Annotated in this window: 211 protein-coding genes, 2 tRNA genes and 1 pseudogene (1 of these 214 cut by a window edge); 115 read left to right on the top strand and 99 right to left on the bottom strand. The window is 71.5% G+C overall.

What is annotated here, in order from left to right:
- The 8 genes from ACQPWW_RS30445 to ACQPWW_RS30410 form a co-directional block, all read right to left on the bottom strand.
- A protein-coding gene (locus tag ACQPWW_RS30445; RefSeq protein ID WP_433127273.1) for a DUF4142 domain-containing protein crosses the window boundary here: on the bottom strand, nucleotides 1-424 show its 5' portion. 317 nt of this gene lie to the left of the window's left edge; only the first 424 of its 741 coding nucleotides appear in the window; the start codon lies at nucleotides 422-424; its stop codon lies beyond the left edge, outside the window.
- 125 nt (nucleotides 425-549) lie between these two features.
- A complete protein-coding gene (locus ACQPWW_RS30440; protein WP_433127272.1) occupies nucleotides 550-846 on the bottom strand; it encodes a DUF1707 SHOCT-like domain-containing protein in 297 nt (98 codons plus the stop codon).
- A gap of 19 nt (nucleotides 847-865) precedes the next feature.
- Nucleotides 866-2,047: an ROK family protein gene (locus tag ACQPWW_RS30435; RefSeq protein WP_433127271.1), complete on the bottom strand. Its 1,182-nt coding sequence runs from the start codon at nucleotides 2,045-2,047 to the stop codon at nucleotides 866-868.
- 22 nt (nucleotides 2,048-2,069) lie between these two features.
- Nucleotides 2,070-3,332 (bottom strand): sugar ABC transporter permease, encoded by a 1,263-nt coding sequence (locus ACQPWW_RS30430; RefSeq protein ID WP_433127270.1) that lies wholly within the window; start codon nucleotides 3,330-3,332, stop codon nucleotides 2,070-2,072.
- Entirely contained in the window at nucleotides 3,329-4,147 is an 819-nt protein-coding gene (locus ACQPWW_RS30425; protein ID WP_007465114.1) for an ATP-binding cassette domain-containing protein, read from the bottom strand. Before ACQPWW_RS30425 ends, ACQPWW_RS30430 begins: the two co-directional genes overlap by 4 nt.
- A 112-nt stretch (nucleotides 4,148-4,259) precedes the next feature.
- A complete protein-coding gene (locus tag ACQPWW_RS30420) occupies nucleotides 4,260-5,354 on the bottom strand; it encodes a sugar ABC transporter substrate-binding protein (protein ID WP_433127269.1) in 1,095 nt (364 codons plus the stop codon).
- Nucleotides 5,355-5,533: 179 nt separating this feature from the next.
- Nucleotides 5,534-6,013, bottom strand: coding sequence for a Cys-tRNA(Pro) deacylase (gene ybaK / locus ACQPWW_RS30415; RefSeq protein ID WP_433127268.1), 480 nt, complete (start codon nucleotides 6,011-6,013; stop codon nucleotides 5,534-5,536).
- Between the two features lie 10 nt (nucleotides 6,014-6,023).
- Nucleotides 6,024-7,220: a THUMP-like domain-containing protein gene (locus tag ACQPWW_RS30410; protein WP_433127267.1), complete on the bottom strand. Its 1,197-nt coding sequence runs from the start codon at nucleotides 7,218-7,220 to the stop codon at nucleotides 6,024-6,026.
- 259 nt (nucleotides 7,221-7,479) lie between these two features.
- Here ACQPWW_RS30410 and groES point away from each other — a divergent pair, with 259 nt between their 5' ends.
- The 4 genes from groES to ACQPWW_RS30390 all read left to right on the top strand — a co-directional run bounded on the left by groES (nucleotide 7,480) and on the right by ACQPWW_RS30390 (nucleotide 11,881).
- Nucleotides 7,480-7,794 (top strand): co-chaperone GroES, encoded by a 315-nt coding sequence (groES, locus tag ACQPWW_RS30405; protein WP_030330046.1) that lies wholly within the window; start codon nucleotides 7,480-7,482, stop codon nucleotides 7,792-7,794.
- 70 nt (nucleotides 7,795-7,864) lie between these two features.
- Entirely contained in the window at nucleotides 7,865-9,502 is a 1,638-nt protein-coding gene (gene groL, locus ACQPWW_RS30400) for a chaperonin GroEL (protein WP_433127266.1), read from the top strand.
- Nucleotides 9,503-9,628: 126 nt separating this feature from the next.
- Entirely contained in the window at nucleotides 9,629-11,371 is a 1,743-nt protein-coding gene (locus tag ACQPWW_RS30395) for a molybdopterin-dependent oxidoreductase (protein ID WP_433127265.1), read from the top strand.
- A gap of 117 nt (nucleotides 11,372-11,488) precedes the next feature.
- Nucleotides 11,489-11,881: a hypothetical protein gene (locus tag ACQPWW_RS30390; protein WP_433127264.1), complete on the top strand. Its 393-nt coding sequence runs from the start codon at nucleotides 11,489-11,491 to the stop codon at nucleotides 11,879-11,881.
- A 294-nt stretch (nucleotides 11,882-12,175) separates the two neighbouring features.
- Here ACQPWW_RS30390 and ACQPWW_RS30385 read toward each other — a convergent pair whose 3' ends face one another.
- A complete protein-coding gene (locus ACQPWW_RS30385) occupies nucleotides 12,176-12,736 on the bottom strand; it encodes a hypothetical protein (protein WP_433127263.1) in 561 nt (186 codons plus the stop codon).
- A gap of 719 nt (nucleotides 12,737-13,455) precedes the next feature.
- Nucleotides 13,456-13,839, bottom strand: a complete 384-nt coding sequence (locus tag ACQPWW_RS30380; RefSeq protein WP_355032435.1) for a WhiB family transcriptional regulator — start codon at nucleotides 13,837-13,839, stop codon at nucleotides 13,456-13,458.
- 253 nt (nucleotides 13,840-14,092) lie between these two features.
- Between ACQPWW_RS30380 and ACQPWW_RS30375 the strand changes: the two genes are divergently transcribed.
- Nucleotides 14,093-14,908, top strand: a complete 816-nt coding sequence (locus ACQPWW_RS30375; protein ID WP_433127262.1) for a LuxR C-terminal-related transcriptional regulator — start codon at nucleotides 14,093-14,095, stop codon at nucleotides 14,906-14,908.
- A gap of 12 nt (nucleotides 14,909-14,920) precedes the next feature.
- On the opposite strand, the gene ACQPWW_RS30370 is transcribed toward ACQPWW_RS30375, so the two are convergent.
- Entirely contained in the window at nucleotides 14,921-15,340 is a 420-nt protein-coding gene (locus ACQPWW_RS30370; RefSeq protein ID WP_433127261.1) for a DUF5319 domain-containing protein, read from the bottom strand.
- A gap of 186 nt (nucleotides 15,341-15,526) precedes the next feature.
- Between ACQPWW_RS30370 and guaB the strand changes: the two genes are divergently transcribed.
- The 4 genes from guaB to ACQPWW_RS30350 all read left to right on the top strand — a co-directional run bounded on the left by guaB (nucleotide 15,527) and on the right by ACQPWW_RS30350 (nucleotide 21,374).
- Nucleotides 15,527-17,089, top strand: a complete 1,563-nt coding sequence (gene guaB / locus ACQPWW_RS30365; RefSeq protein ID WP_091406429.1) for an IMP dehydrogenase — start codon at nucleotides 15,527-15,529, stop codon at nucleotides 17,087-17,089.
- A 30-nt stretch (nucleotides 17,090-17,119) separates the two neighbouring features.
- Complete coding sequence (locus ACQPWW_RS30360) at nucleotides 17,120-18,238, top strand: GuaB3 family IMP dehydrogenase-related protein (RefSeq protein ID WP_357814469.1); 1,119 nt, start codon at nucleotides 17,120-17,122, stop codon at nucleotides 18,236-18,238.
- Nucleotides 18,239-18,393: 155 nt separating this feature from the next.
- A complete protein-coding gene (locus tag ACQPWW_RS30355; RefSeq protein ID WP_433127260.1) occupies nucleotides 18,394-19,809 on the top strand; it encodes a M1 family metallopeptidase in 1,416 nt (471 codons plus the stop codon).
- 110 nt (nucleotides 19,810-19,919) lie between these two features.
- Nucleotides 19,920-21,374 carry a M1 family metallopeptidase gene (locus tag ACQPWW_RS30350; RefSeq protein ID WP_433127259.1) on the top strand — a complete coding sequence of 485 codons (1,455 nt, stop codon included), beginning with the start codon at nucleotides 19,920-19,922 and terminating at the stop codon, nucleotides 21,372-21,374.
- 171 nt (nucleotides 21,375-21,545) lie between these two features.
- Here the strand turns inward: ACQPWW_RS30350 and ACQPWW_RS30345 are convergent, their stop codons facing one another.
- Nucleotides 21,546-22,655, bottom strand: coding sequence for an LCP family protein (locus tag ACQPWW_RS30345; protein WP_433127258.1), 1,110 nt, complete (start codon nucleotides 22,653-22,655; stop codon nucleotides 21,546-21,548).
- A 159-nt stretch (nucleotides 22,656-22,814) separates the two neighbouring features.
- Here ACQPWW_RS30345 and ACQPWW_RS30340 point away from each other — a divergent pair, with 159 nt between their 5' ends.
- Together ACQPWW_RS30340 and guaA are read left to right on the top strand one after the other, a co-directional pair.
- The gene (locus tag ACQPWW_RS30340; RefSeq protein WP_433127257.1) at nucleotides 22,815-24,512 is read left to right on the top strand and encodes an FAD-dependent oxidoreductase; all 1,698 of its coding nucleotides are present in this window, start codon (nucleotides 22,815-22,817) and stop codon (nucleotides 24,510-24,512) included.
- Nucleotides 24,513-24,570: 58 nt separating this feature from the next.
- Entirely contained in the window at nucleotides 24,571-26,127 is a 1,557-nt protein-coding gene (gene guaA / locus ACQPWW_RS30335) for a glutamine-hydrolyzing GMP synthase (RefSeq protein ID WP_433127256.1), read from the top strand.
- Nucleotides 26,128-26,134: 7 nt separating this feature from the next.
- On the opposite strand, the gene ACQPWW_RS30330 is transcribed toward guaA, so the two are convergent.
- Nucleotides 26,135-26,488 carry a PspC domain-containing protein gene (locus tag ACQPWW_RS30330; protein ID WP_433127255.1) on the bottom strand — a complete coding sequence of 118 codons (354 nt, stop codon included), beginning with the start codon at nucleotides 26,486-26,488 and terminating at the stop codon, nucleotides 26,135-26,137.
- 143 nt (nucleotides 26,489-26,631) lie between these two features.
- On the opposite strand from ACQPWW_RS30330, the gene ACQPWW_RS30325 reads away from it, so the two are divergent.
- From ACQPWW_RS30325 to ACQPWW_RS30315, 3 genes are all read left to right on the top strand, one after another.
- Nucleotides 26,632-27,582, top strand: a complete 951-nt coding sequence (locus tag ACQPWW_RS30325) for an NUDIX hydrolase (protein WP_433127254.1) — start codon at nucleotides 26,632-26,634, stop codon at nucleotides 27,580-27,582.
- A gap of 172 nt (nucleotides 27,583-27,754) precedes the next feature.
- The gene (locus tag ACQPWW_RS30320) at nucleotides 27,755-28,660 is read left to right on the top strand and encodes an NUDIX hydrolase (protein ID WP_433134682.1); all 906 of its coding nucleotides are present in this window, start codon (nucleotides 27,755-27,757) and stop codon (nucleotides 28,658-28,660) included.
- A gap of 347 nt (nucleotides 28,661-29,007) precedes the next feature.
- Nucleotides 29,008-29,946 carry a CDP-alcohol phosphatidyltransferase family protein gene (locus ACQPWW_RS30315; RefSeq protein WP_433134680.1) on the top strand — a complete coding sequence of 313 codons (939 nt, stop codon included), beginning with the start codon at nucleotides 29,008-29,010 and terminating at the stop codon, nucleotides 29,944-29,946.
- 59 nt (nucleotides 29,947-30,005) lie between these two features.
- On the opposite strand, the gene ACQPWW_RS30310 is transcribed toward ACQPWW_RS30315, so the two are convergent.
- From ACQPWW_RS30310 to ACQPWW_RS30300, 3 genes and pseudogenes are all read right to left on the bottom strand, one after another.
- Nucleotides 30,006-31,259, bottom strand: coding sequence for a phosphatidylserine decarboxylase (locus ACQPWW_RS30310; protein WP_433127252.1), 1,254 nt, complete (start codon nucleotides 31,257-31,259; stop codon nucleotides 30,006-30,008).
- 515 nt (nucleotides 31,260-31,774) lie between these two features.
- Nucleotides 31,775-32,020, bottom strand: a pseudogene (locus ACQPWW_RS30305) (hypothetical protein); the annotation flags it as partial.
- Nucleotides 32,017-33,822 (bottom strand): PspC domain-containing protein, encoded by a 1,806-nt coding sequence (locus ACQPWW_RS30300; RefSeq protein WP_433127250.1) that lies wholly within the window; start codon nucleotides 33,820-33,822, stop codon nucleotides 32,017-32,019. The gene ACQPWW_RS30300 and the pseudogene ACQPWW_RS30305, both read right to left, overlap by 4 nt.
- Before the next feature lie 156 nt (nucleotides 33,823-33,978).
- On the opposite strand from ACQPWW_RS30300, the gene ACQPWW_RS30295 reads away from it, so the two are divergent.
- From ACQPWW_RS30295 to ACQPWW_RS30265, 7 genes are all read left to right on the top strand, one after another.
- On the top strand, nucleotides 33,979-35,244 hold the full coding sequence (locus ACQPWW_RS30295; protein ID WP_433134678.1) for a PspC domain-containing protein: 1,266 nt from the start codon (nucleotides 33,979-33,981) through the stop codon (nucleotides 35,242-35,244).
- Nucleotides 35,245-35,246: 2 nt separating this feature from the next.
- The gene (locus ACQPWW_RS30290) at nucleotides 35,247-35,933 is read left to right on the top strand and encodes a response regulator (RefSeq protein ID WP_433134676.1); all 687 of its coding nucleotides are present in this window, start codon (nucleotides 35,247-35,249) and stop codon (nucleotides 35,931-35,933) included.
- Between the two features lie 579 nt (nucleotides 35,934-36,512).
- The gene (locus ACQPWW_RS30285) at nucleotides 36,513-38,150 is read left to right on the top strand and encodes a peptide ABC transporter substrate-binding protein (protein ID WP_433127249.1); all 1,638 of its coding nucleotides are present in this window, start codon (nucleotides 36,513-36,515) and stop codon (nucleotides 38,148-38,150) included.
- A gap of 148 nt (nucleotides 38,151-38,298) precedes the next feature.
- On the top strand, nucleotides 38,299-39,225 hold the full coding sequence (locus tag ACQPWW_RS30280) for an ABC transporter permease (RefSeq protein WP_433127248.1): 927 nt from the start codon (nucleotides 38,299-38,301) through the stop codon (nucleotides 39,223-39,225).
- A complete protein-coding gene (locus ACQPWW_RS30275; RefSeq protein WP_433127246.1) occupies nucleotides 39,218-40,186 on the top strand; it encodes an ABC transporter permease in 969 nt (322 codons plus the stop codon). The genes ACQPWW_RS30280 and ACQPWW_RS30275 overlap by 8 nt, the downstream gene beginning before the upstream one ends.
- A gap of 25 nt (nucleotides 40,187-40,211) precedes the next feature.
- On the top strand, nucleotides 40,212-41,240 hold the full coding sequence (locus ACQPWW_RS30270) for an ABC transporter ATP-binding protein (RefSeq protein ID WP_433134674.1): 1,029 nt from the start codon (nucleotides 40,212-40,214) through the stop codon (nucleotides 41,238-41,240).
- Nucleotides 41,233-42,246 (top strand): ABC transporter ATP-binding protein, encoded by a 1,014-nt coding sequence (locus tag ACQPWW_RS30265; RefSeq protein WP_357817353.1) that lies wholly within the window; start codon nucleotides 41,233-41,235, stop codon nucleotides 42,244-42,246. Before ACQPWW_RS30270 ends, ACQPWW_RS30265 begins: the two co-directional genes overlap by 8 nt.
- A 114-nt stretch (nucleotides 42,247-42,360) precedes the next feature.
- On the opposite strand, the gene ACQPWW_RS30260 is transcribed toward ACQPWW_RS30265, so the two are convergent.
- Nucleotides 42,361-42,756, bottom strand: coding sequence for a chorismate mutase (locus ACQPWW_RS30260; protein ID WP_433127245.1), 396 nt, complete (start codon nucleotides 42,754-42,756; stop codon nucleotides 42,361-42,363).
- A gap of 276 nt (nucleotides 42,757-43,032) precedes the next feature.
- Here ACQPWW_RS30260 and pcrA point away from each other — a divergent pair, with 276 nt between their 5' ends.
- Nucleotides 43,033-45,438, top strand: coding sequence for a DNA helicase PcrA (gene pcrA, locus ACQPWW_RS30255; RefSeq protein ID WP_433127244.1), 2,406 nt, complete (start codon nucleotides 43,033-43,035; stop codon nucleotides 45,436-45,438).
- Between the two features lie 71 nt (nucleotides 45,439-45,509).
- On the opposite strand, the gene ACQPWW_RS30250 is transcribed toward pcrA, so the two are convergent.
- Both ACQPWW_RS30250 and ACQPWW_RS30245 read right to left on the bottom strand, forming a co-directional pair.
- Nucleotides 45,510-46,280, bottom strand: coding sequence for a M23 family metallopeptidase (locus ACQPWW_RS30250; protein WP_433127242.1), 771 nt, complete (start codon nucleotides 46,278-46,280; stop codon nucleotides 45,510-45,512).
- 262 nt (nucleotides 46,281-46,542) lie between these two features.
- Nucleotides 46,543-47,250 (bottom strand): M23 family metallopeptidase, encoded by a 708-nt coding sequence (locus ACQPWW_RS30245; protein WP_355032458.1) that lies wholly within the window; start codon nucleotides 47,248-47,250, stop codon nucleotides 46,543-46,545.
- Between the two features lie 445 nt (nucleotides 47,251-47,695).
- On the opposite strand from ACQPWW_RS30245, the gene ACQPWW_RS30240 reads away from it, so the two are divergent.
- The 3 genes from ACQPWW_RS30240 to sucD all read left to right on the top strand — a co-directional run bounded on the left by ACQPWW_RS30240 (nucleotide 47,696) and on the right by sucD (nucleotide 50,603).
- The gene (locus ACQPWW_RS30240; RefSeq protein ID WP_433127240.1) at nucleotides 47,696-48,100 is read left to right on the top strand and encodes a cobalamin B12-binding domain-containing protein; all 405 of its coding nucleotides are present in this window, start codon (nucleotides 47,696-47,698) and stop codon (nucleotides 48,098-48,100) included.
- Between the two features lie 434 nt (nucleotides 48,101-48,534).
- Nucleotides 48,535-49,713, top strand: coding sequence for an ADP-forming succinate--CoA ligase subunit beta (gene sucC, locus ACQPWW_RS30235; RefSeq protein ID WP_433127238.1), 1,179 nt, complete (start codon nucleotides 48,535-48,537; stop codon nucleotides 49,711-49,713).
- Nucleotides 49,714-49,715: 2 nt separating this feature from the next.
- Nucleotides 49,716-50,603: a succinate--CoA ligase subunit alpha gene (gene sucD, locus ACQPWW_RS30230; RefSeq protein WP_433127236.1), complete on the top strand. Its 888-nt coding sequence runs from the start codon at nucleotides 49,716-49,718 to the stop codon at nucleotides 50,601-50,603.
- Nucleotides 50,604-50,678: 75 nt separating this feature from the next.
- Here the strand turns inward: sucD and ACQPWW_RS30225 are convergent, their stop codons facing one another.
- Nucleotides 50,679-50,945 (bottom strand): DUF4190 domain-containing protein, encoded by a 267-nt coding sequence (locus ACQPWW_RS30225; RefSeq protein ID WP_179780945.1) that lies wholly within the window; start codon nucleotides 50,943-50,945, stop codon nucleotides 50,679-50,681.
- 199 nt (nucleotides 50,946-51,144) lie between these two features.
- Here ACQPWW_RS30225 and ACQPWW_RS30220 point away from each other — a divergent pair, with 199 nt between their 5' ends.
- Nucleotides 51,145-52,434: a cell division protein PerM gene (locus ACQPWW_RS30220; protein ID WP_433127234.1), complete on the top strand. Its 1,290-nt coding sequence runs from the start codon at nucleotides 51,145-51,147 to the stop codon at nucleotides 52,432-52,434.
- Nucleotides 52,435-52,570: 136 nt separating this feature from the next.
- Here ACQPWW_RS30220 and ACQPWW_RS30215 read toward each other — a convergent pair whose 3' ends face one another.
- The gene (locus ACQPWW_RS30215) at nucleotides 52,571-53,179 is read right to left on the bottom strand and encodes a DUF4190 domain-containing protein (protein WP_433127232.1); all 609 of its coding nucleotides are present in this window, start codon (nucleotides 53,177-53,179) and stop codon (nucleotides 52,571-52,573) included.
- A gap of 290 nt (nucleotides 53,180-53,469) precedes the next feature.
- Between ACQPWW_RS30215 and purN the strand changes: the two genes are divergently transcribed.
- Nucleotides 53,470-54,090: a phosphoribosylglycinamide formyltransferase gene (gene purN / locus ACQPWW_RS30210; RefSeq protein ID WP_433127230.1), complete on the top strand. Its 621-nt coding sequence runs from the start codon at nucleotides 53,470-53,472 to the stop codon at nucleotides 54,088-54,090.
- Entirely contained in the window at nucleotides 54,087-55,658 is a 1,572-nt protein-coding gene (purH, locus tag ACQPWW_RS30205) for a bifunctional phosphoribosylaminoimidazolecarboxamide formyltransferase/IMP cyclohydrolase (RefSeq protein WP_433127229.1), read from the top strand. The genes purN and purH overlap by 4 nt, the downstream gene beginning before the upstream one ends.
- 122 nt (nucleotides 55,659-55,780) lie before the next feature.
- On the opposite strand, the gene ACQPWW_RS30200 is transcribed toward purH, so the two are convergent.
- The 5 genes from ACQPWW_RS30200 to ACQPWW_RS30180 form a co-directional block, all read right to left on the bottom strand.
- A complete protein-coding gene (locus ACQPWW_RS30200) occupies nucleotides 55,781-56,812 on the bottom strand; it encodes an ABC transporter ATP-binding protein (RefSeq protein WP_433127227.1) in 1,032 nt (343 codons plus the stop codon).
- On the bottom strand, nucleotides 56,793-57,824 hold the full coding sequence (locus ACQPWW_RS30195) for an ABC transporter ATP-binding protein (protein WP_433127226.1): 1,032 nt from the start codon (nucleotides 57,822-57,824) through the stop codon (nucleotides 56,793-56,795). The genes ACQPWW_RS30200 and ACQPWW_RS30195 overlap by 20 nt, the downstream gene beginning before the upstream one ends.
- 7 nt (nucleotides 57,825-57,831) lie before the next feature.
- Nucleotides 57,832-58,788, bottom strand: a complete 957-nt coding sequence (locus tag ACQPWW_RS30190) for an ABC transporter permease (protein WP_433127225.1) — start codon at nucleotides 58,786-58,788, stop codon at nucleotides 57,832-57,834.
- 72 nt (nucleotides 58,789-58,860) lie between these two features.
- Nucleotides 58,861-59,799 carry an ABC transporter permease gene (locus ACQPWW_RS30185; protein ID WP_433127224.1) on the bottom strand — a complete coding sequence of 313 codons (939 nt, stop codon included), beginning with the start codon at nucleotides 59,797-59,799 and terminating at the stop codon, nucleotides 58,861-58,863.
- Nucleotides 59,800-59,994: 195 nt separating this feature from the next.
- A complete protein-coding gene (locus ACQPWW_RS30180) occupies nucleotides 59,995-61,596 on the bottom strand; it encodes a peptide ABC transporter substrate-binding protein (protein ID WP_433127222.1) in 1,602 nt (533 codons plus the stop codon).
- A 423-nt stretch (nucleotides 61,597-62,019) separates the two neighbouring features.
- Here ACQPWW_RS30180 and ACQPWW_RS30175 point away from each other — a divergent pair, with 423 nt between their 5' ends.
- Together ACQPWW_RS30175 and ACQPWW_RS30170 are read left to right on the top strand one after the other, a co-directional pair.
- Nucleotides 62,020-62,880 (top strand): bifunctional methylenetetrahydrofolate dehydrogenase/methenyltetrahydrofolate cyclohydrolase, encoded by an 861-nt coding sequence (locus ACQPWW_RS30175; protein ID WP_433127221.1) that lies wholly within the window; start codon nucleotides 62,020-62,022, stop codon nucleotides 62,878-62,880.
- A 129-nt stretch (nucleotides 62,881-63,009) separates the two neighbouring features.
- Nucleotides 63,010-63,960, top strand: coding sequence for a malate dehydrogenase (locus ACQPWW_RS30170; protein WP_433127219.1), 951 nt, complete (start codon nucleotides 63,010-63,012; stop codon nucleotides 63,958-63,960).
- 85 nt (nucleotides 63,961-64,045) lie between these two features.
- Here the strand turns inward: ACQPWW_RS30170 and ACQPWW_RS30165 are convergent, their stop codons facing one another.
- Nucleotides 64,046-64,864 carry an MBL fold metallo-hydrolase gene (locus ACQPWW_RS30165; protein ID WP_433127218.1) on the bottom strand — a complete coding sequence of 273 codons (819 nt, stop codon included), beginning with the start codon at nucleotides 64,862-64,864 and terminating at the stop codon, nucleotides 64,046-64,048.
- Between the two features lie 136 nt (nucleotides 64,865-65,000).
- Between ACQPWW_RS30165 and ACQPWW_RS30160 the strand changes: the two genes are divergently transcribed.
- Nucleotides 65,001-66,218, top strand: coding sequence for an NADP-dependent isocitrate dehydrogenase (locus ACQPWW_RS30160; RefSeq protein WP_393372301.1), 1,218 nt, complete (start codon nucleotides 65,001-65,003; stop codon nucleotides 66,216-66,218).
- A gap of 294 nt (nucleotides 66,219-66,512) precedes the next feature.
- On the opposite strand, the gene galT is transcribed toward ACQPWW_RS30160, so the two are convergent.
- The 3 genes from galT to cysC all read right to left on the bottom strand — a co-directional run bounded on the left by galT (nucleotide 66,513) and on the right by cysC (nucleotide 70,047).
- Nucleotides 66,513-67,586: a galactose-1-phosphate uridylyltransferase gene (gene galT, locus ACQPWW_RS30155; RefSeq protein WP_433127216.1), complete on the bottom strand. Its 1,074-nt coding sequence runs from the start codon at nucleotides 67,584-67,586 to the stop codon at nucleotides 66,513-66,515.
- A complete protein-coding gene (locus ACQPWW_RS30150; RefSeq protein WP_433127215.1) occupies nucleotides 67,583-68,407 on the bottom strand; it encodes a DeoR/GlpR family DNA-binding transcription regulator in 825 nt (274 codons plus the stop codon). The genes galT and ACQPWW_RS30150 overlap by 4 nt, the downstream gene beginning before the upstream one ends.
- Nucleotides 68,408-68,517: 110 nt before the next feature.
- Nucleotides 68,518-70,047 carry an adenylyl-sulfate kinase gene (gene cysC, locus ACQPWW_RS30145; protein WP_433134672.1) on the bottom strand — a complete coding sequence of 510 codons (1,530 nt, stop codon included), beginning with the start codon at nucleotides 70,045-70,047 and terminating at the stop codon, nucleotides 68,518-68,520.
- Nucleotides 70,048-70,432: 385 nt separating this feature from the next.
- Between cysC and ACQPWW_RS30140 the strand changes: the two genes are divergently transcribed.
- The 5 genes from ACQPWW_RS30140 to ACQPWW_RS30120 all read left to right on the top strand — a co-directional run bounded on the left by ACQPWW_RS30140 (nucleotide 70,433) and on the right by ACQPWW_RS30120 (nucleotide 74,606).
- A complete protein-coding gene (locus ACQPWW_RS30140) occupies nucleotides 70,433-71,347 on the top strand; it encodes an ABC transporter ATP-binding protein (RefSeq protein ID WP_433127213.1) in 915 nt (304 codons plus the stop codon).
- Complete coding sequence (locus ACQPWW_RS30135) at nucleotides 71,340-72,245, top strand: ABC transporter permease (RefSeq protein WP_433127211.1); 906 nt, start codon at nucleotides 71,340-71,342, stop codon at nucleotides 72,243-72,245. The genes ACQPWW_RS30140 and ACQPWW_RS30135 overlap by 8 nt, the downstream gene beginning before the upstream one ends.
- The gene (locus tag ACQPWW_RS30130; protein ID WP_433127210.1) at nucleotides 72,245-73,156 is read left to right on the top strand and encodes an ABC transporter ATP-binding protein; all 912 of its coding nucleotides are present in this window, start codon (nucleotides 72,245-72,247) and stop codon (nucleotides 73,154-73,156) included. Before ACQPWW_RS30135 ends, ACQPWW_RS30130 begins: the two co-directional genes overlap by 1 nt.
- Nucleotide 73,157: 1 nt before the next feature.
- Nucleotides 73,158-73,868 (top strand): ABC transporter permease subunit, encoded by a 711-nt coding sequence (locus ACQPWW_RS30125; RefSeq protein WP_433127208.1) that lies wholly within the window; start codon nucleotides 73,158-73,160, stop codon nucleotides 73,866-73,868.
- A gap of 93 nt (nucleotides 73,869-73,961) precedes the next feature.
- Nucleotides 73,962-74,606, top strand: a complete 645-nt coding sequence (locus tag ACQPWW_RS30120) for a hypothetical protein (protein ID WP_433127206.1) — start codon at nucleotides 73,962-73,964, stop codon at nucleotides 74,604-74,606.
- Nucleotides 74,607-74,652: 46 nt separating this feature from the next.
- Here the strand turns inward: ACQPWW_RS30120 and valS are convergent, their stop codons facing one another.
- Together valS and ACQPWW_RS30110 are read right to left on the bottom strand one after the other, a co-directional pair.
- Nucleotides 74,653-77,217 carry a valine--tRNA ligase gene (gene valS, locus ACQPWW_RS30115; RefSeq protein ID WP_433127204.1) on the bottom strand — a complete coding sequence of 855 codons (2,565 nt, stop codon included), beginning with the start codon at nucleotides 77,215-77,217 and terminating at the stop codon, nucleotides 74,653-74,655.
- 82 nt (nucleotides 77,218-77,299) lie between these two features.
- Nucleotides 77,300-78,193, bottom strand: a complete 894-nt coding sequence (locus ACQPWW_RS30110; RefSeq protein WP_433127202.1) for a LysR family transcriptional regulator — start codon at nucleotides 78,191-78,193, stop codon at nucleotides 77,300-77,302.
- 106 nt (nucleotides 78,194-78,299) lie between these two features.
- Here ACQPWW_RS30110 and ACQPWW_RS30105 point away from each other — a divergent pair, with 106 nt between their 5' ends.
- Nucleotides 78,300-79,046 carry an SDR family oxidoreductase gene (locus tag ACQPWW_RS30105; RefSeq protein WP_433127201.1) on the top strand — a complete coding sequence of 249 codons (747 nt, stop codon included), beginning with the start codon at nucleotides 78,300-78,302 and terminating at the stop codon, nucleotides 79,044-79,046.
- Here ACQPWW_RS30105 and ACQPWW_RS30100 read toward each other — a convergent pair.
- The 7 genes from ACQPWW_RS30100 to ACQPWW_RS30070 form a co-directional block, all read right to left on the bottom strand.
- Complete coding sequence (locus ACQPWW_RS30100; protein WP_433127200.1) at nucleotides 79,043-80,923, bottom strand: ABC transporter ATP-binding protein; 1,881 nt, start codon at nucleotides 80,921-80,923, stop codon at nucleotides 79,043-79,045. The two genes, ACQPWW_RS30105 and ACQPWW_RS30100, sit on opposite strands and share 4 nt — an antisense overlap.
- Complete coding sequence (locus tag ACQPWW_RS30095; protein WP_433127199.1) at nucleotides 80,920-82,776, bottom strand: ABC transporter ATP-binding protein; 1,857 nt, start codon at nucleotides 82,774-82,776, stop codon at nucleotides 80,920-80,922. Before ACQPWW_RS30095 ends, ACQPWW_RS30100 begins: the two co-directional genes overlap by 4 nt.
- A gap of 36 nt (nucleotides 82,777-82,812) precedes the next feature.
- On the bottom strand, nucleotides 82,813-83,322 hold the full coding sequence (locus ACQPWW_RS30090) for a methylated-DNA--[protein]-cysteine S-methyltransferase (protein WP_433127198.1): 510 nt from the start codon (nucleotides 83,320-83,322) through the stop codon (nucleotides 82,813-82,815).
- A complete protein-coding gene (locus ACQPWW_RS30085) occupies nucleotides 83,319-84,851 on the bottom strand; it encodes a DNA-3-methyladenine glycosylase 2 family protein (protein ID WP_433127196.1) in 1,533 nt (510 codons plus the stop codon). Before ACQPWW_RS30085 ends, ACQPWW_RS30090 begins: the two co-directional genes overlap by 4 nt.
- A 77-nt stretch (nucleotides 84,852-84,928) precedes the next feature.
- Entirely contained in the window at nucleotides 84,929-86,362 is a 1,434-nt protein-coding gene (locus ACQPWW_RS30080) for an FAD-binding oxidoreductase (RefSeq protein WP_433127195.1), read from the bottom strand.
- Between the two features lie 288 nt (nucleotides 86,363-86,650).
- On the bottom strand, nucleotides 86,651-87,190 hold the full coding sequence (locus ACQPWW_RS30075) for a hypothetical protein (protein ID WP_433127193.1): 540 nt from the start codon (nucleotides 87,188-87,190) through the stop codon (nucleotides 86,651-86,653).
- Nucleotides 87,187-87,696 carry a SigE family RNA polymerase sigma factor gene (locus tag ACQPWW_RS30070; protein WP_433127192.1) on the bottom strand — a complete coding sequence of 170 codons (510 nt, stop codon included), beginning with the start codon at nucleotides 87,694-87,696 and terminating at the stop codon, nucleotides 87,187-87,189. Before ACQPWW_RS30070 ends, ACQPWW_RS30075 begins: the two co-directional genes overlap by 4 nt.
- A gap of 140 nt (nucleotides 87,697-87,836) precedes the next feature.
- Here ACQPWW_RS30070 and ACQPWW_RS30065 point away from each other — a divergent pair, with 140 nt between their 5' ends.
- Together ACQPWW_RS30065 and ACQPWW_RS30060 are read left to right on the top strand one after the other, a co-directional pair.
- Nucleotides 87,837-88,373, top strand: a complete 537-nt coding sequence (locus tag ACQPWW_RS30065) for a hypothetical protein (RefSeq protein ID WP_433127191.1) — start codon at nucleotides 87,837-87,839, stop codon at nucleotides 88,371-88,373.
- A gap of 76 nt (nucleotides 88,374-88,449) precedes the next feature.
- Entirely contained in the window at nucleotides 88,450-89,184 is a 735-nt protein-coding gene (locus ACQPWW_RS30060) for a Type 1 glutamine amidotransferase-like domain-containing protein (protein ID WP_433127189.1), read from the top strand.
- A 13-nt stretch (nucleotides 89,185-89,197) separates the two neighbouring features.
- On the opposite strand, the gene ACQPWW_RS30055 is transcribed toward ACQPWW_RS30060, so the two are convergent.
- Together ACQPWW_RS30055 and ACQPWW_RS30050 are read right to left on the bottom strand one after the other, a co-directional pair.
- Entirely contained in the window at nucleotides 89,198-89,767 is a 570-nt protein-coding gene (locus tag ACQPWW_RS30055; protein ID WP_433127188.1) for an exonuclease, read from the bottom strand.
- 156 nt (nucleotides 89,768-89,923) lie between these two features.
- Nucleotides 89,924-90,589: a TetR/AcrR family transcriptional regulator gene (locus tag ACQPWW_RS30050; RefSeq protein WP_433127186.1), complete on the bottom strand. Its 666-nt coding sequence runs from the start codon at nucleotides 90,587-90,589 to the stop codon at nucleotides 89,924-89,926.
- A gap of 101 nt (nucleotides 90,590-90,690) precedes the next feature.
- Between ACQPWW_RS30050 and ACQPWW_RS30045 the strand changes: the two genes are divergently transcribed.
- The 4 genes from ACQPWW_RS30045 to ACQPWW_RS30030 all read left to right on the top strand — a co-directional run bounded on the left by ACQPWW_RS30045 (nucleotide 90,691) and on the right by ACQPWW_RS30030 (nucleotide 94,942).
- A complete protein-coding gene (locus ACQPWW_RS30045; RefSeq protein ID WP_433127184.1) occupies nucleotides 90,691-91,605 on the top strand; it encodes an SDR family NAD(P)-dependent oxidoreductase in 915 nt (304 codons plus the stop codon).
- Nucleotides 91,606-91,714: 109 nt separating this feature from the next.
- A complete protein-coding gene (ychF, locus tag ACQPWW_RS30040) occupies nucleotides 91,715-92,800 on the top strand; it encodes a redox-regulated ATPase YchF (RefSeq protein ID WP_433127183.1) in 1,086 nt (361 codons plus the stop codon).
- 239 nt (nucleotides 92,801-93,039) lie between these two features.
- A complete protein-coding gene (locus ACQPWW_RS30035) occupies nucleotides 93,040-93,282 on the top strand; it encodes a hypothetical protein (protein ID WP_433127181.1) in 243 nt (80 codons plus the stop codon).
- 52 nt (nucleotides 93,283-93,334) lie between these two features.
- Nucleotides 93,335-94,942, top strand: coding sequence for a hypothetical protein (locus tag ACQPWW_RS30030; RefSeq protein WP_433127179.1), 1,608 nt, complete (start codon nucleotides 93,335-93,337; stop codon nucleotides 94,940-94,942).
- 83 nt (nucleotides 94,943-95,025) lie between these two features.
- Here ACQPWW_RS30030 and ACQPWW_RS30025 read toward each other — a convergent pair whose 3' ends face one another.
- Together ACQPWW_RS30025 and ACQPWW_RS30020 are read right to left on the bottom strand one after the other, a co-directional pair.
- Nucleotides 95,026-95,340: a hypothetical protein gene (locus ACQPWW_RS30025; protein WP_433127178.1), complete on the bottom strand. Its 315-nt coding sequence runs from the start codon at nucleotides 95,338-95,340 to the stop codon at nucleotides 95,026-95,028.
- 110 nt (nucleotides 95,341-95,450) lie between these two features.
- A complete protein-coding gene (locus ACQPWW_RS30020; RefSeq protein ID WP_433127175.1) occupies nucleotides 95,451-95,852 on the bottom strand; it encodes a nuclear transport factor 2 family protein in 402 nt (133 codons plus the stop codon).
- A gap of 93 nt (nucleotides 95,853-95,945) precedes the next feature.
- On the opposite strand from ACQPWW_RS30020, the gene ACQPWW_RS30015 reads away from it, so the two are divergent.
- A complete protein-coding gene (locus ACQPWW_RS30015) occupies nucleotides 95,946-96,545 on the top strand; it encodes a TetR/AcrR family transcriptional regulator (RefSeq protein ID WP_433127172.1) in 600 nt (199 codons plus the stop codon).
- Between the two features lie 29 nt (nucleotides 96,546-96,574).
- Here the strand turns inward: ACQPWW_RS30015 and ACQPWW_RS30010 are convergent, their stop codons facing one another.
- The 3 genes from ACQPWW_RS30010 to ACQPWW_RS30000 form a co-directional block, all read right to left on the bottom strand.
- Nucleotides 96,575-97,231 (bottom strand): phosphotransferase, encoded by a 657-nt coding sequence (locus ACQPWW_RS30010; protein WP_433127170.1) that lies wholly within the window; start codon nucleotides 97,229-97,231, stop codon nucleotides 96,575-96,577.
- 234 nt (nucleotides 97,232-97,465) lie between these two features.
- Nucleotides 97,466-97,750, bottom strand: a complete 285-nt coding sequence (locus ACQPWW_RS30005; protein ID WP_433127169.1) for a hypothetical protein — start codon at nucleotides 97,748-97,750, stop codon at nucleotides 97,466-97,468.
- A gap of 392 nt (nucleotides 97,751-98,142) precedes the next feature.
- The gene (locus tag ACQPWW_RS30000) at nucleotides 98,143-98,520 is read right to left on the bottom strand and encodes a VOC family protein (protein WP_433127168.1); all 378 of its coding nucleotides are present in this window, start codon (nucleotides 98,518-98,520) and stop codon (nucleotides 98,143-98,145) included.
- A gap of 115 nt (nucleotides 98,521-98,635) precedes the next feature.
- Between ACQPWW_RS30000 and ACQPWW_RS29995 the strand changes: the two genes are divergently transcribed.
- From ACQPWW_RS29995 to ACQPWW_RS29985, 3 genes are read left to right on the top strand one after another with little or no spacing between them, the layout of a single operon-like run.
- Nucleotides 98,636-99,094, top strand: coding sequence for an SRPBCC domain-containing protein (locus ACQPWW_RS29995; RefSeq protein ID WP_433127167.1), 459 nt, complete (start codon nucleotides 98,636-98,638; stop codon nucleotides 99,092-99,094).
- 56 nt (nucleotides 99,095-99,150) lie between these two features.
- Entirely contained in the window at nucleotides 99,151-99,438 is a 288-nt protein-coding gene (locus tag ACQPWW_RS29990; RefSeq protein WP_433134670.1) for an ArsR/SmtB family transcription factor, read from the top strand.
- Nucleotides 99,439-99,440: 2 nt separating this feature from the next.
- Nucleotides 99,441-99,884 (top strand): SRPBCC family protein, encoded by a 444-nt coding sequence (locus tag ACQPWW_RS29985; protein WP_433127165.1) that lies wholly within the window; start codon nucleotides 99,441-99,443, stop codon nucleotides 99,882-99,884.
- Here ACQPWW_RS29985 and ACQPWW_RS29980 read toward each other — a convergent pair.
- A complete protein-coding gene (locus ACQPWW_RS29980; protein WP_433127164.1) occupies nucleotides 99,868-101,145 on the bottom strand; it encodes an MFS transporter in 1,278 nt (425 codons plus the stop codon). The genes ACQPWW_RS29985 and ACQPWW_RS29980 overlap by 17 nt on opposite strands.
- 166 nt (nucleotides 101,146-101,311) lie before the next feature.
- On the opposite strand from ACQPWW_RS29980, the gene ACQPWW_RS29975 reads away from it, so the two are divergent.
- Nucleotides 101,312-101,638 (top strand): zinc finger domain-containing protein, encoded by a 327-nt coding sequence (locus ACQPWW_RS29975; RefSeq protein ID WP_433127162.1) that lies wholly within the window; start codon nucleotides 101,312-101,314, stop codon nucleotides 101,636-101,638.
- A 95-nt stretch (nucleotides 101,639-101,733) separates the two neighbouring features.
- Here the strand turns inward: ACQPWW_RS29975 and ACQPWW_RS29970 are convergent, their stop codons facing one another.
- The 3 genes from ACQPWW_RS29970 to ACQPWW_RS29960 all read right to left on the bottom strand — a co-directional run bounded on the left by ACQPWW_RS29970 (nucleotide 101,734) and on the right by ACQPWW_RS29960 (nucleotide 103,416).
- A complete protein-coding gene (locus tag ACQPWW_RS29970; protein ID WP_433127160.1) occupies nucleotides 101,734-102,465 on the bottom strand; it encodes a class I SAM-dependent methyltransferase in 732 nt (243 codons plus the stop codon).
- Nucleotides 102,466-102,692: 227 nt separating this feature from the next.
- Nucleotides 102,693-103,055, bottom strand: a complete 363-nt coding sequence (locus tag ACQPWW_RS29965; RefSeq protein WP_433127159.1) for a PH domain-containing protein — start codon at nucleotides 103,053-103,055, stop codon at nucleotides 102,693-102,695.
- A 52-nt stretch (nucleotides 103,056-103,107) separates the two neighbouring features.
- Nucleotides 103,108-103,416, bottom strand: a complete 309-nt coding sequence (locus tag ACQPWW_RS29960) for a 4a-hydroxytetrahydrobiopterin dehydratase (RefSeq protein WP_433127156.1) — start codon at nucleotides 103,414-103,416, stop codon at nucleotides 103,108-103,110.
- 183 nt (nucleotides 103,417-103,599) lie between these two features.
- Here ACQPWW_RS29960 and ACQPWW_RS29955 point away from each other — a divergent pair, with 183 nt between their 5' ends.
- On the top strand, nucleotides 103,600-104,061 hold the full coding sequence (locus ACQPWW_RS29955; RefSeq protein WP_433127154.1) for a (deoxy)nucleoside triphosphate pyrophosphohydrolase: 462 nt from the start codon (nucleotides 103,600-103,602) through the stop codon (nucleotides 104,059-104,061).
- Between the two features lie 92 nt (nucleotides 104,062-104,153).
- On the opposite strand, the gene ACQPWW_RS29950 is transcribed toward ACQPWW_RS29955, so the two are convergent.
- From ACQPWW_RS29950 to ACQPWW_RS29925, 6 genes are all read right to left on the bottom strand, one after another.
- Nucleotides 104,154-105,218, bottom strand: coding sequence for a succinate dehydrogenase/fumarate reductase iron-sulfur subunit (locus ACQPWW_RS29950; RefSeq protein ID WP_433127151.1), 1,065 nt, complete (start codon nucleotides 105,216-105,218; stop codon nucleotides 104,154-104,156).
- A complete protein-coding gene (locus ACQPWW_RS29945; RefSeq protein WP_433127149.1) occupies nucleotides 105,215-107,143 on the bottom strand; it encodes a fumarate reductase/succinate dehydrogenase flavoprotein subunit in 1,929 nt (642 codons plus the stop codon). The genes ACQPWW_RS29950 and ACQPWW_RS29945 overlap by 4 nt, the downstream gene beginning before the upstream one ends.
- 12 nt (nucleotides 107,144-107,155) lie before the next feature.
- The gene (locus tag ACQPWW_RS29940; RefSeq protein ID WP_433127146.1) at nucleotides 107,156-107,962 is read right to left on the bottom strand and encodes a hypothetical protein; all 807 of its coding nucleotides are present in this window, start codon (nucleotides 107,960-107,962) and stop codon (nucleotides 107,156-107,158) included.
- Between the two features lie 241 nt (nucleotides 107,963-108,203).
- A complete protein-coding gene (locus tag ACQPWW_RS29935) occupies nucleotides 108,204-109,610 on the bottom strand; it encodes a TldD/PmbA family protein (RefSeq protein WP_433127145.1) in 1,407 nt (468 codons plus the stop codon).
- Between the two features lie 58 nt (nucleotides 109,611-109,668).
- On the bottom strand, nucleotides 109,669-111,105 hold the full coding sequence (locus tag ACQPWW_RS29930) for a TldD/PmbA family protein (protein WP_433127144.1): 1,437 nt from the start codon (nucleotides 111,103-111,105) through the stop codon (nucleotides 109,669-109,671).
- A gap of 32 nt (nucleotides 111,106-111,137) precedes the next feature.
- Nucleotides 111,138-111,686, bottom strand: a complete 549-nt coding sequence (locus tag ACQPWW_RS29925) for a Uma2 family endonuclease (protein ID WP_433134668.1) — start codon at nucleotides 111,684-111,686, stop codon at nucleotides 111,138-111,140.
- Nucleotides 111,687-111,963: 277 nt separating this feature from the next.
- On the opposite strand from ACQPWW_RS29925, the gene ACQPWW_RS29920 reads away from it, so the two are divergent.
- From ACQPWW_RS29920 to ACQPWW_RS29875, 10 genes are all read left to right on the top strand, one after another.
- Nucleotides 111,964-113,019, top strand: a complete 1,056-nt coding sequence (locus tag ACQPWW_RS29920; protein WP_433134666.1) for an ABC transporter ATP-binding protein — start codon at nucleotides 111,964-111,966, stop codon at nucleotides 113,017-113,019.
- Entirely contained in the window at nucleotides 113,016-114,104 is a 1,089-nt protein-coding gene (locus tag ACQPWW_RS29915) for an ABC transporter ATP-binding protein (protein ID WP_433127142.1), read from the top strand. Before ACQPWW_RS29920 ends, ACQPWW_RS29915 begins: the two co-directional genes overlap by 4 nt.
- Entirely contained in the window at nucleotides 114,101-115,108 is a 1,008-nt protein-coding gene (locus ACQPWW_RS29910; protein ID WP_433127141.1) for an ABC transporter permease, read from the top strand. Before ACQPWW_RS29915 ends, ACQPWW_RS29910 begins: the two co-directional genes overlap by 4 nt.
- A gap of 10 nt (nucleotides 115,109-115,118) precedes the next feature.
- The gene (locus tag ACQPWW_RS29905) at nucleotides 115,119-116,105 is read left to right on the top strand and encodes an ABC transporter permease (RefSeq protein WP_433127139.1); all 987 of its coding nucleotides are present in this window, start codon (nucleotides 115,119-115,121) and stop codon (nucleotides 116,103-116,105) included.
- A 143-nt stretch (nucleotides 116,106-116,248) separates the two neighbouring features.
- Nucleotides 116,249-117,991 (top strand): ABC transporter substrate-binding protein, encoded by a 1,743-nt coding sequence (locus ACQPWW_RS29900; protein ID WP_433127138.1) that lies wholly within the window; start codon nucleotides 116,249-116,251, stop codon nucleotides 117,989-117,991.
- A gap of 167 nt (nucleotides 117,992-118,158) precedes the next feature.
- A complete protein-coding gene (locus ACQPWW_RS29895; RefSeq protein ID WP_433127136.1) occupies nucleotides 118,159-118,344 on the top strand; it encodes an AAA family ATPase in 186 nt (61 codons plus the stop codon).
- On the top strand, nucleotides 118,293-118,676 hold the full coding sequence (locus tag ACQPWW_RS29890; protein WP_433127134.1) for an AAA family ATPase: 384 nt from the start codon (nucleotides 118,293-118,295) through the stop codon (nucleotides 118,674-118,676). The genes ACQPWW_RS29895 and ACQPWW_RS29890 overlap by 52 nt, the downstream gene beginning before the upstream one ends.
- Entirely contained in the window at nucleotides 118,625-119,395 is a 771-nt protein-coding gene (locus tag ACQPWW_RS29885; RefSeq protein WP_433127133.1) for a hypothetical protein, read from the top strand. Before ACQPWW_RS29890 ends, ACQPWW_RS29885 begins: the two co-directional genes overlap by 52 nt.
- A 305-nt stretch (nucleotides 119,396-119,700) precedes the next feature.
- Nucleotides 119,701-120,075: a DUF805 domain-containing protein gene (locus ACQPWW_RS29880; RefSeq protein WP_433127132.1), complete on the top strand. Its 375-nt coding sequence runs from the start codon at nucleotides 119,701-119,703 to the stop codon at nucleotides 120,073-120,075.
- Between the two features lie 331 nt (nucleotides 120,076-120,406).
- Nucleotides 120,407-121,243, top strand: coding sequence for a hypothetical protein (locus tag ACQPWW_RS29875; RefSeq protein WP_433127131.1), 837 nt, complete (start codon nucleotides 120,407-120,409; stop codon nucleotides 121,241-121,243).
- A gap of 130 nt (nucleotides 121,244-121,373) precedes the next feature.
- Here ACQPWW_RS29875 and ACQPWW_RS29870 read toward each other — a convergent pair whose 3' ends face one another.
- Complete coding sequence (locus tag ACQPWW_RS29870) at nucleotides 121,374-122,273, bottom strand: NADP-dependent oxidoreductase (protein WP_433127129.1); 900 nt, start codon at nucleotides 122,271-122,273, stop codon at nucleotides 121,374-121,376.
- A gap of 105 nt (nucleotides 122,274-122,378) precedes the next feature.
- Here ACQPWW_RS29870 and ACQPWW_RS29865 point away from each other — a divergent pair, with 105 nt between their 5' ends.
- Nucleotides 122,379-122,777 (top strand): winged helix-turn-helix transcriptional regulator, encoded by a 399-nt coding sequence (locus ACQPWW_RS29865; RefSeq protein ID WP_433127128.1) that lies wholly within the window; start codon nucleotides 122,379-122,381, stop codon nucleotides 122,775-122,777.
- Nucleotides 122,778-122,906: 129 nt separating this feature from the next.
- Here the strand turns inward: ACQPWW_RS29865 and ACQPWW_RS29860 are convergent, their stop codons facing one another.
- The 6 genes from ACQPWW_RS29860 to ACQPWW_RS29835 form a co-directional block, all read right to left on the bottom strand.
- Entirely contained in the window at nucleotides 122,907-123,557 is a 651-nt protein-coding gene (locus tag ACQPWW_RS29860; RefSeq protein WP_433127127.1) for a response regulator transcription factor, read from the bottom strand.
- Nucleotides 123,548-124,765: a sensor histidine kinase gene (locus ACQPWW_RS29855; protein WP_433127125.1), complete on the bottom strand. Its 1,218-nt coding sequence runs from the start codon at nucleotides 124,763-124,765 to the stop codon at nucleotides 123,548-123,550. Before ACQPWW_RS29855 ends, ACQPWW_RS29860 begins: the two co-directional genes overlap by 10 nt.
- Complete coding sequence (locus ACQPWW_RS29850) at nucleotides 124,762-126,102, bottom strand: FtsX-like permease family protein (protein ID WP_433127122.1); 1,341 nt, start codon at nucleotides 126,100-126,102, stop codon at nucleotides 124,762-124,764. Before ACQPWW_RS29850 ends, ACQPWW_RS29855 begins: the two co-directional genes overlap by 4 nt.
- A complete protein-coding gene (locus ACQPWW_RS29845; RefSeq protein ID WP_433127119.1) occupies nucleotides 126,099-126,836 on the bottom strand; it encodes an ABC transporter ATP-binding protein in 738 nt (245 codons plus the stop codon). The genes ACQPWW_RS29850 and ACQPWW_RS29845 overlap by 4 nt, the downstream gene beginning before the upstream one ends.
- A 79-nt stretch (nucleotides 126,837-126,915) precedes the next feature.
- Complete coding sequence (locus ACQPWW_RS29840; RefSeq protein WP_433134664.1) at nucleotides 126,916-127,110, bottom strand: DUF1737 domain-containing protein; 195 nt, start codon at nucleotides 127,108-127,110, stop codon at nucleotides 126,916-126,918.
- Nucleotides 127,100-129,244, bottom strand: coding sequence for a prolyl oligopeptidase family serine peptidase (locus ACQPWW_RS29835; RefSeq protein ID WP_433127116.1), 2,145 nt, complete (start codon nucleotides 129,242-129,244; stop codon nucleotides 127,100-127,102). The genes ACQPWW_RS29840 and ACQPWW_RS29835 overlap by 11 nt, the downstream gene beginning before the upstream one ends.
- 86 nt (nucleotides 129,245-129,330) lie before the next feature.
- Between ACQPWW_RS29835 and mshB the strand changes: the two genes are divergently transcribed.
- The 3 genes from mshB to ACQPWW_RS29820 all read left to right on the top strand — a co-directional run bounded on the left by mshB (nucleotide 129,331) and on the right by ACQPWW_RS29820 (nucleotide 131,248).
- Nucleotides 129,331-130,257, top strand: coding sequence for an N-acetyl-1-D-myo-inositol-2-amino-2-deoxy-alpha-D-glucopyranoside deacetylase (mshB, locus tag ACQPWW_RS29830; protein WP_433127113.1), 927 nt, complete (start codon nucleotides 129,331-129,333; stop codon nucleotides 130,255-130,257).
- 14 nt (nucleotides 130,258-130,271) lie between these two features.
- Nucleotides 130,272-130,721, top strand: coding sequence for a hypothetical protein (locus ACQPWW_RS29825; protein ID WP_433127110.1), 450 nt, complete (start codon nucleotides 130,272-130,274; stop codon nucleotides 130,719-130,721).
- 62 nt (nucleotides 130,722-130,783) lie between these two features.
- Nucleotides 130,784-131,248 (top strand): hypothetical protein, encoded by a 465-nt coding sequence (locus tag ACQPWW_RS29820; protein ID WP_433127108.1) that lies wholly within the window; start codon nucleotides 130,784-130,786, stop codon nucleotides 131,246-131,248.
- 145 nt (nucleotides 131,249-131,393) lie between these two features.
- Here the strand turns inward: ACQPWW_RS29820 and ACQPWW_RS29815 are convergent, their stop codons facing one another.
- Nucleotides 131,394-132,422, bottom strand: coding sequence for a GNAT family N-acetyltransferase (locus ACQPWW_RS29815; protein ID WP_433127106.1), 1,029 nt, complete (start codon nucleotides 132,420-132,422; stop codon nucleotides 131,394-131,396).
- 79 nt (nucleotides 132,423-132,501) lie between these two features.
- Between ACQPWW_RS29815 and fdxA the strand changes: the two genes are divergently transcribed.
- A complete protein-coding gene (fdxA, locus tag ACQPWW_RS29810; RefSeq protein ID WP_091422126.1) occupies nucleotides 132,502-132,828 on the top strand; it encodes a ferredoxin in 327 nt (108 codons plus the stop codon).
- Complete coding sequence (gene dapC / locus ACQPWW_RS29805) at nucleotides 132,825-133,934, top strand: succinyldiaminopimelate transaminase (protein WP_433134662.1); 1,110 nt, start codon at nucleotides 132,825-132,827, stop codon at nucleotides 133,932-133,934. Before fdxA ends, dapC begins: the two co-directional genes overlap by 4 nt.
- 47 nt (nucleotides 133,935-133,981) lie before the next feature.
- On the opposite strand, the gene ACQPWW_RS29800 is transcribed toward dapC, so the two are convergent.
- Entirely contained in the window at nucleotides 133,982-135,823 is a 1,842-nt protein-coding gene (locus tag ACQPWW_RS29800; protein WP_433127103.1) for a M48 family metallopeptidase, read from the bottom strand.
- A gap of 242 nt (nucleotides 135,824-136,065) precedes the next feature.
- Between ACQPWW_RS29800 and ACQPWW_RS29795 the strand changes: the two genes are divergently transcribed.
- Genes ACQPWW_RS29795 through ACQPWW_RS29785 form a run of 3 tightly spaced genes read left to right on the top strand, consistent with a single transcriptional unit; the run spans nucleotide 136,066 to nucleotide 138,387 of the window.
- Entirely contained in the window at nucleotides 136,066-137,079 is a 1,014-nt protein-coding gene (locus ACQPWW_RS29795) for a prephenate dehydrogenase (protein WP_433127102.1), read from the top strand.
- A gap of 10 nt (nucleotides 137,080-137,089) precedes the next feature.
- Nucleotides 137,090-137,740, top strand: a complete 651-nt coding sequence (locus tag ACQPWW_RS29790; protein ID WP_433127100.1) for an SIMPL domain-containing protein — start codon at nucleotides 137,090-137,092, stop codon at nucleotides 137,738-137,740.
- The gene (locus ACQPWW_RS29785; protein WP_433127099.1) at nucleotides 137,740-138,387 is read left to right on the top strand and encodes a nucleoside/nucleotide kinase family protein; all 648 of its coding nucleotides are present in this window, start codon (nucleotides 137,740-137,742) and stop codon (nucleotides 138,385-138,387) included. The genes ACQPWW_RS29790 and ACQPWW_RS29785 overlap by 1 nt, the downstream gene beginning before the upstream one ends.
- Nucleotides 138,388-138,465: 78 nt before the next feature.
- On the opposite strand, the gene ACQPWW_RS29780 is transcribed toward ACQPWW_RS29785, so the two are convergent.
- The gene (locus tag ACQPWW_RS29780; RefSeq protein ID WP_433134660.1) at nucleotides 138,466-139,002 is read right to left on the bottom strand and encodes a sugar O-acetyltransferase; all 537 of its coding nucleotides are present in this window, start codon (nucleotides 139,000-139,002) and stop codon (nucleotides 138,466-138,468) included.
- 163 nt (nucleotides 139,003-139,165) lie between these two features.
- Here ACQPWW_RS29780 and ACQPWW_RS29775 point away from each other — a divergent pair, with 163 nt between their 5' ends.
- Nucleotides 139,166-142,486, top strand: a complete 3,321-nt coding sequence (locus ACQPWW_RS29775) for a S8 family serine peptidase (protein WP_433127097.1) — start codon at nucleotides 139,166-139,168, stop codon at nucleotides 142,484-142,486.
- Between the two features lie 50 nt (nucleotides 142,487-142,536).
- Here the strand turns inward: ACQPWW_RS29775 and dapD are convergent, their stop codons facing one another.
- Nucleotides 142,537-143,496: a 2,3,4,5-tetrahydropyridine-2,6-dicarboxylate N-succinyltransferase gene (gene dapD / locus ACQPWW_RS29770; RefSeq protein ID WP_433127096.1), complete on the bottom strand. Its 960-nt coding sequence runs from the start codon at nucleotides 143,494-143,496 to the stop codon at nucleotides 142,537-142,539.
- 78 nt (nucleotides 143,497-143,574) lie between these two features.
- Between dapD and dapE the strand changes: the two genes are divergently transcribed.
- The 8 genes from dapE (at nucleotide 143,575) to ACQPWW_RS29730 (ending at nucleotide 156,239) form a co-directional block, all read left to right on the top strand.
- Nucleotides 143,575-144,648 carry a succinyl-diaminopimelate desuccinylase gene (gene dapE / locus ACQPWW_RS29765; protein WP_433127094.1) on the top strand — a complete coding sequence of 358 codons (1,074 nt, stop codon included), beginning with the start codon at nucleotides 143,575-143,577 and terminating at the stop codon, nucleotides 144,646-144,648.
- Between the two features lie 367 nt (nucleotides 144,649-145,015).
- Nucleotides 145,016-145,879, top strand: a complete 864-nt coding sequence (locus tag ACQPWW_RS29760; protein WP_433127093.1) for a TIGR00730 family Rossman fold protein — start codon at nucleotides 145,016-145,018, stop codon at nucleotides 145,877-145,879.
- Nucleotides 145,879-146,424, top strand: a complete 546-nt coding sequence (locus ACQPWW_RS29755) for a TIGR00730 family Rossman fold protein (protein WP_433127092.1) — start codon at nucleotides 145,879-145,881, stop codon at nucleotides 146,422-146,424. The genes ACQPWW_RS29760 and ACQPWW_RS29755 overlap by 1 nt, the downstream gene beginning before the upstream one ends.
- 171 nt (nucleotides 146,425-146,595) lie before the next feature.
- On the top strand, nucleotides 146,596-150,372 hold the full coding sequence (locus ACQPWW_RS29750) for an ATP-dependent helicase (RefSeq protein WP_433127089.1): 3,777 nt from the start codon (nucleotides 146,596-146,598) through the stop codon (nucleotides 150,370-150,372).
- A 27-nt stretch (nucleotides 150,373-150,399) separates the two neighbouring features.
- Complete coding sequence (locus ACQPWW_RS29745; protein WP_433127088.1) at nucleotides 150,400-153,795, top strand: ATP-dependent helicase; 3,396 nt, start codon at nucleotides 150,400-150,402, stop codon at nucleotides 153,793-153,795.
- A 226-nt stretch (nucleotides 153,796-154,021) separates the two neighbouring features.
- Nucleotides 154,022-154,225 (top strand): transcription antiterminator/RNA stability regulator CspE, encoded by a 204-nt coding sequence (gene cspE, locus ACQPWW_RS29740; RefSeq protein ID WP_007464836.1) that lies wholly within the window; start codon nucleotides 154,022-154,024, stop codon nucleotides 154,223-154,225.
- A 223-nt stretch (nucleotides 154,226-154,448) separates the two neighbouring features.
- The gene (locus tag ACQPWW_RS29735; RefSeq protein ID WP_433127086.1) at nucleotides 154,449-155,762 is read left to right on the top strand and encodes a DEAD/DEAH box helicase; all 1,314 of its coding nucleotides are present in this window, start codon (nucleotides 154,449-154,451) and stop codon (nucleotides 155,760-155,762) included.
- 276 nt (nucleotides 155,763-156,038) lie between these two features.
- On the top strand, nucleotides 156,039-156,239 hold the full coding sequence (locus tag ACQPWW_RS29730; RefSeq protein ID WP_433127085.1) for a hypothetical protein: 201 nt from the start codon (nucleotides 156,039-156,041) through the stop codon (nucleotides 156,237-156,239).
- Between the two features lie 108 nt (nucleotides 156,240-156,347).
- Here ACQPWW_RS29730 and ACQPWW_RS29725 read toward each other — a convergent pair whose 3' ends face one another.
- The 4 genes from ACQPWW_RS29725 to ACQPWW_RS29710 are packed head-to-tail and all read right to left on the bottom strand — an operon-like array spanning nucleotide 156,348 to nucleotide 159,500.
- On the bottom strand, nucleotides 156,348-156,779 hold the full coding sequence (locus ACQPWW_RS29725) for an RrF2 family transcriptional regulator (protein ID WP_433127084.1): 432 nt from the start codon (nucleotides 156,777-156,779) through the stop codon (nucleotides 156,348-156,350).
- Between the two features lie 3 nt (nucleotides 156,780-156,782).
- Entirely contained in the window at nucleotides 156,783-157,667 is an 885-nt protein-coding gene (locus tag ACQPWW_RS29720; protein ID WP_433127082.1) for an ABC transporter permease, read from the bottom strand.
- Complete coding sequence (locus tag ACQPWW_RS29715; protein WP_433127081.1) at nucleotides 157,657-158,436, bottom strand: ABC transporter ATP-binding protein; 780 nt, start codon at nucleotides 158,434-158,436, stop codon at nucleotides 157,657-157,659. The genes ACQPWW_RS29720 and ACQPWW_RS29715 overlap by 11 nt, the downstream gene beginning before the upstream one ends.
- A complete protein-coding gene (locus tag ACQPWW_RS29710; RefSeq protein WP_433127079.1) occupies nucleotides 158,433-159,500 on the bottom strand; it encodes an ABC transporter substrate-binding protein in 1,068 nt (355 codons plus the stop codon). The genes ACQPWW_RS29715 and ACQPWW_RS29710 overlap by 4 nt, the downstream gene beginning before the upstream one ends.
- Nucleotides 159,501-159,763: 263 nt before the next feature.
- On the opposite strand from ACQPWW_RS29710, the gene ACQPWW_RS29705 reads away from it, so the two are divergent.
- The 3 genes from ACQPWW_RS29705 to nudC are packed head-to-tail and all read left to right on the top strand — an operon-like array spanning nucleotide 159,764 to nucleotide 163,426.
- Complete coding sequence (locus ACQPWW_RS29705; RefSeq protein WP_433127078.1) at nucleotides 159,764-161,074, top strand: M16 family metallopeptidase; 1,311 nt, start codon at nucleotides 159,764-159,766, stop codon at nucleotides 161,072-161,074.
- Nucleotides 161,071-162,420, top strand: a complete 1,350-nt coding sequence (locus ACQPWW_RS29700; protein ID WP_433127076.1) for a M16 family metallopeptidase — start codon at nucleotides 161,071-161,073, stop codon at nucleotides 162,418-162,420. The genes ACQPWW_RS29705 and ACQPWW_RS29700 overlap by 4 nt, the downstream gene beginning before the upstream one ends.
- Nucleotides 162,421-162,466: 46 nt before the next feature.
- Complete coding sequence (gene nudC / locus ACQPWW_RS29695) at nucleotides 162,467-163,426, top strand: NAD(+) diphosphatase (protein ID WP_433127074.1); 960 nt, start codon at nucleotides 162,467-162,469, stop codon at nucleotides 163,424-163,426.
- 126 nt (nucleotides 163,427-163,552) lie between these two features.
- On the opposite strand, the gene ACQPWW_RS29690 is transcribed toward nudC, so the two are convergent.
- The 3 genes from ACQPWW_RS29690 to ACQPWW_RS29680 form a co-directional block, all read right to left on the bottom strand.
- On the bottom strand, nucleotides 163,553-163,828 hold the full coding sequence (locus tag ACQPWW_RS29690; protein ID WP_433127072.1) for a hypothetical protein: 276 nt from the start codon (nucleotides 163,826-163,828) through the stop codon (nucleotides 163,553-163,555).
- Nucleotides 163,829-164,039: 211 nt separating this feature from the next.
- Nucleotides 164,040-164,279, bottom strand: a complete 240-nt coding sequence (locus tag ACQPWW_RS29685; protein ID WP_357806051.1) for a DUF397 domain-containing protein — start codon at nucleotides 164,277-164,279, stop codon at nucleotides 164,040-164,042.
- A 74-nt stretch (nucleotides 164,280-164,353) separates the two neighbouring features.
- Nucleotides 164,354-165,334, bottom strand: a complete 981-nt coding sequence (locus ACQPWW_RS29680; RefSeq protein ID WP_433127070.1) for a helix-turn-helix domain-containing protein — start codon at nucleotides 165,332-165,334, stop codon at nucleotides 164,354-164,356.
- A gap of 214 nt (nucleotides 165,335-165,548) precedes the next feature.
- On the opposite strand from ACQPWW_RS29680, the gene ACQPWW_RS29675 reads away from it, so the two are divergent.
- Entirely contained in the window at nucleotides 165,549-166,844 is a 1,296-nt protein-coding gene (locus ACQPWW_RS29675) for an MFS transporter (protein ID WP_433127069.1), read from the top strand.
- 66 nt (nucleotides 166,845-166,910) lie between these two features.
- Here the strand turns inward: ACQPWW_RS29675 and ACQPWW_RS29670 are convergent, their stop codons facing one another.
- Entirely contained in the window at nucleotides 166,911-167,153 is a 243-nt protein-coding gene (locus tag ACQPWW_RS29670) for a mycoredoxin (RefSeq protein WP_357066605.1), read from the bottom strand.
- Nucleotides 167,154-167,245: 92 nt separating this feature from the next.
- On the opposite strand from ACQPWW_RS29670, the gene ACQPWW_RS29665 reads away from it, so the two are divergent.
- The 3 genes from ACQPWW_RS29665 (at nucleotide 167,246) to ACQPWW_RS29655 (ending at nucleotide 170,277) form a co-directional block, all read left to right on the top strand.
- Entirely contained in the window at nucleotides 167,246-169,408 is a 2,163-nt protein-coding gene (locus tag ACQPWW_RS29665) for an ATP-dependent DNA helicase UvrD2 (RefSeq protein WP_433127067.1), read from the top strand.
- A gap of 122 nt (nucleotides 169,409-169,530) precedes the next feature.
- On the top strand, nucleotides 169,531-169,779 hold the full coding sequence (locus ACQPWW_RS29660) for a hypothetical protein (RefSeq protein WP_433127066.1): 249 nt from the start codon (nucleotides 169,531-169,533) through the stop codon (nucleotides 169,777-169,779).
- 132 nt (nucleotides 169,780-169,911) lie between these two features.
- Nucleotides 169,912-170,277: a WhiB family transcriptional regulator gene (locus tag ACQPWW_RS29655; RefSeq protein WP_433051804.1), complete on the top strand. Its 366-nt coding sequence runs from the start codon at nucleotides 169,912-169,914 to the stop codon at nucleotides 170,275-170,277.
- A 293-nt stretch (nucleotides 170,278-170,570) separates the two neighbouring features.
- Here the strand turns inward: ACQPWW_RS29655 and ACQPWW_RS29650 are convergent, their stop codons facing one another.
- The 3 genes from ACQPWW_RS29650 to ACQPWW_RS29640 form a co-directional block, all read right to left on the bottom strand.
- Entirely contained in the window at nucleotides 170,571-171,917 is a 1,347-nt protein-coding gene (locus tag ACQPWW_RS29650) for an ABC1 kinase family protein (RefSeq protein ID WP_433127064.1), read from the bottom strand.
- A complete protein-coding gene (locus tag ACQPWW_RS29645; RefSeq protein ID WP_433127063.1) occupies nucleotides 171,914-173,026 on the bottom strand; it encodes a hypothetical protein in 1,113 nt (370 codons plus the stop codon). The genes ACQPWW_RS29650 and ACQPWW_RS29645 overlap by 4 nt, the downstream gene beginning before the upstream one ends.
- Before the next feature lie 215 nt (nucleotides 173,027-173,241).
- Nucleotides 173,242-173,412: a DUF5679 domain-containing protein gene (locus tag ACQPWW_RS29640; RefSeq protein ID WP_167457767.1), complete on the bottom strand. Its 171-nt coding sequence runs from the start codon at nucleotides 173,410-173,412 to the stop codon at nucleotides 173,242-173,244.
- Between the two features lie 513 nt (nucleotides 173,413-173,925).
- Between ACQPWW_RS29640 and ACQPWW_RS29635 the strand changes: the two genes are divergently transcribed.
- Nucleotides 173,926-174,456 carry a M48 metallopeptidase family protein gene (locus ACQPWW_RS29635; protein ID WP_433127062.1) on the top strand — a complete coding sequence of 177 codons (531 nt, stop codon included), beginning with the start codon at nucleotides 173,926-173,928 and terminating at the stop codon, nucleotides 174,454-174,456.
- Between the two features lie 491 nt (nucleotides 174,457-174,947).
- The gene (locus ACQPWW_RS29630; protein ID WP_433127061.1) at nucleotides 174,948-175,556 is read left to right on the top strand and encodes a hypothetical protein; all 609 of its coding nucleotides are present in this window, start codon (nucleotides 174,948-174,950) and stop codon (nucleotides 175,554-175,556) included.
- A gap of 516 nt (nucleotides 175,557-176,072) precedes the next feature.
- Here the strand turns inward: ACQPWW_RS29630 and ACQPWW_RS29625 are convergent.
- Nucleotides 176,073-177,362: a zinc-dependent metalloprotease gene (locus ACQPWW_RS29625; RefSeq protein ID WP_433127060.1), complete on the bottom strand. Its 1,290-nt coding sequence runs from the start codon at nucleotides 177,360-177,362 to the stop codon at nucleotides 176,073-176,075.
- Between the two features lie 115 nt (nucleotides 177,363-177,477).
- Here ACQPWW_RS29625 and ACQPWW_RS29620 point away from each other — a divergent pair, with 115 nt between their 5' ends.
- From ACQPWW_RS29620 to ACQPWW_RS29590, 7 genes are all read left to right on the top strand, one after another.
- Nucleotides 177,478-178,491 (top strand): YlbL family protein, encoded by a 1,014-nt coding sequence (locus tag ACQPWW_RS29620; RefSeq protein ID WP_433127057.1) that lies wholly within the window; start codon nucleotides 177,478-177,480, stop codon nucleotides 178,489-178,491.
- Nucleotides 178,492-178,587: 96 nt separating this feature from the next.
- Complete coding sequence (locus ACQPWW_RS29615; protein ID WP_433127056.1) at nucleotides 178,588-181,602, top strand: UPF0182 family membrane protein; 3,015 nt, start codon at nucleotides 178,588-178,590, stop codon at nucleotides 181,600-181,602.
- Nucleotides 181,603-181,787: 185 nt separating this feature from the next.
- Nucleotides 181,788-182,297 (top strand): SigE family RNA polymerase sigma factor, encoded by a 510-nt coding sequence (locus tag ACQPWW_RS29610; RefSeq protein WP_433127054.1) that lies wholly within the window; start codon nucleotides 181,788-181,790, stop codon nucleotides 182,295-182,297.
- Nucleotides 182,287-183,207 carry a hypothetical protein gene (locus tag ACQPWW_RS29605; RefSeq protein WP_433127053.1) on the top strand — a complete coding sequence of 307 codons (921 nt, stop codon included), beginning with the start codon at nucleotides 182,287-182,289 and terminating at the stop codon, nucleotides 183,205-183,207. The genes ACQPWW_RS29610 and ACQPWW_RS29605 overlap by 11 nt, the downstream gene beginning before the upstream one ends.
- Before the next feature lie 80 nt (nucleotides 183,208-183,287).
- Nucleotides 183,288-183,361 (top strand) — tRNA-Met (locus ACQPWW_RS29600).
- A 272-nt stretch (nucleotides 183,362-183,633) separates the two neighbouring features.
- Nucleotides 183,634-183,707, top strand: a tRNA-Met gene (locus ACQPWW_RS29595).
- Nucleotides 183,708-183,881: 174 nt separating this feature from the next.
- Entirely contained in the window at nucleotides 183,882-184,133 is a 252-nt protein-coding gene (locus ACQPWW_RS29590; protein WP_433127052.1) for a hypothetical protein, read from the top strand.
- A 61-nt stretch (nucleotides 184,134-184,194) separates the two neighbouring features.
- On the opposite strand, the gene ACQPWW_RS29585 is transcribed toward ACQPWW_RS29590, so the two are convergent.
- Complete coding sequence (locus tag ACQPWW_RS29585) at nucleotides 184,195-185,526, bottom strand: ABC transporter substrate-binding protein (protein ID WP_433127050.1); 1,332 nt, start codon at nucleotides 185,524-185,526, stop codon at nucleotides 184,195-184,197.
- 138 nt (nucleotides 185,527-185,664) lie between these two features.
- Here ACQPWW_RS29585 and ACQPWW_RS29580 point away from each other — a divergent pair, with 138 nt between their 5' ends.
- Entirely contained in the window at nucleotides 185,665-186,498 is an 834-nt protein-coding gene (locus tag ACQPWW_RS29580; RefSeq protein ID WP_433127048.1) for a phosphoribosylaminoimidazolesuccinocarboxamide synthase, read from the top strand.
- A 15-nt stretch (nucleotides 186,499-186,513) separates the two neighbouring features.
- Here the strand turns inward: ACQPWW_RS29580 and glpK are convergent, their stop codons facing one another.
- Nucleotides 186,514-187,998, bottom strand: coding sequence for a glycerol kinase GlpK (glpK, locus tag ACQPWW_RS29575; protein ID WP_433127047.1), 1,485 nt, complete (start codon nucleotides 187,996-187,998; stop codon nucleotides 186,514-186,516).
- Between the two features lie 102 nt (nucleotides 187,999-188,100).
- Between glpK and ACQPWW_RS29570 the strand changes: the two genes are divergently transcribed.
- A complete protein-coding gene (locus ACQPWW_RS29570) occupies nucleotides 188,101-189,039 on the top strand; it encodes a ribose-phosphate diphosphokinase (RefSeq protein WP_433127044.1) in 939 nt (312 codons plus the stop codon).
- 23 nt (nucleotides 189,040-189,062) lie between these two features.
- On the opposite strand, the gene ACQPWW_RS29565 is transcribed toward ACQPWW_RS29570, so the two are convergent.
- Nucleotides 189,063-189,518, bottom strand: a complete 456-nt coding sequence (locus tag ACQPWW_RS29565; RefSeq protein ID WP_433127042.1) for an ATP-binding protein — start codon at nucleotides 189,516-189,518, stop codon at nucleotides 189,063-189,065.
- A gap of 119 nt (nucleotides 189,519-189,637) precedes the next feature.
- Here ACQPWW_RS29565 and macS point away from each other — a divergent pair, with 119 nt between their 5' ends.
- Nucleotides 189,638-190,777 (top strand): MacS family sensor histidine kinase, encoded by a 1,140-nt coding sequence (gene macS / locus ACQPWW_RS29560; protein WP_433127039.1) that lies wholly within the window; start codon nucleotides 189,638-189,640, stop codon nucleotides 190,775-190,777.
- Between the two features lie 14 nt (nucleotides 190,778-190,791).
- A complete protein-coding gene (locus ACQPWW_RS29555) occupies nucleotides 190,792-191,445 on the top strand; it encodes a response regulator (RefSeq protein WP_433134658.1) in 654 nt (217 codons plus the stop codon).
- 6 nt (nucleotides 191,446-191,451) lie between these two features.
- Here the strand turns inward: ACQPWW_RS29555 and ACQPWW_RS29550 are convergent, their stop codons facing one another.
- From ACQPWW_RS29550 to ACQPWW_RS29540, 3 genes are all read right to left on the bottom strand, one after another.
- The gene (locus ACQPWW_RS29550; protein ID WP_112583682.1) at nucleotides 191,452-192,024 is read right to left on the bottom strand and encodes a DUF5709 domain-containing protein; all 573 of its coding nucleotides are present in this window, start codon (nucleotides 192,022-192,024) and stop codon (nucleotides 191,452-191,454) included.
- Between the two features lie 90 nt (nucleotides 192,025-192,114).
- Nucleotides 192,115-192,876: an ATP-binding protein gene (locus ACQPWW_RS29545; protein ID WP_433127037.1), complete on the bottom strand. Its 762-nt coding sequence runs from the start codon at nucleotides 192,874-192,876 to the stop codon at nucleotides 192,115-192,117.
- 59 nt (nucleotides 192,877-192,935) lie between these two features.
- Nucleotides 192,936-193,934, bottom strand: a complete 999-nt coding sequence (locus ACQPWW_RS29540; protein ID WP_433127035.1) for an SDR family oxidoreductase — start codon at nucleotides 193,932-193,934, stop codon at nucleotides 192,936-192,938.
- A gap of 224 nt (nucleotides 193,935-194,158) precedes the next feature.
- Between ACQPWW_RS29540 and ACQPWW_RS29535 the strand changes: the two genes are divergently transcribed.
- Nucleotides 194,159-195,358 carry a glycosyltransferase gene (locus ACQPWW_RS29535; RefSeq protein ID WP_433127034.1) on the top strand — a complete coding sequence of 400 codons (1,200 nt, stop codon included), beginning with the start codon at nucleotides 194,159-194,161 and terminating at the stop codon, nucleotides 195,356-195,358.
- A 76-nt stretch (nucleotides 195,359-195,434) separates the two neighbouring features.
- Here the strand turns inward: ACQPWW_RS29535 and ACQPWW_RS29530 are convergent, their stop codons facing one another.
- From ACQPWW_RS29530 to aroA, 4 genes are all read right to left on the bottom strand, one after another.
- Nucleotides 195,435-196,289: a hypothetical protein gene (locus ACQPWW_RS29530; RefSeq protein ID WP_433134656.1), complete on the bottom strand. Its 855-nt coding sequence runs from the start codon at nucleotides 196,287-196,289 to the stop codon at nucleotides 195,435-195,437.
- Nucleotides 196,290-196,348: 59 nt separating this feature from the next.
- Complete coding sequence (gene hisN / locus ACQPWW_RS29525) at nucleotides 196,349-197,167, bottom strand: histidinol-phosphatase (protein WP_433127032.1); 819 nt, start codon at nucleotides 197,165-197,167, stop codon at nucleotides 196,349-196,351.
- A 28-nt stretch (nucleotides 197,168-197,195) separates the two neighbouring features.
- A complete protein-coding gene (rsgA, locus tag ACQPWW_RS29520) occupies nucleotides 197,196-198,206 on the bottom strand; it encodes a ribosome small subunit-dependent GTPase A (RefSeq protein WP_433127031.1) in 1,011 nt (336 codons plus the stop codon).
- A 121-nt stretch (nucleotides 198,207-198,327) separates the two neighbouring features.
- Nucleotides 198,328-199,629, bottom strand: a complete 1,302-nt coding sequence (aroA, locus tag ACQPWW_RS29515) for a 3-phosphoshikimate 1-carboxyvinyltransferase (protein ID WP_433127029.1) — start codon at nucleotides 199,627-199,629, stop codon at nucleotides 198,328-198,330.
- Between the two features lie 102 nt (nucleotides 199,630-199,731).
- Here aroA and ACQPWW_RS29510 point away from each other — a divergent pair, with 102 nt between their 5' ends.
- From ACQPWW_RS29510 to rsrA, 5 genes are all read left to right on the top strand, one after another.
- The gene (locus tag ACQPWW_RS29510; protein WP_433127027.1) at nucleotides 199,732-200,442 is read left to right on the top strand and encodes an SOS response-associated peptidase; all 711 of its coding nucleotides are present in this window, start codon (nucleotides 199,732-199,734) and stop codon (nucleotides 200,440-200,442) included.
- A 199-nt stretch (nucleotides 200,443-200,641) separates the two neighbouring features.
- Nucleotides 200,642-201,034, top strand: coding sequence for a WhiB family transcriptional regulator (locus tag ACQPWW_RS29505; protein ID WP_433127026.1), 393 nt, complete (start codon nucleotides 200,642-200,644; stop codon nucleotides 201,032-201,034).
- Nucleotides 201,035-201,085: 51 nt separating this feature from the next.
- On the top strand, nucleotides 201,086-201,703 hold the full coding sequence (locus ACQPWW_RS29500; protein WP_433127023.1) for an alpha/beta hydrolase family protein: 618 nt from the start codon (nucleotides 201,086-201,088) through the stop codon (nucleotides 201,701-201,703).
- Nucleotides 201,704-201,942: 239 nt separating this feature from the next.
- Nucleotides 201,943-202,767, top strand: coding sequence for a sigma-70 family RNA polymerase sigma factor (locus tag ACQPWW_RS29495; protein WP_433127022.1), 825 nt, complete (start codon nucleotides 201,943-201,945; stop codon nucleotides 202,765-202,767).
- 1 nt (nucleotide 202,768) lies between these two features.
- Nucleotides 202,769-203,056 (top strand): mycothiol system anti-sigma-R factor, encoded by a 288-nt coding sequence (gene rsrA, locus ACQPWW_RS29490; protein ID WP_030336658.1) that lies wholly within the window; start codon nucleotides 202,769-202,771, stop codon nucleotides 203,054-203,056.
- A 121-nt stretch (nucleotides 203,057-203,177) separates the two neighbouring features.
- Here rsrA and ACQPWW_RS29485 read toward each other — a convergent pair whose 3' ends face one another.
- Complete coding sequence (locus tag ACQPWW_RS29485; RefSeq protein ID WP_369814844.1) at nucleotides 203,178-203,252, bottom strand: 50S ribosomal protein bL37; 75 nt, start codon at nucleotides 203,250-203,252, stop codon at nucleotides 203,178-203,180.
- Between the two features lie 229 nt (nucleotides 203,253-203,481).
- Between ACQPWW_RS29485 and ACQPWW_RS29480 the strand changes: the two genes are divergently transcribed.
- Complete coding sequence (locus tag ACQPWW_RS29480; protein WP_355031251.1) at nucleotides 203,482-203,697, top strand: biotin/lipoyl-binding carrier protein; 216 nt, start codon at nucleotides 203,482-203,484, stop codon at nucleotides 203,695-203,697.
- Nucleotides 203,694-204,203: a GNAT family N-acetyltransferase gene (locus ACQPWW_RS29475; RefSeq protein WP_433127020.1), complete on the top strand. Its 510-nt coding sequence runs from the start codon at nucleotides 203,694-203,696 to the stop codon at nucleotides 204,201-204,203. The genes ACQPWW_RS29480 and ACQPWW_RS29475 overlap by 4 nt, the downstream gene beginning before the upstream one ends.
- Nucleotides 204,204-204,217: 14 nt before the next feature.
- On the opposite strand, the gene ACQPWW_RS29470 is transcribed toward ACQPWW_RS29475, so the two are convergent.
- Nucleotides 204,218-204,835 (bottom strand): TetR/AcrR family transcriptional regulator, encoded by a 618-nt coding sequence (locus ACQPWW_RS29470; RefSeq protein ID WP_433127018.1) that lies wholly within the window; start codon nucleotides 204,833-204,835, stop codon nucleotides 204,218-204,220.
- 112 nt (nucleotides 204,836-204,947) lie between these two features.
- Between ACQPWW_RS29470 and ACQPWW_RS29465 the strand changes: the two genes are divergently transcribed.
- Nucleotides 204,948-206,537 (top strand): MDR family MFS transporter, encoded by a 1,590-nt coding sequence (locus ACQPWW_RS29465; protein WP_433127016.1) that lies wholly within the window; start codon nucleotides 204,948-204,950, stop codon nucleotides 206,535-206,537.
- A gap of 75 nt (nucleotides 206,538-206,612) precedes the next feature.
- Here the strand turns inward: ACQPWW_RS29465 and ACQPWW_RS29460 are convergent, their stop codons facing one another.
- The gene (locus ACQPWW_RS29460; protein WP_433127015.1) at nucleotides 206,613-208,448 is read right to left on the bottom strand and encodes a tetratricopeptide repeat protein; all 1,836 of its coding nucleotides are present in this window, start codon (nucleotides 208,446-208,448) and stop codon (nucleotides 206,613-206,615) included.
- Between the two features lie 191 nt (nucleotides 208,449-208,639).
- Between ACQPWW_RS29460 and ACQPWW_RS29455 the strand changes: the two genes are divergently transcribed.
- Nucleotides 208,640-209,671 (top strand): SIS domain-containing protein, encoded by a 1,032-nt coding sequence (locus ACQPWW_RS29455; RefSeq protein ID WP_357806537.1) that lies wholly within the window; start codon nucleotides 208,640-208,642, stop codon nucleotides 209,669-209,671.
- Between the two features lie 25 nt (nucleotides 209,672-209,696).
- On the top strand, nucleotides 209,697-211,289 hold the full coding sequence (locus tag ACQPWW_RS29450) for a histidine kinase N-terminal domain-containing protein (RefSeq protein WP_433127013.1): 1,593 nt from the start codon (nucleotides 209,697-209,699) through the stop codon (nucleotides 211,287-211,289).
- Nucleotides 211,290-211,310: 21 nt separating this feature from the next.
- On the opposite strand, the gene ACQPWW_RS29445 is transcribed toward ACQPWW_RS29450, so the two are convergent.
- Nucleotides 211,311-212,816, bottom strand: coding sequence for a glycosyltransferase family 39 protein (locus ACQPWW_RS29445; RefSeq protein ID WP_433127011.1), 1,506 nt, complete (start codon nucleotides 212,814-212,816; stop codon nucleotides 211,311-211,313).
- A 35-nt stretch (nucleotides 212,817-212,851) separates the two neighbouring features.
- Nucleotides 212,852-213,877, bottom strand: coding sequence for an aldo/keto reductase family protein (locus ACQPWW_RS29440; protein ID WP_433127008.1), 1,026 nt, complete (start codon nucleotides 213,875-213,877; stop codon nucleotides 212,852-212,854).
- Nucleotides 213,878-213,939: 62 nt separating this feature from the next.
- On the opposite strand from ACQPWW_RS29440, the gene ACQPWW_RS29435 reads away from it, so the two are divergent.
- The 5 genes from ACQPWW_RS29435 to ACQPWW_RS29415 all read left to right on the top strand — a co-directional run bounded on the left by ACQPWW_RS29435 (nucleotide 213,940) and on the right by ACQPWW_RS29415 (nucleotide 218,564).
- The gene (locus ACQPWW_RS29435) at nucleotides 213,940-214,851 is read left to right on the top strand and encodes a helix-turn-helix domain-containing protein (protein WP_433127006.1); all 912 of its coding nucleotides are present in this window, start codon (nucleotides 213,940-213,942) and stop codon (nucleotides 214,849-214,851) included.
- A 290-nt stretch (nucleotides 214,852-215,141) separates the two neighbouring features.
- Nucleotides 215,142-216,854 carry a nitrite/sulfite reductase gene (locus ACQPWW_RS29430; RefSeq protein WP_433127005.1) on the top strand — a complete coding sequence of 571 codons (1,713 nt, stop codon included), beginning with the start codon at nucleotides 215,142-215,144 and terminating at the stop codon, nucleotides 216,852-216,854.
- Complete coding sequence (locus ACQPWW_RS29425; protein ID WP_167517323.1) at nucleotides 216,851-217,012, top strand: hypothetical protein; 162 nt, start codon at nucleotides 216,851-216,853, stop codon at nucleotides 217,010-217,012. Before ACQPWW_RS29430 ends, ACQPWW_RS29425 begins: the two co-directional genes overlap by 4 nt.
- Nucleotides 217,009-217,770 (top strand): phosphoadenylyl-sulfate reductase, encoded by a 762-nt coding sequence (locus ACQPWW_RS29420; protein WP_433127003.1) that lies wholly within the window; start codon nucleotides 217,009-217,011, stop codon nucleotides 217,768-217,770. The genes ACQPWW_RS29425 and ACQPWW_RS29420 overlap by 4 nt, the downstream gene beginning before the upstream one ends.
- Nucleotides 217,752-218,564, top strand: a complete 813-nt coding sequence (locus ACQPWW_RS29415) for a sirohydrochlorin chelatase (protein WP_433127002.1) — start codon at nucleotides 217,752-217,754, stop codon at nucleotides 218,562-218,564. The genes ACQPWW_RS29420 and ACQPWW_RS29415 overlap by 19 nt, the downstream gene beginning before the upstream one ends.
- A gap of 67 nt (nucleotides 218,565-218,631) precedes the next feature.
- On the opposite strand, the gene ACQPWW_RS29410 is transcribed toward ACQPWW_RS29415, so the two are convergent.
- Both ACQPWW_RS29410 and ACQPWW_RS29405 read right to left on the bottom strand, forming a co-directional pair.
- Nucleotides 218,632-218,889 carry a WhiB family transcriptional regulator gene (locus ACQPWW_RS29410; protein ID WP_007072794.1) on the bottom strand — a complete coding sequence of 86 codons (258 nt, stop codon included), beginning with the start codon at nucleotides 218,887-218,889 and terminating at the stop codon, nucleotides 218,632-218,634.
- Nucleotides 218,890-219,338: 449 nt separating this feature from the next.
- Complete coding sequence (locus ACQPWW_RS29405; RefSeq protein WP_433127001.1) at nucleotides 219,339-220,289, bottom strand: diacylglycerol/lipid kinase family protein; 951 nt, start codon at nucleotides 220,287-220,289, stop codon at nucleotides 219,339-219,341.
- Here ACQPWW_RS29405 and ACQPWW_RS29400 point away from each other — a divergent pair.
- Nucleotides 220,288-220,722, top strand: a complete 435-nt coding sequence (locus ACQPWW_RS29400) for a hypothetical protein (protein ID WP_433126999.1) — start codon at nucleotides 220,288-220,290, stop codon at nucleotides 220,720-220,722. The two genes, ACQPWW_RS29405 and ACQPWW_RS29400, sit on opposite strands and share 2 nt — an antisense overlap.
- 59 nt (nucleotides 220,723-220,781) lie before the next feature.
- Here ACQPWW_RS29400 and ACQPWW_RS29395 read toward each other — a convergent pair whose 3' ends face one another.
- The 3 genes from ACQPWW_RS29395 to sodN are packed head-to-tail and all read right to left on the bottom strand — an operon-like array spanning nucleotide 220,782 to nucleotide 222,198.
- On the bottom strand, nucleotides 220,782-221,189 hold the full coding sequence (locus tag ACQPWW_RS29395) for an ATP-binding protein (RefSeq protein ID WP_357806177.1): 408 nt from the start codon (nucleotides 221,187-221,189) through the stop codon (nucleotides 220,782-220,784).
- Nucleotides 221,186-221,797 carry an N-acetyltransferase family protein gene (locus ACQPWW_RS29390; RefSeq protein WP_433126997.1) on the bottom strand — a complete coding sequence of 204 codons (612 nt, stop codon included), beginning with the start codon at nucleotides 221,795-221,797 and terminating at the stop codon, nucleotides 221,186-221,188. Before ACQPWW_RS29390 ends, ACQPWW_RS29395 begins: the two co-directional genes overlap by 4 nt.
- Nucleotides 221,794-222,198 carry a superoxide dismutase, Ni gene (gene sodN / locus ACQPWW_RS29385; protein ID WP_433126995.1) on the bottom strand — a complete coding sequence of 135 codons (405 nt, stop codon included), beginning with the start codon at nucleotides 222,196-222,198 and terminating at the stop codon, nucleotides 221,794-221,796. Before sodN ends, ACQPWW_RS29390 begins: the two co-directional genes overlap by 4 nt.
- A 53-nt stretch (nucleotides 222,199-222,251) precedes the next feature.
- Here sodN and ACQPWW_RS29380 point away from each other — a divergent pair, with 53 nt between their 5' ends.
- Nucleotides 222,252-222,632, top strand: a complete 381-nt coding sequence (locus tag ACQPWW_RS29380) for a S24 family peptidase (protein WP_433126994.1) — start codon at nucleotides 222,252-222,254, stop codon at nucleotides 222,630-222,632.
- Nucleotides 222,633-222,773: the final 141 nt, after the last annotated feature.

Genomic DNA, 222,773 nt, shown 5'->3' with positions numbered 1-222,773 from the left:
CCCGGAGCCGGGTGACGAAGATCTGGTCGAACCGGGCGCCGGAGGCGTTCTGCATCTCCGTCAGCCAGCCCTTCTGCTCGGCGGTCGGCTCGCTGGGGATAGTTGCCCCCAACTTGTTTGCCGCGTCGACAACCAGCTGGTCGAGCCGCTGGTGTTCGCCGGCGATGCCCGCGCCGATCTCGCGGACCTTCGCCGACTGGCCCTTCTCGGCGGCCATCTGGCCGGCTGGCATCTCCCACAGCCCGGCCAACCGGACCCCGTTGAGCAGCGTCATGTCGGCGGCGTTGAGCTGTTGACCGCCGGCGGGCGCGGCGACGGCCACGCCGGGCAGGACACCGACCGCCGCGACGATCGCGATGAGCAGCAGCGCCGCTCGGTGGGTCCGGTTGCCCAGTCGGCGATGGGCGGAGCTGAGCGGTGCCATGTCTGTGGGGCCTCCTCGGTCCGGACCGGAACGCGTCTGGACCGGGCAGCCACATCCTGCCGACTGCCCGTCCGCCCACTGGTACGGACTGATCACGCGATCAGTTCATCGCAGGGCGACGCGGATCAGCGGGTGACGGCGAGGAAACCGCCGAGCAGTAGCAGAGTGAGCGCGGCGGCGGCAAAGAGCATCAGCAACTCCCGACGCCCGTGCTCGACGGGGTCGCTGTCGGTGGTCGGGTGGGGCAGGGCCGGCAGGTCGCGGGTCAGGGCGGCCAGGTCACCGAGGGTCCGCGCCGTCCACACCGCACCCGCCCGATCGGAGAACTCGTCGAGGGTCAGCCGGCCCGCCGCGGTGTGCCGGTGCAGCTCGGCGACCAGCCGGTTGCGGTCGTCGTCGGAAGCGCGCAGCTCGACATCCACGCTGGACAGCGTACGCGGATCAGCCCACGTCGAGGGGGTCGGCGAGGAGTCGTTCGAAGGCCAACTCGGCGGCCCCGATCAGGGGGGCGTCCTCGCCCAACTTCGGCGTACGCAACCGGACGTGTTCCAGGCAGGCGGCGAGCGCGTTGGAGTTGAGCCGGCTGCGGACCTGGGCCGCCGACGCGAGGTAGAGGTCGCGCATGGTGCCGCCGAAGATGACCATTTCCGGGTTGAAGACGTTCACCAGGTTGGCCAGCCCGAAGCCGAGCCAGTCACCGGCCTGGCGGACAGCGGTCTGCGCGCGGGCGTCACCGCGGTCGGCGGCGTCGAAGACGGCCAGCAGCGCGTCGGGACCTCGGGCGTCGGAACGTCCGGCAGCACGGAGCAGACCGTGCTCGCCGATCTCGGTCTCCCAGCAGCCCCGGGAGCCGCACTCACAGGGCCTGCCGTCGAGGACCACCTTCATGTGGCCGACCTCGCCGCCGTACCCACCGTGGCCGGTCAGCCGGCGGCCACCGGCGATGATGCCGGCACCCACGCCGACGTCACCGTAGAGGTAGAGGACGTTGTCGCAGCCGGCCGCCACCCCCCGTGCGTGCTCGGCGAACGCCGCGACGTCCGCCACGTTGCCCACCGTGACCGGCACCTCCACGCCCAACTCGGCGGCGAGGGCCGCGCCGATCGGCTCGTCCACCCAGCCGGTGGTCGGGCCGAGCCGGACCAGGCCGTCGTCCCGGCGGACCATTCCGCAGACCGCGACGCCGGCGCCGACGCAGATCGCGTCGGGCGGCACCGTCTGCTGCATCTCCTTGAGCGCGCCGGCCAGCAGCGGCGCGGCCTCCGCGGCCAGCAGGCTGCGTGGTCGGTCCAGGTCCCGGCGGTCCAGGACCGCGCCGCCCAGCCCGATCCGGGCCGCGCGCAACCGGTCCACCTCCACGGAGTACGCATACGCGTACACCCGGGCCGACTCGGGCCGGACGACAAGTGACGGTCGGCCGGCCCGGCCGGTTTCCTTGGGTGCCCCCTCGCTCACCAGTCCCACTGCGGACAGGTCGGCGGTGAGCGCGCCGATGGTGCTGCGGTTGAGGCCCAGCGTGGTGGTCAGTTCGGCGCGCGTCGTCGCCCCGTGGACGTGCACGTGCCGCAGCAGGGCACCGAGGTTCTGCCGTCGGACGTCGTCCTGACTCGGTCCTGGGCGCATCGGGGTGCTACCTCCCGCGCGGTCAGCGGGTGCCGGTGGCTGCCGCGCGGCGGCGGGAGAGCGCGTCGACGCTTGCGGCGAGGAGCAGCACGACGCCGGTGACCACGTACTTGACCCCCGCGGTGTAACCCATCAGGCCCATTCCGTTCTCGATGACCGCGACCACCGCGCCACCGAGCACGGCGTCGAGGACGCGACCCTTGCCGCCGAAGAGACTCGTGCCGCCGATCACCGCCGCGCCGACCGCGTAGAGCAGGACGTTACTGCCCCCGGTGTTCGGGTCGACCGAGTTGGCCCGGCTGGCGGCCACGATGCCACCGATGGCGGCCATGGACGAGCAGATCACGAAGACGGAGATCCGGATCCGGTCGACTCCGATGCCGGCCCGGCGGGCCGCTTCCCGGTTGCCGCCCACGGCGTAGATGTGCCGGCCGTAGCTGGTGCGTTGGAGCACGAAGGTCCAGATGACAAGCAGCACCGCGATGATCGGCACCACGATCGGCACACCCTTGAGCGAGACGATGAGGACGTTGCGGCTGCGCTCCAGGTTGAGCACGTACACGGCGGTGCCGAGGATGACGGCGAGCCCGCCGATCCGCAGCGCCACCACCGCGATCGGGTCGGTGATCAGACCACGGGCCGCCCGGTTGCGGTGGCGTAGCAGTTGCACCGCCGCGTAGCCGACGACGGCGACGGCGGTCAGCGCCCAGCCCAGCGCGGGGGCGAGGTTGCGGTTGGCGATGGCGACCAGCACCTCGTCGCGGACGGAGATGTTGGTGCCCTCCTGCACGAGCAGCAGCACGACGCCCTGGAAGGCGAGGAAGCCGGCGAGAGTGACCACGAAGGACGGAATGCCGATCTTCGCGACCAGCATCCCGAGCGTGGTGCCGATGATGACACCGGTGGCGATCGCGGCGAGCACGGCGACCCACCAGGGGTAGCCGAGCACGGTGACCACATTGGCCAGCACCGCCGCGCAGACGCCGCTGGCGAAGCCGGCGGAGAGGTCGATCTCGCCGAGCAGCAGGACGAAGACCAGGCCCATCGCGATCAACGTGACCGCCGCGCCCTGGGTGAAGAGGTTGGCGAAGTTGCCGGCCGACAGGAACGACGACGGCCGCATGATCCCGAAGACGGTGCAGAGCACGATCAGGCCGAGCACGGCCGGGAGGGCGCCGACGTCGCCACCGCGTACCCGGCTGACGTAGTTGCGGACGTGGCCTCCGACGGTCGGCGGGGGTGTGACGGCCGCGGGGCCGTCCTTCCGCACGGCGGTGGTGGTCATCGGACGCCTCCTGAAATCGAGTCGGCCGGCTGCGGGCCGTCGCCGTTGCTGCCCGGGTCGGTGGCGAGGCCGAGCCCGCCCGAGCGCCCGGCGGTGATCAGCTCGACCACCTGGGCGTGGGTGATGTCTGTGGTCTTCACCTGGGCGACCATCTGGCCGAGGTACAGCGCGGCGATCCGGTCGGAGACGGCGAAGACGTCGTTCATGTTGTGCGAGATGAGCACCACTGCCAGGCCGTTGTCGGCGAGGCGGCGGACGAGTTCGAGGACCTGGGCGGTCTGTGCCACGCCCAGGGCGGCGGTCGGCTCGTCCAGGATGACGAGCTTGCTGTTCCAGAGCACCGCCTTGGCGATGGCCACGGTCTGGCGCTGACCGCCGGAGAGGCTGGAGACGTGCTGGCGAAGCGAGGTGACGGTGCGGATGGAGAGCCCCGCCAGGGTCTCGGCGGCGAGCTGTTCCATTGTCGGCTCGTCCAGGACGATGCCGCTGTGCTTCTCCCGGCCGAGGAACATGTTCTGCACGATGTCCAGGTTGTCGCAGAGCGCGAGGTCCTGGTAGACGACCTCGATGCCGAGCGTGGCGGCGTCGCGGGGACTGCCGATGTGCACCTGTTCGCCGTTGAACAGGACCTCACCGGCGTCGGTGGGGTAGATGCCGCTGATGCACTTCACCAGGGTCGACTTGCCGGCGCCGTTGTCGCCGACAAGTGCGGTCACTTCGCCGGGGTGGACGCTCAGGGCGACGTCGCGGAGCACCTGGACGGGACCGAAGCTCTTGTCGATCCCGCGGAGTTCCAGCAGGGGAGTCGCGGACACGGGGTCTCCTTCTTAAGGGAGGGTCGGGGCCCGTCCGGCGGGCGCCGCCCGGCACGGGAGGTGCTCCCGTGCCGGGCGGCGGTGGTCGTTCCGGCGGGTACTGCGGCGTCGGTCAGCTGATGCCGGCTTCGGCGCAGAACTTGGCGTACGCGTCGGCGCAGATCTGCTCCTTGGTCACGTAGCCGTCGGCGACGACGTCCTTGACGTTGTCCTTGTAGATGGCCTTCGGGGTGAGCAGCACCGAGGGGACGTCGCGATTGCCCTCCGGGTCCTTCACCGTCTGGCCGGTGTCCTTCTTCTCGCCCTTGGCCACTGCGATGGCCAGGTCGGACGCGGCCTTGGCCTCTTCCCGGACGGCCTTGTAGACGGTCATGCACTGGTCACCGGCGAGGATGTTCTGCAGGCCCTCCACGCTGGCGTCCTGGCCGGTCACCGGCACCTTGCCGTTGAGCTTGTTCTTCTTCAGGATCGAGATGGCGGCGTTGCCGAGAGTGTCGTTGGCGGCCAGCACGCCGTCGATCTTGCCCTTGGTCGCGGTGAGCTGCTGCTCGAAGATGGTCGCGGCGGTGGGGCCGTCCCAGCCCGGCACGGCGTCGTCCGGGCCCTTGGTGTACTCCTTGGAGTCGAACTTCGGCTTGAGTACCGAGTCGTAGCCGGCCTTGAACAGGGTGGCGTTGTTGTCGGTGGGGGAGCCGTTCAGGTACGCCACGACGGGGTTCTTGGCGTTCTTCTCAGTCAGGCACTTCGACAGACCCTCGCCCTGGAGCTTGCCGACGACCTCGTTGTCGAAGCTGACGTAGTACTGGGCCGAGCCGCCCAGGGTGAGCCGGTCGTAGTCGATGGTGGCGACGCCCTGCGACTTGGCCTTGTCGAGCACGGCCTTGCCGGTGCCGGAGTCCAGGTTGACGATCATGAGGGCGGTGACGCCGCCAGTGATCATCTGGTCGGCGATGGTCTGGAATGCGGCCTTGTCGTTCTGGGCGTTCTGGATGTCGTACTGGACGCCGGCGGCCTTGAACGCCTCCTCCAGGAAGCGACGGTCCGCCGTCTCCCAGCGGGGGGAGGACTTGCTGTCCGGAAGGATCACGCCGATCTTGGGAGTCTTCTTGGAGTCGGCCGAGCCGTTGCCGGAGTCGTCGCTACAGGCGGTCAAGCCGCCGGTCGCGAGCAGGCCCACGGCGGCGATGGTGAGGATCCCCTTACGCATGTGCAGGGTCCTTTCGGAGGTGGGGGAGGTGTTGTTTTGTTGTGTCCGGCAACGTATTTCGCGTCACACCGGCTCCACAAGACCGCGCAGGTGCCAAGTTTGTTGGGGGCGATAACAATTCAGCAACGCGACTGTTACTCAGTGGGTATCCCACGGTGGAGTCGACGTAACGAGAGTCGTCAGCGGGTCTGCAACGGCGCGGTGCGGGCGTCGGTCAACGCCACCAGATCCGCCGCGGCCAGTTCGAGTTGCAGACCACGCCGACCAGCCGAAACGTAGATCGTCGGCAGGTCCAGCGCGGATTGGTCCAGCACTGTTGGCAACCGCCGACGCTGCCCCAGCGGGCTGATCCCACCGCGTACGTAGCCGGTGGCCCGCTCCGCGACCACCCGGTCGGCCAGCGCCGCCCGCTTGCCACCGACCGCCGCCGCCAGCGCCTTGAGGTCCAGTTCGCCGGTGACCGGAACGACCGCCACGGTGAGCGCGCCGTCGACCTCGGTCACCAGCGACTTGAACACCCGCTCCGGCGCCACGCCGAGCGCCACCGCCACCAACGCGCCGTAGTTCGGGGCGTCCGGCGACACGCGGTACGGATGGGTGCGATGCGCGATGCCGCGCTTGACCAACAGTGCCGTTGCCGGAGTGCCCTGTCCTGCCACCCCGCCGACGCTAGTCGACCGGCCGACCGATCAGCACCGTCGGTGCGCCGGCGACCCGGGTGAGCACCAGGCTCGCCGCCTCACCACCGGCCAGCCGCAGGTCCCGCCGAAGCTGCTCCGGCGTGAGCGCGGAACCCCGCTTCAGGATCTCCACCCGGCCCACCCGGCGGTCCCGCAGCAGCGCCCGCAGGCGCTTGAGCGAGAACGGCAACACGTCGGTGATCTCCAGGCAGCGTGCGTACGGGGTGCGGGTCGGCTGGTCGGCGTAGAGGTAGGCGATGCTCGGGTCGCCGAGGGTGGCGTCCAGCTCGCCGGCCAGTTCGGCGACGAGGTGTGCGCGGACCACCGCCGGGTCCGGGTCGTACAGGTAGCGCCGGGGTGGCCCGACCGACGCCTCGTCGGCACCCGAGCCGGTGAGCTGGTGGCGACGGGTCTCGACGCCCTGCTGCCGGTAGAGCGTCGCGCGGCGGGGCACCTCCGCCAGCTCACCACACCAGAGCGCGGCCTCCACCAGGTCGCCGTCCACGCCCACCCACTCCGCCTCCGCGCCCGCCGGAATGAGCGCGTGGTCCAGGCCCGGCGCCACCTTCACCACGGTGCGCGGCACCCGCTCGGCCAGCCCGGTGACGAAGTCCCACGGTGGCGAGTAGGCGCGCGGGTCGAAGATCCGTCGTCCGGTGCCGGTGGCGCGGCGGGCCGGGTCGCAGAAGACCCCGTCGACGCGGGAGACGTCGAACGCTGTGGCATCGCCGCACTCGACGGTGAACAGCTCGGCCAGCCCGGCCGCCTCGGCGTTGGCGGCGGCCATCGCGGCGGTCACCGGGTCGGCCTCCACCCCGTACACCCGGATGCCGGCGCGGGCGGCGGCCAGCGCGTCCGCGCCGAGGCCGCAGCCGAGGTCGGCCAGGGTGCGGACGCCGGCCGCGGACAGCCGGGCGGCCCGACGATCGGCGACCACCCGGCGGGTGGCCTGTTCCAGCCCGGCGCGGGTGAGGAACATCCCGGCGGCGGCCGGACCGAACTTGCCGACCGCCCGGTGCCGCAGCTCGGCCTGGGTGAGCGCCGCCGCGGCCAGCGTCGGCGGCACCCCGGCCGCCCGCAGCGCCGACGCCGCGGCCAGCGGATCACCGCCGGCCAGCCCGGCCGCCGCCGTGAGCGCGGCCGACCCCTCGGGGGTACGCAGCGCCGCCAGCTGATCGAGATCCACCCGGTCATTGTCCGGGTGGACCCGGAAATCCAGGCTGGCGGGGCGCGACTCGCTGGCACTCTCCTTGACGGAGTGCTAGCCACGGAATAACCTGCGATTAGCACTCTCACCCTGAGGGTGCCAGCTTCCGGGTCTCGCGACCCGGGTGCGCACGCCAGGCGGACCGGCACCCGCGACGACGGTCCCGCCCGGTGGCATGAGGCAGATTGACGCTGGTTGGCCCCGCCGGCCAGCAACGAAACCAGTACCCCAGGAGGGTATGCCCGTGACTACCGCGACCAAGGTTGCGATCAAGCCGCTCGAGGACCGCATCGTGGTCCAGGCGAACGAGGCTGAGACCACCACGGCGTCGGGCATCGTGATCCCCGACACCGCCAAGGAGAAGCCGCAGGAGGGCACTGTCCTCGCTGTGGGCCCGGGGCGCGTCGACGACAACGGCAACCGGGTTCCGGTTGACGTTCAGGTCGGCGACACCGTCCTTTACTCGAAGTACGGCGGCACCGAGGTCAAGTACGCCGGCGAGGAGTACCTGGTGCTCTCCGCCCGCGACGTCCTCGCGGTCATCGAGAAGTAAGCAACCGATCAGTGCCACTGCCCCGGTCCGGCTCGCCGGGCCGGGGCAATGGCGCTTCGAAGGGACATTCATGGCGAAGATCCTGAGCTTCTCGGACGACGCCCGGCACCTGCTGGAGCACGGTGTCAACGCCCTCGCGGACGCGGTCAAGGTCACCCTCGGCCCGCGCGGGCGCAACGTCGTCCTGGACAAGAAATTCGGTGCGCCGACGATCACCAACGATGGTGTGACCATCGCCAAGGAGATCGAGCTCACCAACCCGTACGAGAACCTTGGCGCGCAGCTGGTCAAGGAGGTGGCGACCAAGACCAACGACGTCGCCGGTGACGGCACCACCACCGCGACGGTGCTCGCCCAGGCGATGGTTCGCGAGGGCCTGCGCAACGTGACCGCCGGCACCAACCCGGCCGGCCTCAAGCGGGGCATCGACGCGGCGGCCACCAAGGTCTCCGAGGCGCTGCTCGGCCGTGCCGCGGAGGTCACCAGCAAGGAGTCGATCGCGAACGTGGCGACGATCTCCGCGCAGGACGCCACGATCGGCGATCTGATCGCCGAGGCGATGGAGCGGGTCGGCCGCGACGGTGTCATCACCGTCGAGGAAGGCTCCATGCTCACCACCGAGCTGGACGTGACCGAGGGTCTCCAGTTCGACAAGGGCTTCATCTCGCCGAACTTCGTCACCGACCTGGAGAGCCAGGAGTCCGTCCTTGAGGACGCGTACATCCTGGTCACCACCCAGAAGATCTCGGCGATCGAAGAGCTGCTGCCGCTGCTGGAGAAGGTCCTGCAGAACAGCAAGCCCCTGCTGATCATCGCCGAGGACGTGGACGGCCAGGCGCTCTCCACCCTGGTGGTCAACTCGCTGCGCAAGACCCTCAAGGTCTGCGCGGTCAAGGCCCCCGGCTTCGGTGACCGGCGCAAGGCGATGCTCCAGGACATCGCGATCTCCACGGGCGCCGAGCTGGTCGCCCCGGAGCTGGGCTACAAGATCGACCAGGTCGGCCTGGAGGTGCTCGGCACCGCTCGGCGCATCGTGGTCGACAAGGAGAACACCACGATCGTCGACGGTGGCGGCCAGAAGGCCGACGTCGCCGACCGGGTGGCCCAGATCCGCAAGGAGATCGAGGCCTCCGACTCCGACTGGGACCGGGAGAAGCTGGCCGAGCGGCTGGCGAAGCTCTCCGGTGGCATCGCCGTCATCAAGGCTGGCGCGGCGACCGAGGTCGAGATGAAGGAGCGCAAGCACCGCATCGAGGACGCCATCGCGGCGACCAAGGCTGCGGTCGAGGAGGGCACCGTGCCCGGCGGCGGCGCCGCCCTGGTGCAGATCCTCTCGGTGCTCGACGACGACCTGGGCTTCACCGGTGACGAGAAGGTCGGCGTCTCGGTCGTGCGCAAGGCGCTCGTCGAGCCGCTGCGCTGGATCGCCCAGAACGCCGGTCACGACGGTTACGTCGTCACGCAGAAGGTCGCCGACCTGAAGTGGGGCAACGGCCTCGACGCCGCCAAGGGCGAGTACGTCGACCTGGTCAAGGCCGGCATCATCGACCCGGTGAAGGTGACCCGCAACGCGGTCACCAACGCCGCCTCGATCGCCGGTCTGCTGCTCACCACGGAGAGCCTCGTGGTGGAGAAGCCGGAGCAGGCCGAGCCGGCCGCCGCCGGTGGCGGCCACGGTCACGGCCACCAGCACGGCCCGGGCTTCTGACCCGGTAGCGACACCCGTTGCGGGGCGCACCGTCGTACGACGGTGCGCCCCGCTTCGTCTGCTCAGGTCATTACCGAACGCTGACGTTGTTGGCTGCCGGGCAGGATGATCGCGCACACTGGGCCGATGAGCACCACGTCGCGGCGGTACGCCGCGCTGGCCGGAGTGACAGCCGCCGCCGTCGCGATCGGAATCGCCGAACCGGTGGCAGTGTTTACCGGCCCCCGGTCGGCTCCTCTGGTCGCTGTCGGCGGGGTGGTCGTCGACGCCGTCCCCGAGTCGCTGAAGCAGTTCGCCATCGACCTCTTCGGCACCGCCGACAAGATCGCACTGCTGATCGGCACCGGTCTGCTGCTCGGAGCGTTCGCCGCGCTGTTCGGCATGTTGGCGGTCCGCCGGCTGGCGCTCGGCCTTGCCGGCATCGCCGCGTTCGGGGTCATCGGCGTGGTCGCCGCCCTGACCCGCTCCGGTGCGGACGCGGCCGACGCGCTGCCGTCGCTCGTCGGTGCCGGGCTCGGCGCCCTGGTGCTCTGGTTGTTCATCGCCGGACCGTTCGAGCTGAACCCGTGGCCCTGGTCACCACCCACACCCGCCGCTGGTCCGGTGTCGACCGGCGGTCCGGTGTCGCCGGCTGGTCCGGTGTCGCCGGTGTCCCCGGCTGGTCCGGTGCCGGTGTCGCCGGCTGGTCCGGTGCCGGTGTCGCCGGCTGGTCCGGTGCCGGTGTCCCCGGCGGGTCCGGTGCCGGTGACTCCCGCCGGGCCGGCGGCGGCGGTCGAGCCGGCCGGGCCAGCCGGAGTGGACCCGGAATCGCGGCGGCGGTTCCTCACCGGCAGCGGGGTGCTGCTCGGCGCCGCCTTGGTTGCCGGTCTCGGTGGACGTTGGCTGGCCGGCCGGCGCGGAGTGTCCGCCGCCCGGGACGCGATCCGACTGCCCGCGCCGGTGGCCCCCGCACCGGCCGTGCCGGCCGGCGCGGACCTCGCACTGACGCAACTCGCGCCGTTCGTCACCCCGAACTTCGGGTTCTACCGGATCGACACCGCGCTTGTCGTGCCGCAGGTGGATCCGGACACCTGGCGGCTGCGCATCCACGGGCGGGTCGGCACCGAGCGCACCTACAGCTACGCGGATCTGCTGGCCCGTCCGCTGGTCGAGCGGTACGTCACGTTGGCCTGCGTCTCCAACGAGGTGGGCGGGGACCTGATCGGCAACGCCCGCTGGCTCGGCGTACCCCTTCGGGAGTTGCTGGACGAGGTCGACCCGGAGGACGATGCCGACCAGGTCGTCGGTCGGTCGGTCGACGGCTGGACCTGCGGCACCCCCACCGCCGCCCTGCGCGACGGACGGGACGCGCTGTTGGCGGTCGGCATGAACGGCGAGCCACTGCCGGTCGAGCACGGCTTCCCGGTCCGGATGGTGGTGCCCGGCCTCTACGGTTACGTGTCAGCCTGCAAATGGGTGACCGAGCTGGAGCTGACCCGGTTCGCCGACTTCGACGCGTACTGGGTGCCGCGCGGCTGGTCCGCCCAGGGGCCGATCAAGACCCAGTCGCGGATCGACGCCCCCCGGAGTCGGAACCGGCTGACCACCGGCCCGGTCACCGTCGCCGGTGTGGCCTGGGCGCAGCACCGGGGCATCAGCCGGGTCGAGGTACGCGTCGACGGCGGAGACTGGCAGCAGGCGGAACTGGCCCCGACGGTGTCGGTGGACACCTGGGTGCAGTGGTCCTGGCGGTGGGACGCCACGCCGGGCGAGCACCGCCTCCAGGTCCGTGCGACGGACGCGACAGGCGACACCCAGACCGAGCGTACGCAGGACGTCGCCCCGGACGGCGCCACCGGCTGGCACACCGTCACCGTCACCGTTCGCTGACCGCCCACACCCGACGACGACCGCCCACGATCTCCGACCGGAGTACGCAGCCTGCCGTATCCGGGATGACGTCGCCGGGCGGACGTGGACCGGACCGTAGCGGGACAGGGTGAAGCCATGACTGTTACCGCACGGACGTTCACCATCGCCGGCCTCGTCGTCGGCGCCGCGGGCATCGGCGTGCTGTGGGCCGCCGGGGTCGAGTTCCCCATCGCCGTACCGCCCGGCATGATCATCCTGTTGGCTGGCGCCCTCTTCGTCGCGCTCGCGCCGTGGCGCTGGTCGCCGGCGGTGGGCGCGCTGCTGGGCCTCTTCGTGGCAGTCGGGTTCGTGATCAGCCCGACCGGGGTGGACAACCTGCTCGGGCGGCACGGGGCCGACGTGGCGACCGGACAGGCGATCCAACTGGTCGGGGTGCTGACCGCTCTGGTCGCCGGGGCGCTCGCCACCAACGCCGCCCGTCGGATGCCTCAGCGTCACCGATCCGGGGGGCTCGGGGCCACTCGCTGAGGTCGTCGGCGAGCAAATCGGTCAGCAGGGCGTCCCAAGCGGGCGGAGGAACGTGGCACCGACCGCCTGCACCTCACCTGCACCCCCACCGGCCGCGAGATCTTGGACAGTTTCCGTTAGCCGCTGACGGAAACTGTCCAAGATCTCCGAAGAACCGCCGCGGGAGGCCGGGGTGCCGGTGGCCGACGACGCGTCGCGCCAGCCCCACAACCCACCGGCCTGGCCGGGTACGCCACTGGCCGGCACCCCGGGGTGTGGGGTGCCGGCCAGCGGTCGGTGTTCAGCCGGTGGGGGTCAGCTGTTCCAGTACTGGCCGACCAGGTCGGTGGCCTGCTGCTCCCACTGGGCGTACGCGTCCGGGTAGGCGGACACCTGCACGGTCTGCGCGGCCTCGGTCAACGGCATGTCCTGCCAACCGTCGACCTGCGTGAGGCCCTTGAGGAACGCCGTCGTCGAGTAAGCCGGGTCAGTGATCTGCTCCGGAGTACCCCAACCCGAGCTCGGGCGCTGCTGGAACAGGCCCAACGAGTCGTGGTCGTTGCTGTCACCCAGATGACCCAGGTTCTCCAACTTCGACTCCTGCAGGCTCGTCGCGATCGAGATGACCGCGGCGCGCTCGGGCAGGCCGGCCTTCTTCGTCGCGGCGATGATCGCCTTCACGTTGGCCGTCTGCTCACCGTTCAGGGGAATCCGGGACTGGTCGCCCTGCGGCTTCGGTGCACTGGTCTGCACCGTGGCCGCGACGGGCTTGGCGTCGACCGGGTTGGCGTGGGCGGCGATCGGACCGGCGAACACACCACCGGCGAACGCGAGACCAGCAACGGACAGGACACTCTTACGCATGATCGTGTTCATGGGGGTAGCTCCTTCGGGGGTAGGAACACCCAAACCACTGACCGGGGGGCCGGCGGCACGGGTGTGAGCACCTCGTCCGGCGCTGCACAAAACAGGGGGGAAAGTCTGGAGGGGTGGGCGACTGGTAAGCCGGAAGGCTCACGACGCCCAAAATTGCGGCGACCTCACAAGCGGGTGGCTCGCGCCAGGGTCGGCGACCTAAAAGCGGGGGGCTCGTGCCAAGGTCGGCGAGCGGCGGGTTCCGGTGCCTGGTTCGGCGGCCGGTGAGCGAGGGCTTGTGGTGCCGGGTCCAGGTGTAACGACCGGCGGGCCGGGGTCATTCCCGGGGGCGGCCCATCCATCGGCACCCTCGCGGAAGCGGTGACCGGGTGGTCGTTCGTGGGGACTGTAACGACCGGACCGTAGCCCGCATTCCAACCCCGCTGGGCGGGGCGGCGAGCCGGTGGTGCTGCGATCGTCAGGGTATGTAACGACCCCGGCCCGGCCATGATTCCGGGCCACGGGTGTGTCCGGTCACAGGCCAGAGGTCTCGAAACCCGACAAACCTCCCGCCACTGCGGCAAGTTTGCCCCAGCGGACTCGCCCACGGCGGCGCTTCCCGGACCGGTGACGCGAAACCGCGCCCCCGAACCCGGTGACGTGAAACCGCGCCCCCGAACCCGGTGACGCGAAACCGCGCCCCCGAACCGGGGGCGCGGTTTCGCGAAAAGTCGGGGACGTCAGGCGACGTGGCGTTGGGCCGGGACGGTCGACTTGTGTGGGCGGCCCAGGCGGGCCTCCAGTCGTGCGACGTCGACCCGGGCGTGCCGGCGGTCGGCCAGGTCCTCCCAGCCGACGGCGAGCAGTCGGAGCCGTTCCGACTCGCTGAAACCGCCCCAGACGCCGTAGGGCTCGCGTACCGACAGCGCGTGCGCGGCGCATTCGGCGCGTACCGGGCAGGCGCGGCAGACTGCCTTGGCGGCCGACTCGCGACGGAGTCGGGAGGAACCTCGCTCGCCGTCGGGGTGGAAGAACTGGGCACTGTCCCGGCCTCGGCAGGCACCGAGTCGCTGCCAGTCCCAGAGATCGACGATGGGTCCGGGCAGTCTACGTACGTTCGACATCAGCACCCCTCCTCCCGCGCGGCTCCGCGAGAATCCATGTGGCCGGCATCCGGGCGGCGGGCCGCGCAGGCGCACCGTTCCCGGCCTGGACCTCCCGGTACCCGGACTGTTGTCGACTCACACGTCTGTGATCGAAAACGTCCTAGAAATTGCGGCTTTTGCCCTAACTGTCGGAAAAGTTCGAAGGATTGCCGGGAACCCCCTCCCCAGCGGACCCCGTCATGGTCTGCTCGTTGGCGGAGAGGAGACCACAGTGCGTACCGTTCTTGTGTGCGTTCGGACACCACTCGCGGCCCAGCACCTTACTTCTGCTGCCGCGCGGCTGGGGTTGTCCGCAATCGTTCGTACCGCCGTCTCCGATCCTGAGGTGATGCTGCGGCTCGCCGAGCGACCGGCTGACGTGGTGCTTGCCGACACGGCCCTCACCCGGCCGGACAGCGCTGGCTTCGTCCGTCGGGTGCTGGCCCGTGCGCCGCAGGCCGCGGTGCTGCTGCTCGGCACCGAGGAGTCCGAGGCCGCGGCGGCCACCATCAGCGCTGGTGCCCGGGGTCTCATCCAGAATGTCGACCACGACCTGACCAGCGCGGTGGCGAAGGCGCTGCTGCTGCTCACCGCCCCCGGGCGGGCGTCGCGGCAGCGGATCACCGATCCGGCCCGGGACACCGCGGCGGTGGGCGGTTCGGGTCGCTCGGGGCCGTCACCGCGGGGCGCCGGCGACCCCGGCTGGGCGGCCACGCCCGGCGAGGGGCAGGCGGGTGTGCCGTCGGTGCCGGTGCAGCGGGGTGACGACGAGGCCGAGTCGGCGACCGGCGAGTCGGCGGACCAGGCCGACCCGGCCCGGCCCGCCCCGAACGCCCGGCCCAGTCGGGCGGCGATCGGGCTCACCGAGCGCGAGCTTCAGGTGCTGCTCGGGATGGCCGAGGGCAAGAGCAACGCGGAGATCGGCCGGGAGTTGTTCGTGTCGGAGGACACCGTCAAGACGCACGCCCGCCGGTTGTTCCGCAAGCTTGGCGCTCGGGACCGGGCGCACGCGGTGGCGGCGGGATTCCGGGCCGGCCTGGTCGCCTGAGACGGGCCGCCGTCACTCGGTGGCGGTCGGGGCGCCCGGCTCGTCGTCGGTGCCCTCGGTCAGGGTGTCGTGCACCCCGTCCGCGTACCCCCGGGCGTAGTCCCAGGTCACGTAGTGGTCCGGGTCGGGGTCGTACGCGGGCTCGTGCACCCGGGGCCGACCGGAGTTGAGCAGGTGCCGGAGGTTGCCGCGGAGCAGGTCCCAGTCGAAGTAGTGCGGCTCCCGGCAGTCCTCGCATTCGATGACCAGCCCACGGACCCCGATCGGGGCCAGCAGAGCCTGGTAGATCTCCAGGTCGGCGAGGTCTTCCAGCACATCCTGCCGCTCGACGTCGGTCAGCGGATCCGGCGTCGCGTCATCGCCCGGGTCGTCCAGACTCGCGGTCGGATCGGCCGGGTCGCCGTTGAACGGGTCGATGGGCTCGTCGTGCACCCCCTCACCGTAGACCCAACGCGGCGCGAACGTCCGCCCCCCGGCCTCCGCGCCGGCTCGGCCCGCCACGGACGGGTCGCCCAGCTCACTGGGTACGATGAGGCGACGTGCCGGCACCGTGGCGCGCTCCGGTGCCCGCCCGCGCCACCTCGCTGAAGCCCATCCGAGCAGCTCAGGGGAGCAATCGTGGAAAATTCGCCCAGCACCGATCTTCCGGCCGGCGTCGAGCACGCCGACCTGGGCGGCCACCTGCCCGAGCTGCCGGCCGGCTCTGCCCGGGTGGTTCCGCTCGGCCTCACCTTCGACGACGTGCTGTTGCAGCCGGGCGAGTCGGACGTGGTGCCCAGCCGGGTCAACACCCGGACGAAGCTCACCCGCAACATCGAGCTGTCCATTCCGCTGCTGTCCAGCGCGATGGACACGGTGACCGAGGCCCGGATGGCGATCGCCATGGCCCGCCAGGGTGGCATCGGCGTGTTGCACCGCAACCTCTCCCTGGAGGACCAGGCGCTCCAGGTCGACCTGGTCAAGCGGTCCGAGTCCGGCATGATCACCAACCCGGTGACCGCGAGCCCGGACGACACGCTGCGCGAGGTCGACGAGCTGTGCGGGCGTTACCGCATCTCCGGCGTGCCGGTGGTGGACGGCGACGGCCAGTTGGTCGGCATCGTCACCAACCGGGACATGCGGTTCGTCTCGGAGCCGAACACTCCGGTCCGCGAGATCATGACCCACACCCCGTTGGTCACCGCCCGGGTCGGCGTGAGCAAGGACGACGCGCTGGCGCTGCTGCGTCAGCACAAGGTCGAGAAGCTGCCGATCGTCGACGACTCGGGCCGGCTGCGCGGCCTGATCACCGTCAAGGACTTCACGAAGAGCGAGCAGTACCCGGACGCCAGCAAGGACGACGCCGGCCGCCTCCGGGTCGCCGCCGCCATCGGTGTGGGCGAGGACGCGTACAAGCGGGCCCGTGCCCTTGTCGACGCGGGCGTCGACGTGCTGATCGTGGACACCGCGCATGGTCACCAGCGGGCCGTGCTGGACATGGTTCGCCGGCTCAAGGCCGACGTCACTGTCGACATCATGGGCGGCAACGTGGCCACGTACGCCGGCGCGAAGGCGCTTGTCGACGCCGGCGCCGACGGTGTGAAGGTGGGCGTGGGGCCGGGCGCGATCTGCACCACCCGGATCGTCGCCGGGGTCGGCGTGCCGCAGGTGACCGCGATCATGGAGGCGGCTCGGGCCGCCCGCCCGGCCGGTGTGCCGGTGATCGGCGACGGCGGCATCCAGTATTCCGGCGACATCGCCAAGGCTCTGGTGGCTGGCGCCGACACGGTGATGCTCGGCAGCCTGCTGGCCGGCTGCGAGGAGAGCCCCGGCGAGCTGATTTTCGTCAACGGCAAGCAGTTCAAGACGTACCGCGGGATGGGCTCGCTCGGCGCGATGCAGTCCCGGGGCCAGGCCAAGTCGTACAGCAAGGACCGCTACTTCCAGCAGGACGTGCTCAGCGACGACAAGCTGGTCCCGGAGGGCGTGGAGGGTCAGGTGCCCTACCGGGGTCCGCTCTCCCGGGTGGCCCACCAGTTGGTCGGCGGGTTGCGACTGGCAATGGGATACGCCGGTGCGGAGAACATCCCCGATCTGCACCGTCGGGGCCAGCTCATCCGGATCACCGCGGCGGGGCTGAAGGAGAGCCACCCGCACGACATCCAGATGACCGTCGAGGCGCCCAACTACCACACCCGCTGACCCAACACCCCCAACCACCTGGAGTCCCCCATGCGTGACGTGGTCGAGATCGGGCTGGGCAAGACCGCGCAGCGCGGCTACCACCTGGACGACATCGCCATCGTGCCGAGCCGCCGCACCCGGGACGTCGACGACGTGTCGACCTCCTGGCAGCTCGACGCGTACCCGTTCGGCATTCCGTGCGTCGGCCACCCCTCCGACGCCACAATGAGCCCGTCGTCGGCGGTGCGGCTCGGTCAGCTCGGCGGTCTCGGCGTGCTCAACGTCGAGGGTCTGTGGACCCGCTACGAGAACCCGACGAAGGTGCTTGACGAACTGGCCGGCCTCGATGAGGACGCCCGCGCCACCAAGCGGCTCCAGGAGGTGTACGCGGAGCCGATCCGCCCGGACCTGATCGCCGAGCGGGTCCGTGAGCTGCGCGCCGGTGGCGGCACGGTGGCGGTGCGGGTCTCTCCGCAGCACACCCTGGCGCTGGCCCCGGTCATCCTGGACGCCGGGGTGGACATCCTGGTCATCCAGGGCACCATCGTCTCGGCTGAGCACGTGTCGACCACCGACGAGCCGTTGAACCTCAAGGAGTTCATCGCCGACCTCGACCTGCCGGTGATCGTCGGTGGCTGCACTGACTACAAGACCGCGCTGCACCTGATGCGCACCGGCGCGGCCGGTGTGATCGTGGGCATCGGTGGCGACGAGTGGTCGACGACCGAGTCGGTGCTGGGCATCCGGGTGCCGATGGCCTCGGCGATCGCCGACGCCGCGGCGGCCCGTCGCGACTATCTCGACGAGACCGGCGGCCGGTACGTGCACCTGATCGCCGACGGTGACATCCAGACGTCGGGCGACATCGCCAAGGCGCTGGGTTGCGGCGCGGACGCGGTGATGCTCGGTGAGCCGCTGTCGCTCTGCGAGGAGGCGCCCGCCGGTGGCGCCTGGTGGCACTCGGCGGCGAGTCACCCGTCGCTGCCGCGGGGCGCGTTCGAGGTGGCCGGTGACCCGCTCGGGTCGATGGAGGAGCTGCTCTTCGGTCCGGCGGACGAGGCCGACGGTCAGCTCAACCTGTTCGGTGGGCTGCGTCGGGCGATGGCCAAGTGCGGTTACCGCGACCTGAAGGAGTTCCAGAAGGTCGGCCTGGTCCTCGACCGCTGACCCTTCCCACAGACGCCGGAGGGCCGGCCCCGCCTGGTGCGGGGTCGGCCCTCGTCGCGTTGCGCCACGAGTCCCGCAAACTGCCGATACCGGTCGCAGGGTCGGCGGCGCTGGCTACGCTCGTCCTGACCCGGGGACCCGCGGGAGGAGTGTGCATGGTCCGGACCGGACGGTCGCCCGCCGGCATCCGGCTGGCCGCCGCGCTGAGCTGCGTCATCGGGCTGGTGGTCACCGGTTGTACGGGCGAGCACCGGGACGGGTTCCGGCCCGGTGCGGCCGACGCCGGTGACCCGTACGTGCCGGGGCGCGGCAACGGTGGTTACGACGTCACCCACTACGGCCTGGACGTCCGCTACGACCCGTCGACCGACCGGCTCACCGGTCGAGCCGTCATCACCGCCACTGCCACCCAGGACCTGTCCCGGTTCAATCTGGACCTGGCCGGCCTGAACGTGAGCGCTGTCCGGATGGGCGACGCGCGGGCCGACCACCGCCGCGACGACGGCGAGTTGGTGGTGACGCCGCGCCACGGGCTCCCCCGTGGTCAGCAGTTCACAGTGACCGTCGACTACGCGGGCGTGCCCACCGCCGTCGTGGACGGGGCGTTGGGCAGTGGCGGCTTCCTGCACACCGCCGACGGCGCTGTCGCGCTCGGCCAACCCGACTCGGCCGCCACCTGGTTCCCGGTCAACGACCACCCGTCGGACAAGGCCAGCTACGACCTGGCGGTGACCGTCCCGGACGGCCTGGCCGCGTTGAGTAACGGGGTGCCCGGGCCGAAGAGCAGCGCCGACGGCTGGACCACCTGGCGCTGGTCGGAGCGCACCCCGATGGCCAGTTACCTGACCACGCTGGTGATCGGCGACTACCGGGTGGTGACCGGCACGCACGCCGGTCGGCCGATGGTCACCGCGGTGGCGGCGAGCCTGCCCCCGGCCGGCGGCGCGGCCAGCTCACTGGCCCGCACCGGTGCGATCGCCGACTTCCTGGCCAGTCGCTTCGGCCCGTACCCGTTCGACTCGTACGGCGGGATCGTGGTCGCCGACGACCGGGTCGGGTACGCGCTGGAGACCCAGTCCCGCCCGGTGTACGGGCCCGCGTTCTTCACCGACGACCGCCCCAACCCGAGTGTCGTCGCGCACGAGTTGGCGCACCAGTGGTTCGGCGACAGCGTGTCGGTGAGCCGGTGGAGCGACATCTGGCTGAACGAGGGCTTCGCCAGCTACGCCGAGTGGCTGTGGGAGGAACACGACGGCGGCCGGACCGTCCAGCGCAACTTCGAGCTCCAGTACGCGGCGACCGACTGGTCGCAGCCGTCGGTCGAGCCGGGCCGGGAGCGGATGTTCGGCACTGCCGTCTACAAGCGCGGGGCGCTGGCCGTGCACGCGTTGCGCCGGACCGTCGGTGACGACACGTTCTTCCGCATCCTGCGGACCTGGACCACCGAGCGGGCGACGGCCAACGCGACCACCGCGGACCTCGTCGCGCTTGCCGAGCGGGTGGCGGGTCGACAGCTCCGACCGCTCTTCGACGCCTGGTTGGTGGGTGGCTCCGCGCCCACACTGCCGTGACGGAGCCGTGATGGCCTGTCGATATGCTGCCGCCTGCGATCGGCGGGGAAACACCCGCTCGCGCGGGGCGGCGTGAGCCGTCACCGCCACCGTACGGGGGAGGGTGTGGGATGCGGGTGACGCGACGCAGACTGCGGATGGGCTCGGCTCTGCTGGTGACCGGGGCTCTCGCACTGTCGGGATGCGACTCGACAGGCACGGAGGCGGCACCGTCGCCGAGCGCCGCCCCCACGCCGTCGCGGACGTTCACCGCGGGCGCGCCGGGGGCCGGCGACGCCTACTTCCCGAGCTACGGCAACGGCGGCTACGACGTCGCGCGGTACGTGGTCAAGGTGCGCTACGACCCGGCGAAGGACCAACTGACCGGTACGACGACAGTGCAGGCCACCGCGACGGCCGACCTGTCGACGTTCAACCTCGACCTCGCCGGGCTGACCGTCACCGCGGTCACAGTGGACGGCGCGCCGGCGACGCACCGCCGGGAGCGGAACGAGTTGGTGGTCAAGCCGGCCTCGGGCCTGATCAACGGCAACGGGTTCGTCGCGGAGGTCGCCTACTCGGGCGTGCCGAAGCCGCTGAAGAACGACACCCTCGGTGATGGTGGTTTCCTGCACACCCCCGACGGTGCCATCGCGCTGGGGCAGCCCGAGTCGGCAAGCACCTGGTTCCCGGTCAACGACCACCCGTCCGACAAGGCGGCGTACGACTTCGAGATCACCGTTCCGGACGGTCTCACCGCGGTCAGCAACGGCGTTCCCGGCGGGAAGGCCAGCACCGCGGGGTGGACCACCTGGAAGTGGTCGGAGAAGTCGCCGATGGCCAGCTACCTGAGCACGCTGGTGATCGGCGACTTCCGGATCACCACTGCCACGCACCGGGGGAAGCCGGTCTACAGCGCTGTCGCGATCGCGGCAAACGGTTCCGCCGATTCGTCGATCGCGGAGACGACGAAGGTCGCCGACTACCTGGAGACCGTGTTCGGGCCGTACCCGTTCGACGCGTACGGCGGTGTGGTGGTCGCGGACAGCCGGATCTCGTACGCGCTGGAGACGCAGAGCCGCCCGGTCTACGCGGCGAGTTTCTTCGCTGGTGGCGAGAACACCGAGGTGGTCGCCCACGAGCTGGCGCACCAGTGGTTCGGGGACAGCGTCTCCCTGGGCAAGTGGGAGGACATCTGGCTCAACGAGGGCTTCGCGACGTACGCGGAGTGGCTCTGGGCCGAGCACACCAAGAAGTCAACTGCCGAGGAGGCGTTCGACAGCCAGTACGCCAGGTCCTCGGCGAAGGTGTGGAAGACGCCGCCGGGCAAGCCGGGGGCGAAGGAGCTGTTCAGCGAGTCGGTCTACCAGCGTGGTGCGATGACGCTGCACGCCCTGCGGGTGTCCGTTGGCGACAAGGCGTTCTTCGAGATCGTCAAGACCTGGGCGGCGGAGAAGCACAACGGCACCGCCACCACTGCGGAGTTCGTGGCGCTCGCCGAACGCATCTCCGGCAGGCAGCTCGACGCGGTGTTCGACGACTGGCTCTACGGCACCAGGAAGCCGGCCCTGCCCAAGCGGCTTTAGGGCCTGTTTCATAAGGACTGGCCGGCCTGCGGCGGGCCCGGACGACGACCGGCGGCGTTGCGGTTTCGCCCGGATACGACACCGGTATCCGGACGAAACCGCGCCTTGCCGGATCGCCGCCCGGACTCCGCCTCGGCTCGACCGCCCTTATGAAATAGGCCCTGACCGCTGTCAGTTCTTGACGACCAGGTTGGGGTGGGCGGCCAGGTAGGCGTCGGCGCGGCCGGCGCGCAGTTCGGTGAGGAACTTCCGGCCGTCGCCGGTCAGCTGCTCGCCGCGGTAGGCACTGCCCTTGCCGACACCGGAACCGGGCAGGCCGACGAGCGTGAAGCGGTTCTCCGGCAGCCCACTCAGCGCGTACGCGATGTCCACGATCCGCCGCCCGCCCACGTAGACGAGGGTGTCGCCGAGGGCGGCGACGACCTGGTCGACCCGCTCGGGTTGCCGGGCCAGGCCCTCGTCCAGGATCTTGCGGGTCATGGCCCGGATCAGCTGCTGCTGGTGACGCTGCCGGGCGTAGTCACCGCCGGTGATGTAGCGCTGCCGCGCGTAGTCCAGCGCCTGCCAGCCGTTGAGGTGCTGCTCGCCCTTCTCGTAGATTTGCTGCGGCCCCTTGTAGCCGCCGGGCGCGCTCTCCCGGTACTTGCCGTCCGGTCGGCGGTGCAGCGAGGCGACCCGCTGATCGACGTAGATGTCCACGCCGCCCAGCGCGTTGACCAGCCGGTCGAACCCGTTGAAGGTGAGCACCGCGCCGGCGTCGATGCGCAGCCCGGTGTATCCGCTGACAGTGCTGCGCAGCAGCTCGTACCCCTGGGCGGTGCTTGGTTGTTTGGGTTTGCCCGGCACCCGGCTGCCGAAGCTCATCGCGTGGGTGAGCTTGGTCTTGCCGCCCTTGTAGTCGGCCTTCGGGAACGCCGGGATGTCGACAAGCAGGTCGCGGGGGAGGGAGAAGAGGTACGCCTGGCCCAACCCCTTTGGTACGTGCAGCACCAGCACCGCGTCCCCGTGCGGCTCCCATCCGGGCACGCTGACCCGGGTGTCCACACCGACAAGCAGCAGGTTGAGCGGGCCGGTGATGTCGGCGCCCGGTGGTGGGCCGCTGGGGCTCGGGGTGGGCGTCCCGATCGGCGTCGGCGTCGGCGTCGGCGAGCCGGCCAGCGGCGTGCCGCCCGGCTTGCTGTCGCCGGTCAACCGGGTGATCACCACCGCGCCGGCAGCGATCAGCGCGACGGCGGCGAGGGCCGTCAACCCCAGCAGCAACCACCGTCGGCGCGGTGCCATCGACCCGAGGATCATCCTGGATTCCTTCCACCCGTCTGGTGAACAACGCTCCGACGGGTGCTCCGGGTTGCGGCCGGAAGGCGCCGGGTCGGTCGGCCGGAGCATGATCGCGCGAAACTGCCGCTGGCGCGAGCGCTACTCGCGAGTAATGATGCGTCCATGCGGTACGACGTGGTCGTCATCGGGTCCGGCTTCGGCGGCAGTGTCACAGCGCTCCGGCTGGCCGAGAAGGGCTACTCCGTCGCCGTGCTGGAAGCGGGCCGGCGTTTCACCGACGACGAGTTCCCGCAGACGTCCTGGCGGGCACGCCGCTTCCTCTGGGCGCCGAAGCTCGGCTGCTACGGCATCCAGCGGCTCACCCTGCTCCGCCCGGCCGACCGAGGGTCCGGCGGCGGCGTGCTGGTGCTGTCCGGCGCCGGGGTGGGTGGCGGCTCACTGGTCTACGCGAACACCCTCTACGAGCCGCTGCCGGCCTTCTACGCCGACCCGCAGTGGCGGGACATCACCGACTGGCGCGCCGAGCTGGCCCGCCACTTCGACCAGGCGAAACGGATGCTCGGCGTCACCACGTACCCCCTGGACACCGGCGCGGACCGGGCCATGCGGGCGGTGGCCGAGCGGATGGGGGTGGGGCACACCTTCCACGCCACGCCGGTGGGTGTGCACATCGGCCGGCCCGGCCAACGGGTCGCCGACCCGTACTTCGGCGGCGCCGGCCCGGAGCGCACCGGCTGCCTGCACTGCGGCTCGTGCATGACCGGCTGCCGGCACGGGGCGAAGAACACGCTTGTCAAGAACTACCTCTGGCTGGCCGAGCGGCTCGGGGCGACGGTGCTCCCGCTGACCACGGTGACCGCCGTCCGTCCGGCCGGCGAGGGCGGGTACGAGGTGCGCACCGAGCGCACGGGCGCCTGGCTGCGCAGGCGGCGGCAGGTGATCCACGCCGACCAGGTGGTGTTCGCCGCCGGGGCGCTCGGCACCCAACGGCTGCTGCACGCCATGCGGGCCGACGACGTGCTACCCGGGCTCTCGCCCCGCCTCGGCGAGCTGACCCGGACCAACTCGGAGGCGATCCTGGGCGCCTCGGTGCCCCGCCAGCGGGCCCGCGCCGAACGCCTGGACTACACCGAGGGGGTGGCCATCACCAGCTCGTTCCACCCCGACCCGCAGACCCACATCGAGCCGGTCCGCTACGGGCGCGGCTCCAACGCGATGGGGCTGCTCCAGTCGCTGCTCGTCGACGGCGGTCCGCACCGGGTGCGGCGCTGGCTGGGCAGCCTGGTGCGGCAACCGGGGCTGGCGGCCCGGATGCTGTCGGTGCGTGGCTGGTCGGAACGGACGGTGATCGCCCTGGTGATGCAGTCGGTGGACAACTCGCTGACCACCCGGTGGCGGCGGGGGGTGTTCGGCCGTCGGCTGGTCACCGGCCCGGGGCACGGCACGCCGAGCCCGACCTGGATCCCCGCCGGCAACACCGCGGCCCGGCTGCTCGCCGAGGAGATCGGCGGCACCGCCGGCGGCTCGCTCACCGAGCCGTTCGACATCCCGGTGACCGCGCACATCCTGGGCGGGGCGGTGATCGGGGCGACGCCGGCCGACGGGGTGATCGACCCCTGGCACCGGGTGTACGGGCACCCGGGGCTGCACGTGGTGGACGGCGCGGCGGTCTCGGCCAACCTCGGCGTGAACCCCTCGTTGACGATCACCGCGCAGGCGGAACGGGCGATGTCCTTCTGGCCCAACCGGGGCGAGGAGGACCCCCGGCCGACGCTCGGGTCCCCGTACCGCCGGCTGGCGCCAGTGCCCCCGCACCACCCGGCGGTGCCGACGGACGCCCCGGGCGCGTTGCGTCAGTGAGCCCGGCCGGGCGAGCCGGTGCCGGGGGCGGTCGTGACTGTCGGTAGGCTTTGCGCACATGAGCCTGCCTCGCCCCGTCCTCGTGGTGGACTTCGGAGCCCAGTACGCCCAGCTCATCGCGCGCCGGGTTCGCGAGGCGAAGGTCTACTCCGAGATCGTGCCGCACTCGATGCCGATCGCCGAGATGCTGGCGAAGAACCCCGCCGCGATCATCCTCTCCGGTGGCCCGGCCAGCGTCTACGCGCCGGACGCGCCGCAGATCGACGCCGGCGTGTTCACCGCCGACGTGCCGGTCTTCGGCATCTGCTACGGCTTCCAGGCGATGGCCCAGGCGCTCGGCGGCACTGTCGCGAGGACCGGCAACCGGGAGTACGGCGGCACGCCGCTGCGCCCCCGCCTGCTCGACCCCGGTGTGCTGCTGCGCGACCTGCCGGCGGACCTGCCGGTCTGGATGAGCCACGGCGACGCCGTCACCGACGCGCCCGAGGGCTTCACGGTGACCGCCGAGTCGGCCGGCGCTCCGGTGGCCGCCTTCGAGGACCTGGCCGGGCGGCGGGCCGGCGTGCAGTTCCACCCGGAGGTCGGGCACACCGCGCACGGCCAGGAGATGCTGACCCGCTTCCTGTACGACATCGCCGGCATCGAGCCGACCTGGACGCCCGAGAACATCATCGACGAGCAGGTTGCCCGGATCCGGGCCCAGGTCGGTGACAAGGAGGTCATCTGCGGCCTCTCCGGCGGGGTGGACTCGGCGGTCGCCGCCGCGCTCGTGCACAAGGCGGTCGGTGACCAGCTCACCTGCGTCTTCGTCGACCACGGTCTGCTGCGCGCCGGTGAGGCCGAGCAGGTGGAGAAGGACTACGTGGCCGCCACCGGCATCAAGCTGAAGGTGGTCGACGCCACCGACCGGTTCCTCGGCGCGCTGGCCGACGTGACCGACCCGGAGCAGAAGCGCAAGATCATCGGTCGCGAGTTCATCCGGGTCTTCGAGGCCGCCGCCCGCGAGATCGCCTCGCACGGCGACGTCGAGTTCCTGGTCCAGGGCACCCTCTACCCCGACGTGGTGGAGTCCGGTGGCGGCACCGGCACCGCCAACATCAAGAGCCACCACAACGTCGGCGGTCTGCCGGAGGACCTGAAGTTCGCGCTCGTCGAGCCGCTGCGCACCCTGTTCAAGGACGAGGTCCGCGCGCTCGGCCTGGAGTTGGGCCTGCCCGAGGCCATGGTCTGGCGGCACCCGTTCCCGGGCCCCGGCCTGGCCATCCGGATCATCGGCGCGGTCAACCAGGAGCGCCTCGACCTGCTCCGCGAGGCCGACCTGATCGCCCGCGAGGAGTTGACAGCCGCCGGCCTGGACCGGGGCGTCTGGCAGTTCCCGGTGGTGCTGCTCGCCGACGTGCGCAGCGTCGGTGTGCAGGGAGACGGGCGCAGCTACGGGCACCCCGTGGTGCTGCGCCCCGTCTCCAGCGAGGACGCGATGACCGCCGACTGGTCACGGCTGCCCTACGAGGTCGTGGCCCGGATCTCCACCCGGATCACCAACGAGGTCGCCGAGGTCAACCGGGTGGTGCTGGACGTGACGAGCAAGCCGCCGGGCACCATCGAGTGGGAGTGAGCGCCGCTCACCCGGCCGGCGGCGGGCTGGACGGCGGCGTCGGCGGGTAGGGCGGCGTCGGGGCGTACCCGGGGGCGGGTCCGGCGGTCGGCGGCGGGCCCGCGTGCGGCGCGACGCCCGCGCCGTGCGGCCAGGCCGGCGCGCCGGTGGGCTCCTCCGGCATCAGGAACCACATGATCGGGTACGCGAACAGCGCGAGACCGCCGGTGAGCAGACCGGTGAGCGCGAAGGCCACCCGGACCAGTGTGGGGTCGACGGCGAAGTAGCGGCCGACGCCGCTCGCGACCCCCGCGACCATGCGGTCGGTGGTGGGTCGACGGAGCTGCCTGTACGGGGCGTGGGGAGCGGTGGTCGATGTCATACCTCCACGGTCCGCGCCGGTGTCCGCCCCGCCCTCGGTGACCGCCCGGATCCTTACCCTGACCGATCCCTGATCGGGGCCAGACAGTCAGGAATCCGACTCTTTTCCGTTCCGGTAACCCGGCCCGGGGAGAATTTGCTTCCGTGACCACCTTGCTGGAGCCGCTCCGCAGGATCGCGGCATACGCAGTCTGTGCTGATTCGACAGGCCGAGTCCTGCTGGTTCGCGCCTCGGAGCGCTCCGGCACCCCCGGCACGTGGTCCCTGCCCGGCGGGGCGGTCGACCACGGCGAGGACCCCAACCACACGGTGGTGCGCGAAACCGCTGCCGAGACCGGCCTCTCGGTTGCCGTCTCGGGCCTGGCCGACGTCCTCGCCGACATGCGGGCGCTGCCGGATCGCGGCATCACCATCCACACCGACCGGCTGATCTACCGGGTGGCGGTCCGCGGCGGCACCCTCGCCGACCGGGTCGGCGAGCGTCCCACCGACCTGGCTCGCTGGTACACCCTCGACGAGGCGCGTGAGCTGCCGCTGCGCTCGTTCACCGCACGTGCCCTCGGGCTGCCCGCGTCCTCCGCCGACGTGGTGCCCGACGAGGCCCCCGAGTTCCCCTCCTTCTACGCGGTGCCCGGTCCGGACGGGCTGCACCGGGCGCAGCGCTTCGCCGCGTACGCGGTGTGCACCGACCCGGCCGGTCGGGTGCTGCTGACGAGGGTTTCCGACGGCTACCCGGGCGCCGGCTGCTGGCACCTGCCCGGCGGCGGCACCGACTACGGCGAGCAGCCCGGTGCGGCGCTGATCCGCGAGCTGGTCGAGGAGACCGGGCAGACCGGCCGTCTGGTCGAGCTGCTCGGGGTGGCGAGCCACCGGGACGCCGCGTCGCTCGGCCCCGAGGGTTACCCGATCGACTGGCACGGGGTGCGTGCCTTCTACCGGGTCGTGGTCGACCAGCCCAACCCGTTGACCGTGGCCGACGTGGGCGGCTCCACCTGCGAAGCCCGCTGGTTCGCCCGGGAGGAGCTCGGCGCTCTGCCCACCCACCACCTCACCGAGGTGACCGCCGAGGCAGTCCAGGCCGCCCAGCTCACCTGATCCGCGCGGCCCAGAATCCCCACAAGCGGTACGGCGCATGATCAAATCGGTTTTGTGAATGTCGGGGTGTCCCCATCGCCGGGGATACCCCGACATCCGGAAAACGGAGTCGATCATCGCTGGATCCGGGCGGGGTGGCCGGGCGGGTCGGCGGGGGAGCGAGTTGGTGGGGATGAACCTTGTGCGGCGTGTTGGGGCTTATGGGCTTTTGTGGGACTCGGACCGGGTCCTGGTGGTCCGGGACGGGGCCGAGGGCGAGTTTCCGGGCGTCTGGCGGCTGCCCGGCGGCGCTGTCGCGCATGCCGAGCACCCCGAGCGCGCCCTGATCCGTGCGGTCGCCGAGCAGACCGGGTTGACGGTGCCGGTGGGTCGGCTGCGCACGGTGGTCGCCGACGTGGTCGCCGTTGGGGAGGATGACGTCTCGCTGCACACCGATCGGCTCCTGTTCGAGCTCGGGGCGCAGGACGGCACCCTGCGCGACACCGGCGGCGGCACCGTCGACCGGGCGCGCTGGCTCACCCCGGCCGAGGCGGCGCGGGTGCCGCTGACCCCGTTCACCGCCGGGGTGCTCGGCCTGCCGGTCACCCCGCTGCCCCCCGGAACGCGCCGGTCACGCGTGCCGTCTCCGGCACCGCACCCCGACCGCAGGTTGCGCTTCGGGGCGTACGGGCTGGTCACCGACCCGGCCGGGCGGATCCTGCTTACCGAGATCGCGGCCGGCTATCCCGGGGCCGGCCTGTGGCACCTCCCCGGCGGCGGGACCGACCATGGTGAGCAGCCGGCCACCGGCCTGCTCCGGGAACTGATCGAGGAGGGCGGTCAGCGGGGCCGGGTGGGGGAGATCCTCGGTGTGAACAACCTGCACAACCCCGCCGCGCTCGGCCCGGAGGGCCGACCGCTGGACTGGCATGGCGTACGGGTCACCTACCGGGTGCTTGTGGACGAGCCCACCGATGCGGTGGTCACCGAGTCCGCCGGAGGTTCGACGGCGCGGGCTGGCTGGTTCACCCGCGAGCAGGCCCTCGACCTGCCGTTGAGCGACATCGCTGCCCTGGCAATCGGACAATGTGCCCGATAGCACTCCGCTCGATAGGCCGAGTTGGTGACCCTCCGGTACAGTCAAAGACGGGAATGATGGAGGAAACGGGCGGTGAAGCCCGAGATGGGAATAAGCGAGCGGTTCGAGCGGTTTAGCCCAGATATAAGTACCGCCGGCAGCTATCGCCAAGCCATGTCCCCCTATGCGATGGTGTACTCCGCGCAAAACGGCTGCCGGGCCACGCACGGTCCGGCACGAGACAGCCGGAAACCCGCCCCGCGGCGGGCAGCCGATCCGGTGATGGAGGAAACGTGCCGAGAGCCCCATGGCGCCGGCGTCGTACTACTGACAGTCCGCGCCCCGCAGGGCGTCGCTGGGCGGGCCGGTTGCGCCGCAGCAGCACATTCGCCCGCCAGGTGCTGTTGGTCCGGGTTGGTCGCCGTGACGGTGACCTGCACGCGACCGACCTGACCCCGACCGAGCACCGGTACGCCGACCGGCAGCGCCGTCGCTACGGCCTGGACCGGCTCAGCCGTCCGGCGCCGGGCGTCGGTCGAGCCGAGATCGAGGCGATCATGCCGGTCAGTCCGGCGATGCCGCCCCTGGCACACGTCGACGAGGCTTCGTCGCGGTCGATCCCGCTGCTCCCCGGCGACCGCACCGTCGCCCGCCGGATGAAGTTCGGTCTGGTCAACGCCTGCACGCTGGCCAGCCTGATGCTCGGCATGCTCGCCATCTTCCTGGCCATGCGGGGTGAGGTACAGATCGCCGCGCTCTGCCTGATCGCCTGCGTCGTCTTCGACGGCCTGGACGGCGCGCTGGCCCGTCGGCTGGGCGTGGCAAGCCCGTTCGGCGCGCAGATGGACTCCCTTGCCGACATGTGCTCGTTCGGCCTCGCCGCTCCGGTGGTGGTCTACGCCTCACTCGCCGGCTCCGTCTCCACTGCTGCGGCGGCGGTGGCGTGCGCCCTCGTCGCGGCGTGCGCCGCGATTCGACTGGCCCGCTTCAACGTCTCACCGAAGGACGGCCGGTTCTTCTGCGGCGTGCCCACCACGATGGCGGCAGCGGTGCTCGCCGTCACTGTGGCGATCGGCCTGCCCGTGCCCGGTGCTGTGCTGGTCGCGGGGGTCGCGCTGCTCGCCTTCGCGATGGTGTCGAGCTTCCCGTACGCCAAGCTCGCCCGCCTGGTGAAGCTGCCGCCGTGGCTGTGGCTGGCCCCGGTGATCGGCGCGCTCGTCGACATCCGGCTCACGTTCGCGCTGATCGTGGTGGGCTACCTGGTCAGCGGGCCGGTGCTCTGGCTACGGCAGCGTCACACCGCCTGATCTCCAACCGGAAGAAGGGGGCGCCGCGGTCAGCGGCGCCCCCTTCTCACGTTCGTCGGTCAGCGCCAGCGGGCGATGACAGTGGACCCGCCCACGACCTTGTCGCCCGGCCCGACCAGCGGGTCCGCAGCGTCGGCCGGGAGGTAGACGTCGGTCCGTGAGCCGAACCGGATCAGCCCGAAGCGCTCACCCTTGGCGAGCAGTGCGCCGATCGGCGCGCGCTGCACGATCCGACGGGCGATCAGCCCGGTGCGCTGCGCGACCACCACCGTGCCACGAGCGGTGTCCAGCACGGTGTACGCCGCGACGTTGTGCTCGGCGTCCGGCTTCATCGCGTTGACGAAGCCGCCATCGGCGACGAAGTAGTCCACCACCTTGCCCGCGACCGGGGCACGGTTGACGTGCACGTCCAGCACCGACAGGAAGACCGCCACCCGCAGCCACTCGCCGTCGCCGAAACGCTCGTCGTGCAGTCGCTGCACCGACAGGACCTTCCCGTCCGCGCTGGCGACCACCGCGGTCGGGTCTTCCGGCACGTCGCGCTCCGGGTCCCGGAAGAACGCGGCGACCGGCCCGGCGGCCAGCGCCGGCAGCAACCAGAGCTTCGACGACGGGCGGGCCACCCGGGCCAGCGCCGCGAGGCCCAGCGTGATGCCGGCAGCGGCCACGCCGTTGGAGTCGATGTGCATGCCGCGGGTCAGCGGCACGCTGGACGGCCGGTGCGCGGGGGCGAGCCGGTCGGCTGCGGCAGGGCTCGCCGGGGTGAAGCGCAGTCGGTAGATCCGTACCGGTGGCGAGTTGCGCAGCACCAGGTCGGCGCCGACACCGTAGAGGGCGTCCTGGCGGGCCAACTCGGCGGCGGCCCCCGTGGTCCGGCCGGGCGTGGCGGTGGTCGCCACGCTCAGCACCGCACCGTCGGTCAGGTACTTGGTCAGGCCCTCGATGCCACCGCGGGTCTCCTCGGCGGTGCCGCTGAACACCTCGCCGGCGATGACGACACCGGCGGCCTCGGCCTCGACCAGGGAGTCGACGACCCCCACCCGGTCGGCGACCCAGCGGCCCTGGGCGTTGACGTGCTCGCGGAGCGCGGCAGCGCCGAACGGCTCGGCGGGCACCACGGTGAGCCGGTCACCGGGGAGCAGCGCCTCGATCGCCGCGGCCAGCACCGCGGACTCCGGGCCCACCCCGACCAGCAGGGCGACCTTGGGATCGTTGATCCGGGCCAGCTCGGTGACGAGCGTGCGGGCGGCTCGCTCGCCGATGCGGACCGGACCGGACCGGCCGGTCGTACGCACGGCGGGGGACTGGGTCATGTCGGGCGGGCTCCTGACGGGGTAGAGACGGGAATCGCGGCGGGGCCGCCATGGCGGGACGGGCCGGCCGGCGGAGGCGAGATCTCCACCGGCCAGCATATGCGTCCGTCCGCGCCAACGGCACCGCCGTGGTGGTGGAGCAGGCCGAGGCCGGGCCGCGCCCGAGGTCAGGCCTCTCCCCGTCGACCCTCCCGCTCGTCGCCCGGCTGGTCGGAGACCGCCTCGGCCAGCCGCTCGGGCCGGGTCGGCTCGTCCCCGTCCGGCTCTCGCCCGGCGAGTGGGAGGGTCGGCTCGTCGGACTGGCCGGGGATCGGGGCGGTCTGCGGCTCCGCTGGCGCGTGAGCCAGCCAGGCCGGGTGGATGACGTCGGTGGGCGGCGCCTCCGGTGCTCGTACCGTGGTGGTCGCCGTCTCCGCTGTCGCTTCCGGCGAGGGAGCGTCCCAGGTGGAACGTTCGGCCTCCCAGACCGGCAGGGCCGCGCCGGAGGTCGGCACGCCGGAGACCGGAGCGGACGCGCCGGAGACGGGCGCGGCGGCCACTGTGGCAGCGACCTCGGCGGTCTGCTCCGGCTGGCCCGACCGACCCGAGCGCAGCGCGCCGACCAGCCCGAAGATCCCGATCAGGATGAGCGCGCTGGCCAGGAACCACCCGACCGCCGGCAGCGCGAACCCGAGCAGTTGGGCGAGCAGCCACCAGGCCGACAGCGCCAGGAACACGAGCCCGAAGGCGAACGACACCAGATCCGTGCGGTGAGCCTTCACCGGGTCACCTCCAGGTTGCCAGCGTTGACATGGATGTACAGGCGCAGCGTCCCGCCGCCGGCACCGTCGGCGCCGAGGTCGGTGGACTCCTGCTGGCGGCCGTCCAGCCCGCCGGAGTGGGTGCCGAAGATGGTCGCGTCGCCGGCGTTGACGTCGGCCACCGTGGTGACGTCCACGTTCGGCGGGACGACCACTGTCGCCTTGCCGAAATTGATCGCAACGGTCACCTGGCTGTCCCGTTTCGCGAAGTCGATCCCGCGCAGGTCGAGTACGGCGTCACCGAAGCTGTTCTCGTACCGGTCGGCCAGATCGCGGTAGTCGGTCGGCGCCCAGGTCACCGCGCCGTCGACCCCGCGAATCCGGTCGTAGGACTCGGCGACCGTCGCCGTGCCCAGCGCCGCCGCGGTCACCAGACCGAGCGCGATGAGCCAGCGGGCCCGCCCGAACCAGGTGCCGACCAGCAGCCCCAGCCCGATCGTGGCCAGCGCGGCCGCGAAGTACGCCGAGGCGCTGATGGCGAAGACGTCGAGCAGGTCGAGCAGGGCGACCAGACCGAGGACCAGGAAGATCAGGGAGAAGGTCACCGCGCCGAGCGGAGAACGCTCCTTGGGGCGCTTCGGCGGCTTCGGTGGCTTCGCCGGGCGGGACGGGGCCGGGGGTGGCGAGGCGTACGGGCCGTGCGGCGCGAACGGGGGGCGGTATCCGGACGCCGGGGCGGCGGTCGGATAGCCGGACGGGGCGGTGGGTGCGCCGGTCACCGGTGCCGACGGCCACCCGGCGGTGGGCGGGTTGGCGCCCGGCCAGCCCGTGGCGGGCGCCGGCCAGCCGGCTCCGACAGTCGTCGGCTCAGCCGGTTGCGCGGACACCGGGCCCGTTCCGGGGACCGGCTGCGCCAAGGCTGCCGACTGCGGGACGCCGGCTGGCGACCCGTCGTACGCCGGGGTGGTCATGGTGGGCGGTCCTCCTGCGGTCGCGGTGGCGTACGCCGGAGCGCCGCCGGCCATCGGTGCCGTCGCCGGTGGGCCGGTTGGCGGCGCCATGCCGTACGACGGCGCGGGCCAGGTCACCGGTGGAACCGGGCCGGGCGGGTTGCCGGACGGTGCCGGCCCGGCCGGTGCGCCGGGCTGTGGGTTGCGGCTGTCCCGGTTGAGCAGCAGCGCGCCGGCGACCAGGATGGCCGCGCCGAGCAGCACCGCGCGGAAGGCGTCGGTGACGATGTAGGCGAAACTGGCCGCGACCAGGATGCCCAGGATGATGACGGTCACCGGCGACATGCTGGAGCGGCCGCGCCCGAGCATGGACTCGATCGGGGACGCGGTGTCGCCCTCGTTCGGAATGATCAACCAGGCGGCGACGTACACCAGGATGCCGATGCCACCGAAGAACCCGAGCACCGCGAGCAGCACCCGCCAGAGCACCGGGTCGGTGTTTGTGGCTCGCCCGATCGCCGCGCAGACGCCGGCCAGGTACCGCCCCTCGCGCGGTCGGACCAACCCGTACCGCGAGGTGAAACCGGTGCCGGCGAACGGCGGCGCGGACGGGCCCGGACCGCCCGGCCCGGGTGGCGTGCCAGCGGCCCCGTAGCCGGCGCCGGCCGCGAACCCCGGCCCGTGGCCGCCGGTGGGCGGCGGGTAGCCGCCGGCCGGATCGGCGGTGCTGCCGATGTCCGGGCCGGAGCCGGCGGGCGGCCCGAACATGTGGGGCTCGCTCCACCCGGCGGGCATCGCGGCTGGTGGGGGCGGTGCTGAACCACCCGGCTGTGCCGACCCTGGTCGGGGTGGCGGGGCAGTCTCCTCGGTCATGCTTCGATCCTGCTGCCAGCTGAACCCGAGCGACCTCAGGACCCGACCCTGACCCCACCCTGAGATCCGGGGGGTCGGAATGTCGGGGGCGTCCCCGTGGTCGTGGACGCCGCAGCGTGTGACGATCAGATCACCGACTTCCACCAGAGCCGCCACCTGACCAGGGAGCCTCCGATCAGCACCGTGATTCCGCCCCCGCGCCTCTATCGCGCACCCGAGCACCGGATGGCCGCCGGCGTCGCCGCCGGTATCGCCGATCATCTCGGCATCTCGGTGCTGCGGGTGCGCGTCGCGTTCATGGTGCTGCTCGGCCTGAGCGGGCTCGGCCTGCTGCTCTACGCGGCCTTCTGGGCGGTGGTGCCGCTGCGGCCCGGTGACACCGCGGTGCCGCCCCGGCGCGACGTCGCCCAGCTCCTGCCGTTCGTGGGGATCGGGCTCGGTGTCCTGTTGATCCAGGTGATGGTCTTCGACTCGGTCGGCGCGGCCGGCACCGCCGGATGGCTGGTGGCCATCATCGCGGTCGGCGCCGGGGTCATCTGGCACCAGTCCGCACCCGAACGGCGGCGGCAGTGGGGCAACGCGATGCCGGTGCCCTGGCTCGGCGCGGTCGTCGAGGAGAGTGACCGGCGGGCGTTCGTGCTCCGGTTCATCGGCGGCGGGGTGCTTGTCGCGGTCGGCATCATCGGCGTCGCGGCGGTCTACTCGCCGGCGCAGAACTTCGACGCGGTGATCAACGGCGTGATCTTCGCGCTGGTCGGGCTGGCGGGGGTCGGCGTGGTCGCCGCGCCCGTGCTCTGGCGGACGTACAGCCAGCTCCGCTCGGAGCGCGAGGGGCGCATCCGTGAGCAGGAGCGGGCCGAGTTGGCCGCCATGGTGCACGATCAGGTGTTGCACACGCTGGCCCTGATCCAGCGCAACGCCGGTGACGTCAAGACGGTGCAGCGGCTGGCCAGAGGGCAGGAGCGTTCCCTGCGCAACTGGCTGTACAAGCCGACCGCGTCGCCGAGCGAGCGCTTCGCCGCCGCGCTGGAGCAGGCAGCCGCAGAGGTCGAGGACACCTACGCGATCACCGTGGAGGCGGTCGTGGTGGGGGACCGGGAGACCGACGAGAAGGTCGGTGCGCTGGTCGCGGCCGCGCGGGAGGCGCTGGTGAACGCGGCCCGGCACGCCGGCGTCCAGACGGTGTCGCTCTACGCCGAGGTGGAGCCGGATCAGGTAAGTGTCTTCATCCGGGACCGGGGCAAGGGCTTCGACCCGGATACCGTGGAGGACCACCGGCACGGCGTGAGCGGCTCGATCATCGGGCGGATGAAGCGGCACGGCGGACGGGCCGAGATCCGGTCCGGCCCGGGGGAGGGGACCGAGGTCCGGTTGAACCTGCCGATCTCCCGGGACTCGTCCGCAGCGGAGAGGAACAGATGACCATGGCCGAGCAGTCGACCGAGCACCTCGACCCGGCGGATGCCCGCCCCGAGCGGCTCCGGGTGTTCCTGGTGGACGACCACGCCATGTTCCGGGCCGGGGTGCGCGCGGAGTTGGGCGTACACGTCGAGGTGGTGGGCGAGGCGAGCACGGTGGCCGAGGCGGTCACCCGGATCGCGGCGATCGGCCCGGACGTGGTGCTGCTCGACGTGCACATGCCCGACGGCGGCGGACGCGCGGTGCTGGAGGCGATGCGCCGCACCCACCCGCAGGTCAAGTTCCTGGCGCTGAGCGTCTCCGACGCGGCGGAGGACGTGATCGGGTTGATCCGTGCCGGTGCGCGGGGGTACGTGACAAAGACCATCTCCCCGGACGAGCTGGCCGCGGCGATCCGCCGGGTGGCGGACGGGGACGCGGTGTTCAGCCCACGGCTGGCCGGGTTCGTGCTGGACGCCTTCGCGGCCCGACCGGATGCCCCGGTGGCCGACCCCGAGCTGGACCAGCTCACCAACCGTGAGCGGGAGGTGCTGCGGCTGTTGGCCCGGGGGTACGCGTACAAGGAGATCGCCAAGGAACTGTTCATCTCCATTAAGACTGTGGAGACGCACGTGTCGAACGTGCTCCGCAAGCTGCAGATGTCCAACCGCTACGAACTCTCCCGCTGGGCGGCGGACCGCCGGCTGGTGTGACCCGCGGGTCGCCGTGACCGAGGATCAGACAAACGATCTCCGCGCCCTCGTCCACCCAGTCGGTGATCGTGCCCGTGCAGCCGTAGTCGACCTGTCCGGATGGGTCGAAATGCGGGCGGTGTTGGACGTCCTAACGGGCAGAGGTGCGCCCGGGGCCTGAGCGCGGGCGGGGAGCGGTTCTACGGGCGGCGCAACGTATTTCCTGCTCAGTGCTGCCCGTGCCGACCGTTTTATGATCATTTTTCAAGTATCGGCAACGTGGCGGGCAACTAACGGCTTGATAACGGCACCTTCACGGAAGAGGCCAGTTGGTGTCACAGTGGCAGCACCTCACCATCGGTGTGTGGCACTCCGTACGGCCCATGACCATGTCCCCGTCCGTCGCGACGGTTCGTGGCCGTGCCTCCTGCGTCGTGTCGCGCCTCGTTGGCGGGGAGCCCGGCGGATCGGAACATCAGGGGTGTCCCCAACTTCCCTGTGGTCCCGGCGACCCGCGCCCCGGGGTGGTCGGGCGGTGTCACCCCCAAACGTGCGTGAAACCCACGACGGAACCTGGTTAGAAAGAGGAGGCCCCTCGGAATGAGAGTCTCGAAGCGGGCGACGAGCGCGATCGCGCTCAGCGCGGCTGTCGCGCTTGTCGCGACCGGTTGCTCGAGCGGTGGCGACGGCGAGACCGCCGCCAGCGGCGACGGCGCGATTGTCATCCACGGTGTCCAGCCGGAGAACCCGCTGGTCCCGTCGAACACCACGGAGACCGGTGGCGGCAAGGTCGTCGACTGGTTGTGGACCGGCCTGGTCGAGTACCCGAATGACGGTGGCGCCCCGCGCAACGCGCTGGCGGAGTCCATCAACACCACGGACTCCAAGGTCTTCACGATCAAGATCAAGAAGGGTACCAAGTTCCACGACGGTACCGAGGTGAAGTCGAAGAACTTCGTCGACGCCTGGAACTGGGCCGCCTACTCGCCGAACGGCGCGCAGAACGGCAGCTTCTTCTCTGACATCCAGGGCTTCGACCAGACCTACACCAGTGACCCGGATGGTGCGGAGGGCCCGAAGAAGGCCCCGGCCCCGACGGCTGAGAAGCTGTCCGGCCTGAAGGTCATCGACGAGCAGACCTTCGAGGTCACCCTGTCGGCGCCGACCGCGGTCTTCCCGACCAAGCTCGGCTACAGCGCCTTCATGCCGCTGCCGGACGCCTTCTTCACCATGAAGCCCGAGGAGTTCGGCAAGAAGCCGATCGGCAACGGCCCGGTGAAGTTCGTGTCGTGGGATGACAACGTCCTCATCAAGCTGACGCGCTTCGACGACTACAGCCTGCGCGACAAGATGAAGATCAAGGACGTCGACGTCAAGCTGTACCAGGACGAGACGGCCGCCTACGCCGACGTGCTCTCCAACAACCTGGACTTCCTGGAGTCGCTGCCCACCTCGGCGCTCGCCGGTGACAAGTGGAAGACCGACCTCGGTGAGCGGGGCCGCTCGACCGTCACCCCGACGACCGCGCTGATCGCGTTCCCGATCTACGACAAGCGCTTCCAGAACGCGAAGCTGCGTCGCGCCGTGTCGCTGTCGATCAACCGGCAGGAGATCTCGGACAAGATCTTCTTCGGTACCCGCAAGCCGGCCGACAGCTGGGCGAACCCGCTGACCCCGGGCGCCAAGCCGGGCAACTGCACCGCCTGCAAGTTCGACCCCGCCACGGCCAAGACGCTGCTGGCCGAGGCCGGTGGCTTCTCCGGCGAGATGGTCTTCTACTACAACTCGGACTCCAGCCACAAGGACTGGATGGACGCCGTTGCGCAGCAGATCAAGACCAACCTCAACATCAACGCTCGGGCCGAGGGCGTGCCGACCTTCGCGGTCTTCCGCCAGAACGTCAACGCCCACTCGATGAAGGGCCCGTACCGCGCTGCCTGGCAGCAGGACTACCCGGACGTCGAGAACTGGATCAACCCGCTCTACGTCACGGGTGGCTCCTCGAACGACGGTCTGTACAGCAACCCCGAGGTCGACGCCCTGGCCAAGCAGGCCAGCGCCGCGCCGAGCCTGGAGGCCTCGCACGAGGCGTTCTCCAAGGCCGTCGAGAAGGTCGACCAGGACGTCCCGAGCATCCCGATCTACTTCTACGGCCAGCAGTCCGGCCACTCGGAGAAGATCAAGAAGCTCGAGCTGAACAACGTCGGCGAACTCGACATCACCTCGGTCGAGCTCTGATCCGAACGGTCTGACCCCGGGTCGGGCTCGCCACATCCGGTGAGCCCGACCCGGGGCCGTTCCGCGATTGGGTGTTACAACACTTCACTCGCACGTTGTCACCACCGTGTCGGCCGTCCGACGCGCCCCCTGTCTGGAGGACCACCCCATGGGCCGTTATCTGTTGAGACGGCTGCTCCAACTCGTGCCGGTCTTCATCGGTACGACGTTCCTGATCTACTGGCTCGTCTGGGCCGTCCCCGGCGATCCGTTCGCCGGCAAGTGCGGTGAGCGCCGCTGCCCGGACCAGTACATCGCCTTCATGACCGAGAAGTACCACCTGGACCAGAACGTGGTTGTGCAGTACGGCAACTACATGAAGAACCTGCTCCAGGGTGACTTCGGTCAGACGTTCTCGCAGCGTGAGATCAGTGACATCATCGCGACGGCGTACCCCAACACGCTGAAGCTGGCGCTGGTGGCGCTCGTCATCGAGGCCGTGATCGGCCTCGGCGCCGGTGTGCTGACCGGTCTGCGGCGCAACGGCTTCCTGGACAACCTCGTCCTGGTCTCCACGCTCTTCCTGATCGCGCTGCCGGTCTTCGTTGTCGGCTTCGTGCTCCAGTGGCTGCTGGGCGTGCAGTGGCACATCGTCGAGCCGACCGTCTCCTCCGAGATGCGGATCTCCGAGCTGATCGTCCCGGGCTTCGTGCTCGGCAGCGCGTCGGTGGCGTACATCGCCCGGGTGGCGCGAACGAGCATCGCGGAGAACCGCCGTGCCGACTACGTGCGCACCGCCATCGCCAAGGGCCTGCCCATGCGGCGGGTCGTGGGCGTGCACCTGCTGCGCAACTCGCTGATCCCGGTGGTCACCCTGCTCGGCACCGACCTCGGCGCCCTGATGGGCGGTGCGATCGTCACCGAGGGGATCTTCGGCATCAACGGTATCGGCCGCGCGGTCTACCGCGCGATCGTCACCAAAGAGAGCGCTACCGTGGTAGGGATCGTGGTCGTCCTCGTGCTGGTCTATCTCGTGATGAACCTGCTGGTTGACCTGCTCTACGCCGCCCTGGACCCGAGGATCCGCTATGAGTGACCCGAGTACCGCATCGATCGTCAGCACCCCTGGCGCGCACCCGACCGACTCCGCCGCCCCCGCCACCGCGGGCCAGCCGCAGAGCAACGAGAAGCCCCGCGGCCTGCTCGGTGACGCCTGGCGCGACCTTCGACGTAAGCCGTTGTTCTGGATCTCGGCCACGCTGATCGTGATCTTCCTGTTGATGGCGGCCTTCCCGGCGCTGTTCGCTCCGGGCGACGCCGTCAACGGATCGCTGTCCCGCAGCCTCAACAAGCCGTCCGCCGATGGGTGGTTCGGCTACGACGTGCAGGGCCGAGACGTCTACGCCCGGGTCATCTACGGCGCGCGGGCGTCCGTCATCGTCGCTCTGCTCTCCGTGACCGGCACCCTGCTCCTCGGCGGAGCGATGGGCATCATCTCCGGCTACCGGGGTGGCTGGGTGGACGGTCTGCTGAGCCGGATCGCCGACGTCTTCTTCGGCCTGCCGTTCGTGCTCGGCGCGATCGTCATCCTGACCACGTTCAACGGCTCGGGCTCCGGCAACAGCAAGGCCGAGATCATGGGCCTGGTGATCGCTTCGCTGGTCGTGCTGAGCTGGCCGGTCGTGATGCGGTTGATGCGCTCCTCGGTGCTGTCCACCAAGGAGGCCGACTACATCGTCGCGGCCCGCGCGCTGGGTGCCGGCACCGGCCGGATCATCCTCAAGCACCTGCTGCCGAACTGCCTGGCCCCGCTGCTGGTCTACGGCACGATCATGGTCGGCTCGTTCATCGGCGCCGAGGCCACCCTGTCGTTCCTGGGCGTCGGCCTGAAGTCGCCGGTGGTGTCCTGGGGCATCATGATCAGCGACGGTAAGGATTTCATCCGGGTCGCGCCAGGGCTGGTCTTCTTCCCCGCCGCGTTCCTCGTCACCGCAGTGCTGAGCTTCGTGATGCTCGGTGAGGCGGTCCGCGAGGCCCTCGATCCGAAACTCCGCTAGGGGAGATCCAGTGTCCGACATTCTCGTGTCCGAGCAGTCCGCGCCGGGATCCGGCGGGTCCGGACGTCCCTCTGGTCGGCTGCTCGAGGTCGACGACCTGCGGGTGGAGTTCCGCACCCGGGACGGCGTCGCAAAGGTCATCAACGGGGTCACGTACCACGTCGACGCGGGGGAGACCCTCGCCGTGCTCGGCGAGTCCGGCTCCGGCAAGAGCGTCACCGCGCAGACGATCATGGGCATCCTCGACACGCCGCCCGGCTTCGTCACCGGCGGTCAGGTTCGCTTCCACGGCAAGGACATGCTCACCATGTCCGCCGAGGAGCGTCGCCGCATCCGCGGCGAGGGCATCGCGATGATCTTCCAGGACGCGCTCTCCGCGCTGAACCCCGTCTTCACCGTCGGGTTCCAGATCGCCGAGCAGTTCCGGGTCCGGCGGGGCATGGGCCGCGCCGAGGCCAAGAAGCGCGCTATCGACATGCTCGACCAGGTCAAGATCCCAAACGCCAAGGGCCGGTTCAACAACTACCCGCACCAGTTCTCCGGTGGTATGCGGCAGCGCGCGATGATCGCGATGTCGCTGGCGCTCGACCCGGAGGTGCTGATCGCGGACGAGCCGACCACCGCGCTCGACGTGACAGTGCAGGCGCAGATCATGGACCTGCTCGCCGAGCTCCAGCGCGAGCGGCAGATGGGCATGATCCTGATCACCCACGACCTCGGCGTGGTCGCCGACGTCGCGGACCGGATCGCTGTCATGTACGCGGGCCGGATCGTCGAGGAAGCCGACGTGTACGACCTGTACGCCAAGCCGGCGCACCCGTACACGTTGGGCCTCATCGACTCGATCCCGCGCCTGGACGAGAAGGGGCAGCAGCTCCGGACGATCAAGGGCCTCCCGCCGAACCTGATGAACATCCCGCCGGGCTGCCCGTTCAACCCGCGCTGCCCCATGGCTCAGCCGGTGTGCCGGGAGAAGGTCCCGCCGCTGCTGCAGGTGGGTCCCGCCCGGGCCAGCGCCTGCCACTTCGCCGAGGAGCTGGTGAACCGTGTCTGAGAACATCCTCGAGGTCCGTGACCTGGTCAAGCACTACCCCGTCACGCAGGGCGTGGTGTTCAAGAAGACCGTCGGTCAGGTCAAGGCGGTGGACGGCGTCTCGTTCGGTCTGCGTGCCGGTGAGACGCTCGGCGTGGTCGGCGAGTCCGGCTGCGGCAAGTCGACCCTCGCCCGGGTGCTGATGAACCTGGAGAAGCCGACCGCCGGCAGCGTGGTCTACAAGGGCCAGGACACCTCGAAGCTGTCCGGTGGGGCGCTGCGACGCCTCCGCCGGCAGATCCAGCTGGTCATGCAGGACCCGTACACCTCGCTCAACCCCCGGATGACCGTCGGCGACCTGCTCGGTGAGCCGTTCGAGATCCACCCGGAGGTGGCGCCGAAGGGCAGCCGCCGGGCCAAGGTCAGGGAACTGCTCGACGTGGTCGGGCTCAACCCGGAGCACATCAACAGGTACCCGCACCAGTTCTCCGGCGGTCAGCGCCAGCGCATCGGCATCGCCCGCGCGCTCGCGCTGCGGCCCGAGATCATCGTCTGCGACGAGCCGGTGTCGGCGCTTGACGTCTCCATCCAGGCTCAGGTGATGAACCTGCTGGAGCGGTTGCAGGGCGAGTTGGGGCTCTCGTACATCTTCATCGCGCACGACCTGTCAGTGGTCCGCCACCTGTCGGACCGGGTCGCGGTGATGTACCTCGGCAAGGTCGTCGAGATCGGCACCGAGGACGAGATCTACGAGCGGCCGACCCACCCGTACACCCAGGCTCTGCTCTCGGCGGTGCCGGTGCCGGACCCGACGCAGCGGAACAACAAGACGATCATCCGGCTCACGGGTGACGTGCCGTCGCCGATCAGCCCGCCCTCGGGCTGCCGGTTCCGGACCCGCTGCTGGAAGGCGCAGGACGTCTGCGCCGAGCAGGTCCCGCTGCTGGAGATCCGACAGGGCTCGGACCACCCGAGCGCCTGCCACTTCGCGGAGCGGCGCGAGATCGTCGCCACCCACGAGGTCTGAGTCACCCGAAACCGCCTGCCGACGTCATGACCGACGACGGCAGGCGGTTTCGTCTGTCGGTGACCCGACCGGGCCGGCCGCGTGCCGGCTCAGGCTCACCGCCAGCCGTCCGGCTCAGAGCGGACCGCGGCCCGCGCGGAGCAGCAGCAGGGCCAACTGGGTGCCGTCGGCGCCGAGCGCGGCCCGGAACCGCTCCAGGATCTTCCTCTCCCGGGAGAGCACCAGGCGCGTTCCGCCGGATGCCATCCGGGTCGCCCCGACCTCCTGGGACAACGCGGCCCGCTCCTGCCAGAGGGCGATCATCGCGTTGTCGATCTCGTCGATCCGTTCCCTGATCTCCACGATCCGCGCGGAGGCGGCTGGTTCCTCGGTGCCGGTCCGTGCCTCGACCGGCCCGGCGTTGTCGACCGCCGGCGTCGCGGACACCGCCGGCTCGGTCCCATTCGGCACGGGCTGCTCCGCCTTGGGCCGGATCGGGCCGCCGCTCTGCTCCATCACGTCTGTCATCATCGGGTACCTCTCGCACTGTGGTGCCCGGTGCCCGGAACCCGGGACGGAAAAAGCCCCGGACTCCAGGAGCCCGGGGCTTTTGCAGGTCTGAACCGATCAGGCGCGACCTACGGCAGCCGGACTCCCGGTGCCATAGTAAAAGCGGTAGCGCGCAGCGATCACGCTGACGAGTATGCCCACGTCTGCGCCGGCAGCGCAAGGATCCAACGGCCCTTCGTTGCGCCTCGCCGCAGCGGGCGGGGGAGTGTCCGACCGGCGGCATAGACTTGTCGGGCGATGCATCCTCTCTTCGACATTCCCGCGTCCCCGCCTGCGCCGGAGTCCGCGCCGGCCCGCCCGCACCGACCCGGGCCGGCCCCCGCGCGCCTCGATCCGCAGCAGTTGCTCGCCGGGCTGAACGGGCCACAGCGCGACGCCGTCAGCCACTCCGGCTCGCCGCTGCTGATCGTGGCCGGCGCCGGGTCCGGCAAGACCCGGGTGCTCACGCACCGGATCGCCTACCTGCTCGCCGCACGGGACGTCCATCCCGGGGAGATCATCGCGATCACCTTCACCAACAAGGCGGCCGGCGAGATGAAGGAGCGCGTCGCCGCGTTGGTAGGCCCCCGGGCCCGCCTGATGTGGGTGTCGACGTTCCACTCCGCGTGCGTCCGGATCCTGCGCGCCGAGCACGAGCACGCCGGCCTCAAGTCGACGTTCTCGATCTACGACGCGGACGACTCCCGCCGGCTGATGCAGCTCGTCACCCGCGAGCTCGATCTCGACCCGAAGCGCTACCCGGCGCGCGGGCTGGCCGCCCAGGTCTCCAACCTCAAGAACGAGCTTGTCGACCCGGAGCAGTTCGCGGCGCGGGCCACCGGGCCCAACGAGCGGGCGTTGGCCGAGGCGTACACGCTCTACCAGCGCCGGCTGCGTGAGGCGCACGCGCTGGACTTCGACGACCTGATCATGACGACGGTGCACCTGCTCCAGTCCCACCCGCACGTCGCCGAGAGCTACCGTCGGCGGTTCCGGCACGTGCTTGTGGACGAATACCAGGACACCAACCACGCCCAGTACGTGCTGATCAAGGAACTGGTGTCCGGCACCGACGGGTTGGAGCCCGCCGAGCTGTGCGTGGTCGGCGACGCCGACCAGTCGATCTACGCGTTCCGGGGTGCGACGATCCGCAACATCCTGGAGTTCGAACGGGACTTCACAAACGCCCGGACGATCCTGCTGGAGCAGAACTACCGCTCCACCCAGACCATCCTCAACGCGGCCAACGCGGTGATCGACCGGAACACCTCCCGCAAGCCCAAGCGGCTGTGGAGCGAGGCCGGCGCCGGTGAGCGGATCGTCGGTTACGTGGCCGACACCGAGCACGCCGAGGCCGACTGGGCGGCCCGGGAGATCGACCGGCTGGTCGACGCCGACGAGACCCGACCCGGTGACGTCGCGGTCTTCTACCGCACCAACGCCCAGTCCCGGGTGTTCGAAGAGGTGTTCATCCGCGTCGGCCTGCCCTACAAGGTGGTCGGTGGGGTGCGCTTCTACGAGCGCAAGGAGGTCCGCGACGCGCTGGCGTACCTGCGTTCGGTGGTCAACGACGACGACACGGTGAGCCTGCGGCGGGTCCTCAACACCCCCCGCCGGGGCATCGGCGACCGCGCCGAGGCGTGCGTCGAGGCGCTCTCCAGCCGGGACCGGATCTCGTTCGGCGCGGCGCTGCGGCGGGCCCGGGAGGCGCCGGGCATCTCCAGCCGGGCGGCAAACGGCATCGCCGACTTCGTGGCCCTGCTCGACGGGGCCCGGGAGCTGTCCGAGACCGGCACCCCGGAGGAGGTGCTGGAGGCGCTGCTGACCCGCTCGGGCTACCTCACCGAGCTGGAGGAGAGCCTGGACCCGCAGGACGCCGGTCGGGTGGACAACCTCCAGGAGCTGGTAAGCGTCGCCCGGGAGTACACCGAGCGGATCGAGGCGCTGGGCGAGGAGGGGGAGCGGGCCACCCTTGCCGGTTTCCTGGAGCAGGTGGCGCTCGTCGCCGACGCCGACCAGATCCCCTCCGACGACCCCGACCACCAGGGCGTGGTCACCCTGATGACGTTGCACACCGCCAAGGGGCTGGAGTTCCCGGTGGTGTTCCTGACCGGGCTGGAGGACGGCGTCTTCCCGCACCTGCGGTCGCTGGGCGACACCCGCGAGCTGGAGGAGGAGCGCCGGCTGGCGTACGTCGGCATCACCCGCGCCCGACAGCGGCTCTACCTCTCCCGGGCGGTGACCCGCTCGGCCTGGGGGCAGCCGTCCTACAACCCGCCGTCGCGGTTCCTGGAGGAGCTGCCGACCGAGTTGGTGCACTGGGAGCGCACCGAGGGGTCGTACACCTCGTGGGCTGGCGGGGGCGGCGGCGTCGGTGGCCGTGCGGACCGCGCGCCCGGCGCGCGTGGCACCTTCACCGGCGGCACGCCGAAGGCGGCCCAGTTGGCGCAGCGGCTCGGTGTGGACGCCAGCCGGCTTACCACGGCCAGCGAGCTGCCGCAGGGGCCGAAGGTGGCTGCCGGCGACCGGGTCAACCACCAGCGGTACGGGCTGGGGCGGGTGCTCGCCGTCGAGGGGCACGGCCCGGGCGCCCGTGCGCAGATCGACTTCGGCGACCAGACCATGTGGCTGGTGCTACGGCACGCCCCGGTCGACAAACTCTGACCGGCCCGGAATGACGGAAGGAGTGGCCTCCGGCGGGACGGAGGCCACTCCTGTCCGGATGTCGCGGTGGCTCAGCAGCCCAGGTCCACGCCGTGCGCCCGCATGAACGGAGCCGGGTCGATCTGGTTCCACATGCCCTGGTGCACCTCGAAGTGCAGGTGTGGGCCGGTGGCGTCGCCGGTCGCGCCCTCGTAGCCGATGATCTGGCCGGCCTTGACCGCCTGCCCCACGGTGACCGCGATGCGGCTCTGGTGGGCGTAGTGGGTCAGGTACCCGGTGCCGTGGTCGATGAAGACGGAGTTGCCGTACCCGTCGGCGGCGTCACCGGCCTGGGTCACGGTGCCGGCGGCCGCGGCGCGGATCGGCGTACCGGAGGGCAGCGCCAGGTCGATGCCGGCGTGCAGGGTTCCCCAGCGCTGCCCGTAGCAGGAGGTGACAGCTGCTCCCGGCATCGGGTCGACCCAGGCGGGCGTGGGCTTTGTGGTCTTCTTCGGCTTGGGCTTGGCCTTCGCGGCGGCCGTCTGCGTGGGCGCCGGGCTGGCGCTTGTCGCGGACGGGCTCGGGGTGGGGCTGACCGAGGGGGTGACCGGCGTGCTCGACTCGCGAGCGGAGCGGTCGGCCCGGCTGGCGGCCTCGTCGCGGGACTGCGCGTCGAGGGAGACGGCGGCGGGCGCCGGCTGGTCGGTGCCGGCGGTGGCGACGACGACGCCGCCGAGGCCGAGGGCGACCAGAGCGGCAGCGCCGAGCACGATGAGGCGGTTGCGCCGGTGGGGGTGCCGCTGCTGTTCGGTCGGGGCGGTGTCGGGGGTGTTCTCGTTCTGGACGGGGCTGTCTTCCTGCACGGCGGACCTTCACAGTCGAGGGGCACTTGACCTCGAAATACTGGTGTCAGGCCGAGCCGGGGGCGGTACGGGGACCGGGTGGCGGTCGATGGCTGGCGGCTCGCATGGCCGGTTATGACCCGCTCTGCGGCGCTACGACCGGAAAAGTGATCATGCGATACGGTGTCGCCGCTCACAATCTCGACTGTGACCTGGCAGACATGAGCCAACGAAAAACCGCCCGGATCGACAGATCCGGGCGGTCAACGGTCGGTACGCAGCGTCAGGAACCGGCTACCTCGCTGTAGATTGCCTCGACTTGCAGCTTGATGTCCACTCCGCGGTCCTGGAGGAACGGCACCGGGTCGATCGGCTTGCCCTTGACATGGATCTCAAGGTGCAGGTGGGTGCCGTAGGCGTGGCCGGTCTGGCCGACCAGGCCGAGCTGGTCGCCCGCCTTGATCTGCTGGCCTTCCTTGACGCTCACCGCGGAGGAGTGGCCGTAGATGGCCTCGCTGCCGTCGGCGTGCTGGACGATCACGGCGTTGCCGTACCCACCGAACCAGCCGGCCTTGGTGACCAGGCCGTCGTGGATCGCCACATAGGGCGTGCCCTCGCCGGCGACCAGGTCCACGCCGGTGTGCATCTTGCCCCAGCGCATCCCGTAGGGGGAGTTGAAGTCGTAGCCCTGGAGTGGCAGCAGCCACACCTCGGGCTCGGCGCTGTCCTTGCTGCGGCTGTCCCGGGAGGCACGGTCGGCGTTGTCCGCACGGGCCGCCACGTCCTGGCTGGTGACCGACGCCTGCTTGAGCTCGTCGAGCACCGTCGGGCTGACGTCCTTGGCGTCCGGCAGGGCGCTGGCGCCGAGCGCAACGATGCCGGCCCCGACGAAAGCGGTGGTGACGACAGCGGCGTAACGGCTACGCGGTGGGGTGGGAACGCGGCGACGACCGCGATATCGATCGGGCTCAGACGACAGGCGCTGGCGCACGCACACCCTCCGTTGTCGGGGTTCCGAAGCGGCCGGTGGACGTTCAGTGAGGCTCCAGTGAACGTCCGCTGACCGCGTCGTCACCCGTCCATGGACCTGATGACAACCGTGGACACGTTAGCCAACCACCAGGCGAGTCACAAGCTAGACCGCGAAATTGGCGTGTCGATCTGTCCGTTTGCGTCCATTATTGTCACGCATCGTGACGCCAAACGGTGCCCCTGTTGCTGCCCGTTCGTCGCCGAGCGTGACCGATCCGGCGGAGTCGTCCGGCTTGACTGCGGGCGGCGCCGGGCCACGCTGTGGCGGTGCGGATCGCCTCGGTGGGCCTCTCCCGACTGGCAGTGGTCCCGCCGGGCGGTGGAGCCCGGATTTTTCGGGCCGGGTCCGCCGGGTTACCGTTCGTTCAGGTGAAGGCCGTGAAGCCGGTGAAAGGTGTGCGCTGATGAGCTCTCGTATTCGGGTCGTCGTCGCCAAGCCCGGTCTGGACGGCCACGACCGGGGGGCGAAGGTCGTCGCGCGCGCACTGCGGGACGCGGGGATGGAGGTCGTCTACACCGGCCTGCACCAGACCCCCGAGCAGATCGTGGAGATCGCCATCCAGGAGGACGCCGACGCGGTCGGCCTGTCCGTCCTCTCCGGCGCGCACATGACGCTCTTCCGGCGGGTGCTGGAACTGCTCGGTGAGCGGGATGCCCGCGACATCGTCGTGTTCGGTGGCGGCATCATTCCGAACGGCGACATTCCCGAGCTGGAAAGGCTGGGCGTCGCGAAGATCTTCACGCCGGGCGCCACCACTCAGGCGATCGTCGAGTGGGTCCGACAGAACGTCGCGCAGCCGGTTTCCTGAGGCTCGTGGTGTCGGTCCCCTCGGGACCGGATCTGGGCACGGGGGAGGGGCCGGACGCACCCCTCACACGTCCGGCCCCTCTATGCACGATGCCCCGCCGCCACCCCTCGACCGACAGGGCATCGGCCGTCTCCCGTCATCGCGCTTTTCAGCGCTCCGACATCTGACTCAACGACGCCCCCACTGCCGGGTTACGCCACCAGGGCAACATCGCCCGGACGGTGGATGCGGCCCGAGTCATGGCCGGAACCGGCCGCTCCCGATGTCCGGTTGTGCATTACCGCACACCGTGCACCCGCTCGGTTGCCGGCGGTGCCGACCTCGCTAGGCTGCGGCCAATGGCCTGTTTCAACTGATGACAGGCGTCAAACTGTTTTTTGAACGCTGGTGGCGGCGCGACGGCGCGCCGCGGAGACGGGACGGGACGCGCAATCGTGGACCTGTACGAGTACCAGGGGCGGGACCTGTTCGAGCGGCACGGCTTGCCCGTGTTGGCCGGCGGCGTCGCCACTACCCCGGAAGAGGCCCGTGCGATCGCCGAACGCCTCGGCGGTCGCGTGGTCGTCAAGGCGCAGGTGAAGGTCGGCGGCCGAGGTAAGGCCGGCGGCGTCAAGCTCGCCGAGGGCGCCGAGGAGACGGTGGCCCGCGCCACCGACATCCTCGGCATGGACATCAAGGGCCACACCGTCCACAAGGTCATGATCACGGTGACCGCGGACGTGGCCGAGGAGTACTACTTCTCGTACCTGCTCGACCGAGCGAACCGCACCTTCCTCTGCATCGCCAGCGTGGCCGGTGGCATGGACATCGAGCAGGTCGCCGCCGACACCCCGGACAAGGTCGTGAAGGCCCCGATCGACGCCGTCAAGGGCGTGGACGAGGCCAAGGCCCGCGAGATCGTGACCGCCGCCGGCTTCCCGGCCGAGGTCGCCGACCAGGTCGTCGAGATCGCCGTCGGCCTGTGGCAGGCGTTCGTCGCTGAGGACGCCACCCTGGTCGAGGTCAACCCGCTCGCCAAGAACGGCGACGGCCGGATGCTGCTGCTCGATGCCAAGATCAGCCTGGACGAGAACGCCGCGTTCCGGCACCCGGACCACGAGGCGCTCGTCGACCAGGCCGCTGTGGACCCGCTGGAGCAGGCCGCCAAGGCCAAGGACCTCAACTACGTCAAGCTCGACGGCGAGGTCGGCATCATCGGCAACGGCGCGGGTCTGGTCATGTCGACCCTCGACGTCGTCGCGTACGCCGGGGAGCGGCACGGCAACGTCAAGCCGGCCAACTTCCTCGACATCGGCGGTGGCGCGAGCGCCGCGGTGATGGCGAACGGGCTGGAGATCGTGCTCTCCGACCCGGCCGTGAAGAGCGTCTTCGTCAACGTCTTCGGCGGCATCACCGCCTGCGACGAGGTCGCCAACGGCATCATCCAGGCGCTGGCCCTGCTGGAGCAGCGCGGCGAGCAGGTCACCAAGCCGCTCGTCGTCCGTCTCGACGGCAACAACGCCGAGGCCGGCCGGGCGATCCTGGACGGCGCGAACAACCCGCTCGTGCAGCGGGTGGACACCATGGACGGTGCGGCCGAGCGGGCCGCCGAGCTGGCAGCTGCGGGGGTCTGATCATGGCTATCTGGCTGACCAAGGACTCGAAGGTCATCGTTCAGGGGATGACCGGTTCCGAGGGTTCCAAGCACACCCGGCGGATGCTCGCCGCCGGCACCAACGTGGTGGGCGGCGTCAACCCGCGCAAGGCGGGCCAGACTGTCGACTTCGACGGCACCGAGCTGCCGGTCTTCGCGTCGGTAGCGGACGCGATGGCCGAGACCGGGGCCGACGTCACTGTCATCTTCGTGCCGCCGCAGTTCACCAAGGCCGCAGTGGTCGAGGCGATCGACGCCGCGATCGGCCTGGCCGTGGTGATCACCGAGGGCGTGCCGGTGCACGACACCGCCTCGTTCTGGGCGTACAACGTGTCGAAGGGTGAGCAGACCCGGATCATCGGGCCGAACTGCCCCGGCATCGCCTCGCCCGGCGCGTCCAACGCCGGCATCATCCCGGCCGACATCACCGGCTCCGGCCGGATCGGCCTGGTCAGCAAGAGCGGCACGCTGACCTACCAGATGATGTACGAGCTGCGCGACATCGGCTTCTCCACCTGCGTCGGCATCGGCGGCGACCCGATCATCGGGACCACCCACATCGACGCCCTGGCGGCGTTCGAGGCCGACCCGGAGACCGACGCCATCGTGATGATCGGCGAGATCGGTGGCGACGCCGAGGAGCGGGCCGCCGAGTTCATCAAGGCGAACGTCACCAAGCCGGTGGTCGGCTACATCGCCGGCTTCACCGCCCCTCCCGGCAAGACCATGGGTCACGCCGGGGCGATCATCTCCGGCTCGGCCGGCACCGCCGAGGCGAAGCAGGCGGCGCTGGAGGCGGTCGGGGTCAAGGTCGGCAAGACGCCGACCGAGACCGCGAACCTGATGCGGGAGATCATGTCCGGCAGCTGAGCCGGCCAGGCACCACCCGAAGGGGGTCGACCGGTGACGGTCGACCCCCTTCGGCGTACGCGCGTTCCTCGCTGGTCAGTCGTTGTTCCAGAACGGGTAGTTGCCGGTCGCGCGCAGGATCGCCCCGCCGATGATGTTGATCACGCCGAACACGATGGCGAGGTAACCCAGCAGCGGCGACTGCCCGTACCGGCGGGCGTCCCGAATGGACAGGTAGCCGAAGATGATGCCCAGGATGCCGCAGCAGATCAGCCCCAGCACGATTCCCAGCACGCCCCAGAGCGTGGTCCGATCCCGTCCCCGGGCCGGTGGGGGCGGGGGTGGCGGGTATGGCGTCGTCACAGCTACCTCCGGGCGGTCGTGGGCGGCGAGCCGGCCGGACCGCGACCGGCGGACCCGACCCGGGCGGGCGGCGACTCGCGCCCCCTGTGGCCGAGGCTAGACCGGACCGGGTCTCCGGGGCCCTGGTTCGGTCAACTCGTCGCCGTTTGGACGGGTTAACGGACTGCCACCGCCTTCGCGACGTGCCAGAGTAGAGCGGATGTCCCCCGTCACCCCTGACCGTCCCAGCCGTCGCGGCGGTGTGAGCGCCGACGACCGGCCGGTCGATCGTGCCGCACCGGCCCGACGGGTGCCCGCGCCCCGCGCGGGCGGGTCGCCACGCGGGCGTGCGCCGTTGCCCGTCGCCGCCGGGGTGGCCGCCTGCTGGGCCGCGCTCACGTCCTACCTGCCGGTTGCCCTCGTGCTCGGCCTGGTCCAGCTCGGCGCGGATTCCGGCACCCTCACCAACACGCTGCGCACCGCGCTGGCCGGCTGGCTGCTCGGGCACGGCGTGCCGCTGCACACCGCGTCCGGTCCGCTCGGGCTCGCCCCGCTCGCGCTGACAGTGCTCGCGCTGTGGCGGCTGACCCGGGCCGGCGTGCACGTCAGCCGCGCGATCGGCGCCCGCGACACCCGCTCGCCGCGTCGGGCCCTGCTCGCCGCGGGTGCGGTCGGCGTCGCGTACGCGCTGCTCGGCGCGCTCGCGGCGGTGCTGGTCGGCGCCGACGGACCGGACGTGTCAGTGATCCGGGCCGGAGCGACGTTCGCGGTGGTGGGCACCCTCGCCGCGCTGGTCGGGGCGACCCGCGTCACCGCCGTGACCCGGCTGCTCGTCACCCGGCTGCCGCGCCCGGTGCGCGACGGCGTGCGCACCGGCCTGGTGGCCGGGCTGCTGCTGCTCGGCGCGGGCGCCGGCGCGGCTGGCCTGGCGGTGGCCACCGGTGGCGGCGACGCGGCCGACATGATCGGCGCGTACCGGACCGGGGTCGCCGGGCAGGCCGGGATCACCCTGGTCAGCGCCGCGTACGCGCCGAACGCGGCGGTCTGGTCGGCCAGCTACCTGCTCGGGCCGGGCTTCGCGGTGGGCACCGACACCGCGGTCCGCACCAGCGAGGTGTCGGTCGGCGCGTTGCCGGCCGTGCCACTGCTCGCCGGCCTGCCGCGAGGTCCGGTGGACGGCTTCGGCGCTCTCCTTCTCGCGGTGCCGGTGCTGGCCGGAATGGTCGCCGGCTGGTTGCTCGCCCGCCGGGTGGCGCGACTCGCCGGGCCGGAGCGGGCCCCGCAGCGCTGGGCTGAGGTGCTGGTGCCGGCGGCGCTGGCCGGGCCGGTGGCCGGGGTGCTGCTCGGGGTGGCCGCCGCGGCGTCCGGCGGGCCGCTCGGTGCCGGTCGGCTGGCGCAGGTCGGGCCGGTGGGCTGGCAGGTCGGTGCGGTGGCGGCCGGCGTCATCGCGGTCGGCGCGCTGCTCGGCGCCGCGGCCACCCGAGTGCTCACCCGCGCCCCCGCCCAGTAGGCCGGGGCGCCCGGCCGCGTCCGTGGTGTGGGTGTGCGTGACCGCCGGACGCGGGGCGGGTGAACGAGCGCGGGGCGGGTGCGCGAGCGCGGGGCGCCCCGGACGAATCCGGAGCGCCCCGTCGACAGCGAGCCGGTCAGGACTGGCCGGGCAGCGTGACCTGTGCCACGACGAGCAGGATGATCAACAGGATGCCGAGCCCGACGCCGACCGCGCCGCAGATCAGGCCGGCCTTGGCCTGCCCGGCGTTGTTGGCCTGGCCCTGGGCGACCTTCTGCCGGGCGAGGTAACCGGTGACCACAGCCGCGATGCCGACCGGGATGCCCAGGTAGAAGCAGCAGAGCAGCGGGATCGACGCGATACCGAGGATCATCGACACCAGGCCGAGGGTGTTGTTCTGCCCCGCGGCCTGCGGGTATCCCGCGTTCGGGTACGTCGGGCCGCCGCCGTACTGGGGCTGCTGCTGGCCGTACGGGTCCTGGTACGGCTGCTGCTGGCCGTAGGGCTGCCCCGAGGTCGGCTGCTGGCCGTACGGCTGCCCCGAGGTCGGCTGCTGACCGTACGGCTGCCCCGAGGTGGGCTGCTGGCCGTACGGGGCCTGCGGCGCCGCGTACGGGTCCTGCTGGCCGTACGGCTGGCCGGGGGTCGGCTGCTGGCCGTACGGGGCGGCTGGCGGCTGGGGGGCGGTCGGGTCCTGGTTGGGCTGCTGGCCGTACGGGTCCTGACCGGGGTTACCGGGCTGCATTCGAAAAGCTCCTTGGACTGGTTCCGTCAGTTACTGCTGTGTGTTTCCATCCATGATCGCGGTCAGTTCCCCCGATGCCCAGTGCGGCAACCGGGGAACATCTTTCCCGAACCGCAGGAAAAGGCGCTTCTTGCCCAGTTCCCTGTGTCGGGGCAGGGCGGAAGCGCGGGTCGACGGGACGTTCGGCCCGAGCGTGCGGCAGCGTACCGGCCCGATGCTCGTCCGCGCCGTCGAAGATCCGCGTACCGCCCAGCGGAAGGGCATCCTGACCTGCCCGATAGGGTGACCCGGTGACCGAGCCCGCGCCTGTCGCCCGCATCGTCGTCCTCGTCTCCGGCTCCGGAAGCAACCTCCAGTCGTTGCTGGATGCCGCCGCCGACCCCGCGTACGGCGCGCAGGTCGTGGCGGTCGGCGCGGACCGTGACGGCATCGCGGGCCTGGACCGGGCGGAGGCGGCCGGGGTGCCGACCTTCGTCGAGCGGGTCCGTGACCACGACACCCGGGAGGACTGGGACGCCGCGCTCACCGCGCACGTCGCGAAGCACCAACCCGACCTGGTCATCTCCGCCGGTTTCCTCAAGCTGGTCGGGCCGCGGTTCCTCGCCGCCTTCGGTGACCGTTACCTGAACACCCACAACACCCTGCTGCCGGCGTTTCCCGGCATTCACGGCCCACGGGACGCCCTCGCCTACGGCGTGAAGCTCACCGGGGCCACCCTCTTCTTCGTCGACGCCGGCATGGACACCGGGCCGATCGTCGCGCAGGTCGCGGTGCCGGTCCTCGACGACGACGACGTGGACACGCTCACCGAGCGCATCAAGGAAGCCGAGCGACGCCAGCTCGTCGAGCAGGTCGGTCGCCTGGTCCGCGAAGGCTGGACCATCACCGGAAGGAAGGTCACGGTTCCGTGAGTCCCACTCAGGACGGGCGCCGCCCGATCAGGCGGGCGCTGGTCAGCGTCTACGACAAGACCGGGCTTGTCGAACTGGCCCAGGCCCTGCACGCGGCCGGCGTGGAGATCGTGTCCACCGGCAGCACAGCGGGCACCATCGCCGCCGCCGGGGTGCCGGTGACGCCGGTGGAGACGGTGACCGGGTTCCCCGAGGTGCTCGACGGCCGGGTGAAGACCCTGCACCCGAAGGTGCACGCGGGTCTCCTCGCGGACCTGCGCAAGGACACGCACGTGGCGCAGCTCGACGAGCTGGGCGTGGCGGCGTTCGACCTGCTGGTCTCCAACCTGTACCCGTTCCAGGCGACGGTCGCGTCCGGCGCCGGCGTCGAGGAGTGCGTGGAGCAGATCGACATCGGTGGCCCGGCCATGGTGCGGGCCGCCGCCAAGAACCACGCCTCGGTCGCCGTGCTCACCGACCCGACCGCTTACCCGGCGCTGATCGGCGCGCTCAGCGAGGGTGGGTTCACAGTGGCCCAGCGCCGCGCGCTGGCCGCGCGGGCGTTTGCCGACATCGCCGAGTACGACGTCGCGGTGGCCCGGTGGTGCGCCCAGGAGTTGGCGCCCGCCGACGACACCTGGCCGACGTTCGCCGGGTCCGCGCTGCGCAAGTCGACGGTGCTGCGCTACGGGGAGAACCCGCACCAGCCCGCCGCGCTCTACACCGACCCGGACGCCCCGGCGGGGCTGGCCCAGGCCGAGCAGCTGCACGGCAAGGAGATGTCGTACAACAACTACGTCGACGCCGACGCCGCCTGGCGGGCCGCCAACGACTTCGCCGACCAGCCGGCGGTGGCGATCATCAAGCACGCCAACCCGTGCGGCATCGCGGTCGGCGCGGACGTCGCCGAGGCGCACCGCCTGGCGCACGCCTGCGACCCGGTGTCGGCGTTCGGCGGCGTCATCGCTGTCAACCGGCCGGTCTCGGTCGAGCTGGCCCGGCAGGTCGCCGAGATCTTCACCGAGGTGGTGGTCGCCCCCGGCTTCGACGAGGGTGCGGTCGAGGTGTTGCAGGGCAAGAAGAACATCCGGCTGCTGCGGGCACCGGCCTGGACGCCGGCCCTTGTGGAGTCGCGGCAGGTGACCGGCGGTGTGCTGACCCAGGTCGCCGACCGGGTGGACGCCCCCGGCGACGACCCGGCGAACTGGCGGTTGGCGACCGGCGAGGCCGCCGACGAGGAGCTGCTGCGGGACCTCGCGTTCGCCTGGCGGGCGGTCCGCGCGGTGAAGAGCAACGCGATCCTGCTCGCCAAGGACGGCGCCACCGTCGGGGTCGGCATGGGTCAGGTCAACCGGGTCGACTCGGCGCAGCTCGCGGTCACCCGCGCCGGTGCCGACCGGGCCCGCGGCTCGGTTGCCGCCTCGGACGCGTTCTTCCCGTTCGCCGACGGCGCGCAGATCCTCATCGACGCCGGTGTCCGTGCCATCGTGCAGCCCGGCGGCTCGATCCGCGACGAAGAGGTCATCGAGGCGGCCCGGAAGGCCAACGTAACGATGTACCTGACCAACACCCGCCACTTCTTCCACTAGCCCGACCCCCCACCCACCCCAGCCCACCGCAAAACGGGTTGATCATGGGGTTGACGGGCGACAGACGGGACGAAACGGCCCGTCAACCCCATGATCAACGGGGTTGACGGGCCGTTTCGGGCTCAGCTGATGGGGCGCAGCTCGGCGAAGTGGCAGGCGGACGGGTGGGGGTCGGCTGCCCTCGGGACCGTTGCCGGGTCTTCGAGGGCGCAGATGTCCTGGGCCTTCCAGCACCGGGTCCGGAAGTGGCACCCGCTCGGCGGGTCGGCCGGGCTCGGCACGTCGCCGACCAGCCGGATCATGTTGCGCTGGTCGCGGGCCTCCGGGTCCGGCACCGGCACCGCGGAGAGCAGAGCCTGGGTGTACGGGTGGGTGGCCCGCTCGTAGATCTCGTCCTCGGTGCCGATCTCCACGATCCGGCCGAGGTACATCACCGCCACCCGGTCGGCGATGTGCCGCACCACGGACAGGTCGTGGGCGATGAAGATGTACGACAGCCCCAACTCGTCCTGGAGCTGCTTCAGCAGGTTGATCACCTGAGCCTGGATGGAGACGTCAAGCGCCGACACCGGCTCGTCGCAGACGATCACCTCGGGCCGCAGGGCGAGCGCGCGGGCGATGCCGATGCGCTGCCGCTGACCGCCGGAGAACTGGTGCGGGTACCTGTTGATGTGCTCCGGGTTGAGCCCCACCAGGTCGAGCAACTCCTGGACCCGCTTCTGCTTGCTGCCCTTCGGGGCGGCATCCGAGTGGATCTCGAACGGCTCGCCGATGATGTCGCCGACGGTCATCCGCGGGTTCAGTGAGGTGTACGGATCCTGCATCACCATCTGCATGTTGCGGCGTACCCGACGCAGCTCGCCCCCGGAGGCCTTGAACAGGTCCCGACCTTCCAGGGTGGCCCGGCCGGAGGTGGGCGTCTCCAGCCGCATGAGCAGCCGGGCGAGGGTGGACTTGCCGCAGCCGGACTCGCCGACCACGCCCAGCGTCTCGCCCCGACGCAGTTCGAAGCTCACCCCGTCGACGGCCTTCACCGCGCCGATCTGCCGCTGGAACAGGACGCCCTGCGTGATCGGGAAGTGCTTCACCAGGTTGTCGACGGAGAGGATCGTCTCGCCGCGGACCTTGGTCGGGTTAGCGGGCGACGCTGTCATCACGGACCTCCTGCGCGAAGTGGCAAGCGCTGGTCCGGCCGTCGCCGAGGACCAGGTCGTGCGGTACCACGTCCACGCAGACCTGCTGGACGTACGGGCACCGGGGGTGGAACGGGCAGCCGGACGGGATGCGCATCAGGTTCGGCGGCAACCCCTTGATCGTCGACAGTTCCGTGCCGCGGACGTCCAGGCGCGGGATCGACTCCAACAAACCCTTCGTGTACGGGTGGGCGGGCGCCTTGTAGAGCGAGCGGACGTCGGCGTGTTCGACGATCCGGCCGGCGTACATGACAGCGATCCGGTCCGCGACACCGGCGACCACACCCAGGTCGTGGGTGATCAGGATCATCGCCATGTCGCGTTCCCGGCGCAGGTCGGCGAGCAGGTCCATGATCTGGGCCTGGACTGTCACGTCGAGCGCGGTGGTGGGCTCGTCGGCGATCAGCACCTTCGGGTCCAGCGCCAACGCCATGGCGATCATGACGCGCTGTCGCATGCCGCCGGAGAACTGGTGCGGGTAGTCGCCGATCCGCTTGGCGGCCCCCGGGATCTTGACCAGGTCCATCAGCTCGATCGCGCGACGCCGGGCGTCGGCCCGGGACATCCCGGCGCGCTGGCGCAGCGTCTCGCCGATCTGCCAGCCGACCGGGAAGACCGGGTTCAGGGCGGAGAGCGCGTCCTGGAAGATCATCGCGATCTCCGTGCCGCGTACCTGCCGACGCTGCTCCTCGGAGCGGGTGAGCAGGTCCTGACCCTGGTAGAGGATCTGGCCGGAGCGGACGAACGCCGGCGGGGTGTCCAGGATGCCCATGATCGCCTGGGCGGTGACCGACTTGCCCGAGCCGGACTCGCCGAGCACGGCAAGCGTCTCGCCGGCGTCCAGGTGGTAGGACACGCCGTTGATCACCCGGGCTACGCCCTCGTTGGTGCGGAACTCGACGTGCAGGTCCCGCAACTCCAGCAGGTGGCCGCCCTCGGGCGTGGCGGAGGCGGGTGTGGGTTGAACGGTCATGGATTTCTCACCGCAGCTTCGGGTCGAAGGCGTCACGGATCGCGTCGCCCAGCATGATGAACGCCAGCACGGTCAGCGCGAGGAACGCCGACGGGACGATCAGCGGGGTGGCGGCCTCCCGCATGTGGATGCGGCCGGTGTCGATGTCCTGGCCCCACGAGATGGTCGGCGCCTTCAGGCCGATGCCCAGGAAGGAGAGCGTCGCCTCGGCCGCGATGAACGAGCCGAGCGCGATGGTCAGCACGACGATGACCGGGGCCAGCGAGTTCGGCAGGATGTGCCGCCACATGATCCGGCTGTTGCCGGCGCCGAGCATCCGGGCCGCCGCGACGTAGTCCTGTTCCTTGGCGGTGATCACCGAGGAGCGGACCACGCGGGCGGCGGTGGTCCAGCCGAGCAGGGCCAGCACGAAGACGACAGCGCCGATCCGGGCCCACTGGTTGTCGCTGGACACCCGCTTGAGCAGCACGATCGCGGCCAGCAGCAGCGGGATGCCGAGCACCACGTCGATCACCCGGGAGAGCACCGCGTCGACCCAGCGGCCGAAGTAGCCGGCCAGCATGCCGATCACCAGCGCGATGATCCCGGTGCCGAGCGCGGCGAGCGCGCCGACAAGCAGCGAGGCGCGGGTGCCGTAGACCGCCCGGGAGTACGTGTCGCAGCCCTGGAAGTCGTACCCGAAGATGGCCCCGCCGGACGGCCCGGCGTGCTGCCGGGAGAGCAGGCAGTCGTTCGGGTTGTTGGCGGTGAACACCCCGGGGAGCAGCGCCATCAGGGTGAAGATGACGACAAGCGCCAGCGAGATCCAGAAGATCGGGTTGCGGCGCAGGTCGCGCCAGGCGTCTCCGGCCAGGCTGCGGGGCTTGTTCGCGGCACCGACCTGGTTGGGTGTGCCCGGCTCGCCCGAGGGGCCACGGCGCGCGGCCTGGTTCTCGCTGGCCGCCACCGTCTCGAAGTCACTCATGCCCGCACCTCGCTGCGCTCGGCGCCGGCAGGAGAGCCCCGGCGCGCTGCGCTGACGATTCGTTCGCTGCGCTCACTCATAGCGGATCCTCGGGTCGAGTACGGCGTACAGAACGTCCACCACCAGGTTCGAGATCAGGTAGACCACGACGAGCACGCTGACGATGCCGACCACCAGGGGGCCGTCCTCGGTGCGGATGCCGCGGAAGAGGTTGAAGCCCACGCCGGGGATGTTGAAGACACCCTCGGTGATGATCGCGCCGCTCATCAGGTTGCCCAGTTCCACGCCGAGGAAGGTGACCACCGGGATGAGCGAGTTGCGCAGCACGTGGACGACGACGATGCGGCGCTTGACCAGGCCCTTGGACCGGGCGGTCCGGACGTAGTCAGCGCGCAGGTTCTCCGCTACCGAGGCCCGGGTGAGCCGCAGCGCGGTGGCCAGCGACAGCGAGCCGAGCACGATGCCGGGCAGGAGGAGTGCGTAGAACGTCGGGTCGGAGCCGGCGGTGGGTGGGAAGAGCTGCCACCTGACGCCCAGGAAGTACTGCGCCAGCGGTGCCAGCACGATCGTCGGGATGCCCAGCACCAGCAGGGTCAGGACCAGCGTCGAGTTGTCGAAGATGCTGGCCCGGCGGATGCCGGCGAGCACACCGGCGGTGACCCCGAAGATGATCGCCACGGCGAGCGCGATGAGCGCGAGCCGGACGGTGACCGGCCAGGCCTGCTGGAGGATGTCGCCGATGTTCCGACCGGTGAGCGACTCGCCCAAGTTGCCCTGGAGCAGGTTCTTCACGTAGTCGAAGTAGCGGTAGAAGAAGCCGCCGACGCCGGTGGCGTCCAGGTGGTACTTCTCGGTCAGGTAGGCCCGTTGGGCCGGCGTCACCGGCCGCTCACCGGCGAGCGCCTGGATCGGGTCGCCCTGCCCGGCGAATGTCAGCGCGTAGACGATCAGGGTGGTCCCGAAGAACGCAAGGACCATCTGCAGTAGGCGCCGCAGGATGTAGCGGAACATGCTTAGCAGTCTCTCCGGAAATGTGCGAAAGGGTCGCAGGACGGCATCTCTGGTCGTACCCGAAATATCCGAGACGTGCCGTCCGGCCCGGGGAAGCCGGCACCACCGACGCCGGGTCCGCTACCGCGACCCGGGCCGGTGGTGCGGTCGGGCCACCCGGGCGTCGTCGCCCGGGTGGCCCGCACCATGGTCAGCTCAGCTGGCCGCTTCGATCTTGACGAGGTTGACCCGCTGGAACAGGTCCATCTCCACGTTCTTGACCTTGGACGAGTGGCCGAACACGTTCTCGCCGAAGCGGAGCGGGATCACCGGCATGTCCTTGGCCAGGATGTCCTCCGCCTGCTGGTACTTGGCGATCGCCTCGTCCTGCGTCTTGGCGGCGGCACCCTCCTTGACCAGCCTGTCGAACTCCGGGTTGCTGTAGCCGTAGTAGTTCGACGAGCCGTTTGTGCTGTACAGCGGGCCGAGGTAGTCCTCCATGGTCGGGTAGTCCATGACCCAACCCATCCGGAACGCACCCACCGGCGTCTTCTTCTCGACCTTGGTCAGCAGGTCGGCGAACTTCGGCTCGGCCACGCCGACGGCGTCGACACCCAGGTTGGCCTTGAGCTGGTTGACGGTGGCGTCGACCCAGTCCTTGTGACCGCCGTCGCCGTTGTACGAGATGACGATCTTCGCCGGGCCGCCAGCGGCCTGGTAGAGCTTCTTGGCCTCGGTCGGGTTGAACTCGCCCGCCGTGCCAGTGGTGTTCTCCCGGTAGCCCGGCAGCACCGGCGAGACGAAGGAGCGTGCCGGCGTCTGCGAGCCCTTGAAGACCGACTTGGTGATCTCGTCACGGTCGATCGCCATCGAGATGGCCTTACGCACGTCCGGCTTGCTGTAGTCCTTGTCGAACGTCGGGAACGCGAGGAACTGGAACGACGACATCGGGCTGGTCTGGTACCTGTCACCCAGGTCGCTCGGCGCGGTGCTCAGGCTCTCGGTCGGGATCGTCGGCAGCACGTCCAGGTTGTCCGCCTGGACGTCCGCGTAGGCCGCGGTGAGCTGCTGGTAGATCCGGAACTCGATGTCCTTGACCTTGGGCTTCTCGCCCGGGAAGGCGTCGTAGCGCTCAACGTCGATCTTGCTGTCGTGCTGCCAGGTGCCCTTCATCTTGAAGGGGCCCTGCCCGATCGGCGCCTGCTCGTAGCCGTCCTTGAGCACACCCGGAGCCGAGAACGCGGCGTCCGGCAGCGGGAAGAACGCGTTGTAGCCCAGCGTGGTCTTGAAGTCGATGTACGGCTCCGACAACGTCACTGTGAACGTGGCGTCGTCGACCTTCTTCAGCCCGGACAGCTCCTTGGCCTTCGGCGTCTTGCCCTGGAGGTCCGCGTAACCAGCGATCTTGTCGAAGAAGGCGTTGGTGTCCTGGCCGTTGGGGGCGTACGCGCCGTAGTTCCAGGCGTTGATGTAGTTCTGGGACGTGACCTTCTCACCGTTGTGGAAGGTGAAGCCGTCCTTGAGCTTGATCGTCCAGACCTTGTTGTCGGACGAGGTGACCGACTGCGCGGCGACCTCGTACGGCTTGTTCTGGGCGTCGTAGTCGACGAGCGGGCTGAACAGGCCGGCGAGCACCTGCGACCCGGACGTCTCGGTGGTGTTTGTGGGAACCAGGTGCTTCGGCTCGGCGATCTGAATGCTGACCGCCGACGTGCCGCTGCCGCCGGATCCACCGTCTCCGCCGCTGCCGCAGGCCGCGAGGCCCAGCGTCACCGCGAGCGGGAGGGCGGTCCAGGCGGCGAGTCTACGAACTCGCATTGAGCCTCCTCATCTCCTCACGCTGCGCAGTCAGGCCCGACGCTGGGTTACGCTGCGCAACAAGCGGCAACGGTAGGTCGGCGACCGGTCTTCGGCAACGAGGCGGTTGCGGGTGGGTAACGGTCCGGCACCGCCGGGCTTGCCGGACAGCTGTCGACCTGCTAGCGGAATTCGGTCCGAACGCCTTGGAACTGCGAATATTCGGCCGATCAACGTTCTCGTTGGGTCATCGTCGGCCATCCTGGCGCACTCTCGGCCTGCCGTCCGGTTCCTGCCGCACTTCGTCGCCCTGTCTGGTTCGACGGTGACCGAATCCACTACCTGTGACTGAGAGTGACTACCGCCACGTAACTGAAAGTCACACTCGGTCCCGCCGCATGCGGTCGTCCGAACGCCGGCACGCGGCCGTGAGACGATCTGGTGGTGACGGCGACGCTTCTGGACGGCAAGGCAACCGCGGCGGAGATCAAGGACGAGCTGCGGATCCGGGTGAAGGCACTCGCGGAACGCGGCATCACCCCCGGGCTGGGCACGGTCCTGGTCGGCGCGGATCCGGGCAGCCAGGCGTACGTCAACGGCAAGCACCGCGACTGCGCCGAGGTGGGCATCGCCTCGATCCGGCGGGAGTTGCCCGCCGACGCCACCCAGCAGCAGGTCGACGACGTGCTGGCCGAGCTGAACGCCGACCCGGCGTGCCACGGCTACATCGTCCAACTGCCGCTGCCGGCCCACCTCGACACCCAGCGGGTGCTGGAGTTGATCGACCCGGACAAGGACGCCGACGGCCTGCACCCGGTCAACCTGGGCCGGCTCGTGCTCGGCTACGACGGCCCGCTGCCCTGCACCCCGCGCGGCATCGTCGAGTTGCTCCGCCGCCACGACGTGGCCCTGCGCGGCGCCACGGTGGCAGTGGTCGGTCGGGGCAACACCGTCGGCCGACCGCTCGGCCTGCTGCTCACCCGCCGCAGCGAGAACGCCACCGTCACCCTGTGCCACACCGGCACCCTCGACCTCGCCTCGCACACCCGGGCCGCCGACATCGTCATCGTGGCGGCCGGCGTACCGGGCCTGCTCACCGCCGACATGATCAACCCGGGCGCGGTCGTTGTCGACGTCGGCATCACGCGGGTGATCGGCGCGGACGGCAAGGGTCGCTACACCGGTGACGTGGATCCGGAGGTGGCCGAGAAGGCCGGCGCGTTGGTCCCCATGCCGGGCGGCGTGGGTCCGATGACCCGGGCCATGCTGCTCACCAACGTCGTGGAGCGCGCCGAGCGCGGCTGACCCCGCGCGGAACCAGGACGGCGGTGACGTTCGCCCCATCCCGGCGATGGCCGCCGCCCCTGGCCCGATCGGTGCCAGGATGACTGATACGGTCCGGAAAACCGACTGGTATCAGGGAGTGGGACGACCATGGGTAAGAAGGTCACTGTCGTCGGGGCTGGCTTCTACGGCTCCACCACCGCACAGCGCCTGGCCGAGTACGACGTCTTCGACACCGTAGTGATCACCGACATCGTGGAGGGCAAGCCCGCGGGCCTCGCGCTCGACCTCAACCAGTCGCGGGCCATCGAGGGCTTCGAGACCAAGGTGGTCGGTGCCACCACCGGCCCCAACGGTGAGGGCTACGAGGCCATCGAGGGCTCCGACGTCGTCGTGATCACCGCTGGTCTGCCGCGCAAGCCCGGCATGAGCCGGATGGACCTGCTGGAGACCAACGCCAAGATCGTCCGGCAGGTCGCCGAGAACGTCGCCAAGTACGCGCCGAACGCCGTCGTCATCGTGGTCTCCAACCCGCTGGACGAGATGACCGCGCTGGCGCAGCTCGCCACCCAGTTCCCGAAGAACCGGGTGCTCGGCCAGGCCGGCATGCTCGACACCGCCCGGTTCAGCAACTTCGTCGCCGAGGCACTGACCGTGCCGGTGGCGTCGGTCCGCACGCTGACCCTGGGTTCGCACGGCGACACCATGGTTCCGGTCCCGTCGAAGAGCACCGTCAACGGCAAGCCGCTGCGTGACGTGATGCCGGCCGAGCAGATCGAGGAGCTGGTCGTCAAGACCCGCAACGGTGGCGCCGAGGTGGTCGCGCTGCTCAAGACGGGTTCGGCGTACTACGCCCCGTCCGCCGCCGCAGCCCGGATGGCGAAGGCCGTCGCCGAGGACTCCGGCGAGGTCATGCCGGTCTGCGCGTGGGTCGACGGTGAGTACGGCATCTCCGGTGTCTACCTCGGTGTCGAGGCCGAGATCGGCGCCGAGGGCGTCAAGCGGGTCGTCGAGACCGACCTGGACGCCGACGAGCGCGCCAGCCTCCTGGCGGCGGCCGAGGCCGTCCGCGCCAAGCAGGGCGACATCTCCAGCATGTGATCCCCGCAAGCCGCTTCGGCGAAGGGCGCGTCGGCTGTGCCGGCGCGCCCTTCGCCGTCCAGGCCCCATCTCCGCCGACCCCTGATCAGGCGGGTAGGGGTGGGTGGTGGACGGGGGTGAAGGGCGCGGACAGGTGGGGGGTGGCCAGCAGGGTGGGGGAGTGGGTGCGGAGAGCCGCCAGCCGGGACCGGCGGGCCTGCTCCGGGTCCACCTCGTGGGCGTAGCACAGCTCGGGGTCGACGAGTTGCACGGCGTGGACCAGCAGGTCGCCGGTGATCAGCAGCCGCTCGTCGGCAGCGGTCAGCAGCACCGACTGGTGGCCGGGGGTGTGGCCGGGGGTGGGCAGCAGGCGTACCGCCGGGGTGAGGGTGGTCTCGCCGTCGACCTCCCGGAGCTGGCCGGCGGCGCGCAACGGCGCGATCAGGCCGGCCGGCAGCTCCGGATTGAGCGTCTGCGCCGCGTCGAGGTCGGCCCGCTGCACCAGGTAGCTCGCGTTCGGGAAGTACGGCCGGCCCGGCGTGCCGGTCACGGCCCAGCCGATGTGGTCGGTGTGCAGGTGGGTGAGCACGACGGTCTCGACGTCCGCGGGGTCGATGCCGGCGGCGGCCAGCTCGGCGGGCAGCCGGCCCGGTACGGGCGCCCAGCCCGAGGCCAGTGAGTCGGCCGGCCCGATGCCGGCGTCGACAAGGGTGACCGGCCCGTCGCCGGAACGGATCGCGAAGCTGCGAAACCGCAACCACCACTGCCCGTCGGCGGTCACCGCGCCCGGGTCGCGTCGGTCGGCCTCCCGCCAGTGAGCCGCCGTGGCGTGCGGAAACGCCTCGGTGCGGGGTTGGAAGAACGCGCCCTCGGAGTCGGTGAGCGCGGTGACCGTGATAGACCCGAGGGTGCGGCTCAGTGGCATCGGGTGATGGTGCCAGGGAATCCTGTGCCGTGCAGCCCGCTTCCGCCGGCCGACCGAGGCCGGGTGGGGGCCGCCGGTCCAATTGCAGTACGCTCGTACTGCTTGAGCACGTGTCCCCCGAGAGGAGCGCCGGCCGATGGCGAAGATCAAGGTAAACAACCCGGTCGTGGAGCTCGACGGCGACGAGATGACCCGGATCATCTGGAAGCAGATCCGGGAGCAGCTGATCCTGCCCTACCTCGACGTCGACCTGCACTACTACGACCTGTCGATCCAGCACCGCGACGAGACCGACGACCAGGTCACCGTTGACGCCGCCAACGCCATCAAGGAGCACGGCGTCGGCGTCAAGTGCGCGACCATCACCCCGGACGAGGCCCGGGTGGAGGAGTTCGGCCTGAAGAAGATGTGGCGGTCGCCGAACGGCACGATCCGCAACATCCTCGGCGGCGTCGTCTTCCGTGAGCCGATCATCATGTCCAACGTGCCGCGGCTGGTCCCCGGCTGGACCAAGCCGATCATCATCGGCCGGCACGCCCACGGTGACCAGTACAAGGCCACCGACTTCGTCGTCCCCGGCCCGGGCACGGTGACCATCACCTACACCCCGGCCGACGGCGGCGCCCCGATGGAGATGGAGGTCGCCAACTTCCCCGGCGGCGGCATCGCCATGGGCATGTACAACTACGACGAGTCGATCCGGGACTTCGCCCGGGCGTCGTTCCGGTACGGCCTGGACCGCAACTACCCGGTCTACCTCTCCACCAAGAACACCATCCTCAAGGCCTACGACGGCCGGTTCAAGGACATCTTCGCCGAGGTGTTCGAGACCGAGTTCAAGGACGAGTTCGCCGCGGCCGGTATCACCTACGAGCACCGGCTCATCGACGACATGGTCGCCGCCGCGCTCAAGTGGGAGGGTGGCTACGTCTGGGCCTGCAAGAACTACGACGGTGACGTGCAGTCCGACACCGTCGCGCAGGGCTTCGGCTCGCTGGGTCTGATGACCTCCGTCCTGCTCTCCCCGGACGGCCGGACCGTCGAGGCCGAGGCCGCGCACGGCACCGTCACCCGGCACTACCGGCAGTGGCAGAAGGGCGAGAAGACGTCGACGAACCCGATCGCGTCCATCTACGCCTGGACCCGGGGCCTGGCCCACCGGGGCAAGCTGGACGGCACCCCGGCGGTCACCGAGTTCGCCAACACGCTGGAGCAGGTCATCGTCGACACCGTCGAGGGCGGCCAGATGACCAAGGACCTCTCGCTGCTCATCTCGCGGGACGCCCCGTGGCTGACCACCGACGAGTTCATGAACGCGCTCGACGAGAACCTGGCCCGCAAGATCGCCGCCTGATCCAGGCGTACCGCGTCATCGGAGCCCGCCGGCACCAGCCGGCGGGCTTCGGCGTGTCCGGCGCTGACGCGCCGGTCGGCGTCACCGCCGTCGGCGCGCCTCGTTGACCAGGATGGACGAGATGCCAGTCGCGTCCGAGGAAGGTTGACCACGGTCGACCCGCGGCACCCGTGCGCCGATCAGCCAGCCTTCCCGGCTGTGCCGTGCACAGCCAGCCGTCCCTTCCCTGCGGGGGGCCCTGTCCCGGGCCCCCCGCGCCCTGTTTCCGCTCAGTTCCGGCAGCGCCGCCAAGACTCAGGCGGCCCGCAGCAGGTCGGCGGCGCGCTCGGGGGAGATGTCGTTGATGAAGACGCCCATCCCGGATTCGGAGCCCGCCAGATACTTCAGCTTGTCCTTGGCCCGCCGGATGCTGAACAGCTGCAGGTGCAGGTGGCCCAACTCGCGGTCGATCCGCACCGGCGCCTGGTGCCAGGCCGAGATGTACGGCATCGGCATGTCGAACAGACCGTCGAAGCGGCGCAGCAGATCCAGGTACAGCGGCCCGAAAGCGTCCCGCTCGCTGTCGCTGAGCGCCGGAATGTCCGGCACCACCCGGTGCGGCGCGACGTGCACCTCGAACGGCCAGCGGGCAGCCGCCGGGACGAACGCCGTCCAGTGCTCGTTCTCGGCGACCACCCGGTCACCGGTCGCGCGCTCGGCGGCCAGCACGTCCGCGTACAGGTTGCCGCCGGTGCGTTCCGCGTGCCGGCGTGCCGCGGCCAGCAGCGCGCGGGTGCGCGGCGTCACGAAGGGGTACGCGTAGATCTGCCCGTGCGGGTGGTGCAGCGTCACGCCGATCTCGACGCCCCGGTTCTCGAAGCAGAAGATCTGCTCCACGCCGGGCAGCTCGCCGAGCACCTCGGTGCGGTCGGCGAGCGCGTCCAGGACGGTGCGGACCCGGCGCGGCGGCAGGCTGGCGAAGGAGGCGTTGTGGTCGGAGGTGAAGCAGACCACCTCGCATCTGCCGAGCCCCGGTCGCACCGGCGTGAACGGGGTGATCTCGCCGGGCTCCTCGGCGACCCGGCCGCTGAGCGACGGGAACCGGTTCTCGAAGACCACCACGTCGTAGTCGGGGGCGGGGACTTCGGTCAGCCGGTCACCCACCGACGGGTCGAGGGGGCACTCGTTCGCCGGCGGAAGGAAGGTGCGGGTCTGCCGATGCACGGCCACCGCCACCCACTCGTCGGTCAGCGGGTCGTAGCGCAGTTGGGACGCGGGGGGCGGCGGCGGCAGGTCGCGGCGGTCCGGCTGGTCGCGGACCGCGTCGTCGCGCTCGTCGAAGTAAATCAGTTCCCGGCCGTCGGCCAGGTCGATCGCGGTGCGTTTCACTGCGCCGCCCCCTCACTCGTCGGCGTGCGCGTCGCGCGGCCCGCCCCTGTCGCTTCTACCATGATCAATTCGCCCACCTGTTCGCCGAGTACCCGTCGTGCCGGCGGAGGCAACCGGTCGTCGCTGACCAGTACGTGTGCTGCCGCCAGCTCGACGATCGAGGAGATGCCCACAGTGCCCCACTTGGTGTGGTCGGCGAGCACCACCAACCGGTCCGCAGCGGCTACGAGCGCCCGGTCGGTCTCCGCCTCCATGAGGTTCGGGGTGGTGAAGCCGGCCCGCTCGGTGATGCCGTGCACGCCCAGGAAGAGCAGATCCAGGTGCAGTGCCCGGACGGCCCCGACCGCGAGCGGGCCGACAAGCGCGTCCGACGGGGTGCGTACGCCCCCGGTGAGCACCACCGTCTGGTCCGGTCGACCACCGGCGTGCAGGATCTCGGCCACCGGCAGCGAGTTGGTGACCACGGTCAGGCCGGGCACGTCCACCAGCTTGCGGGCCAGTTCGGCGGTGGTGGTGCCGGCGGAGAGCGCGACCGCCGCGCCCGGCCGGACCAGTTGGGCCGCCCGATCCGCGATGGCGGCCTTCTCCGCGAGCTGGCGGACCGACTTGGCGTGAAAGCCCGGCTCGTCGGTCGAGCTCGACCCGGCCGCGGTGGCGCCGCCATGGACCTTGGCCAGCAGGCCACGGTCGTGCAGGGCTTCCAGGTCCCGGCGGATGGTCATGTCGGAGACGCCGAACTCGCTCGCCAACTCACTCACCCGGACGCCGCCGGTGGACCGGACCCGCTCCAGGATGGCCGCCTGCCGCTGCTGAGCGAGCATTCGCCGTGCCTCCCGGGGGTCCCCGTACTCTCACGCGCTCAAACGTGTTCCAACAAAGACGAACACTAGCGCGTAGCGAACGGTGGCCGCGCGGCGGCTACGGAAACACCTCAGGAAGAAGCGATCTTCAGCTCCACCCAGCCGGTCTCGGTCAGCTGGTGCAGGACTGCCTGCACCGCGTCCGCGACGCTGAGATCGGTGGTGTCCAGCACCAGGTCGGCGTCGCTCGGCTCCTCGTACGGGTCGTCGATGCCGGTCATCCCGGTGAGCAGGCCCGCTCGCGCCCGCGCGTACAGGCCCTTGCGGTCCCGGCGCTCACACACCTCCAGCGGAGTGGCGACGTGCACCAGCACGAAACCCGCCCCCGCGGCCAGGGCCATCTCACGGGCGGCGGCACGGGCCGCCGCGTACGGGGCGATCGGGCAGCAGATGCCCACCCCCCGGTGCCGGGCGATCTCGGCGGCCACCCACCCGATCCGCCGGACGTTCATGTCCCGGTCGGCCTTGCTGAAGCCCAGCCCGGCGGTCAGCTCCCGGCGCACCACATCCCCGTCGAGCAGGGTCACCGTGCGGTCGCCGCTCTCCCGCAACGCGTCCGCCAGCCCGCGGGCGATCGTCGACTTGCCGGAGCCGGAGAGGCCGGTCAGGAAGACCACCAGCCCTCGGTGCCGGCGCGGTGGCCGGGCCCGGGCCAGCTCCCTCGCCACGGCCGGCGGGGTGTGCCACTCCGGCAGGGGGAAGCCTCGATCCAGCAGGTCGTCGATCTCCTGCTGGGTCAGCGCGAGCCGACGGTTGCGCGGTGGGATGTCCTCCCGCCAGCGCCACTGCCCGTCCCTGTTGTCGTAGGCGAGCTCGCGCGGCACCAGCACCCGCAACCCGGCGCCGGAGAGCATCTCCCCGGTGGAGAGCAGGTGGGTGACCCCGTACGCGGCGGACACCCGGGCGCGCAGCAGCGCGTCGCTGATCTCCTCCCGCCGGTGCGACAGCGGCACCGCGATCACGGTGGCGGGCGGCATCCGGTCCCGGGCGGCGAAGATGGTGCGCACCAGTGCCTCCGGCGGAAGCCCGCCGACACCACCCTCACCGACCGGGATCATCACGAGCAGGTGCGCGGCCAGGGTGCGGGCGGCGTGCGCGATCTGAGCGAGCTGTGGACGGTGCAACGGCCGGTCGGCGATCACACCGAGCACCCGACCCGGGGGCAGCAGCGCGCGGACCTCCTCCGGGCTGCGGCGCAGTCGCTGGAACGGGCCGTGCCCACCGTCGCCCAGCCGCCGGACCTGGCCGCCGACCCCGGCCACGCCCTCGCGTACCGGCCAGACGTCGGCCACGTCCACTGCCGCCGCCGGCGCGCCCTCGCCGTCGGTCAGCACCAGCGCCCGGCGGGCCGGGTCGCGCGGGTCGAAGCCCTGGGCCAGCGCGGCCGGCACCTGGAGGGTCACCGCGACCTGCCACGGAGTGCCGTCGGCCAGTTGGCCGCGCCGGCTGACCGACACCAGGTCGGCACGGGTCATGAAACCAGTAAGGGGGGCGTACGCACCGGTCAGCAGCAGCTCCAGATCAGCGAGCTCACCGGGACGCGGCGTGTACGCCGGTGCGTCCCGCAGCACCTCGTCGGGCAGCACCCAGCCGTTGCTCATCCACACCCCCCACTCGCTGACCGGCACACAGTTTCGCAGCCGACCGCCGATCGGTCGAGGCCGCCACTCCACGACCCGGTCGGGCGGATCGGCACCGGCTCCGCCGGCCGTCGCCGACCGCATCCGACTCCACCTCGAACCGGTCGCCGTGACGGGCGTGCGCGATGTCCGGGTGACGCGGGCGCGACCCACCGCCGGCCGGGAGGTGAATGGTGTCACCCCGGATGGGCGTTTCCCGAGGCGGGGTCGCGCCGGACACGCCACCGGCGACAACGGTCCCGCCGTTCCCGGCGGGGGACCTTAGGGGTCCGTCGGGGCAAGGATCAGGGGAGCGCCGGGGGCGCGCCGCTGTCCGCGGTGGGTGTCGACTCCCTACGCTGGCAGCGTGACACTGATCGCGACCCAGTCGCTCACCAAGACGTACGGAGGTCGGGTCACCGCGCTCGCCGACCTCACCGTCGCCGTCGAGCCCGGGATCATCGGCCTGGTGGGCGCGAACGGCGCCGGAAAATCCACGCTGATCAAGATTCTGCTCGGCCTTATCGCCCCGACCAGCGGTCAGGTCTCGGTGCTCGGCATCGACCCGTCCGCCGACCCGGCGGCGGTCCGTGCCCGCGTCGGCTACATGCCCGAGCACGACTGCCTCCCGCCCGACCTGTCCGCCGCCGAACTGGTCACCCACCTCGGTCGAATGAGCGGTCTGCCCCGCACCGCCGCCCGCGAGCGGGCCTCGGAGGCGTTGCGGCACGTCGGGCTCTACGAGGAGCGTTACCGCCCGGTGGGCGGCTACTCCACAGGCATGAAGCAGCGCGTCAAGCTGGCCCAGGCGTTGGTGCACGACCCCGATCTGCTGCTGCTCGACGAGCCGACGAACGGCCTGGACCCGGCCGGCCGGGACGCCATGCTGGCGCTGGTGCACCGGATCGGCACCGAGTTCGGCATCTCCGTGCTGGTCTGCTCGCACCTGCTCGGCGAGGTGGAGCGGATCTGCGACACGCTTATCGCCATCGACGGCGGCAAACTGCTGCGCGCCGACCACATCTCCGCGATGACCTCGGCCACCGACGTGCTCGCCGTCGAGGTCAGCGAGGGCACCGAGGAACTCGCCGCCCGGCTCGCCGAGCTCAAGCTGCCGGTGGCGCGGGACGGACGACTGCTCCTCGTGCCACTCGCCGACGACGGCACCTACGACCTGATCCTCGGCGCGGTCGCCGAGCTTGACCTGCCACTGCACCGACTGGACCAGCGCCGGCACCGGGTGGCCGAACTCTTCGCCACGAGGGAGCTCTCCCATGCCTGAGCCGTCTTCCGCCGCCGTGCGGTCAACGCCGACCGGTGTCATCCACGACATCGGCTACCAGCGTTACGAGGGCCCGAGGCTCAGCCGGCGACACGTCTTCGGCGCGCTCTACGGGCACGGGCTGCGCACCACGTTCGGCCTCGGACGCAGCGCCAAGGCCAAGATCTTCCCGTGGCTGGTGGTCGGCATCGTCAGCCTGGTCGCGGTGGCCCTGGCCGCGGTCCGCAGCCAGATCGGCGAGCCGGTCGCCACGTACGCCCAGTTCGCCGACGCGATGAGCTGGCTGGTCATCTTCTTCGTCGCGGTGGCCGCGCCCGAGTTGGTCTCCCGGGACCTGCGCAGCGGCGTCCTGCCACTGTATTTCTCCCGACCGCTGCCGCGCGGCGACTACGCGCTGGCCAAGCTGCTGGCGCTTGTCACGGCGCTCTGGCTGCTGCTCGGTGGGCCGCAGTTGCTGATGTTCCTGGGTGCCGCGTTCACCACCAAGCAGGGCATGCGCGGGGTCTGGAACGAGCTGCTCGACCTGCTGCCCGGCCTGCTCTACGCCGGACTGTGGGCGGTGGTCTTCGCCTCCATCGGGCTGCTTGTCGCCTCGCTGACCGGCAAGCGCGCCTTCGCCGCCGGTGGGGTGGTCGCGGTCTTCCTGATGACCACCCCGATCGTGGGGGTGCTGAGCATCCTGCCGTCGCACACCGCCAACGAGCTGGCCGGGCTCGCCTCGCCCTCCACGCTGGTGCAGGGGGTGGGCATCTGGTCGCTTGGTGACCTGCTGGTCGAGGGCGATCCGGGCGAGATGATGATCGGCGGGTTCGGCCCGGTCTACGCCCTGGCCGCAGTGCTGTTGGTCGCCGGCGCGACCGCCCTCCTGCTGGTCCGCTACCGGAAGGTCGCCTCCTGATGAGCACGCTGAGCCTGACCGGGGTGTCCCGGTGGTACGGCAACGTGGTCGCGGTCAACGACATCAGCATGGCCCTGGGCCCGGGCGTGACGGGCCTGCTCGGCCCGAACGGCGCCGGCAAGACCACCCTGCTGCACATGATGGCCGGGTTCCTCGCCCCGTCGCGCGGCACTGTCACCCTCGACGACCAGCCGACCTGGCGCAACCCGGACGTCTACCGGCGGTTGGGGCTGGTCAGCGAACGCGAGGCGGTGCAGGGCTTCCTCACCGCGTACGAGTTCGTGCTGGCCAGCGCGAAGCTGCACCGGCTGGCCGATCCGGCGGCGGCCGCCCGACGGGCGATCGACCTGGTGGAGCTGGAGTCGGCGCAGGATCGCCGGATCGGCACGTACTCCAAGGGCATGCGCCAACGGGCCCGGGTGGCCGCCGCGTTGGTGCACGACCCACAGGTGCTGCTGCTCGACGAGCCGTTCAACGGGATGGACCCGCGCCAGCGCCTGCACATGATGCAGTTGCTGCACACGCTTGGCGACGCCGGCCGGACGATTCTGTTCAGCTCGCACATCCTGGAGGAGGTCGAGCAGGTCTCCGGGACGGTGCAGGTGATGGTTGCCGGACGGTTGGCGGCCTCCGGCGACTTCCGGACCATCCGCCGGTTGATGACCAACCGCCCGCACGTCTTCGCGGTGCGTTCCACTAACGACCGGGCGCTGGCCGTCGCGTTGATCGCCGAGCCGTCCGTCAGTGGCGTCGAGTTGGACCCCACCGGCCTGACCGTGCGGGCCGGTGACTACGGCGCCTTCACCCGGGCACTACCCCGGATCGCGCTCAAGCAAGGCATCCGGGTGCGCCAGCTGGTGCCGTCCGACGAGTCTCTGGAGAGCGTCTTCTCCTACCTGGTGGAGGCCTGACATGTCGACAATTACCTGGATCACCGCGCGCGGGCTGTTCGGCCGGCGTCGGTTCCTGCTGCTGCTTCCGCTGCCGTTGGTGCTGCTCGGGCTGGCCATCCTCTGCCGGTCGCTGGGGGTGGACCCGGGCGAGTGGGCGCCGCCGGTGCTTGTCGGCCTCGGGCTGGCCGTGGTGCTGCCGGTGGTGGCGCTGATCATCGGCACGGGTGTGTTGGGCGCCGAGATCGACGACGGCACTGTCGTGCACATCCTGACCAAGCCGCTGCCGCGCTGGCAGATCGTGCTGCCGAAGCTCGCCGTTGCCGCCGGGGTCACCGCGGCCACCGTCGCGGTGCCGCTCTACGTCGCGGGCGTGCTCGCCGATTCGGTACGCCTCGGACTGGCGTTGGCGGTCGCGGGGACGCTCGGCGCGCTGGCGTACTCGGCGTTGTTCCTCGCGCTCAGCCTGGTCACCAGGCGGCCGGTGCTGCTCGGCCTGGTCTACGTGCTGATCTGGGAGGGGCTGCTCGGCAACTTCGTCAGCGGCACCAAGGTGCTCTCCATCCAGCAGTACGTGATCGCCCTCACCGACCGGATCGCCCCCACCGGGCTGTTGGAGACCACCGTGTCGGTGCCGGTGGCCTCGGTGATGACCGCGCTGGTCAGCGTCGGCTTCACAGTGCTGGCCATCGACCGTCTGCGCTCGTTCAGCGTGGCCGGCGAGACGAGCTGAGAGCGGTGCGAGACGGTGCTCCGGCCAGCCACACCCCGGCGGTAGGGCTGGCCGGATGGACCGGTCGGCCCCCGCCGGGCGAGGCTGTTGGGCGTGAGCGTCGAAGCGGAGCGGACGTCGTTGGCTGAGCCGTACTCCCGGAGCAGTCGGCCGTGGCTGACCAGTCTGGCGGTGGCCGGACTGGCCAGCGCCACTGTCGCGACGGCTGCCCAGGGCACCGGCCAGTTCCACTGGTGGGCCGTGTTCATCCTGATCCCGGCCGCGTTGATCGCGGCCAGCGGCGGCCCGTTGCTGGCTCGGGGCGGCGGCCGGGCCTTCGCCGGGTACCTGCTCGCCTGCGTCGGCACCCTGGTGTTCGCGGTGGGCGCGTTGCTGATGTTCGGCGTCATGGGGCGGGGTTGGCCGTTGCTTGTGGTGCTGCCCTGCCTGGCGGTCGCCGGCACCTACGTGTGGCGGGCGGCCCACCCGCTGGCCCGCGGCCTGCACCGGGCGGTGGCCCTGCTCGCGCTGACCGGCGCGTTGCTCGGGCTGACCCTGCAACTGATCCGGGTGGACCTCATCGAGTTGGAGACCGGCTGGTGGGGCGCGTTCCTGATGCTGGCCGGGGCCATCGTGCTGGGCAACGCGGGGGAGTTGACCCGGCACCGGATGCCGTACCGCCTCCAGGCGATCACCCTGCTGGTCGGGCCCGCCGTTGTCGCGTTCCTGCTCGGGTTGCGCTTCCTGCGCGGCTGGTGACGGTGCCCGCCGCCGCCCCCGGGGGGTGGGCGGCGGCGGACACCGGTCAGAACGCGCAGGCGATGACCAGCTCCGGGGTGCGGTCGGGAAGCATGTCGAGTTTGCCGATCCGGCCGGCCGCCCGTAGGTCGTCGGCGACGAGGGTGAGCTGCTCCAGAAGGGCCGCCGGGCCGAGCGCCTCGGCCAGCGGCACCTCCGCCCTCATCGACAGCTTCCGCTCCGACTTGGCCCGCCGCACCTGACTCAACGCGTCGCCGGCGAGCCGCAGCAGCGCCGGGTCACCCGATCCCTCGATCGACCGGGCCACCTCGTAAGTGGTGGGCCACGGCGCGCGGTGCACCGAACCGTACCGCCACCACGACCAGACCTCCTCGGTCACGTAGGGCAGCACCGGGGCGAACAGTCGGAGCTGCACCGAGAGCGCCGAGGCCAGCGCCGCCCGCGCCGAGTCGGCGGCCGCACCGGTGCCGTACGCCCGCTCCTTGACCAACTCGATGTAGTCGTCGCAGAACCGCCAGAAGAACGCCTCGGCCGCCTGCAACGCGGCAGTGTGGTCGTACGCGTCGAGGGCGGTGCTCGCCGCGGTGACCACGGTGGTCAGCTCGGCGAGCATGGCCCGGTCCAGTGGGGTGGTCGCCACTGCCCGCAAGGCGTCCCCGGCGCCCAGGCCGAGCGCGAACTTGGACGCGTTCAGCAGTTTGGTCGCCAGCCGGCGGCCGATCTTGATCTGCGCCGGGTCGAAGGCCAGATCCATGCCGGGCTTGCCGCTTGCCGCCCAGTAGCGCACCGCGTCCGAGCCGTGCTGCTCCAACAGGGCCAGCGGGGTGACCACGTTGCCCTTGGACTTGGCCATCTTCTTGTGGTCCGGGTCGAGGATCCAGCCCGAGAGCACGGTGTCCCGCCACGGCAGCACCCCGTGCTCGAAGTGCGAACGGACCACTGTGTCGAAGAGCCAGGTCCGGATGATCTCCTGCCCCTGCGGGCGGAGGTCCATCGGAAAGACCTGCGCGAACAGCTCCGGGTCGGTTTCCCAGCCACCGACGATCTGCGGGGTCAGCGACGAGGTGGCCCAGGTGTCCAGCACGTCCGGGTCACCGATGAAACCGCCCGGTCGGCCGCGCTGCGACTCGTCGTACCCGGGCGCCGGGTCGCTTGATGGGTCGACTGGCAGCGCCGACTCGTCCGGCGTGAGAGGGTGGGACCAGTCCGGCTCGCCAGTGCTGTCGAGCCGGTACCACACCGGCACCGGCACCCCGAAGAAGCGCTGCCTACTGACCAGCCAGTCCCCGGTCAGGCCGCCCACCCAGTTGTCGTAGCGGTGCTTCATGTGCGCCGGCACCCAGTGCAGCTCCGCGCCCCGGGCCAGCAGCGTGCCCCGCAGGTCGGCGTCCCGGCCCCCGTTGCGCAGATACCACTGTCGAGTCGAGACGATCTCCAGTGGGCGGTCGCCACGCTCGTAGAACTTGACCGGATGCGTGATCGGGCGTGGCTCGCCGACCAGGTCACCCGCGTCGGCCAGCATCGCGACGATCTCCCGGCGGGCGCCGTTGACGGTCTGCCCGGCCAACGCCGCGTACGGCTGTGCCGGCACCCCGGCCGGCGGCTCCGCGAGCAGCCGGCCGTCGCGGCCGATGACCACGCGCGTGTCGAGTCCGAGATCCCGCCACCAGGTCACGTCGCTCAGGTCGCCGAAGGTGCAGACCATCGCGATGCCGGTGCCCTTGCCCGGGTCGGCGAGCGGGTGGGCGTACACCGGCACCTCGACGTCGAACAGTGGGCTGCGCACTGTCGTGCCCACCAGGTCGGCGTACCGCTCGTCGTCGGGGTGACAGACCAACGCCACGCAGGCGGGCAACAGCTCCGGTCGGGTGGTGTCGATCTGCACCTCGCGCCCGTCCGGCCCGGCGAACCGCAGCCGGTGGTAGGCGCCGGGGCGCTCCCGGTCCTCCAACTCCGCCTGGGCCACGGCGGTGGCGAAGCCGACGTCCCAGAGCGTCGGCGCCTCCGACTGGTACGCCTCGCCGCGCAGCAGGTTGCGCACGAACGCCCGCTGACTCGTGGTGCGGGCGATCCGGCCGATCGTCGTGTAGGTCAACGACCAGTCCACCGAGAGCCCGAGCCGCCGCCACAGCGACTCGAAGGCCTGCTCGTCGGTGACCGTCAGCCGTTCGCACAGCTCGATGAAGTTGCGCCGGGAGAGTGGGGTGGGGTCGCGGCGGGCCGCGTCGTCGACCGGAGTCGCCGGCGGCCGCCACACCGGGTCGTACGCCAGCGCCGGATCGCAGCGCACCCCGTAGACGTTCTGCACGCGGCGCTCGGTGGGGAGGCCGTTGTCGTCCCAGCCCATCGGGTAGAACACCGTCTTGCCGCGCATCCGCTGGTATCGCGCGACGATGTCGGTGTGCGTGTACGAGAACACGTGCCCCATGTGCAGCTCGCCCGATACGGTCGGCGGCGGGGTGTCGATGGCGTACACGTCCCTCCGCGTCTTCGCGCGGTCGAACGCGTACGTGCCCTCCTCCTGCCAGTGGCGTGCCCAGCTCTCCTCGAGCCCGTCCAGGGTCGGACGCTCGGGGACGCCGGCGCGGGCCGTCCTCGCCGTATCGGTCATCCTGCGATCGTAGGCACCGCGAGGGTGCCGGACCACGCAGTTACGACCGGGACACGAGGGCCGGTGGCGCCGGGCAGGTCGGCTACCTGTCGTCGGCCGGAGGTTCCGGGTGCAGCCGGTGGGCTATCGCCGTCAACTGGCGGACCAGATCGCTGTGGCTGTCCGCCGCCCAGGCCACGCAGACCCGGTTGGGGCCGATGTCGGCGATCACGCTGTGCCGCACGTCGGGGCGGCTGTAGAAGAGCGCCGTCGACAGGGGCAGGACCACCACGCCGCGCCCGGCCGCGACGTACTCCAACTTCTCCTCCACGGTCCGTACGGACCGCTCCGGCAGCCGTTCGCCGGCCCGCATCCCGGCGGCGACGTCCCGCCATTCCGGCACCGCCTCCGGGTCCTGGAGCAGGTGCTCGTCGGCGAGGTCGTGGATGCTGACCCGCTGCTTGCCGGCCAGCCGATGGTCGGCCGGTACGACTACTACCCGTGGCTCGTCGAAGAGCGGCTCCAGGGCGAGGTCCCGGGGGTCCAGCGGCAGCCGGACGTAGCCGGCGTCGACCCGTCCGTCCCGGATCATCTCGGTCTGGTCGTCCCATCCGGTACGCACCACCTCGACCTCCAGTCCCGGATTGGCCTCGCGCAGCGCGCGAACCTCGGCGGTGACGGTGAGGCCGGGCATGAATCCGAGCCGGAAGGTGCGGGCACCGCCGCGGGCGGTGTCGAGCACCCTGCGACGCAGCGCGTTGGCGCGGGCCAGCAGTACCGTCCCGTCCGCCCGCAACTGCTCGCCGGCGGCGGTCAGCGCGGTGTGGCGTTGGTTCCGGTGCAGCAGTTGGGTGCCCAGTTCGCGTTCCAGCGCCCGGATCTGGCGGGACAGCACCGGCTGGGCGATGCGCAGTTCGGTGGCGGCCCGACCGAAATGCAGGTGCTCGGCGACGGCCAGGAAGTAGCGCAGTTTCCGCAGGTCGAGGTCGGCGTCCACATCAATACCCTACGGGTATCACAGCTGACCACAAGGGTCTTGGACGGTGTAATGGAACCGACGCAGTGTTGGCGCAGGCCCCATCCGCGAGAAAGGCACCATAGCCATGGACACCACTTCCCTGCGTTCCCGGCACGTCGTCGTCCTCGGCGGCACCTCCGGCATCGGCCTCGCGACGGCCCGGGCCGCCGCAGCGGCCGGCGCGGTCGTCACCGTCGCCTCCAGCAACCCGGCCAGCATCGAGCGGTCGCTCGCCGAGCTACCGGAGGGCGCGCACGGCCACGCCGTCGACCTGACCGACGCCGAGGCTGTGGGCCGGCTGTTCACCCGACTGGCGGCGGACGTCGGCCCGGTCGACCACCTCGCCTACACCGCCGGCGAGCCGCTGGCTCTGATGTCCCTGGACGAACTGGAGGTGGACCGGGCGCGGCAGTTCTTCGAGCTGCGCTACTTCGGGGCGCTCGGCGCGGTCCGGGCCGCTGCCCCGCACCTGCGCGACGGCGGCTCCGTCACGCTCACCAGCGGGACCGCCTCCGCCCGGCCCGGCCCGGGTTGGGCGGTGGCGGCCAGCATCTGCGGCGCGACGGAGGCATTGACCCGCGCCCTCGCCGTCGACCTCGCGCCGCGCCGCATCCGGGTGAACGCGGTCGCCCCGGGCGTCATCCGCAGCCCGCTCTGGGCGTCGATGTCCGAGGCGGACCGGGAGGAGTTGTACCGGCTGAGCGCGGCATCCGTGCCGCTGGGCCGGGTCGGGGAGGTCGACGATGTCGCCTCCGCGTACCTGTTCACGATGGTCAATCCGTACACCACCGGGACGGTGCTCACCGTCGACGGCGGGACGGTGCTCGCCTAGATCAGCGAGTCGCGCCACTGCCGGTGCAGGGCCGCGTACCGGCCGCCGGCCTCGGCCAGCTCGGCGGGTGGGCCGTCCTCAACGACCTTCCCGTCGGCGAGGACGAGCACCCGGTCGGCGGTCTCCACTGTGGAGAGCCGGTGCGCGATCACCAGGGCGGTGCGGTCGCGCAGGATGGTGCCGAGCGCCCGCTGCACCAGCCGTTCGGTCGGCACGTCGAGCGACGACGTCGCCTCGTCCAGGATCAGCACCGTCGGGTCGGCCAGGAACGCCCGCGCGAACGCGACAAGTTGGCGCTGCCCGGCGGAGAGCCGGCCGCCACGGCGGTGCACCTGGGTGGCGTACCCGTCGGGCAGGGCGGCGATGAAGTCGTGCGCGCCGATCGCCCGCGCGGCGGCCTGGACCGCTTCGTCGTCCGCGCTCGGGCGACCGAACCGGATGTTCTCCGCGACGGTCCCACTGAACAGGTGGTTCTCCTGCGTCACAAGCACCACGGCACGGCGCAGGTCGGCGTCGCTCACCTCGCGCAGGTCGACCCCGTCGAGCCGGACGGTGCCGGTGTCCGGGTCGTGGAACCGGGCGACCAGTTTGGCGATTGTCGACTTGCCCGCGCCGGTCGGGCCGATCAGCGCCACCGTCTGTCCGGCCGACACGGTCAGCTCCAGCCCGCCGAGGATCGGGGTGTCGGCCCGGTACCCGAAGGAGACCGCCCGGAAGGTCAACTCGCCGCGACCGGGCCCGGTCGGCAGCGGTGTGGGGCGGGCCGGCTCGGCGACGGCCGGCCGTTCGTCGAGCACCCCGGCCAGCTTCTCCAGCGCCGCCGTGGCCGACTGGAGGGAGTTGTAGAACTGGCTCAGCTCCTGCATCGGCTCGAAGAAGCGACGCAGGTAGAGCAGGAACGCGGCGAGCACACCGACCTCGGTCTGTCCGTCGAGCACCCGCCACCCGCCGTAGCAGAGCACCGCCGCCACCGTGACGTTGCCGATCAGCTTGATCGCCGGCGAGTACGTGGCGATCAGCCGGAACGCGTGCAGGCTGGTCCGTCGGTAGTCGTCGCCGAGCGCCACGAAGATCCGTTGGTTGCGCGGCTCCCGGCGGAACGCCTGCACCGCCCGGATGCCCCGCATCGACTCGACGAAGTGCACGATGACCAGCGCGACCGCGTCCCGGGTCCGCCGGTACGCGCTGGCCGACGACCGGGCGAACCAGCGGGAGAGGCAGAACAGGAACGGGAAGGCGAGCAGCGTCACGGCGGCCAGCGGCAGGTCCAGCCAGAGCAGGATGGCGGCCACCGACAGCATCGACAGCCCGGCCATCACCAGGTTGTCGATGCCACCGTCGACAAGTTCGGCGATCGAGTCCAGGTCACTGGTGAGGCGGGAGACCATCCGACCGGAGGTGTACCGCTCGTGGAAGCCCACGGACAGCCTCAGGAAGTGCCCGAACACCCGCTGCCGCAGGTCGAGCAGGACGGCCTGGCCGATCCGGGCGGAGAGGGTGAGGAACCCGCGCCGGGCCGCGTACTCGGTCAGCGAGGCGACCACGAACGCTCCGGCGACGGCGACCAGCGGGCCGGCGTCGCCGGCGCGCAGCGGCGCGATGGCCCGGTCGATGCCGATCATGACCAGGTACGGGCCGGCCATCGCCGCGGCGTTCTGGGTCAGCAGCAGGCCGACCGCGGCGGCGAGTCGTCCCCGGTGTGGTCGGAGCTGGTCGGCGAGCAGGGCCCGGCTGAGCCGGCGCAGCCGGGCCACCGCCTCGGGCGCGGTGTCCTCGGCCCGGCTCCGGTCCGCCTCCGGGTCCGTGGCGGTTCCGCGCCAGCGGGTCAGCTCCGGCTCCTCCTCGGGCGGTTCCTCGGCCTGCTTCGGCACTGTCACGAGCGCACCAGCCCCCACCCGTCGGAGGGGAACGGGCTCGGGCCGGCGGCTTCCGGCGCCGGCGGATGCCCGGGGGGTGGGTCGGCGGCCAGCAGCGCCCGGTACGCCGGAACGGTGGCCAGCAGGTCGGAGTGCCGCCCCACGGCGGTGATCCGACCGTCCTCGAGCAGGGCGACCCGGTCGGCCAGGGCGATCGTCGACGGCCGGTGCACCACAAGCAGCGCGGTGCTGTCGCGCAGGACCCGTCGCAGTGCCGCCTCGACAAGCGCCTCGGTGTGCACGTCGAGAGCGGACAGCGGGTCGTCGAGCACAAGCACCGCCGGTCGGCCGAGCACGGCCCGCGCCAACGCGAGTCGCTGCCGTTGCCCGCCGGAGAGGGAGAGCCCCTGCTCACCGACCCGGGTGGCCAATCCCCACGGCAGCTCGTACGCGAAGTTGGCCTGGGCCAGGGCGAGGGCCGCGCGGACGTCGTCGTCGTCGGCGTCCGGGTGCCCCAGGGTGAGGTTCTCCCGCACCGACATGGAGAAGAGCGTGGGCTCCTCGAACGCCACCCCGACCAGTCGGCGCAGCGAGGCCAGCCGCAGTTCGCGCAGGTCGTGCCCGTCCAGGGTGATCCGACCAGCGGTCACCTCGTGCAGCCGGGGCACCAGCGAGAGCAGCGTGCTCTTGCCGGAGCCGGTGGCGCCGACCAGGGCGAGCGTCTCACCCGGCTCGATGACCAGGTCGATCTCGCGCAGCACCGGCGCGGTGGCGCCCGGGTAGCTGAACGAGACCCGTTCGATGCGGAGCTGGCCGTGCACCGCGTCGCGGGGCAGCGCGAGCGCGCCGGGGGAGTCCACGATCTGGGGTGGGGTGTCCAGCACCTCCTGGAGCCGGTCGGCGGCGGTGGCGGCCTCCTGACCGTTGGCGATGATCCAACCCAGTGACTGCACCGGCCAGATGAGCATCAGTTGGAGGCTGACGAACGCGACAAGCCCGCCGATGGTGAGCGCGCCCTTCGCGGCGGCGGCCGCGCCGGCCACCAGCACCACGCCCAGTGTCACGTTGGGCACCAGGTCGAGTAACGCCGAGGTGTTGGCCAGCAGCCGGGCCTTGCCGACGCCCGTGTCGTGCAGCCGCTGGGCCCCGACGCCGAAGCGGGCGGCCAGTTCCGGCCCCCGGCCGTACGCCTTCATGGTGCGCAGGCCCTGTGCGGTCTCCTCGACCACTGTCGCCACGTCGCCCTGCTGGTCCTGCATCCGCCGGGACGCGGCATGGTAGTGCCGTCCGAACCGGCGACTGATCAGCAGCAGCGGCACCGAGCTGGCCGCGACCAGCGCACCGAGCATCGGATGCAGGTTGACGAGCAGCGCGACCACGACCACGTAGGTGGTCAGGTTGAGCACCAGGAAGAACACGCCGAAGGAGAGGAACCGGCGGATCACCGACAGGTCGCTGGTGATCCTGGAGAGCAGCTGACCGGACTGCCAACGGTCGTGGAAGCTGGTCGGCAACCGTTGCAGGTGGGCGTAGACGTCGGCGCGCAGCGCGGCCTCCATGCCCACCGCCGACGAGGACTGCACCCACCGGCGGATGAAGATGAGCACCGCCTCGACCACGCCGAGCAGCAGCGCCAGGCCGCCGAGGTGGAACAGCCCGGCCGGTTCGTGCCGGGCCACCGGCCCGTCCACCACCCGTTGCACGACAAGCGGTACGGCGATCCCGGCCGCCGTGCCCGCGAGGCCCGCGACGAGCAGCCAGGCGAACTCGGCGGCGTACGGGCGGAGGTAGGGGCGCAGCCGCCAGAGGTTGTGCAGTGGGTGCCGGGGCGCGGCAACCCGGGTGGCCGGGTTGCCGTCGCTTTCCACAGGCATACCAGACGGTAGCGTCAATGCCAGGCGACGCCGGTGTCAGCTTGCTGTCAAGCGTCGCTCATGACCGAGAAGCCACTTCTTCACGTCCAGCCCCCAGCGGTAGCCACCGAGCGTGCCATCGGTGCGCAGCACCCGGTGGCAGGGCACGAACAGCGCCGCCGCGTTCCGGGCGCAGGCAGCCGCGGCGGCCCGCACCGCCGGTGGTCGACCGGCCAGCGCGGCGTACCCGGTGTAGGTGACCGGGATGCCGGGCGGCACCTCGCGCAGCACCTGCCAGGCGTGCGCCATGAACTCGCCGCCGGTGCGCTGACGGACCGGCACCGCGTCGATGGCGTCGAGGTCACCGTCCAGGTAGGAGTGGACCGCCGCGGTGACCGGGCCGAGGTCGGCCCGTTGGCGCACCGGCGCCCGCAGGGTCGGGTGGATCAGGGGCAGCAGCGCCGCCGGGTCCGGGGTGAAGCCGGCCGCCCGTACGTCGCCGTCCGGGCCGGCGAGGATGCTCAACGGGCCGGCAGGGGTGCTGAGGACGGTGCTGTCGATGCTCATGCCGCTCTCCAGAGTCTCATCGTTGCGTAGGACCGCCAGGGACGCCAACGGTCGGCGTACCCGTCGAGGCTTGTCGGGTTGTCGGGGAGGCCGAGGGCGGCGGCGCCGCGCCGGACCGCGAGGTCGGTGCTGAGCAGGATGTCCGGGTCGCCGAAGGCGCGCATGGCCAGGTAGTTGGCGGTCCACGGGCCGATGCCGGGCAACGCGAGCAGCCCGCGAACGGCCTCCTCCCGATCGGTGCCCGCCGCGAGGTCCACCGATCCGTCGACCACCGCCCGGGCCAACCCCCGCAGGGTCTCCCGCCGCCCCACCGGCATCCCAAACCCCGAGTCCGGCAGCGCCAGCAGTTCCTCCGCCCCCAAAAACCCCCGCAGCACCTCCCCCCGCTCGTCCCGCCCGCCCCGTTGATCATGGGGTTGACCGGGAGTTCGATCTTCATTGACCTCGTCAACCTCATGATCAACGAGAGCGCGCGGGCGGTGGGGGGTGTGGGGGGTGTGGGCGGTTAGGAGGCGGGTCAGGGTTTTTTGGGCGGCTGCCACCGAGACCTGTTGGCCGATGACGGCGCGGACGGCCATCTCGAAGCCGTCGACCGCCCGGGGCACCCGGATGCCGGGTTCGGCGGCGACCGCGGGGGCGAGCGCCGGGTCGGCGGCGAGCGTCGCGTCGATGGCGGCCGGGTCCGCGTCCAGGTCGAGCAGCCGGCGGCACCGGGCCACCGCGGGCGCCAGGTCGCGCAGGTCGGTCAACCGCAGCGTCGCCGCCACATGCCCGGCCGCCGGGGTCAGCGCCACCTCGCCGGTGCCGTGAGGCAACCGCAGACCCCTGTGGTACGTCCCCTCGCGGACCTCGTCCACGCCCGGAAGCGCCCGCACCGCGAAGAAGTCGAGTAGCGCCTGGGCGTGCAGCGGCGGACGGTACGCCAGCCGGAGCGCGAGGGTCCCCGCACCGGCCGGCGTCCGCTGACCGCCGCGCGCCGTCCGCAGGTCGGACGGGGCGCTCGCGTACACCTCGCGGAGCGTGTCGTTGAACTGTCGGACACTGCCGAAGCCGGCCGCGAACGCGATCTCGGCCATCCCGAGGTCGGTGGTCTCGATCAGGATCCGGGCGGTCTGTGCCCGCTGGGCACGGGCCAGCGCGAGCGGCCCGGCACCCATCTCGGCGCTCAGCATCCGGTGCAGGTGCCGCTCGGTGTAACCCAGCCGCGAGGCCAACCCGGGTACGCCGTCCCGGTCGACAACGCCGTCGGCGATCAGCCGCATCGCCCGGCCGACCACGTCCGCGCGGACGTCCCACAGGGGTGAGCCCGGCGCGGCGTCCGGCCGGCAGCGGCGGCAGGCGCGCAGCCCGACACCCTGCGCGGCCGCGGCGGACGGAAAGAACCGGACGTTCTGCCGCTTGGGGGTGATCGCCGGGCAGGACGGCCGGCAGTAGATGCCGGTGGACGTCACGCCGGTGTAGAACCAGCCGTCGAACCGCTGGTCACGACTGTCCACGGCCCGGTAACACCGCTCGAAGTCCAACTCCATGTCACCGATGATGCCCCGCTGACCCGCCATCGGCTGGCGGGAATCGGACCTGGGTGTGCCGGTGAGCAGGGGCCCCGTCAACGAGGGCGGCGGCGTCGCCGATGCGGTTGACCGGACCCGGTGGGCTGGCCGGAACGGGTGGGCTGGGCGGCGCGGTGCGGTTGGCCCGATCGGGTGGGCTGGGCGGCGCGGTGGGGCTGACCGGTCAGCAGGGGCGACCTGAAGACGCCGTCCGGGTCGTACCGCTTCCACAGCCGCCGCACCCGGGCCCCGGTCTCGCCGGGGTAGATCCGGGCGAACGCGGCCGGGCCGGGTCGGCTCTCGAAGTTGACGTACGCGCCGCCGGCCCGTGCTCCGACGGCCCGCCAGGCGGCATCCAACGCCGCAGCGCCCTGCGGTGGGAAGACCGAGGCGATGACAAGCGTGTCCTGGTGGCGATGGGCGTACGCGGTCGCGTCGGGCGCCACGTCGTTGACCGCGCCCCCCAGCGAGCGGAGCTGGACCACGGCCCGCCCCGGCCCGGTCACCGCCCGCTGCACGGCCCGCGCGCCAGCGTCGTCCAGCCCGGTGAACAGACCGTTCGTGGTCGTGCCGCGCTGCTGCCCGACGTTGGGATTCAGGTGCGCGGTCGGCACCAGGTTCGGGTAGGGCAGCAGGTCGGTGCGGTGTTCGAGCACCTTCCCGATGGCGAGCAGCGGCTCCACCGCGGGCCGGGCGCGGCGCAGGCTCTCGGCGGCCACCACGGCGGTGATGGACATGAGGGCCGAGCGGCCCTCCGCGAACACCACTGCCGCCGCGGACAACTCCCGGGGGGCCTGCGCGAGGTAGGCCGTCCACTCCCGGATGGTGCGCCCGTCCGGATGCGCCTCGAGGACCAGCTGCGTCACGCCGACGTTGCGCTGCTCGACCGCCTCGATCTCGAAGGCCACCACGATCCCCGCACCAGCTCCGGCCCCCCGGACCAGCCAGAACAGGTCCGGCTCGTGCGCGGCGTCCGCACGGACCAGCGTCCCGTCGGCGAGCACCACCTCGACCGCGCGGACGCGGTCGAGGGTGAGGCCGTGGGCGCGGACCAGCCAGCCCACACCGCCGCCGGTGGCCAGGCCGCCGACGCCGACGCCGCCGTAGTCACCCGAGCTGATCACCAGGCCGTACGGTGCCAACGCCTTCGCGACGTTCGCCCAGCGGGCGCCGGCCTCGACCCGGACCAGCCCGGCCCGCTCGTCGAGCACCTGCACCCGGTTGAGCATGGACAGGTCGATGACCACCCCACCGTTGTTGGAGGAGGCCCCGGAGAAGCCGTGCCCGCCGCTGCGGACGGCGATCGGCAGCCGCTGCTCCCGCGCGTAGCGCAGCGCGTCGATCACCTGCGCTGTGGTCTTCGGCAGCAGGACGGCGGCCGGCGACGCCGTGGTGGTGTACGTCGAGCGCAGCTGCGCGTACCGGCGGTCGCCGGGTGTGACGATCTGCCCGGCGAGTGAGGTGGGCACCCGGGGCATTGTGGTGCTCATCGTCGCCCCCGCGGCTCGCCCGTCGGGTGTCCGGGATCGGTCATGGCCCCAAGGATGGGCGGGCTTACCGGCCTCGGCAAACCCGGTGGGCCGGCGCCCGCTGTTCGCGGGGGCGCGTGGCGCTCGCCGGTGCGGGGAAGCGCCGCGGGGGTGACAGGTATCTCCGGTCGAGCCCGGCCCATCGCCCCGGCGCTGCCGCCAAAGTCGGCCGGTCAGGCCGGGGCGAGGACGCCGCCGACCTGACCGGTCCGCTCAGTGCTCATCGACTGCTGGGCACGCCGGGCGGGTTCAGCGGGACGGTTCTCCGGGCGCGCCGGGAACCCCTGGCTCACCGGGCACGGGCACCCCTGGGTCACCGGGCACCCCTGGCTCACCGGGAACCGGCGCACCGGGTACCCCTGGCGCACCGGGAACCCCCGACGCAGCGGGCGCACCGGGCGCACCGGAGGCACCAGCGGTATCACCGGGCGCACCGGGTTTGCCGGGTACGCCGGGCACGTCCGGCCGCGCGAACGGGTCCTGTTTCGCGCCGCCAGGGTTTGGTAGGGCCGTCGGCGACCCGGTCGGCGCGGGTGGGTCGGGCACGGCCGCCGGGGCCGCCGGGCTGGGGGCGGCCGGTGGAGCCTCGTCCGAGCGGGTCGAGGCGAGAGCGATCGGGGTGGCGATCAGGATCGCCGCGAGGGTGCCGACCGCCCCCATCGTCACCGTGGCGCGGCGGCGGGTGCGCACCCGCCGTTCCGCTCGGTTCAACTGGTCATGCACGATCGGTGCCTCCTCGGCGAGGTCGGTGAGGGTGGAGCGGATGAGGTGCTCGAAGGAGTCGGTCATCGCCGTACCTCCAGCATTTCGACCTCGGGCAGCAGCTCGCGCAGGCGCGTGACCGCCCGGTGGGTACGGCTGCGTACCGTGCCCACGGAACAGCCGAGCAGCTCGGCCACCCGGGCTTCGGGCAGATCCTCGTAGTAGCGCAGGACCACCACCGTCCGCTGTGCCGGCGGCAGGTGGCGAAGGGCGGCGCGCATCGCCAACCGGACATCCGAGCCGCCGCTCGGATCGACGCCGACCGGTTCGTCGGCCGGGTTGAGCGGCGTCTCCCGCCATCGGCGCAGTCGTCGCCACCAGCTGATCTGCTCGCGGTACATCACCACGCGGAGGTACCCCTCGGGATCGGCGTGCCGGATGGATCCCCACTTCGGGATGGTCCGTGCCAGTGCCGACTGGAACAGGTCCTCGGCGGCGTTGCGGTCCCCGGTCAGCAGGTACGCGACCCGCATCAGGGCCGGCGTCCGGCTGGTGACGAACTCGGCCAGCCGAGTCCGCTCGTCCTCGTCCACCCACCACCCCCGTTTCGTTGTCACCCATACAGACGCCCCAGGTCATCGTCGCTATCCGCGATCCGACGGGTTTTTCCGCCCCGGAAGTGTCGGTCGTGACGGGTACCGTCCGGCCACCAACTCAAGAAGGGGTGCGGCGAATGGTGAGCGTGGCGGGTTGGGCGGCGGCGTCGACACCGGGCACATTTCCGCCGCTGCCCCGCGCGGTGGCGCAGTCCTTCTACCGCCGGATGCGGGCCGTCGCCCCCGCCGCCCGCGGCGCCATCGACCGGGACCGGGCGACCGACCCCGAGCAGATCTTCGCCGACACCGCCTGCGGCCGGTTGGCGGGCTCACTGGACGACGCGGGCCTGCGGGCGCTCGGCATGTGGACGCACCACTGGTGCATGCGCTTCTACGACGACGACACCAGGGTCGGCCGCCGGTTGGTGCGCGAGATCGCCGCCCGGCCGGGGCTGGGCTGGACGGCCGACGAGGTGCGCTGGATGCTGCGCGAGTCGATCTCGGCCGGCTCGGCCGCCGCCGACCGGTTCACCCTGCCCCGCGCCGCCGCGGCCCAACTGCCCCCGGCCGATCGGCCGTTCGACGAGCTGCCGCCCGGCGACCGGCCGCTCGACGATGTGCCCCCGGGCTTCCGGCCCGGGGCTCAGGTGCCCCGCCAGCGCCACGGCGACTGAGTGCGTACCGGAGTTGACGGTGTGCGCCGGCCGGCTGCGGCAGGATGGACGCCGCACCCCGACGGAAGGACGCCCGATGGCCGCCAGCGCACCGACCATCCTCGCCACCAGCATGGGCTTCTCGCGGGGTGACCGGGGGCCCGCCGACCTGCGTCCCGGCCCGGTCTTCGAGTTGGCGGCCGAGTTGGCCGAGGCCGGTTCACAGCCGCGGGTCTGCTACCTCGGTCAGGCCGTCGGGGACCAGCCCACCACACTGACCGCCGTCTACGGCGCGTTCGCCGACACCCGGTTCCGGCTGTCGCACCTCGCGTTGTTTCCGATGCCGAACGTCGAGGACGTCCGCGCCCACCTGCTCGCGCAGGACGTGGTCTGGGTCGGCGGCGGGAGCGTGGCCAACCTGGTCGCGCTCTGGCGGGTGCACGGGCTCGACGAGATCCTGCGCGAGTGCTGGCAGGCCGGCGTGGTGCTGGCCGGGGTCTCGGCGGGCTCGATCTGCTGGCATGTCGGCGGTGCCACCGACAGCTTCGGTCCCCGGCTGCGCGGCTTCACCGACGGCCTGGCCTGGCTGCCGTACGGCAACGGGGTGCACTACGACAGCGAGGGGCAGCGGCGTCCGCTCATGCACGAGCTGGTCGGCAACGGGACGCTGCCGACCAGCCACTGCACCGACGACGGGGTCGGCCTTGTCTACCGGGGCACCCGGCTCGTCGAAGCGATAGCGGACCGCGAGGGCGTCTCGGCGTACGAGGTCAGCCGGGGCGCGGACGGCAGCGTCCGGGAGGCGGTGATCGCCCCGCGCCTGCTCGGCTGAGCGTCGGCGCGGGTCACGCCTGCTCGCCGGACTGGCGGCGACGGAGCACCGCGTCGAAGACCTGCGCCAGTTCGGCGGCGTCCTCCCCGGCGTGGTGCGTGTGCGGCACGTCGTGCAGGCCCAGCTCGTGCTTGATCGTGCCCTTGCGGGTCTGGACCCACTCGCTGCCGGTCACCCCCATCCAGTAGCTGCGCAGATCGACACCCGAGCCGGTGGCGCCGAACGGGCTGTGGCCGACGAAGCGGACGAAGTACCAGTGCACGAACATGCCGTCCCAGACGGCGGGGGCGGCGAGGAAGACCGGGCGGCCGATCCGGCGCAGCCCGTTGACCCAGGCCGCCGCTGCGGACATCGCCTCCTGCGCGGTGGGCGCCTCCCGCAGCAGGCGGTCCCGGTCCAGGCCGGAGACGGCAAGCGCCGCCGGCACGAAGTCGTCGGAGATGGGGCGCAGTTCGGTGTAGAAGGACAGGTCCGGGTGGCCGGTCACGGCCATTCCCAGCGAGATCATGCTGTACGGCCCGGGGATCGGCCCGTCCGCCTCCACATCGACGGCGATGTACAGCTCGGGCAACGTCGAGGTCATGCCACCTCCTACAGCGAGACGTCGAACCCGGCACGGTAGCAACGCCCGCGGATCCCGTCGCGGCAGAATCCGCTCGACCCGTGCCCGGAGGCGCACCGGGAACGCCCCCGAAACCCACGTTCGTCCGGGCGTCGCTCGCACGGTCCCGCCTCGGACTCAGGAGCGCGGCAGTATGCCCACGAGCGACGTGCTGATCGTGAGCCGCAGTGCTGTCCGCAGGTCGACATGGTGGACCGCGAGCGCCGGCTCGGACTCGTAGACGGCGAGCAGGCTGGGCGGCGGCGAGGCGTAGGCCGACAGCGCGCCGGCCATGATCAGGACGCTCAGGCAGAACATCTCGGCGCGGTCGCCGACCTCGGGCAGGTGCCGCCGGACCAGGCCGGCCATCACCGCGAGGTTGCCGAGCGAGGCGCGCTTGTGCCGGCGGACCACCTCGACTGAGACGTTGTGCTCGAGCACTCCGCCCTGCGCGCCGAAGAGATCACAGAGCACCGTCTGGGCGGCGAGCGACCGGCTGAGCACGTCGGCTGTCTGCTCCCCGCGCTCCACGGCGGACCGGTCGGGGCTGACGCCGTGGGCCAACTCCTGCTCCAGCTCGGCCAGCCAGGTCGTCGTCCGGTGGTCCATCAGGTCGAGCAGCACCGCCTCGCGGGACTCGAAATAGCGCAGCACCGCCGTCTTGGCCAGGCCGACCCGCCGGCTCAGCTCGTTCAGGGTCACCTCGGCGACCGGCATCTCGTCGAGCATCGCCGCGGTCGTCTCCAAAATCGCCCGACGCCGGACCGCACGCTGCTCCTCACTGCGCGCCCGCTGGAACGTCATGACGCCAACCCTAGCTTGGGTACCGGCGGTCCCTTGACAGCGTACCGGCGGTACATTAGCGTTTCAGGCATAACTTACCGGCGGTACATTAGGGAGTCGAGATGAAGTGGACCGAGCAGCAGATGCCGCGCCAGGACGGCCGGGTGGCCGTGATCACCGGCGCCAACACCGGACTGGGCTTCGAGACCGCCCGGCGGCTCGCCGAACGCGGGGCGTCGGTCGTGCTGGCCGTACGCGACACCGAGAAGGGCAACCTGGCCGCCGCCCGCATGAACGGCGACGTCTCCGTACAGGAACTGGATCTGACCTCGCTGGAGTCGGTGCGCGCCGCCGCGGTGGCCCTGCGCGCCGCCCACCCGCGGATCGACCTGCTCATCAACAACGCGGGCGTGATGTACACCCCGAAGCAGACCACCCGCGACGGCTTCGAGATGCAGTTCGGCACCAACCACCTGGGCCACTTCGCGCTCACCGGACTGCTGCTCGACCTGCTGCTGCCCGTTCCCGGATCCCGGGTGGTGACGGTCAGCAGCACCGGCCACCGCATCCGCGCCGCCATCCACTTCGACGACCTCCAGTGGGAGCGTTCCTACGGCCGGGTCGCCGCCTACGGGCAGTCGAAGCTCGCCAACCTGATGTTCACCTACGAGTTGCAGCGCCGGCTCGCCACGCACGGCACCACCGCCGCGGTGGCCGCACACCCCGGCATCTCCAACACCGAACTGGTCCGCAACACCCCGGCGGCCATCCGCGGACCGGTCACCTGGCTCGCCCCGGTGATCACCCAACCCGCGTGGGCGGGCGCGCTGCCCACCCTGCGGGCTGCCACCGACCCGTCAGTTCTCGGCGGGCAGTACTACGGCCCCGATGGCCTTGGTGAGGTGCGCGGCCACCCCAGGCTTGTCACGTCCAGCCCCGAGTCCTACGACGTGACGGTGCAGCAACGCCTGTGGGCCGTCTCGGAGGACCTCACCGGCGTGCGGTATCCGGTGGGGCCGGCAGCCGCCGCAGCGTGACGCCGGGCGGTGCCCGGTGCGCCGGCCACGGGCGGCGGTCGCGCCCTCGGCCCGGCGATGCGGAGCCGCGTGGGCCGGCCCGGTCGGCACCCGCGTAAGCTGGCTGGTCGTGAGTCTCTCCATCGGCATCGTCGGCCTGCCCAACGTCGGCAAGAGCACGCTTTTCAACGCGTTGACCAAGAACGACGTGCTGGCGGCGAACTACCCGTTCGCCACCATCGAGCCCAACGTCGGCGTGGTCGGGCTCCCCGACGAGCGGCTGGGCAAGCTGGCCGAGATCTTCTCGTCGCAGAAGGTGCTGCCGGCTCCGGTGTCGTTCGTCGACATCGCCGGCCTGGTCCGCGGCGCGTCGAAGGGGCAGGGCCGGGGCAACGCCTTCCTGGCCAACATCCGGGACGCGTCGGCGATCTGCCAGGTGGTCCGGGCCTTCTCCGACCCGAACGTGGTGCACGTCGACGGCAAGATCTCCCCGGCCGACGACATCGAGACGATCAACACTGAGCTGATCCTCGCCGACCTGCAGACCCTGGACAAGGCGCTGCCCCGGTTGGAGAAGGAAGCCAAGCTCCGCAAGGACCGGGCCGCCGCGGTCGCTGCCGCGAAGGCCGCCATCGAGGTGCTCGACGGCGGCACCACCCTCTACTCCGGGGCGGCCGCCGCCAAGATCGAGCTGGAGCACCTGCGCGAGCTGCACCTGCTCACCACCAAGCCCTTCCTGTACGTCTTCAACGTCGACGAGGCTGAGCTGGCCAATGAGGCGTTCCTCGACGAGCTGCGCGCCCTTGTCGCTCCCGCCGAGGCCGTCTTCATGGATGCCAAGATCGAATCCGAGTTGGTGGACCTCCCGGAGGACGAGGCCCGCGAGCTGCTGGAGTCGATCGGGCAGAACGAGCCCGGCCTCAACCAGCTCGTCCGGGTCGGCTTCCGCACCCTCGGCCTCCAGACGTACCTCACGGCCGGCCCCAAGGAAGCACGCGCCTGGACCGTCCCGGTCGGCGCCACCGCGCCGGAGGCCGCGGGTGTCATCCACAGCGACTTCCAGCGCGGTTTCATCAAGGCCGAGGTGGTCTCCTACCACGACCTGGTCGAGCACGGTTCGATGGCGGCGGCCAAGGCGGCGGGCAAGGTCCGCATCGAGGGCAAGGAGTACGTCATGCAGGACGGCGACGTTGTGGAGTTCCGCTTCAACGTCTGAATCCGGCCTGTTCTCGTAGGCCAGGTGGTCGAGTCGTCGTCCGGGGCGCGTCGGGGGCACAACCCCACGCGTCATCGGCGGCGCGGCGGGTGCGTTCTTCCGCCGGACATTCGTGGACTCAGGTGGACCGTGCGGACAGCTCAGCCCTGCTGCTGGCGGCTGGTGATTCGTTCGCACCGAAGAGGTCTCGGCAGCTCAGTGCTGTTGACGAGGCACACGGCCACAGCAAAGATCAGCGCATGACCGCCGACGACTCCACCTCGCCTGCTGGGCGCGAGCCGCAGCCCCCTCGGGAGATGCCGCTGCGCACGATGTGGCTCTTTGGCGCAGTCGGTGCGGTCGGCGCTGTCGCCGCCCTGGTAATCGCCCCGACGAACCCCGTCGGCTGGATCCTGCTCGCATCGCTTGTTGGGCTTGCTTGGCTGACACGTTTCGAACTGCGACGGCGCGACGTAGCGCAGCAGTCGGACGCGCGACCGTAGCCCTGGCGGTGGTGGGGATGTCTGCTTGCGGTGGGCGTGAAAGCATCGCTCGATGCTGCGCTATGACGAGGCGGACCTCATCGCCTACGTTGCTGAGCACTGCTCCGCGGTGACCCTCGCGTTGCACGACACCACGGATCAGGCCGCTGGCGTCGCAGCGCTGCAGCGTGCGGTTCGGGCGGTTGGCCGGATACCGCATCCGGACGACCCCGAGGCCCCGCTGCCGAGTTGGTGCACGGTACATATGGAGCACACCGTTCCGGTGTTTCGTCTGGACCTCAAGGACGAAAGTCAGTACGCCGAGCACGTCGTCCGGATCGTCCTTGATGAGCTCGACGCGGCCGACATCGACGGTCGACTTGAGCCCAGGAGGCCACCACAGCCGCCCTACGACTATGACGCCCAGGCCGACATCTTCTACGGCACCACGACGGGCCTGACCGAACTGGACGGGGGACTGCCCCCACGCTTTCCCGCCAGCTTCCCAATTCCGCAGGAAGCCACGCTCGTACTCGCTCAGCAGGCCCGCGACGGCACCTGGGAACACGCCGCGTGGCGGCGTCCAGGCCGGCCGTTCATCGAATACCCACAGCAGCTGCGGACCTTTGGGTGTGAGCTCGGCAGCGTCGCCGCGGCCGAGGTCGCCGACTACGTCGACACGACATGCATGGTCAGGTACTCGTTGAGACGGGGACGGGACTGCGGCAGCGTCTCGCTCTATCACGAGATGCGCAAACCGGGTCAGCAGCCATCGAACTGGTTCGTCAGCGTCGTCTGGCAAACCGCTACCGACATGCCGTCCCCGTTACCCGAGAAGACCTCGCCACCGACGTCTGCGGCCGATCGCGGCCTGGACCCGGCGAGGGTACGCGAGCTGGTACCGGCCTTCGCTGGACTCGAACACATCGTCAGCTGCGAGACGCTGCTTGCGATCAATGCGGCGTCGCTCGCCGTGAACGCGGTGGCCAGTGCCCTGCCACCGCAATGCCACCATGAACGGAACTTCCCGCTCTGGCAGCATGGCCAGCTCGCACCGCTGCTGCGTGGGCTAAGCCCCGATCAGATGGCGGTAGTCCGCCACGCCTGCCTGACGACGATCTCCAACTGGACATACCATCGGATAGCGCGCCTGCCACGCCTTTCCCTGGCCCGCGACGACGTCGGCTATCTCTACGCACCCGACGTCCGACACGCGGCCGCCGCGACGCTGCAACCCGAGCAGATCCGCGAAACCGAAACGCTCTTCGCGCTACAGACCGCCGCGATCATGCTGGACCCGTTGCTCCAAAGCCTACGCACCACCATCGCCGACCCGATGACCCAAATCCTCGGCCAGCTCGTTACACACGACGACGGCAGGCCGCTGGAAGAACTGGTCCTGGGCCCCGACGCAGACCTCTCCGAGCTCGTCGCAGAAGCCGAGCGGGCTGGCATCGTGCAAGGCTCGGCGAGCACCGTGTCCGCAGCCCCGATTCTCGTGCGCCTCACCCAGGCCGGCACCCACCAGGTCAACACAGCGATGCGCCAACGAGCCGGCCAACTCTCCAGAACCCTTGAGGGCATCACCCCCGAACAGCTGACCGATGCACGCGATGCCTGCTGGCACATAGCCTCAAACCGGCCCACTTCGCCCGCAGCTCCCGTCGGAGGGCCACTGTAGACCCTGCACGGATAGATGCCCGTAGCTTGCGTAGATCCCCCAGGCCTGACCCAGCTAAGTGACCGGCCGGGTGCGAGGGTTGTTCACTGTGGGAAGCTCTCGCGGGCGTCGCCGGCGGTCTTCAGCAGACCTTCGTAGAACTCGACAAGCTTGTTGTTGCTCTGATCGACCGTCCGCAGTTGGCCGACCACACCCGCACTCAAGGCGGCGATGATGCGCCGCGCTCGACCCGGTTCCATGTCGCGGACATTCAGCCAGCCCATCGCCCGGCCGGGCCACAGGTGCTCGGCCAGGTCATCGTCGTGGAGCATTCCGGCGGGTGCGGAATCGACGATGTCTTCGAAGACGCCTCCCTGGATGTACCATTCTCGACTTTCATCGAACTTCACAATTATCATTGCCGTTCCCCCAGGCCCTTCTGGCGTACCTCGACCGGAGCCTAGTTGCCTGCTTCGGTGCTTGGACAAGGGTTTTGCGGGTGCCAGGCCGAACCGGCCCGAGGGAGCGGTCAGCGCGTCAGGGGGACCCGCCGGGCGCGGACCGTGCGCTGGCTGATGCGCCACCCGTCGTCGCCGCGCACGATCGTGTCCTCATAGGTCACGCTGCCGGCGGTGCCGTCGGCGTAGATGCCGATGCCCTTCGACAGTGCGTGGACGCGGTCGTCGGCTACTCCGGTGAGCACGATGTTGGTGACGTGGTGACCGACGGGATTCCCCTCACCCAGGGCGAGCGCGGCGTCCCTGAGCGTTGCGAGCCCGGTGGGCACGCCACCTCCAAGGTCCGTGACGTCGTAGGCCACGTCGGCGGTGAACAGTTCCGGCATCCGGTCGAAATCGCCGCTGTCGGTCAGGTGGCCGTGCCGGTTGATCAGGTCCGTGATCGCCGTGCGGTCCTCGGCGGTCAGTCTCATCGCATCCTCCAGTGGCCCGAATCGGGGAGTTCCCCGCTTAGGCTTGGTACGTTAAGCGGGGACCTCCCCGATTGGCAAGACCTGGAGTGCTGGATGGCGTTGAATGCTGACAACTCGACGGTTCCCGGGCGTGGGCGTAGGGCGGACGCCGCACGCAACGTCGAGCGGCTGCTCGCCGCGGCGCGGGAACTCGTCGACAAGTCCGGGTCCGAGGTCGTCCTCGACGAGGTGGCGCGAAAGGCCGGTGTCGGCAACGCAACCCTCTACCGGCACTTCCCAACCCGGGGCGACCTGCTCGTCGCCGTCTATGCCGACGAAGTGGCGGCGCTGTGCCGCCAGGGCGCCGACCTGCTCGGCGACCCGCGGCCGGCGGACGCGCTCTTCACCTGGCTGGACGCATTCGTCGTCCATGTCGCGACGAAACGCGCGCTCGCCCTTGCCGCCACCGAAGGCCCCGGCGCCCACCGGACCCGGCTGTTCGACAAGTGGCATGAGTCGATGCGCTCCACAGCGACCAAGCTGCTGCGCCGGGCGCAGGACGTGAACGCCGTGCGGCCCGACCTCACCGTGGCTGATCTGCTCGCCATCGCCAGCGGTGCCGCTCTCAGTGGCACCGACGTGGCACACGCCCAGCGGCTCGTCGGACTGCTGCGCAGCGGTGTCGAGGTGGAACGGGACGGCACTGTCAGCTGAGACCGAACGTCACCAACCCCGCTGGGGCCTCACCAGTGGGCGGTGATGAGGACGGCAGCGGCGTCGAGCCGGTCCCGCTCACCGGCGGTGAGTGCCGGATCGTTCCGGCGTACCGCCAGGGCGCGGTCCAGCACGGTCAGCAGGCTGCCACCGACGCAGTCCAGGAAGGCGTCCAACAGCGTTGCGGCCGGCGACGCCAGCGGATGTTCACAGTCGACAGCCACCTGGGCGAGGATGACAGCGGACAGCGCGACATCGAGCTCTGCCGGTCCCTCGGTGGCGTTGCGCCAGTCGATGAGCACCGGCCCCCGGGTCGTCAGCATGACGTTGTCCGGGTGCAGGTCGAGGTGCAGGATCCGGTCGCCGTCGCGTTGACCGAGACGGGGAGGCAACGCGTGAAGTCGGCGATGCAGATCCGCCAGGCAGTCGGCCGCCGCCAGAGCGTCGAGCTCCCCGGCGATGAGCGCCGACAGCATGGTGCGCCCGTCCAGGCGTTCCATCACGAGATCGGTCCCGCGCGCCTCGTACACGGTGGGCACGGGAAAACCCAGACTTCGCACGTACGCCATGACCGCCGCCTCCGCGGCCACGTCTCCACCGTTGCGGTAGCGGCGAAGGACACGCCGATCGTCGATGGCGAAGACGTCGGCGTCTCGCCCCGACGCCAGCGGAACCGGATCCACCACGGCCCGACGGTAACCGAAGTGGTCATCCGCCGCCGATGCCGTCGGGAAGGGTCGGCGCGCTTGGCAGCCGTGCCTGCGATCAGCGCTCCCTACTGCTCGGCCCAGACGCCCAGCCTGTCGAATGACCGCCTCGGGGGATGACGCGGTGGGGCGACAAGGCCGGAGTCCGGTAGGACGCTGCACCTTGTCGCCCACCACCTCACCGCGCCATTCTTGTCGGCATTGCTGGGGCGATTAGTTGTAGTGGGCGAACTCGGTGTAGTCGTTCCAGATCCAGCCCTTTACGCCGGTGCAGCAGTCGGAGTGCCACCACAGGTTTCCAGCATCGTTCACGCAACGCTTGTCGATACGGAAGAGCGTCTTGGACTTCCAGTGGGCTATCACCGAGGATGACCCCGAATAGCTGGTGTGCACCGCTGCGCTGCCGACGATGACCCGCCTGATGTGCGGCGTCCAGTCCGAGCAGGAGGCCATCGTTCCGACCTCCGTCGGTACGCCGGTCGTCTCGTACGACGACACGCCCGGAGCGTGCCGGGCCGCCGCAGCTCCCGGGGTCGCGATCGGAAGAATGCCGGCAAACGCCAGCGTAAGTGCGCCACCCGCCGCTGCGAGTCTCCTCGACGTTGCTTTCCGCATAGATTTCTCCATATCCGTAGGCTCTGGGCTGGACCGTATAGCTGTCGCGGTCACTGCGAAGTCCGCCAGTGGTAACGGATAGATATACGTGGCTTGACCAGGAGTTTGGTCGGTCGGCCAAGGTAAATGGGCCGCGTCGTTCTCGCCTTTGTGCGGTGACCCGATCCCTGGTCGTACGCCACAGTGCCGATGCTGACCGGCGTCCTGCGCGCCCGCCGGCGCTGAGGATCAGCGACCCGTCGACACAACGAGGTCTCAGCGGGGCGGTCGTCGGCCTACTGTTCGGCCCAGGCGCCCAGTTCGTTGCCGCTGGGGTCGGTAAAGTGGAAGCGCCGGCCGCCGGGGAACGCGTAGGGCCCGTTCACCACCTGGCCACCGGCCTCCCGCACGGCCTGCACGGACCGGTCCAGGTCGGCGGAGTAGAGCAGCACGAGTGGGCCGCCGGGTCGAACCTCCTGGTCCAGACGGAGACCGCCCACCTCTGGTGCGTCGTCGCCGTGGGTGCTGCTGCGGATGCCGGCGTACTCCGGCCCGTAGTCGTTGAACTGCCAGCCGAACGCGTCGGCGTAGAAGCGCTTGGCCTCGGCGAGGTTGGTCACCGTGAGCTCGATGTAGTCGATGGCGTGGTGTCGGTGCGGCGAGGGTTCGGACATGTGCCGATCGTGCACGACGGGTACGACGGAACCGTGACATGCAACGAAAGGTTGCGCGATCGGCGCACGCTGTCGTAGGTTAAGTGCAACCAAAGGTTGCGAAAGGTGGAGGCACATGGAGCAGGGAACTATCGAACGCGACATTCACGTCAACGCGTCCCCAGAGGTCGTCTTCGAGGTGGTCAGTCAGCCCGAGCACATGCGGGAGTGGTGGCCCGACGACGCGCGGTTCGAGTCGGTCGCCGGCGCACCCGGCGAACTGGTGTGGCGCAACGCGGACACCGGCGAGACGACGACCGTCGCGCTCGCCGTCGTCGAGGTCGACCCGCCGAAGCGGTTCTCCTTCCGGTGGTGCTTCACCGAGCCGGACCGGAGTGGGCCGGCGCTGCTTGTCACCTTCGACCTGATCCCCGCCGGCACGGGGACGCAGATCCGGATGACCGAGACCGGGTTCCGCGAGATGGGCTGGGAGATCGCGGTCCTGGAGGCGCAGTACCAGGACCACGAGAACGGTTGGGACCACTACCTGCCCCGACTGGGCGGGTACGTCGCACGGCTGGTCGCCACGCCGTGAGCGCCGCTGTCGACGACGAGCTGTGGTCGGCCATCGGTGACCCCACCCGTCGTACGATGATCGATCTTCTGCTCTCCGACGGGCCGGGCACCGCGACGTCGCTGAGCAGGCGGCTACCCGTCACCCGGCAGGCCGTCTCGAAGCATCTGGCCGTCCTGGACCGGGTCGGGCTGATCCACGCCGAGTCGGCCGGTCGCGAGCGTCATTACCAGGTCGACGAGGCGCAACTCGCCCGCGCCGTCGCGCAGTTGTCGGCGGTGGGCTCCACCTGGGACGCCCGGCTTCGCCGAATCAAGCGGATCGCCGAGGCGATCGAGCGCAACCACCACAACGAAGGGGAATGACAATGGTCGACATCCTGCATCAGGTCGGCGTCGTCGCTCCGCTCGACGACGTCTACCGAACGGTGGCAACTCCCGAGGGCGTTGCCGGCTGGTGGTCGGTCGACACGACCGGCAAGAGCGAGGTGGGCGGCCGGTTGGCCGTCCGGTTCGGCGACGACCCCGGGTTCGACCTGGAGATCCTTGAGCTGGACCCGGCCGGCCGGGTGCGGTGGCGGGTCGCCGACGGCCCGACGGAATGGATTGGCACCGAGATCGGCTGGCGTCTCGACCAGCGTGGCGATTTCACTGTCGTCCAGTTCACGCACGAGGGCTGGCGCGAGCCGACCGAGCTGATGCACCAGTGCAGCACCAAGTGGGCGACGTTCCTGCTCAGCCTCAAGGCGCTTGTCGAGACCGGGCACGGCCGGCCGGCGCCGGACGACGTCCAGATCAGCGACGGGCACTGACCTCGGTGACGGCCGGATCGGGGGTTCGCGAGCTCCGACGGGAGATCGCGAACCCCCCGGCGACCAGGCCGAGGGCCACGATCGCCACGGCGCAGAGCAGCAGCGTCGGTCGGGGACCGATGGCACCCACAAGTGGCCCACCCAGCATGGTGCCCAGCGGCACCGCCAGCACGAGGATCGCACCGTTCGCGGCAAGCACCGCGGGCAGCTGAGCCGTCGACGTGCTGCGCTGGAACAGCGCCATCGAGGTGGACATGTACGGCGCCCAGATGAGGCCCGCCACGGCGAACGCCGGCAACGACACGCCGACGGGTGCGCCCAGGCCGAGCGGCAGCATGGCGACGCCGAACCCGACGACGATGCCGATGGTGGTGACCCGCAGTGGCCAGCGGCGAAGATAACCGGCGGCCAGACCTCCGGCGAGACCGCCGACGCCGAACGCGGTGTAGTAGGCGCCGAGCAGCGTCGCGGAGGAGTGCAGGTCGTCGGTGACGTGGATCGGCATCGCCACGTACACCGGGCCGAAGAGGAAGAAGAAGCCGAGGCTCAGCACCAGCAGGCCGAGCAGGGCGGGGTCGCGGCGGATGACAGTGAGGCCGGCCGTTCGCGAAGCGCCGCCCTCGGACCGTGCGGGCCCGCCGCTGGTGGGAAGGGCGAGGCGGTACGTGAGGGCCAGTGCGGCGAAGGTCGCGGCGTCGATGGCGATGACCCACACCGGCCCCGCCCAGCTGATCAGGATGCCCGCCAGTGGCGGGCCGACGATGGTGGCGAACCCGGCGATGGTGCTGAGCACCGCGTTGGCGGGTAGGTGGTGGCGCTGCGGCAGCAGTTCGGCGATCAGTGTGAACCGGCCGGCGGAACCCCACGAGTGCAGAAGCGCCGAGGCGGCCAGCAGGACCACGTACAGCCCGATGGTGAGCACACCGGCGAGGTGGGCCAGGGGGATCGCCGCGAGTGCGGAGGCCCGCAGGATCGCGTCCCACCCGGCGAGTTGCGCGCCGCCGCGCCCGCGCAGCAACCGGCCGAAGACGACAGTCCCGGCCGCGCTGGGCAGGGTGTACGCCGCCATGGCCACGGCGATCCAGGTGCCGCGCTGATCGTGCGGGGCGAGGTGGATGGCCAGCCACGTCACCGCCACCACCGCCATGCCGTCGCCCAACGCGGAGACGGCGAGCCCGGGTAGGACACGCCGCAGCTGTGGGTGACTGACCACCGGCCAGTACGGCGAGGAGCGCGGAAAACGGGCGGTGTCTGGTTGCATGCAGCCAGCTGACCCGGCGCGGACCCCGCGCATCAACAAACGCTGCCGACAGCAGAATCCGCTGAGGGCGTAGTCAGCGTCGATGGCGCTGGGGTGGCAGGCGTCAATCGACGCTCGGGTGTGCCGGCTGAAGGTTTGCCGGGTCCGCGGGCGGGGATCTGTGACCGTGCGCGTCGACATCAACGAGCCGAGGGCCGTCGAGCAGTTCTGGGAAGGGATGCACGACGTGGCTGCCGCCGCGACACGGCATCAGGATGAGGATCTCTACCGGGCGCTTGTCAAGATTGGCAGATCGGCGCTGGCTCAGGGCGTCGAGCTGGTGCCGGCCGGTGGTCTGTTCCTTCGATGTCCGGTCTGCGACGCGGTGCCCGGCCAGCGCTGCATCAATGTGCCGGGCAGACCGCTCAACGGCCATGTCCTGCACCAGCAGCGCGTCGAGTTGGTGGAGAAGGCGATAAAGGGAGAGGTGCCGCTTCCCGATCCGCTCGGCTGAGCCGCGTGCGGGTTCCGCACGAGATCGACTCCGGTTCCTTGACGGCGGGGTGTCGGTGCCCCTGACCTGCGGGAACCGGAGTCGATCAACCGCCGCTACTCGGCCCGGTAGACGGAGATGTGCGCCCTGCTGTCCGCGTCGAACGGTTGCCGGTGCCAGTCGGCGTACCGCTCGGTGAGCCGAAGCCCTGCCTGTCGCGCCATCTCGTCGATCTGGTGTGGCCAGGCGTACCGCATGGCGAACGGCTTCAGGTGCACACCCTCGGCGTCGAAGGTGATCGTCTGCCGGATGAACCGCTGCGCCGGCCGGTCGTACCTGTGCAGCCGGATCGTCGCGGAGTCCTCGGTGACGGCACGGACCTGCACCTGCTCGTCGGCGTCGAAGTCGCGTGGGTCGGGCACGAACGTCTCGATGACGAACGCCCCGCCCGGCGACAGCACCCGGGCGACGTTGCGGAAACAGTCCGCCTGCCGCTCGGCGTCGACCAGGTTGAACAGCGTGTTGAAGACCAGGTACGCGAGCCGGAACTCACCGGACACCGGTACGTCCGCCATGTCGGCGACGACGACGGGGATCTGGTCGCCGCCGGGCTTGGCCCGCAGCTGCGCCAGCATCTCCTCGGACGCCTCGACGCCGTGCACTGTGAGACCGCGCTCGGTCAGTGGCAGCGCGACCCGGCCGGTGCCGATCGCCAACTCGAGAACCGGACCCCCGTCGGCCAGATCGGCCAGGAAGTCCACCGCCGGCGCCGGGTCGGGGTTGCCGGGGCCGTCGTAGCCGGCGGCCCACAGCCGGCCGAAGAGGCCGGGATCGTCGAAGACCGACATCAGCGGCCTCCGGGGTTGGTGTCAGTGGCGCGCGGCAGCGCCGTGGTCAGGGGAGCTGAACTGCTCACGAAGTCTCGATTCCTCAGGTCGGGTGACGTTCGGTCGGGGGGACTTCGTCGTGTCGGGCATGGTGGCTGCTCCCTTCGCGTGGCGTGGACCGAGGAGACCAGAGACGGCGGCGGCCCGGCAAGGCATATATGCCTTGCCGGGCCGCGACGGTCGGGCGGTCAGGAGATGTGGTGCAGGATCACGTTGTGCACGTGGTGGCTCTTCTGCGCGCCCCGGAACTCCACCTCGTAGGTGTGCGTCCCCACGTGGATGGCGATCGCCCCGGTGGAGAAGAACGAGCCACCCCAGGACTTGTTGCTGACCACGCTCATGCTGGTGATCTTCGAGTACGGGATGCTGGTGATCGCGAACCGCTTCCCGACGAAGGAGCGGTCCTGGATGATCACGCGACGGTCCGTCAGCCCGATGAACCCGGTGCCGGTGCCGACCGCGTCGTAGACGGCGATGATCTGCTCACCGTCGAGGAGGCCGCTCTCGATCTGCTGGACCTGCTCTTTGCGGTCATACGCGATGTTCGCCATGCGTCCAAGGCTAGAAAACCGGTGCCAGCCGCCCGGCGGGGGCGAGGAGGCATCAGGACTCGGTGACGGCCCGGTACGCGTCCTCGATGCGGGCGGCCAACAGGACCTCACCCTCGGTCAACGGCTCGTCGTTGCCGTGGCCGACCCGGATCTGGGTACGGTCGGGCAGGCGGTTGATCTCGGGGCGCAGGTGCAGCGCGTCGGCGACGACCTTGACCCGTTCAGTCAGGGCGGCGTGTTGGGTATCGTCGATCGCGAGCGTCCGTCGGATCTGCTCGCCCTCGCGCGTCCAACCAGCTAGCAAGGTCAACGCGTCGGAGAGGTAGTCCTGCTTGGCCCTGCTGCTGAACAGCACGCGCATCACCGCACCTCCCAAGCGCCGTTGTCGGCTCGTGGCCAAATCGTCGCCATCCCGTGTCTTGTCGGTGTCCTCTAGTCTGTCGTCGCTCGGAAGGGGTGTCCACGCCCACACTTCCGTGTTCTGTTGGCCTAGCGGACGGCTACGGTACCCAAACCGCCGATTGATCTGGCACCCTGGACGCCCGTGCGGACCGAACGGGCGAATGGCGGCGGGCAGACCGAACGACGGGACCTGAAGGTGATCGTCGGTGCGGCGATCATCCGGGACGGGCGGGTGCTGGCCTGTGCGCGTGCCGCCCCGCCCGAGGTGGCCGGAATGTGGGAGTTTCCCGGCGGGAAGGTCGAGCCGGGGGAGGCCGAGACCGACGCGCTGGCCCGAGAGTGCGCCGAGGAGCTGGCCGTACGCGTCGAGATCGGCGATCGGGTCGGCCGCAACGTACGGATGGCGCACGGCCGTTCGGTGCTCAAGGTGTATGCCGCCTACCTGCTCGGCGACGACCAGCCGCAGGCGCTGGAGCACTCCGCTCTGCGCTGGCTGGCGGCGGACGAACTGGACTCGGTCACCTGGCTCCCCGCCGACGCCCCCATCGTGGCGGCCCTCCGTCCCCTCCTGAAAGCCCCCGACACCAAAGCCCCCCGACACTGATCCGGCTGGTCGGACGGCAACTTCATGATCAACGCCGGAAACCGGGGCGGGGGCCGTGGCGATCGCCACGGCCCCCGCCCTCGTTGCGGTGTCTAGTGCTGCTTGTCCTGGTCCGGGTGCGCGAAGTTGAGGTGCTCCGGAGGCAGCGGGAAGGTCACGTCGTCACCGAACGGCGACGGCGCGGCTGCCCGGTCGAACGTGAGCTCGGTCAGCGGCAGCTTGCCCCGGTCGTCCACCGCCGGAGCGGTCGGGTGGGGCACCTCCCGGTCCCAGTTCACGCCACTCTGCGCCTGCGCCTCGGCCCGCGGGTCGTGGGAAGCACCCGCGTGCGAGTGCACCCCGGCCCGGGCCGAGCCCGACGTCGTCGAGCCCTGACGGGCGGTGGTCACGCTGGTCTGGGGAGTCTCGCCCCGACGGAAGATCTTGCTACCAAGCCACACAAGGGGATCGTACCTGCGGTCGACGACCCGTTCCTTCATGGGGATGATCCCGTTGTCAGTGATCTTGATGTGCTCGGGGCAGACCTCGGTGCAGCACTTGGTGATGTTGCAGAAACCGAGGCCCTGTTCGGCCTGCGCGTACTCCTTGCGGTCCGTCCGGGCGTCCAGCGGGTGCATGTCCAGCTCGGCCGCGCGGATGAAGTACCGCGGGCCGGAGAACGCCTGCTTGTTCTCGTCGTGATCACGGATCACGTGGCAGACCGTCTGGCACAGGAAGCACTCGATGCACTTGCGGAACTCCTGCGAGCGCTCGACGTCGACCTGCTGCATCCGGTAGTCGCCCGGGGCCACGTCCGCCGGTGGGGCGAACGCCGGGGTCTCCCGGGCCTTCTCGTAGTTGAACGAGACGTCGGTGACCAGGTCCCGGATGACCGGGAAGGTCCGCAGCGGGGTGACGGTGACGGTCTCCTCGTCGCCGAAGGTCGACATCCGGGTCATGCAGCCCAGCCGCGGCTTGCCGTTGATCTCCATGGAGCAGGAGCCGCACTTGCCGGCCTTGCAGTTCCACCGGCAGGCGAGGTCCGGCGCGTCGGTGGCCTGGAGGCGGTGGATGACGTCGAGGACCACCTCGCCCTCGTTCACCTCCACCATGTAGTCCTGCAGGTCCCCGCCGGTCTCGTCGCCCCGCCAGATCCGGAACTGACGCTTCGCGCTCATCGGTTGTCCGCCTCTCCAGCGTCGGCGACGAGGGCGTCGAAGTCGGCCAGCTCCTCGTCGGTGAGGTACTTCGCCAGCTCCGCACGGTCGAAGAGGCCGATCAGCTCCGGCCGCATCTTCGGCAGCGGCTTACGGGTCAGCCGTACGCTGTCGCCGTCCAGCGAGCAGACCAGGTTGACCTGCCGCCACTTCGGCTCCATCGCCGGATAGTCCTCCCGGGTGTGCCCGCCGCGCGACTCCTGCCGCTCCAGCGCCGCCTTCGCGGTGCACTCCGAGACCACAAGCATGTTGCGCAGGTCCAGGGCGAGGTGCCAGCCCGGGTTGTAGCGCCGGCCGCCGAACGCGCTCACCTTGGCGACCCGCTCCCGCAGCTCGGCCAGCCTGCGCAACGCGTCGGCCAGCTCGCCCTCCCGGCGGATGATCCCGACCAGATCCCCCATGACCGCCTGGAGGTCCTGCTGGAGGGTGTACGGGCTCTCGCCGGTGTCCCGTTGCAGCGGGGCCAGGGCGGTCTCCACGGCGGCCTCGACCGCGTCCACCGCCACCTTCGGTCGGGCGGCGAGCCCGTCGGCGTAGCTGGCCGCGTGCCCGCCCGCCCGCTTGCCGAAGACCAGCAGGTCGGACAGGGAGTTGCCGCCCAGCCGGTTGGAGCCGTGCATACCGCCGGAGACCTCACCGGCGGCGAACAGTCCGCGTACGTGGCCGAAGGCGGCACCCGAGTCCGGGTCCACCTCCACGCCGCCCATCACGTAGTGGCAGGTCGGCCCGACCTCCATCGGCTCGGCGGTGATGTCGACGTCGGCCAGCTCCTTGAACTGGTGGTACATCGACGGCAGCCGCCGGCGGATCTCGTCGGCCGAACGCCGGCTCGCGATGTCCAGGAAGACGCCACCGGCGGGGGAGCCCCGACCGGCCTTGACCTCGCTGTTGATCGCGCGGGCCACCTCGTCACGGGGCAGCAGCTCCGGCGGGCGCCGGTTGTTGTCCGGGTCGGTGTACCAGCGGTCCGCCTCCTCCTCGGTCTCCGCGTACTGCTTGCGGAAGACGTCGGGGACGTAGTCGAACATGAACCGCTTGCCGTCGGAGTTCTTCAGGACGCCACCGTCACCACGCACCGACTCGGTGACCAGGATGCCCTTCACCGAGGGCGGCCAGACCATGCCGGTCGGGTGGAACTGGAGGAACTCCATGTTGATCAGCGTCGCCCCGGCGCGCAGCGCCAACGCGTGCCCGTCCCCGGTGTACTCCCAGGAGTTCGAGGTGACCTTGTAGGACCGTCCGACACCGCCGGTGGCCAGCACGACGGCCGGCGCCTCGAAGAGGATGAACTCGCCCGACTCGCGGTAGTAGCCGAACGCGCCGGCCACCCGGTCACCGTCGAGCAGCAGCTCGGTGATGGTGGTCTCGGAGAACACCTTGATCCGGGCGTCGTACGACCCGAACTCCCGCTGGTCCTCCTGCTGAAGCGAGACGATCTTCTGCTGGAGGGTGCGGATCAGCTCCAGGCCGGTCCGGTCGCCGACGTGCGCCAGGCGCGGGTACTCGTGGCCGCCGAAGTTGCGCTGCGAGATCTTGCCGTCTTTGGTGCGGTCGAAGAGCGCGCCGTACGTCTCCAACTCCCAGATCCGCTGCGGCGACTCCTTCGCGTGCAGCTCGGCCATCCGGAAGTTGTTGAGGAACTTGCCGCCGCGCATGGTGTCGCGGAAGTGCACCTGCCAGTTGTCCCGGCTGTTCACGTTACCCATGGCGGCTGCCGCGCCGCCCTCGGCCATCACCGTGTGCGCCTTGCCGAACAGCGACTTGGAGATGATCGCGGTCTTCTTGCCGGCGAGCCGGGCCTCGATCGCCGCGCGCAGACCGGCGCCGCCGGCCCCGATGACGACGACGTCGTAGTGGTGTCGTTCGATGCGAGTGGTAGTGGTCATGTCAGGGGCCCTTTAGTTGATGAACCGCAGGTCGGAGAACCAGCCGGCCGCGAGCGCCATGATGTAGAAGTCGGCCAGCGCCAGGGTGCCGAGGGTGATCCAGGCGAGCTGCATGTGCCGGACGTTCAACGCCGAGACGACCGTCCAGGCCTTGTACCGCACCGGGTGCTTGGAAAAGTGCTTGAGCCGGCCGCCGATGATGTGCCGGCAGGAGTGGCAGGAGATCGTGTACGCCCAGAGCATCACCACGTTGAGCAGCAGGATGATGTTGCCCAGCCCGAAGCCGAAGCCCTTGGGCGAGTGGAAGGCGAGGATCGCGTCCCAGGTGTTGATCAGCGAGATGATCGCGGCGGCGTAGAAGAAGTAGCGGTGCAGGTTCTGACCGAGCAGCGGGAAGCGGGTCTCACCGGCGTACTCCTTGTGGCCGTCCGGCACGGCGCAGGCCGGCGGCGACAGCCAGAACGACCGGTAGTAGGCCTTGCGGTAGTAGTAGCAGGTGAGCCGGAACAGCAGCAGGAACGGCAGGGTCAACGCCGCGTCCGGGATGATCCACCAGCCGGGCAGGAACCGGCCGAAGTGCGAGGCGCCCTCGACACACCGCTCCGTGACGCAGGGCGAGTAGAACGGCGTCAGGTAGTGGTACGCGTCCACCCAGTAGAAGTCGTGCATGAAGACCCGGACCGTCGCGTACGCGACCCAGGCGCTGAGCCCGATCACGGTGATCAGCGGAGCGAACCACCAGCGGTCGGTACGCAACGTCTTCGCCGCGATCGCGGCGCGCGCCCGCGCTCCCCGCGGCTTCGTTGCCGTTGAAGTCATTCGAGTCGTCTCCTCGACGGGCCCGTACGGGCGGGCTGCTCTTTCTCCGGTCGGCACGCGGACCGGCGAACCCGCACCCGCTGCCACGTCCTGCGCACACCAACGACCACGCCGGATCGACCGACGCAGCTAAGTGACACACGTTACGCCGATCTCTGCGGGCCGTCCGCGCAAGGGAGTGTCCCGTGTGTCTGGCCAGCGGAAATGCCGTAATACGCCGGTCAACGGGGGGCCGCCGCGGTCATCCCGAGGCGCCTCCGGTGAAGTGCCAGGACGCCAGCCGCAGCGAGGGGGCCGCCCACCACACACCGTCCACCCGATCCGGTTGGCGCACCGCCCGCGCGCCCAGCCCGAGCACCGCCCCGGGCCCGAGCGCCAGCGGGTACGACTCGGTGAACCGCAGGTCACGTACCGCCCGCACGACAGTGCCGTCCTCGATGAGCCAGACGCCGTTGCGGGTCAACCCGGTGACGACGAGGCTCTTCGGGTCGAGCACCCGGGTGTACCAGAGATCGGTGACCAGCAACCCTCGGCGTACGTCGGCGACCAGCGCCGCGGTGTCCGCGTCGACCACCGCGCCGGCCGCCCCACCGGTGGTGCTCCGGCCGGTCGCGCTGACCGGGTCGGCAGTCGCGCCGGACAGCCGCAGGTTGCGGGCCATCGGCCCCCAGGTGGCGCCGCCCGCGACCGCGTGCCCCGTGGACTGCGCGCCCGCCGCGTCGGCCGTCCGCCGGTCGTGCGCCACCGCCCGGGTGGTGCCCGCCTCGACCAGGGTCAGCGCCCGTCGGCCGGTGCCCTCCGCGTCGAACGGCAACCCCGACGCGCCCAGCGGGTCGTCCACCAGGGTCAACGCCCGGTCGAACTGGGCGGTACCCGGCTCGGCGAACGACTGCCGCTCGGCGTACCGCTTGCCGTTGAAGCCGTAGAAGGAGAGGTTCTGCAACAGGTCCGCCACCGCGGCCGGCTCGAACACCACCTCGTAGCGCCCCGGGGGCAGCTCGACCGGGTCGGCCGCCGCCTGGGCCTTCGCCGCCGCCTGCGCGCCCAGCTCGGCGCCGTCGAGGTCGGAGAGTCGATCGGCGTGGCATCGGGCCACCCCGTCCGCGCCGTCGCGACGGGCGATGCCGTCCATCGCCGCCTCGGCCGAGCGGCCGGACGCCGTGTGCCCGGCCGAGTTGGCGAACGCCGACGAGCGGTGCGCGGTGCGGCAGTAGCCGGCAGTGCTCAAGCCCCCGGCGGCGGCCACGAAAGCGCCCACCCGGTCGGCCCGCTGATCCGGCTCGGCGTGCGCGGTGGCCTCGTCGACTCCCGGCGCGGCCGGCGCGGGCGCCGGCGGGGCCAGCCCCGGCCAACCCGGGTCGGGCGGGCAGAGCCGCGCCGCCGCCAGCGTGCGCTCGACAAGTGCGCCCAACCCGTCGGTGGTGACAACGCTGCCGCTTCCGGCGGCGGTCCGACCGTCCACGTGCAGCCGCAGCCGGACCCCGACTGTCGACTCCGCGACGTTCTGGTGGATGGCCGAGTTGGCGAACCGGGTGAGCGCCAGATCCGCCCGCGTCACCACCACCTCGGCCTGCGCCCCCGGCCCACCCAGGCGGCGGACCAGCTCGACGACCTGCCCGGCCAGCTCCGACTCGCTCCTCGCGCTCACGCGGGATCACCTTTCGTTCGCGACTGCGGGGCTCGCAAAACCGGCTCACTCCTCGCGCTCACGCGGACACTCCCACCCGGACGTTGCGGAAGCGGGCCGGCGCGGCCGGGTGGCCGGTGTGCCCGATCTGGCCGGGCTGGCCCTTTCCGCAGTTCGGCGTGCCCCAGGAGACCGTCTCGCCGGAGAGCATGTCCATCGAGCGCCAGAAGAGCGGGCCGATCCCGGTGTACGTGGGATTGCGCAGCATCCGCCCCCGCCGACCCTTCTTGATCTCCCAGCCGACCTCGCAGCCGAACTGGAAGTTGAGCCGCTTGTCGTCGATCGACCAGGACCGGTTGAGGTCCATCAGCACGCCGTCGTCGGTCGCCGCGATGATCTCCTCCAGGGTGTGCGGGCCGGGTTCCAGGCCGACGTTCGTCATCCGCACCATCGGCAGCCGGGCCCACCCGTCGGCTCGTACGCTGCCGCCGTAGTCCAGGCTGGCCATGGCGGCGGAGTCCCGGCCGGCGAGCACCCCCACCCAGCGACCGTCGCGCACCGCGTCCCGCTTCACCGCCGGGGAGCCCTCGTCGTCGAAACCGAAGCTGCCCAGCGCGCCGGGGATGGTCGGATCGATTGTGATGTTCATCAGCTCGGAGCCGTAGCGCAGCGAACCGAGCTGGGCCAGGTCCAACCAGGACGTGCCGGCGAACGCGGCCTCCCAGCCGAGGATCCGGTCCAGCTCGATGGCGTGCCCGACCGACTCGTGGATCTGGAGGGCCAACTGCTCGCCGCCGAGGATCAGATCCGTCTCGCCGGCCGGGCAGAGCGGCGCGGTGAGCAGCGCCCGGGACTCCTCCGCGATCTGTGCGGCGTGCGCGGCCAGGTCGAGCGACTCGACAAGCTCCCAGCCGGTGGTCCCGTACTGCCCGCGGTAGCTCGGCCAGGACCGGCGCTGCGTCTCACCGGCACCGATCGAGGTGGCGGAGATGCCGCCGCCGCACTCGCGGATCCGCTGGTCGATCCGGTGGCCCTCGCTGGAGACGAACCACTTCGCGGTGTCCCAGATCTGGTACAGGCCCTCGGCCAGGTCCGCGCCGTGTTCGGCCATCGTGCGGGTCGCGCCGACAAGCAGGTCGCCCTTGTCCGACAGGGCCACCCCGAGCGGGTCGATCTCGCAGCCGGAGGCCCAGCTCGCGGTGACCGCCTGCGCCGGAACCAGGTCGACCGCCGGGCCGGGGACCCGCGCGCTGGCCATGGCGGTCCGCGTCGCGCGCCGGCCGGCGTCGCGGGCGGCGGCGTCGGAGAGATCGGGTACGGCGTGGAAGCCCCAACTCGCACCGACAAGTGCCCGGACACCGAGCCCGATGCTCTCGTCCTGGGTCAACTCCTCCACGTCGCCGTTGCGCGCGGTCATCGACTCGTAGCGGCGGTGCATCACCCGGGCGTCGGCGTACCGGGCGCCCGCGTCGAGGGCGGCCTGGACGGCGGCGGTGGCCGCGTCGAACTCGGTCATGGACCGACCCTAGGCCAGCCGACCGACACCCGTCAGGGAAGCAGTTCCTCCGGCCGGATGGCGGCCTTGACCGGCTCGGTGAGCACGAGCAGGTCTCCCGGCCTGGTCACGGACTGCTCGATGTAGTGGCTGCCCTGCCGCCGATAAAGGTGCAGCGTGCCATTCGCCTGCTCCACCAGCAGGTACCACTCGATCCCGGCCGAGGCGTAGTAGTGCATCTTGAGCACCTTGTCGGTGGACGCGTTGCTCGGCGAAATGATTTCGCAAACCAGCCGTACGTCACCTGCCTCGACGTTGCGTTCGTCGAAGTCGATCGGACCGGTGATCACGAGGTCGGGGATGGGGATCCGACCGGGCCTGAGTCGGACGTTCACCGCTTCCAGCACGTGCAGACCGGCCTCGCGAGCCGGAGCCCGTAGGGCCGCGCGCAGTTCGCCGGAGATGTTCTGGTGTCGGGGGGTGGGCGCTGGGGTCACGTGGAGGCTCCCGTCGAAGAGTTCGACGCGTTGCTGCGTCTCGCCGAGGGCGAGGTACTCCTCTTCGGTCCACGGGCCTTCGTGGTTGAACACCGCCGCGGTCATCGTCACCTCCACCTCGTGCCACTGGCATCCTCTGCTGGCCGCTCTTGCCATGGTCGCACCTGAGGTGCGGCTTCGGCGTGAACGGGTGTGGATGGCGAGGTGAGGGGGAGTGCGGGGCCGATGCGGACTCGTTACGCTCGGGCCCGCTGACACATGCCGGCTTTGTAGCTTATTTTCACCCTCAGGACTTTCCTGTAAGTTCTCTTCGTCACTGAGGGAGGTGGCCGTGGACAGCTCGGAACCGGTGCGGTCCGGGGAACCGGACGACCGCCCCACCGTGCCGCCGCAACGCTCCGACCAGGACGCCTACCTGCGGGTGCGTGACCTGCGGGTCCGGTTCGACACCGAGGACGGCGTGGTGCGCGCGGTCGACGGGGTGTCGTTCGCCGTCGAGCGGGGCCGCACCCTCGGCATCGTCGGCGAGTCCGGCTCCGGCAAGAGCGTCACCTCGCTGGCCATCCTCGGCCTGCACGACCCCAGACGGACCACCATCACCGGGGAGATCTCCGTCGGTGGCCGCCAGGTGGTCGGCCTCCCCGACGAGGAGGTACGCCGGCTGCGCGGCCGGGACATGGCGATGATCTTCCAGGATCCCCTGTCGGCGCTGCACCCCTACTACACGGTGGGCCGGCAGATCGCCGAGGCGTACCGGGTGCACCACCCGAAGGCCAACCGGCGTGCGGCCCGCCAGCGGGCGGTGGACATGCTGGACCGGGTCGGCATCCCGCAGCCGGCCCGCCGTTTCGACCAGTACCCGCACGAGTTCTCCGGCGGCATGCGCCAGCGGGTGATGATCGCGATGTCCCTGGTCAACGACCCGGCGCTGCTGATCGCCGACGAGCCGACCACCGCGCTCGACGTCACGGTGCAGGCGCAGATCCTGGACCTGCTCGCCGACCTCCAGGCCGAGTTCCACTCCGCGATCATCCTGATCACCCACGATCTCGGCGTGGTCGGGCAGGTCGCCGACGACGTGCTCGTCATGTACGGCGGGCGCGCCGTCGAGCGGGGCAGCGTCGAGCAGGTGCTCCGGGCGCCGCAGCATCCGTACACCTGGGGGTTGCTCTCCAGCGTGCCGTCGCTGCACGGCGACGCGGACGCGGACCTGGTGCCGATCCCCGGCAACCCGCCCAGCCTGATCAACCTGCCGCCCGGCTGCGCGTTCCACCCCCGCTGCCGGTACGCGGACCGCGTCGGCAGCCGGTCCCGCAGCGAGGTGCCGGAACTGCGAGCGGCCGGGGCCGACGGCCACCTGGTCGCCTGCCACCTGAGCGCCGAGGAGCGCGCCACGTTCTACGCCGAGGACATCGCATCCGTGGGGGTGGCCCGATGACCGACGAACCGCTGCTGCGGGTACGCGGGCTGACCAAGCACTTCCCGGTACGCCAGGGGCTGCGCGCCACCGGCCTGGTGCGGGCGGTGGACGGGCTCGACTTCGACGTGCGCCCCGGCGAGACGCTCGGCCTGGTGGGGGAGTCGGGCTGCGGCAAGACCACCACCGGCCGGATGCTGGTGCGGTTGTTGGAGCCGACAAGCGGCAGCATCGAGTTCGCCGGGCGGGACATCACCCACGCCGGCCGGCGGGAGTTGCGCCCGCTGCGCCAGGAGCTTCAGATCATCTTCCAGGACCCGTACGCCTCGTTGAACCCCCGGCACACCGTCGGCCGGATCGTGGCGATGCCGTTGCAGGTCAACGGGATCAATCCGCCCGGTGGGATCAAGGCCCGGGTGCAGGAGTTGCTGGAGCTTGTCGGGTTGAACCCGGAGCACTACAACAGGTACCCGCACGAGTTCTCCGGTGGTCAGCGCCAGCGCATCGGCATCGCCCGCGCGTTGGCGTTGCGGCCCAAGCTGATCGTCGCCGACGAGCCGGTGAGCGCGCTGGACGTCTCGATCCAGGCGCAGGTCGTCAACCTGCTGCGTGACCTGCAACGGGAGCTGGGCCTGGCCTTCGTGTTCATCGCGCACGACCTGGCCGTGGTCCGGCACTTCTGCCAGCGGGTGGCGGTCATGTACCTGGGCCGGATCGTGGAGATCGGCGACCGCGCCGACATCTACGAGCGTCCGCAGCACCCGTACACCCGGGCGCTGCTCTCGGCGATCCCGGACGTCACCCAGCTCGGGCCGGCGGGCCGGATCCGGCTGACCGGTGACGTGCCCACCCCGCTGGACCCGCCGTCGGGCTGCCGCTTCCGCACCCGGTGCGGGAAGGCGCAGGACATCTGCGCGAGCGAGGAGCCCGCGCTGGTGCCACGCGACGGCGGCCGGCAGTTCACCGCGTGTCACTTCCCCGAAGGGGAAGCGGCCAGCACGAGCCCGGAAACCGCAGACACCGGCCGCACTGTGGAGCCCGGTGTGCCGGTGGCCGGGGCGGCGTCGCGCGGGGCCGCCACGAACATCGAGGAGGTGTCGTCGTGAGCCTGTCCCCGGTGGAGGGTGTGGCGCTGGCCGAGATCGAGTCCAGCCCGGACGCGGGCGGGCCGGCGACGAAGGGTGTCGTCGGCCGCTCACCCGGCCAGCTCGCCTGGCTGCGGCTGCGCCGGGACCGGACGGCAGTGGTCAGCGGCGGGCTGCTGATCTTCTTCATGCTGCTGGGGCTGGCGGCCCCGCTGATCGAGATGGCCTATGGCGTCGGTCCGCGGGAGCAGTTCCAGCATCTGCTGGACGGCTCCGGCATGCCGCTCGGGTACGCCGGCGGTGTCACCGGAGGGCACTGGTTCGGTCTGGAGCCGGGCCTGGGCCGGGACATCTTCATCCGGCTGATCTACGGGTTGCGCACGTCGCTGTTCATCGCTCTCGCCGCCGCGCTGATCACCGCGACGATCGGTGTCGTGCTCGGCACGCTCGCCGGCTACCTCGGCGGCTGGCTCGACGCCGTGATCAACTGGATCACCGATCTGACCCTGGCCATGCCCTTCCTGATCATCGCGCTGGCGCTCACCCCCGCCATCACGCTGCGCTTCTACGGCGAGCGGGGGCAGGTGTCGTCCGCCTTCGGGGTGGGGGTGCTGATCGCCGTCTTCGCCCTCTTCGGCTGGACGAGCACCGCCCGCCTGGTGCGGGGGCAGGTGATCGCGCTGCGCGAGCGGGAGTTCGTGGAGGCGGCCAAGGCCAGCGGAGCCGGGTTGGGGCACATGCTCTTCCGGCAACTGCTGCCGAACATCTGGGCGCCGATCCTCGTCTCGTTCTCCCTGGCGGTGCCGCAGTTCATCACCAGCGAGGCCGCGCTCTCGTTCATCGGCGTCGGGCTCAGTGACGAGACGCCGAGCTTCGGCCGAATGATCTACGACAGTCTGGACTACCTCCAGACCGACCCGGCGTACGTGTTCTTCCCGGGCATCATGATCTTCGCGCTGGTGTTCGCCTTCAACCTTTTCGGCGACGCGTTGCGGGACGCGCTCGATCCGAAGTCGTCCCGGTAGGGGTGGAATCATGGCGCGATTTCTGATCAAGCGGCTCTTCTCCGCGACGCTGACCCTGTTCGCGGTGAGCGTGCTGACCTTCCTGATGTTCTTCGCCCTGCCGCGCGACCCGGTCAGCAGCATCTGCTCGAAGAACTGCAACCCGGAGCGGCTGGAACGGGTCCGCGACGACCTGGGCCTGAACGACCCGCTGGTCAGCCAGTACGCCGGTTACATGAAGGGCATCGTGACCGGCCGGGACCTGGGCAGCGCCCAGGGTGGCCGGTGCGACGCGCCCTGCCTGGGCTGGTCGTACGTCACAAACGAGGCCGTCTCGGACACCATCGGCCGGGTGCTGCCGGTGACGCTAAGCATCGTGATCCCGGCGGCCATCCTCTGGCTGCTGCTGGGGGTGGGGCTGGGCATGGTGTCCGCGCTGCGGCGGGGCACCTGGCTGGACCGGGCCGCCATCGGTTTCTCGCTGACCGGCGCCTCGTTGCAGCTCTACTTCGTGGGCGCGGTGCTGCTGCTGGTCTTCGTCTACAACCTGCGGCTGCTGCCGGTGCCCAGTTACACCTCCCTCCTCGACAACCCGGCGAAGTGGGCAAGTGGGCTGGTGCTCGCCTGGGTGGCGCTGGCCTTCCTCTTCTCGGCCATCTACGCCCGGCTGTCCCGCGCGCAGATGTTGGAGACCCTCTCCGAGGACTTCGTCCGGACCGCGCGGGCCAAGGGCCTGGCCAAACGCACTGTGTACGGGCGGCACGCGCTGCGCGCGGCGATCACCCCGGTGGTGACCATCGCGGGGCTGGACGTGGGCGGGGCGCTGGGTGGCACCGTGATCACCGAGACGACGTTCGGCATCCAGGGGTTGGGGCGTACGGCGGTGGACGCGGTGCGCTCGGGCGACCTGCCCACCATCATGGCCACCGTGCTGATCGCTGCCGTCTTCGTGGTGCTGGCGAATGTGCTTGTGGACCTGCTCTACGCGGCCATCGACCCCCGGGTCCGGCTGCGCTGATCCGGGCCCTGTCCAGCGCGTGGCTGCTGGCGAAATTTATCGACAACTGTTACACAACTTGTAGTTTTTCTTCTTTACGATCCTCGGGACGTCGGCGGTTCTCGCCCCGACGAAACGCACGGCACATGGGTGAAGGAGGCTTCATGAGACCACGCGTGGTGGCTGCCGCAGGCGGCGCGATCGCTCTGGTGGTGGCATTGGGTGCGTGCTCGAAGAACACGGGCGAGGGCACCACCGTGGACACCAACCGGCAGCAGACCGGTGTCATCGCGACCGACCCCAAGGACTCGCAGGGGCCGGCCGCCGAGGTGAGCGGCGCCGCGAAGGGCGGCACCTTCACCATCATCCGGGAGTCGCCGATCTCCCACCTGGACCCGCAGCGGACGTACTCGTTCGCCGGTCTGATGACCAACCCGCTCTTCGCCCGCTACCTGACCACCTGGAAGGACGACGGCAAGGGCGGCCTGGTCCTCGTGGGCGACCTGGCCGAGACGCCGGGCAAGAACGTCAACAACGACTGCAAGGTCTGGGAATTCACAGTCAAGGACGGGGTGAAGTTCGAGGACGGCCGGCCGATCACCGCCAAGGAGATCGCGTACGGCATCGCCCGGTCCTTCGACCCGGACCTCTCCGGCGGGCCCACCTACATCCAGGAGTGGCTTGCCGACACCCCGCAGTTCGACACCAAGTGGGACTTCAAGAAGAACAAGACGTCGCTGCCGCCCGGCCTGAGCACGCCGGACGCGAAGACGCTGCGCTTCGAGTTCGCCAAGCCCCGTTGTGACCTGCCGTTCGCGGTCTCGCTGCCGACCACCGCGCCGCTGCCCGCCGACAAGGACACCGGCGTCGACCTGGACAAGCAGCCGTTTTCGTCCGGCCCGTACAAGGTCGCCAAGAACCAGGTCGGCGTGCAGCTCACCCTGGACCGCAACCCCAACTGGGACCCGAAGACCGACCCGGTCCGGCACCAGTACCCGGACCAGTTCGTCTGGAGCTTCGGCCCGACCGCGGACGCCGCAAACAACCGGGTGATCGCCGACAACGGCGCCGACCAGAGCGCGCTCGCCTTCAACACCGTGCCCGCCTCGCTGGTCGCCAAGGTGGCCGGGGACGCCGCGCTCAAGTCCCGGACGATCCTCTCGCCGACCCCGAGCGCGAACCAGCTCGTGATCAACAACCAGCGGGTCACCGACCTGAAGGTCCGCCAGGCACTCAACTACGCCATCGACCGCGAGGGCTTCATCAAGGCGATGGGCGGGCAGACCGTCGCCGCGCCGCTGACCACCCTGATGCCGGCGGCCACCATCGGCTACAAGGCGTACGACGCGTACCCGGCGGGCGCCAACGGCAACGTCGACAAGGCCAAGGAACTGCTCGGCGGCAAGACGCCCGAGCTGGTCCTCGGTGTCGCCGACAACTCGACCGAGCAGCAGCAGGGCGCACAGCTCAAGGCCAACCTGGAGCGCGCCGGCTTCAAGATCACGCTGCGGAACATCTCCGACGACGCGAAGCTCGACGAGATCAAGAAGAAGGACAACCCCTGGGACCTGTACATCGGTAACTGGGCGGCGGACTGGCCGAGCGGGGCGTCGATCCTGCCCGTGCTCTACGACGGCCGCACCATCAAGGCCGAGGGCAACAGCAACCAGTCCTACTTCAACGACCCGGCGATCAACGCCGAGATGGACCGCATCCAGGCCATGCCCGCCGCCGACCAGGGCCCGGAGTGGGCCAAGCTCGACGAGCGGATCATGAAGGAGTACGCCCCGGTGGTGCCGCTCTTCGTCGACGTGGCCTACAACGTGCACGGGTCCAAGGCCGGCGGCGTCTTCATCTCCAGCGTCTTCGGCTACCCGGCGTTCGTGAACGCGTACGTCAAGTCGTAGGTCGTATCGCAGGCAGGCAGGGCCCCCTCCCGACAGCGTCGTCGGGAGGGGGCCCTGCCGTCTCCGGCGGTGGTTGCCCGGCCGGTCGTCCTCGGCGAGGCGCTCCCAGTCGTAGATCTTGGACACTTTCCGTGCCGCGCTAACGGAAACTGTCCAAGATTGCGGGTGTGGTGGGTGAGAAGCGGCCTGGGGCACGTCGAGCGAAGCTGTTCCTGACCGTCGGGCTGCCGTGCACCGGGAAGACCACCGCTGCTCGGCGTATCAAGGTCGAGTGCAATGCCCTTCGGCTGACGAAGGACGAGTGGGTGAAGGGCTCTACGGGTCCGAGAATCCGCCGTCGGCGCAGGACGTGATCGAAGGACGGCTGATCGCCATCGGGCTGCGTGCTCTCGAACTCGGCACCAATGTCGTAATCGACTACGGCCTCTGGAGCCGGGACGAGCGCTCCGCCCTGCGACAGGCAGCAGCAGACCTCGGCGCGACGGTGGAGTTGCGCTACTTCGAACTCGACGGCACCGAACCCATCGACGAGCCACCGGCCGGATTCGCGACCTGGAGCGAGTGGCGTGCGCACCGCTGGCCGCCGTCGGTCTCCGTGCGGGGAGACCCGCCAGGAGGCGATACGGTGGCGCGGTGTTCTCCGTCGGCAGGCGTGACTCGGTCCGGGAGCAGTTGCTCGGACTAGCCGAACGTGACCCCGCCGTCGTTGGGGCGGCCGTCACCGGATCCCACGCCGTCGACGGCGGCGACCAATGGTCGGACATCGACCTGGTGTTCGGTATCGAAGGTTCGCTGGATGCGGCGATGCACCGCTGGACGGAACTGCTCTACCGGGACTTCGCCGCCGTCCATCACTGGGACCTGCCGTCCGGCTCGGCGGTGTATCGGGTGTTCCTGCTTCCCCACATGCTCGAAGTGGACATCGGGTTCACGCCGGCTGCGGAGTTCGGACCGCGCGGACCGCAGTGGCGCACGATCTTCGGTCAGCCCACGGCGGCGAATGAAGATCAACCCCCCGCTCGGCAGACCCTGATCGGGTTGGGGTGGCACCACGCCCTGCACGCGTGGGTCTGCATCCGTCGGCACCGTCTGTGGCAGGCCGAGCAGTGGATCAGCGCCCTACGCGGCCAGGTGCTCGCCCTGGCCTGCCTGCGCCTCGGTCACCCCACAAGCTACGCGAAAGGGGCCCACCTGCTTCCGCCAGAGGTGACCGCACCGCTGCACACCACCCTGGTTCGTACGCTTGACGAGACAGAACTGACCCGTGCGCTGTCCGCGGCTACGACCGCGCTGATCGCGGAAGTCGCGCTCGCCGACGCGGCGTTCGCGGCCCGACTCGCCGAAACCCTCGGCGGCCTGTACGTCGACAGCCGTCCATCCGGCTCCAACCTCCCGCTCCGCTGACGCATCTGCTCAGTGGCAGCTCCGCTGACGTCGCCGGCCGGGTTTGCCATCACGGGGACAGCGTTTTCGGTCTGTCGATCAGCCGCTGAAGACGCGCGCCGCCCGTTGACGAGTTGGCGAATCGTCCTATTCCGGCGATGAATTGTATTGGTCTTGCCGCAGGCGCGCTCTTCGGCGAATGCGGTTGTGTCTCTTGTGGGCGCCGCGGCCACTACGCCTCGGCTGATCGGCTGTTGACCCCGCCGAATCGATCTGTTTTGCTGCCCGCGATGACCTTGAAACCCCTCGAATGACCGGAGCTAGTGATGTCCTTTATTGCCGCAATTAAGTCTGTGTTTAGCCAATACGTCGGCTTCCGGGGTCGGGCCCGCCGGTCCGAGTACTGGTGGTTCGCCCTGTTCAGCATCCTGGTCGCCATTGTCGCCGCCATCCTGGACAGCGCGCTGGGATTGACCTTCGGGGAGGCCTCGTCGACCGGGTTCATCGGCTTGATCGTCTACCTGGTGTTTCTGCTGCCGACGTTGGCGGTCGCGGTGCGACGCCTGCACGACACCGACCGGTCGGGGTGGTGGGTGCTGATCGGCCTGGTGCCGGTCGTGGGCGGCATCGTCCTGCTGGTGTTCTTCCTGTTGGACGGCACGCCCGACGGGAACCGTTTCGGCGCCAGCCCCAAGAGCTGACCGCTGTCCCACACGCCGCGCGTGACCATCCAAAATATGTACGGCACGCCGTAGCTCGATCGAAGGCACGTTAGGGCCCCCCGCCGGCATGGTGCTAGCAGCTCCCGGCTACGCCGTCTGCCTTGCCCGGCGGGGGACCGCGCCGCGCACCTGATCGACTCGGCGCGCGCCTACCTCCTGGTGAACGACCGCGCCAACGCGGCCCGGGTCCTGTTGCGGGCGAACAGCATCACTGGCGCACGTAGTGGCCGTGACCGCGCGCGGCAGGCTCACCGACGAAGTCATCGAGCGGGCACACTGGGGAGGGCACGACGGCGTCTTGGGGACTTGGATGGGTTGCGACAAATTGAAGGGCATCGTGCTGGGCACGGTGGCAGTCCTGGCCGCGCTGCTGTTCACCGGCTGCGACGCGGACGGGCAGAGCGATCCGGAGCGGGTCGACAGGTCGATGAAGACCGACAGCTCGATGAAGGAGGTGCTCAAGGAGTACCAGCCCCGCTTCGAGCAGCGGCGCGCGGCACTCACCGCGGCGGCAGCGAAGGTGCCCGAGACGGGCGTTGGCAAGGCATCGTGTGCCCGGACGCTGGACCCGCGGCCGGAGTTCATCTGGTTCGACCACACCAACAAGGTCCTGGACAGCTACAACAGCCCGGACAAGGGCGGAAACGTCGACATCGTGGCGACGACCGAGGCCGGAGCGCCGGAGCAGATAGTGGACAACCCAGAGTCGACCCTGAACAGGTTCGCCGTGCCGCCGGGCTGGCTCGTCCGCGGCTTGTGGATTACCGGCCCGCAGGGACCACTCGGCACCAACGAATTCACGGTGACCAGCCAGTACGGCTACGAGCCCTACCTCGGGGCCGAGAAGGACCCCGTCCAGAGGCTCCGGAAAATCCTCGACGTCGGGCTGCACAAGCGCTACGTCCTGCTGTACCGCGTGACGACCTTCAGCTTCCCCGACGCCGAGGGCCGGGACATTGTTCGGGCTGACGTGTTCCTCGCCGACCTGGAGAAGGGCGACCTGCCCTGCCAGTTGGTCGCGGACGGCTCCCGCTACGACACGAGGGGTGGACCGGTGGGCTGGGTCTCACTCACCCCGTACACAGACATGCAGACCACCTTTCAAATCCACATCAGCGACAAGCTGAGGTCCCTGACCCGTCCCTGACTCCCGACGCGGCTGACCAGGCCACCGCGACGCTGGTTGGTCGAGCGTCGGGTGGGCATTGCTTGGGATGCGAGCCCGTGGCGCTCGGCAGGCTCGCCGTGGAGCGCGACTGCCGAGCTTCCGCCGCGGATCAGGGGACGATCACCACGCCGCCGCGCACGCCGCCCTGTGCCAGCCGGTCGTGGGCGGCCGCCACGTCGGCGAAGGGGTACACGTCAGCGACCCGGAGCGGGATGTCGCCGGTGGTGACGAGTTTGACCAACTCTCCCAGCCGGGATCCGTCCGGTTCCACCTCCAGCGCGAAGGTCCGGATTCCCCGCACCGGCTCCGGGCGAAGCGGGGGTGACGCGGCCACGAAGCCGCCGCCGTCCCGGACGAGGTCCAGCAGCGAGGAGCCGATCACCGCCAGGTCGACGACCGCGTCGAACGTCCCCGTCGGATCGTCGCGCGACAGGAACGCCGCGCCCAGCGACTCGACGAACTCACGGTCGTCGGCCCCGGCGAGTCCCGTGGCGTGCAGACCGCTCGCCCGGGCCAGCGCCAGAACGAACCCGCCGACCTGCCCGGCAGCGCCGGTGACGAGCACTGTCGAACCCGCCGGGAGCGCGAGCAGGTCGAGGGCCTGGGCGGCGGCGAGGCCATTGGTCGGCAGGGTCGCCGCCTCGGTGGCGGGGACGCCGGTGGGCGCGGAGGTCAGCCAGGCGGCGTCGAGGACCACGTACTCCGCGTGGGCGCCGACAGTGGTTCGCAGCCACGGCGAGAAGCCGATGACCTCGTCGCCGATCGTGAACTCCTCGACCGACGGGCCGACCGCGTCGACGCTGCCGGCAACGTCCCAGCCGGGCGTGTAGGGCAGGCCGGTCGGCAACGGGGCCGGGAACCGACCGGAGCGGACCATCAGGTCGACCGGATGGACGGCTGACGCCGCGACCCGCACCCGCACCTGCCCGGGCCCGGGCTCGGGCACCGGCACGTCGGCCACCCGCAGGACCTCCGACCCTCCGAACTGCGCATAACTGACTGCGCGCATCGTCGTCTCCTTCGTGGCATTGCGTGATCACCACGACCGTACGAATCATCGGCACTGTAAGTAAGTAGGTACCGTAAAGTGCCTAGGGCACCGGAGGAGGAACCGATGGCGACGACATCTGCGGCGCAACGCCGCGAGCAGGCCAAACGCGACTACGACGCGTTCCTGGAGGGCTGCCCGACCCGTGAGCTGCTGAGCAGGCTCACCGACAAGTGGGTTGCCCTGGTGATCCCCGCGCTCGTCGACGGCCCGCAGCGGCACGGCGAGCTGGCCCGCCGCATCGCCGGCGTCAGCCAGAAGATGCTCACCCAGACCCTGCGGACGCTGGAGCGCGACGGCCTTGTCACCCGCACGGTCACCGCCTCGGTACCGGTCCGCGTCGACTACGAGCTCACTCCGCTCGGCCATGAACTGTTCCCGGTCATGATCGCGATCAAGAACTGGGCGGAGACACACATGGACCGCGTCTTCGAAGCCAGAACCCAATTCGACGCCCGCCCCTGAAGGCATACGACGCCGACCGCACACGGGCTGGTTGACAAGGTCATCGACTACTGGCCCGAACCGTACGATCCGCCGCCGGGCCGGGAACACCTCGTGGAGCGTTGTGAAGTGGGCTGGTCGCGGGGCAGCTCAGCGCGCCGCGTTCAGGTAGCGCAGCACGGCGAGCACTCGCCGGTGGTCGGTCCGTGCCTGGGGTAGGTCCAGCTTGGTGAAGATGGCTGTCACATGCTTCTCCACGCTGCGCGGGGCGAGGTGGAGCGACTCGCAGATGGCGTTGTTGGAGCGGCCCTCGGCCAACATCCCCAGGACCTCTCGTTCCCGCTCGCTGAGGCGGGCGACGCCCGCGTCCACCGCCGGCGCCGCCAGCAACTGCCGCACCACCTCCGGGTCCAGTGCTGTCCCGCCGGCGGCCACCCTGCGCAGCGCGTCGACGAAGTCGTCGGTGCTGACGATGCGGTCCTTCAACAGGTACCCGACCCGGCCGGGGTGCTCGGCGATCAGTTGCCGCGCGTACCGGGTCTCCACCCACTGCGAGAAGACGAGCACGCCGACGTCCGGGTGCGCCGCCCGGATCGCCAATGCCGCCCGTAGGCCTTCGTCGGTGAAGGTCGGTGGCATCCGCACGTCGACCACCGCCGCTTCGGGCCGGTGCTCACTGACCGCCGCCCGCAGGTCGTCACCGTTGTCCACAGCCGACACGACGGTGAATCCGTGATCGGTCAACAGCAACCTGATCCCGTCGCGCAGTAGCGGATTGTCCTCGGCGATCACTACTCGCACGGCAACTCCACGGTGATGGTCGTCGGCCCACCCGTGGGGCTGTCCACCCACAGCGCGCCGTCGAGCGACTCGGCCCGCCGGATGAGCCCGGCCAGACCCGTACCCTTGCTTCCCGGCCTCGCCCCGCCGCGCCCGTCGTCGGTGACGGTCAGGCGCAGCGCGCCACCCCGCGCGCGAAGGTCCAGCCCGATTCGGCTGGCCCGCGCGTGCTTCGCCACGTTGGTGAGCAGTTCGGCGGCGCTGAAGTAGAGCGCCGACTCCAGGTCCGGCGGTGGCCGCTCGGGCAGGTCCACCCGCACGTCGACGGGCACCGCGCCGCGCGCGGCCAGGGTCTCGATCGCGGTGCCCAGGCCGGCGTCCAGCGCGGGTGGGTGAATGCCCCGCACGATGTCCCGCAGCTCGGTGAGCGCCTCCACCACCGCGCCCCGGGCCTGCCCCACCATCGTCCGCAACTCCGGCTCGTCGGCCCGCCGCTCGATGCGCGACAGCGCCACGCCCAGCGCGACCAGCCGGGCCTGCGTACCGTCGTGCAGGTCCCGCTCCACCCGCCGCAGCAGCGCTGCCGCGTCCGCCCGCAGCGCGGCACGGCTGGCCTCCAGCGCCGCTATCCGGGCCCGCTCCGGGCCCGGCTCCAGCAGCGCCCCCACCAACCGCCGGTCCAGCCACACGATGAGCCGGAAGTACCACGGGAACACCAGCAGCGCGGTCAACCCCTGCGCGGCCAGACCCCAGGGGCCGCCCCACGGCGGATCTTGGGGAAACCGGTGCATCCACACGGGATACGTGACCCCGAGCAGCCCTCCGGCGATGAGGACCCCGCCGAGGTAGGCGGCCGCGGCCATCAGCGGCAGCCGGGCGAAGCAGTACGCGAGGGCCTTCCAACCGCTGGCGTCGGTAAGCACCGCGCCGGCCCAGCGCACCGGCCCCGGCCCACGCCGGCGCAGGGGCGGCGGGTCCGGCCAACTCCAGCCGAGGAACAGCCGGGCCGGCCCCCGGAAGTACCGAACTGTCAGCCGGGCCAGCAGCAGCACACCGGTCAGCAGCGGCAGCCCGATCGTCAGCAGCGACAGCACCGAGAACACCAGCCCCAGCAGCGCCATCGCGAACGTCGGCACCGCCAGTACGGTGCCGGTGACCGTGTATCCGACCTCGCTCCAGGTGCGGGCGGCCACCGGCGCGCGCAGGACTCTGCCGACGACCGATCTCACGGGTCCACCGCCAGCGACTGCACCGCGGGGCGGCGCATCGCGACAAGCGCCGGCACCACGGTGCCCAGCAGGACCAGGCCGATCACCGCGGCCAGGCCGCCGATCAGCTGCCCGGTGGGCAGGTACGGCGTCCACGTACCCAGCATGCCGTGCAGCATCGGCACCACGGTGACCATCGCGACCACCGTACCCACCGCCAACGCGGTCACTGTCACCATCAGTGCCTCGCAGACGATCACGGCGAGCGCCCGCGTCCTGCTCGCGCCGACCAGCCGGGTCACCGCGAGCTCCCGACGCCGGGCCAGCAGCACCGTCACCAGCGTGTTCACCGCCGCGACAGCGGCGAAGGCGACGTAGACGGCGGTCCCGGAGTACTCCGTCCACACCTGCGCCGGTGGGTCGGGCACGCCGCGCACGTGCACGGACGTGGTGTGCGTGACCACCTTCACCGTGGCGAACGCGATCGCGAGGACCAGCGGCACCAGGGCGCCGGACAGCGCCGTGGACCGCACCGCGAGGTTGTCGGCGGCCAGCGCCCCGGTGCCCCTGAACAGTCGCGCCAGCGGGGCGGCCAGCCGCAGCAGGACCGGACCGAGGAAGCCGGCCCCCACGCACATCGCCAGCATCGTGAAAAAGCTCGACTCGCCAGCCTTCGCCGGGTCGCCGCTGGCGACGATTAGCGACAGCACCACGCCGCCAGCCACGAGCACCGCTCCGATCGCGGTACGCACGAAGCTGACCCGGCGTCGCGGAACGGCCGTCTCGGTCAGCGCGGCGGCGGGGCGTACCCGCGCCGGGCGTACCGCGGCGACCAGCGCACCGACCAGCGACGCCCCGACGGTGATGCCCAGCGCGGCGGGCAGTGCCGCAGCCGAAGGGTGGAACGTCACGCCGGGTGGGATCGCCCCGTGCCCGGTGAGCCCCGCCAACCAGGCGCGGGCGAGCAGGGCACCGAGCGGCACCCCGAGCACTGTCGCCGGCACCGCCACCGCGGCGGCCTGGGCCGCCACCGCGCGGCGTACCTGCCCGGGAGTGGCGCCGACCGCCCGCACCAGCGCGATGTCCCGGCCCTGCCGGGCGATCGACGAGGTCATGGTCAACCCAACGATCAACGCGGTCAGGTACACCGACACCACCACGAACAGCACCGCCATCTCGGGGAGCGAGCTCTCGGTCAGCGCCTGCCGGGCGGCCGGGTCGAGCCGCGCGCCGGACATCGAGGAGTTGGCGCCCAGCGCTCCGGACACCAGCGCGGCGGCCAGGCACTGCGTGACGAACGGTCCGGCGAAGGCCCACGGCTGCTTGCGCAGCGCCTGCCGGGTCAGCCCCGCGCTCACCGGGCCACCGCCGGGTCCCGCACGGTGGCGCGCAGTCGCTCCGCGATGCGTGTCGCGTCGGGCGTCGGGCCGTCCGCCACCACCTCGCCGTCGCGCAGCAGGATGAGCCTGTCGCTCCAGGCCGCTGCCATCGGGTCATGGGTGACCATCACCACCGTCACCCCGGCCCGGTCCACCCCGCCGCGAAACAGCTGAAGCACCTGCGCACCGGTAGCCGGATCCAACGCCCCGGTCGGCTCGTCCGCGAACACCACGGCGGGACGGCCGGCCAGCGCACGGGCAATGGCGACCCGCTGGCGCTGGCCACCGGACAACTCGCCGACCGACCGGCCAGCCAACCCGGACAGCCCGACCTCGGCCAGCACCTCGTCGAGCGGACGCGGGCGCGGACCACCCAGTCGGCGGGGTAGCAGCACGTTCTGCCGCACCGTCAGTTCCGACAGCAGGTTGTACGACTGGAAGACGAAACCCACCCGGTCGCGGCGCAGCCGGGTCAGCGCGCCCTCGCGCATCCGCGTGACGTCCCGGCCGACCAACCGGACCCGACCCGACGTCGGCCGGTCCAGCCCGGCCGCGCACTGCAGCAGTGTGCTCTTGCCCGACCCGGTCGCGCCCATCACCGCCACGAACGTGCCGGCCGGCACCTCGAGTGAGACGCCGCGAAGGGCGGCGACCGGCCGGCGGCGCGAGCCGTAGCCGCGGGTCACCCCGTCTAGTTCCACAACGTTGTCCATGCGATCCAGCCTCGGCGGCGGTGGCGATCCGGACATCAGGGTGGCCCGAACGGTACGGGTGCGGTTATCCGTACCCCGTCTACCTGGCGCTGCCCTTTGCCGCCTCGGAGCCGGCGGAGCGCGGCAGCACCAACGCCTGAGCGGCGATGACGCCTTCGCCGTTGAAGGTCAGCGCCGGTGACCCGTGCAGCTGATAGCCCTGATCGAGAAGGGCGCTGACGCGGGCGCAGAATTCGGCATCTGCCGAAGTTGTCGAATTCCGCTTACAACAGATGGGTACGGAGAAAGTCGAGTTCCAGGGGAAGCAGTCGCTCGGCGGTGCCGTTCGCGGCCATGTGGGTGGCTCCGGTCAACGGCAGGACGGCGTGCGGACGGCCGGTGCTCAGCAGGGCCGCGGAGAGCCGGAGCGTGTGCGCGGCCACCACGTTGTCGTCGGCCAGGCCGTGCACCAGAAGCAACGGGCGGGCCTGGTCGGGGCTGGTGACCGGCTCGGCGGCCAACTCGACGAGCGAGTGGTGCGCGTAGACGTCCATGCCGTCCTCGGGCAACCCCAGATAACGCTCGGTGTACGCGGTGTCGTACAGCGTCCAGTCGGTCACCGGCGCGCCCGCGATCCCGCACCGGAACAGCTCCGGGTGGCGCAGCACCGCCAACCCGGCCAGCCACCCGCCGAACGACCAGCCACGCACCCCCACCCGCCCCATGTCCAGGTCGGGGTGCTTCCCGGCGAGCGCGGTCAGGGCGTCGATCTGGTCGGTCAGTGTCACGTCGGCCATCCGCCGGTGGATCGCCTTCTCGAACGAGGGGGCCACTCCCGGCGTACCCCGGTTGTCGATGGTGACCACCGCGAACCCGGCATCTGCCCACCACTGCCGTTCCAACCAGGCCGCCCGTGCCGCCACGACCTCCTGGTGCCCCGGCCCGCCGTAGATGTCCAGCAGCACCGGCAGCCGCCGGCCCGTCACGTGGTTGTCCGGGTAGAGCACCGCCGCCGGCAGCCGCCGATCGGTCACCCGTTCCAGCAACGGCAGCGGAGAATACGGAGGGGTGGCGGCCAGCGACCGCAACTCGGCGAGCTCCTGGTCGCCGCGACGCACCGTCCACCGCACGCCGGCGTGGTCCAGTGACGCGACCCCGACGGCCAGCACGTCACCGCCCACTGCGGCGATGTGCCAACCCGAGTCGGTGGTGATCCGGCGCGCGTCCACCCCACCGCCGATGGTGGTGCGGACCCGGAACAGGTGCCGCTCGCTCGGCTCACCGTCGCTGGCCTCGACAAGCAGGTCGGCCGGGCCGGAACTGGCCGGCAGCCGACCCACGACCCGCCGCACGTACAGCGACGGTGGAGTGAGCAGGGTGCCGTCCGCGAACAGGCACCGCGCGTCGTACCCGTCGTGTGCCAACTCGCCGCCGACGAGCACCCGGCCGTCCGGCAGGTGCGCCGGGGTGCCGGTGATCGGCTCGACCCAGCGTGGATCGGCAAGCTCCGCGTGCACCTGGGTCTCACCCGTCCGGGGGTCCACCGCGAGCACCAGCCCGTGCTGCTGCGAGCGGCGCAACACGGTGATCAGTGGGCTGCCCTCGACCCAGCTGACCGCTGTCAGGTACGGGTAGGTCTCCCGGTCCCAGTGCACGTCGACCCAGCCGTCGTCGAGGTCCAGCAGGTGCAGGCTGACCTCCGCGTTCGGCCCGCCGGCCCGGGGGTACGCCACGGCGGTCGGCGCGCTGGCCGGCTCGGCCGGGTCGTGCAGGTGCCAGCGGTCCAGGCGGGACTCGTCGACCCGGGCGGCGAGCACCGAGCGGCCGTCCGGCGCCCACCAGTAGCCCCGGAACCGGCCGAACTCCTCCGCCGCGATGTGCTCGGCCAACCCCCAGCTCACCCCGGCGTCCTCGCCGGCCAGCAGGGTGTCCGTGCCGTCCGCCTCGATCACCCGCAGCTCGCCCCGGCGCACACCCTCGCCCGCGTCGGTCACGTACGCCAACCGCTGCCCGGTCGGGTCCGGACGGGGGTCCAGCACCGGGCCGACGGTGGCCACCTCCACCACGTCGCCGTGCACCAGATCCGCCCGGAACAACCGCCCGGCCAGCGCGAACACCGCGATCCGACCGGCGGCGTCCAGCGCGTACGAGCCGATGCCGGCGGCGCTGAGCCGCAACCGCTCACGCAGCGCGCGTTCGCCGGGGGAGAGGGACCGCACGTCTCCGCCCTCGCCCAGCAGGGTCGTCGGGTCGGCGACCAGGCGCTCCTCGGCGGTGGCCACGTCCAGCAGCCAGAGCGCGTCCGCCGGATCTTCCGGGCCGGCCGAGCGCAGGAAGATCACCCGGGAGCCGTCGTCGGCCACGGAGACAGCGCGCGGCGCGCCGTGGCTGAACCGGCGGGTGCGGGCGGCCAGCTCCGGAAAGTCCACAGACCAAATCGTAGAGCGGTACCGGAGGTGATGTGGCCGACCTGGGCGGACGCGTCAGCGCCGGTGGGACCTGACCGCCGGTTAGAGTGACCGTCGTGACGATGCTGCCCGACCGCCGCCTGCTGCTGGTCCACGCGCACCCCGACGACGAGTCGATCGGCACCGGCTCGACGATGGCCCACTACGCCGCCAACGGAGCCCACGTCACGCTGGTGACCTGCACCCTCGGTGAGGAGGGCGAGATCCACGTGCCAGCGTTGGCGCAGCTCGCCGCCGCCGAGGCCGACCAGCTCGGCGGGTACCGGATCGCCGAGCTGGCCGCCGCGTGCGCCGCGCTCGGCGTCAGCGACCACCGCTTCCTGGGTGGGGCCGGCCGCTACCGCGACTCGGGGATGATGGGGCTCGCCACAAACGAACACCCCCGCGCCTTCTGGCAGGCCGACCTCGACGAGGCCGCCGGGCACCTGGTGGAGATCCTGCGGGAGGTACGCCCGCAGGTGCTCGTCACGTACGACCCGAACGGCTTCTACGGCCACCCCGACCACATCCAGGCGCACCGGGTCGCGATGCGCGCTGTCGAGCTGGCCGCCGCCGAGGGCTGCGCCCCGTTGAAGGTCTACTGGACCGCCATGCCGCTCAGCGTCCTGGAAGCTGGCATGACGCACTTCGCCGAGTCCTCCGACAACCCGTTCGGCGGCATCGCCGACATCGCCGACCTGCCCTTCGGCACCCCGGACGCCCAGATCGCCGCCCGGATCGACGGCACGGACCAGCACGCGGCCAAGGAGGCCGCGATGCGCGCCCACGCTACCCAGATCCCGGCCACCTCCTGGCTGTACTCGATCGCCGGCAACTTCGGCGGCGAGTTCATGGGGGTGGAGTTCTTCACCCTCGCGGTCGGCGAGAAGGGTCCGGGTTCCGGGCCGTACGGCTGGGAGGACGACCTCTTCGCCGGGCTCTCCGAGGAGACCGCCTCGGACCGGTCTCCGGTCGCGGCGGCGGGTCTTCGGTGACCCTGCCCGCGCCGATGACGGTTCTGGACGAGCAGGATGCCCCGCCCCCGGCGGGGCCGCCGCCGCGACTGCTCGACCTGGGCCTGCGGCTGGCCGGCGCGATCGTCGTGGTGGTCGCCGGTGTGCTGAGCGGGGTGCTGGAGTTGTTGCTCGCCACGGTCCGCGTCGGCGGGCAGTTGATCGGTGTGTCGGCACTCCTCGCGATCGGTGCCAACATCGCGCTGAGCTGGTTCGCGTACGAGGCGGTCGGCCGCAGGTGGGCGGTGGCGCTGCCGGCGGTGCCGTGGTTCGCGCTGATGGCGGTGGCCGCCATCCGCACCAACGAGGGTGACCTGTTGCTGGCCGGCGACAACTGGGTCGGCCTGGCCATGATCGTGGCCGGCGCGATGACCTTCGCGGTGATGGGCTTCCGGCAGATCCTCGCTCCGCCGACCACTCTCGGGCTGATGACGCCACCCAGGTAGGGATGGTAGATATTCCAGCCAGGGATGGAGCCCGCGACGGGCGTACGGCAGGAGGTCCGGCGATGGACAGACGGTGGCGTGACATCGGGGTGCTGGTGGCAGCACTGTTCGCGGTCAACGTGGTCGCCCGGCTGATCATCCGGTTCGGCTTCGAGGATGACGACACGGCCGCCGACCGGGTGTCGTTGGCGATGTTCGCGGTGATCGGGCTGATCCTGGCCGTTGTCGCCTTCCGCTGGGGTCGTCGCCGGCCGTTGGCGGACTGGGCGGCCGACATGGCCCTCGTGGTGCCGGCGGCGATGGTGCTGACCGTGTTGGTCGGGCCGCTGCTGATCGGCCACAACCCGTTCGCCGGCGGCGCGCCGACGTTCTTCGCCCAGCTCTGGCTGTACCTGCTCGCCTCCGGCGCCGGGATACTGATCGGCTACCTGGTGCTCACCGCGCTGGGGCGTGACTACCGCTCGTGGCAGCTCAAGCGGTACGCCGAGGTCAAGGCCGCCAAACCGCGCCGCGTCGTCCGCCGCTGACCCGGCGTCGGGGGTACGCCGGGGGTCGTGCCCTGATCGACTCGGGTTCCGTGATGCGGCGGTGTCCGGGGCGCGCGGATGCCGCGCTTTCGGGAAAGGCGAGTGGATCAGTGCCGGTGCGCGTCACGGCAGTCGACCCGCCGGGTCAGTGCGGGGCGACCCGGGTCAGGTAGGTGTGGTGCGTGGCGAAGCCGAGTCGCTGGTAGAGCGCGACAGCCGCCGTGTTGTGCTGCTCGACCTGGAGGAACGCGTGTGTCGCGCCGACGGACACGCCCCAGCCGGCCAGCTCGTGGATCACCCGGCCGGCCAGCCCCTGGCGGCGGGCCACCGGCACCACCTCGATCAGGCTGAGGCCGAGCCAGCGCCCCTGGCCGGTCACCGTGCCCCGGCCGACCGCCACCAGCGTGCCGTCGACGTACACGTGCGCGAAGCGAACCTGGCCCACGGCGGTGAGCACGTGCCGGGCGGCGTCCGGCAGGCCCCCCTTGCGGCCGGCGGCGACCGCGAGCCAGTCCGCGCTCGGCGCGGTGGCCAGCTCAACGACCGCGCCGCGCCACCGACCGCTCGCTTCGACGGCGATGCCGGGCTGGTCGCCGGCAGTGCCGGAGGGTGCGGTTGTCGGTGGGGGACCGCTGATCGGTAACGGTCGCAGCGGGAGCGGCGCGGTCTGCACCAGGACCGGCGGGCGGGCGGCCCAACCGCGGGCGTCCAACTCGGCGCCGACCGGCGCGGCGAGTGGCAGCGGCGTGTTGATGATCGGTGGCTGGCCCTGGTCGGCGTACCAGCGTTCGACAGCGTCCACGGCGGCGGGCAGCGGTCGGTCGGGGTCGCCGATCGGCAGCGCCGAGTTGGCCCGTCCGCTCCAACCGTCCGCCGAGCGGAGCAGCCAGTCGCCGAGCTGCCCCCGCGTCGGTGCCGGCCAGGCCTCGTCGGCGGCCCGCTCCAGCGCCACGACCGCCGCGGCGGTTGGTCGACGGGTGGGTGGCACCCGCTTGGCGCGGTGGACCTGCGTCACCGGTACGCGCAGCTGACCCTGCGCGGTGGAGAGCGTGAGATGAGTCTCGCTCAGCTCGACCAGCTCGCCGAGAGCGTCGGAAAAGAGCGGGCGGCCCTCGCGAATCCCCACAATCCGGCGAACTACGATTCGGTGTCCCACATCCTGCTGTCGGAGCACGATCGACCCCCTCCCCGGCGAGATACTAGGCTCTTACCGTCGCGGGTGATCGCGGCGTGTCTTGCGGAGGAGAAGACCGGTGACCTACATCATCGCCGAGCCGTGCGTGGATGTGCTCGACAAGGCATGCATCGAGGAGTGCCCGGTCGACTGCATTTACGAGGGCAATCGGATGCTCTACATCCACCCCGACGAGTGCGTCGACTGTGGTGCCTGTGAGCCTGTCTGCCCGGTGGAGGCGATCTTCTACGAGGACGACGTCCCGGAGCAGTGGAAGGACTACACCGGCGCCAACTACGAGTTCTTCGAGGAGCTGGGCTCGCCCGGTGGCGCCTCGAAGATCGGCAAGGTGGAGAAGGACGCCACCTTCGTCGCCGCGCAGCCGCCGCGCGGCGAGGGCCACTGAACCGGCCCGCGCCGGTCTCGTCGCGGCTGCCCGAGTTCACCTGGGACACCCTGGACGCCGCGGCCACCCTGGCCGCGGCGCATCCGGATGGCCTGATCAACCTCTCCATGGGCACGCCGGTCGACCCGGTGCCCGAGGTGATCCGCCGGGCGTTGGCTGACGCGTCCGATGCTCCCGGTTACCCGCTGACCGCCGGCACGCCGGCGTTGCGGGCCGCGATCGCGGCGTGGGTGTCCCGGGCCTGTGGCGCCGGGGTCGATGGTCTCGGTGTGCTGCCGACCATCGGCTCGAAGGAGCTGGTCGCCTGGCTGCCGACCCTGCTGGGCATCGGCCCGGGTGACGTGGTGGTGGTGCCGTCGATCGCGTACCCCACCTACGAGGACGGCGCCCGGTTGGCCGGCGCGACGGTCGTCCGCACCGACTCGCTCACCTCGGTCGGGCCGACCTCGCGGGTCCGCCTGGTCTGGGTCAACTCGCCCGGCAACCCGACCGGTCGGGTGCTGCCCCCGGCGCACCTGCGCAAGGTGGTCGACTGGGCCCGGGAACGCGGCGCGGTGGTCGCCAGCGACGAGTGCTACCTGCCGCTCGGCTGGTCGGCGGAGCCGGTCTCGGTGCTGTCGCCGCAGGTCAGCGGCGGGAGCTATGCGGGCATTCTCGCCGTGCACTCGCTGTCCAAGCGATCCAATCTCGCCGGCTACCGGGCCGGTTTCGTCGCCGGTGACCCGGCGCTCGTCGCCGAGCTGCTGAAGGTGCGCAAGCACGCGGGCATGATCGTGCCCGCGCCCGTGCAGGCGGCAATGGTGGCGGCACTGGAGGACGAAGGACACGCCGAGGCGCAGCGGGAGCGCTACCGCGCCCGGCGGGAGGTGCTGGCCGCCGCGTTCACCGGTGCCGGGTTCACCGTCGAGCACTCCGAGGCGGGCCTCTACCTCTGGCTGACCCGCGGTGAAGACTGCTGGCAGACAGTCGACTGGCTGGCGCGGCGCGGCATCCTGGTCGCTGCCGGCGTCTTCTACGGTCCCGGCGGCCAGCAGCACGTGCGGGCGGCGCTCACCGAGTCCGACGAGCACATCGCCGGCGTCGCGGCCCGCCTCGCCCAGGCCTGAGCGCACCCTCGGGCGGTCGAGCCGGTGGCCCGACCGCCCGAAGGGTGTCAGTCGCTGATCTGCCGGAACACCCGCAGCAGCGTGTTCCGGCTCTGCTTCTCCAGCAGTTCGCTTGCCATCAGCTCCTGCATGGCCATGACCCGGCCGCCGTGCAGTGTCACCTCCGCCTTCAGCGGCACCTCCCGCTTGACGTCCACGGAGACGATCTCCTCGTAGGGCAGGAACGTGTGCCCGGCCGTCAGCTCCGCCATCGACACCGATTCGACAAGCGCGCGCAGCCGCTTCTCGCCCTGGCTGGCCTTACCCGGGTCGACGATCAGGACCAGCCCACGGTCGAGGATGAGCACGTCGTGCTCCGTACCGTCGATCTTGATGTTGGCCAGCCCGCCGATCAGGTCGGCGTTCTGCCCGGAGACCCGCTCCTGCACGACAGTCGCGCCGGAGGGGTCGATGCCCAGCTCGGTCAGGCGGGCCAGCGCCACGTCCAGGGTCTGTGGCGCGACGGCCAACTTGGCGATCTCGGCAAGATCCCACGGCTGCCCCTCCGGGCCGACGAGCTGCGCCGGACCGGACCAGGAGAGCTGCCAGTGGGCCTGACCGGAGCGGACGGCCGCGTTGTCGAGCAGGGTCTCCATCGGCCCGGCGAACAGGGCGGCGGCCTCCTTGCGGGTGGCGTCGCCGAAGAACTGCTCGGCGAACTCGCCAAGCCGGCCGGACCGCACCAGGTCCAGCACTGTGGTCAGGCCGGGCTGGGAGACGCCGGTGAACCGCCCGGCCGCCCGGTAGATGCCGTCCGCCCGCTGTTGCACACCGGCCGCGACCGACGCGGCGGTGAACTGCGCCCAGGGCAGCACCGTGCGGTGGCCGTGGTGGACCACGATCGTCTGCAACTGCCGTCCGGCGGCGTCGATGTCGGCGAGCAGCAGCGCGGCAGGACGTTCGTCCGGTGCGACGGCTCCGGCCGGCAGGGCCGCCATCGCGGCGACCCGGACGCCGATCGGTGGGTGGGTGTCCCACGGCGAGGGGTCCCGTTCGGGGGCGTTCTCCCGCAGCGCGGCGAGCTCGTCCCGTCGTCCGTGCAGCAGTTTGCCGAAGCCGCCGAAGAGGTCGTCCGGCGCCAGCTCGGCAGACCAGCCCGGTTCGACGTACCGACGCATGAAGAAGCCCCACGCCGCGCCGAGCGCCGGCAGGGTGCGCAGCGCGGAGGCCGCGGCGTCGTGCCCGGCCAGCAGCACCGAGGAGCGGTCGGCCTCCAACTCCTGCCGCCGTGACGCGGCGTTGTCGACAATCAGGTAGAGCTTCGAGTAGCCCTTGAAGACCCAGCCGATCGGGTTACGCGAGCTGATCCGGTCCAGCGTCTCCGCGATGGCCAGCCGACCCCGGTACGCCACCCCGCCGAGGCGGGTGTGCTTGCCGGAGTAGTGGCCCAGCTCGTGCGCGAGGACCGAGCGCAGCTGGTCGATCCGCATCGCCTGGAGCAGCGGCAGTCCGACGTACAGGGTGCGCCGTCCACCGACCAGGCCGAGCAGTTGGCTCTGCTCGGCGACCGCCGCGTTCACCTCGGGCACCAGCCGGATCTCGTCCGGGGCGCGGGTGCCGACCGCGCCGGCCAGCTCGCGCACGGTGGCCCACAGGCCCGGCGCCTCGTGCTCGGTGAGGATCAGGCCGGGTTCCGGCTCGTTCTTCGTACGGATCGCGCGCCACAGCCCGACGGCCACCGCGCCCAGCGCGATGACCAGGGGCAGCAGCAGCTTCCCGGTGACGATCCCGTTTGTGTGATCGAACAGCCAGACCCCGAGCGCGACGACGGCGGCGAGCTGGAGGAGCGCGACGACGTAGAAGCCGATCAACATGACCACCGAGGCGAGCGCCCGGTATGTCGCGGACATTCAGTTTCCTTCCCGCTGGAGCCCGCGTCGGAGTGGCGGGCGGCGGAGCGGACCGTACGACGATGATCTGAAGCGGACAACCCCCTTCCGGGCGATCCCGCCACGATTTTCGATCTTGCGCGACGGCGCGATGGTCGCCGAGGACTGACCGGCGTCCGGAGCGGTCCCGGACGATATCCTCGGCCCGACCTGGTCGGGGCCGTGTCGGCCCCGCACCCCAGCAGGATCGTCGAGGTGTGCGGATGGTGGACAGGCCCGGTGTGCGGGCGGCGGTGGTCGGCACCGGTCTGATCGGTGGTTCGGTGTTGCTCCGACTGCACGCCGCAGGCATCGACGTGACCGGGTGGGATCCGGACGAGAGCACCCGGCGGGAGGCCCGCCGGGTGGGCGTACCCGCTCCGGACCGGCTGGTCGAGGCGGTGGCCGACCGGGACGTGGTCTTCCTCTGCGGGCCGCTGCCCACCCTGCCGGCGACGCTTGTCGAGGTGGCCGCGATGACCGGTGAGCGTTGTGTGCTGACCGACGTGGGGAGCACCAAGGAGGAGGTGGCGGCGTTCGCCGCCGCGCACGGGCTGACGCACCGGTTCGTGCCCGGCCACCCGATGGCCGGCACCGACCGGGCGGGCCTGGCGGCGGCGGGGCCGGAGCTGCTCGCCGGCGCCGCCTGGGTGCTCTGTCCCGCGGCGGGGCCGGCCACCGCCGCGTTCCGCTGGCTGGCCGAGCTGCTTGTGGACCTCTTCGGGGCCCGGGTGGTGCCGATGTCCGCGGCGGAGCACGACTCGGCCGCCGCGCTCGCCTCACACGTGCCGCACCTGCTGGCCGGCGCGCTGGCCGGTGCGGTGCAGCGCGCGCCGCTGCGCGAGGCGATACTCGCGCTCGCCGCCGGCAGCTTCTCCGACGGCACCCGGGTCGCCGGCACCCCCGCCGGTCGGACCGCGAACATGCTGCTCGGCAACCGCGACCGGGTGCTGCGCGAGCTGGCCGAGGTCACCGCCTTCCTGGACGACCTGACCGCCGCGCTGCGTTCGAGCGACGCGCCGGCGCTCACGGCACGCTACGACGAGGCACGGGCCGCCCGCGCGGCGCTGCGCGAACGTCGGTTCGACCCGGACGAGCGGCGGTTCCCGATCGGCGGTGACCACACCGCGGAGGTGTCCTGGCTGCGTGAGCTGGGGGTGGCCGGCGGTCACCTGACGGGCCTCCACGTCGGCGTCGACAACGTCTCGTACGCGGCGCGGCGGCCCGCGGCTGACTAGGCTGAGGGGCATGGCGGCGGACAGTCCGGTGGTGCAGGTGCGCGGCGAGGCGTACCGGGAGGTGCCGCCCGAGCTGGCCCGGTTCGCTGTCACCGCGACAGCGCGGGACCGGGATCGGGAGACCACCCTGACCCGGCTGGCCGAGCGTGCCGCTGCCATCCGGGTGCTGCTGGACGGCTCCGGGCCGGCGGTGGCGCGCCGGGAGACCGGCGATCTGCGGGTGCGACCGGAGACCCGTCGCTCGGGCGAGCGGGTGGTCGCCTGGCACGGCAGCGTGACCACCACCGTCACCGTCACCGACTTCACCGCCCTCGGCGAGTTGATGCTCCGGTTGGCCGACCAGGATCAGGTCGAGGTGGCCGGGCCCTGGTGGGAGCTTCGCCCCGACAGCCCCGCGCACCGCGAGGCCCGCCACGCCGCGATTCGCGACGCGCTGGTCCGGGCCCGGGAGTACGCCGAGGCGCTGGGCGCCCAGGTCACCTCGTTGCTGGAGTTGGCCGACGCCGGGCCGGCGGACCGACCGATGTTCGCCCGCGCGGCGTTCGCCGGGAGTGGCGGCGCGGGTGGTGGCCCGCCGGAGCTTGAGCTGGACCCGCAGCCGCAGTCCGTCCAGGCGGCCGTGCAGGCGCGGTTCACGATCAGCGCGCCGGTCCTCGACTGATGCCACCGGCTCAGGTGTTGTCGGTCGACGAGTTGGTGCAGCGTGCGCTGGCGCTGGCCGAGGCCGGCCCGCGACAACTGTTGGGCATCGCCGGCGCGCCGGGCGCGGGAAAGTCCACGCTGGCCGAGCAGGTAGTGGCCGCCGTCGGGTCGGCCGCCAGGCTGGTGCCGATGGACGGCTTCCACCTGGCGCAGTCCCAGCTGGTCCGGTTGGGCCGCGCGGACCGTAAGGGCGCGTCGGACACGTTCGACGCCAACGGGTTCGTCTCGTTGCTGCGCCGGCTGCGTCGGCTGGAGCCCACCTCGGTGTACGCGCCGGAGTTCCGCCGGGAGTTGGAGGAGCCGGTGGCCGGGGCGATCGAGGTGCCGCCGTCGGTCCGGCTGGTGGTGACCGAGGGCAACTACCTGCTGCTGCCGGAATTCCCGTGGCAGGAGGTGCGCGCGCTGCTGCACGAGACATGGTTCCTCGACCTGGACGCCGACCTGCGCCAGCGTCGGTTGACCGCGCGACACGAGGCGTTCGGGCGGTCGCCGGAGCAGGCCCGCGAGTGGGCGCTGGGCAGTGACGAGGCAAACGCGGCAGTTGTCACTCCGACCGCCGACCGAGCCGACCTGGTGATCCGCCTGCCCGAGCCGCCGGCGGCCTGACCGGCCGGGGCGGGGCCGGCGTGGTCCGTCTGCCCGAGTCGCCGGGGATCTGACCGGCCGGGCCGAGGCTGGGTGTGGTCAGTCCAGGTCGCGGACGGGTCGGGCGGGGTTGCCGACGGCGACCACGTTTGCGGGCAAATCGCGGGTCACCACCGCGCCCGCGCCGACGACGGTGTTCGCGCCGATCGACACTCCGGCCAGCACGATCGCGCCGCCGCCGAGCCAGACGTTGTCGCCGATGGTGATCGGCTTGGCGGCCTCCCACTTGTCGCGGCGCGGACCGGGCTCCACCGGGTGGGTCGGCGTGAGCAGTTGCACGTTCGGTCCGATCTGGACGTCCGCGCCGACGGTGATCGGCGCGACGTCGAGGAAGACCGCGTGGTAGTTGACGAAGCTGCGCGGGCCGAGCCGGATCTGCCAGCCGTAGTCGCAGTAAAACGGTGGGCGGACCCAGGCGTCCTCGCCCACGTCGCCGAGCAGCTCGCGCAGCGCCTCCAGCCGCGCCTGCGGATCCGCCGCGGCACTGGTGTTGAAGCGTTCCATCAGCCCGGCCGCCCGGTCCAGGTCAGCGATGAGTTCGGGGTCGTCGGCGAGGTAGGGCTCGCCGGCGAGCATCCGGTCCTTCATGGAGGTCACCCGGTCGATGATGCCCGCCAACCCCGTCACGGGTTGGCAGGTTCGTCATATTTTCGACCCCTTATTTGCATACCGGGTATGCAACACTGACTGTGGTCTATGCACGTCTCATCCCTAACAACGCTCCACCGAGGAGGATCCGTTGCATCGACGCAGCAGAACGGCCACCGCCGTCACCGCCGTCGCCGCCCTCGTACTTGGCGCTCCGACGATCGCCGTGGCCGGCCCACCGACCACCGCCCCCGACGTCGCCCCGCGAGCCGCGACCGGCGCCGCCACCGCGAAGACGGTCACCCTGCTCACCGGCGACCGGGTCACCGTCACCGCGTCCGGGACCGCCACCGTCCGTCCCGGGCCCGACCGCGCTCGGCTGCGCTTCCTCACCACCCGCGACCGCGGTCAGCTGACCGTGCTGCCGGAGGACGCCCTGCCGCTGGTCCGCGCCGGCCGGGTCGACCGGCGGCTGTTCGACGTGACCGGGCTGATCGCCGCCGGTTACGACGACGCCCGCCGGGACAGCCTGCCGGTGCTTGTCACAGGTGACGTGGGCGCGCGACGGCGCGTCGCCGCGACGCCCGCCGGACTGACAGTCACCACCGAGCTGCCGGCCATCGGCGGCGTGGCCGCGACGGCGGACAAGGATCGGGTCACGGAGGTCTGGGCAGCGCTCGCCGGCACCGGCGCCCGGGTCGGCACGGCGGGGGTTGCCGACCGGATCTGGCTGGACGGCCGCCGACACGTCACCCTCGACCACAGCGTGCCGCAGATCGGCGCGCCGGCCGCGCACCAGGCGGGGTTCACCGGCCAGGGTGTCCGGGTGGCGGTGCTGGACACCGGCATCGACGCCGACCACCCCGACCTGACCGGGCGGGTCGCCGAGTCGCACAACTTCACCGAAGCCACCGACGCCGGTGACACCGTCGGCCACGGCACCCACGTCGCCTCGATCATCGCGGGCAGCGGTGCGGCCTCCGGCGGAAAGTACCGGGGGGTCGCGCCGGACGCGACGCTGCTCAACGGCAAGGTCTGTGAGGAACAGGGCTGCCCGGACTCCGCGATCCTGGCCGGCATGCAGTGGGCGGCCGTCGACAAGCACGCCGATGTGATCAACATGAGTCTGGGCGGTGGCGACACTCCCGACGTCGACCCGCTGGAGGCAGCGGTCGAGTCGTTGACCGCGCAGACCGGCGCGCTCTTCGTGATCTCGTCCGGCAACGACGGAAGCGACGGCTCGGTCAGTTCGCCGAGTACCGCGGAATCCGCGCTGTCGGTCGGCGCGGTGGACCGCGACGACGCCCTTGCCGACTTCTCCAGCCGCGGCCCCCGGGTCGGCGACGGTGGGCTGAAGCCGGATCTCACCGCCCCGGGGGTGGAGATCGTGGCGGCCCGTGGTGAGGGCACGCTGCTCGGCGACCCGGTGGGGGAGAAGTACGTGGCGCTCACCGGCACCTCGATGGCCGCGCCGCACGTCACCGGCGCGGTGGCGCTGCTCGCCCAGCAGCACACCGGCTGGGCGGGGGCACAGCTCAAGGCCACCCTGATGGCCTCGGCGAAGCCACACCCCGAGCAGACCGCGTTCCAGCAGGGCGCCGGCCGGGTCGACGTGGCCAGGGCGATCACCCAGCGGGTCGTCAGCGACCCGGTCAGCGTCGCCTTCGGACAACCGGCCTGGCCGCACGACGACGACACCCCGATCACCCGCACTGTCGACTGGCGTAACGACGGCCCGGACCCGATCACCCTGGACCTGAGCCTCGACGTGACCGGACCCGACGGTCAGCCGGCACCGGCCGGCATGTTCACCCTCGCGGCCAGCCAGGTCACAGTGCCCGCCGGCGGCACCGCCGGCACCACGGCCACCGTGGACACCCGCCTCGGCGCGGACGGCTACTGGACCGGACGGATCGTGGCCCGCTCCGGCACGACCGTGGCGGTCACCCCGGTCGCGGTTCACCGGGAGGTGGAGAGCTACCAGCTCACCGTCCGGCACCACGACGCCACCGGCGCGGCCCCAGAGGGATACTTCACCTCGCTGGTGCGGCTGGACAACCTGCAGAGCTACGACCTGTACGACCCGGACGGCACCGTCGACATCCGGGTGCCCAAGGGCCGGTACGGACTGGTCAGCGCCATCTTCACCGGGGACGTCGACGTCGCCTCACTGGCACGGCCCGAGCTGGTGATCGGCGCCGACACCGCTGTCACCCTGGACGCCCGGAAGACCCGGCCGGTGCGCAGCGCCGTTCCCGACCGCTCGGCCAAACCGGCACTTGTGGACATCGGGGCGACCTTCCTGGCCCCCGACGGCGCGGCCGCCGGCTTCGGGGTCCTCAGCTTCGACTTCACCGGGCTGGCCATCGGGCAGGTCGGCCGGGCGGTCTCCGGCAAACAGTTCGTCGGCAACGTCAACAGCCAGTGGGCGGACCTGGAGGCGGCCCACAGCCCCTACCTGTACGCGCTGGGCGAGAGCTTCCCCGGCCGGCTGCCGAACGGCTTCGACAAGACCTACCGCAGCTCGGAGCTGGCCACCGTCACGCAGCACTTCAAGGGCGGCTACTCGGGCCTGAGGGGGGAACGGGTGGTCTATCCGCACCTCGACCCGGACCTCGGCGGTTGGGCGGCCGGAGTGCCCACCATCGTGCCCGGCCAGCGGGTCGAGCACTACAACACCCGCGGCGTGCGTTGGTCCTCGGAGCTGACGTTCTGGGCGCCCGTCGAGGAATGGTGGACCGAATTCAGGGCGGGGCTGACCGCCGAGCCGCGGGCGTACCGGGCCGGCCGACACACCCGGGAGAGCTGGGGCAGCGCACCCTACGGCCCGTCCTTCCCGACGTCGCGCTGGCCCGGTCAGGGCGTCACCCGACTCGGTGACCACATCCAGGTGGACGTGCCGCTGCACAGCGACGCCGAGGGGCACCCCGGGGGTTCGGCCGTCGACACCGCCCGGACCGCCCTCTACCGCAACGGGGTCCTTGTCGGCGAGTCGTCGGACACCGGTTTCGGAGAGTTCGCGGTGCCGCCCGGTGCCGCGGCCTACCGGCTGGAGGTGTCGGCGAAGCGCGGCTTCACCGATCTCGGCACCGAGGTCAGCACGGCGTGGACGTTCCGGTCCCGGCACGTCGCCGGTGACGACTACCGGCGGCTGCCGGTGTCGGCCATCCGGTTCACGCCACCGTTGGACGCCGACAACGCGGCTCGGGCCGGCCGGAGCCTGGTCATCCCGGTGCAGGTGAAGAGGCAACCCGGCGTCGCCGGGTCGCGGCTGACCAAGCTGACAGTGGACGTCTCCTACGACGGGGGCAGGACCTGGCAGCCCGCCCGGGTCCGGCACGGCGGCCACGGCTGGACGGCCACCGTGAAACACCCCGCCGGGGCTGGTCACGCGTCCCTGCGGGCCACCGCCCAGGACGCCGCCGGCAGCACGGTCACCGAGCGGATCATCCAGGCGTACCGGTTGCGCTGAGGCGTACCCCGTCGGGTCCGCGGCCGAGTGCCGCGGACCCGACGGGTTCGTCAGTCGTTGGCGTGCAGGGCGGCGTTCAGCTCGATGCCCCGGCCGGTGCGCGGCCGGGCCTCCAGCGCGCCGGTCACCGAGTTGCGCCAGAACAGCAGGCCGTCGACGCCGGACAACTCCCGGGCCTTCACCACCCGGCCGTCCGGCAGGCTGATCTTCGAAGCGGCGGTGATGTAACAGCCCGCCTCGACCACGCAGTCGTCGCCGAGGGAGATGCCCACACCGGCGTTCGCGCCGATCAGGCTGCGCGCGCCGATGCTCACCCTCTCGGTGCCGCCACCGGAGAGCGTGCCCATGATCGAGGCGCCGCCGCCGACGTCGGACCCGTCACCGACCAGCACGCCCTGCACGATGCGCCCCTCCACCATCGAGGTGCCCACGGTGCCGGCGTTGAAGTTGACGAAGCCCTCGTGCATCACCGTGGTGCCGGCGGCCAGGTGCGCGCCCAGGCGGACCCGGTCGGCGTCGGCGATCCGCACCCCGGCGGGCACCACGTAGTCGGTCATCCGGGGGAACTTGTCCACCCCGTACACCGCCAGGTGGCGGCCGGCCGCCCGCTCGATCACCCGCAGCTCGTCCACCCGCTCCGGTGGGCACGGCCCGGCGGACGTCCAGGCCACGTTCGCCAGCTTGCCGAAGATGCCGTCCAGGTTGAGCTTGTTGGGCTGGACCAGCCGGTGCGAGAGCAGGTGCAACCGGAGGTACGCGTCGGGGGCGTCCTTGATCGGGTCGTCGAGCGAGCCGATCACGGTGACCACCTGGACGGTACGCAGACCGGGCAGTGACCGGTCACCGAGCGCCGCTGGCGGCAGGTCGAGCACGTCCGACTTGTCTTCCCCGGCGACCAGCGGCAGCTCACCCAGGCCCAGCTTGCCGGTCGGGTACCAGGTGTCGAGAACCTGCTCATCTGCCGTGACCGTGGCCAGGCCAATGCCCCAGGCGGAATCTGCGGACGTCACTGTTGCACCTCTCGGTCGCGGCCGGGCCGGCCTCAGCTCACTCCTCGCGCTGACAGACCTGAAGGTACCGTGCGAACCATGGAGAACCCGCTGACCCCCGAGGTCCTCGCCGATCCAGTGCAGCTGACCCGCGCTCTGGTCGACATAGAGTCCGTGTCCCTCAACGAGAAGGCGATCGCCGACTGTGTCGAGGAGGTGCTGCGGGGTGTGCCGCACCTGACCACCCACCGGCACGGCAACACGGTGATGGCGCGTACCGACCTCGGTCGGGCGCAGCGCGTCGTGTTGGCCGGGCACCTCGACACGGTGCCGTTGAACAACAACTTCCCGTCGACAATGCGCGGCGACCTGATGTACGGCTGCGGCACCTCGGACATGAAGTCCGGCACCGCGTACGCGCTGCACCTGGCGGTGACGCTGCCCAATCCGCGCTACGACGTCACGTACTTCTTCTACGAGGCGGAGGAGATCGAGTCGCGGTACAACGGGCTCAACCTGGTGGCCCAGGCGTTCCCGGAGTGGCTGGAGGCGGACTTCGCCGTGCTGTTGGAGCCGACCTACGGCATCGTCGAGGCGGGCTGCCAGGGCACCATGCGCTCGGTGGTCACCACGACCGGGGTACGCGCCCACTCGGCGCGCTCCTGGCACGGGGTGAACGCCATCCACGCCGCCGCCGAGGTGCTGCGGCGGCTCCAGACGTACGAGGCGCGCCGGGTCACCATCGACGGCTGCGACTACCGCGAGGGCATGAACGCGGTGCGGATCAACGGCGGTGTCGCCGGCAACGTGGTCCCCGATCACTGTGAGATCGAGGTCAACTACCGGTTCGCCCCGGACCGCACCCCGGCCGAGGCGGAGGCGCACCTGCGGGAGGTGTTCGCCGGCTTCGAGGTGGTGGTGACCGACACCGCGGCGGGCGCTGCCCCCGGCCTGGAGGCGGCACCGGCGAAGGAGTTCCTGTCGGCGGTGGGCGCGGCGCCGATCGGCAAGCTGGGCTGGACGGACGTGGCCCGGTTCGCGGCCATGGGCATCCCCGCGCTGAACTTCGGCCCGGGTGACCCCAACCTGGCCCACCATCCCGACGAGCACGTCGAGATCAGCAAGATCCGCGACGGTGCGGCGACCCTGCACCGCTGGCTGGCCCCGGCCTGACCGGTCCGGCCGGTGATCAAGAGGTTTGCGTCAGCCGGGCCCGTTGTCGGCGACGCAAACCTCCTGATCAGATCCTGCGGGCGCGGAGGCGGGAGCGGCGGGGGAGACGAGGGGCGGGTCCTGCAGTCGGATGCGGCGGCGTTCGGCCACCACGTCTCGGATCCGTCGCTGCATCTGGCGACGGATCCGGATCATCTCGCTGTTACTGATCACGCTGTCTCCTCCCCCGAAGGCGCGCGCCGGGGCATACCCGGTATGTGAATAGTAAGACGTACGGGGGGACGGATTCGTTGCCCATGATCCCGAACTATTTCTCGGCGTCCGCGCCCCGCGCACCTGCGAGGTGTCGCTCCACTACGGTTGCCCCATGAGCCAGAGCAACGGGCGGGAGGCCGGTCGCGGTCCGGGACAGGAGCGACACCGCGGTGCGGTCACGCTGCGCAGAGGGGCGATCCCGAGCAGCACCGCCGATCAGCGGTTGCTGGATTCACGTGGGCGGAGCGACTGGAAGACCAAGGACGCCTGGCGCGCGCTGCGCATCCTCTCCGAATTCGTCGAAGGTTTCGACACCCTCGCCGACCTGCCGCCCGCGGTCAGCGTCTTCGGCTCCGCCCGCAGCGGACCGGACAGCGCCGAGTGCCGGCTCGCCGAGCAACTGGGCGGCGCGCTGGCCCGGGCCGGCTACGCGGTGATCACCGGAGGCGGACCGGGAGTGATGGAGGCCGCCAACCGCGGCGCCAGCGAGGCCGGCGGGCTCTCCGTCGGGCTCGGCATCGAGCTGCCGTTCGAGCAGGGCCTCAACGAGTGGGTCGACCTGGCGATCGACTTCCGCTACTTCTTCGCCCGCAAGACGATGTTCGTCAAGTACGCCCAGGCGTTCGTCGTCCTGCCCGGTGGGTTCGGCACCATGGACGAGCTGTTCGAGGCGCTCACCCTTGTGCAGACCGGCAAGGTCACCCGCTTCCCGGTGGTGCTCATGGGGCTCTCCTACTGGCAGGGCCTGCTCGACTGGCTGCGCGACACGATGGCCGCCACCGGCAAGATCGGGCCGGTCGACCTGGACCTGATCTGCCTCACCGACGACGTCAACGCCGCGGTGCGGCACATCGTCGAGGCGGAGGCCGCGCTGTCGGCGGAGCAGGAGGCGGTCCGCGACGAGGCCGTCGCGCGTACCGGCGCGGACCAGCAGGCCGCCGCCGCGCAGGCCGCCGACCAGCCGCGGGACCGATGATGGCCGCGATCTGCGTCTTCTGCGCCTCCTCCCGCACCCTGGACCAGCGCTGGTTGGACCTGGCCACCGAGACCGGCGCGGAGCTGGCCCGGCGCGGCCACACGCTGGTCAGCGGCGGTGGCTGTGTCGGCATGATGGGCGCGGTCGCCGACGGCGCCCGATCCGCCGGCGGGCGCACCCTGGGGGTGATCCCGCAGTCGCTCGTCGATCTGGAGGTCGCCGACCTGGCCTCGGACGAACTGCTGGTGACCGACTCGATGGCCAGCCGCAAGACCCTCATGATCGACAAGTCGGACGCGTTCCTCACCCTGCCCGGCGGGCTGGGCACCCTTGACGAGTTGTTCGAGGTCTGGACGACCGCGACCCTTGCCCTGCACGCCAAGCCGATGGTGCTGATCGACACCGACGGGTTCTACCGCCCCCTGCTGGACTGGCTGGACGGGCTGGCCGACAACCGTTTCCTCAAGACCGCCGGCCGTGACCTCCTGACGGTGGCCACCACGGTCCCCGAAGCCCTGGACGCCCTAGAGTCCCACCTGACCTGACCTGACCTGACCCTGCCTCTGCCCCACCCTGCCCTCCCCGAATCGCGTGATCATGAGGTTGGCCGCCTCACCGTCGGCGCGTCGCACCGTCAACGTCATGATCGACGTGGGTGGATGGGGTCGGGGATGGGGGGTTGGGTGGGTGTCGTACTGGTCTGATGGGATGAGCTGATGCAGGCGTACCGGTTGGTGCGGCGGTCCGGAGGGCCGGCGCGGGGGGATGCGGCAGCGCCGGCCGACGCTTCCGTGCCCGCCGACGGCGGCCCGTCCACCGACGGTGTCGGCGCGTCGGGTGGGTCCGATCGCGCTGCCGGGCCGACGTCGACGGTCGACGGCAACGGTTGGCGGGCCGATCCGACGCAGGCCGAGGTGGTCGGGCACACCGCCGGGCCGATGCTCGTGCTCGGCGGCCCCGGCACCGGCAAGACCAGCACGCTGGTCGAGGCGGTCGCCGCGCGGGTGAACGAGGGGGTCGACCCCGAACGGATCCTGGTGCTGACCTTCGGCCGTCGCGGGGCCACCGCCCTGCGTCAACGCATCGAGGCCCGGATCGCGCAGGACGGCCACCGGGTGCTGCGCGAGCCGCTGGTGCGCACCTTCCCGGCGTACGCCTTCGGGCTGCTGCGCCGAGCCGCCGCCGAACGAGGCGAGCCGTCGCCCCGGCTGCTGACCGGCCCCGAGCAGGATCTGATCATCCGCGAGCTGCTGGACGTGGTGGGTGAGGAGCCCGAGGACGACCCGGTCGGCTGGCCGGACGACCTGCGCCCGGCCCTGCGGACCCGGGCCTTCGCCGGGCAGCTACGCGACCTGCTCATGCGCGCCGCCGAGCGCGGCGTGGGCCCGATCCACCTGGCCCGGCTGGGTGAGAAGCTCGGCCGCGCCGACTGGCCGGCCGCCGCCCGCTTCCTGCGGGAGTACGTCGCCGTGCTCGCGCTGCGCGACGTCAGCAACCGGGGCTCCATCGCGTACGACCCGGCGGAGCTGGTCCGGGCGGCCACCGGTCTGCTGCGCGACGACGAGGAGCTGCTGGCCGCCGAACGCCGTCGGCTCGCCCACGTCTACCTCGACGAGTTGGCCGACACCGACCCCGCCCAACTGGAGCTGCTCTCGGTGATCGCGGGCGGGGGCAAGTCGCTCGTCGCGTTCGCCGACCCGGACTCCTCCACGTACGCCTTCCGCGGCGCTGACCCGGCCGGGGTGACCACGTTCGCGCACCGCTTCCGGACCGCCTCCGGCGCGCCCGCGGCGCAGGTGCTGCTGACCACGTCGTACCGGGCCGGGCCGGGTCTGCTCGCCCCGCTGGCCCGGCTGGGCCGCCGGCTGCGTGGTCCGGCCGCGCACCGCCGGCTCCGCCCACTGCCGGACGCGCCACCGGGGACGGTCGAGGTGCACACGTTCCGCTCGGCGACAAGCGAGGCGGCGTGGCTGGCCCACGCGCTGCGCTCGGCCCACCTGCTCGACGGCGTGCCCTGGTCGCGGATGGCGGTGCTGGTGCGGTCCACCGCCCTGCAACTGCCCACTCTGCGGCGGGCGCTGCACGCCGCCGGGGTGCCCACCGTGGTGCACGGCGAGGATCTGCCGTTGCACCTGCAACCGGCGGTCGCCCCGCTGCTGCTCCTGCTGCGCTGCGCGCTGGAGCCGGACCAACTGGACGAGGAGGCGGCGGTCGCGCTGCTGCACTCGCCGCTGGGCGGGGCCGACCCGCTGGCCGAGCGGCGGCTGCGGCAGGGTCTGCGTGCTCTCGCGCTGGCTGGCGGTGACCGGCGTCCGTCCGGGGAGCTGATCGTCGAGGCGTTGGACGATCCGGCCGAGTTGGCCGGCATCGACCGGCGCTGGGCGGAGCCGGCGCAGGCGGTGGCCGGGCTGCTGGCCACGGCACGCGACGCCGCCGCGGTGCCGGGCTCGACCGCCGAGGACGTGCTCTGGGCAGTGTGGAACGCCAGCGGTCTCGCCGAGCGCTGGGCGGGTGCGATCAACCAGGGGCGGCCGGCGCCCGGCGAGGGAGACCTGGCCCGGCGGCGGCGGGCCGAGGCGGCCGACCGCGACCTCGACGCCGTGCTGGTGCTCTTCGACGCGGCGGCCCGGTTCACCGACCGGCTGCCCGGCGCCCGCACCGAGGTCTTCCTCGACCACGTGCTCGCCCAGGATCTGCCGGCCGACACCATCGCCCCGACCGCCGATCGGGGCGCGGCGGTGCGCCTGCTCACCGCGCACGCCGCGAAGGGCCTGGAATGGGACCTGGTCGCGGTGGCCGGCGTGCAGGAGGGCATCTGGCCGGACCTCCGACTGCGCGGCAGCCTGCTCGGCTCCGAACGGCTTGTCGACGTGCTGGCTGGCCGGTCCGTCGACGGTGCCACAGCGGCGAACGTGGTGGGCCAGACCTCGGCGTTGCTGGACGAGGAGCGCCGGCTCTTCCACGTGGCCATCAGTCGGGCCCGGCGCCGGCTGCTGGTCAGCGCCGTGGCCTCGGCCGCCGTCGGCGGTGACGACCACCAGGAGCAGCCGAGCCGCTTCCTGCACGAGTTGGGCCCGACCGCGCCGCCCACCCCGCCGAGTGCCGGCCCGGTCGAGCCGCCCACGCCACCGGGCCCGCGCACCGGCCCGCAGGCCGGGGACCCGGCCCTCAGCCCATCGCAGGCCACACCCGCCGCCGATGGCGCGACGAACGGCGCGACCGACGGCGGCCCCGCCGGCGCGACCAGCGACACGACGACCGGCGCGACGAACGGCGCGACGAGCCCCGGGACGAGCGGCGCGACTGTCGGCGCGACGATCGGCGCGGCCGACGGCGGGACGAGCCCGGGGACGAGCGGCGCGACTGTCGGCGGGACGAGCGACGGGACTGTCGGCGCGACGATCGGCGTGACCGGCGGCGGGACGAGCGGCGTGGCCGGCGATGACGGCGAGCCGGACCGTCTCGGGGCACTGCCGGTGACCCGTCCGCCTCGGGCGCTCACCCTGCCGGCGCTGGTGGCCGAGCTGCGTACCGCGATCACCGACCCGGCCGCCCCGGCGGGCCGGCGGCGCGCGGCGGCGGCCGAGCTGGCCCGGCTCGCCGCCGCCGGGGTGCCCGGCGCGCACCCGGACGACTGGTGGGGGTTGCGCGCGCTCTCCGACGACCGACCGCTCGTCGACGACGGGGAGCCGGTGCGGGTCACCCCGTCGGCGATGGAGAGCGCCCTGCGATGCAGCCTGCGGTGGCTGCTGGAACGGCACGGCGGCAGTGGCCCGACAAGCACCGCGCAGGGGGTCGGCAACCTGGTGCACGCCGCCGCGATGCTCGCCGAGGACGCCAGCGCCGACCGGGGTGCGCTGCTCGACTACGTGGCCGCCCGGTTCGACGCCATCGAGCTGGCGGCCCGGTGGATGGCCGGGCCGGAGCGGGAACGCGCCGAGGCGATGGTCGACAAGCTGTTGCGGTGGCTGGCCACCAACCCGCGTCGATTGCTCGCCATCGAGCACGAGTTCGCGGTCCGCCTGGACGACCCGCACCGGCCCGTCGACCTGACCGGTCGGGTCGACCGGCTGGAGGTCGACGAGTCCGGGCGGCTCGTCGTGATCGACCTGAAGACCGGCAAGTCCACCGCCGTCACCGGCAGCGACCTGGCCGAACACCCGCAGCTCGGCGCGTACCAGGCGGCGGTGGAGGCGGGGGCGTTCGCCGAGTTCGGTGACGAGTCCGGCGGCGCGGCGCTCGTGCAACTCGGCACCTCGGCGAAGGATGCCCGGGAACAGAACCAGCCGGCGGCCGGCGAGGGACCGGCGGCCGGTTGGGCGACCGCGCTGGTCCGGAGGACCGCCGATACGATGGCAGCCGCCACGTTCGCCGCGGTGGCCAACTCGAAGTGCCGGGTCTGCCCGGTCCGCACCAGCTGCCCGGTCTCCGGGCAGGGGCGTCAGGTCGTCGAGCCGCCGACCGTTCGACGCAACAGTGAGGGCGAGGAGTGAGCGGGTGTCGCATCCTGAGACCGCACCGTGAGCCAGCCCACCCTGTTCGGCGCGGGTCCCACGCCGGCGCCTCGGCTGGCGGACTCCGGCCCCCGGTACACGCCGGTGGAGCTTGCCAAGCTGCTGCGGTTGCCGGCGCCCACCCGGGAGCAGGCCGCGATCATCGCCGCCCCGGTGGAACCGCTGCTGGTGGTCGCGGGAGCCGGGTCGGGCAAGACCGAGACGATGGCCGCGCGGGTGGTCTGGCTGGTGGCCAACTCGTACGTGCGCCCGGAGCAGATCCTCGGGCTTACCTTCACCCGTAAGGCGGCCGGCGAGCTGGCCCACCGGGTCCGCACCCGACTCGACCAACTGATCCGCCGACTCGGCCGGCAGGGCCGCGACCCGCTGGACGACCCGCTCGCCGGTGAGCCCACCGTCTCCACCTACCACTCGTACGCGGGGCGGATCGTCACCGAGCACGGGCTGCGGTCCGGCTACGAGCCGTCGACCCGGCTGCTCACCGAGGCGTCCCGCTGGCAGTTGGTCGACCTGCTGGTGCGCAACTACGACGGCGACATGTCCGAGGTGGACCGGATGCCGAGCACCATCACCGACGCGGTGCTGGCGCTGGCCGGGGAGTTGGACGAGCACCTCGTCGCGCCGGACCAGCTGGCGGCCTGGACCGGTCGGTTCTTCGCCGAGGTGCAGTCCCGGCCGGGCCGGGTGTACGCCGACGTACGCAAGGCGCTCACCCTGCAACAGACCCGGCTGCGCCTGCTGCCGCTGGTGCGGGCGTACGCCCGGCGCAAGGAGGACTTCGAGGCGATGGACTTCGCCGACCAGCTCGCGCGGGCGGCCCGGGTCGCCCGGGACCACCCGGCGGTCGGCGAGATCGAGCGGGGTCGCTACCGGGCGGTGCTGCTCGACGAATACCAGGACACCAGCCACGCCCAGGTGGTGCTGCTCAACGCCCTGTTCGGTGGCGGGCACCCGGTGACCGCGGTGGGTGACCCCTGCCAGTCCATCTACGGCTGGCGGGGGGCCAGCGCCGGCACCCTGGACCGGTTCCCCACGGAGTTCGCCCGCGCCGACGGTCGGCCCGCCCCGGCGCTCGGGCTCACCACGAGCTGGCGTAACCGCCCGGAGATCCTGCGGGTGGCGAACGCGTTGTCGGCCCCGCTGCGGGCGGCCGGCGCCCGGGTGCCGGAGCTGCGCTCCGCGCTGACCGTCCAGGATCCGATCCCGCACCGCAGCCCCGGCGGCGCGGCCGGCGGCACCGTGCACTGCGCGTTGCTGCCGACGTACGCGGACGAGGCGGACTGGCTCGCCGACAGTGTGCTGGCCGCCTGGCGTGGGGCGGCCCGGATGCCGGGCGCGGCCCCCGAACACATCCCGGTGGCGCAACGCCCGACCACTGCCGTGCTGGTCCGGGTCCGCAGTCAGATCCCGGCGATCGAGTCGGCCCTGCGTGAACGGGGCCTCCCGGTCGAGGTGGTGGGGCTCGGCGGCCTGCTGGACACCCCCGAGGTCCGCGACGTGGTCTGCACGCTGCGGGTGCTCGCCGACCCGACCGACGGGGCCGCGCTGCTGCGGTTGCTCACCGGCGCCCGCTGGCGGATCGGGCCGCGTGACCTGGTGGCGTTGCACCGGCGGGCCCGAGCCATCGCCAACGCCCGCCGCCAGGTGGCCGCCGACGAGGCCGCGGAGATCAGCCCTGATCTGCTGGACGAGGCGACACTTGTGGAGGCGCTTGCCGATCTCGGCCCGGCGCAGGCGTACTCGGCGGAGGGCTTCGCGCGGCTGCGCGCGTACGGCATGGAGCTGGCGCTGTTGCGGTACCGGCTGGACCAGGCGCTGCCGGATCTGATCGCGGACATCGAGCGGACCATCGGCCTGGACGTGGAGGTCGCGGTACGGGCCGGTCGGGACGGTGCCGGCGACGCCGGCCTGGCCCGGGGCCACCTGGACGCGCTGGGTGACGTGGCGGCCCGTTTCAGCGGGGAGACGCCCGGCGCGACCCTGTCCGGGTTCCTGTCCTACCTGGCCGCCGCCGAGGACGAGGAGCGCGGTCTGGCGCCGGGCGAGGTGGAGGTGGTGGAGGGCGCGGTGCAGGTGGTCACCGCGCACGCCGCCAAGGGCCTGGAGTGGGACGTCGTGGCGGTGGCTGGCCTGTGCCGTGGGTCGTGGCCGGGGCCGGTGCGCAACTCCGACCACTGGTTGGGTGGGCTGGGGGTGCTGCCGTTCCCGCTGCGGGGCGACGCGGACGGGTTGCCGGAGCTGGCGCTCGACGAGGCGGCCGACCAGCGGGCGGTGGCCCGGGCGGTGAACGACTTCACCGACGCCTGGCGGGCGCACGACGAGCGGGAGGAACGCCGCCTGACGTACGTGGCGGTCACCCGGCCGCGCCGGCTGCTGCTGTGCTCCGGCTACTGGTGGGGGGAGGGCACGAAGCGACCGCGGGGCCCGTCGGTCTTCCTGCGCGAGATGTACGACGCCTGCCTCGAGGGTGGGCCGGGGCACGTGATCGACGCCTGGGCGCCGGAGCCGACCCCGGATGCCACGAACCCCACCGCCGAGGTGGTGCTCCGCGCGGAGTGGCCGGCCGACCCGCTGGGTGGCCGCCGACCGGAGTTGGCCGAGGCGGCCGGGTTGGTGCGCCGCCTGATGACCGACGGGCCGGCGTCGGCGGCGGTCGGGCCGGTGGTCGCCGGGCCACTGGTGTCGGTCGAGCCGGAGGCGGACCCGGAGGTGGAGCGCTGGCAGCGGGAGGCGGATCTGCTGCTGGCCGAGCGGGCCGAGCTGACCCGGCTCTCCGGTGCGGTAGAGGTGGCCCTGCCCGGGCAGTTGAGCGTCACCCAGCTTGTGGCGTTGCGGCGCGACCCGGCGGCGCTGGCCCGTACGCTGCGCCGCCCGGTGCCGGCCGAGCCCAACCCGTACGCCCGCCGGGGCACCGCCTTCCACGCCTGGTTGGAGCAGCGCTTCGGTGCTGACCGCCTGCTTGACCTGGACGAGCTGCCCGGTGCGGCCGACGCGGACGCCGCGCCCGACGAGGCGCTGGTGGAGCTTCAGGAGCGGTTCCTGGCCAGCGAGTGGGCCGACCGGTCACCGGTGGAGGTGGAGGTCCCGTTCGCCACGGTGATCGGCGGCGTCGTGGTGCGGGGGCGGATGGACGCGGTCTTCGCCCGGCCGGGTGGGCGGTTCGACGTCGTCGACTGGAAGACCGGCGCGCAGCCCGCCGGGTCGGCGGCGGAGGTGGCCGCCGTGCAGTTGGCGGTGTACCGGTTGGCCTGGGCGGAGCTCGCCGGGGTGCCGGTGGACCGGGTGGGCGCGGCGTTCCACTACGTCCGGCACGGGGTGACGGTGCGGCCCGCTGACCTGCTGGATGTGACAGGGCTCACCGCCATGATCACCCAGTTGCCCGAAGATTCCGCCCAACATTGACCGCTGGCGGGAAAACCATGATACGTTGACCGGGTTGCAGTTTTGGTTACCAGAGACTCTGTGTGCGCCTGGCGGGATTGTGGCCCCAGGCGCTCTTTGTTGTGTCCGGAGTTCTCCGGGCGGGGCGACCAGAAGCGACAGGCGATTCGCGCATCCCCGCGCGGAGCGCTCCTCTTCGGGCGCGCAACAAGTGCGCGTCCGACGTTCCGTCAAGGAGACGAAACACATGGCTATTGGCACCGTGAAGTGGTTCAACGCTGACAAGGGCTTCGGCTTCATCACCCCGGACGGCGGCGGCGCTGACGTCTTCGCCCACTTCTCGGCGATCCAGTCCTCCGGCTACCGGAGCCTGGACGAGAACCAGCGGGTCGAGTTCGAGGTGACCCAGGGCCAGAAGGGCCCGCAGGCGGAGAACATCCGCCCGCTCTGATCTTCGGATCGGTCAGCATTACCTGTCGCGCCCTCCGGGTGTGACGGTGACGGGACCGGCCCGCCTCGCCGCCGCCTGCCTCCGCAGGCGGCGGCCCGGCGGCGGGCCGGCCCGTACTCCAATCGGTTCGTGCTTGTGAGTCCTGGCTGCCCTGCGCCGCCGGTTGACAGCGCCGACTTCGGCGCCCTCCCTCGACACGTGCCGCGTCGAGGAAGGCTTTCGCATGACCACAGTTATTCCGTCTTTCGCTCATACCGGTCTGGCGCCAGCGCTGCTCAGCGCGCTGACCGCGCAGGGCATCACTGAGCCGTTCCCGATCCAGACGGCGACGCTGCCCGACTCGCTCGCCGGGCGGGACGTGTTGGGCCGGGGTCGTACCGGCTCCGGCAAGACGCTCGCCTTCGGGCTTCCGCTGCTGTCCCGCACCGCCGGCCGCAAGGCCCGGCCGGGCCGCCCGCTGGCCCTGGTGCTGGTGCCGACCCGTGAGTTGGCCCAGCAGGTCACCACCGCGTTGGCCCCGTACGCCCGCGCCGTCGGGTTGCGCTGTGCCACCGTCGTCGGCGGGCTGTCGTTGCAGCGGCAGGCGGACGCCCTGCGGGCCGGCGCCGAGGTGGTCGTGGCCACCCCCGGCCGGCTGCACGACCTGATCAACCGGGGTGACGCCCGGCTGGACCAGGTCGAGATCACCGTGCTGGACGAGGCCGACCAGATGGCCGACATGGGCTTCCTGCCGCAGGTCACCAAGCTGCTGGAGCAGGTCGCGCCGCAGGGGCAGCGGATGCTCTTCTCCGCCACCCTGGACGGCGGCGTGGACCGGCTGGTCCGCCGCTTCCTGAGCAGCCCGGTCACCCACTCGGTGGACCCGGGCACCGCCACGGTCACCGCCATGACCCACCACGTGCTGCACGTCGACGCCGCGGACAAGCCCGACGCGCTGACCCGGATCGCCGCCCGTGAGGGCCGCACCATCCTGTTCATGGGCACCAAGCACCGCGCCGACCGGCTCGCCCGCCAGTTGCTCTCCAAGGGCGTACGCGCGGCAGCGCTGCACGGCGGCAAGTCCCAGCCGCAGCGCACCCGCATCCTTGAGCAGTTCCGCAACGGCCAGGTGACCGCTCTGGTGGCCACCGACGTGGCGGCCCGGGGCATCCACGTGGACGGCCTGGACATGGTGGTCAACGTGGACCCGCCGACCGAGGCGAAGGACTACCTGCACCGCGGCGGCCGCACCGCGCGGGCCGGCGAGTCCGGTTCCGTTGTCACACTGGTCCTGCCCGAGCAGCGCCGGGACGTGTCGCGGTTGATGGCGGTTGCCGGCATCCGACCCGAGTCGGTGCAGGTGCGTCCGGGCGACGGGTCGTTGGCCCGGGTGACCGGCGCCCGCGAGCCGTCCGGTGTGCCGGTCACCATCGTCGCCCCGCCGGCGCCCGCCGTCCGGGGACGCGGGACCGGTGGCACGGCCACTGACGGCGCCGCCCGTCCGGCGCACCGCGCGTCGGGTCGGTCGCGCCGGCCGCGCCGCCCGCGTACCGTCTGATCCTCTGCGCTCCGACCGACCCGCCCCGCTCCCAGCGAGGCGGGTCGGTCTGTCTGCGGCGCGTGGCGCGGCGGCGGTCGCACGCGTGGCCGGGCCGGTGTCGGGCGACCTCGTGACCGCACGCGGGGGTGTCGGCGCCGACCTGGGCGACCCACAGCGCTCAGTCGGTTATCAGCCTCGGCTGGGTCGGCTGGCCGATTGTGCCCCGGCTGTCCGTGGTCGAAGCTGGCCAGCGGGGGAAAGTCGGGCGGGGGGCTCGGCGCGGGAGGGGTGACCATGGCGGGCGAAGCCGGCTCGGGTGCACTGCGCGAATTGTTCCTGGTGGTCGCGCTCGCGCTCGTCGGCCTGCTGCTCGCCATGGTTGCGGCCTTCGTACCCTGGCACCCCACCGCGGCGGGTAACGCTCCCGCCAGCCTGGTGGAGCTGCGCAGCCCCGACGACCCGGGCCTCGGCCCGGTGGTCGCGCACGTGGGTTGAGCGGTGGCCGGTCGACTGGTGCAGGCCGGCGGCCGGCCGGTCAGGACCGGTACGAGGCGTGGTCGGGTCGGCGGGGCACCGGCCCGACCACATCGCCTCCGCCGGTTTTCACACGGTGGGGGCGTGGTCGGGCGAGTGGTGGGTGAGCAGATCGGCCAGGGTGGTGCTGTCGACCACAGTGGCGATCGCCCCGTGCACCGCCAGCCAGACGTCGGTCAGCCCGGCGGCCACTCCGTGATAGCCGGCGTGCTCGGCAGGCAGTCCGCGCACAGTGGTGAGCGAACCGCCGACCGCGCGTAACACGTCCCCGACGGTGATCTCGTCGGCCGGGCGGGTCAGGGCGTACCCGCCGTCGGCGCCCCGATGACTGTGCAGCAGACCAGCCCGGCGCAGGTCGAGCAGGATGCCCTGAAGGAAACTGAGCGGGATGTCCTGCGCCTCGGCCAGGCTGGCCGCCTTCACCAACTCGCCGCCGCCACCACCGGCGGCGACGGCGAGCATCGCCCGGAGCGCGTAGTCGCTGCGCGCGGAGACGTACACCGCTCAGTTGCCCGCCTGGTCGAGCACGCCCCAGCGGCGCCGGATCGCCTTGTCCGCCGCGCCGAAGGCGGCGTCCACGCCGAGACCGAGCACCAGGATGACGATCATGGTGGAGAGCAGCCAGGGTGCGTCGGACAGCTCCCGCGAGTAGGTCAGTTGGGCGCCGAGCGAGGTCTGCGAGATGCCGACCACGATCAGCTCACCGGCCATCAGGCTGCGCCAGGAGAACGCCCAGCCCTGCTTGAGACCGGCGACGATCGCCGGCAGGGCGGCCGGCGCGATGACGTACCGGTAGAGGTTGAGCCCACCGGCGCCCAGGTTGCGGCCCGCGCGCAGCAGCAGCGGTGGCACGTAGTCCACACCGGAGATCACCCCGTTGGCGATGGACGGCGCGGCGCCGAGCACCACCACGAAGAAGATGGCCTTCTCGCTCAGCTCGAACAGCAGGATGGCGAGCGGGAACCAGGCGATCGACGGCATGGTCTGCAACGCGGTGATCATCGAGCCGATGGCGGCCCGGAGCACCGTGGAGCGGGCCACCGCCAGGCCCAGCAGCAGGCCGACGGCGACCGAGAAGACGTACCCGACGGCGGCCCGGCGCAACGTGGTGGCCAGGCCCTCCCACAGCTGTGGGCCCTGGGCCTGGGTGATCAGCTCACGGCCGACCTCCAGCGGCCCGGGCAGCGAGTACGGCGGCTTCCACCCCGACCAGACCACGAGCTGCCAGGCCGCGATGGCGATGGCCAGCGCCGCCAGCTTGGGCCAGGTGGCCGCCCAGAACCGGGCGCGCCGGGAGGCCTCCTTGTCCCGGCCGGCGATGTCCAACGCGTCCAGGCCGGAGATCTGCGCGTCGGTACGCGCCGAGCCGGTGAGGATGTCACTGGCCATGGCGGCCCACCTCCGTACGGAGTCGCTCGGTGACCTCGGCGGCGATGGCGGCGACCTCGGGAGAGTCGATCCGTCGGGGGCGCGGGATGTCCACCTCGGCGGAGTAGATGATCCGGCCGGGGCGGCTGGAGAGCAGGATGATCCGGTCGGCCAGTCGGGCGGCCTCGCGGACGTTGTGCGTCACGAAGAGCACCGAGAGCTTGCGTTCGGACCAGATCCGTTCCAGCTCGTCGTGCAGGATGTCCCGGGTCATCGCGTCCAGCGCGCCGAACGGTTCGTCCATCAGCAGCACCGGGGTGTCCAGGGCCAGCGTGCGGGCCAGGGCGACCCGTTGCCGCATGCCACCGGAGAGTTCGTGGGGGCGCTTGCGGCCGAAGTCGGCAAGGTGCACGGTGCGCAGCAGTTCGGCGACCCGCTCGCGGCGCTCGGCCCGGGGCAGCCGGCGTAGCTTCAGCGGCACCTCCACATTGCCCTCGACGGTCAGCCAGGGAAACAGCGCCGGTTCCTGGAACATCAGCCCCGGGTTGGCGTCGCCGGCCAGCCCGATCTGCCCGCCGCTGGGCCGGTCCAGCCCGGCGACCAGGTTGAGCAGGGTGCTCTTGCCGCAGCCGGACGCGCCGACCAGGCAGACGAACTCGCCGGGCGCGACGTCCAGCGACACACCGTCGAGGGCCAGGACGGCGCTCGCCCCCCGTCCGTACACCTTCGTCACGCCGGAGAGCGCGACTGCGGTGGTCGCGTCCCGGGGCGTCGTCGTGATCGACGTCATGGCTGGACGACCTCGGGCTTGCCCTGTGCCTTGAGGGAGTTGTTGAGGTACGTCAGGTCGTACAGGCCCTTGAGGTCGACGGGTTCGGTGAGCTTGACCTCGACGGCGTGGTCGAGGCCCGCCTTCAAAGAGGAGGGGATCGGGTCGTTTGTGAATTCCAACGTCGGCCACGCCTGCTTGATCAGCTTCAGGTCCAGCGGCTTGCCGGTGACCTTGCCGATCGCGTCGGAGATGGCCTGTTGGGCCTCCTCGGGCCTGCTGTTGACGAACTCGTTGGCGGCCACCTGGCCATCGACAAGCTTCTGCACCACGTCCGGGTGTGCCTTGAGGAACTTCGTGCTGACCAGCAGGTTGGTGATGACGAACTTCTTGTCCGGCCACAGGTCGCGCTCGTCGACGAGCACCTTGCCGCCGGCGTTGACCAGCCGGGAGACGAACGGCTCGGGCACCCAGGCGCCGTCGATCGCGCCACTGTTGAACGTCTCGACCGTCTGGGCGTTCTCCTGCGGCACGATCTTGACGTCGCCGCCACCCTCCTTGGTGGTGGTCAGACCCTGCTGCTTGAGCCAGTACCGGATCGCCACGTCCTGGGTGTTGCCCAGTTGCGGGGTGGCGATCTTCTTGCCCTTCAGGTTCTGCGCGCCGGTGATGCCGGGCTTGACCACCAGCGCCACGCCGCCGGAGGCCGCGCCGGAGACGACCCGGACGGCTTCGCCCCTGGACTTGGAGAAGGCGTTCACCGTCGGGTTCGGACCGATGTAGGTGGCGTCCAGCGCGCCGGAGAAGATGGCCTCGATGGCGGCCGGACCGGCGTTGAAGGTCTTCGGGTCCAGCTTGACGTCGGCGCCGAGCTTCTCGGCGAAGATGCCCTTCTCGACGCCGACGACCGCCGGCGCGTGGGTGATGTTGGGGAAGTAGCCGAGCCGCAGCGTCACCGGGCCACCGGAGCCGCCACCGGAGCCGTCGCTGTCGTCGCCGCACGCGGCGGTGCTGCCCACAGTCGCCGCCCCGAGGGCGGCAAGGGTGGCCAGGGTGACCAACCGGCGCAAGGGGAGCCGTCTCATCGTCCATCCAATCCGCAGTATTCCTACTTACTTGGTAGGAAGAGTGGGTCAGCCCGTGGGCAGCGTCAAGGCTCATCCACATGCCGGGATGGCGCGTCTCGGTTATGTCGGCATTTCCTACCAGCTTGCTAGGGCAATCGGCGCTCGGTGAGCGGTGGAGAGGCAACGACGCGACGCCTCTCCCACAGGTTGCCGTCCCACGGTTTCGGCGGCTCCGCTGAGGTCGCCGGTGGTGCGGGTGCCGACGCGCTAGGGTCGACTCCGTGCCTGCGCGGAGATCCAGAATTCCAGCGACGAAGTATCCGGTCGAGCGGTTCACCCTCGACAACGGCCTGCGGGTGGTGCTCACCCCCGATCGCAGCGCCCCGGTGATCGGGGTGGCGGTGGTCTACGACGTCGGCATCCGCTCGGAGCCGGAGGGCCGCACCGGCTTCGCCCACCTTTTCGAACACCTGATGTTCCAGGGCTCGGAAAACCTGGAGAAGCTTGCCCACTTCCGGCACGTGCAGGGCGCGGGTGGGACCTTCAACGGGTCCACCCACCTGGACTACACCGACTACTTCGAGACGCTGCCGAGCAACGCGCTGGAACGCGCGCTGTTCCTGGAGGCGGACCGGATGCGCGGCCCCCGGCTGACCGAGGAGAACCTGCGCAACCAGGTCGACGTGGTCAAGGAGGAAATCCGGGTCAACGTGCTCAACCGGCCGTACGGCGGCTTCCCCTGGTTGACCCTGCCGCCGGTCATGTTCGACACCTTCCCGAACGCGCACGACGGGTACGGCTCCTTCGACGACCTGGAGTCGGCGACCGTCGCCGATGCCGCGGACTTCTTCCGCCGCTACTACGCGAGCGGCAACGCGGTCCTCGCGGTCAGCGGCGACATCGACGTGGCGGAGGCGACCGAGCTGGTCAACCGGCACTTCGGCGACGTGCCGGCCCGACCGGCGCCGGTACGGCCCGACTTCACCGAGCCCGACCTGACCGCCGAGCGACGCACCTCGTACACCGATGCCCTGGCGCCGCTGCCGGCAATCGCCGGGGCCTGGCGGGTGCCCGACCCGATCACCGACTTCGCCGGCTACCTGCCCTACGTGGTGCTGGCCGAGGTGCTCACCGACGGCGACGCGTCGCGGCTCGTCGAACGCCTTGTGCAACGGGACCGCACGGTGACCAGCCTCGGCGGATACCTCGGCTTCATGGGCGACCCCTTCGACGTCCGCGACCCCACCGCGCTGCTGTTGCAGGCGCACCTGCCGCCCGGGGGCGACGTGGACAAGGTGCTGCGCACCATCGACGAGGAACTGGACCGGCTGGCCACCGACGGGCTGACCGACGGTGAGCTGGCCCGCACCCAGGCCCGGATGGCCACCCACCTGCTGCGCGACACCGACGCGGTGCTCGGCCGGGCCCTGCGAATGGCCGTGCTGGAGCAGCAACGCGGTGAACCGGGCCTGCTCAACGAGCTGCCCCGGCTGGTCGGCGAGGTCACCGAGGAGCAGGTCCGGGCCGCCGCGGCCACAGTGCGCCCGGAACGCCGCGCCGCGATCGAGGTCATTGCCGGAGGCGCCCGATGAGCACGAGTACGACCACCGTTCCCGCCGGGCCGCGTACGCTGCCCCCGCTCGGCCCGACCCGCAAGCTCAAGGTGCCCCGACAGGCCGAGCGCACACTGCCCAACGGCCTCACCGTGATCGCCGTACGCCGGCCCGCCGTGCCGCTTGTCGAGCTGCGGCTCTGGGTCCCGTTCGGCCGGGTCCACCTGGCCCGCGGCGCGATGCTCTCGCAGACCATGCTGTCCGGCACCGAGTCGATGACAAGCGTGCAGATCGCCGCCGAGTTGCAGAAGGTGGGCGGCGGGCTCTCCGCGGGCGTCGACCCGGACCGGCTGATGCTCTCCGGCGCCGGGCTGGTCACCGGTCTGGACCGGATGCTGGAACTGCTGGCCGAGGTGCTGACCGGCGCCAGCTACCCCAGCGACGAGGTGGCCACCGAACGGGACCGGCTCGTCGACCGGATCCAGGTGGCGCAGAGCCAGCCGGCGCACCTGGCCCGGGAGGCGCTGCTGAAGCGGATCTACGGCCGGCACCCGTACGCGACGCAGACCCCGGAGCCCGGCCAGATCCGCGCCGTTCGACCGGCGGCGCTGCGCACTCTGCACGCGGAGCGGGTGCACCCGGCCGGCGCGCAGCTGGTGGTGGTTGGTGACGTGCAGCCGGAGAAGGCCCTGGACGCGGCCGAGCGGGCGCTGGGCGGCTGGGCCGGCGCCGGGCGCGTCGCCGAGTTGCCGGCGACTCCGCCGCTGGAGCCGGGTCCGTTGCTGCTCGTCGACCGACCCGGCTCGGTGCAGTCCTCGTTGCGGATCGCGCTTCCGGCAGTGTCCCGTACCGACCCGGACCACGCTCCGCTGCAACTGGCCAACCTGATCTTCGGTGGCTACTTCTCCTCCCGCTGGGTGGAGAACATCCGCGAGGACAAGGGCTACACGTACGGCCCGCACTCGGGCATCGAGCACTCCGTGGCCGGGTCGGTGCTTGTCGCCTCCGCCGAGGTGGCCACCGAGGTCACCGGCCCGGCGCTGCTGGAGACGACGTACGAGCTGGGTCGGCTGGCGTCGCTGCCGCCGAAGCCCGAGGAGCTGGAGCAGGCCCGCCAGTACGCCCTGGGCACGCTTCAGCTCGGCATGTCCACCCAGGCCGGGTTGGCGGCGTTGACAAGCGCGTACGCGGGCAACGGCCTGCGCCTGGACTTCCTCGCCGAGTACGCCGCGCGGTTGGCGAAGGCCAGCATCGACGACGTCGCGCGGGTGGCGGCCCGGTACCTGGCGCCGGCTCGGGCGGCGATCGTGGTGCTCGGCGACGCCGAGCGGATCACGCCGGGGCTGGCCGCGCTCACCACGATCCGTACCGAGCCGGTGTCGTGAACGAGCGCAGCGGGCGGGCCATCCGGCACAGCCGGGGAGCGCGGGCGTGAGCGGGGAGGCCGCGCCGCCGTTGGCCCGGTCCACACTGGATCGGGCGGCACACCGGCGGGGCGACGCGCAGTGGTTGACCGAGGCGTGGCTGCGCGCCCGGGTGCTGGTGCTCGACTCGTCCGACGAGGGTCGGACGCTGGCCCGCACCGACACGTCACCTCCCACGCTTGTGCTGTTCGCCGCGGCCGACGCGCCCGCCGGGTCGGAGGCGACGGCGATGTTCCTCGGTGTCGAGCCGGACGGGGTGCCGGTCTTCGCCGTCGACGCGCCGCTGCCGGAGCTACCGGGGACCCGGGCGGTCAACCTGCGCGAGGTGGGTCACCTGCTCGCCGACCGGGAGGCCGGCATCTTCACCACCGCGGTGGCGCTCGTCAACTGGCACACCCGACACGGCTACTCGTCGGGCACCGGGGCGCCGACCGCCATGGACGAGGCCGGTTGGTCCCGGGTGGACCGCAACGGTGGGCGGATCTGGCCGCGTACCGACCCGGCGATGATCGTGCTGGTGCACGACGGCGTGGACGGTCCGGACGGGCGCTGCCTGCTCGGCAACAACGCCAGCTGGGCGGGCACCCCGGATGGCCGGCGCTACTCGTGTCTGGCCGGCTATGTCGAGCCGGGCGAGTCGGCGGAGGCCGCCGTGCTGCGCGAGGTCCGCGAGGAGGTGGGCATCGGGATCGAGCGCATCCGGTACGTGGGCAGCCAGGCCTGGCCGTTCCCCGGCTCGCTGATGTTGGGCTTCCTGGCCACCGCGAACCCGAGCGATCCGGTACGGGTCGATCCGTCCGAGATCGCGTACGCCAGGTGGTTCGCCCGTCGGGAGATCGGGGCGGCGCTGGCCGGGCAGACGGTCGACGTGGGCGACGGGGCTCGGCTGATCCTGCCCCCACCGTCGTCGATCGCGCTGTTCCTCATCCACCGCTGGCTGGACGGTTGGGTGGACGCGGACCGCTGAGCACGGTCCCGGCCTGTGGCCGCCGTTGCCGCGGCGGTCACAGGCCGGGAACACGGGCCGTCGTGGTCGGCGGTGCGTGAAACGCGGCGGGGGAGCCGGTCCGACCACGACGGACGTCCGGTGGAATCAGGTGCTGGTGCGGCGCGGTCTGTTCCGGAAGGCGGGCCGGGGCTCGCTCAGCGGCACGACCTTGACCCGTTGCCGGCCGGCGCGGACCGCGCCGACCGCGGCCAGGGCGCGGGCCAGCAGCAGTGCGGCGTCCCGGTCCTCGGCGTGCACGATCTGCCGTCGTGGCTCGGGCGCGGTCGTCTCGTCGCGGAGTCGGTGGCCGTCCGCCCAGGCGGCGGCGATGTCCCCGTCGGCGACGGCGCGGATGTCGGTGCGAACGATCAGGAACCGCATGAGGGTCTCCGGATGAACCGCGACTGATGAGCCAGTGTGGAAGTTCCACGTTCTCGATGGCCATGTTACGCCGCGTGAACATCCCAGCAACGCAAACTCGCCTATCGGTTTCGAGCCTCGTCCGATCATCCGATGCCTGCTCAGCGGGCTTGCGCCCGCGACGAGAAGGGGCCGCCGGCAGTGTGCCGACGGCCCCCTCCCGGTCACCGGGTCAGTTCAGATCGAACTGGCCACCCTTCGCTCCGGCGATGAAGCCGAGCCATCCGGCCCGATTGAACAGCAGGACCGGGCCGCCTCGGTCCTTGCTGTCGCGCAGCGCGACAGCGGACGGGCCGGTGCCGAGGGGGGCGACCTCGACGCAGTTGGAGGTCTGGCTGCGTGTGCTGGTACGCCACGGGGCGTCCGCCAACGAGCGGACGGAGGCGGACGGTGTGTTGCGCATGTCGTTCATGGTTCTGCTCCTGGTGTGAACCGATCCGATGGGACGAGTGGTGTCGCACGTCCCGACGGATGGGCCCCCGTGGATCACCGTTCCGTCAGCCGCCCCGAATCCCGACGGCGTTGGGTCGGCGCCGTTGCCGGCCCGAACGCCACTGTGGATGGGGGCACCGCCTCGGTCAGCCGTCCCGTCGACTCGATCAGCCAGGAGAGGGTTTCCGAGGCGGTTAGTGCCGCCGTGCATAGCCACTCGAACACCACTTTATAGCTATTTAGCGTGATTACGTCGGTCGACATGACGTCGGTGAACCCCCCTTCGATGGCCAATGTCTCCGGGTCGAGCGGATCGGCGAACCGGTAGACGGAGAACGCGGTCGGCGGAAGGTACCAATTGCCGACCGGTGTGTCCCGCAGCAGCACGTGCAGCGTCACGTTGGGCAGCAGGGCCAGTTCGCAGAGTTGAACAAGTTGCTCGTGCAGCACCTCGGGTGGTCCGGCCCGGTTGCCGAGGGCTGACTCCTCAAGGACCGCGGTGTAGCGCGGCGCGTGCGGCTCCCGGGTCAGCAGCAGCTGCCGGGCCATCCGTGCCTGCACCTCGGTGTCGGGCTCGTCGCCGGGCTCCGGCTCACCGGCGCCCGCGCCCACCTCGCGGGCCGAGACGATCCGGACCTTCGCGTACCCGGGGGTCTGCAACAGGCCCGGCACCAGCACCGGGTTGTACTCGGAGATCTCCGCGCAGCCCGCCTCTAGCTCGGCCCAGCTACGCTGCTGCTGCGTCATCACCGGGAAGTTCTTCAACCAGCCCCGCATGTCGCCGGCCTCGCCGGCGATCCCGAGCAACTCCGTGTGCAGCGCCTCGTCGGCCCCGTAGAGGGCCAGCAGAACGGCGACGTCCTGCGGGTCCGGTCGGCTGCGGCCGTTCTCCAGGCGGGACAGTTTGGACGCGGACGCCCAACCGATCCTCTCAATGACCTGGTCGCCGGTGAGGCTCGCAGCCTCGCGCAGGCGGCGCAATTCTAGGCCCAACCGTCGGCGACGCATGATCGGGCTGGGTGCGGCAGGAGGCACAGTGTCCTCTTTCCCGTCGACCGCCGCAGACGCGACGGTAACTGTATGAAATTCGCCCCCCACGGCCAGTATGGACGGCGCGACCGGCGTCGGAGGTTCCGGCGGGGGCGTGTCTTACAAAATCGGACCATGGGAACGCCGGATGACGACGGACCTGCGGTCGCAGCCCCGTCGACATTGCCCAACCGGGCACGCCATCCCGCCGGAGGGACCCATGCGCACCGTCCTGCGCCGACCCGACTTCCGCCTGCTCTTCGGCGGCCTGCTGGCCAGCATGACCGCCGAGTCGATCCTGCTGCTCGCGCTCGCCATCTGGGTCAAGGATCTGACCGGCTCCAACGGGCTCGCCGGCGGCACCATCTTCGCCGTCGTCGCCCCGATGACGCTGGCACCCGTGATCGGCTGGTTCGTCGACCGCTACCCACGCCGGCCGTTCTTCGTCGCCGCCAACGTGGTCACCGCGGCACTGCTCATCCCGCTGTTCACCGTCGCGGACGCGGGTGACGTCTGGGTCGTCTACCTGGTGGCGGCCCTGTACGGGCTGTCGTCCATCACGCTCGGCGCGGCGCTCAGCGGGCTCATCCGGGAGTTGGTGCCGGTCGAGCTGCTGGCGGAGGCGAACGGCGTGCTGCAGACCGTACGTCAGGGGATGCGGCTGATCGGTCCGCTGGCCGGCGCGGCGCTGTACGCGGCGCTCGGCGGGTGGGCGCTGGCCGGGATCGGCATGGTCGGATTTCTGACCGCGGCGGCGGTGGTGACCGCGTTACCCACCCCGCAACAGGCGCCGTCGACAGCGCGACTGCGCTGGCCGGCCGAGTTGGGCGCCGGTCTGCGGCACCTGGCCGGCGAGCCGGCCCTGCGTCGGGCCCTGCTCGGCTACGGGCTCGGGTCGCTGGTGATGGGTTTCAGCGAGTCGCTGATCTTCGCGTACGTCGACCAGGGGTTGAACCGCGACGCCGCGTTCGTGGGTGTGCTGGTCACCGTGCAGGGCGTCGGCGGGCTGCTCGGCGGGCTCTGCTCACCGGCGCTGGTCCGCCGGCTCGGAGAGGTCGGCACCCTGGCCGCCGGGGTCGCCTTCTTCTCCCCGGCCGCGCTCGTGCTCGCGTACCCCGATCTTCGGCTCGCCTTCGCGGCCGTGCTGCTGGCCGGCGTCTCCCTCCCCCTGACGATGGTGGGGCTGCACACGCTGATCCAGCGGCGGACCCCGCCGACGCTTGTCGGCCGGGTCGCCGCGGCCACCCAGGCGGTGGTCAGCGGGCCGCAGGCGCTCTCCATCGGGGCGGGCGCGTTGCTCGTCGGGTTCCTGGACTACCGGATGCTGTTCGCGCTGGTCGGGATGGCCACCCTGGCGGCCGGAAGCTACCTCTGGCGGGGCCGGCACCTGAGCGCCCCGCCCGGGGCCAGCCCGCCCACACCGCCGACCGAACCGCGGGTCCCGGCGCCCCGGCGACCGGTCGAGGACGCGGAGGGACCGGTGTCGACAGGCACCCACCGGCGACCGCCAAGGTGACGGATACCGGACACGACGAGCGGTCGCCCCGACGGGGCGACCGCTCGTCGTAGAGTCACCGGCCGGTCAGGCGTCGAGGGTCTCCAGGTGTTGCTTGACCTGGGTGATCGAGGGGTTCGTCAGGGCGCTGCCGTCGGCGAAGCGCAGCGTCGGCACCGTCTGGTTGCCGCCGTTGACGCTCATCACGAACTCGGCGGCCTTCGGGTCCTGCTCGATGTCGACCACCTCGTACCCGATGCCCTCCCGGTCGAGCTGCGACTTCAGCCGGTGGCAGTAGCCGCACCAGGGGGTGGAATACATCGTCAGCATCCTCGGATCCTCCAACTCCTCCGGCCGCGGCTTGCGGATCAAGCCGAGGCTGTTCGCTGCAACGCTCGGAGGAGCTGAGATGATTCCTGGTTGTGGTGGTTCACTCAGCGTCGGAACAGGTGCTCGCCGGGCTGGACCCGGAGCAGCGCTCCGCGGTGACCGCACCCGCCGGCCCGGTCTGCATCCTGGCCGGCGCCGGCACCGGCAAGACCCGGGCGATCACGTCCCGGATCGCCCACCGGGTGCTTTCCGGTGAGATCTCCCCCCGGCACGTGCTCGCTGTCACCTTCACGGCGCGGGCCGCCGCCGAGATGCGGAGCCGGCTCACCGTGCTCGGGGTGGGCGGTGTGCAGGCACGGACCTTTCACGCCGCCGCTCTGCGCCAGGTGCGGTACTTCGCGCCCCGGCTGCTGGCCGGCCGCGCCATGCCCGAGCTGCTGGACAGCAAGGTACGGCTTGTGACTCTCGCCGCCGCCCGGGTCGGCCTGCGCACCGACCGGGCCGCCGCCCGGGACCTGGCCGGTGAGATCGAGTGGGCCAAGTCGTCGCTCGTCGAGCCGACGGACTACGTGGTGGCGGCGGCGCGGGCGCTGCGCGACACCCCGCACGAGCCGGCGAAGGTCGCCGACGTGTTCACCGCGTACGAGCAGCTCAAGCGCTCGAACGGGGTGATCGACTTCGAGGACATGCTGCGGGCCGCGGTGTGGGGCATCGAGGAGCACCCGGACGTCGGTGAGCAGGTCCGCGGCCAGTACCGGCACTTCGTGGTCGACGAGTACCAGGACGTCAACCCCCTCCAGCAGCGGCTGCTCGACGCCTGGCTGGGTGGCCGCAACGACCTCACCGTGGTCGGCGACGCCAGCCAGACGATCTACTCGTTCACCGGGGCGACCTCGGCGTACCTTGTCGACTTCCCCCGCCAACACCGGGGCGCCACAGTGGTCCGGCTGGTCCGCGACTACCGCTCCACCCCGCAGGTGGTCGGGCTGGCCAACGCGGTGATCGCCCAGGCCCGGGGCACCGAAGCGCGACTGCGGCTGGAGTTGAGTGGGCAACGCCCGCCCGGCCCCGAGCCGGATCTGCGAATCTTCACCGACGAACCGGCCGAGGCGAACGCGGTGGCCGCGCGCTGCCGGTCTCTCATCGACACGGGTACGCCGGCGAAGGAGATCGCCGTGCTGTTCCGGGTCAACGCGCAGTCCGAGGCGTACGAGAAGGCGCTCACCGAGGCCGGCGTGCCGTACGTCGTGCAGGGCGCGGAACGGTTCTTCGAGCGGACCGAGGTGCGCCAGGCGATGGTCGCGCTGCGCGCCGCCACCCGGTCGATCCCCGGCGAGACGCCGCTGCCGGCCGCCGTCGTCGAGGCGCTCACCGCGGTCGGCTGGGCCCCGGACGCGCCCCCGGCCGGTGGCGCCGCCCGCGAGCGGTGGGAGGCGCTGTCCGCGCTGGTCCAGCTCTCCGAGGAGTACGCGGCCACCCCCGAGGTGGTGCCGATCGGCGAGGCCGCGTCGGTGGAACGCCCCGTCACCCTCTCCGACTTCACCGAGGAGTTGGCCCGCCGGGCCGCCCAGCAGCACGTACCGACGGTGGACGGGGTGACCCTCGCCTCGCTGCACTCGGCCAAGGGGTTGGAGTGGGACGCGGTCTTCCTTGTCGGTCTCGCCGAGGGCACCCTGCCGACCACCTACGCCAAGACCGTCGAGCAGGTCGAGGAGGAACGCCGCCTGCTCTACGTCGGCATCACCCGCGCGCGGCAGTGGCTCTGGCTGTCGTACGCCGCCGCGCGCTCGCCGGGCGGACGAGCCCGGCGGCCCTCGCGGTTCCTGCCCCAACTGGACCGCTCCGGCGGCGCCGAACGGGCGACCGGCGCCGGTCCGGCCCGCCGCCCCGAGCGACGGCGCACCCAGATCGTCTCCTGCCGGATCTGCGGCGCCACCCTGCTCGCCGGCCCGGACCGCAAGCTCGGCCGCTGCCCCACCTGCCCGTCCGACATCGACGATGAGCTGCACGAACGGCTGCGCGAGTGGCGGCAGCGGGTGGCCGGGGCGCAGAAGGTCCCGGCGTACGTGGTCTTCACCGACGCGACGCTCGTCGCGTTGGCCGAGCGGCGGCCCGGCCGGTCCGAGGAGTTGATCGCCATCGCCGGTATCGGCCCCCGCAAGCTGGGCCTCTACGGGGAGGCGGTGCTGGCCCTGGTGGATGGCGCGGGGGTGGACGACGTCTGCCCGGAGAAAACTTTCGAAATCCAGTCGTAAATTCGTTTGCCCTCGCCCCGGCGCGAGGAATAGCCTCAGGACACACCACGCGAGCGGCGCCATTCCGGCTGCTCACGGGGGTTGGTTCAGTCGATTCGAGGAACGTGAGGGAGGTGGCACCCGTGAAGATCTTCACCTATGAGCGTCCGATGGCGATGCCGTCTGTCCACGCTCCGCTGTCGACTGTCCGGGTGGCCCTCGCGGCCGCACGACCGTCGGTTCCGCAGGTGCACCAGGTTCAGGCCGAGCTGATCCTGACCGTCGCACCAGTCGGAGTCGAGGGGACCAGTGGCTCCACGGGCAATGGCATCCAGGTCGCCAAGAAGCGCACGGATGTCCGCGGCGTTCCACCTCGAGGTAAACCGGTCTGACCATCAGACACACCGGCTCACCTCGAGGCCGCGGAACCCGCTTACCGGGATCCGCGGCCTCAGTTTTTTGCCCGTCGTCAGTACGTCGGAATGCGATCCACGAGATCGAAGTGAGAGAGAGGTGACCGGGAGATGAGTCTGGCGTTGGCCCCAATCGACGTGAGTGTCGAGATGGAGGCGAACCTGCCCTGCCGGAAGTTCGACCCCGACCTGTGGTTCTCCGACTCGCCTGCCGAGCTCGAGCTGGCCAAGTCGCTCTGCGGGGACTGCCCGCTGCGCGTCGAGTGCCTGGCCGGGGCGGTGGAGCGAGCGGAGCCGTGGGGCGTCTGGGGTGGCGAGATCTTCGAGCGTGGCGCGGTTGTTCCGCGTAAGCGGCCCCGTGGCCGTCCACGCAAGGAGGACGTCGCCCGCGACGCCGAGCTTCGGGTCGAGGCCGAGGCGCGCCTGGCGGCCAGTGGGCTGTCCGAGGTGCGTGGCGCGGTCCGGCTGGCAGCCTGACATGTTCCCGACCCGTACCAACTACGCCGGTGGCACACCGGCAGTGAGCGAGATGACGATGTTCAACCTTCCGAGTGGAGCCTTCGAGATGCAACTACTCCACGAAGCGTTGTCCCGGGCTCGAATGCGTCGGCCTCAGGCCGGTCGTACCACCACGAGCACTGAGGCAACCCGATCCGCCCGTACCGTCGCGATGAACAGCCGCAACCAGTCGGCTCGTGACCTGGGCGTTCTCTAGTACCACCCCACGAGGAAGGGCGGGTGCCGACCGGCACCCGCCCTTCGTGACGTGGTCAGGCGACCGGTGCGAAACCGGGCAGCCAGCGTTCCAGGATGCTGCGGTACGGGGCCTTGGCCTCCAGTTGGCACAGCACCCCGATCGACCCGAGCGTCACCCGGTGGATCAGCAGGTACGACGGCGGCAGGTTGAGCTGCCTGCTCAGCTGGTAGGTGGGGGAGCGGGGGCTGGCAAGTCGGCCCGCCTCGCCCCGGAGCCAGGCCCGGGTGAACCGGAACCCGTCCGCCGCGATGGGCTCCAGCATCGGGCGAATGAAGTCGAGCACCCCCTCGGCGTCGATCTCCTCGGCGGAGCCGATGAAGCCCTCCGACCGCAGCCCGGCCACCACCCCGTCGGCGTCGCCGCGCAGGGCCAGCGCGGCGATGCGACCGATCGGCTCCGGTGTGCCCTCCGGCATCCGGGCCACCGCACCGAAGTCGATCACGCCGAGCCGGCCGTCGGGTAGCAGCCGGAAGTTTCCCGGGTGCGGGTCGGCGTGCAGCAGCCCGGCCCGCTGCGGCGCGGAGAGGTGCAGGGTGGCCATCAACCGGCCCGCCTCGTCCCGCTCCTCCTCGGTGCCCTCCCGGATGATGTCGGCAAGCGGAGTGCCCGTCACCCACTCGGTGACAAGCACCCGGGGCGCTGCCTTGATCACCTTCGGGATGTAGATCTCCGGGTCGTCGGCGTACGCCTCCGCGAAGGCGCGCTGCGACTCGGCCTCCAACTCGTAGTCCAGCTCCTCGGTGATCCGCTCGCGCAGCTCGACGAGGAGGGGCTTGACGTCCAGGCCGGGCTGGATGGCCCGGAACATCCCGCCCAGGCGGGAGAGCTGCTTCAGGTCGGCGAGCAGCGCCTCTCCGGCGCCCGGATATTGGATCTTGACAGCGACGTCGCGGCTGTTCGGCGCGCCCGACTCGTCGAACCCCGGCTCACGCCACCGGGCCCGGTGCACCTGGCCGATGCTGGCCGCGGCCGCCGGGACGTCGTTGAACTCGACGAACCGGTCCCGCCAGTCCGGGCCGAGCTGCTCGGTCAGCACCTTGTGCACACTTGCCACCGGGAGCGGGGGCGCCGCCTCCTGGAGCTTGGTGAGCGCCTGGCGGTAGGGCGCGGCGATCTCCTCCGGCAGCGCGGCCTCGAAGACCGACAGCGCCTGGCCGAACTTCATCGCCCCGCCCTTGAGCTGGCCCAACACGCTGAACAGCTGCTCAGCGGTGCGCTGCTGGATCTCCGCGGAGATCACGTCGGAGGCGATCCCGGTGACGCGCTTTCCCATGCCGAGAACGGTCCGACCGGCGAAGCCGAGCGGCAGGGCGGCGAGCTTGGCGGTGCGGGACACGGCGCGGCGCGGGATGTCGGTCACTCGGTCATTGTTACCGACCGGAGGGCCCCGCTGCTGCTCTGCGGCCGGGCTGGTGCGGACACTCGCCCCCGCGAGCACTCACAGGCCGGGTGTGGCGGCCAGCCCCGACGACGGAAACGGCCCGCGGCAGTGATCTCCATGGCCGCGCCCAGCGTCTCCGGCTGCCCGCCGTCAAGCTGTGTCAGCGCCTCGGCCAGCGCGTACCCGATGGCGGCGAGCAGCGTCCCGGTCGCGCCGGCGGCCACCGGGTCGGCGGCGGCGAGTTGGGCGGCGAGCCGCGGCCAGTCCGGATCGCGGTCGGCCCGGTGCAGTTCGACGCAGTGCAGGCAGGGTCCGGCGGGCGGGCAGACCAGCGGCCCGATGACCGGTACGCCCTCGCGCAGGGTGACAAGCAGGTGTGGCTGCCGGCGCTGAGCGAGACCGGCGGCGAGCAACGCGGGAGGCCGGTCCGTGCCGAGTTGGATCACCAGGTCCACCCGACCGGCCCGGATCGGCTGGGTGCCGGTACCCGGCGCGGCGCGGTCGACCGCGGCCCGCACCGCCGGTGCCAGCGGGCGGCCCAGCTCGGCGGCGGAAATGCCGGTGCCGACCAGGTCGACGGGGCGCACCGGGCCGGTGAGGAGGGGGACGACGTGCCCGACGCCGGACTGCGCCAACGCCACAGTCAGCGGCCCGCCGAGCGCCCCGGCGCCGGTGAGCACGACTCGGGCGACCCGTCGTCGACGCAGGACCTGGGCGGGGGTGCCGGGCAGCCGAGCGGCGGTCAGGGCCAGCGCGCCGGCCTCCGCGGTGAGCCGGGCGCGGACCGGGCCGGCCAGGTCACGGGGGAGCAGGCTGTGCGCCGGCACCAGCAGGCCGGCCGCACGCAGGGCGTCGAGCAGGGTGCGCGCGTCGTCGCTGGTGACCTGGGTGGCGGTCGCGCGATCCAGCACGGCACGCTCGCTGTGGGTGCCGTCGAGCAGGTCAAGCAGGTGGGCGGCGCGCGGGTTGGCCAGCTCCAGCAGCACCGCCGGCCCTGGACCGACGCCGAGTTGCAGGGTGTGCCGGTCTCGCCAGAGCCGGTTGAGGCCGGGCAACAACGTGGGGCGGGGCAGAACAGTGCGGCTCATGGTCACCAATCGTGACCGCGTCTTCGCGTTCGGTCGATCGTTGTCCACAGGCGCGCAGGCCGCTGTCCAGCCTTGTCCACAGGCTTTGCCGGGTTATCCACAGGCCGCCAACAAGGCTGTCGGTCACCCGACAGGCCGTCGACGACCCGCCGCCCGTGCAGACGGCGAGGGGGCGGGGTGACCGTCGGCCACCCCGCCCCCGCCACTCGTACGGGTCAGACCTTGGCCTTGCCCAGGATGCGGTTCACTGTTGTTCCGCATACCGGACACTTACCCTTTGCCATGTTCATCCCGGTCTTCGAGACCTCAACGTGCCCCTCGAAGTCCCGCTTCTCCTTGCACTTCACGCAGTAACCGTTGTAGGTCGTCTGGGCCTGGTCGGCCACGGTGCCCTCCTCGTCTCGTCCGCCGGTCGATGCCGTCCCGGCGGGGTGCCCGGCGGCGGGCCACACGGGGCGCCGGCGCTGGGTCTCACTCCACGGCCACCCTCGTGACCGCTGGTCCGCGGACCCTACCCAGGTCTGGGCGGTTCCATGTCAGCTGTGCATCGACACTGTGAGCTAGTCGACGTCGAGAGTGTGCATGGCGAAATAGGTCGGATAAGTCAGTTTGGCGGGGACACGCCGACCAAACCCCCACAGACACCCATGCGAGTGCCCCCCGGGGGGCGTTCGGCGCCGTGATCACTTACGGTGGAGAGGTGTCGCGTACCGACGCCATCGGTGTTCACGAAGGGTGACGAGATGGCGCGATGGCGTTGCCGTCAAGAAATTTTCAGGACGTCAGGCGACCAATCACCATTTTCCGGGCGCGTGTCGTGTGGTTGACTCTTGCGGACCCCTGGTCAGTACGCATTAGCTTTCCTTCGTGACACGTAGCCGAGGCTGCGCGGGCCAGTGATGGCGGGGACGCGCAAGCCGGTCGTCGAGGTGCGGCGCAGCCAGCGTCGGCGACGCACGGTGTCTGCGTACCGTGACGGTGAGCGAGTCGTCGTCCTCATCCCGGACCAGTTCTCCCGGGCCGAGGAGAGCGAGTGGGTCGACCGGATGCTCGCCCGGCTCGCCGCCCGGGAGGGGCGCCTGGCCCGCTCCGACGCCGAGCTGCTGGCCCGCGCCACCCGGCTCATCGACCTCTACCTCACCGGGTACGCCACGAAGGCGGTGCCGGCCAGCGTCCGGTGGGTCACCAACCAGAACGGCCGATGGGGCTCCTGCACACCCGCCGACCGCAGCATCCGGATCTCGCACCGCGTTCAGGAGATGCCCGACTGGGTGATCGACTACGTGCTGCTGCACGAGCTGGCGCACCTGATCGTGCCCAGCCACAACGCCCGGTTCTGGGCATTGGTCGGCCGCTACCCCAAAGCCGAACGCGCCCGCGGCTACCTCGAAGGTGTGGCCGCCGCCTCCGGCGCACCTCTCCCAACCTGATCCAGCCCCCCGAGCCCCGCGCCCCGCGCGCCATCCAGCGCCCCGCGCCCCGCGCGCCATCCAGCGCCCCGCGCCCCGCGCGCCACGCAACGCCCCGCGCCCCGTCCAGCGTGCGCCCGGCCAAGATCGACTCGTCTTCCTGGAGGTCGTGCTGTCGACGGCCCTCGGAGGCCGCGGTTTCACGGAGGCCGAGTTGATCTGGTGGCTGGGTCGGGCGGGGCGGCCGTGCGAGGCGTCGGGGGTCACGTGGCGGCGCGGGGCGACCAGTCAAGGTCGACTCGTCTTCCTGGAGGTCGTGCTGTCGACGGCCCTCGGACACCGCGGTTTCGCGGAAGCCGAGTCGATCGTGGTGGCTGGGTCGGGCGGGGCGGCCGTGCGAGGTGCCCGGGCCCACGCGGCGGCGCGGGGGCGGCGGGACGGAGACGAGTAGGCCGGGCGGGGCGAGTAGGTCGGGCGGGGCGAGTAGGCGGGGCGGGCGCTAGGGTCGAGGGATGGCACGACGGGTGGTGGTGGCGTTGCTCGGGCCGGTGCAGTGGTCGCCGCCCGGCGTCGACCGGGCAGAATGGCGAGCCGCTCTCGCGGAAGATGTCATCGACCTGCTCGCCACCCTCAGCGAGGTGGAGGTTGCGGTCGCGGTTACCCCGGCCGATCGGGCTCTGGCGGACGCGCTGGTGTGGCCCGGCACTGTCGTGTACGAGGTGACCGAGCCGACGCCGAACGCCGTGTTCGCCGCTCTGGAAGGCTACGACCAGGCGGCGGTGCTGGTCGGTGACGTACCTGACCTGCCCGCACTGACCGTCGGCAAGCTGCTGCGCCCACTCACCACCCGGCCGGTAGCGGTGGCCCCGGCCGAGGGCGGCGGCCCGGGTCTGCTCGGGGTGGCGGTGCGACTGCCCGCGCCGGACTGGTTACCGACGCTCGAGTTGGACACGGCGACACCGGCGGACGCGCGCTCCGGCGCTCCGCGACCGGGCGACGTGGCGGTCACCGCCGGCTGGCGCCGACTGCGCGGCCCGGCTGACCTGGCCACCTTGAACCCGGCCTTCGAGGGCTGGGAAGTGACCCGCGCCCTTCTCTCGGGCTCGGGGCGCCCCGCCTGACCAGCCGAACCTGCCCGCCAGCAGGCCCAGTCCGCCAGCAGGACTAGTCAGCCAGCCGGCCCAGTCCGCCGGACCCGGCGACAGTGCCCCGGCGTCAGTCCGCCATTCCGCCAGCCCGCAGCCCCAGTCCGGCCGCCGGCCCGCCGACGTCCCGCCGCCACACCGGCAGCCCCAGCCCGCCGCCCCGCCGACAGCCCACGGCCCCAGTCCGGCCGCCGCCCCGCCGACAGCCCACGGCCCCAGTCCGGCCGCCGGCCCGCCGACATCCCGCCGCCACGCCGACAACCCGAGCCCGCCGCCCGGCCGACATCCCGCGGCCCCAGCCCGGCCCGCCGACAGCCCGAGCCCGCCGGCCCGCCGCCCGCCGACAGCCCGAGCCCGTCGGCCCGGCGACAGCCCGAGCCCGTCGGCCCGGCGACAGCCCGAGCCCGTCGGCCCGGCGACAGCCCGAACCCGCCTGGGTGCCCGCCGTCGATCAGGCGACCACCCGCGGCTCAAGCCGTCGATGTGCGGATGTCAGGACTTGGCGTCGTCCTCGCCGTCGGTCTCGTCGGGCTGGCCCGGGGCCTTCTCCTCGGCCCCACCGGGAGCGGTGAAGTCGAAGGTGTCCAGCTCGCTCAGGTCCATGTCGTTCATCGCGAAGGCGACCGGGTCGGCGAAGTCGTCATCCGAGGGGAGCAGGTCCGGGTGGCCCCAGACGGCGTCGCGGCCTTCGATGCCGCGATGCTCGGTGAGCGCGGCCCAGAGTGCCGCGGCCTCGCGAAGGCGGCGCGGGCGCAGTTCCAGGCCGACGAGCGCGGCGAAGGTCTGCTCGGCGGGGCCGCCAGCTGCCCGGCGGCGGCGGAACGCCTCACCCAGCCGGACGACGTTGGGCAGCCGGTCGCTGGCGGCGCTGTCCACGACGTGGCAGACCCAGCCCTCGACCAGGGCGAGTGCGGTCTCCAGTCGTGCCAGAGAGGCCTTCTGCGCCGGGGTGTCCTCCGGGGTGAAGATGCCCTCCAGGGCGATCGCCTGCATGGACTCCGGGTCGGTCGGGTCGACCCGGCCCATTGCCTCCTCGATCGCCTCCCGGTTGACCCGGATGCCCGAGGCGTACATCTCGACTGCGCTGAGCACATGCCCGCGCAGCCACGGGACGTGCTGGAACAGCCGCTGGTGGGCGGCCTCGCGCAGCGCCACGTAGAGGCGTACCTCATCCTCGGGAAGTTCCAGGCCCTCGCCGTACGCCCGGATGTTGGCCGGGATCAGCGCGGCCGTGCCGGCCGGGCCGAGCGGCAGCCCGATGTCGCCGGCGGAGAGCACCTCCGCGGCGAGCGAGCCGAGCGCCTGGCCGAGCTGGCCGCCGAAGAGCGCGCCGCCGAGGGTGGCGACCATCGACTGCATCGGCCCGAGTTGGGCGCGCGCCTCCGGCGGCACCAGGTCGCCCATCGCGCCGACCATCCGGCTGGCGACCGGGTCGCAGAGCTTGCGCCACACGTCCAGCGTCTTGAAGATCCACTCATTGCGGTTCCAGGCGACCGGTGACTGGATGCCCGACGGCCACGACGAGGCCGGCTCCAACCACAGGTCGGCCAGGCGCAGCGCCTCCTCGACGGCGTTGCGCTCATACGGTGACACCGCCGGGTCGCCGGCGGCGGCGAGTTGGCTGGCCGCTACCTGCCGGGCCAGGTCCCAGTTGACCGGCCCGCTGCCCGGCGCGGAGAGCAGGTGCTGCAACTGCGACATGAACTGCTGCATCTGCGCGGGATCGTTGGGGTCTGGTGGCTGCCCACCCGGGAGCGCGAAACCGAACGGAATATCAGGCACGACGTCTACGGTACGCGGACCGCGCCCCAGGTCGCCGCCGCTGGCGTTGCGCTGAGGGCGAAGTCGCGTGGCGCATCCGGCAGGAGGAGTCCGGCCGGTCGGTACGCTCTGCGGCATGAGACGTCGTGGCCTGACGGTCCTGCTCGGTGCCCTGTTCACCGCCCTGCTGAGCATCGGGGTGCTGCGGGTGCCGATCCCGTACGTGGTGCTCGGCCCAGGCCCGACGGTCAACACCCTCGGCACGGCCGACGGCAAGGAGGTCATCCAGGTCTCCGGGCGGGAGACCTCGACCTCCGCCGGTCAGCTGCGGCTGACCACGGTGGGGGTGCAGCCCACCGTGCGGTTGCGGGGGGCGATCGCGGGCTGGTTCTCCGACGACGAGGCGGTGGTGCCGCGTGAGCTGGTCTACCCGCCGGGGGAGTCGACCGAGCAGGTCGAGCAGCGCAACGCGGAGGACTTCAAGGCGTCGCAGACCAGCGCGGAGACCGCCGCGCTGCGGGAGTTGGGCTTCCCGGTCCAGGTGGTGATCAAGACGGTGGCCGGGGACGGCCCGGCGGCCGGGGCGCTGAAGGCCGGCGACGTGATCACCTCCGTCGACGGTCAGCCGGTGCCGGTGGCCGCGAAGGTCACCGAACTGGTCCGGGCCAAGCCGGCGGGTACGGCGTTGACCATTGCCTACACCCGCGACGGCGCGCCGGCCACGGCGACGGTGACCAGTCGTGAGCAGGACGGCCGACCGCGGATCGGTGTCGAGATCGATCAGCAGCAGCCGCACCCGTTCACACTCGGCATCGACCTGGGGGACATCGGCGGGCCGAGCGCCGGTCTGATGTTCGCCCTGGGGATCGTCGACAAGCTGACCCCGGCCGATCTCACCGGCGGCCAGATCATCGCCGGCACCGGCACCATCGACGACGAGGGCACCGTCGGCCCGATCGGCGGGATCGCCCAGAAGCTGGTCGGCGCGAAGCACGCCGGCGCCAAGGTCTTTCTGGTACCGGCCGACAACTGCGCCGAGGCCGTCCGCAATCCGCAGCCCGGTCTGCCGCTGTTGCGGGTGGGTTCGTTGGACGAGGCGATGACCGCCCTGGAGACGTTGCGCGCGGGGGGCCAGCCGACCCGTTGCTGACCGGTGTGACCGTGCCCCGACACGCTCAGGAACACCCCGTACTCTGGGTGCCTGGTCGGAGCCGATCACATCGAGCGTGCGGAGCCAACAGTGGTCATGCGTAGCAGCAGCCCCCTGCCGAGGATGAGCCGGCGCGGGCGCGTCACCATCGCTGTCCTGGTCGGGGTGTTCGTGCTCTTCACCCTGCTCGGCTGGGGTGTCCAGGCGTGGACGGACTGGCTCTGGTTCGACGAGGTCCGCTACACCGAGGTCTTCACCGGTGTGCTCGTGACCCGACTGTTGCTCTTCCTCGCCGTCGGTCTCGGCATGGCGGTGGTCGTCGGTGGCAACCTGTGGCTGGCTTATCGGTTGCGTCCGCGACTGCGTCCGCACTCGGTGGAGCAGGCGACGCTGGAGCGTTACCGGATGGCGCTCAGCCCGCGACTCGGCACCTGGATCGCGCTGACCGCCGCGGTGGTCGGGCTCTTCGCCGGCCTCTCCGCGCAGAACCGGTGGAGCCAGTGGCTGCTCTTCCGCAACGGCGGTGACTTCGGGGTCAAGGACCCGGAGTTCGGGGTGGACATCGGCTTCTACGTCTTCCAGTTGCCGTTCTGGCGTTACCTGCTCGGGGTCGCCTTCACCGCGGTGGTGCTGGCCGTGATCGGCGCGCTGGCGGTGCACTACCTCTTCGGCGGGGTCCGCCTGCAGGGCGTCGGGGACCGGATGAGCAACGCGGCCCGCGCGCACCTGAGCAGCCTGGTCGCGGTCTTCGTGCTGTTGAAGGCCATCGCGTACGTGCTGGACCGGCGGGCGATGTTGCTGGAGTACAACGAGGGCGCCAAGTTGTACGGCGCTGGTTACGCCGACGTCAACGCGCTGCTGCCGGCGAAGGAGATCCTGGCGTACATCTCGATCGTGGTGGCGATCGCGATCGTCGTGTTCTCCAACGCCTGGATGCGGAACCTGGTCTGGCCGGGGATCTCGCTGGCGCTGCTCGGTGTGTCAGCGGTGGCCATCGGCGGCATCTACCCCTGGGCGGTGCAGACCTTCGAGGTCAAGCCGAGCGCCAAGGACAAGGAAGCGCCGTACATCCAGCGCAGCATCGACGCGACGCGGGCGGCGTTCGGGCTGGAGGCCACCCAGACGACCCCGTACGCGGCGAACAACCTCACCCCACCGGCGAACCTGGTCACCGACACCTCGGTGGTGTCGAACGTGCGACTGCTCGACCCGCAGCTGGTCAGCGAGACGTACACCCAGCTCCAGCAGGTGCGTGGCTTCTACGACTTCGGCCCCAAGCTGGACATCGACAGGTACGGGGTGAACGGGAAGGTCTCCGACTACGTGGTCGGCGTCCGGGAGATCAACTACGGCGAGCTGACCGACCAGCAGAACACCTGGATCAACCGGCACACCGTCTACACCCACGGGTACGGGCTGGTCGCCGCCCCGGCCAACCAGGTGGTCTGCGGCGGGCAGCCGTTCTTCGTGTCCGGCTTCCTCGGCGAGAAGACCCAGGAGGCGTGCTCCTCGCAGACCGAGCAGATCCCGGCCAAGCAGCCGCGCATCTACTACGGCGAGCGGATGGCGGCCGACGACTACGCGATCGTCGGTCAGGCCGACCCGAACAAGAAGGCGGAGTTCGACAGGCCGGTCGGCGAGGGTGGCGGCGAGTCCTACACCTACACCGGCGAGGGCGGCGTCAAGATCGGCTCCTTCACCCGTCGGCTGTTGTACGCCATCAAGGAGCAGGAGTCGAACTTCCTGCTCTCCGAGGCGGTCAACAAGGACTCCAAGCTGCTCTACGTGCGTAACCCGCGGGACCGGGTGGAGAAGGTCGCGCCGTTCCTCACGCTGGACGGCGACCCGTACCCGGCGGTGGTCGACGGTCGGGTGCAGTGGATCGTCGACGGCTACACCACGGCGGCCACCTACCCGTACGCGGAGCGGGTCAACCTGCAGACCGAGACCACCGACGAGTTGACCAACCGGGGCACGTTCCAGCTGGCCCGGGAGAACGTCAACTACATGCGCAACTCGGTGAAGGCCACTGTCGACGCCTACGACGGCACCGTGAAGCTCTACGAGTACGACGACACCGATCCGGTGCTCAAGGCCTGGAACAAGGCGTTCGGCGGTGACCTGGTGCTGCCGAAGGCGGAGATCCCGGTCGAGCTGACCGAGCACCTGCGCTACCCGGCGGACATGTTCAAGGTGCAGCGCAACCTGCTGACCAAGTTCCACGTGACCAACCCGGGCGACTTCTACTCCGCGCAGGACTTCTGGCAGGTGCCGACCGTCCCGGACGCTCCGGACAGCGGCCAGAAGCAGCCTCCGTACTACCTGTTCACCCAGTTCCCGGAGCAGGACAGCCCCCGGTTCCAGCTCACCGCCGCGGTCACCCCGAACGGCCGGCAGAACCTGGCCGCGCTGATCTCCGGGTCGTACATCGACGGGAATCCCCGGCTGGAGGTGCTGGAGTTGCCGGATCAGACCCGGATCTCCGGCCCGGTGCAGGTGCACCAACAGATGACGAACAACGCCAACATCCGCCAGCAGCTCAACCTGCTCTCCAGCAACCAGGCGCAGGTGCAGTACGGCAACCTGCTCTCGTTGCCCTTCGCCGACGGCATGCTCTACGTCGAGCCGGTCTACGTGAAGAGCAACCAGCAGGACGCGTACCCGCTGTTGCAGAAGGTGCTGCTCTCCTACGGTGACGGTGGCTCCTTCGTGGCGCTCGCCGACAACATCAACGACGGCATCAAGCAGCTGGTCGAGCAGGGCAAGAAGGCCGGGCAGGGCACGTCGCCGCCGCCGACCACCGGGGGCAACCCGACGACGCCGACGACGCCGACGCCCAGCGGGAGCGCCACCCCGGCGCCGACGCCGAGCGCCAGCATCCCGCCGCCGACCGGTGACCTGGCCGTCGCCGCGGACCGGGTGCAGACCGCGATCACCGAGGTCCGGGCCGCGCAGACGTCGGGTGACTTCGAGCGGTACGGTCGTGCGCTCAAGACGCTGGACGAGGCGCTCACGGCGTTCCAGCAGGCGCAGCAGGCCGCCAACCCGACCGGAGCGCCAAGCGGTGGCGCCCCACCGTCGCCGAGCGGCAGCCCGAGCGCGGGCGGCTGACCGCACTCGCCGGGCGCGACTCTCGGAGCCCTCGTCGTCGGACCATCCCGGTCCTGGCGACGAGGGCTCCGCTGTCGTCCGGCCGGCTGCCCGTCCGTCGCTTTCCGAAAGGTCGGACCGGACCGCAACCGGTGACTCCGGCCGGCCGTCCTCAAGTCGACGGGGTGGAACGAGGGGGAACAGTCGTGCGGGACGCGCAGAGCTTCGATGACTTCTACCGCAGCACCGCGCGGCGGATGGCGAGGTACGGCTACGCGGTCGCCGGCGACCACGGCGAGGCGCAGGACCTGGTGCAGGAGGCGTACACCCGGGCCTGGCGGCACTGGGGGCGGCTGGCGGCGCATCCTGCGCCGGAGGCGTGGCTGCGGCTGGTGGTGTCCCGGTTGGCGACCGACCGCTGGCGGCGGCTGCGCAGCCTGCGCGGGGCGTTGCGGCTGGCGGGGCCTCCACCGGAGGTCGGACCGCCCACCGAGGACAGTGTGCTGCTGCTTCAGGCGCTGCGCCAGGTGCCGGCGAACCATCGGCAGGCGTTGGCTCTGCACTACCTGTTCGACATGTCGGTGGAAGAGATCGCCCGTGAGGTTGGCGCGCCCGTTGGCACTGTGAAGTCCTGGCTCTCCCGGGGCCGGTCCCGGCTCGCCGCGTTGCTGCCCGATCTCGCCAGCGTGGAACTGGAGGCCAACGATGTCGCGTGAACTCTCCGATTGGTATCAGCGCCTCGCCGCCGACGCCGACGCTCGCGACCTGGGCGTTCCCGGCGTGCTGCGGCAGCGGGCGGACCGGAGGGCCCGGTTGCGTGCGGTAGGGGGCACCCTCGCCGTGGCGTTGCTGGCGGGAGGCGTGGTGTTGGGTACCCAGGTGGTGGCCATGCCGCCGCCGACGCCGGTTCCTCCGCCGGCCGACCGGCCGACGACCCCGGCGCCGAGTGCCACTGCCGGCTCACCGTCTGCCCCGCCGACCACGCCCAGTCGAAACCCGGGTACGTCCTCCGCGTCTCCGCAGGTCACCAGCGCGTCACCGCAGACTCCGGTCAGCATCCCGGATCGGGCGTTCTTCACTCTTCCCCCGGTGAACCGGACCGACACCGCGCCGAAATTCGTGGATCGGGACGTGCTGCCGGGGCTGTGCGGCGCCGACTTCCCGAGCGACGCGGCGATCGTGCAGCGTCGGACCCGGTCCCTGGTCTTCAAGCTGCCAGAGGAGAACATCGACGGGAACGCCCCGGATGGCACCTACACCCACACCATCACCATCTACCGGGCCGGGCGTGCCGACGATGCGATGAACGAGCTGCGCCGGGCGGTGCGCGAGTGCCCGGAGCAGGAGCGGCCGGCCGGCGACGCGTCGGTGCTGAGCAGGCAGCGGCTGCTCGGCAGCACCGGGTACGGCGACGAGTCGGTGCTGTTCGAGACGCGGGAGCCGAATGTGGACATCAACGGTGACCCGACCGGCGGGGAGAACGTCCGGTTGGTGCGGGCGATCCGGATCGGCGACGTGGTGACCGTGCTCTGGGAGATCGGCTGGGAGACCGGGTCCAGCCCGCGGACGCAGGTCGACGCGGACAGCCGCCGCGCGGTCACCGCGATCCGGGCCTGGCTCGACTGAGCTGTGCCGGACCGCGATCCGGCGGATTCGGATGTCGTTTTGCGGGGCCCGGGGGTGGTGCGCTACGGTTAGCGAGCCGACGCGGGGTGGAGCAGCTCGGTAGCTCGCTGGGCTCATAACCCAGAGGTCGCAGGTTCAAATCCTGTCCCCGCTACAACTGAAACACCAGATCACGAACCCGTCCCCGGTCTTCCGGGGGCGGGTTCCTGGTTTCGGTTCCGGGGCGCGGTCGGTCACGCGACAGATCCACCAGGCGTGGCCCTGGGCGCTGCTCCCCGCCGACCTGTCGCGGGAGCGGGCAGGTTCTCCGGGGTGGGCGACGGGACCACGCCACGCTCGGTGCGGGGCCCTGGAGTGGGCCCGTCCGCAACGGTTGGCACCCCGGCTGATCATCGCCGGCGGGATGGGTTAGAGTTAAGCAGTCGACGCGGGGTGGAGCAGCTCGGTAGCTCGCTGGGCTCATAACCCAGAGGTCGCAGGTTCAAATCCTGTCCCCGCTACAAACGGCAGTGCAACAGGTCCGGCCCCCACCCGTGGGGGCCGGACCTGTTTCGTTGCCCCCCGGTGCGGATCACGGGATCTCGCTGCTGACGAGGGGCTCCCGAACGGTTTCGGTGCAGTGGTTCGGCGTGGACCGACGTGCCGGGGTTGCGTCCTTCAGCGAGGATGGGCACATGTCTTCATTCGGTAAGTGGTGGGGCCGGCTCAGCGCGGTCCTCGGTGCGGCCGTACTGGCGGTCTTCGTGCCCGTCGCGGCCTGGGCGTCCACGGGCACCGGCGAGGTGGTGGTGGAGGCCGCGCGGCGGCGGCGCGGTGGCGGCGGCTTCGGCGTCCTCGGCCTGCTCTGCTGCCTGGTGGTGGTGGCCGTCATCGTGTTCCTGGTGCTGCGTCTGACCCGCAACCGTCGCGGCGGCCCGCCGCGCTGACCCGGCGGCCCGTCCCGATCGGTTGGTCGACGGCGGCGGGCCGGGGCCGGTCGCCGGTGGGTCACGCCGCCAGTGCGGCGTTGGCCTGGGAGAGGAAACGCGAGGTGGCCGCCCGGGTGCCGGCCCGCTTGACGCGAATGCTCTCCGCGGCGGCGACCAGCAGGGTACGCACCCTGGCGTGCCCTTTCGGCGGTGGTGCCGGCGCCGGCCCGAGCTGGTCGGCGATGGCGGCGCCGAACGCGGCGGCGCGCCGCTCGGCCGGGTCGGTGATGCTGCCCTCGGTGTAGCGGCGGACGGCGAGGCTGGCGTTCAGGCCACGTTCGTGGCCGAGGACGGTGCCGGCCTCGCCGTTCGTGGTCAAAAAGTTGATCACGTCGGCGACGGTGTCCGGGTGGCGGGTGCCGCGGAACGCGGCCCAGGACATCGACGCGCGCGCCCACTGCGCACCGGGCGGCCCCGGTAGGCCGACCACGCCCAACTCGGCCTGGGTGAGCCGTTGCAACTCCGGTAGCTGGTGCGACCAGGCGAAGGACGCGGCGGTCAATCCGGTGACCACCGGTTGCCGGGCCATATCCCTGCCGTCGGCCTGCTCGACCAGAGCGGCGCCCGGGGTGGCCCGCCCGCTGCGGGCGCGCTGCCACAGCTCGAACCACGCGATCAGCTCGTCCGCGCCGAAGCCGAGCTGGTTGCCCCGGTAGAACTCGCCGCCCTGCGACCGCAGCCACAGCCAGAGCGCCCGCTGGTCACTGGACGCGTCCATGGTGCCGGCCACCTGACCGTCGCTGGCGTCGGTGACCTGTTGCGCCCAGGAGATGTAGTCGGCCCAGCTCATGCCGCCCCGTGGCTCCGGCACTCGCAACTCCCGCAGCAGATCGCGGTTGAAGACCACGGCGGCGTGGGTCTGCCCGGCGGCCACCGCCATCGTCCGGCCCTCCACGGTGCCGTAGCGGATCAGGCCCTCCGGCAGGCCCCGCAGATCGAGGCGCTGGTCGCTGACCCGGTCGGTGAGGTCGAGAATGATCTGGCGTTGCGCGTACTCGGTAAGCACCGAGTCGTCGATCTGGATCAGATCCGGGACGTTCCCACCGGCCGCCTGGGTGGCCAGCCGCTCGTAGTAGCCATCGGCGCCCTGCCAGGTGACCCGGAAGGTGACCCGGGGGTTGCGATCCGAGTAGAGCCGCAGCACCTTCTCGGTCAGCTCGGCACGCCTGGTGCCACCCCACCAGAAGACCGACAGCTCGACCGGCCCGTCCTGGGTCGACGTGGCGACGCCGTCGCTGCATCCGGCCAGCGCGCCGGACGTGAGCAGGGGAGCGCCGAGCAGCGCGGTGAGCAGTCGACGCCGGCCCGGGTCGGCGCCGAGGCGGTCGATCGGGGATGGAACAACGGGCACGGGGGTCTCCTGGACCTGCGGGGGCGCGGTGGGACCATTCACGCAGGGAGCGCACGAAGGTGTCAACGTCCGTCCGGTCATCCCCCGGCGCGGGTGGTCGAATCGGGCCCTCCGATGTCGCGTGGTGTACTAGGGCGCGTGGAACTTCTGCACTCGGGCAAGGTTCGGGACGTCTACGCCGACGGCGACGACCTGATCCTGGTCGCCTCGGACCGCATCTCGATCTACGACGTGGCGCTGCCGACGCCGATCCCGGACAAGGGCCGCCTGCTCACCGCACTGTCGCTGTGGTGGTTCGAGCAGCTCGCCGACCTGGTGCCGAACCACGTCATCTCGGCCACCGACGTGCCCGCCGAGTTCGCCGGGCGGGCGATCCGCTGCCAGCGGCTGGACATGCTCCCGGTCGAGTGCGTCGCTCGCGGCTACCTCACCGGCGGCGGCCTGCGGGAGTACGAACAGACCGGCGCCGTATCCGGTGTGCCACTGCCCCGCGGGCTGGGCGAGGCGTCGATCCTGCCCGAGCCGATCTTCACGCCGTCGAGCAAGGCACCGATGGGCGAACACGACGAGCCCATCACGTACGACGACGTGGTGGCCAAGGTGGGCCAGGACACCGCGGAGCGGCTGCGGCAGATCACCATCGACGTCTACCGGCGCGGCGCGGAGCTGGCCGCCGACCGGGGCATCCTGATCGCCGACACCAAGATCGAGTTGGGTTGGGCGCCGGACGGCACCCTGGTCCTCGCCGACGAGCTGCTCACCTCCGACTCGTCGCGGTTCTGGCCGGCCGAGTCGTACCAGCCGGGCCGTGTGCAGTTCTCCTACGACAAGCAGTACGTGCGGGACTGGGCCACCGGCGGCGGCTGGAACAAGCAGGCCCCGGCCCCGGACGTGCCCGACGAGGTGGTCGAGGCGACCCGCGCCCGCTACGTCGAGGTGTACGAGAAGCTGACCGGCAACCGCTGGGAGTGACCGCCGGGCGGGCGGTCACTCCACCCAGTCGAGAGTGCGCCGCACCGCCTTGCGCCACTGGCCCAGCTCCTTCTCACGCAGCTCCGGGGCCATCGCCGGCTCCCACTGCGCGTCCGAGCGCCACTGCGCCCGCAGGGTGGCCAGATCCGGCCAGAAGCCGACCGCCAGACCGGCCGCGTACGCGGCGCCCAGGCAGGTGGTCTCGGTGATCCGGGACCGGATCACCGGCACGTCGAGAACGTCCGCGAGGAACTGCATGAGCAGCCCGTTCGCTGTCATCCCACCGTCCACCCGGAGTCGGCGCAGCGCCACGTCGGAGTCGGCGTCCATCGCGTCGACCACCTCGCGGGTCTGCCACGCCGACGCCTCCAGCGCCGCCCGCGCCAGGTGCCCCTTGGTGATGTAGCCGGTCAGGCCGGCGATGACGCCCCGCGCGTCGCTGCGCCAGTGCGGGGCGAACAGCCCGGAGAACGCCGGCACCACGTAACAGCCCCCGTTGTCGTCCACGGTGCGGGCCAACTCCTCCACCTCGCCGGCCGTGGAGATCAGCCCGAGGTTGTCCCGCAGCCACTGCACAAGCGAGCCGGTGACCGCGATCGCCCCCTCCAGGGCGTACGCCGGGGGTTGGTCCTTGATCCGGTAGGCGACGGTGGTGAGCAGACCGTGCGTCGACGGGACCGGGCTGGCGCCGGTGTTGAGCAGCAGGAAGCTGCCGGTGCCGTAGGTGCACTTCGCCTCGCCCGGCTGGAAGCAGGTCTGCCCGAACAGGGCCGCCTGCTGGTCGCCGAGCGCGCTGGCCACCGGCACCCCGGCGAGCACGCCGGTGGCGGTGCCGTACACCTCGGCGGAGCAGCGGATCTCCGGCAGCATCGCCGCCGGCACGCCCATCGCGTCCAGCAGCTCCGGTGCCCAGTCGAGGGTGGTGAGGTCCATCAGCATGGTCCGGCTGGCGTTCGTCACGTCGGTGACGTGCGCGCCGGTCAGCTTCCAGATCAGCCAGCTGTCCATGGTGCCGAAGAGCACCTCGCCGCGCTCCGCGCGCTCGCGCAGGCCGTCGACCTCGTCGAGCAGCCAGCGCAGCTTCGGACCGGCGAAGTAGGTGGCCAGCGGCAGGCCGGTGCGGGCCCGGAACCGTTCCTCGCCGTACGCCGAAGCCAGCTCGCGCAGCAGCGGCCCGGTCCGGGTGTCCTGCCAGACGATGGCGTTGGCCACCGGGCGGCCGGTGGCCCGGTCCCAGACGACTGTGGTCTCCCGCTGGTTGGTGATGCCGACGGCGGCCAGCCCGCTCGCGTCGGTGCCGGCGGCCCGCAGTGCCTCGGCGACGACCTGCTGGACGTTGTCCCAGATCTCCTCGGCGTCGTGTTCGACCCAGCCGGGTCGGGGGAAGATCTGCCGGTGTTCACGCTGGGCGACGGCGACGATGTCCCCGGCCCGGTCGAAGACGATGCACCGCGAGGAGGTGGTGCCCTGGTCGATGGCGGCGACGTACTGGGGGGTCACCGCAGCACCGTACCCAAAGCGGCAGCGAGGTGCGACAGGCGTCACATCCGGTTACCGCCCGCCGCCGTCCACCGGCCGTCGCGTCGCCTACGATGTGCGAACGTGCGCGACATCGCCGTTTTCAGTGGAACCGCCCATCCCGACCTGGCTGCCGAGATCTGCGCCCACCTGGGGGTGCCGCTGCATCCTGTGCGGGTGTCCCGGTTCGCGAACGACTGTCTGGAAGTGCAGTTGCAGGCCAACTGCCGGGAGCGGGACGTGTTCCTGATCCAGCCGCTGGTGCCGCCCGTGCAGGAGCACCTGGTGGAGCTGCTGCTGATGATCGACGCGGCCCGGGGCGCGTCGGCCGGCCGGATCACCGTGGTGCTGCCGCACTACGCGTACGCCCGTTCGGACAAGAAGGACGCGCCGCGGATCTCGATCGGGGCCCGGCTCGTCGCCGATCTGCTCACGTCGGCCGGGGCGGACCGGGTGCTCGCGATGACCCTGCACTCGCCGCAGGTGCACGGCTTCTTCAGCGTTCCCGTGGATCACCTGCACGCGCTGCGTGAGCTGGCCACCCACTTCCGGCGCTACGACCTGAGTGACACCGTGGTGGTCTCACCCGACCTGGGTAACGCCAAGGAGGCGGCGGCCTTCGCCCGGCTGCTCGGCACGCCGGTCGCGGCCGGGGCGAAGCAGCGGTTCAGCGACGACCTGGTCAAGATCAGCGCGGTGATCGGCGAGGTGACCGACCGGGACGTCATCGTGCTGGACGACGAGATCGCCAAGGGCAGCACGGTGATCGAGTTGATGGAGCATCTGCGCGGCCTGAAGGTCCGCTCGATCCGGCTCGCCTGCACGCACGGGCTCTTCTCCGGTGACGCGCTGCGGCGGCTCAGCGACCAGGACGGCGTCCTGGAGATCGTCTGCACGAACACGGTGCCCATCCCGGACGAGAAGCGGGTGCCCGCGCTCCAGGTCCTGTCGGTGGCCCCGGCCCTGGCCGAAGCCATGCGCCGCATCCACAACGGGGAATCCGTCTCGGCGCTGTTCGCCTGAGCCGGCCGGCCCGGACGCGGGAATCAGCGCGGGGTGTGGTCGTGCTGGGCGAGGCCGGTGGTGACGCGCACCGTGGTGCCGGCGGTGCTGGTGACGACCTCCATGCCGTCGGTCAGCTCGCGGGCCAGCCAGAGGCCCCAGCCGCCGGCGGTGTCCGGGGCCGGTCGACTGCGGTCGCCCAGCCGCTGCGGACTGATGCCGTGCCCGTGGTCGGCGACCTCGCAGACCAGCAGGTCCGACTCGTGCCAGAGCCGCAGCCATCCGCGTCCACCGCCGTGCCGCACCGCGTTGGTGATCAACTCGTTGATCGCGAGCACGAAATCGTCAAGCCGTTGACCGGCGAGCCCGGAGGCGTGCGCGCAGGAGGTGACCGAGTGTCGAATCTCGGTCACCTGGGCCTGGTCGAAGGCTTCGGCGATCAGGAGGGCAGGTTCGATGGGCACAACCGTACGCGGTGCGTGCGGATCTGCATTCGTCATGGGCCCGTCCCGGCGGCGGATCTCGGAGTATTTCGCGGCTTTTCCACCGTACGTCAGGGTTCTCCGAACCGCACTCGCTGCTCGCCGCGCTACCTACCGCATGTGGCATCGTGACGGCCATGTCGTCACCGCCAGGTGGATTCGAGGTGCCGCTGTGGCGTGCGCTCGCGGTGTTCAGACTGGCGTCCCTGGCGTACGTCTGCGTGCTGGCGGTGCGCGATGCCGACCGCTACGCCCACCCGTACGCCGTCGGCGCCCTGGTCCTGATCATGATGATCTGGACCGGCGCGACCGCGATCGGGTACGCCCGGCCGGCCTGGCGGCGCTGGCCGCTGCTGCTTGCCGATCTCGGGGTGGCGATGGCCGTCGTGCTCGCCACCCCGTGGGTGGTCGGTCGGGCGGCGCTCGCCACCGGCGTACCCACCATGGGGGTCGCCTGGATGGCCGGCCCGGTGCTGGCCTGGGCCGTCTCCGGCGGCCGGCGGCGGGGCACTGTCGCCGCCCTGCTGGTTGCCGGCGCGGACCTGGCCACCCGGGAGCGGATCGGCCAGTCCTCGTTCACCGGGGTGATCCTGATGCTGCTCGCCGGGCTGGTGGTCGGGCACATGGCCCGTCTCGCGGCGGCCGCCGAGGAACGACTGCAACGCGCTGTGGAGTTGGAGGCCGCCACCCGGGAACGGGAACGGCTGGCCCGGGGCATCCACGACTCGGTGCTCCAGGTGCTGGCGCTTGTGCAGCGGCGTGGCGCTGACCTGCCCGGCGAAGCCGGCGAGCTGGCCCGGCTGGCCGGCGAGCAGGAAGCCGCGTTGCGGGCGCTGATCGCCGGCGCCGGTCCGGCCACTGCCGTGACCCTGGACGGACCCGACGCCGCCGCGGTGGACCTGCGGGCCCTCCTCGGCCGGTACGCCTCACCGGCGGTGGCGCTCTCCGCGCCGGCGACCCCGGTGCCGCTGCCCCGCCGGGTGGCCGGAGAGTTGGCCGCCGCGACCGGCGCGGCCCTGGACAACGTGGGGCGGCACGCCGGCGGACGCGCCTGGGTGCTGATCGAGGACGAGGGGGAGACGGTGACGGTGTCGATCCGCGACGAGGGGCCGGGCATCCCGGACGGCCGGCTGGCCGAGGCCGCCGCCCAGGGGCGGCTCGGCGTGACCCAGTCGATCCGGGGTCGGGTGGTCGAGTTGGGCGGGACCGTGCGGATCGCCTCCGCCCCCGACGCTGGCACCGAGATCGAGCTGACAGTGCCGAGGACGCGGCGGTGAGCCCGACCCGCGTGATGGTGGTCGACGACCATCCGATGTGGCGCGAGGGCGTGGCCCGCGACCTGACCGAGGCCGGATTCCAGGTGGTGGCGACAAGCGGCGAGGGGCGACAGGCCATCCGGGTGGCCGCCGCCGCCCGGCCCGACGTCGTCGTCCTCGACCTGCAACTGCCGGACATCTCCGGTGTCGAGGTGATCCTCGGGCTGCGCGCGGCACTGCCCGACGTACGGGTGCTGATGCTCAGCGCCAGTGGCGAACAGCAGAGCGTTCTGGACGCGGTCAAGGCGGGGGCCACCGGTTACCTGGTGAAGTCGACAGCGCCCGCGGAGTTCCTCGACGCGGTCCGCCGGACCGCGGCCGGCAACGCGGTCTTCACCCCCGGCCTCGCCGGGCTCGTCCTCGGCGAGTACCGCCGGCTGGCCGCCGGGCCGGGGCAGGGCCCCGACCCGACCGGCACCGCCGAACCCGCGACGCCCCGGCTCACCGACCGGGAGACCGAGGTGCTGCGACTGGTGGCGAAGGGGATGTCGTACAAGCAGATCGCGCAGCGGCTCGGACTGTCGCACCGCACTGTGCAGAACCACGTGCAGAACACCCTGGGCAAGCTGCAACTGCACAACCGCGTCGAGCTGACCCGGTACGCCATCGAGCGCGGCCTGGACGACTGACCCGGGTCAGACCGAGCGCGGCGGCTCCGTCTCGTGGATGGCCAACTCCTCGGCGGTCGCCCCGCCGCCGGCGGAACCGGCGTCGTACGCCACCGAGTCGGTCTCCTGGTCGGTGTGCGACCCCTCGTCCGGCTCGACCAGCCGACCCACTGTGGCGTCGGCCACCGTGCCGAGCTGACCGTGGTCGTAGAGGGAGACCGGCGAGTTCGGATCCGAGGTGGGCCCCGGGTCCATCACGTCGGCGTCCAGCTGCGCCTCCGCGGCGGCTTCCAGGTTGTCCGCCTCAAAGGCGATCTTCGGGTCGATCGTTCCGGCAAGCGGGTCGTCTGCCGGGCGCTCGTAGACCTCGCGGTCGAGCTTGTAGTCAAGCGACTCACCGTCGAGCTGCTCCTCGGCGGTCGTCCCGAACCGGTCCACCGCCACCGGCGTACGGTCGCCGGGGAGTTGGGCCGGGTCCGGGCCGTCCGCCTCGCGCCCGGTGAGCACGTCGTCGTTGGCGGTCGAGTCGTCATCGGCGGTGTCGGGCAGACCTTGCGCCTCGGTGTCGGACACGGGGGTCGGGTACTCGTTGTCGCGCATGTCTGATCACTACCCGCTGCCCTCCCGCCATAACCGGAGCACCGCAGGCTGTGCCGTGGCCGAAAGCGGCACCGGAGGCGAAACGCCGCGTCAGCTGAGGTGCGCGACCTCGTCCTCCGCGTGCAGGACGCACCACACGACCTTGCCGTCCGGTAGGGCGCTGCTGCCCCAGCGCCGCGCCACAGTGTCGATGAGCAGCAGACCCCGGCCGCCGACCCGGTTCGGCGGGGACAGCCCGGCGAACGTCGGCCGACGCGCGGAGTAGTCGCGCACCGCCAGGTGCAGGGTGTCGCCCCGGGGAGCCAGCCGTACCGTCATCGGGGTCCGCGCGTGCGCCACCACGTTGTTCACCATCTCGGTGATCGCGATGCTGGCCGGGTCGAGCAGCATCGCCATGCCCCAGCGTTGGCAGCCGGTGGCGACCAGATCACGGGCCTGCCGGGCGGCTCCCACCGCCGGGGCCAGCTCGACGGTGAGCACCGCCGCCAGCGGCGCCACCGCGACCGCGGCCAACGCGCCGTCCACCGTCGGCCAGGCCGGCACACCGGCCACCATGACCGGCCGGATCGATGCCCCGGCGTCCACCGGCTCGGGCCGGTCGACCGCCGGGTCACACAGCAGCAGTTCCACGGCGGGCCAGTCGGCCACCTCGCGGCGAACCTCGGCGAAGACGGCCCGCCCCGCCGGGTCCACGACCCGCAGCCCTGTCACGTCGGCCACCACCGGGCCCGGTCGGTGCCAGAGACAGGCGAGCAGCGCGCCGCGTACCGCCTCGGCGGAGGCGGCGTCGAGCGTACCGGTCAGCCGGACCACCGCCGACGAATCGTCGATCTCCACCAGACAGCTCGACATGATCGTCCCATTGTGCGCGTCGGTGACGGTTTGCGCATTCGGGCGCTCGACGCCCGTCATCAGGGCGCCAACCGGGATCGGCGGTTGATCGCCGCCATGGTGCCGACCGCGGTGCCGGCGGCGGCGAGACCGAACGCGGCGGTCATCCGCACCAACTGACGCCGTCGACCGTGCCAGCCGCCGTCCCGGTGGGCCTGGCCGTCGGCGTGGAAGACGTTGCCACTGCTGTCCACCCGCGCGCCCGGACCGAACTGCGCGCGGTGGGCGTACCAGCCGAGGGTGCGCTCCACGAGCGCGGGCGCCAACCGCCACTGCATACCGATCAGGCGGGCCGCCCCGCCGGCGTACGCCTCGCGGCGGGGCCGGCGCAGGACCCGGACGATGGTCTCGGCGACCACCTCCGGCGGGTAGATCGGGGGCGGTGGCAGCAGCTCCCGCCCGCTGTGGTTGGCCGCGTGCCGGAAGAACGGGGTGTCGATGGTGGCCGGCAGCACCGTGCAGACGGAGATCTGGCCGCGACCGGTGACCCGTAGCTCCTGTCGGACCGTGTCGGCCAGCCCACGGATGCCGTGCTTCGTGGCGTTGTACGCCGACTGGTAGGGCATGGCCACCTCGGCCAGCACCGAGGCGTTGTTGACGAGCACGCCGCCACCGGCCGCGCCGAGGTACGGAAGAGCGGCCTTGATGCCGTGCACCGCGCCGAGCAGGTTGACCTCCAGCACCCGGCGGAACTCGGCGACCGGAATCTCGTCGAACAGACCCACAGCGCTCACCCCGGCGTTGTTCACCCAGGCGTCGATCCGGCCGAACTCGGCCGCCGCCCGATCGGCAAGCCGTTGCACCGACTCCAGATCGGTCACGTCGGTCGGCACGACAAGCGCCCGGCCGCCCAACTCCCGGCAGCGCAACGCGACCTGACGGAGGGCCGCCTCGCTGCGGGCGCCCAGCACGACGGCGGCGCCCCGGCGGGCCAACGCGTACGCGGTAGCTGTGCCGATCCCGCTGGACGCGCCAGTGATCACCACGGTCGAGTCGTCGAGGCTGCGGGTCAGGGGCATTCCTGAGCGGTACCCCCGGCCAGGCCTGGTCATGCCAGGTACGGATTGTCGATCTTCGCGAAAACGGCGTGCGGTGTGGTCAATGTGATTGCCGTGGCGCAAGCGTCGGTGGCACTCGCGGGCACTCTTCCCGATCTGCCAGGTTTCGACTCCCGCTCCCGAGGTTAATGGGACGCTCTGAACGGGAGGACCACTGCCGAGGAAAGATCGCAGGGAGGTGACCCATGCGCGTCGGCCTCGTCTGCGCGCACGCCAGCTCATACCGCCACGCCGACGGCCCACCGGTCGGCACCCGGCAGCACATCGCACGGGTCGCCGCCGAGTTGGCGGAGCGAGGCCACGACGTACGGCTGTACGAGCGCCGGGACGACCCCGGCCTGCCGGCGACGGTCGACGTCGACGGCTACCAGGTGCTCCAGGTGCCGGCCGGCCCGCCCACCCCGCTACCCACCGCGAAACTCATCCCGTACGTGACGGAGTTCGGCCGCTGGCTGGCCGAATCGTGGTCCGGCGCCTGGCGGCCCGAGGTGGTGCACGGGCACTACTGGGTCGGTGGCCTGGCCGCCGCGCACGCCGTTCGGGAGACCGACATCCCGGTGGTGCAGACGTTCCACTCGCTCGGCGTCGAGCAGGCACGCCACCTGGGCGGCCACTACGACGGGCCGGGGGAGCGGATCACGCTGGAACGCGCGCTGACCCGGGCCGTCGACATCGCCGTCGCCCAGTCGAACGACGAGGTCGACGAGCTGACCCGGATGGGCCTGCAACGCAGCTCGGTCGCGTTGGTGCCGGCCGGGGTGGACATCGAGCAGTTCCAGCCGGACGGCGAGGCGGCGCCGCGTGAACAGCGGGCCCGCATCCTCTCGGTCGGCTCGCTGGCCCCGGGGCACGGCCAGGAGGATCTGATCCGGGCGATGCGACTTGTCGGCGACGCCGAGCTGGTGATCGCCGGTGGGCCGCCGGCCGACCAACTGGCCAGCCATGCCGAGGCGCGGCGACTGCGCGAGCTGGCCGAGCAGGTCGGCGTCGTCGACCAGGTACGGCTCGTCGGAGCGGTGCCGCACGACCAGATGGCCACCTGGTACCGCTCGGCGGACGTGGTCGCCTGCACGCCGCACTACTCGTCGGCCGGGCGGGTCTCACTGGAGGCGATGGCCTGCGGGGTGCCGGTGATCGGCTACGCGATGGGCGGCCTGGCGGACGCCGTCGTCGACGAGGTCACCGGCCGCCTGGTGCCCCCCGGCGACGTGCGGGCGCTCGGAGTCTCGCTGCGCCGGCTGCTCGCCGACAACGCCGGCCGGTTCGCCTACGGGCACGCCGCGGTGGACCGGGTGCGCAGCAGCTACACCTGGGAGCGCACCGCCGGCGCGCTGGAGCGCCTCTACGAGCGGGTGGTGAGCCGCCGCAAACCCGTCGAGGCCTGACCCTGCGACGGGTGCGGAACGGCGGAGAGGCCGTCGCCGGGCCGGGCGGTGCCGGGCGGCGGCCCGGTTCGTTTCGTCAGCCGGGCCGGCCGACGGCGACCATGGCCCGATCGCGTCGGCGCGCCACCGATCGTTGCTGCTGCGGCTCGGCGTACCGGGTCAGCCCGATCACCGCGGCCAGGGTGACCAGGAAACCGGCAGCGGCCAGCCACTCCCGGCCCGGCCAGATCTTGTCGTTGAGCAGCAGCAGGCCGACGATCGCGGCCGGCACCGCGCCGGCGGCGTCCATCGCGGCGACCGCGGCGGTCGTCGAACCGCGCTGCATGGCCAGCCCCAGCAGCAGCTGACCGACGATCGAGTGGGCGATCAGCAGATAGAACAGCGGGTGGGAGAAGAACGCCTCGGCGGACGGCGCGGACGCCAGGGGCCGGGCGGCGACCGCCGCCGAGCTGAACGCCAACCCGGCAAGCGAGCCGAGAGCCACCGAGCCGGGTGCCCCGCACAGCCGGACGGCGAAGACACCGAGCGCCGCGATGACGCCGAGCGCCACCAGCAGGGCGATCGAGCCGGCGGCGCCGAGCTGCTTCGACGGGGCCGGCCGGGCGGACAGAACCAGCGCGGTGATCCCGGCGAAGAGCAGGGCCAGCAGGACCACCTCCGCCACCGGCAGCCGCCACTTCAGCACCAGCACCCCGAGGATGGCGGTCACCCCGAGCCCGGCCGCGACGCTCGCCTGCACCAGGAACAGCGGCAGGTCCCGGCGGGCCAGGAAGGCGAGCACGAATCCGCCGATCTGACAGCCCAGGCCGATCAGGTACGTCCGGTGCCCGGCGAGACGCAGCAGCAGGCCCGGATCGAAGGTGTGGTGGACAGTGGTGCGGGCCGCGGCCACCGACTGGAGGAGGTTGGCGAAGCCGTACGCGACGATCATCGCCGCGAGAAAACACCAACCGGAGGAGACCACCTGGCGAGGATAGAGGTTGACGGGGGTCAGCGCTCGGCTGGTCGATCGAGCCGGCTGAGGATGTCGGCGTGCAGCACACCGTTGGTGGCCACCACGCTGCTGTCGGTGCCCGGCGCGCCGGCCGGCGCGGGTCGACCCCGCAGATCCGTGACCGTGCCACCCGCCTCGGTGACGATCGGCACCAGCGCCGCCACGTCCCACAGTGACAACTCCGGTTCGACCATCACATCCAGTGCGCCCTCGGCGAGCAGCATGTAGCCGTAGAAGTCGCCGTACGCCCGACTGCGCCACGTGGCCCGCATCAGGTCCAGCATCGCGTCGAGCCGCCCGGCGCGCTCCCACCCGTCGAGCGACGAGTAGCAGAAGCTGGCATCGGCGATCTCGTGCACGGCGGACACCCCGATCCGCTCGCCGGCGGCGGGGCCGGGACCGGCGTACGCGCCCGCGCCCGCGCTCGCCCACCAGCGCCGGCCCAGCGCCGGTGCGGACACCACGCCGACCGCCGGCCGATCACCGTCGTAGAGCGCGATCAGGGTGGCCCAGACCGGCACGCCCCGGACGAAGTTCTTGGTGCCGTCGATCGGGTCGATGATCCACCGTCGGCCGTGCGGGGCGCTGGCCGGCTGCGCGCCGTACTCCTCGCCGAGCAGCCCGTCGGTCGGCCGCTCCGCGCTCAGCAGGGCGCGGATCTCCCGCTCCACGGCGGTGTCCGCGTCCGAGACCGGGGTCAGGTCGGGCTTCGCCTCCACCCGCAGGTCGAGCGCGCGGAACCGGGCCGTGGCGATGGCGTCGGCCCGGTCGGCGAGCAGGTGGGCGAGGGCGAGGTCGTCGGCGTACCCGGTCATGCCGGCAACCTAGCCGACGCCGGTCGGCTCACTCGTCGGGCCCACGCCGGTCACCCTCCCCGGGCCCGCGCTGGTCGCTCTCGCCGCGCGAGTCACCGTCGCCGGCACGGGAGGCGAGCAATCGGCGGTACGAGGCCAACCGGCGCGGGTCGGCCTTGCCGGCGGCCACCCAGGCGTCCAACCCGCAGGCGGCCTCGTCGGCCGTGTGCTGGCAGTTGGGCGGGCAGTCCACGGTGCCCTCGACCAGGTCCGGGAAGCCGTGCAACAGGCTGTCGGCCGAGACGTGCGCCAGCCCGAAACTGCGGATCCCGGGAGTGTCGATGATCCAGCCGGGATCGGTGTCGACGCCGGGCACCGGTGGCAACCGCAGCGCCACCGCGCTGGTGGAGGTGTGCCGGCCACGGCCGATCGCGCTGACCACGCCGACCGCGCGCAGCGCGTCCGGGACGAGACGGTTGACAAGTGTCGACTTGCCCACCCCGGAGTGCCCGACCAGCACCGACACCCGGCCGCTCAGCAGCGCGCGGAGCGCGCCCAGGTCGGAGTCGGGACGGTTGAGCACGTACGGCAGCTCCAACTCGGTGTAGTAACCGAGCACCTCCTCCGGCCCGGCCAGGTCGGCCTTGGTGAGGCAGAGCAGCGGCTCGACGTCCGCGTCGTACGCGGCCACCAGGCAGCGGTCGATGAACCCGGTGCGCGGCGGCGGGTCGGCCAGCGCACTGACGATCACCAGCTGGTCGGCGTTTGCCACCACCACCCGTTCCAGCCGGCCCTCGGCGGTGGTCTCGTCGTCGTCAGCGGTGCGGCGCAGCACCGAGCGGCGCTCGGCGATCCGGACGATCCGGGCCAGCGCGCCCTCCGCCCCGGACGTGTCCCCGACCAGGCTGACCCGGTCGCCCACCACCACCGACTTGCGGCCCAGCTCGCGAGCCCGCATCGCGGTCACAGTGGGCAGCTCGGCCCCCACCACGCCGCGCTCGGCCCCGGCCAGCACGCACTGGTAGCGCCCCCGGTCGACGGCGATGACGAAGCCGTCCACCGCGTCGTTGTGCTGGGGGCGGGTGCGCGTACGCGGGCGCGACGACTTCCCGGGTCGGACCCGTACGTCGTCCTCGTCGTACTCCCGCCGCTTGGTCGCCAGGACCTGTCCTCTTCTCGCGTCAGCTCTTGCCGGTCACCATCGCTGACCATAGTGCCGGGAACTCGGGCATGGTCTTGGAGGTACACCCCACGTCGTCCAGCTCGATGCCGGGAACGGCGAGCCCGGCCACCGCGGCGGCGTGCGCCATGCGGTGGTCGTGGTAGGTGCGGAAGATCCCGCCGCGCAGCGGGCGGGGCCGGATCTCCAGCCCGTCCGGCGCCTCGGTGATGTCCGCCCCGAGCGCGGTGAACTCGCTGGCGAGCGCGGTCAGCCGGTCGGTCTCGTGGCCCCGGATGTGCCCGACGCCGGTGAACACCGACGGCGAGTCGGCGAGCATGGCCAGCGCGGTCAGCGCCGGGGTCAGCTCGCTGACGTCGGAGAGGTCGGCGGTCAGGCCGTGCACCACGCCGGTGCCCCGCACCGTCAGCCCGGCGGTGGAGAGGCTGACCTCGCCGCCCATCCGCTGGAGCAGCGAGCGGAGTTGCTCGACCGGCTGGGCGCTGCTGTGCGGCCAGCCGGTCAGGGTCACCTCACCGCCGGTGACCAGGGCGGCGGCGAAGAACGGCACAGCGCCGGAGAGGTCCGGTTCGATCTCCCAGCCGCGCCCGGTGAGCGGGCCGGGCTCGACGGTCCACACGTCGGGGGTGCTGTCGTCGACGGCCGCGCCGGCGGCCCGCAGCATCCGCACCGTCATCCGCAGGTGCGGCGCGGAGGGCACCGGAGGGCCGACGTGCCGCACCACGACGCCCCGGTCGAAGCGCGGGGCGGCCAGCAACAACGCGGAGACGAACTGGCTGGACACGGACGCGTCGAGCACCACCTCGCCGCCGGTGACCCGGCCGGAGCCGAACACGGTGAGCGGCAGGCTGCCGGTGCCGGTGACGTCGATCCGGACGCCGAGCGAGCGCAGCGCGCCGACCAGCGGGCCGAGCGGCCGGGTGCGAACGTAGGGGTCGCCGTCGAAGGTGACCGGCCCGTCGGTCAGCCCGGCCACCGGCGGCACGAACCGCATCACGGTGCCGGCCAGGCCCACGTCGACGTGGGCGGGGCCGACAAGCGGGTGCGGCCGGACCAGCCAGCGCTCGTCGTCGCTGATCGACACGTACGCGCCCATCGCCCGCAGGCCGGCGGCCATCAACTCGGTGTCGCGGGCCCGCAGCGGCTCGGCCAGCGTCGACGGACCGGCGGCCAGGGCGCTGAGCACCAGGGCGCGCGCGGTCATCGATTTGGACCCGGGCAGGCGCAGCGTCGCCGCCACCGGGTTGGACGCGGTCGGTGCGCTCCACGGCTGTGGCGGCCGGGTCGCGGTCAGATTCCCCACGGTTACATTCTGCCGTGTTGGCCGGCCGGCGGCGGGAAGCGGTGGTCGTACTCCCGGTTGGCGGGACAGCCGGCGGGGCCGGGACGCGTTAGCGTGTGGTCCATGTGCGGCAGGTACGCGACGACCCGGAGTTCCGGTGAGCTGAGCGCGCTGTTCGAGTCGTCCGACGACACCGACGGCCTGCTCCGACCGGATCACAACGTCGCGCCGACCGACCCGGTGCCGCTGGTGCGGGTGAGCCCCGAGGGGCACCGCAACCTCTCTGTCGGCCGCTGGGGTCTGCTGCCGCACTGGTCCCGGTCTCCCGCCGGGGCGGCCCGCATGATCAACGCGCGGGCGGAGACGGTGGCCACCAGCCGGGCGTACGCCGGGTCGTTCTCCCGTCGCCGCTGCCTGGTCCCGGCCGACGGCTGGTACGAGTGGGTCCGTCGGCCCGACGGCGGGCGGCAGGCCTACTACATGACGCCCAGCGACGGTTCGGTGCTCGCCCTGGCCGGCATCTGGTCGGTGTGGCAGTCCGAGGCCGAGACCCGGCTCACCTTCAGCGTGTTGACCACCGCGGCGCTCGGCGACCTGGCCGAGGTGCACGACCGGATGCCGGTGCTGCTGCCGCCCGAGCGTTGGTCGTCGTGGCTGGCGCCGACCGACGAGCCGGAGCGGCTGCTCGTTCCGGCGTCGACGGAGCGGCTCGCCGGGTTGGAGATCCGGCCGGTCGGGGCGGCGGTGGGCGACGTCCGCAACGACGGGCCGGGATTGACCGCCCGGGTGTCGGTGGAGCCCGCGGCGACGCCGCAGGAGCTGACCCTGTTCTGAGACCGACCGAGCGCATCGTCAAGCGCTGATTTGCCAGGGTTGCGCGCGATTCGTCTCCTGGCCGTTTAGTCATGTTCACGGCAGACCCTTGTCTCGGTGTTGTGAAGTGCGATAGAACACAGCGCCGGTAGTGGCTGTCGATTCGCACGGGGCGGACGACGTCCACCGATCTTGCCGGTCCCACGGGGGAGGTGGGTGGATGACACGGGCGCGTATGCCTCGCCCGCACGAGGTGGCTGCGGCGCGGCGAGATCCGCGACTGCTGCGGGCCGTGCGGGAACGGCGACAGGACGACGCGTGGCGCACCAGAGGCACCTGTCAGAGCGTCGATCCGGAGACATTCTTTCCGGCACCGAACGAACCGGCGGACGCCGCCGTCGCGCTGTGCCGCAGTTGCGACGTACAGGGGTCCTGCCTGGCCTGGGCCCTCGACGTCGGTGACTGCCACGGCGTCTGGGGTGGCACCACACCCCGCGAGCGGCGGGCGATGCTCGTCGCCTGGCGTGGCGAGGTCGATCCGGACCCGGACGCCGTCGACGGCCCCGGCCCGCCGGTGCGGGACCGGTTGCTCACCCTTGTCCCGTTGAGCTGATCGCCGGACCGGCCCGCACCCGCCGCCGGTCCGGCGGCGCAGAATGGGCCCGTGCTGCCCAGCGACGAGATCGACACACCGCGTGGTCCGGCGCGGATCGACACCGACCTGCCGCCCGGTCCGGCCACCGCCCTGTTCGTGCTCGGGCACGGCGCGGGCGGCAGCGTCGATGCCCCCGACCTGCTCGCGGTCCGGGACGCGGCGGTCGCGGCCGGCCTGGTGGTGGTCCGGATGACCCAGCCCTACCGGGTCGCCGGTCGACGTGCGCCGGCACCGGCAGGTCAGCTCGACGAGGCCTGGACGGCGGTGCTCGCCGTGCTGCGTGACCGGCACGCCGACGTGCCAGCGGTGCTTGTCGGTGGCCGTTCCAGCGGCGCTCGGGTGGCCTGCCGCACGGCCGGGGCGGTGGGCGCGGCCGGTGTGGTCGCGTTGGCCTTTCCGCTGCACCCACCCGGCCGGCCGGAGCGCTCGCGGGCCGCCGAACTGGACACCGGCCTGCCGACGCTTGTCGTCAACGGCGACCGGGACCCGTTCGGGACACCGGAGCCGGGGCCGACCGTGCAGGTGGTGACCCGCCCTGGGGAGACCCACGACATGAGGCGGGATCCGGCCGGCACAGCTGCCGTCGTCCGGGACTGGCTGCGCGCCCAGGGTTGGGCATCCGACTGATCCGGTCGACCCCCGGCGCGCCCGGGCGACCGTTTCCGGTGCCGGGCGCGGGTCGTTGCATCCGATGGTGCCGCCGGCCCGATGTGGACCGGCGACACCAGGTCCTCCCAGGCCCTTCCTGGTCCCAGCGCCGGCCGCCGTCGGGGCCGGGACCAGGAACGGGGAGGCCACCCCGGAATGCCCCAGTGGTCATCTCGCGTTACTAACCCCGGACGACTTTTCTGCGAGGGGGGTGACCGGTGCCGACCGAGACACGAAGCCTGGAACGGGACGAACGGGATGCCCGGCAGCTGAAGCGGCTGCTGGATGCTCCGGAGTGGCCCGCGATGGTGGGACCGGGCGGGGCGGGTGCGGTGACCACTGGCACACCGGCCGGAAGTGAATCTGCGGGCAGGTCCGTGCGCGTATCCTCGGCGGGAAAGCATCCGACGCGAGGGGATGTGCGGTTGACCACCGAGAAGACGGACGAGCGCAGGGCCCGATTCGAGCGGGACGCGATGCCATTCGTCGATCAGCTCTACGCTGCTGGGCTGCGGATGACACGCAACCCGGCGGATGCCGAGGACCTGGTCCAGGAGACGTACCTGAAGGCGTACGCGGCCTTCCACCAGTTTGAGCAGGGCACGAACCTGAAGGCCTGGCTCTACCGGATCCTGACCAACACCTACATCAACTCCTACCGCAAGCGGCAGCGCCAGCCGATCCAGGCGCCCACCGAGGAGATCACCGACTGGCAGCTTGCCGAGGCCGAGTCGCACACCTCCAGTGGGTTGCGCTCCGCCGAGACGGAGGCACTGGACCGGCTGCCGGACAGCGACGTCAAGGAGGCCCTCCAGCAGTTGCCGGAGGAGTTCCGTCTCGCCGTCTACCTCACCGATGTCGAGGGCTTCTCCTACAAGGAGGTCGCGGACATCATGGGCACGCCGATCGGCACCGTGATGTCGCGTCTGCACCGGGGCCGCCGTAATCTGCGCAAGTTGCTTGAGCGCTACGCCGGGGAGCGGGGCTTCAGTGCGGCCCGCTCGTCCAAGGGCTCGACCGCTGCCGCCGGCCGGGAGGTGTGACGTGAGCTGTGGGGAGCCGCACGAGACGGATTGCCGCGAAGTCCTCGCGGAGGTCTACCTCTACCTGGATCTGGAGTGCGCCGACGAGCGGCGCTCGCTGATCCGGCACCACCTGGACGAGTGCGGGCCCTGCCTGCGTGAGTACGGGCTCGAGCAGGAGGTGCGGGCGTTGGTGGCGCGGTGCTGCGGCAACGAGACCGCCCCGGACGAGCTGCGCGAGCGACTGCGGGTCAAGCTCACCGAGCTGGTGGTCTTCGAGACAAGTGATTCCCGCGAGCTGGCCGACTGAGCGTCGGCGCGGCACAGTGTCAAGACCGGTGGCCCGGGTCGTTGTCGACCCGGGCCACCGGTGTACCCGGCGTCGGCCGGGTCGAGCTGATCGGTGACGGGCCGCCGGCCCGTCGACCCGTTCAGGAGTTGGGACGCTTGCCGTGGTTCGCGGCGCTCTTCTTGCGAGCCTTCTTCTTCCGGGACTTCTTCGCCATGCTGACCTCCTCGTGATTGGGGCGGATCCGTGTTGCCCACGACCTCGGCGTCGGTGCGCCCACCGGCGGCCCGGCATCGGGTCCGACCCGCTGATGGTAGTGCGGTCGACACCCGCCGCCTTTCCCCGGGGCGGGTGCGCCATCCCGGCCGTGCCGCTGCGCGTCCACGGGCGGACGTCGCATGATTGGATACGTCGGCACGCACATCGCGAAGAGGGAGGGCCCGGACATGGCCGAGGAGATCCGCGCCGAGATGGTGGCGAACGTCTGGAAGGTCGTCGCGACGGCAGGTGACACCGTGGCCGAGGGCGACACCCTGGTGATCCTCGAGTCGATGAAGATGGAGATCCCGGTCGTCGCCGAGTCCGACGGCGTGATCGAGCAGCTCGCGGTCCACGAGGGCGACGTCGTGCAGGACGGCGACCTCATCGCGGTGATTGCTTGACCGGGGTGCGGGTCCGTCCGGCCGAACCGGCCGACTTCCCGGCGGTGGCCCGGCTGACAGTGGCTGCGTACGAGGCCGACGGCCAGCTCAAGGGCGAGAACGGGTACGGCGAGGTGTTGGCCGATGTGCCGACCCGGGCTGCCACCGGCGCGGTCCTTGTCGCTGTCGACGAGGTGACCGGGGCGGTGCTCGGCTCGGTGACCTTCGTGCTGCCCGGCACCCCGTTCGCCGAGCTGTCCGGGCCGGGCGAGGCGGAGTTCCGGATGCTCGCGGTCGACCCGGGCGCCCAGGGGCGAGGTGTCGGCGCGGCGCTGGTGCGGGCGTGCGTCGAGCGTGCGGCCGGGCTGGGCTGCACGGCGCTGGTGATCTGCTTCCGGGCCGGGCTGGCCGACACGGCGTACCGGATCTACTCGCGGCTCGGCTTCGTCCGCGCGCCGGAGAAGGACTGGTCGCCGATGGCGGGCGTGGAGCTGCTCGGCCTGCGGCTGGAGCTGACAGGCGACTGACCGCCGCGCACCGGTCAGCCCAGGTCGGTAGTGGCGCCGCCCCGGTCGAAGGCCGCGGTGTCGTCGGCCTCGCTGGCGATGGCGGCCAGCAACTCGTCGGCCACCTCCAGGGCGAGCTTGCGGCGTTCGTCGTCGCTGATGTGCGGCGCGCGGACCGCGAACCAGCTGGTGTGCACGGCGAACAGGGACAGCGCGGCGCGCAGTTGGGCGGCCGGGGAGTCGTCGCCGCGGCAGAGCGCGTCGGCCAACGCCAACATCCGACCGCGCATCTGCTGGCCGGCGGAGAGGCTCTTGAGCGCTGTCTGGTTCTGCTCGAAGAAGCGCATCACCGACGGCTGGGTGCCGTCGAACATCGTGTCCGCGTACCGGGAGATCAGCTCGCGGCGGGTGGCCAGGGTGGCGGGCTGCGTCCCGGCCCAGGCGGTCAGCGCGTCCATCCGCTCCAGCCGGTCCTCCACGAAGCTGGCGACGATGTCGTCCTTGCTCTTGAAGTGGTAGTAGAGCGCGGCCTTCGTGACGTTGAGGCGCTCGGCGATCTCCCGCAGCGAGGTCTTCTCGTAGCCCTGCTCGGTGAAGAGCTCGAGCGCGACGGCCTTGATCCGCTCCCGCGTCCCGCCTGTGCTCTCCCTCACTCGGGCCCTCCAATTGGCTTGACCGTGGCTTCCTACCCAACTTACCGTGCGGCTAGTAAGGTGACTAGCCGGGCGGCAAGTAAGTAAGGCAATCCTCGGGGGGAGCTTACCCATGACTCAGGCAACCCAGGCCGGAGTGCGACCCAACAACATCAGGGTCGTGCTGTTCGGGCTGATGATCGCGATGATGCTCGCGATGCTCGACAACATGATCGTCAGCACCGCCCTGCCGCGGATCGTCGGTGAGTTCGGCGGCCTCAACCACTTCACCTGGGTGGTCACCGCGTACGTCCTGGGCACCACCGTCTCCACCCCGATCTGGGGCAAGCTCGGTGACCTCTACGGCCGCAAGTCGGTCTTCCTGACCTCGGTCATCATCTTCCTCGTCGGCTCCGCCCTCTGTGGCATGGCCGGCTCCGGGATGCTCGGCGGCCCGCAGGACGGCATGGTCCAGCTCATCGCCTTCCGGGCCGTGCAGGGTCTCGGCGCCGGTGGCCTCATGGTCGGCGTGATGGCGATCATCGGTGACCTGGTCCCGCCCCGCGAGCGTGGGCGCTACCAGGGCATGATCGCCGGCATCATGGCCATCGCCATGGTCGCCGGCCCGCTGGCCGGTGGCTTCATCACCGACAATCTCTCCTGGCGGTGGGCGTTCTACGTGAACCTGCCGCTCGGCGGAATCGCGCTGCTCGTGTTGATCACCACAATGCACCTGCCGAAGTACCGCACCGAGCACCGGATCGACTGGTTCGGGGCCGGGCTGCTCTCCATCGGCATCACCGCGATCGTGCTCATCACCACCTGGGGTGGCAACGAGTACGACTGGACGTCGCCGCAGATCCTCGGCCTGGCCGTGCTGGGTGTGCTCGCGTTGGTGGCGTTCGGCCTGGTGGAGCGCCGTGTCCAGGAGCCCATCCTGCCGTTGGCGCTCTTCGCGAACCGCAACTTCGCGCTGATCTCGGTGATCGGCTTCCTGCTCGGCTTCGCGATGTTCGGCGCGATGAACTTCCTGCCGCTCTACCAGCAGACCGTGCAGGGGGCGTCGGCGACTAACAGCGGTCTGCTGCTGCTGCCGCTGATGTTCGGCATGCTTGTCGTCTCGCTGGTCATCGGCCGGGCGATCACCAAGAACGGCAGGTACCGGGCGTACCCGATCATCGGTGGCGTCGTGATGACCGCCGGCATGGGCCTGCTGTCCATGCTCGACACCGACACCAGCAAGCTGATGTCCTCGCTGTACATGGTCGTGCTCGGCGTCGGCATGGGCTTCCTGATGCAGACCTCGATGCTTGTCGCCCAGAACAGCGTGGAGCAGAAGGACCTCGGCGCGGCCAGCGGCGCGGCGACGTTCTTCCGGTCGATCGGCGGCTCGTTCGGCATCTCGCTGTTCGGCGCGATCTTCGCCAACCGGCTGGCCAGCTCCGAGGGCGGGCGAGCGTTCGGCGGCGAGTCCGGCGGTGCCGGGATGGACCTGGAGAAGCTCAAGGACCTGCCTGCCCAGGCGCGGGAGTTGGTGCTCGGTGGTCTCTCCGACGCGATCTCGCACGTGTTCCTCTGGGCGGTGCTGTTCACCATCGCGATCCCGGTGCTTGCCTGGTTCATCAAGGAGATCCCGCTGCGGACCGCCAACGAGGCGCCGCCGCAGGCCACTCCGGAGGAGGAAGCCGAGATCGCCCTCGGCAAGGCCGCCCCGGTCGCCTGACCCGAGATCCGCACCGCACGCCGCGTCGCCCCGTCCGGGGCGGCGCGGCGTGCGCCGTTTTCCGCTGCCGCGCGCCTAGTGGGCGCGGGCGCCGCGCAGGCGCTGCCAGAGGCGGCGTAGCGGGTTGCGGGGGCGGGGGAGTGGGGGCGAGATCGTGCCGAGCAGTTCGGTGGCCAGTGCCGCGGTGGCCTTGTCCAGCTCCGGGGCGGCGAGCGCCAGGTGGGCCAGCGAGATGGCGATCGGAACCGGTCGGGCCCGCGCGACGGCGGCCGCGTCGGCGAGCCGCTCCGCCACCACCCGCGCCACGTCCGACCGTACCGAGGGATCCACCCAGGCGGCCGTGACCAGGGCGAACAGCGCCGCCTCGGTGACCCAGTCCTCGACGTCCCAGACCAGATCGAGCAGCACGCGACGTCGGGTCGAGCCCTCCCACGGCTCGTCGGTGCGGTGGTGCAGCAGCCCCAGACAGGCCCACACCTGCACGCCACGGACCCAGATCGACGGATCGTGGGCGGCCAGCAGCCGACCCACCGCGTTGGCCGGCGCCGCCGGCGGGTGCACCAGCAGGCCGAGCAGGTCCGCCACCTCGAGGCCGGCGAGGCCCACCGCCGCGTCGTACGCCGCCGGTGGGTGCGGCCACGCCGGGTGGGCGAGCTGGCCGATCCGTTCGACAGCCGTCGCCGAGGGCGCCGGCAGCGCGGGCGTGGGGACGTTGTCCGCGTAGTGCCACAACCGCTGGGCGGACGCCCGCCGGGGCTCGCGCGGGTCCGGCTCCGACGAGCCGACGACGTCGATCCGCAGCCCGGGGGCGGTGGACGTCGCCGTCCGGACGGCGCTCGGCGGGGCTGCGGCGGACAGGCGTACGGCGTTGCCGGAACCGTTGTCGTCGTCGGCCACCGCCTGGCGCATCGCGTCGACCAGGGGACCGCCGGCCGGGGTCAGCTGGCCGAGCCAGGGTCGGCCGCGGCAGCACTGGGCCAGGTCGCCGTGCTCGTGGCTGTCGTCGGGGTGGTCGCGGACGAAGTCGGCGAGCGCGACCAGGTGGGCCAGGTCGCCGTCGCGCAGGTGCCGCAGCCGGTGGGCGGTGTGCACCGCGCAGTCGAAGGACGGGTCGCGCGCCAGCGCCCGCTCGGTCCACTCCAGCGCCTCGTCCAGCCGGCCGATCTCGGCCAGGGTGCCGGCGATGTCCGCGTAGATCGCCAGGTCGTCGGGGTCCAGCTTGACGGCTCGACCGAGGGCCGCGAGGCCGTCGCGGGTCCGGCCCGCGCTGCGGTACGCGTACCCGAGCCAGACCTCGCCCATCTTCGAGGGTTGCGCGCGTACCCCTCGGGTGGCCCAGCGCACCGCCAGCGCGGCCTCACCGAGACGCCGGGCCAGCGCGGACGCCGCGCCCAGCAGCAGGCCGTGCTCGGGGTGCACGGTGGCCGCGTTGCGGGCCAGCGTGAGGTACGGCGTGAGGGCGGCCCGGTCGACCCGCGGCACCGGATCCGGCAGCGCGGCGCAGACCTGCATGAGGATCCGGGCGATGTGCTCCGGGTCGAGCCGTTCGGCCAGCTCGGGCGCGGTGACCCAGGGCACGCCCGCCCACTGGGTGCCGGGCGCGTACGCGGTCGCCGCGGCCAGCAGCTCCAGCCCCTCGGCGGGGCGGCCGGCGGTGGCGAGCAGGTGCGCGCGGGCGACGACCGCGCCCACGAAGGTGTGGTGGTTGATCGGGAAGAGGCCGAGGCCACCGCCGCTGGCCGTGGCGAGCCGGGCCAGCGTCTCGTGCACCTCCGGGAGGGTGGGGGCCTGCGCCAGCGCGCCGGCGAGGTGGCCGGCGGCGTGGTGCAGGTCGCCCTCGTCGAGTGCCAGCCGGGCCAGCGCCAGCTCCTCCGTCGCGGAGAGCGCGGGGTCGTCCGTTCCCTCGGGCACGTCGTCCTCTCATCGCTGGGCTAGGCCGGGTGCATCACGCCAAGCTTAGTTGATATTGAGATCAACTGGTGATCATCTGCGCACTCCTGCTCGTTCGATTGCTGAGATACGGTTAAAAGTGCAAGACTGAGCAAGAATCGCGCGGCAATCGCGCAGGGGGAGGGGTTTCCGTGACACGTGCAGGGGCCGGCATGGCCGCCGACATCGACGAGCAGCCGGCTGGCTACGCGCGCCTGCTCTCGGCCGCCAACGCCGCCGAGATCGCCCGGGTGGCGGCGGTCATCGCCGAACGTCGCCCACGGCACGTGGTCTTCACCGCCCGGGGCACCTCCGACCACGCGGCCCTCTACGGCGCGTACCTGACCGAGATCCGGCTCGGCCTGCCCGCCGGGCTCGCCTCGCCCAGCGTCGTCACCCTGTTCGGAGCCCGCCCCGACCTGTCCGACGCGCTTGTCGTCGGGGTCAGTCAGAGCGGCGGCTCACCCGACCTCGCCGAGGTGCTGCGCGCCGCGCGCGCATCCGGCGCGCTGACCCTCGCTGTGACGAACGCGCCGGAGTCGCCGCTGGTCGACGTGGCCGAGCTGAGCGTCGACATCGCCGCCGGGCACGAGCGGGCCGTGGCCGCCACCAAGACGTACACCGCCGAGTTGCTCGCCCTGCTGATGCTCGTGGAGGGGATCCGGGCCGGTGACGGCGTGCTCCCCGCGGCCGAACGGGAGGCGCTCGACGCGCTGCCCGAGTTGGCGGCCCGCACCCTGGCCGACGACACCCCGGCCCGGCTCGCGCCGCGCTACCGGTTCGCCCGCCAGTTGGTCACCACCGGCCGGGGGTACGCCTACCCGACCGCCCGGGAGGCGGCGCTGAAGCTGATGGAGACCTCGTACCTGCCGGCGCTCGCCTTCTCCGGCGCCGACCTGCTGCACGGCCCGCTCGCGATGACCGACCCGGAGGTCCCGGTGCTCGCCGTGGTCGGCTCCGGGCCAGGGGGGCGCTCGATGGGCGAGGTGCTGCCCCGCCTCGGCGAACGCCGCGCCGACGTCGTGGTGGTCGGCTCCGCCGACGTGCCGGGCGCCACCCGGCTGGCCGTCCCCGAGGTCGACGAGCGCTACGCCCCGCTGCTGGACATCCTGCCGTTGCAGCGGTTGGCGCTGGCCCTGGCGCTCACCCGAGGTGAGGACCCGGACGCGCCACGCGGGCTGAAGAAGGTCACCGCGACGATGTGAGGGCCGGCGTGGCACCCTGGTCACCGTGTCCACGCTGCGCGACCTCGCCGAGGAGCACACCCATCTCCGTCCGGCCGACATCGACCACCTGCACCGCATCGCCGGCGACTGGCAACTGCTCTCCGATCTCTCCTTCGCTGACCTGCTGCTCTGGGTGCCGGTCGACGCCGAGGGCACGTTCCTCTGCGTCGCCCAGGTCCGCCCGACCACCGCACCCACCGCCTACCAGGACGACCAGGTGGGACGGATCGTCGGCGGGCCGGAGGTGGCCCACCTCGGGGTGGCGTACTCCCAGGGCCGGATCTGGCGGGAGGGCGACCCGGTCTGGTACGGCGACGTGCCGGCCCGGCACGAGGCGATCCCGGTCCGGCTGCGCACCGCCGAGGGGGAGGCCGGCGAGGTGATCGCCGTGGTGGGGCGGGACACCAACCTCTCCACCGCGCGTACCCCGAGTCAGCTGGAGCTCAACTACCTGACCACGGCCGACGACCTGGCCCAGATGATCGCGGACGGCACCTTCCCGCCGCCGCGGCACCCGGGCGAGACCACCTCCGCGCCCCGGGTCGGCGACGGCCTGGTCCGGCTCGACGCCGGCGGCAAGGTCACCTACGCCAGCCCGAACGCGCAGTCCGCGTACCGCCGGTTGGGTTACGCCTCCCACCTGGTGGGTGAGGACCTGGCCGCGCTGCACCGCCGGCTGGCCGGCGATCCGCTGGACGGCACCGAGGCGGCGAACGGCATCCTGGCCGCCCTGCGCGGCGAGGCGCCACCGCGCCGGGAGATCGACGCCCGCGGCGCCACGATGCTCACCCGAGCGCTGCCGCTGATGCCCGCCGGGGTGCCGATCGGCGCGCTCGTGCTGGTCCGGGACATCACCGAGGTCCGCCGCCGGGATCGAGCGCTGATCACCAAGGACGCGACGATCCGGGAGATCCACCACCGGGTGAAGAACAACCTCCAGACCGTCGCCGCGCTACTGCGGTTGCAGGCCCGCCGGGTGGCCATGCCGGAGGCGCGCGTCGCGCTTGAGGAGTCGGTCCGCCGGGTCGCCTCGATCGCCCTGGTGCACGAGACGCTCTCCATGTCCAGCGACGAGGCGGTCGAGTTCGACGGCATCGTGGACCGGGTGGCCAGCGCGGCGACCGAGGTCGCGGCGACCGAGGTGAGCGTCGGCATGCGCCGGCGGGGCAGCTTCGGTGTGCTGCCGGCGGAGATCGCCACCTCGCTGGTGATGGTCCTCAACGAGTTGCTGCTCAACGCCGTCGAGCACGGCTTCCCGCCGGCCGACGAGGCGGAGGAGACCTCTGCGCCCACCGCCGCGGGCATGGTGCCGGCCGTCGCCCCCGAGAGTGATCCGTCGGTACGACCCGAGGTGGTGGTCTCGGCGCACCGGTTCCGCAAGATGCTGCACGTCACGGTGACCGACAACGGGCGCGGGCTGCCGCCGGGCTTTGACGCGGAGCAGGCCAGCCGGCTCGGCCTCCAGATCGTCCGGGCCCTGGTCACCGGCGAGTTGCGCGGCACCATCGAGCTGCGGGCCGGCGCCACCGGCGGCACCGAGGCGGTGCTTGTCGTCCCGCTGGCCCGCAACGCCCCGGATGGTCGCTCCCAACCCTGAGCCGCGCTGTGGGTGGTCGGGTCAGTGGCCGGGGCGGCTGGTCAGCAGGGCAACGGTCAGGCCGGGGCGCGGCCAGACCTGGGCGACGGCGAAGTCGGCGCGCAGGGCTTCGCCCTTGGCGCCGGTCACGGCGGCCAACGGCTCGACCTGCCGGCCGGCGATCACCAGCCACACCCGTGTCGTACCGGCCAGGCACTGCGCGGGCTGGGGGCACTCGGCGGCCCACAGGTCGCCCCGGCGGGCCTCGTCCTCGGTGACCAGCACGTCCCGTGGTGGGTCGTCGAGGTGGTACTCGATGCCGAGGTCGAGGAAGAGCCAGCTCTGCCGGGGCGAGTAGACCACCGCGTCGCCCGGCCGCTGACCGTCGGCGATCACCCGCGCCGCGCCCGCGTAGTCCACCGGCGCGCTGCGCGGCCATTCGTGGGTGCGCCGCAGCGCCGCCTGGTCGGGAAGGCCGAGCAATCCGGCCAGGACCACCACGGCGAGCGCGGCCGGCACGGCCACCGCGGCCAACGCCGCGCCCGCCAGCAGGCAGGCGAAGGGCACCACGAAGACCAGGTACCGGGGCACCCACAGCGGTACGACCTCGCCGGCGGCGAAGAGCAGCAGCATGGGCAGCAGCACCGCGCCCACCGGCAGCAGGGCACGACGCCCGAGCCGGGCCGCGCCCAGCGCGGCGACCCCGACCAGCAGGCCGCCCACCACGCTGCTCTGTGTCACGCCACCCGGCAGCGCGGTCAGGTCGTCCCACCGCACCAGGCTGACCCAGTTCAGCTGCCGGGACCGCTGGGCCCGGGCCTTGAGCAGCAGGGGAGCGACAAGCAGCGCGACCGGCACCACGGCGAGCACCCACCGCCACACCCGCCGGTCCCGCTCCCCGGTGCGACGGTCCCGGTTGGCGACGCCGACCACGGCCGGGCCGGCCCACCAGACGAGCAGCACGACCAGACCGTGCGCCGCGAGCAGGGTGAGGGCGATCAGGTGGATGAGCCCGAGCGCGGCCACGGCGACGGCGTATCCGGCCCAGCGGGCCCAGCTCGGCCGGCGCAGTGCGGCAACCAGCAGCAGGGTGGCGAGCACCGCGAGCATGGTGGCCAACGCGTACGGGCGGGCCTCCTGCCCGTAGCGGGACGTGCCGGGGAGGACCGCGAACAGCAGCCCGGCGAACAGCCCCGTGCGCCGGTCGACGAGCCGTGAGCCGAGCACGGCGAGCAACCCGGCCGCCACGGCCATTGCCAGCACGGCCGGTACGCGCAGGGCGACGGTGGAGTCGCCGACGATCGCGGTCCAGCAGTGCATCAGCAGGTAGTACGGCCCGGTGGCGGCGTCGATGGTGCCGGCCAACCGGGCCAGGTCCTCGGGCGACCGGCTGGCCGCGCTCCAGGTCGCCAGCTCGTCGCGCCAGAGCTGGGCGGAACCCAGCCCGGTCACTGTCACCGCCAGGGTCAGCAGCGCCGGGGCGAGCCAGACCGGTACGCGGCGCAGGTGCACCCACGCCGCGCCGGTCGACTCGGACAATCTGCCCACGGTCCGAGCCTGCCACGGTCCTGCCGTCCGTGGTGTCAGCCGGCCGCAGGCGGCGGACGCCAGGCGGGCATCACGTCGTTCGGCCGGGCCGTCTTCGCCGGATCACGCTCGACGAGCTCGCCGAGCACGGCATCGATCCGCTCCATCAGCTCGTCGTCCAGCCGGACCTCGGCCGCGCCGGCGGTCTCGGCGAGCTGCCCGGGTCGTGACGCGCCGACGATCGCGCTGGCCACTGTCGGCCGGCGCAACACCCACGCCACCGCCAACTGGGCCATCGTGCAGCCGGCGGCCTCGGCGACCGACCGGAGCTGACGGACCCGGGAGAGCAGCAGATCCGAGGAGTAGCGGGCGATGAACGACCCGCCGAAGGCGTCGGTGGCCCGGGAGTCGGCGGGCGGGCGTCGGCCGGGCTCGTACTTGCCGGTCAGCACGCCCATCGCGAGCGGCGCCCAGGCGAGCTGACCCAGCCCGAGTTCCGCGCTGGTGGGCACCACCTCGGCCTCCGCCACCCGCCACAGCATCGAGTACTGCGGCTGGTTGGCGATGAACGGGACGTGCAGGTCGGCGGCGAGCCGCCGGCCCGCACGCAGTTGCGGGGCGGTCCACTCGGAGGCGCCGACGTAGAGCACCTTGCCCTGCCGGACCAGGTCCGCGAAGGCGAGCATCGTCTCCTCCAGCGGCACGCTGTCGTCGTACCGGTGTGCCTGGTAGAGGTCGACGTAGTCGGTGCCCAGCCGACCCAGCGAGGCGTGGCAGCTCTCGATGATGTGCTTGCGGGACAGTCCGGAGTCGTTGGCGCCCGGCCCGACCGGCAGGAACACCTTCGTGCACAGCTCGATCGAGCTGCGCCGGACGCCGCTCAGCGCCCTGCCCAGCGCCAGCTCGGCCCGCCCCTGGGCGTACCGGTCCGCGGTGTCGAAGGTGGTGATGCCCGCGTCCAGGGCGGCGGCCACGCAGGCGCCCGCCGTGTCGTCGTCGAGCTGGTTGCCGTGGGTGACCCAGTTGCCGTACGCGACCGCGCTGACGCGCAGGCCCGACCGGCCCAGTTGCCTGTATTCCATAGCGGGATCCTCAGGCGGTCGCGCGCTGTCGCCGAACCGTTCGAACGTGGTCGAATCTGTCGGTGATCGAGGTTCAGTTCACGCCGGACGATCTGAGTCGGGTCCGGTTCGTGCACTCGCCGCTGGCCGAGCTGGTGGCCAGTTCCTGGGCGCTGCGCAAGCCCGCGAAGTACTGGATGCACAGGCCCTGGCGGGAGCGTGCCGAGCGGCTGCTTCCCGGTGCCGGCCTGGAGCCGCTGCTGGCGGTGCTCAGGTCGTCGAACGGGTATGTGCCGGACTTCCTCACCCCGATCGGGGTGGCCCCGAATCTGGCGGCCGAGCTGCGGGCGGTCGCCGGCACCGACCCGTCCCGGGTGCGGCGGCAACTGGACCGGGCCGGCGCGCCCCGGCTGGCCCCGGACGAGCTGGTCGCGCAGCTCCGTCGCTACTTCACCCTGTTGATCGCGCCGGACTGGCCACGGCTGCGGGCGCTCGCGCTGGCCGACATCCGGCGGCGGACGCTGCTCGCCGCCGAGCAGGGCGGGCGCACCCTGCTCCGCGAGCTGCACCCGTTGATCGGATGGGACGGCGCGGCGCTACGGGTCGCCGTCGGCACGACCAGGCCGGCCGGCCTGGAGGGGTACCCGTGGACGCTGCTGCCCACCTCGTTCGCCGGGCCGACGGTGCACGCGATCATGGAGGGCGACGCCGGGCCGGCCCTCTGCTATCCGCCCGTCGGGTTGGGCGGGCTGTGGACGTCGCCGCCGCCCAGCGCCGCGCTGGGCGCGCTGCTCGACAGTACGCGGGCGGCGGCGTTGGCACTGCTCGACACACCGTTGAGCACCGGCGAGCTGGCCGCGATCTTGGGCCTCGCGGCGGCGACCGCGTCGCACCACCTCACCACGCTGCGGGACAACGGCCTGATCGCCGGCGTACGACAGGGGCGGGTGGTGCGTTATGCCCGAACTGTCCTCGGTGACCAACTGGTCGGCTGAACCCGGCCCGTGATGTGGGATCCAGCACGCGGACATTGGCCGGCCCCCATGGGGTGTGGCAGCATGGGCCCATGACCGCCGCAGTCGTCCGCCGCTTCGTGGCTCGTCGCCACGTCGATTACGGCCGCGTGCGCAGCGCGATCTGTCCGGCCTACTGACGACGCCCGACCAATCTGTCTCGGGCGCGCTCCGCGCCGGCTGTCTGAAGACACCGTTGTCCCGCCCGCTTCGCGGGCCGGCCGCCGCGCCCCGCGTAGCCCGAGGCACAGCAGACAACGGAGGACGCCGCGATGGCGGTCAGCAGCATCCCGGCCCGTTCCGAGGACCCGACGGCCCGCCCGGCCCGGGCGCCACGCCGGCCCCGGGGTGAGGGTCAGTGGGCGCTCGGTCACCGCGAGCCCCTCAATCCCAACGAGCGGATCAAGAAGGACGACGACCCGCTCAACGTCCGGGCCCGCATCGAGAACATCTACGCGCACCGCGGGTTCGCCTCCATCGACCCGCAGGATCTGCGCGGCCGGTTCCGCTGGTGGGGCCTCTACACCCAGCGCAAGGCCGGCATCGACGGCGGGCGCACCGCCGTGCTGGAGCCGCACGAGCTGGAAGACGAGTTCTTCATGCTCCGGGTCCGCATCGACGGCGGCCAGCTCAGCCTGGCCCAGTTGCGGGTGGTCGCGGACATCTCCCGGGAGTTCGCCAGGGACACCGCCGACATCACCGACCGGCAGAACATCCAGTACCACTGGATCCGGGTCGAGGACATGCCGGAGATCTGGCGGCGGCTGGAGTCGGTCGGTCTGCAGACCACCGAGGCGTGCGGCGACTGCCCCCGGATCGTGCTGGGCAGCCCGGTCGCCGGAGTGGCCCGCGACGAGCTGCTCGACCCGACCCCGGCGATCGACGAGATCGTCGCCCGGTACGTCGGCGACAAGCAGTTCTCCAACCTGCCCCGCAAGTTCAAGACGTCCATCTCCTGGCTGGTCGACACCCCGTACGAGTCGAACGACATCGCCCTGCTTGGTGTCGAGCACCCCGAGCACGGCCCCGGCTTCGACGTCTGGGTCGGCGGCGGTCTCTCCACCAACCCGATGCTGGCCCAGCGGCTCGGCGTCTGGGTGCCGCTTGCCGAGATTCCGGACGTGTGGGCCGGGGTGGTCGGCATCTTCCGTGACTACGGCTACCGCCGACTGCGTAACCGGGCCCGGCTGAAGTTCCTGGTGGCCGACTGGGGCGTGGAGCGCTTCCGCGAGGTCCTGGAGAAGGAGTACCTCGGCCGTACGTTGCTCGACGGGCCGGCGCCGGTCCTGCCGGCGAAGCCGGTCGACCACGTGGGCGTGCACGAGCAGGCCGACGGGCGGCACTACGTGGGGGCCGCCCCGGTGGTCGGGCGGGTCTCCGGTGGGCAGCTCGCCCAACTGGCCGACGTGGTCGAGGCGCACGGCAGCGACCGGGTGCGGCTCACCCCGTACCAGAAGCTGCTGGTGCTCGACGTGCCGTCGGAGCGGACGGAGTCGCTGGTCGACGCGCTGCGTGAGATCGGCCTGGAGGCCCGGCCGTCGGCCTGGCGGCGCGGCACGATGGCCTGCACCGGCATCGAGTACTGCAAGCTCGCCATCGTCGAGACGAAGGCCCGCGGCGAGGAGTTGGTGGCCCGGCTGGAGCAGCGGCTGCGTGACTTCGACGCGGACATCTCGATCCACATCAACGGCTGCCCCAACGCCTGCGCCCGCACGCAGGTGGCCGACATCGGGCTCAAGGGGCAGCTGGTGGTCGGTCCCGACGGCCGGCAGGTGGAGGGCTTCCAGGTGCATCTGGGCGGCGGGCTGGGCATGGCCCAGGGGCAGACCGCCGGCTTCGGCCGCAAACTGCGCGGCCTGAAGACCACCGCCGACGAGCTTCCGGAGTACGTGGAACGACTGGCCCGCCGCTACCTGGCCGGCCGGAGCGAGGGCGAGACGTTCGCCAACTGGGTGATCAGAGTCGACGAGGAGGAACTGCGATGAGCAGCGAGAACCGAGCGGCACCTCTGTACTGCCCCTACTGCGGCGAGGAGGACCTGCGGCCGCACGAGGCAGGGCACGGCGCCTGGGAGTGCCACGCCTGCGCACGGGTCTTCTCGGTGAAGTTCACCGGGCTGCTCTCCCGGGCGGTGACCCGATGAGCCTCGTCTCCGCCGCGAGCCTGCGCCTGGTCGGGCCGGGCGCTCCGACCTCCGCCGACCCGGCGGGGCGCAACCCGGACGAGCTGCGGGCGCTGGCCGAGCAGGCGGCTCGGGATCTGGAGGGCGCCCCGGCGCTGGAGATCGCCCGCTGGGCGGCACAGACCTTCGGTGACCGGTTCTGCGTCACCAGCTCGATGGCCGACGCCGTGCTGGCGCACCTGGTGTCCCGGGTGGCGCCCGGGGTGGACGTGGTCTTCCTCGACACCGGTCTGCACTTCCCGGAGACACTGCGGGTCCGCGACGAGGTGGCCCGGACGCTGCCGGTGAACGTCCGGTCGATCCGGCCCCGGCTCACCGTGGGGCAGCAGGACGGCCAGTACGGCCCGCGACTGTTCAACAAGTCACCGGACGACTGCTGCCAGTTGCGCAAGGTGGAGCCGTTGGAGCGGGCGCTGTCCGGGTACGACGCCTGGGCCGCGGGCCTGCGCCGGGACGAGTCGCCGACCCGGGCCAACACGCCGGTGGTGACGTTCGACGCGCGGCGCGGCAAGGTCAAGGTGAACCCGATCGCGGCCTGGACGCAGGCGGATGTGGACGCCTACATCGCCCGCTTCAACGTGCCGGTGAACGAGCTGTTCAAGCAGGGTTACGGGTCGATCGGCTGCTGGCCGTGCACCCGGCGGACCAAGGCCGGCGAGGACGCGCGGGCCGGCCGGTGGGCCATGTTCGAGAAGACCGAGTGCGGGCTGCACGTCTGACCTCGCCGGCGACGACCCCGACCGGCCCGGGTGCGGCCGGCGGGGCGGATCCGGTGGTGCTCGTCGCACACGGCAGCCGGGATCCACGAGCCGCCGATGCCACCCGGGCGCTCGCCCGGGCCGTGTCGGCGGCCCGGCCCGGCACGCCGGTCTGGGCGAGTTGGCTGGACCACACGGAGCCGGGGCCGACCGAGGTGCTGCGCGCTCTGGCGACGGCCGGTCACCGTCGGGCGGTGCTGGTGCCGCTGCTGCTGACCGCCGCGTACCACAATCGGGTGGACATTCCGGCGGCGGTCAGCGCGGCGGTGCGGGCCGGGTCACCACTGGCGGTGCGGGTGACCGACGTGCTCGGCCCGGCGGACGGCACTGTCGAGCCGGGGCTGCTGGCCGGGCTGCGTCGACGGCTCGCCGAGGTGCGGCCGGGCCGCGTCGACGCGCTGGTGTTGGCCGCGGCGGGCACCCGGGACGCGCGGGCACGCCGCTCGGTCGGTCAGGCCGCGGAGGCGCTCGGCGCGGAGTTCGGGGTGCCCTGTCGGGTGGCGTACGCGTCGGCGGCTCCACCGGCGGCCGGTGTGGCGGTGTCCCGGCTGCGGGCGGCCGGCGCACGGCGGGTCGCGGTGTCCGCGTACTTCCTGGCGCCGGGCCTGTTCCACGACGCGGTGACCGAGGCGGCTCGGGCGGCCGGCGCGGTGGCGGTGTCCGCCCCGTTGACCGATGCGCCGGAGCTGGTCGAGGTGGTGCTGCGCCGGGTCGATGACGGGTCGTCCGGCCGCGTCGTGACGCCGGGCGGCTGAACCTGTGGCGGACAGCGGAACGCCCCGGTGGGCGGACCCACCGGGGCGTACAGCGGTGTCGTTGGGATCAGGCGGAGTGAGCGCGCAGCACGCGGAGGCCGCCGCGCCGCTTGACAGCGCGCCGTTCCTCTTCGCTCATCCCGCCCCAGACGCCGGCGTCCTGACCCGACTCGAGTGCCCACTGCAGGCACTGGTCGGTCACGGAGCAGCGCCTGCAGACGGCCTTGGCCTGCTCGACCTGCAGGAGAGCCGGCCCGGACGTCCCGATCGGGAAGAACAGCTCCGGGTCCTCGTCGCGGCAGACAGCATGGTGACGCCAGTCCATGGCGGCAACACTCCTCATTCTGGATGGGTGGCAACAATTGCTTGGTCGTGCTTTTCCTATATGCATCCGCAGTGCCGATGGTGACGGTTAGCGTCTGTCCATTCGGCAGTGCGTGAGCAGGCGGTTAGCGCCGGGGACCTGCTGGAACAGCTCAACCTGACGAGCATATCCAGGCAATGTCCCGGTAACTCAAGTTCGCTTGTGAATACTTTCACGAACGGTCGTGATGTCAAGGGTGACGCTCGGAAAAACTCCGGGCGGTGAGCAAGCCCACAGCCTGTTTGTCCGGTTTTCGGGGCTTTCCCGATTACCCGCCGTGCCACAGTCGAGGATCAATATAGTACAGTCCGCGTGACATTGCTGACATTTCCGGCACCTGCCCCTCGGTGTGGCGGTGACCTGTCGATGCGGTTGCGGCCACCGTGTCGACCAAGGGCAGTACCCGAGACCTAGCAGATTACTCTCAGTGCGGCGGGAACGGAGGTGAATCTGACTTTCTCCCGCTCGCCGAGATAGTCGCCATCGAGCTGGAACGCCTGCGGACGGCTGGAGACCAGGGTGAACTCCGCTGTGTCATGGAGTCGTAACACTTGCCGACCTCGCGGATCGGGCTGCCGGGACAGGAACTGCGTCACTGTCCGTGTTGTGCTAGCCACCCGGAGCTGACGCAACGCCAGCACATCAAGCCCGAGGTCGAACGACGCCGACGGGTTCGGGTTCACCTCCCGGTCGCCCAGGTACGTCCACGGCGCAGTGTTCTGGATGATGACGGTGGCCAGCTCGGCCTCGGCCGGCTCGCCCGGACGCTCCAGGACGATCGCCGGGTGCCGCCGGTCCGAGGCGAAGAAGTACTGGTTCATGATCGAGCGCAGATAGAGCGTCGGCGTGGACACCCGACCCTTGCGCCGGGCCTGCTCCACCCGGTGGATGACCGCGGCGTCCAGGCCGAACCCCGCGCAGAAGGTGAAGTAGCGGTCGTCCGCGCGGCCCAGCCCGACCGTCCGGCTCCGGCCCAGCCGCAACCCTTCGAGGATCATGCTGGTCGCCTCCGGCCACTCGCGGGGCAGACCCAACGCACGGGCGAACACGTTCGTCGAGCCGCCCGGCACTGTCGCCAGCGCGGGCAGCCGCTCGGCCAACGGCGTGCCGTCGGCGCGGGTCGGTGGGTCGGCCGTCATCAGGCCGTTCACCACCTCGTTGACGGTGCCGTCGCCACCCAGGGTGACGACCAGGTCGACGCCCTCCGCCGCTGCCTCCCGAGCCAGCGCCATCGCGTGCCCGCGCCGCCGGGTGTAGCGCACGCTGAGGTCGACTTCGCTGCGCAGCGCCCGGACAAGCACGTCCCGGCTGCGTTCGCTGGTGGTGGTGGCCTTTGGATTGACCACCAGGACGGCGTGCATGGGCGGCACTGTACCTCTCGGTAGCCCGGGTATCGTGGCGCGCGTGACCATCGACTCGGCCCCGTTTCCCGTCACGCTCCGCTGGGCGGTCCGGCTGCTGTGGGCGGAGGCGGCCGTCGTCGGGCTGATCGCCGCATGGCTGGTCTGGGCCGACCTCACGGCCAGCACCACCGACCTGGCGTCGGCGTTGCTGGTGACAGTGTTCGCCATCGGGGCCGCGGCCGTGCTCTGGGCCCTGGGCCGGGCGCTGTCCCGCCGGAGGGCGGGCGCCCGGGCCCCCGCGATCGTGCTTCAGCTGATGCTGCTGCCGATCGGGTGGTTCATGATCCAGGGCGGGCTGGGCTGGCTGGGCGTGCCGCTGATGGCGCTCGGCCTGGGCGTGGGCTGGCTGCTGGTCAGCCCCCCGACGACCCGGGCACTCGGCTTCCAGTGACCGACTTCGAGTGACCGACCCGGCGAGCCGGGCCGGTAGCCGCCGGAGCGGCGGACCGGTCAGTAGCCGCCGGAGCGACGGGTGAGCAGCGCGATAGTGGCCCGACCGTCGACGGCCGTGGCCGAGGCCGACGTCGTCAACGCGGTGAGCACCTTCCAGGCGAAGGACGACTCGGCCGGCAGCGTGGCGCCGCGCACGGTCGGCACCGTCACCTCGACTGTCAACGCGTCCTCGGTGACCGCGAAGCGGCACTCCAACTCGGCATCGCGGGTGGCGATGGCGAGCAGCATGGCGCACGCCTCGTCGACAGCGATCCGCAGATCCTCGATCTCGTCCAACGCGAACTGCAACCGGGCCGCGAGACCGGCGGTGGCGGTGCGGAGCACGCCGAGGTAACCGCCGTCGGCGGGCACCGTGAGGTGCACCACGTCGTCGTCGATCGCTGGCTGGCCAGTCAGTTGAGTCACGCCTCATCCCCCCGGTCGGGGACTCTACCCGGTCGGTCGTCCGTACGCGTGCCAGCGGTGGCGGCCTGGGCGGCCAGCGCGCTCAGCGCGTCGCCACTGAGCCGATAGGGGACCCACTCGCTCATCTGCTCCGCGCCGATCGAGGCGTAGAACCCGGCGGCCGGATTCCAGTCGATCATCCACCACTCCAGTCGCCGGTAGCCGCGTCGTACGCAGATGTCGGCCAGGGTGGCGAGCAGCAGCCGACCCGCCCCGGAGCCCCGGGCGGCCGGCCGGACGTAGAGGTCCTCCAGGTAGATGCCGTGCACGCCGGCCCAGGTGGAGAAGTTGAGGAACCACAGCGCGAAGCCGAACGGCTCATCGTGCGCGTCGACCGCCACGTGACCGAAGAGCGCCGGCGCGGTCGTACGACTACTCCAGTTCGGCGCGTCTGACGCCGCGCCTCGACCTGGAGTAGTCGCGAACAGGGCCGAGGTGAGCTGCTCGACGGTGAGGTGGCACTGGTCGGGGGCGCGTTCGTACTCCGCCAGCTCGTGGACCATGGCGACGACGGCCGGCACGTCCTCGGGACGTGCCGGCCGGATCGTCGGGATGACCGGTGCGGTCACGCCTTCTTGGTCTCCCAGAAGATCTTCGAGATCTCGTCGATCTTCGAGAGCAGCTTGTCGGCGGTGGCCGGGTCGAGGCTGCCCTTGACGCCACCGGCGCCGGCGAGCTTGGTGGCCTCGTTGAACAGGCTGTGCAGGTTCGGGTACTTCTCGAAGTGCGGCGGCTTGAAGTAGTCGGTCCAGAGCACCCAGAGGTGGTGCTTGACCAGCTCGGCGCGCTGCTCCTTGATGATGATGGAGCGGGTACGGAACTCCGGGTCGGTGTTCGCCTGGTACTTCTCGCAGATCATTTTGACCGATTCGGCCTCGATCCGGGCCTGAGCCGGATCGTAGACGCCGCACGGCAGGTCGCAGTGTGCGCTCGCGGTGACGCGGGGCGCGAGGATGCGCGGAAATCGCATCAGGATCCTCCATGGGAAGTTTGCGATGATCAAAGGCGACATTACTCCTGGGGATGCTTTCCGAACGGACGGAGGTGAAACCAGTGGGCACCGATCACCCGCCTGAGGCGGCCCGACTGCGCGGACCGTTGACCGCCGTACTGGTGGTCGGCCCGTCCATGGCGCCGACGTTGCGGCACGGCGACTCGGTGCTGGTCCGTCCCGGTGCCCGCCGGATCCGACCCGGGGACGTGGTGGTCGCGGTCTTCCGGACTCGTCCCGACCTGCTGGTGGTGAAGCGGGCGGTCCGGAAACAGGACGGCGGCTGGTGGCTGCGCGGCGACAACGAGTTCGTCACCGACGACTCCCGGGCGTACGGGGTCGCCGACGTACGGGGCCGGGTGGTGGCCCGCTACTGGCCGCGCCTCGGTCGGGTACGTCGTCACCGGTTATGACCCCGCTCACATCCGGGCGGGGGTGTCGACACTATGCTCGAAGTGTCCGGGTGACCCCCCGCACCGCGTGCCACCGCTCGCCGCCCACCTCGCGGCCAGGCCCGGCCGCCTCACATCTGCTCGACAGATCCTGGAGTCACC

The sequence above is a fragment of the Micromonospora sp. CA-240977 genome (genome assembly GCF_050942285.1).
In the GTDB taxonomy this organism is placed as follows: Bacteria; Actinomycetota; Actinomycetes; order Mycobacteriales; family Micromonosporaceae; genus Micromonospora.
The sequence above is the reverse complement of the archived record's forward strand: the minus strand, read 5'-3'. Positions and strand labels throughout refer to the sequence as shown.

What these genes read in the sequence shown, in the direction of transcription:
- ACQPWW_RS29420 (WP_433127003.1), top strand. Translation starts at nt 217,009, where the DNA reads ATGAGCCTCGTCTCCGCCGCGAGCCTGCGCCTGGTCGGGCCGGGCGCT.
- ACQPWW_RS29865 (WP_433127128.1), top strand. Translation starts at nt 122,379, where the DNA reads ATGGCGACGACATCTGCGGCGCAACGCCGCGAGCAGGCCAAACGCGAC.
- ACQPWW_RS29510 (WP_433127027.1), top strand. Translation starts at nt 199,732, where the DNA reads ATGTGCGGCAGGTACGCGACGACCCGGAGTTCCGGTGAGCTGAGCGCG.
- ACQPWW_RS29455 (WP_357806537.1), top strand. Translation starts at nt 208,640, where the DNA reads ATGGCCGCCGACATCGACGAGCAGCCGGCTGGCTACGCGCGCCTGCTC.
- ACQPWW_RS29565 (WP_433127042.1), bottom strand. Translation starts at nt 189,518, where the DNA reads ATGACGAATGCAGATCCGCACGCACCGCGTACGGTTGTGCCCATCGAA.
- ACQPWW_RS29535 (WP_433127034.1), top strand. Translation starts at nt 194,159, where the DNA reads ATGCGCGTCGGCCTCGTCTGCGCGCACGCCAGCTCATACCGCCACGCC.
- sucD (WP_433127236.1), top strand. Translation starts at nt 49,716, where the DNA reads ATGGCTATCTGGCTGACCAAGGACTCGAAGGTCATCGTTCAGGGGATG.
- ACQPWW_RS30050 (WP_433127186.1), bottom strand. Translation starts at nt 90,589, where the DNA reads ATGACGTTCCAGCGGGCGCGCAGTGAGGAGCAGCGTGCGGTCCGGCGT.
- ACQPWW_RS29825 (WP_433127110.1), top strand. Translation starts at nt 130,272, where the DNA reads ATGACGGTTCTGGACGAGCAGGATGCCCCGCCCCCGGCGGGGCCGCCG.
- ACQPWW_RS30345 (WP_433127258.1), bottom strand. Translation starts at nt 22,655, where the DNA reads ATGGCACCGCGCCGACGGTGGTTGCTGCTGGGGTTGACGGCCCTCGCC.
- ACQPWW_RS30160 (WP_393372301.1), top strand. Translation starts at nt 65,001, where the DNA reads ATGGCGAAGATCAAGGTAAACAACCCGGTCGTGGAGCTCGACGGCGAC.
- sodN (WP_433126995.1), bottom strand. Translation starts at nt 222,198, where the DNA reads ATGCGATTTCCGCGCATCCTCGCGCCCCGCGTCACCGCGAGCGCACAC.
- ACQPWW_RS29505 (WP_433127026.1), top strand. Translation starts at nt 200,642, where the DNA reads ATGACACGGGCGCGTATGCCTCGCCCGCACGAGGTGGCTGCGGCGCGG.
- ACQPWW_RS29615 (WP_433127056.1), top strand. Translation starts at nt 178,588, where the DNA reads ATGCGTAGCAGCAGCCCCCTGCCGAGGATGAGCCGGCGCGGGCGCGTC.
- ACQPWW_RS30420 (WP_433127269.1), bottom strand. Translation starts at nt 5,354, where the DNA reads ATGCGTAAGGGGATCCTCACCATCGCCGCCGTGGGCCTGCTCGCGACC.
- ACQPWW_RS29750 (WP_433127089.1), top strand. Translation starts at nt 146,596, where the DNA reads ATGCAGGCGTACCGGTTGGTGCGGCGGTCCGGAGGGCCGGCGCGGGGG.
- ACQPWW_RS29985 (WP_433127165.1), top strand. Translation starts at nt 99,441, where the DNA reads ATGGTCGACATCCTGCATCAGGTCGGCGTCGTCGCTCCGCTCGACGAC.
- ACQPWW_RS30135 (WP_433127211.1), top strand. Translation starts at nt 71,340, where the DNA reads ATGCCTGAGCCGTCTTCCGCCGCCGTGCGGTCAACGCCGACCGGTGTC.
- ACQPWW_RS29630 (WP_433127061.1), top strand. Translation starts at nt 174,948, where the DNA reads ATGGCACGACGGGTGGTGGTGGCGTTGCTCGGGCCGGTGCAGTGGTCG.
- ACQPWW_RS29970 (WP_433127160.1), bottom strand. Translation starts at nt 102,465, where the DNA reads ATGTCGGTCTTCGACGATCCCGGCCTCTTCGGCCGGCTGTGGGCCGCC.
- ACQPWW_RS29730 (WP_433127085.1), top strand. Translation starts at nt 156,039, where the DNA reads ATGGCGGGCGAAGCCGGCTCGGGTGCACTGCGCGAATTGTTCCTGGTG.
- ACQPWW_RS30150 (WP_433127215.1), bottom strand. Translation starts at nt 68,407, where the DNA reads ATGCTCGCTCAGCAGCGGCAGGCGGCCATCCTGGAGCGGGTCCGGTCC.
- ACQPWW_RS30015 (WP_433127172.1), top strand. Translation starts at nt 95,946, where the DNA reads ATGGCGTTGAATGCTGACAACTCGACGGTTCCCGGGCGTGGGCGTAGG.
- ACQPWW_RS30275 (WP_433127246.1), top strand. Translation starts at nt 39,218, where the DNA reads ATGAGTGACCCGAGTACCGCATCGATCGTCAGCACCCCTGGCGCGCAC.
- ACQPWW_RS30360 (WP_357814469.1), top strand. Translation starts at nt 17,120, where the DNA reads ATGCGTGACGTGGTCGAGATCGGGCTGGGCAAGACCGCGCAGCGCGGC.
- ACQPWW_RS30180 (WP_433127222.1), bottom strand. Translation starts at nt 61,596, where the DNA reads ATGCGAGTTCGTAGACTCGCCGCCTGGACCGCCCTCCCGCTCGCGGTG.
- ACQPWW_RS30105 (WP_433127201.1), top strand. Translation starts at nt 78,300, where the DNA reads ATGGACACCACTTCCCTGCGTTCCCGGCACGTCGTCGTCCTCGGCGGC.
- ACQPWW_RS30060 (WP_433127189.1), top strand. Translation starts at nt 88,450, where the DNA reads ATGGCCGCCAGCGCACCGACCATCCTCGCCACCAGCATGGGCTTCTCG.
- ACQPWW_RS30195 (WP_433127226.1), bottom strand. Translation starts at nt 57,824, where the DNA reads ATGACCGTTCAACCCACACCCGCCTCCGCCACGCCCGAGGGCGGCCAC.
- ACQPWW_RS29965 (WP_433127159.1), bottom strand. Translation starts at nt 103,055, where the DNA reads ATGGCGAACATCGCGTATGACCGCAAAGAGCAGGTCCAGCAGATCGAG.
- ACQPWW_RS29845 (WP_433127119.1), bottom strand. Translation starts at nt 126,836, where the DNA reads ATGGACAACGTTGTGGAACTAGACGGGGTGACCCGCGGCTACGGCTCG.
- ACQPWW_RS29540 (WP_433127035.1), bottom strand. Translation starts at nt 193,934, where the DNA reads ATGCCCCTGACCCGCAGCCTCGACGACTCGACCGTGGTGATCACTGGC.
- ACQPWW_RS29735 (WP_433127086.1), top strand. Translation starts at nt 154,449, where the DNA reads ATGACCACAGTTATTCCGTCTTTCGCTCATACCGGTCTGGCGCCAGCG.
- ACQPWW_RS29635 (WP_433127062.1), top strand. Translation starts at nt 173,926, where the DNA reads ATGGCGGGGACGCGCAAGCCGGTCGTCGAGGTGCGGCGCAGCCAGCGT.
- ACQPWW_RS29950 (WP_433127151.1), bottom strand. Translation starts at nt 105,218, where the DNA reads ATGAGCGCGAAGCGTCAGTTCCGGATCTGGCGGGGCGACGAGACCGGC.
- ACQPWW_RS30055 (WP_433127188.1), bottom strand. Translation starts at nt 89,767, where the DNA reads ATGACCTCGACGTTGCCCGAGCTGTACATCGCCGTCGATGTGGAGGCG.
- ACQPWW_RS30090 (WP_433127198.1), bottom strand. Translation starts at nt 83,322, where the DNA reads ATGAGCATCGACAGCACCGTCCTCAGCACCCCTGCCGGCCCGTTGAGC.
- ACQPWW_RS29915 (WP_433127142.1), top strand. Translation starts at nt 113,016, where the DNA reads ATGACCGACGAACCGCTGCTGCGGGTACGCGGGCTGACCAAGCACTTC.
- ACQPWW_RS29720 (WP_433127082.1), bottom strand. Translation starts at nt 157,667, where the DNA reads ATGGCCAGTGACATCCTCACCGGCTCGGCGCGTACCGACGCGCAGATC.
- ACQPWW_RS30000 (WP_433127168.1), bottom strand. Translation starts at nt 98,520, where the DNA reads ATGTCCGAACCCTCGCCGCACCGACACCACGCCATCGACTACATCGAG.
- ACQPWW_RS29590 (WP_433127052.1), top strand. Translation starts at nt 183,882, where the DNA reads ATGTCTTCATTCGGTAAGTGGTGGGGCCGGCTCAGCGCGGTCCTCGGT.
- ACQPWW_RS30240 (WP_433127240.1), top strand. Translation starts at nt 47,696, where the DNA reads ATGAGCTCTCGTATTCGGGTCGTCGTCGCCAAGCCCGGTCTGGACGGC.
- ACQPWW_RS30290 (WP_433134676.1), top strand. Translation starts at nt 35,247, where the DNA reads ATGGCCGAGCAGTCGACCGAGCACCTCGACCCGGCGGATGCCCGCCCC.
- ACQPWW_RS30300 (WP_433127250.1), bottom strand. Translation starts at nt 33,822, where the DNA reads ATGACCGAGGAGACTGCCCCGCCACCCCGACCAGGGTCGGCACAGCCG.
- ACQPWW_RS30355 (WP_433127260.1), top strand. Translation starts at nt 18,394, where the DNA reads ATGGTCCGGACCGGACGGTCGCCCGCCGGCATCCGGCTGGCCGCCGCG.
- valS (WP_433127204.1), bottom strand. Translation starts at nt 77,217, where the DNA reads ATGACCGATACGGCGAGGACGGCCCGCGCCGGCGTCCCCGAGCGTCCG.
- groL (WP_433127266.1), top strand. Translation starts at nt 7,865, where the DNA reads ATGGCGAAGATCCTGAGCTTCTCGGACGACGCCCGGCACCTGCTGGAG.
- ACQPWW_RS29465 (WP_433127016.1), top strand. Translation starts at nt 204,948, where the DNA reads ATGACTCAGGCAACCCAGGCCGGAGTGCGACCCAACAACATCAGGGTC.
- ACQPWW_RS29925 (WP_433134668.1), bottom strand. Translation starts at nt 111,686, where the DNA reads ATGACCGCGGCGGTGTTCAACCACGAAGGCCCGTGGACCGAAGAGGAG.
- ACQPWW_RS30185 (WP_433127224.1), bottom strand. Translation starts at nt 59,799, where the DNA reads ATGTTCCGCTACATCCTGCGGCGCCTACTGCAGATGGTCCTTGCGTTC.
- ACQPWW_RS29620 (WP_433127057.1), top strand. Translation starts at nt 177,478, where the DNA reads ATGAGACGTCGTGGCCTGACGGTCCTGCTCGGTGCCCTGTTCACCGCC.
- ACQPWW_RS30030 (WP_433127179.1), top strand. Translation starts at nt 93,335, where the DNA reads ATGCTGCGCTATGACGAGGCGGACCTCATCGCCTACGTTGCTGAGCAC.
- ACQPWW_RS29875 (WP_433127131.1), top strand. Translation starts at nt 120,407, where the DNA reads ATGGGTTGCGACAAATTGAAGGGCATCGTGCTGGGCACGGTGGCAGTC.
- ACQPWW_RS30130 (WP_433127210.1), top strand. Translation starts at nt 72,245, where the DNA reads ATGAGCACGCTGAGCCTGACCGGGGTGTCCCGGTGGTACGGCAACGTG.
- dapE (WP_433127094.1), top strand. Translation starts at nt 143,575, where the DNA reads ATGGAGAACCCGCTGACCCCCGAGGTCCTCGCCGATCCAGTGCAGCTG.
- ACQPWW_RS29380 (WP_433126994.1), top strand. Translation starts at nt 222,252, where the DNA reads ATGCTTTCCGAACGGACGGAGGTGAAACCAGTGGGCACCGATCACCCG.
- ACQPWW_RS29545 (WP_433127037.1), bottom strand. Translation starts at nt 192,876, where the DNA reads ATGTCGAGCTGTCTGGTGGAGATCGACGATTCGTCGGCGGTGGTCCGG.
- ACQPWW_RS30075 (WP_433127193.1), bottom strand. Translation starts at nt 87,190, where the DNA reads ATGACCGACTCCTTCGAGCACCTCATCCGCTCCACCCTCACCGACCTC.
- ACQPWW_RS30095 (WP_433127199.1), bottom strand. Translation starts at nt 82,776, where the DNA reads ATGCCTGTGGAAAGCGACGGCAACCCGGCCACCCGGGTTGCCGCGCCC.
- ACQPWW_RS29940 (WP_433127146.1), bottom strand. Translation starts at nt 107,962, where the DNA reads ATGACTTCAACGGCAACGAAGCCGCGGGGAGCGCGGGCGCGCGCCGCG.
- ACQPWW_RS30340 (WP_433127257.1), top strand. Translation starts at nt 22,815, where the DNA reads ATGCGGTACGACGTGGTCGTCATCGGGTCCGGCTTCGGCGGCAGTGTC.
- ACQPWW_RS29800 (WP_433127103.1), bottom strand. Translation starts at nt 135,823, where the DNA reads ATGTCCGCGACATACCGGGCGCTCGCCTCGGTGGTCATGTTGATCGGC.
- ACQPWW_RS30260 (WP_433127245.1), bottom strand. Translation starts at nt 42,756, where the DNA reads ATGATGACAGACGTGATGGAGCAGAGCGGCGGCCCGATCCGGCCCAAG.
- ACQPWW_RS29685 (WP_357806051.1), bottom strand. Translation starts at nt 164,279, where the DNA reads ATGAACGACATGCGCAACACACCGTCCGCCTCCGTCCGCTCGTTGGCG.
- ACQPWW_RS30200 (WP_433127227.1), bottom strand. Translation starts at nt 56,812, where the DNA reads ATGACAGCGTCGCCCGCTAACCCGACCAAGGTCCGCGGCGAGACGATC.
- ACQPWW_RS29675 (WP_433127069.1), top strand. Translation starts at nt 165,549, where the DNA reads ATGCGCACCGTCCTGCGCCGACCCGACTTCCGCCTGCTCTTCGGCGGC.
- ACQPWW_RS29960 (WP_433127156.1), bottom strand. Translation starts at nt 103,416, where the DNA reads ATGCGCGTGCTGTTCAGCAGCAGGGCCAAGCAGGACTACCTCTCCGAC.
- ACQPWW_RS29760 (WP_433127093.1), top strand. Translation starts at nt 145,016, where the DNA reads ATGAGCCAGAGCAACGGGCGGGAGGCCGGTCGCGGTCCGGGACAGGAG.
- macS (WP_433127039.1), top strand. Translation starts at nt 189,638, where the DNA reads ATGTCGTCACCGCCAGGTGGATTCGAGGTGCCGCTGTGGCGTGCGCTC.
- ACQPWW_RS29790 (WP_433127100.1), top strand. Translation starts at nt 137,090, where the DNA reads ATGGCGGCGGACAGTCCGGTGGTGCAGGTGCGCGGCGAGGCGTACCGG.
- guaA (WP_433127256.1), top strand. Translation starts at nt 24,571, where the DNA reads ATGAGCCTGCCTCGCCCCGTCCTCGTGGTGGACTTCGGAGCCCAGTAC.
- ACQPWW_RS29645 (WP_433127063.1), bottom strand. Translation starts at nt 173,026, where the DNA reads ATGAGCCGCACTGTTCTGCCCCGCCCCACGTTGTTGCCCGGCCTCAAC.
- ACQPWW_RS30350 (WP_433127259.1), top strand. Translation starts at nt 19,920, where the DNA reads ATGCGGGTGACGCGACGCAGACTGCGGATGGGCTCGGCTCTGCTGGTG.
- ACQPWW_RS30190 (WP_433127225.1), bottom strand. Translation starts at nt 58,788, where the DNA reads ATGAGTGACTTCGAGACGGTGGCGGCCAGCGAGAACCAGGCCGCGCGC.
- ACQPWW_RS29530 (WP_433134656.1), bottom strand. Translation starts at nt 196,289, where the DNA reads ATGATCGTCGCGTACGGCTTCGCCAACCTCCTCCAGTCGGTGGCCGCG.
- ACQPWW_RS30045 (WP_433127184.1), top strand. Translation starts at nt 90,691, where the DNA reads ATGAAGTGGACCGAGCAGCAGATGCCGCGCCAGGACGGCCGGGTGGCC.
- ACQPWW_RS30035 (WP_433127181.1), top strand. Translation starts at nt 93,040, where the DNA reads ATGACCGCCGACGACTCCACCTCGCCTGCTGGGCGCGAGCCGCAGCCC.
- ACQPWW_RS30390 (WP_433127264.1), top strand. Translation starts at nt 11,489, where the DNA reads ATGACTGTTACCGCACGGACGTTCACCATCGCCGGCCTCGTCGTCGGC.
- ACQPWW_RS30085 (WP_433127196.1), bottom strand. Translation starts at nt 84,851, where the DNA reads ATGGAGTTGGACTTCGAGCGGTGTTACCGGGCCGTGGACAGTCGTGAC.
- ACQPWW_RS29425 (WP_167517323.1), top strand. Translation starts at nt 216,851, where the DNA reads ATGAGCAGCGAGAACCGAGCGGCACCTCTGTACTGCCCCTACTGCGGC.
- hisN (WP_433127032.1), bottom strand. Translation starts at nt 197,167, where the DNA reads ATGACCGGGTACGCCGACGACCTCGCCCTCGCCCACCTGCTCGCCGAC.
- ACQPWW_RS30170 (WP_433127219.1), top strand. Translation starts at nt 63,010, where the DNA reads ATGGGTAAGAAGGTCACTGTCGTCGGGGCTGGCTTCTACGGCTCCACC.
- ACQPWW_RS29905 (WP_433127139.1), top strand. Translation starts at nt 115,119, where the DNA reads ATGGCGCGATTTCTGATCAAGCGGCTCTTCTCCGCGACGCTGACCCTG.
- ACQPWW_RS30435 (WP_433127271.1), bottom strand. Translation starts at nt 2,047, where the DNA reads ATGCGCCCAGGACCGAGTCAGGACGACGTCCGACGGCAGAACCTCGGT.
- ACQPWW_RS30395 (WP_433127265.1), top strand. Translation starts at nt 9,629, where the DNA reads ATGAGCACCACGTCGCGGCGGTACGCCGCGCTGGCCGGAGTGACAGCC.
- ACQPWW_RS29670 (WP_357066605.1), bottom strand. Translation starts at nt 167,153, where the DNA reads ATGCTGACGATGTATTCCACCCCCTGGTGCGGCTACTGCCACCGGCTG.
- ACQPWW_RS30385 (WP_433127263.1), bottom strand. Translation starts at nt 12,736, where the DNA reads ATGAACACGATCATGCGTAAGAGTGTCCTGTCCGTTGCTGGTCTCGCG.
- ACQPWW_RS29990 (WP_433134670.1), top strand. Translation starts at nt 99,151, where the DNA reads ATGATCGATCTTCTGCTCTCCGACGGGCCGGGCACCGCGACGTCGCTG.
- ACQPWW_RS29655 (WP_433051804.1), top strand. Translation starts at nt 169,912, where the DNA reads ATGAGTCTGGCGTTGGCCCCAATCGACGTGAGTGTCGAGATGGAGGCG.
- ACQPWW_RS29795 (WP_433127102.1), top strand. Translation starts at nt 136,066, where the DNA reads ATGGTGGACAGGCCCGGTGTGCGGGCGGCGGTGGTCGGCACCGGTCTG.
- ACQPWW_RS30430 (WP_433127270.1), bottom strand. Translation starts at nt 3,332, where the DNA reads ATGACCACCACCGCCGTGCGGAAGGACGGCCCCGCGGCCGTCACACCC.
- ACQPWW_RS30220 (WP_433127234.1), top strand. Translation starts at nt 51,145, where the DNA reads ATGTCCCCCGTCACCCCTGACCGTCCCAGCCGTCGCGGCGGTGTGAGC.
- ACQPWW_RS29820 (WP_433127108.1), top strand. Translation starts at nt 130,784, where the DNA reads ATGGACAGACGGTGGCGTGACATCGGGGTGCTGGTGGCAGCACTGTTC.
- ACQPWW_RS29550 (WP_112583682.1), bottom strand. Translation starts at nt 192,024, where the DNA reads ATGCGCGACAACGAGTACCCGACCCCCGTGTCCGACACCGAGGCGCAA.
- ACQPWW_RS30025 (WP_433127178.1), bottom strand. Translation starts at nt 95,340, where the DNA reads ATGATAATTGTGAAGTTCGATGAAAGTCGAGAATGGTACATCCAGGGA.
- ACQPWW_RS30320 (WP_433134682.1), top strand. Translation starts at nt 27,755, where the DNA reads ATGAACCTTGTGCGGCGTGTTGGGGCTTATGGGCTTTTGTGGGACTCG.
- ACQPWW_RS29880 (WP_433127132.1), top strand. Translation starts at nt 119,701, where the DNA reads ATGTCCTTTATTGCCGCAATTAAGTCTGTGTTTAGCCAATACGTCGGC.
- ACQPWW_RS29755 (WP_433127092.1), top strand. Translation starts at nt 145,879, where the DNA reads ATGGCCGCGATCTGCGTCTTCTGCGCCTCCTCCCGCACCCTGGACCAG.
- ACQPWW_RS29980 (WP_433127164.1), bottom strand. Translation starts at nt 101,145, where the DNA reads ATGCAACCAGACACCGCCCGTTTTCCGCGCTCCTCGCCGTACTGGCCG.
- ACQPWW_RS29410 (WP_007072794.1), bottom strand. Translation starts at nt 218,889, where the DNA reads ATGGACTGGCGTCACCATGCTGTCTGCCGCGACGAGGACCCGGAGCTG.
- ACQPWW_RS29555 (WP_433134658.1), top strand. Translation starts at nt 190,792, where the DNA reads ATGGTGGTCGACGACCATCCGATGTGGCGCGAGGGCGTGGCCCGCGAC.
- ACQPWW_RS30165 (WP_433127218.1), bottom strand. Translation starts at nt 64,864, where the DNA reads ATGCCACTGAGCCGCACCCTCGGGTCTATCACGGTCACCGCGCTCACC.
- ACQPWW_RS30125 (WP_433127208.1), top strand. Translation starts at nt 73,158, where the DNA reads ATGTCGACAATTACCTGGATCACCGCGCGCGGGCTGTTCGGCCGGCGT.
- ACQPWW_RS30020 (WP_433127175.1), bottom strand. Translation starts at nt 95,852, where the DNA reads ATGAGACTGACCGCCGAGGACCGCACGGCGATCACGGACCTGATCAAC.
- ACQPWW_RS29700 (WP_433127076.1), top strand. Translation starts at nt 161,071, where the DNA reads ATGAGCACGAGTACGACCACCGTTCCCGCCGGGCCGCGTACGCTGCCC.
- ACQPWW_RS30380 (WP_355032435.1), bottom strand. Translation starts at nt 13,839, where the DNA reads ATGTCGAACGTACGTAGACTGCCCGGACCCATCGTCGATCTCTGGGAC.
- ACQPWW_RS29400 (WP_433126999.1), top strand. Translation starts at nt 220,288, where the DNA reads ATGGGCGGCACTGTACCTCTCGGTAGCCCGGGTATCGTGGCGCGCGTG.
- ACQPWW_RS29785 (WP_433127099.1), top strand. Translation starts at nt 137,740, where the DNA reads ATGCCACCGGCTCAGGTGTTGTCGGTCGACGAGTTGGTGCAGCGTGCG.
- ACQPWW_RS30330 (WP_433127255.1), bottom strand. Translation starts at nt 26,488, where the DNA reads ATGACATCGACCACCGCTCCCCACGCCCCGTACAGGCAGCTCCGTCGA.
- cysC (WP_433134672.1), bottom strand. Translation starts at nt 70,047, where the DNA reads ATGAGCAACGGCTGGGTGCTGCCCGACGAGGTGCTGCGGGACGCACCG.
- pcrA (WP_433127244.1), top strand. Translation starts at nt 43,033, where the DNA reads ATGCATCCTCTCTTCGACATTCCCGCGTCCCCGCCTGCGCCGGAGTCC.
- ACQPWW_RS29870 (WP_433127129.1), bottom strand. Translation starts at nt 122,273, where the DNA reads ATGCGCGCAGTCAGTTATGCGCAGTTCGGAGGGTCGGAGGTCCTGCGG.
- ACQPWW_RS30280 (WP_433127248.1), top strand. Translation starts at nt 38,299, where the DNA reads ATGGGCCGTTATCTGTTGAGACGGCTGCTCCAACTCGTGCCGGTCTTC.
- cspE (WP_007464836.1), top strand. Translation starts at nt 154,022, where the DNA reads ATGGCTATTGGCACCGTGAAGTGGTTCAACGCTGACAAGGGCTTCGGC.
- ACQPWW_RS29605 (WP_433127053.1), top strand. Translation starts at nt 182,287, where the DNA reads ATGTCGCGTGAACTCTCCGATTGGTATCAGCGCCTCGCCGCCGACGCC.
- ACQPWW_RS29480 (WP_355031251.1), top strand. Translation starts at nt 203,482, where the DNA reads ATGGCCGAGGAGATCCGCGCCGAGATGGTGGCGAACGTCTGGAAGGTC.
- ACQPWW_RS29900 (WP_433127138.1), top strand. Translation starts at nt 116,249, where the DNA reads ATGAGACCACGCGTGGTGGCTGCCGCAGGCGGCGCGATCGCTCTGGTG.
- ACQPWW_RS29440 (WP_433127008.1), bottom strand. Translation starts at nt 213,877, where the DNA reads ATGGAATACAGGCAACTGGGCCGGTCGGGCCTGCGCGTCAGCGCGGTC.
- ACQPWW_RS29995 (WP_433127167.1), top strand. Translation starts at nt 98,636, where the DNA reads ATGGAGCAGGGAACTATCGAACGCGACATTCACGTCAACGCGTCCCCA.
- ACQPWW_RS29710 (WP_433127079.1), bottom strand. Translation starts at nt 159,500, where the DNA reads ATGAGACGGCTCCCCTTGCGCCGGTTGGTCACCCTGGCCACCCTTGCC.
- ACQPWW_RS30285 (WP_433127249.1), top strand. Translation starts at nt 36,513, where the DNA reads ATGAGAGTCTCGAAGCGGGCGACGAGCGCGATCGCGCTCAGCGCGGCT.
- ACQPWW_RS30310 (WP_433127252.1), bottom strand. Translation starts at nt 31,259, where the DNA reads ATGACCCAGTCCCCCGCCGTGCGTACGACCGGCCGGTCCGGTCCGGTC.
- ACQPWW_RS29780 (WP_433134660.1), bottom strand. Translation starts at nt 139,002, where the DNA reads ATGCTCGCCGGCGAGCCCTACCTCGCCGACGACCCCGAACTCATCGCT.
- ACQPWW_RS29715 (WP_433127081.1), bottom strand. Translation starts at nt 158,436, where the DNA reads ATGACGTCGATCACGACGACGCCCCGGGACGCGACCACCGCAGTCGCG.
- ACQPWW_RS29405 (WP_433127001.1), bottom strand. Translation starts at nt 220,289, where the DNA reads ATGCACGCCGTCCTGGTGGTCAATCCAAAGGCCACCACCACCAGCGAA.
- ACQPWW_RS30080 (WP_433127195.1), bottom strand. Translation starts at nt 86,362, where the DNA reads ATGAGCACCACAATGCCCCGGGTGCCCACCTCACTCGCCGGGCAGATC.
- ACQPWW_RS29930 (WP_433127144.1), bottom strand. Translation starts at nt 111,105, where the DNA reads ATGACCGAGTTCGACGCGGCCACCGCCGCCGTCCAGGCCGCCCTCGAC.
- ACQPWW_RS29690 (WP_433127072.1), bottom strand. Translation starts at nt 163,828, where the DNA reads ATGCGGTTCCTGATCGTTCGCACCGACATCCGCGCCGTCGCCGACGGG.
- groES (WP_030330046.1), top strand. Translation starts at nt 7,480, where the DNA reads ATGCCCGTGACTACCGCGACCAAGGTTGCGATCAAGCCGCTCGAGGAC.
- ACQPWW_RS30215 (WP_433127232.1), bottom strand. Translation starts at nt 53,179, where the DNA reads ATGCAGCCCGGTAACCCCGGTCAGGACCCGTACGGCCAGCAGCCCAAC.
- ACQPWW_RS29945 (WP_433127149.1), bottom strand. Translation starts at nt 107,143, where the DNA reads ATGACCACTACCACTCGCATCGAACGACACCACTACGACGTCGTCGTC.
- ACQPWW_RS30065 (WP_433127191.1), top strand. Translation starts at nt 87,837, where the DNA reads ATGGTGAGCGTGGCGGGTTGGGCGGCGGCGTCGACACCGGGCACATTT.
- ACQPWW_RS29430 (WP_433127005.1), top strand. Translation starts at nt 215,142, where the DNA reads ATGGCGGTCAGCAGCATCCCGGCCCGTTCCGAGGACCCGACGGCCCGC.